Below are 230,686 nucleotides of genomic sequence, written 5' to 3'. Positions count from 1 at the left end.
GCGGCTGGTCGCCCTCACCCAGCCCGAGTTCCTCCGCGCCCCGGACGGCGGTCCCTCGCCCTGGCTCGGCGGCCTGGACATCGACGACTTCGACGGCAGCGTCGTCCGGGCGGCGGCGTCGCTCGGGGTCGACGCGATCTCACCGGTGCACGGCAACCCGCAGAACGGGGCGGTGGACGACCCCGACTACCAGCCCTTCACCACCCGGGAGCTGGTGGAGGAGGCGCACGCCGCCGGCCTGCGGGTCGTGCCGTGGACGGTCAACGACCAGGCGACCATGCGCAAACTGCTCGACGACGGGGTGGACGGCCTGATCACCGACTACCCGGACCGGTTGCGTTCGGTGCTGGCCGAACGGGGCCTTCCCCTGCCGGAGTCGTACACCCGGCGCTGGCCGGTGGCACCGACCGGCTGACCGCCACCGCTGCTCCCCGCCGACCCGGCCGCACGATCCGGACCACCGCGGCTCGCTGGTCACCCGCTCGTCCCCGACCCGCCGGGCGGCACGGGGACCGGGTTGGCACCGGACCGGCCGCGGAGGTTGTCGCACCCCGGTCAGCCGAGGGGAGGACAGGGCGGTTCGGACCCATCAACCCGGTGTCCCGCGCGGTCACCCCGCACTTCCCCTGCCGTGCCCGTCGGACGAGAGCGGCCAGGAGCGCGCGCCGGCCCACGCCCGTGGTGGTGGTTGGCCGGTGCCCTCGGGTGCCCCCGTCACCGGGGTCGGGCGGCGGTGAGGACACGGGGAACCGAGCGCGGAGCGGATGAGGGGGACGTGATCCCGCCCGACCAGCGGGGCCGAGCGGGGCCGACCAGGGGACAGCGGGTGGCGTCGGCACCGGACCGCGCGGAGGGACCCACTCTCCTCCGTGCTCGCGGCGGTGCCGAACGCCCCCACCTTCCACCGGTCCCCGCTCCCTGCTGCGGGGCCCGGCGAGATCGGTTCGCCCGGCGGAGTCGACGCGGTGTGGCGCGTCCTCACGCACCGCACCACGGAACAACCCCACCGGTAACGTCCGCGTAACACGCGGATGCGACCCTGCCGTCGAGGAGACGGACCTCCCGGTGCGCGGGGTTGCGCCGAACCTCTGGACCGTACTGGGTTTGTTGGAGGCCCTGCACCCCAGGAAGGATGAGGAGCATGGGTTCCGCGAAGAAATACCCCCAGGAGTTGCGGCGACGCGCGGTGGAGATGGTCCGTGAACTGGAGGGGCAGTGGGGACCCGGACGTGGAGCCATCGCCCGGGTAGCCGACCAACTCGGAGTGCACCCCGAGGCCTTGCGGTACTGGGTCCGCAGCGGTGAACCCAGCACCCACACCGGCTCGGCGGACTCCACGAATACCGGGGAGTCGGACCGGGACCGGATCGCACGGCTGGAACGGGAAAACGCCGAACTCCGCCGATCCAACGAAATCCTCAAGGCTGCCTCGGCTTTTTTCGCCCGGGAGATGGACCCCCGCCCACCGAGCTGACCGAGTTCGTCGACCACCACCGGGACCGGTTCCCCGTGGAAGTATCCTGCCGCACAGTAGGGCTGAGCGTGTCCACCTACTACGCGATTCGCAACCGACGGACGAACCCCTCCGCCCGGCACCGCCGCGACCGGGAACTCGTTGCGGTGATCCGCCGGATTTGGGAGGACTCGCACCGGCTCTACGGGGCACGCAAGGTCTGGGCGGCACTGCACCGCCAAGGCGTGACCGTGGGCCGCTGCACCGTGGAACGGCTGATGCGGTCCGAGGCCATGACCGGGCTGGTCACCCGGTCCCGCCGGCCGCGGTCGATGCTGCCCGGGCAGGTCGAGGGCCAGCCCGGTGACCTGGTCGAGCGGGTGTTCCGGGCACCGAGGCCGAACCGGTTGTGGGTCACGGATCTGACCTACGTTCGGCTCGGGGAGAGTCGGTTCGTGTATTCGGCGTTGGTCGTGGACGCGTTCTCGCGGGCGATTGTGGGGTGGCAGGTGTCGGATACCGCTGATACGTCGCTGGCGTTGGATGCGTTGGATATGGCGCTGTGGGCGCGGAGGAGTCGTCTGTCTCCTGGTTTGGTGGCTCATTCCGACCGGGGGGTGCAGTACACGGCGTTGCGTTACAGTCAGCGGTTGAGCCGGTCGGGGATCGCGCGGTCGGTTGGGCGTCGGGGTGATTCCTACGATAATGCGCTGGCGGAGTCGGTCAACGCGTTGTACAAGAAGGAGCTGATTTACCGGAAAGGCCCGTGGAAGGGGGTTGCGGACGTCCGCGCTGCTACTGCGGAGTGGATTCACTGGTACAATCACCACAGGCTGCATAGTTGGTGTGGGAATAGGCCACCGTTGGAGTACGAGGAACGACACTGGCGACAGGCCACAGCGGTCTGAACGCACACGAGCGTGGGAGGCACGGCCTCCAACACCACCGGGGCGGTCCACTCCGACTTCCGCGAAAGTCCCCCGGACGTCGTAGTCGCGGGGCCCGGAACCCGTCGGTCGGGTGGCACCCGGCCGGTGTCCCCTCCACCGGACGGCGGAGGCGGCGTACCGCCGTGGGAGCCGGGCGGGGAGCGGCGCGGTGGGAGCGGCGTGACCCGGGGTTCCCGAACGGGCACCGTCCGTCGGCCTGGATGCCTTCATTCGAGGGCCCGTTGCCGGCACAGTGGACCCCATGACTAGCGGACAGGGAACCGACTGCGCGTTCTGTGACATCGTCGCCGGTACCGCGGAGTCCAGTGTCGTGTACCAGGACGACCTCGTCCTCGCCTTCCTGGACATCCTCCCGTTCACGCCGGGGCACCTGTTGGTGGTCCCGAGGGAACACGCCCCAGGCCTCGCGGACCTGGACGAGGAACTGGGCGCGCACCTGTTCCGCACGGCGCACCGGATCGCGCGCGGGCTCCGTGCCGGACCGCTGCCCTGCGAGGGCGTGAACCTGCTGCTGGCGGACGGAGCCGTCGCGTTCCAGGAGGTGTTCCACGTGCACCTCCACGTCATCCCCCGCACCGTGCGCGACGGTGTCCGGCTGCACGCCAACCGCCGGCAGCCGCACCGCGCCACCCTCGACCTGATGGCGGGACGGATCCGGGACGCCCTCAACGCCGAGCACGGCGAGAGCCGGGCCTAGGCACCGCGATCCCGTCGGGCCCGGGGGCCAGCTCGGCCGGCGCGCCGGTGCCGAGGGGAACGCGCCGCCGGTCCCGCGCGGCCGCCGCGACGCCCCAGGAGCACGCGGTCAACGGTCGCGCCCGGCGAGGTCCGCGCCCCTCGCCGAGACCGGTTCCGGGCACGGGGGCCGCATCCCCCTGCCCGCATGGCCGGCGACGGTCCGGGCGGCCCTCGACGGGTCCGGTCGGCCACCGCCGACGCGCACCCACGTCGCCCGCCTGGTTGGTCCGCCGTCATTCCACCAGGCGATACGGTCTTGAGCGCCCCGAGGAGACGGGGCAGGCTTGTCCGCATGTCGCGGCCCGTTCCGCTGGTGGCCCGCCTCGCCGTCGATCTGATGCGCGTGGCCAGCGCGCTCTGTCATCACGAGCGCTGACACCTCTCCCCTCACCTCGACCGTCCCGGGTGGACGGACCACCACCGCCCGCCGCGTCGTCCTCCTCGCCGTGCCCCGGTCCCCCGCCGTGCGCCCTCGGGCCGGTCACCACGCGCGCCCCCACCGCCGCCCACGTCCGACCGGACGGGTCGGGCGCCGACCACCCGAGGTCCTGACATGAACCAGGAGAACCCCCCTCCGCCCGCACCGGTCGCCGGAGCCCGACGCCGCCGGTGGCGGGTGGACGAGGACTGGGCCGCGACCCTGCTCGGTCTCGTGTTGCTCGTCCTCGTGCTCACCGGCGTGATCCCCGAAGGACTGGTGCCCTGATGAGCGTCACCCGCGACACCGACGACCAATCACCAGAGCCGGCGAGCACGCCGATCGCGGGGGCTCCCGCCACCGCCCCGGACGACGGGACGTCCCGGCCGGACGGGCCAACACCCGGAGCCCCGGCCGCCGCGGGGGAGGGCGGGCAGGGCGACGACCCGGCCCCCGCCACCAGGCCCACCTCCGACACCGTCCTCTGGACCGCCCTGGGTCTGCTGGTGCTGCTGGCGCTCGCGGCCTCGGTGCGGCTGCTGGAGGACAACGTCCCCACCCTGCTCGCGGACACCGCCCTCGCCGACCTGGCCTCCTCGATCGAGTACCCGGTGTACGCGATCGCCCTCGGCCTGCTGGGCAACCTGGCGCTGGGCATCACGGGAGCGCGGAACCGGATGGCCCTCGCCTTCCGCACCGAGTTCCTCATCAAGACCGGACTCGTCCTGCTCGGCGCGTCGGTCAACCTCGGACTCATCGTCAGTGCTGCCGGCCCGGCGATCCTCCAGGCGCTGCTGCTGATCAGCGCGGTCTTCCTCTTCACCTGGTGGTTGGCTGGCCGTCTCGGCCTCGATGACCGGCTGCGGGCCCTGCTCGCGAGCGCGGTGTCGATCTGCGGGGTCAGCGCGGCCATCGCCGCCGCCGGCGCGGTCCAGGCCCGCAGGGAACAGCTGGCCTACGTCAGCGGTCTGGTGATCCTCTTCGCGCTGCCCTCCATCTTCCTGCTGCCGTGGGCCGCGGGGGCGCTCGGTCTCAGCGAGGCGGTGACCGGCGCCTGGATCGGCGGCAACATCGACACCACGGCCGCCGTCAGCGCGGCCGGTGCCATCGCCGGTGAGGGCCCACTCCAGATCGCCAGCATCGTCAAGGTCACGCAGAACGCCCTCATGGGGGTGGTGGCCGTCGCGTTGACCGTCTACTTCGCGGTCAGGGTGGAACGGCGGCCAGGGGCCGCCGCGCCCCGCGCGGGCGAGCTGTGGCGGCGGTTCCCCAAGTTCGTCCTCGGGTTCGTCGCCGCCTCGGTCCTGACCACCACCTACCTGACCTGGATCAACCCCACCACCGGTGGTGACGTGGTCGGGGTGGCCAACGACCTGCGCGACTGGTTCCTGATCCTGGCGTTCGTCAGCATCGGGCTGGAGTTCCGGCTCGACTCGCTGCGGAGCGCCGGGTGGCGTCCCGTCGGTGTCTTCGCGGGGGCCACGCTGGTCAACCTCGTGGTCGGTCTCGGGCTGGCGCTGCTGTTGTTCCGGGGCGTCGAGGTCGGCTGACACCGGAACGCCCGGCTGGGTCGCGACCGGAGCGCCCGAGCGCCGGGAGCACCCCTGGAGGGGGGTGTTCCCGGCGGGGAGTGAGCGGGAACGACCCGGGCGGGCGGCGCTCTCCCGTTCGAAGGGCGAGGACCGGTCTCCTCCTGACCCAGGGTGAGACGTCGTTCCACCCCAACTGGTCTGAGCGAGTGAGCATCCCCCTCCGTCCCGGTGTTTCCCCCGCTGAGCGTTCCTTTCGTTCCTTTCGTGCGTTAGGTTGCCGGTTGACTGCGGAGGGTGCAGGAGGCGGCATGTGGGTCGTCGGTACTCAGCGGGCGAAACCGCTGACCAGCACGTCCGGCTCGTGGTTCCGACAACGGTTGTTGGAGATCAGTCCTGACCTCGGCCCACCCGGCGTGGCGTACTTCGAGGTGCTCGTTCCCGCCGCCGGCGGCGAACCGGACCTCGTCGTGCCCGCGCTGCTGTTCACACCCGGTGCCCTGTTGGTGGTGGAGTTCCGATCACTGCCCTGGTACCGGCGGGGCGAACTGCGGGTGGAGCTGACCGGGCCCTGGACCGTGGACGGCATGGACTCCGGACTGGGCGACGAGGTCGACCGCAACCCGGGGGAACGCGTGACGAGGATGGTGTTCGCCCTCCGCGACCACCTCCGGCGGCACGGCCTCGCGGATCTGCCGGTCCGCGGGCTGGTCTGCGTGGCCGGCCCCGGTCTCCGCGTCCGCCAGCCGCGCTCGGTGCGCCGCCTCGGCCACTACGCGGTGTGCGTGGCCGACTCCGCCGCCATCGCCAAGGCGGTGGCCCGGCAGGCCGGCGGCCGCGGGGTGTGGGACGCCGAGGACGTCCGGGAGGTCCTGCGTTCGCTGCACCTGCACTTCGACATGCCCCAGGACCACCAGCTCGCCCCCGACGACTTCGACGGCCGAGGACGTGACGACGTCCGCGCGGTCACCGAGACCCGGTCGGAGCCGGCCGAGGGCGGGGGACCAGCGGAGAAACCCGATCGGGGGGAGCCGGACCCCGTCGAGGAGGCGGAGAAGGACCTGCCGCTGGCCGGCCTGCGCCGGTTCGTCCGGCCCGAGCTGCTGGTGGTCCCCGCCATCCTCATCCCGGCCATCGTGGCCATCGCCTTCATCGTCTGGCTGGTCAGCGGTGTCACCGGCGTCCTGTCCTGGTTCGGGTCATCCGACGAGGACGCCGCCGCACCGGTACGGATCGGCGAGACCGCCCAGGTCGACGGGCAGCAGTTCAACGTCATCGCCGTCGCCACCAACAACGACTGCGGCGAACACGCCACCGACGGGCTGCGGGAGTTCTTCACCAGGAACCCGTGCGAGCGCCTGGACCGGACGGTGTACCGCGGAGAGGTCGACGGAGCGCCGGTCGACGTGCTCCTCGCCGAGGTGGTGATGCCGGACGAGGAGACGGCGCGTGCCCTGGACGACGAACTCGGCCGCCCCGACCCGGGCCGCCTGGTCGGACCCCGGCTCACCGGCGAGCCGGTGGCCCTGGCCAACAGCGGAGCCGACACCGTCGAGTTCGTCACGACCGCCACCACGGTCCGTCACGACCTGGTGGTGCGCAGCGCCCATGCCAGTTCGGCGGACCCCGCCCGCCCGGCGCCCCCCGAGGCGCTGGCACGGCTGCGGGACGCGGTGCTGCGCTCGGAGACCTGACCGGGTGGAGCCCGCCCGGCACTCACCAGCCGGTTCGGAGTTGTCGGAGGGTGGCCGTAACCTTGGGTGAATGGCCGACCCGTCGACCTACCGTCCTCAGCCGGGTTCCATCCCGGACGCGCCTGGCGTCTACAAGTTCCGCGACGAGCACGGCCGGGTCATCTACGTGGGGAAGGCGAAGAGCCTGCGCTCCCGCCTGTCCTCCTACTTCGCCGACCTCACCGGCCTGCACCCCCGCACACGCCAGATGGTCACCTCGGCGGGTTCCGTCGAGTGGACCGTGGTCAGCACCGAGGTGGAGGCGCTCCAGCTCGAGTACTCCTGGATCAAGGAGTTCGACCCCCGGTTCAACGTCCGCTACCGGGACGACAAGTCATACCCGGTGCTCGCCGTCACCATGAACGAGGAGCTGCCCCGGCTCCTGGTCTACCGGGGGCCGCGTCGCAGGGGAGTCCGCTACTTCGGTCCGTACGCGCACGCCTGGGCGATCCGCGAGACCCTCGACATGCTGCTACGGGTCTTCCCCGCGCGGACCTGCTCGGCGGGGGTCCTGCGGCGCCACCAGCAGATCGGGCGCCCCTGCCTGCTCGGGTACATCGGCAAGTGCTCCGCTCCGTGCGTGGGACGGGTCACCCCCGAGGAGCACCGTGACATCGTCGACGACTTCTGCGACTTCCTCGGCGGCCGCACCGACACCATGATCCGCCGTCTGGAGCGGGAGATGGGCGAGGCGGCCGAGGGCCTGGAGTTCGAACGCGCGGCCCGACTGCGCGACGACCTGGGTGCGCTGCGGCGGGCGATGGAGAAGCAGGCCGTCGTCCTGGGTGACGGCACGGACGCCGACGTCATCGCCTTCGCCCAGGACGAGCTGGCGGCGGCGGTCCAGATCTTCCACGTCCGGGGCGGGCGGGTCCGGGGCCAGCGGGGTTGGGTGATCGACAAGGTCGAGGCCACCGACACCCCGGCCCTGGTCGAGCGGTTCCTCAGCCAGTTCTACGGCGAGCAGGCGACGCTCGTGGAGGTGACCGACACCGACTCGGACGCGGCGGCCGTCCCCCGCGAGGTGCTGGTTCCCGAGCTGCCCGCCGACGCCGAGGCCGTCACCGAGTGGTTGAGCGGGCTGCGCGGGGGGCGCGTGCGCCTCCGGGTCCCCCAACGCGGGGACAAACGGGCGTTGATGGAGACGGTCGCCCGCAACGCGGCGGAGGCGTTCGCGCAGCACAAGCTGCGGAGGGCCGGCGACCTGACCGCCCGGTCCGCCGCGCTCCAGGAACTCCAGGACGGCCTCGCGCTCGACAGCGCCCCGCTGCGCATCGAGTGCGTCGACGTCAGCCACGTCCAGGGCAGCGACGTCGTCGCCTCCCTCGTCGTCTTCGAGGACGGGGTGCCCCGCAAGTCGGACTACCGTCGGTTCGCCGTGCGGGAGGGCGCCGAGGGCGGGGACGTGGCCTCCATCGCGGAGGTCACCCGACGCAGGTTCGCCCGCTTCCGGAGCGACGGTGAGCGCCAGGACGCCGACGAACGCCGGGTCACCGAGGACGCGGTGGCCGAGACCCTGGGTGGGGCCTCGGCCACCGGGTCCGACACGGGCACCCCCGCCGGCGTCGACCCCGAGACGGGCCGGCCACGACGCTTCGCGTACCCGCCGAACCTGCTGGTGGTCGACGGTGCCGGGCCGCAGGCGAACGCCGCGGCCGACGTGCTCGCCGACCTCGGGATCACCGACGTCGCCGTCGTCGGGCTGGCCAAGCGCCTGGAGGAGGTCTGGGTGGCCGGCGAACCGGACCCGGTGATCCTGCCGAGGACCAGTGAGGCCCTGTACCTGTTGCAGCGGGTCCGCGACGAGGCGCACCGCTTCGCCATCGCCTACCACCGGCAGAAGCGGTCGTCCAGGATGACCAGGTCGGAGCTGGACGACATCCCGGGGTTGGGCCAGGCCAGACGGACCGCGCTGCTGAAGCACTTCGGTTCGCTGCGCCGGTTGCGGGCGGCGAGCGTCGAGGAGATCAGCGGGGTGCCGGGAGTGGGCCGGCACACCGCGGAGGCGGTGCGACGCGCGTTGTCGGGGGAACAGGAAGGGCGGACGGAGCGTCCCACCCAGGAGAGGAACGAAGGGGGAGCCAAGTGAGGGCAACACCCGTGGACGAGGGCGGCGCGGAGGGCACCGGCATCGAGGTGGCCGTGGTCACGGGGCTCTCCGGCGCGGGCCGGAGCACCGCGGCCAAGTGCCTGGAGGACCTCGGGTGGTTCGTGGTCGACAACCTGCCGCCCGAGCTGATCGTGACGATGGTGGAGCTGGGCGCCAGGTCCAACGCGGTGATCACCAGGGTCGCGGTGGTCATGGACGTCCGCAGCCGCGCGTTCACCGACGACCTGGCCTCCGTCATCAAGGACCTCGACGCCAGCGGTTACAAGCCGAGGGTGCTGTTCCTGGAGGCGACGGACGCGGTGCTGGTGCGCCGCTTCGAGCAGGTGCGGCGCGGCCACCCGATGCAGGGCGACGGGCGGCTGGTCGACGGCATCACCGCCGAGCGGGCGCTGCTCGCCCGGCTGCGGGCCGAGGCCGACCTGGTCCTGGACACCAGTGCGCTCTCGGTCCACCAGTTGCGGGCCAAGATCGAGGACACCTTCGGCACCGAGGCCAGCACGCACACCCGGGTCACCGTGCTGTCCTTCGGCTACAAGTACGGGCTGCCGATGGACGCCGACCTCGTGATGGACGTCCGCTTCCTGCCCAACCCGTTCTGGATCCCCGAGCTGCGCGAGTTCACCGGGCAGGACGCCGACGTGCGCAACTACGTGCTGGGCCAGGAGGGGGCTGAGGAGTTCCTGGAGCGATACCACGAACTGTTGCGGCTGGTCGGGGCCGGTTACCGGCGGGAGGGCAAGCGGTATCTCACACTGGCGGTCGGGTGCACGGGGGGGAAGCACCGCAGCGTGGCCCTGTCCGAGGAACTGGCCGGCCGGTTGGCCACCGAGGACGGGATGGCGGTGACCGTGGTACACCGGGACCTCGGCCGCGAGTAGGCCCCACGACGACGGGGGGTGCTCGCGGCATCGCCACCCGGTAGGGCCGGGCCCGGTCGCGGCCGGCTCGGCCCATGTCAGCGAGGACCTTCGAGAGTATGACGACAGTGCCCGAGGCACGGACGAACGACGCCGGAGCCGGTTGGTCCCGGCCACCGCGAGTGGTCGCGCTCGGCGGGGGCCACGGCCTCCAGGCCACGCTGGCCGCGCTGCGCGGGGTGACCCCGCGGGTGACGGCGGTGGTCACCGTCGCCGACGACGGTGGCTCGTCCGGTCGGCTCCGCAGGGAACTGGGCCTGCTGCCCCCGGGGGACCTGCGGAAGGCTCTGGAGGCGCTGGCACCCGACGGACCGGACGGGCAGCTGTGGTCCCGCGTCTTCGGCCACCGGTTCGGCGGGAGTGGCGCCCTGGCCGGGCATGCCGTGGGCAACCTGCTCATCGCCGGACTGCTGGAGGTCCTCGGCGACCCGGTGGCCGTGCTGGACCACGTTCGACGGCTGCTCGGCGTGCGGGCCCGGGTCCTGCCGATGTCCACCGAACCGCTCGACATCGAGGCCGAGGTGTCCGGACTGTCGGACAACCCGCACCGGCTCCGGCGGATCCGGGGTCAGGTCGCCGTGGCGACTACCCCCGGTCGGGTGAAAAGGGTGTGGTTGCGCAACGTGGCCGATCCTGACGGACGGCTCACGGCCTGCCCGGAAGCGGTACACGCGGTGCACTCCGCGGATGTCGTCATCCTCGGCCCGGGATCGTGGTTTACCAGCGTACTGCCGCATCTGCTGCTCCCCGAGCTGCACGACGCCCTGCTGACGACCACCGCCCGTAAGGTCCTCGTCCTGAACCTTGTCCCCCAACCGGGTGAGACGGCCGGTTTCTCGCCCGAGCAGCACCTGCACGTACTCTCCGAACATGCTCCGCGTCTGCGGGTGGACGACGTCATCGCCGACATCGACTCGGTGCCGACGCCCGACCGACTGCGTCGCGCCACCGGCGAACTGGGCGGCACCACGCACCTGAGACGGGTCGCCGACGACGACGCTCCGGACCGGCACGACCCGGCCGCGCTGGGTGCCGCGCTCGCCGCGGCGATCGGCGTGGCGGACCGGACCGTGGAGCACTCCGGTGGCGCCGAGGGCGTCGCCGACCTGGACCGGTTTGGGCTTGCCGGGCCGGCTGACCTGTGCGGTCAGCCCAGCGGACCGGCGGCGCGCGCAGACGAGGAGGACGAGCGGTGGCGATGACCGCGGCGGTCAAGGACGAACTCAGTCGCCTGGTGGTGACGAAGACCTGCTGTCGTCGTGCCGAGGTGTCCGCGCTGCTGAGATTCTCCGGCGGCCTGCACATCGTGGCCGGCCGGGTGGTCGTCGAGGCGGAGGTCGACACCGGCTCGGTGGCCCGCAGGCTCCGGAAGGAGATCCACGAGCTCTACGGCTACACGGCCGAACTCCAGGTGATGACGTCCGGAGGGCTGCGCAAGGGCACCCGGTACGTCGCGCGGGTGGTCAAGGACGGTGAGGGGCTGGCACGGCAGACCGGCCTGCTGGACTCCCGGGGCCGGCCGGTGCGGGGCCTCCCCGTGCACGTCGTCTCCGGCGGTGCCTGCGACGCCGAGGCCGCGTTGCGCGGGGCCTTCCTCGCCCACGGGTCCCTCACCGAGCCCGGTCGGTCCTCCGCGATGGAGGTCACCTGCCCGGGGCCGGAGGCGGCACTGGCCCTGGTGGGCGCCGCCCGGCGGCTGAACGTGCAGGCCCGCTCGCGCGAGGTCAGGGGGGCGGACCGGGTCGTGGTCCGGGACGGCGACGCGATCGGCGCCCTGCTCACCAGGCTGGGAGCCCACGCCAGCGTGCTCGCGTGGGAGGAACGGCGGATGCGCCGCGAGGTGCGGGCCACCGCCAACCGGCTGGCGAACTTCGACGACGCCAACCTCCGGCGGTCCGCCCGGGCCGCGGTGGCGGCGGCCGCCAAGGTGGAGCGGGCGATCGAGCTGCTGGGCGACGACGCCCCCGACCACCTGGTGGTGGCCGGGCAGCTCCGGCTGAGCCACCGGCAGGCCTCGCTGGAGGAGCTCGGCCAGCTGGCCGAACCCCCGATGACCAAGGACGCCGTCGCCGGCCGCATCCGCCGCCTGTTGGCGATGGCCGACAAGCGCGCCAGGGATCTGGGGGTGCCCGGAACGGACTCCGCCGTCACCCAGGAGATGTTGGAGGTCGACGCCTGAGGCGCCGGGGCCCCCTCGGCGCGGCCGCGAACCGCCGGCGGGACCGCCGGCGGGCGTAGCCTCGATGGCGGCGCCGGGGCGTCGAGTACGCGGTGCCCCTCGGGGGCGAGCCCACCGGGACCTCCCGCCCGACTCCGGCGGTCGACCCCGCCGACGAGCGGTCGCCTTCCCGGGACGCACCGGACGCCGCTGGGACCGGGTCGGCCGGCGGCGAACTCCGCCGGTTACGGTGGACTGGTTCGATCAAGTCGAACGCCGGTCCGTGTGACCTTGGTCGGCTGTTGGGCGCTAGGGTGGCGCTCGGCAACGTGGCCAACCTTCATCATGCCCACCGGCCAGTGCGGCGAAGGGCTGCGCCGGTCCGAGTAGCGAGGAGACGTACCGTGACGGTTCGCGTAGGTGTCAACGGTTTCGGGCGCATCGGGCGCAACTTCTGGCGCGCCGCCCAGGCCAGCGGCCAGGACATCGAGATCGTCGCCTTCAACGACCTCGGCGACGTGGCGACGATGGCCCACCTCCTCAAGTACGACAGCGTCCTCGGCAGGCTGAGCGAGGAGGTCAGCGTCACCGACGAGGGCATCAAGGTGGGTGACACCACCATCAAGGCGCTCGCCGAGCGCGACCCGGGCAAGCTGCCCTGGAAGGACCTGGGCGTCGACGTGGTCGTCGAGTCGACCGGCTTCTTCACCAAGGCCGACGACGCCAGGAAGCACATCGACGAGGGTGGCGCGAAGAAGGTCATCATCTCGGCCCCGGCCAAGGGCGAGGACCTGACCGTCGTCCTCGGCGCGAACGACGACAAGTACGACGGGTCGCAGAGCGTCATCTCCAACGCCTCCTGCACCACCAACTGCCTCGCGCCGCTGGCGAAGGTCCTGCACGACACCTTCACCGTGGAGCAGGGTCTGATGACCACCATCCACGCCTACACCCAGGACCAGAACCTCCAGGACGCGCCGCACAAGGACCTGCGTCGCGCCCGCGCGGCCGCCGTCAACCTGGTGCCGACCAGCACCGGCGCCGCCAAGGCCATCGGCCTGGTGCTGCCGGAGCTCAACGGCAAGCTCGACGGCTACGCCGTGCGCGTCCCGGTGCCGACCGGCTCCGCCACCGACCTGACGGTGACGGTGGGCCGGGAGACCTCGGTCGACGAGGTCAACGCCGCGTTCAAGGCCGCGGCCGACGGCCCGCTGGCCGGCATCCTCCGCTACAGCGAGGACCCGATCGTCTCCACCGACATCGTCACCGACCCGGCCTCCTGCATCTACGACGCGCCGCTGACCAAGGTCATCGGCAACCAGGTCAAGGTCGTCGGCTGGTACGACAACGAGTGGGGCTACTCCAACCGCCTGGTGGACCTGACCGCCCTGGTCGGCTCGAAGCTGGCCTGACCGGCGCGCGCGAGCGAGGGGTGGGAAGGACAACCTCATGGTGACGAACACTGGGTCGGCGACCGGTGAGGACGGCCGGCCGGCCGTCGCGACGCTGGACGACCTGCTCGCGACCGGGGTCGCCGGACGGCGGGTCCTGGTGCGGGCCGACCTCAACGTGCCGCTGGACGGAACTCCCACCCCGGACCTCCCGGGCGGGAGGATCACCGACGACGGTCGGGTGCGGGCCTCCCTGCCCACGATTCGGGCGCTGGCCGAGGCCGGCGCCCGGGTGGTGGTGGCCGCGCACCTCGGCCGGCCCAAGGGGGCGCCGGAGGACAGGTTCTCGCTGGCCCCGGTGGCCAGCCGCCTCGGTGAGCTGCTGGGCACGCCCGTCGCGCTCGCCGACGACGTCACCGGGCCCTCGGCCCGGGAGACGGTCGGGGGCCTGGCCGACGGCCAGGTCGCCCTGCTGCAGAACGTGCGGTTCGACAGCCGGGAGACCAGCAAGGACGAGTCGGAGCGCGGCGCGCTGGCCGAGGAACTCGCCGGGCTCGTCGGCGAGGACGGCGCCTTCGTCTCGGACGGCTTCGGGGTGGTGCACCGCAAGCAGGCCTCGGTCTACGACGTGGCCAGGCGGCTCCCGCACTACGCCGGCGGCCTGGTGCTCTCCGAGCTGTCGGTGCTCCGCCGCCTGACGACCGACACCGCCAGGCCCTACGTGGTGGTGCTCGGTGGCGCCAAGGTCTCCGACAAGCTCGGGGTCATCGCCAACCTGCTCACCAAGGTCGACCGGCTGCTCATCGGCGGCGGCATGGCCTACACCTTCCTCCGCGCCAAGGGCTACGAGGTCGGGCAGTCGCTGCTCCAGGAGGACCAGCTCGACCGCGTCCGCGGTTTCCTCGCCGAGGCGGAGGAGCGTGGCGTGGAGCTGGTGCTGCCGGTCGACGTGCTGGCGGCCAAGGAGTTCGGGGCGGACGCCGAGTACCAGGTGGTGGACGCGGACGCGATCCCCGCCGACCGGCAGGGACTGGACATCGGCCCGAGGACGCGGGAGCTGTTCGCCGGCAAGCTCGCCGACGCGGCGACGGTCTTCTGGAACGGTCCGACCGGTGTCTTCGAGTTCGAGGCGTTCTCGGGCGGCACCAGGGCGGTCGCGGAGGCGTTGGTCGGCAGCTCGGCCTTCACCGTGGTGGGCGGGGGCGACTCCGCCGCGGCGGTGCGCGCGCTCGGCCTGCCCGAGGACGGGTTCTCCCACATCTCCACGGGTGGCGGCGCCTCCCTGGAGTTCCTGGAGGGCAAGGCCCTTCCCGGCGTCGAGGTTCTGGAGGACTGACACCAGATGGCAGCCAGGCAACCGCTGATCGCGGGCAACTGGAAGATGAACCGCAACCACCTGGAGGCCATCGGTCTCACCCAGAAGGTGGCCTTCGCCCTGCCGGAGAAGTACTTCGAGAAGGTCGAGGTGGCGGTGCTGCCACCGTTCACCGACCTCCGCAGCGTGCAGACCCTGGTGGACGGGGACAAGCTGCGGCTGAAGTACGGCGCCCAGGACCTGTCGCCGCACGACTCGGGCGCCTACACCGGCGATGTCTCCGGGGCGATGCTGGCGAAGTTGGGTTGCACCTACGTCGTGGTCGGGCACTCCGAGCGCCGCGAGTACCACGCCGAGGACGACGACCTGGTCAACCGGAAGGTGCGGGCGGCGCTCAAGCACGGTCTGCGGCCGATCCTCTGCGTCGGGGAGCCGCTGGAGGTGCGGGAGGCCAGCGGTCACGTCGAGCACACCACCGCCCAACTGCTGGCGGGGCTCAAGGGGCTCCGCGCGGAGCAGGTCGCCGACGTCGTGGTGGCCTACGAGCCGGTGTGGGCGATCGGCACCGGCCGCGTCGCCACCCCGGCCGACGCGCAGGAGGTGTGTGCCGCCATCAGGTCCGCGCTGGCCACGAAGTACGGTGACGAGGTCGCCGGACAGGTGCGCGTGCTCTACGGCGGCTCGGTGAAGTCGGGCAACATCGGCGAACTGATCGAACAGCGGGACGTGGACGGCGCCCTCGTCGGCGGTGCCAGCCTCGACGGGGACGAGTTCGCCAAGCTGTCCGCCCTCGCCGCGGGGGGCCCGCTGCCCTGATCACGCCAACGGTGTGGCCTTCCGGTCGACTCCGTTGCGTGATTGACTGCCGGGTACCCTGTGATGCCTACCGCCGTACTGCGAGGATGAGATGAAGTTCTTCCTGCAAATCACACTGGTGATCTCCAGCCTGGCGCTGGTGATGTTGGTTCTGCTGCACAAGGGTCGCGGCGGAGGGCTGTCCTCGCTCTTCGGAGGCGGGATGCAGTCCAGCCTGTCCGGTTCGAGCGTCGCGGAGAAGAACCTGACCAGGATCACCCTGTTCGTTACGGCTATCTGGGTGATTTGCATCGTCGCGGTGGGATTGCTGCTCAAGGTGGAGTAATTGGTATGACGTGGCGTTCGCGCGCCACGTCGTGACGGCGGGACGTCGCGACCGGCGGGGCCAGCGGGTCCCGCCGGGGTCGTGAGTGGCGACGATCGAGGATCGCAGGGGTGTTGAGGGCCGATGGCAGGTGGTAACGCGATCCGCGGCACGCGGGTCGGTGCTGGGCCGATGGGGGAGTCCGAGCGTGGCGAGTCCGCCCCGCGACGGCGCATCTCCTACTGGTGCGCGAACGGGCACGAGTCGCGTCCCTCCTTCGCGGTGGAGGCGGAGATTCCGGAGATGTGGGACTGCCCACGCTGCGGTTTCCCGGCCGGCCGCAACGAGGAGAGGCCGCCGGACCCGCCGCGGACCGAGCCGTACAAGACCCACCTGGCCTACGTGAAGGAACGGCGTAGCGAGGCCGATGGCAGGGCCATTCTCGACGAGGCCCTGTCCCGGCTGCGGCAACAGCGGGGACGCTGATCACGTCCGCTGTCGCTGGCGGCGACCACGGGTGGCCGGGCCCGGCGTGAGCCGGGGAACGGGATTTCGGGACCAGTCGACGGCCCGGCACGTGACGACGTGCCGGGCCGTCGGTGCGCGTGGGGGTGGTCGGGCCTGCCGGGGGCGCGCGTCTCGACCGCCGACCGGCGTGCGGGGTAGTGAACCCCTCGTGCCGTCGAGACGCCGTCGAGACCCCTGTGGGAGCCGGTCGTCCGCGCCGGCGCGGACGTGCGGTGCGTGCCGCGACGTCACGGCGAGGCCGGCGGCGGTCGCCGTGGCCCGCCCGCGTTCCGGGCCCGGTGGGGTGGCGTGGTGGGCCGCCCGCCTGGGTTCCTGCCGGGCTCTCACGGCGGTGGTAACCCGGGGGAGTGGGTGACCACTGCGGAAGGAATCCGAAATTCCCGGCATATCACGCGTCCTGTTGATCTTTGCGCTCACACGTTCGGGTCAAACGCTCCAGCGTGGATTCGGCGTGGCGCCGCGACGTCCGATGACTACCCTGCCGGTTTGTTCCCGGCGCTGTCCGTGGTCCGCGACGACGCGTCCCCGTGTCCCGCCAACCCGTGTGCCGAGGTGACGTCCGCTGGGACGGGCAGGGAACGGCCGGCGATCCCGAATCCGTGCGAGCCAGAGGATCACCGTCGTGCCAGAGCACAGCCAAGCCTTCGACTTCCGGGGTTTCACCTGCGAGATCCGCATCGTCGACGCGGAGGACCCGACTCTCGCCCCCCTCGTGCTGCTCGGTGGGGCGTTCCAGGACAAGCACTCGTGGGCTCGGCACGAGCGGGAGTTCCTGCGTCGCACCTCGGTGGTCACCGTCGACCTGCCCGGCTGGGGGTCGGCGGACCCGCTGCCCCGGCAGTACGGGGTGGACTTCCTGTGCGAGGCGCTCCACCACCTGCTGGTGAGCTCGGGCCTGTCCCGGGTCAACGTCGGCGCGGGCTCCTACGGCAGTGGGATCGCCTATCGACTCGCCCAACGGTTCCCCGGCCTCGTGGACAGGTTGGTGCTGGTGGGCACGATGACCGAGCTGCCGGAGCTGGCGCGGGCGGACGTGGAGAACACCGTCCGGCTGCTCAAATCGGGCGACCGGGACACCTTCGCCGAGCGGGTGATCGAGCTCCTGCTGTGCCAGGACCCGGGAGTGGTGGTGCGCAAGCGCGACGTTCTGCGCCGCCTGCTCGGACGGCAGCTGCGCCAGCTCGGGGAGGACGCCGCCGAGAAGTACGTGCACAACACCGAGCGGTTGCTGGCCTACCGCTGGGACCGCTCCACCAGCCCGCCGACGCTGCCGATCCTGGTGATGACCGGGGAGCACGACCCCTTCACCACCCCCGAACTCTGCCGGGAGGTCGCCAAGGACTGCCCGGACGCCAGGTTCACCACCGTGCGGGACTCGGACCACCTCGTCTACCTCGAACGTCCCGCCGAGTTCGTCGAGGTGGTGCTGACCTTCCTGTCGGGGGAACCGGTGGACGTCCTGCCCTGCTGCACCCCCGTGGAGTACTTCGGCGCCGCCCGGCCCTGACCGGGGCCACGCCGCCGAGCAGGCGCTGACCCCGGGTGGCTCGGCGTGCGGCGCGGCCGTGTTCCCGGGGGCCGGGTGGACCGGTGCACCGTGGCGGCCGGTGCGGCGCGTTGGCCCCAGTGAGGTGGTGGAGCCGCCGAGCCCCGTCCTCCCGCCGGTCGGGAGGACCAGGGGCGGGACCACCCGTCCGACCGGCGGCTGAGGGCTCGCCCCGGTGGTCGTGGCGCGCCTCCCACCAACGCGGGTACCGGCGGGGTCGCGCGTCGCCTAGTCGAGCAGCAGGGTCTTCAGGTCCAACCGGCGCAGCACCCGGTCCGCCGCCGCCGGGTCGACTCCGGGTTCCTGCCGGGCAGCCAACACCTCCGCACGCGCCGCCGCCAGCACCGTCGACTCGATGTCGCGGAGCGCGTCCCGTTTCCGGCGCAACGCCTCCATGCGTTCCCGCTGCTCCTCGTCCTCCGGGTCACCGCACAGCTTCGCCTCCAGCCGGCTGGCCCGTTTCCGGAGCAACGCGCTGACCTGTTCGGACAGCTCGGCCCGCTCCTCCCACTCCGTGATCTGGCGCAACGCCGCCCGGTGCGCGCGGCGCGCCACCGCCCGCTCCTCGGCCTCCTCCACACCGGCGTCCGAGGACACCCCGAGCAGCCGCACCACCAACGGCAGCGTCAGACCCGCGAACAGCAGGGTGACCACCAGCACCGTGCAGGCGATCACCGTGAGCTCAGCGCCCGCGGGGAAGGGGGAACCGTCCTCGGTGGTGGAGGGCACGGACAGCGCCAACGCGAGCGTCGCCAACCCCCGCATACCGCACCAGGTCATCACCACCGCCTCCGCCCTCGTCCTCGGTGCGGACGAGGCGTCCCGCGACCGTCGTAGGGCCAGCCACGCGCCCAGGAACCACAGGAGGCGCACCGTGACGACCACCGCGCACACCACGGCCGCGTGCAGCAGCATCGTGCCCAGTTCGCTGCCGGCCTCGGTCACCACCTGGCGCATGTCCAGCCCGATCAGGCCGAAGGCCAGGCCGGTGACCAGCAGTTCCACCACGTTCCAGAACGAGCGCTGGGTGAGGCGCTCGTCCGCCTCGTCGACCTCGCTGTGACCGCGCAGCTGGAGGGCGAGGACGACCACCGCGATCACCCCGGAGGCTCCCAGCTCCTCCGCGCCGAGGTACACGGCGAAGGGCAGCACCAGGGTGAGCGCGGTACTGCCCGTGCTGTCGGTGATCCGGGTCAGGAAACTGCGGGCGACCCAGGCCACCCCGAGTCCGATCGCCACCGCGGCCACCGCGCCCAGGAGGAACCGCAGCGCCAGCTCACCCACGTTGACGTCCTGCTCCCGGACGGTCGCCGCGATCGCCGTCTGGAAGATCACCAGGGCTGCCGCGTCGTTGAACAAGCCTTCGCTCTGGAGCACCGCGAGCAACCTGCGGGGGATGCTCACCCGGCCGGCGACCGACTCCACCGCCACCGGGTCCGGGGGCGCGACCATCGCGCCGAGCGCGATCGCGCCCGCGATGGCGACCCCCGGCACCAACAGCGCCAGCGTGGTGGCGACGGCGACCGTCGTCGCGACCACGAGGCCGATGGCCAGCGTGACGATGCTGCGCCACCGGGTGCGGAACACCGCCCACGAGGTGCGCTGGGCGGCGGCGAACAGCAGCGGAGGCAGGAAGAGTGGCAGGATGAGGTCTGGATCGAGGTCGAACCGGTCCGGGAGGCCCGGGATCACCGCGACCGTGAGCCCGAGGAGCAGCATCAGCGCCGGCCAGGGCAGCCGGAGGCGGTCACCAACGCCGACGAGCAGCACCGCGCCGAGCATCAGGGCGATGACCAGCAGCAACACACCCATCGGCCCAGCATCGCAGCCTGGCGGCCCTCGCACCCGGCGAAGCGACCCAGCCTCGCCCGCCACCCGGCTCGCACCACGGTGGAGCCGGGCGGCGCGGGTGCCCCGAGGGCCGCGCTGGACCACCCCCGACGCGGGGGCGGCCAAGGCCCGCCCGGTGGGTTCGGTGACGCGGCGCGGCGCGCCGCCGGGCGGTGCCGGCGAGCGTGGCCCTGTTCGCCGGCGAGCTCGTGATCCCCTGCCGGGAGCCATCGCGAGCCGACGTCCGCCGGTGTGGCCACGGGCGGTGGTGAAGGGAACGCCGCCCCCGTGAACCGCGTCGGGCAGGACCAGACGCGGAGGAGTTGGGGGACGGCGCCGGCGCCGGAGTCATCCGACCGGGGCGCGGCGAGACCCTCCCCACGGCGGTCACGGTTCCGAGAACACCCTGTCGAGACGATCCCCGCCCGGGGGAGGGCGCCGAGCCGAGGTCCGTCCGAGCCGGTGCGAGTGTGGAGCCGGGCAACCCTCCACCGGACTGGCACGCCGAGGGCTCCTCGACCGGACTGGACGGCGTCCGGGGCCGGCCAGCCGCGCCGGTGCGCCCCGAACGGCTCCACCCCACCGGACTCCCACCAGTCCGCCGAAGGTACTCGGCGCGTCCCACCCACGAGATGGCCGCGACGGCCGGACCCGGGCGGTCAGCTCAGGGGGCCGACATGGTTCGGGGCCCGCCCCAGCCTGGGACGGGCCCCGAAGGGTGCGAACGGACCGCGCTCAGGGCGCGTCCGCCGGAACCCGGGCCGCCGCGCTCTCGTCCAGCAACCAGCGGGTGGCGACCCGGCCGGTCGCGCCCGCCGCCGGGACCAGCACCGGATCGACTCCACGCAGCGCGGCCCCGACCGGCTCCGCCTTCGCGGCCCCCGTCGTCAACAGCCACACCTCGGCCGACTCCCGGATGGCCGGCAGGGTCAGCGAGATCCTGGTCGGCGGCGGCTTCGGGCAGTCCCGGACCGCGACCACGGTCCGCTCCGGCTCCCGCACGGCGGGGGTCTCGGGGAACAGCGAGGCGGTGTGCCCCTCCTCCCCGACCCCCAACAGGCAGACGTCGAAGCGCGGCACCCCGGCCGTCCCGCCCTGCTCGACCGACCGTTCGGCGAGCAGCCGGGCGTACGCGGCGGCCGCCGCCTCCGGGTCGTCCCCGAACTCACCGTCGGAGGCAGCCATCACGTGCACCCGCGCGGGGTCCACCGGGACGTGGTCGAGGAACGCCGTCCTGGCCAGTGTCTCGTTCCGCTCCGGGTCACCCGAGAGCAGGAAGCGCTCGTCGCCCCAGTAGAAGTCGACGAGTGACCAGTCCACGGCGTCCCGGGCCGGGGCGTCGCGCAACCGTTCCAGGACGGCGCCCCCGGTGCGGCCCCCGGTGAGCACCACCGACGCCGAGCCCTTCGCGGCCTGGGCGTCCACCAACGCGGTGAGCAGCCGTGCCGCGACGGCGGGAGCGAGCAGGTCAGGAGTGCGGTGCACCACCACCCGGGGGGTGGTGTTCCCGTCGGTCGAACTCATCCGCTCTCCGTCCCTTCCGTGGTCGGCGGGGTGTCCTCACCTCGGGATAACGAGGACTCCCCCCGGGAGGACCTGCCCACGCTCCCCCGACGGGCGGGCTTGGGGGCAGCCGAACGCCGTGCCCCGGTCCGTTTCGCCGCGCCCGTGGCCGAACCGGTGGTCCTGCGGGTGCCGCGCTTGGCGGTGCCGCCGCGACCGCTCGTGCCCTCCGAGGCCGTCGGCTCCGACCCGGGGGACTTCGCCGCGCCACCCTTCCGGCCGCCGGCCCCGCCGGCCCCGTCGGAGTCGCCGGCCCGCGAGGTGGACCCCGCCGACGTGGCCGTCCGGCGCCCGGCCGACCGCGCCGCCGGGCTGGACTTCGCCGTGGTCACCGAGCCCCTGGCGGCCACGACCTTCGACAGGGCCTCCAGGGTGTCCTCGTACACCTCGTCGGGGTCCAGCCGGCGCAGCTCCTCGATGAGGCAGTCCCGCACCGACCTGCGCGGCAGCGCGATCGTCCGGTCGGGCTGCCCCGGCTGGGTCAAGGTCGCCAGCTGGCCATCCGGCCGGACGAGCTCGATCAGCCCTGACCGGCGCTCCAACACCACCGACACGATGCCCTGCCCGCTGGAGGTGCGGACCCGGCGCACCGGGATGTCCAGGCAGGACGCGAGCCAGCCGGCGAGCAGCTGGGTGGAGGGGGAGTCGGCGGTGCCCGTCACCGTCGCCCGGGTCACGGGCTCGTGCGGCGGCAGGTCGAGGGCGGCGGCCAGGTAGGCGCGCCAGGAGGTCAACCGGGTCCACGCCAGGTCGGTGTCCCCGCCCCGGTAGGAGGCCCGCCGCTGTTCCAGTGAGCGGACGGGGTTGCGCTCCGACTTGGCGTCGGTGATGCGCCGGTGGGCGAGCTTGCCGATCGGGTCCTCGGCCGGCACCTTCGGTGCCTCCAGGGGCCACCACGCCACCACGGGCGCGTCGGGCAGCAACAGGGGCACCAGGCAGCTGGCGCCCTCGTCGGCCAACGGCCCGTACATGCGGAGCACGACGACCTCACTGGCCCCGGCGTCGCCACCGACGCGGATCTGCGCGTCGAGGCGGGCGGCCGCCTTGCGGGCCCCCCTGGCGAGCACGATGACCCGGCAGGGGTGTTCCCGGCTGGCGTCGTTGGCGGCCTCGATGGCCTGTTCGGCCTGGCTGCCGTCGTCGGTGATGATCGCCAGCGTGAGGACCCGGCCGAGCGCGACCGCGCCACCGGTCTCCCGGATCTCCACCAGCTTCTTGTTGACCTGGGAGGTCGTGGTCGAGGGCAGGTCGATGATCACGGGCGCCTCCAGTGACGTCCGGTGCGGGCCATCATCCGGTCGGCCGACTCCGGTCCCCAGCTTCCGGCCCGGTAGGGCTCGGGACTGCCTTCCTTCTCCCAGTACCGCAGGACGGGGTCGAGGATCCGCCAGGACAGCTCGACCTCCTCGTTGACCGGGAACAGCGACGGTTCGCCGAGCAGCACGTCCAGCAGCAGCCGCTCGTAGGCCTCCGGCGAGTCCTCGGTGAAGGCGTGGCCGTAACCGAAGTCCATCGTGACGTCGCGGATTTGCATCGAGGTGCCCGGCACCTTCGACCCGAACCGCATCGTCACCCCCTCGTCCGGCTGCACCCGGATGACCAGCGCGTTCTCCCCGAGCTCGTCGGTGGACGTCGAGTCGAACGGCAGGTGCGGGGCGCGTTTGAACACGATCGCGATCTCGGTGACCCGCCGCCCCAGCCGCTTCCCGGTGCGCAGGTAGAACGGCACCCCGGCCCAGCGGCGGGTGTTGACCTGCATCGTCATCGCCGCGTAGGTCTCGGTGGTGGAGTCCTTGGCGAAACCGCCCTCCTCCAACAGCCCCGGAACGAGCTGGCCCCCCTGCCACCCGCCGGTGTACTGGCCGCGGGCGGTGGTCTCCGAGAACGGTTCCCACGGTTTGGTGGCGGCGAGCACCTTGATCTTCTCGGTGCGCAGCGCCCGGGGGTGGAAGGAGACCGGCTCCTCCATCGCGGTCAACGCGAGCAGCTGGAGCAGGTGGTTCTGGATGACGTCCCGCGCCGCGCCGATGCCGTCGTAGTAGCCGGCCCGACCGCCCAGGCCGATGTCCTCGGCCATGGTGATCTGCACGTGGTCCACGTAGTGCGCGTTCCACAGCGGTTCGAACAGCTGGTTGGCGAAGCGCAGCGCCAGGATGTTCTGCACCGTCTCCTTGCCGAGGTAGTGGTCGATGCGGAACACCGACTCCTCGGGGAAGACCTCGTTGACGATCTTGTTCAGTTCCTGGGCGCTCTCCAGGTCGTGCCCGAACGGCTTCTCGATCACGACCCGACGCCACTGCTCGGGGTTCTGCGCGGAGAGACCCGAGCGGGCCAGCTGCCGGCACACCGTCGGGAAGGCGCTGGGCGGCACCGACAGGTAGAAGGCGTGGTTGCCCCCGGTTCCCCGCACCCGGTCGAGGTCGGCGACCGTCGTGACGAGGTCGTCGAAGGCCTGGTCGTCGTCGAAGCTCCCCGAGACGAACCGCAGCCCCTCGGAGAGCTGCCGCCAGACGTCCTCCCGGAACGGGGTGCGGGAGTGCTCCCGCACCGCCTCGTACACCACCTTGCTGAAGTCCTGGTCCGCCCAGTCCCGTCGGGCGAACCCGGTGAGGGCGAAACCCGGGGGCAGCAGCTTGCGGTTGGCCAGGTCGTAGATGGCGGGCATCAGCTTCTTGCGGGAGAGGTCACCGGTGACCCCGAAGATGACCAGCCCGCTGGGGCCGGCGATCCTCGGCAGGCGCTTGTCCCGGTCGTCCCGCAGCGGATTGCGCCAGTGTCTGCTGGTCACGGGGTCGTCTCCTGGATCGCTGCGACGAGTTGGGCCAGGCCGGCCGCGCGGTCGGTCAGGTGCACCCGGAGCACGGGCCTGCCGTGGTCGGCCAGCACCTGGCCGTCCCCGAGCGCCTGCGCCAGCTGGAGGGTGCCGAGGGTGTACGGCCGGCCGGGAACGTCGAGGTCCTGCTCGTTGTCCCCGGTGAGCTGGAGGAACACCCCGTTCTGGTGGCCGCCCTTGTGGTACTGCCCGGTGGAGTGCAGGAACCGGGGTCCCCACCCGAACGTCGTCTGCGCGCCGGACCGGCGGGCCAGCTCCGGCCGCAGGACCGACGCCGAGGCGTCCTGCTCCCGGTCGAGGTAGGCCTGCACGGCCAGGTAACCCGACGGGGGCGTCTCGTCCAGCAGCGACCGCACCACCGCCGCCAGCGACCCCGTGTCGGTGGGCTGCCACCGCCCGGGGGCGTACACCTCGACCGCCCCGTCCCGGAGCAACGGCTCCGGGCCGGAGGCCGCCCGCTCCGGGGCGTCGAGCAGCGCCCGAGCCGCCTTCTTCGCCGCCTCCACGTCCGGCTGGTCGAAGGGGTTGATCCCCAGCAGCCGGCCGACGAAGGCGGTGGCGAACTCCCACAACAACAGGGAGCCGCCCAGCGTGCCGGACACCGTGAGCGCCGCGGTCTCCACCGGGTTACCCAGCACGACGGTGGTGGCGTCGTCACCGGCGTCGACGAAACCCGGCGCGGAGGTGTTCTCCACCGCCACCGGGAGCAGTCCCGTGCCCTCCTTGCCCGTCGACTCGGCGATGAGCTGCTCCGCCCAGTCGGCGAAGCCGGGGAACCCGGAGTCGTTGTCGGCGAAGACGACCTTCTCGGCGCCCTCCGAGTGCGCGACCCCCAACGCCGCGGCCAGCCGCAGCGCCGGGTTGTCGGGGGAGTCGGCTCCGAGCGCGGGCGCCGCCGCGGCGGCCTCGGCCAGCAGGGAGGCGATGTCCGCTCCGGCCAGGCCCGCCGGGACCAGCCCGAACGCGGTCAGCGCCGAGTAGCGTCCTCCCACGTTCGGGTCGGCGAGGAACACCCGCCGGTAGCCGTTCTCCCTGGCCGTCGACTCCAGCGGGGATCCGGGGTCGGTGACCACCACGATGCGGCTGGCCGGGTCGATGTCGTTCGCCCGGAACGCGGCCTCGAAGATCCGCCGGTGGCTGTCGGTCTCCACCGTCGACCCCGACTTGGAGGACACCACCAGGACCGTCCTGGACAGGTCACCGGACAGTGCCTCGGCGACCTGGGCCGGATCGGTGGTGTCCAACACCACCAGCGGCACCCCGGCGGCGGCGGTGATGACCTCGGGGGCGAGGGAGGAACCGCCCATCCCGGCCAGCACCACCCGGTCGACGCCCTCGGCGTGGAACTCGCCCCGGACCGCCTCGATCTCCCCGACCAGGGGACGGGAGCCGCGGTGCAGCCCCGTCCAGGCCAGCCTGATCGACGCCTCCGGTTCGGCCTCCGGACCCCACAGCGTCGCGTCCTGGTCGGCGAGACGGGACGCCACCCGCTCGCCGACCAGCCGTTCCGCGACCGCGGCGGCCTCGGCCGCCGCGGTCGCCTCGGTGAACTCGACCGTCACTCCCGGCCCGTCACCGGATGCCGTCGCTCCCGTCATGCGCTCCCCCCGGACTCGGTGGCTGCCCTCAGCTGTTCGGTGACACTGTCCAGCAGTTCGGTCCAGGATTTCTCGAACTTGTCGACACCCTCGGTCTCCAGCACGACGTAGACATCGTCCACGTCCACCCCGACCTCGGAGAGCCGCTCGAAGACGCGCTTGGCCTCCTCACCGGTGCCCCGGACCTTGTCGCCCTCCACCCTGCCGTGGTCGGCGACGGCCAGCAGGGTCTTCTCCGGCATCGTGTTGACCACGTTGGCGGTGACGAGCTCGTCGACGTACAGGGTGTCCGAGTAGTCGGGGTTCTTGACCCCGGTCGACGCCCAGAGCGGGCGCTGCGGCCGCGCGCCGGCCTCGGCGAGCGCCTTCCACCGTGGTGAGGAGAACACCTCCTCGAAGGCGGCGTAGGCGAGCCGGGCGTTGGCCACGGCGGCCTTGCCGCGCAGGGCGGAGGCCTCCCCGGTGCCCAGGGCCTCCAACCGCTTGTCCACCTCGCTGTCGACCCGGGACACGAAGAACGAGGCCACCGACTCGATGGTGGCCAGCTCGTGGCCGGCCCGCTTCGCCTGCTCAAGCCCGGTGAGGAAGGCCTCCATCACGTCCCGGTAGCGCTCCACGGAGAAGATCAGCGTCACGTTCACGCTGATCCCCTCGGACAGAGCCCTGGTGATGGCGGGCAGGCCCTCCAGGGTGGCCGGGATCTTGACGAACAGGTTCGGCCGGTCGACGGTCTTCCACAGCTCCCTGGCCTCCGCGGCGGTGGCCTCGGTGTCGTGGGCGAGTCGGGGGTCCACCTCGATCGAGACCCGACCGTCCACGGTCCCGGTGGCCTCGTAGGTCTCCCGGAACACGTCGCAGGCGTTGCGGACGTCGGTGGTGGTGATCTCCCTGACGGCCTGCTCCACACTGGCGCCCCGCGCCGCCAGCTCCCGGACCTGCGGGTCGTAGGAGCTGCTGTCGGCGAGGGCACCCGCGAAGATCGTCGGGTTCGTGGTGACGCCGACCAGGCTGTAGTCGCGGATGTAGTCGGCGAGCTGGCCGGAGCTGATGCGGTCCCTGGACAGGTCGTCCAACCACACCGACACGCCGGCCTCGGACAGTGCCGCGAGGCGCTCGTTGCTGCTCACTTGGTTCCCTCCACTCGCGCGATGCTGGTCCGGGCGGCGTCCACGACGGCCTCCGGGGTGAAACCGAACTCCCGGAAGAGGGTCTGGTAGTCGGCGGACGCGCCGAAGTGTTCGATGGAGACGATCTGGCCGGCGTCGCCGACGAAGCGGTGCCAGGGCTGCGCGATACCGGCCTCCACGGCGACCCGGGCCCGGACCGACGGCGGCAGGACCTGGTCGCGGTAGCTCTGGTCCTGGGCGTCGAACCACTCGACGCACGGCATGGACACCACCCGGGTTCCCACGCCCTCGGCTTCCAGGGCCTGCCGTGCCTCCAGGGCCAGGGTGACCTCGGAACCGGTCGCGATGAGGACGACCTCCGGGTTCCCGTCGCCGGCGTCGGCGAGCACGTAACCACCCCGGGCCACGCCCTCGGCGGAGGTGCCCTCGTGCACGGGCAGGTTCTGCCGGGTCAGCGCCAGCCCGACGGGGCCCTCGTCCCACTCCAGCGTGGCCCGCCACGCCGCGGCGGTCTCGTTGGCGTCGGCGGGGCGCACCACGGACAACCCGGGGATCGCCCGCAGCGAGGCGAGCTGCTCGATGGGCTGGTGGGTGGGGCCGTCCTCACCGAGCCCGATCGAGTCGTGGGTCCACACGAAGGTGGACCGGGCCCTCATCAGCGCGGCGAGCCGGACCGCCGGCCGCTGGTAGTCGCTGAAGATGAGGAACGTGCCGCCGTAGGGCCTGGTCGGCCCGTGCAGCGCGATGCCGTTGAGGATCGAGGCCATCGCGTGCTCGCGGACACCGAAGTGCAACGTGCGGCCGTAGGGCTGGGCGTTGAACTCGCGGGTGGAGATGCTGGTGGGACCGAAGGAGTCCACCCCGCTCATGGTGGTGTTGTTGCTCTCGGCGAGGTCGGCTGAGCCGCCCCACACCTCCGGGAGCACGTCGGCGAGGGCGTTGAGCACCTCACCCGAGGCCTTCCTGGTGGCCAGTCCCTTGGCGTCCGGCTCCCAGGTGGGGAGCTTGTCCGTCCAGCCGTCGGGGAGCCTGCCGGCGGTCAGCCGGTCGAACAGCTCCGCGCGGTCGGGGTTGGCCTTGGCCCAGGCGTCGAAGGACTTCCGCCACTCGGCGTGGGCGGCGGCACCCCGCTCCACCGCGAGTCGGCCGTGGGCGAGCACCTCGTCCTCGACCTGGAAGTTCTTCGCCGGGTCGAAGCCGAGGATCTCCTTGGTCCTGGCGACCTCCTCCTCGCCCAGCGCCGCGCCGTGGGCTTTCCCGGTGTTGCGCTTGGTCGGCGCGGGGTGACCGATGACGGTGCGCAGGACGATCAGCGTCGGCCGCTCCGTCTCCGCCTTCGCCTCGGCCAGCGCCGCCTCGATCGCCACCACGTCCTCACCGCCGTCGACCCGCAGGACGTGCCAGCCGTAGGCCTCGTAGCGCTTGGCCGTGTCCTCGGACAACGCGATGTTCGTGTCGTCCTCGATCGAGATCTCGTTGGCGTCGTAGATCACCGTCAGGTTGCCCAGCTGCTGGTGACCGGCCAGCGAGGAGGCCTCGGCGGTCACGCCCTCCTCGATGTCGCCGTCGGAGGCGATCACGTAGATGTGGTGGTCGAACGGGCTCTCACCGAGCGGGGTGTCCGGGTCGAACAGGCCGCGCTCCCGGCGGGCGGCCATCGCCATCCCGACCGCGGAGGCCAGCCCCTGCCCGAGCGGGCCCGTGGTGATCTCCACCCCGGGGGAGTGCTTGTACTCCGGGTGACCGGGGGTCCTGGAACCCCACTGGCGCAGCTGCCGGATGTCCTCCAGTTCCAGGCCGTACCCGGCCAGGAACAGCTGGAGGTAGAGGGTGAGGCTGCTGTGGCCGGCGGACAGGACGAAGCGGTCGCGTCCCGCCCAGTCCGCGTCACTCGGGTCGTGGCGCATGACGCGCTGGAACAGCGTGTAGGCGACGGGCGCGAGGCTCATCGCCGTGCCGGGGTGGCCGTTGCCCTTGTGCTGGACCGCGTCGGCGGCGAGCACCCGCAGGGTGTCCACGGCGCGGGTGTCCAGCGCCGTCCAGTCGGCGGGCAGGTTCGGTGTGATCAGCTGGTTGAGGTCCTCAGTGACGGACACGGACAGTGCTCCCCATTTCCTTCGGTGCGGCCTGCCGGACGGCGCTCCGTTGCACCCTCGGGCCGGACACGCTGTCGTCCCTGGTCCGGCCGCCAGCCTAATAGCGGCTTTTGATCTCGGTGATCTCGCAGCCCGTCGCGTCACGGGTGCCCGGCGGGCGCTCCACTCACACGTAGTGCGGCGGTCACCCTCGTCGCGGAATCCGCTACCGGCTGTCACCGGAACGCTCCAGTCTACGCCCCACCTGCTGGTCCGGTTCCGTAGCGCGGCTACCATTCCGGTGGCCCTGCTGTCCAGGGGTCTGACCCGAACTGACGAGGAGTCCCATGTCGCCGGGGAGCGCCGCACGGAGCGCGTCATGAGCACCGTTGCCACTCCTGTCGCACCCCGATCCCGATCGCTGCGTCAGGTCCTACGCGCCTATCTGTCCCTGATCAAGCCGCGGGTGGTCGAGCAGCTGCTCATCACCACGATCCCGGCGATGCTGCTCGCCCAACGGGGGGTGCCGTCGCTCTGGCTGGTCCTGTGCACCCTGGTGGGGGGCACGATGGCCGCCGGCAGCGCCAACGCGCTGAACTGCGTCATCGACGCCGACATCGACTCCGTGATGAAGCGGACCAGCAAACGTCCGCTCGTGCGGGACCAGATCTCCCGGACGCACGCGCTGGTGTTCGCCGTGTCCCTCGGCGTGGCCTCGTTCGTCGTGCTCTGGACGACCACCAACCTGCTCGCGGCGGTCTTCGCCGTGGCCACCATCCTGTTCTACGTCCTCGTCTACACGATGGTGCTGAAGCGTCGGACGGCCCAGAACATCATCTGGGGCGGGGCCGCCGGCTGCATGCCCGTGGTGATCGGCTGGTCGGCGGTGACGGGGACGATCCACTGGCCCGCCCTGGTGATGTTCGGCGTGATCTTCTTCTGGACCCCGCCGCACACGTGGGCGCTGGCGATGAAGTACCGCGAGGACTACGAGCGGGCTGGCGTCCCGATGCTGCCGGTGGTGGCGGAGGCCAGCCACGTCTCCCGGCAGATCGTCATCTTCAGCTGGGTGATGGTGCTCTGGTCGCTGCTGCTGGTGCCCGCCGCCAGCTGGATCTACCTGCTGCTCGCCGTCCTGGGCGGTGGCTGGTTCCTGGTCGGCGCCCACCGACTGCACTCCGGTGTGCTCCGGGGGGAGGAGGTGCGGCCGATGCGCCTGTTCCACCTGTCCAACAGCTACCTGATGGCGGTGTTCGTGGGCCTGGCCGTCGACTCCGTCATCGGCTGGCCGGTCTTCGGCTGGCCGTTCTGACCGAGGCTCGTCGACCTGACCGGTGGCCCGCCGGCGCCGCCTCCGCCCGGGCGGCGCCGGTCCGGGCGCGTCGCCAGTGCCGGTTCGGGACCCCGAGCACCTCACAGGCCTCCTGGCGGAGGCGCACCACCTCGGTGCGCACCTGGGCACGCGCCGGTGGTGACGTCCGAAGTCCAGCCCGGTGTCGTCGAGCGCCACCAGCACGGCCCGCGTGGCGTCCGGTGCGCCGCCCAGCGCCCGGCGGATCACCAACGAGTCCTCCGCGTGGTCCTCGTTCCTGTGCCGCACCACCGCCGCGACCACGGCGGCGGTGAAGGGGGTGTCCGCCGGTGTCGTCATCGTGTCCTCCGTGTCGTGCCTACCGGGGCGGGTCGGTGGTGGGCGGGTCGGCTGACCCGACCCGCCCGGCAGCCCAGCCCCGCCACGGCCCGGTGTGACGGGTTCACCGATCGACACCTACCGTGTTCGGCGGATGGCTCGTTGGGCAGAATGGTGCAACGCGACATCGGGCGAGCGGCGGCCCACACGGGCGACGCGGTGTCAGCGGCCCGGCGTTGACGCTCCCCGGTGGGACGACCCGGCCGCCCGGTGGGTGTGACACCGTCCGCGAGTCACCACGGCCACGTCTCCGCCACGCTCACAAGGAGAAGAGTTGCGCAACTCGTCACGGCACATCACCGGCGCGGTGCTCGGCGTCCTGCTGACACCGGCGATCGGCTGGGGGCTCGGGTGGGCCTCGGGCGAACTGGTGCGGGCGTTCCGGGTCTTCGACGTCGGCGTCGACCTGCTGCTGCCCAGCCTCGTCATCGTCGCGATCGGCCTCGCGATCGCGGTGCTCACGAGCGAGCGGGTCTCACCGGTCGCCGCTCTCGTCCCCGGCGTCGCGTTCCTCGCGGCCGGGCTCCTGTTCATGGTCAGCACCGGCACGGCGACCCGCGTCATGGGGTGGCTGGGTTCGGTGTCACCGGCGTTGATCTCGCTGGCGTCCTTCGGGTTGCTGTTGCTGTTGGGCACGGTCCTCGTCGCCTCGGCGCTCATGCCGGGGCGGTGGCGTGAGCCCGGCACGACCGGCCCCGCGGTGGGCGACGGCATCGGCAGCCACCCCGGGGCACCCTTCCCCCGCCCGGAGGACCGCTCGCCCTGGGGGACGACCTGAAGGCGGGCCGACGGCGGGCCGGCGGGCGCGGACGGACCGCTCCCCACCGGGGATGACGGCGCGGCGCGCGCGGTCCACAGCACCAGGACCGTCGAAACGGGTGGACGGGGGACGCCGAGCTGACGATGATCGGACGGGTCCCGGGCGGTGCCCGCCGTGGCACCGACATGCTTGCCGGAGCCGGCGTCGACCGCGACGCGGTGGCAGCCCGCCGACGAAGGAGAGCCCATGAGCGTCGAGGAGCCGCACTGGTTCCACCGCTGGGAGGGGGAACTGGCGCCGCTCGACCACCTGCGGATCGCGGAGCTGCTGTCAGCCGCCTTCGCCAGCACCTCCCACCACTTCCGCGACGCCCGGAGCTGGGCCGGTGCCCGGCCCGAGCTGCGCCTGGGCGCACGGGTGGGGGAGGCGGTGGTGGCGCACGCGGCCGTGCTGCGCCGGTTCGTGCGCGTGGGGGAGACCGACCAGCTCGTGGCTGAGGTCGGCCTGGTGGCCGTCCACCCCGACGCCCAGGGGAACGGTCTGGGCGCCCAGCTGTTGGCGAGGGTGGAGGACCGCCTGCGCCTCCTGGGGGTGCCCTTCGGCCTGCTCAACACCGACCGGACAACGGCCACCTTCTACGCCCGTTCCGGCTGGTCGGTGTTGACCGGGGTCGCGAGCAGGTGGGCCGACCCGGACTACCCGTGGCGGCACGCGGACCTCCGCGACCCGCTGCTGGTGCTGCCCGTCGCCGCCCCGCTGACCCGGTGGCCGGGTGGGGACGTCGTGGACCGCAACGGCGGCGTGCTCTGAGCGGACGACAGCACGACCCGAGTCCCGTGCCCGCGTGGCCGGGCCAACCGAACAGGAGGTGGGCGGGTGGGCGCACCCGAGATCGCACCGCTGGACAGCGGTGAGTGCCAGGTGTGGTGGGCGGCCAGGGACGCGGCGGACCCCGGGCTGATCTCCCTGCTCGACGACGCCGAACGCACCCGGCACGACCGCTTCCGCCGCGAGGAGGACCGGCAACGTCACCTCGTCGCCCGAGCGCTGTCCCGGATCGTGCTGGGAGCGCACCTCGGCCTGGACCCCCGCGATGTCCGGTTCCGCTACGAGTGCGCGCACTGCGGTGAGGAGGCGCACGGCAAGCCCGTGCTGACCCCGGACAGCGGGCTGCGGTTCTCGTTGTCCCACTCGGGCGAGTCCGTCGTGCTGGCGGTGTGCCGGGGCGGTGAGGTCGGCGTCGACGTGGAGGAGGTGCGGGAGAACCTCGACGTCGACCGGCTGGGCGACACCGTGCTGTGCGAGGAGGAGCAGCGCACGGTGGCCGCGCTTCCCGCCGAGCGGCGGCAGGACGCGTTCTTCACCTACTGGACCCGCAAGGAGGCGGTGCTCAAGGCGGTGGGCCTCGGGCTGGCGTTGCCGATGCGGTCCGTGCTGCTCTCCGGCCCCGACGAGGCGCCCGCGATGGTGGACTGGCGCTCGGAGCGGCCGCCTCCCGAGGCGCTGCGGCTCTACGAGCTCGCTGCCCCGGCCGGCCACCTGGCCAGCCTCGCCGTGCTGGACGCCCGCCCGCTGCGGATCCGGGAGCTGCCCGGCGACCCGCTGTTGGCGGGCGCGCCGGAACCACTGCGCTGACCCCACCCAGCGGCGCGACCGCCGGCCGCCACCTCAGGGCGGCCGGTGGCCGGGCGGGACACGGTGTGCCGAGCGCCACAACCGGAGGCCCCAATCCGGACGAGCTCCGCCGGGAGGCGCCCTGACCTGGCACAACGCCCCAGTCCACTCGGAGTGGACCCGCCGGTCCGGCACGCGCCTCCCCGATCACGGCGGCGCGCCCGACGTCACCGAGCGTGACTGATGGCGTCGAGTCGCCTACGTTCTCGCACGGAACGAGGACGAGGCGGATGAGTCATGGACGGGACCGGGCGGCGGTGGTCCCCAACCGTCGGGCTCGCGCCCGCTGCCCCGCCCGTCCACATCGTCCCTGGTCGGCGCGCTGCGCAGTGGGTGGTTCCTGGCGGCGCCGCCGGTCGGCGGCGGTGGTGGACGTCACCGGGTCGGTACGCCGCCAGAGCCGGCGGTGGCCGGCACGCGGTCACGATGATGGGGTGGCCGCGTCGGGCGGAGACCGCGTGCACGCTCGCGAAGTGGGAGCAATAACGTGACCAGTGGACACGACGCGTCCCCGGAATGGGGAAGCGCAGGGCACACGAGTGGGGCAAGGACCCGGCGGACTCGGGGGCGGCAATGGTGATGGCGGACCACGCGACAACCGATCAGGGCAGTGAACCTGACCTGCTCGGGGAGTACCGAGCGGGTTCCTCGTTCTTTCTCACCGCACCCAGGCACAGCATGCTCGCCAGTGGGGCGGGCGACGTCCTGCCGGTGGAGAGCACCGCGGCCACTCCGGCCGCGTTGGCCGGTGAGGTCGACGACGCGCTCGGTCGGTGGGGCGGTACCCAACGGGTCACCGCGGGCGGCCCGGCGGTCGTGGTCGGCGCCGTCCCGTTCTCCCCCACCAGCCCCCCGCACCTGGTGCTCCCCGCCCAGGTCCGGTGGAGCGGACCGGCGCGCTCGGGCTGGCGCTCGGTACCGCCGGTGTCCTCCCACGGCTGGAGCGTCCGGCCGGATCCTCCCGCCGACCGGTACCTGGCGGGCGTCAGCAAGGCCCTGGAGGCCTTCGACGCCGGTGAGTTGGAGAAGGTCGTCCTCGCGAGGACCTTGCGGTTGACAGCCGGGGAACCGGTCGCCGTCGCCCGGCTGCTCGCGCACCTGGCCCACCGTGACCCCACCGGGTACACCTTCGCCGTCGACCTCCCACCCGAGGGGAGCCGGACGCGCACCCTGCTCGGCACCAGCCCGGAGCTGCTGGTCCGGCGGTCCGGGACCCGGGTGCTGTCCAACCCGTTGGCCGGGTCAGCCGCCCGCAGCCCGGACCCGGTCGAGGACCGGCGCCGGGCCGCCGCCCTGTTGGCCTCGGAGAAGGACCGGCACGAGCACGCGCTCGTCGTGGACGCGGTGGCGGAGCGCCTCCGCCCCCACTGCCGCGAGCTGGAGGTGCCGTCCGAACCCTCGCTCGTGACCACGGCGACGATGTGGCACCTCTCCACCCGGGTGGCGGGTGTCCTGGACGATCCCGCTCCCTCCGCGCTGGAACTCGCCGCGGCCCTCCACCCCACGCCAGCCGTCTGCGGCACGCCGACGGAGACCGCCAGGAGGGCGATCGAGGACATCGAGCCGTTCGACCGGGGGTTCTACACCGGGACACTGGGGTGGTGCGACGCCAACGGCGACGGCGAGTGGGTGGTCGCGATCCGCTGCGCCGAGGTCGCGGGCGAGTCGATCCGGCTCTATGCCGGCGGCGGCATCGTCCCGGGATCCGACCCGCACGGCGAACTCGCGGAGAGCTCGGCGAAGTTCCGCACCCTGCTGCTGGCGATGGGGCTGGACCAGGAGCTCTGACGCGCCCCGCCGGGGGCGGCCGCACTCGAGGAGCTCACGCCCGGCCGGCCGCGACCTCCGCCAGGTAGCCACGGGCCAGGTCCTCGTGGAAGAGCCACTCGTCGAAGCTCGACGCGTCGTTGATGCCCAGCGCGAAGCGGTCCGCGATGCGCGGGTACGCCCCGATGGCGCCGAACACCTCCATCAGGTGCGCTGGCGGCGGTTGGCGGAGCATCATGTTCGTCAGCGTGGTCGCGTGGCGCGCGTAGTCCCAGTAGGCCTCGAACGTGTCGCGCATGAACTCGGCGTCGTAGGGCCGGTCGCCGTGGTCCAGGATCGCGCGCAGGTAGACCGCGGCGCACCGCGCGGCGTTGTTCGACCCCTGGCCGGAGATCGGGTCGTTGACCACCACCGCGTCGGCCATCCCCAGCACCAGGCCGCCGCCCGGCAGCCGGCCGACCGGGTGCCGGACCTCCGGGCTCACTGCGCCGGTCAGGACGCCCCTGTCGTCGGTGAGCTCGACGTCGCCGCAGCGTTCGTACTCCCACGGGAAGTGCTCCCGCATGAGCTCCAACGCCCTGTCCAGGTGCGCCTGGGGCCCCCGCACGTCGGAGAAGGCGTCGAGCGGCCCACCCGGCACCGCCTCGTACAGGATGATCTCGCAGGGCCCGCTCGTGGTCAGGGACGGCATGGTGAGCATCTCGCCGCCGCCCGGCGCGATGTTGAAGCGGAGCGCGTCGACGTCCGGGTGCTCGGGTCGCCGGGTCATGCCGTGGACGTAGGTGACCGACAGGGCCCGTTGCGGAGCCGAGTACACCGACCGGGTCGGGTCCCGGTCGAAGAGCCGCACCAGGTCACCCTTGCCGGCCGCCACGATCACCAGGTCGTAGAGCCGCGCGAAACCGTCGAGGTCGGAGAGGGTCACCGAGTGGATGACGACCCTGCCGCCGGCGTTCTCGAACTCCTCCAACCAGCGGGGCATCTTCAACCGCTGGTCCACCGAGTGGGCGTGCCCGGGCAGGGAGCCGAACCAGTTGACCGCGCGGGAGCCGTCGGGCCCGGCCACGGACATCCCGAAGCCGCCCGTGTCGGGAGTCTCCTCCTCCCACAGGTGCAGCCCGTAAGCACGTTCGTGCTCCAGGGACGGGTGGAACATGAGCTGCGTCGACATGACCCGCCCGCCCTGGATCTCCTCCGCCGTGCGGGCGGACATGATCGTGACCTCGTAGTCGTGGCGCAACAGGCTCAGGCCCAGCTGTAACCCGGACTGCCCGCTGCCCACGATCAGAATCCTGCGCATCCGTTCTCCTCCTCCTGCCCGACCGGGTTGGCGCGGCTACCCTCACCGGCACCGCGCGCGGAGCGGGGTCGCCGTCGGCGTTCCCGCATTCCTCGTCCCGATGGGCGGCCAGCTCGGTGGCGGGGCCACGGTCACCTCGCACTGGCTGTCACGTCCTGGGAACGCGGCCCCGGAGAATCAGGCGACCACGGCCTCGCGGAGTTCCTTCCGCAATTGGGGAGTCAGAACGTGTCCGGCGTTCTCGACGAGGAGGGTCATCTGGTAGGCGACGACCTTCATGTCGCAGTCGGCGGTCGTGAGAACGGTGAGGCAGGAATTCTCGGCGACCGTCATGATGAGCACGAACCCGTGTTCGTTCCGGATGACGGTCTGGTCGTAGGAACCGAGGTCGAACAGTCGGGAACTGCCGTGCGCCAGGCTCACCAGGCCACTGGAGAGCGCCGCGAGCTGTTCGGCGTGTTCGTTCGGGACCCCGTCCGAACAGGTCAGGGGTAGGCCGTCCACGGACACCACCGCCGCGTGCACGACGCTCGGTGTCAGGGAGACGAAGTTGTTCACCAACCAGGCCAGTTTCTGGGCCTCGGCGCTCCTGGGACGACTCATCTTGCTGGTGGCCTGCTTCCTCGCCGCACGCGGGCGGATGTCGTCGCCGCCCACGTGGGGGAGCCGGGACGACGGGCCGGCGGACGGCGTCGACGTGGACGGTGTGAGCCCGGGGGACGGCCGGCCGGGGAAAGGGAACGGCCAGCGAACTCGTCGGCGTGCGGATATCCCGGGAACGGTGTTCTTCCCCGCGACGGGGTTATCCGGGGTGTCGAGGTGGGGCCGGTCCGTCGGCCGGAATGGGATGCCCTCGGAAGGAGGGGGGTCGGCCGGGTTCGGTGGTCCGGGCGAGTGTGCGGGAACGACTCGACCATCTCCCCAAACGCGTGACGAGTACCCTGGGCCGGCGCAGCCTAACACGATCGAGTAGCTCGGGTAAGGGTGTCACGCTCTGAACAGGAATTTAGTGTGAACGGGGAGAACAATCCCGCATTCGAGTGGCAGTGCTCACCGTCGGTGATTGATGGGATCGGTATTCCCCGTCCACCGTCGGCCGTGCTCCACCGCCATTGGAGTGGAGCGAGACGAGGTCGGAGAGCCGCGCCGGTGGGCGACCGCGGCCCGGGTGGTCCGGAGGGCCGTGGCCCGGTGCCGGGCCGGTGCGGCACCGGCCCGGCGTCGGTGCTCAGCGGTGTGATGAGGGGTAGGGGAGCATCGCCATCTCCCTGGCGTTCTTGATCGCGGCGGCGACCTGGCGCTGTTGCGGTGCGGTCAGGCCGGTCACCCGGCGGGAGCGGATCTTGCCCCGATCCGACAGGAACCTGCGGAGCAGGGCGACGTCCTTCCAGTCCACCCGCGTGACCCCGGCGGCCATCAGCAGGTTGCTGCGTCGGCCCACCGGGCGGTGCCGTCCTTTGTTACCTCGGGTCGCCACGGCTCACCAGCTCGACTTGCGCACGCCGGGCAGTTCACCGCGGTGGGCCATCTCGCGCAGCCTCAGCCGGGACAGGCCGAAGGCCCGGTGGAAGCCGCGGGGCCGCCCGTCCACGCTGTCCCGGTTGCGCAGCCTGGTGGCGCTGGAGTCGCGAGGCAGCCGCTGGAGGGCGAGTTGGGCGGTCTCCCTCTCCTGGTCGGTGGAGTGGGGAGACCGGATGGTCTCCTTCAGCTCCGCCCGCCGCTCCCGGTGCCGGGCGACGAGTACCCGACGCCGCTCGTTGCGCGCGATCTTGGACTTCTTGGCCATCAGCGTTCCTCCCGGAACTCCACGTGGCGACGCGCCACCGGGTCGTACTTCCTGATGCGCATCCGGTCGGGATCGTTGCGCCGGCTCTTCCTGGTCACGTAGGTGTAGCCCGTGCCAGCGGTGGACCGGAGCTTGATGATCGGACGCAGTTCGGACCTGGCCATCAGATCTTCACCCCCTGTGCTCGCAGTTCGGCGACCACCGCCTCGATGCCTCGCCGGTCGATGGTCCGCAGACCCTTGGTGGATACCCGCAAACGGACCCACCGTCGCTCGCTCGGCAGCCAGAACCTCCTGTCCTGGAGATTCGGGTTCCATCGCCGGCTGGTGCGCCGGTGCGAGTGCGACACCTGCTTGCCGAAGCCCGGGCGACGCCCGGTCACCTGGCAGACGGCTGACATTCGACACCTCCCCACTAGTGAAAATGACAATCGTTTCTTATTCTAGGCGGCAGTCGGCGCCGTGGGTCGGGGTGGGGGCGCGGCCCGGGGTATGCGCAACCTCTTATTGGTGTTGAACACCATTTTCAACTAGCCTCGCGCCGAGGCCGGGAGGTACCCGGCCCGTGCTGTCGTGAGGAGGAGTTGACGTGCCCGGCGCCCCCCGTCCGACCCTGCTTGTCCTGGCTGGCTACGCCGCCGAGGAGGTGGAGCGGCAGGCCGCCGAACTCGTCGACGGGACCACCGCCGTGGTCCACCACGACCTCGCCCTCATCACGGAGGGAGTGGTGCGACGGCGCCTCCGGGTGGGAGCCGACGACGAGACCCGCGTGCTGGAGCTCGCCCACGGCTGTGTCTCCTGCACCCTGCGCGAGGACCTGCTCCCCCTCGTCCGGCGGCTCGCGCTCGACGACACCGTCACCCGGGTCGTGCTGCACCTCGACCCGACCCTGGAACCCGAGGCGGTGTGCTGGGCCCTGCGCCACGTCGTCGTCGAGGACGGCCCCGTCCTCGACCTCGTCGACCTGCTCGGGGTCGTCACCGTCGTCGACGAGGGCAGCTGGCTCTCCGACGCCACCGGCGACCGCGAGCTGGTCGAGGACGGCAGGGCCGGCAGCGCCGACGACGAACGCACCGTCGCCCAGGTCGTCACCGCGCAGGTCGAGTTCGCGGACCTCGTGCTGCTCACCGGGCAGGCCACCGATGCCTGGACCGCTTACCGGACCGGGGCCGTGCTCGACCGCCTGGCACCACGAGCCCGGCGGACCTCCCACCGGGCCGACCTCTGGGCCGAACTGGCCGAGCTGCCACCGACGGCCCGACGAGGTGAGGTGGACGACGCGCACGCCCCGCTGCTCCGGGGTGAACCCCCCGTGGAGCCCGACGCGGGCGTCGAACTGGTGCTCTTCTCCGCGCGGCGCCCCTTCCACCCCGAACGGCTGCACGACGCGTTGGACGTGCTGCTGGACGGGGTAGTCCGCTCACGTGGACGTGTCTGGGTCGCCACCCAACCCGACGTGGCCCTGTGGCTGGAGTCCGCCGGGGGCGGGCTCCGGGTGGGGCACGCCGGGCCCTGGCTGGCCTCGGCCGACGGGGAGGTCTGGGGGTCCGTGGACGCGGAACGAGCCGCCATCGCCGCGGCCCGGTGGCACCACCGCTACGGCGACCGCCACCAGGAACTGGTCGTGCTCACCCACCGCGCCTCCGCGGGCGAGATCACCACCGCGTTGCGGGAGGCGCTGCTCACCGAGGACGAACTCGCCCTGGGCCCGGCCGGCTGGCGGCGGTTCGACGACCCCTTCGGCAGCTGGCACACCGAGCCCTGCGAGGACGGCGCCCCGGAGCGGGACGCCGGCGTCGAGACGACGAAAGGACTGGACGAACAGTGAAGAAGGACATCCATCCCGACTACCACCCGGTCGTGTTCCAGGATTCCTCGACGGGGGAGTCGTTCCTGACCAGGTCCACCATCACCTCGGAACGACGCGTCGAGTGGAGTGACGGCAACACCTATCCGCTGGTGGTGGTGGACGTCAGCTCGTCCTCGCACCCGTTCTGGACCGGGACGCAGCGGTTGGTCGACACGGCGGGCCGGGTGGAGAAGTTCCGCCGCCGGTACGGAGAACGGGCGCCGGGAGGCCGGCGCGGGAACGAAGGAGGCCGTTGATGGCAGTACCCAAACGCAGGATGTCCCGCAGCAACACCCGCACCAGGCGTGCGCGGTGGAAGGCCACGGCGCCGGATCTGGTGCCGGTGGTGATCCGGGGCGAGCGCCGGCTCGTGCCCAGGAACCTCCTGCGCCACGTGCACCGCGAGGTCTGACGCTGGCCGTGGACCGGCCCGCCTGACCGGTCGGGGCGGACGGGCGACCAGACCCGGCGCACGCGCGGGTCTGGTCGTGGGCCGCGCGCCGTCAGTGGTCGTCGTAGTGGTCGCCGTGTTCGGCGTGCCGGTGGCCGTCGTGGACGTAGTCCACGTGGTCGCCGTGGGGCACGGCGACGTGGCCGCAGTCCACCCCGTGCCGGTGCGGGTGACCCTCGTGCGCTTGGTGGGACGTCGGCTCGCACTCGTCGTAGTGGTCCTCGTGGGGCCGGTGGAGGTGGCCGTCGTGGACGTAGTCGACGTGGTCCTGGTGTGGCAACGCCACGTGCCCGCAGCCCTCACCGTGCCGGTGCGGGTGTTGGGTGTGCTCGCTGTGCGCGGTGGTCATTCCGACTCCTCCTGACACCTTTCGCCGTCGTGACGAGGCTAGGCAGCCCAGGTCCCGCCCGCAGGGGGAGAAGGGCGCGCCGGGTGGGGAGCCGCCCCGTGGAGTGGACCTCCCGTGGAGCCCTCGGCGTCCTCGGGGTCGTGCTGGAGCCGGTGCGTGCCTGGACCGGGTGAACCCGCACCCGTCGTCGGGCGTTGTCCACCCCACCCCGCGTCGCCCGAGCGGGGCGCGGCGGTGCAGGATGGCGGTCCGGATCGGACACCCATCGCGACCGCCTCCTGGGGCCGGCCCGACCGGAGGACCCGAGGAGGACGACACATGCGGTACCCGCGGCGGTTCGTGGCCCGGTCCGCTCCCCGGCCGGGCGGGCGGTCGGGATGAATCCGGCCGACCTGCTGCTCGACCTGCGGGCCCCCTTCGTGCTGCTCCTCGCGGGTGCCGTGCTCGTGTTGGAGTCCGGCGTCCTGATCGGGCTGTTCCTGCCCGGCGCGTCCACGGTGCTGGTCCTCGGTCTTGTCGCCGACCTCGGGGTCATCCCCCTGCCCGCCGCCCTGGCGCTCGCGTTCGCCGCGACCGCGCTGGGCGCCCAGTTGGGGTACCAGCTGGGCCGCCGTCGAGGGCTCGGCGTCGCGGGTGGCGTGGCGCGTCGCGGGTTGGCCCGCGCGGGCGTGGGCGGGGCGCGGGAGCGCCTGACGCGGCTCCTCGACCGGGGCGGTGCCCCCACGATCATCGGCGCGCACTGCGTGGCGCTGGCGCGCACGCTCGCGCCGCGCCTGGCCGGGACCTCGGGAGTGGCGTGGCGGCGGTTCTCGGGTGCGAACCTCGTCGGCTGCGCGCTCTGGTCCTGGACTCTCGTGCTGGTCGGGCACTCCGCGGGTGCGGCGTTCGACCAGGTGCGCGCCGCCGTCGGTCTGCTGGGAGCCCCCCTGCTGGTGGTGGGCGCGCTGGTCGTCGCCGTGGTCCTCCTGCTGCGGCGGCGGGCGCGCCGGATGGGCGGAGCCGGAGGAGCGGGCGAGTGGGTGGAGCTCGTCGAGGGACCGGGCGCGCCGGCTCCTCGGAGCGGCGCCCCGGGCCCGTCGCCGTTGTCGGGGCCCGACTGACGGCGAGCGGAGGCGGAAGCGGTCCGCGTGGGCACGGGGCGTTCCGTCCGTCGTGGCGGCGGGCGCCGGTTCGCCGTCAGCCCGTCTCCGAGGCGGGCTCCCGAGCAGCGCGGGCGCTCTCGGCGCCGAAGCGTCCGACCGAGACGTGTTCCTGCGCCAGCCGGCGCAGGGTCGAGCTGATGACGTCCCCCAGCACCATGTTCAGCACCGCCTCCTCCAGGACGCTGCTGGCGTCGCTTTCGGCCGGCACCGTGCGCATCTCCGCCGCGGCGAGGTGCTCGGCGGCCGCCGCGTACTCGTCGAGCAGTCCCAGGAGGTTCGCCTGGCCCAGCTGCCGGAGCTGGACGACCAGTCCGACGAGTTGTTGCCGGGCCGGGTGGTTCTCCCTGATCCGCCACCCCCGGCGGTGGAACAGGGCGTCGGCCTCGGCGCTGGCCTCCCGCCACAGCCCGGTCTCCCGGTGGTCCCGGTGATCGCGAGCGGTGGCCCTCCCGGTCACGTCCCGGGGCGGGGTGGACCGCCTGGAGTCGAGGTCGGCGACCAGGTCGCGCACGGTGGCCATCGGGAGACCCCCGACGTCCACCAGTGCCCGGACCAGGTTGAGGCGCCGGACGTGCGCCGGGCCGTACCGGGGCGCGACCCCGGTGGCCTCCCTTCCCGGTGGGAGTATGCGTTCACGCAGGTAGTACTTGATCGTGGGCACCGGTACACCGGTGCGGCGGCTGAGTTCCGCGATCCGCACTGTTCCTCCTGAGGTCGACACGGCGAGTGCTGCCGCCGGATTAACCCGGAGTGACAGTTTAGGCGCAGAACGTGTCGGCTTACGCCATCCATCCGAAGTATGCTTCGTCCCGTTTCTGCCAAAACGTGGTGAGTGTCCGACTCATGCCGCCCGAACGGGTGCCGCCCGGTCGCGAGTAGTGCGAAGCGGACCAGCCGGGCTCGGGCGTCGAGTCATCCCGTCTCGACCTCCGCTTCGTCCATGACCACGGCGGGTGCGGCAGGCCCTCCCCTCGGCCGGGCCCCGGGATCCGGCGCCCCGGGGTGCTCGGGAGGCCCCCGGTCGGTCGAGCGGCGCGTCGTTGTCCGGAACCGGACGGGACACCCGGGGCTCACCTGTTCGTGGGGCATACCCGTGGGGGGTATCCTTGGTCGCGTTCCCCGGTCGCCGAGCGGGCGGTCGGGGGAGGGGACAACCGCGTGGGAGGGTGACGATGGCGAGTACGACCTACACCGTGGAAGGCATGACCTGCCAGCACTGCGTGCGGTCCGTCGAGGAGGAGGTGGGGGAGATCGAGGCGGTGACCGGGGTGACCGTCGACCTCGCCACCGGCCGGTTGGTGGTCGACAGCAGCGCGGAGATCGCGCCGGACCTCGTCCGAGCGGCGGTGGCCGAGGCCGGCTACACGCTCGCGAACTGACCCACGTCCCACGGGACGGCTTCGCGGGGACGCGCCGCCTCCGAGGTGCGGTTCCGCCGGCCCGGCAGGACCATCGACCGGTGCGCATCCTGGTCACCGGAGCAACCGGGTACATCGGAGGTCGGCTGGTCCCCTTGCTGCTCGAGCGGGGCCACCAGGTCCGCTGCCTGGCCCGGGACCCGAGGAAGTTGCGGGACGTCCCGTGGGCCCACCGGGTGGAGATCGCCAGGGGGGACGTGCTCGACCAGGAGAGCCTCCGGTCGGCGATGGACGGGCGCGACCTGCTCTACTACCTCGTCCACTCCCTGAGCGGCCCGGAGTTCGCCACCACGGACCGGCGGGCAGCGCTGCTCACCGCCGAGGCGGCCCGCGCGGCCGGGGTGCGGCGGGTCGTCTACCTGGGAGGGCTCCGCCCTCCCGACGCGCGCACCTCCGAGCACCTGGCGTCGCGGACCGAGGTCGGGGAGATCTTCCTGCACTCCGGGGTGCCCACGGCGGTGCTCCAGGCCGCCGTCATCCTCGGGTCCGGCTCGGTCAGCTTCGAGATGCTCCGCTACCTCACCGAACGCCTACCGGTGATGGTCGCCCCCAGGTGGGTCCGCAACCGCATCCAACCCATCGCCATCCGCGACGTCCTGCACTACCTGGTCGGCGCCGCCGACCTGCCAGCGGAGGTCAACCGCACCTTCGACCTCGGGGGACCGGACGTCCTGACCTACCAGCGGATGATGATCCGCTACGCGGAGGTCGCGGGACTCCCGGCCCGGCACGTCATCCCCGTTCCCGTCCTCACCCCCAGGTTGTCCTCCTACTGGATCAACCTCGTGACGCCGGTTCCCAGGCGCATCGCCGGGCCACTCATCGACTCCCTCGCCTACGAGGTCGTGCGCACCGAGGACGACATCAGCCAGTACGTCCCGGACCCGCCGGGCGGCCTCCAGGACTACGAACAGGCCATCCGGCTCGCGATGGCCAGGATCAGGGACGCCGAGGTGGAGACGCGGTGGGCGAACGCCTCGGTACCCGGTGCCCCGTCGGAGCCCTTGCCCACCGACCCCAGCTGGTCGGGCGGCTCGCGGTACCAGGACGTGCGGGAACGACGGGTGCCCGTACCCCCCGCCGAGGTCTGGCGGGTCGTCGAGAGCATCGGCGGCGAGAACGGCTGGTACTCGTTCCCCCTCGCCTGGTCGGTGCGCGGCTGGCTCGACCGCCTGCTGGGCGGCGTCGGACTGCGCCGTGGCCGCCGGGACCCGCGCCGCCTCCACGTCGGGGACGCCCTGGACTGGTGGCGGGTGGAGGAGGTCGAGCTGGGGGCGCTGCTGCGGTTGCGCGCCGAGATGAAGATGCCGGGGAGGGCCTGGCTGGAGATGGCGGTACGGCCGGAGGACGGGGGGAGCGTCTACCGGCAGCGCGCCGTGTTCCTCCCCCGGGGGCTCGCCGGCCAGCTCTACTGGTGGGCGGTCTGGCCCTTCCACGACCTCGTCTTCGGGGGCATGGCGCGCAACATCGCCCGCGCGGCCGAACGTGACGCCAGGGCGCGGGTGGGAGCCGGGCACGAGCCGCCGGCGTCGACCTCGTGGCCGGCCAGCTCGACGCACCCCACCGACTAGCCTGGACGGATGGCTCCCAAGATCGCGACCAACCAGACCGTCGACCGCGTCGGCCTGCTGGACTTCCTCCGCGACCGCCACCGCGCCGTGCTCATCACCCGGCGCTCCGACGGCGGTCCCCAGGCCTCGCCGGTCACCGCGGGTGTCGACCAGGAGGGCCGGATCGTGGTGTCCACCTACCCGGAGCGGGCCAAGGCGCGCAACGCACGCCGCGCGCCGGAGGTCAGCGTGCTGTTCCTCTCCGAGGACTTCGACGGGCCCTGGGTCCAGGTGGACGGCACCGCCGAGGTGGTGGACCTGCCAGACTCGGTCGAACCGCTCGTCGACTACTACCGCGCCATCGCCGGCGAACACCCCGACTGGGACGAGTACCGGGAGGCGATGCGCCGACAGGGCAAGTCGTTGGTCAGGATCACCCCGACCCGCTGGGGACCGGTGGCCACCGGTGGCTTCCCCGCCCGGCTGGCCGACTGACGGAGGTCGACCACGCCGGGGCGTGGACGTCGGGGCCCGGACGCGGTGGCCGGACCCCGACGGTCACGGGGGTCAGGGGTTGGACAGCGTCTGCTCCGCCTCGCGGAAGAAGCGCTCCACGCCCTCCTCGATGGAGATCCTTCCGTGGCTGATCTCCTCATCGATCCGCGACATCAGCCGTTCGACGCCCGCGCCACCCGGCGGGGGCGCGATTCCCGGCTCACCGAGCATGTCCTCCACGCTGGCCTCGTACTCGTCGATCACCACGTCGACGCCCTCCAGCTCGGCCTGCTCCCGCTGGGTGTTGGTCGCCGGCAGACCCCGGTTGGCGCCGAAGATCGAACCGACCTCCGGGTCGTTGATCATGAAGTCGATGAACTCGGCCGCCACCTCGGGGTGCTCCGACCGGGCCGAGACGCTCATCAGCATCGACGGCTTGAAGTACAGCCCGAGCTCGTCGGTGTCCGAGGGGTAGGGCGCCAACGAGAGCTCACTGCCGTAGGTGTTCTGGGCGCTCGCCATGAAGTTGTCCCAGCCGAACTCGGCGATGACCTGGCCCTTGCCCAGCGCGGTCGCGGTGTCGCCCTTCACGAGGACTTCCGGCGGGATCGTCGTCCCGTCCTCCCGCATGCGCTCGCTGATCTCCCAGAACTCGGTGAGGTCGGCCTCGTCGAAGCCCAGCTCGCCCTCGTCGGTGAAGATCGTCTTGCCCTCCTGGCGCAGCAGCACGTCGAGCATGTGCAGGTGCTCACCCAGCGCGCCCGTGGCCCACTGCCGCTCGGGCAGGTGATCCCGGACCACCGCGATCGCCTCGTGGAACTCCTCCCAGGTCCAGCCCGCCTCGGGCAGCTGGGCCCCGGACTCCTCCCACACCGCCGCGTCGTACTGGAAGGCCATCATGTTCCGGCCCACCGGCACCGCGAAGTACTCGTCGCCGATCATGCCGGCCTCGTCGAGGCCGGGCAGCAGGTCGTCGACGTTGAGCTCCTCGCCGATGTGCGGGGTCAGGTCCAGCAACTGGCCCCGCTCGCTGTACTCCCGCAGGTAGGTGTAGTCCATCTGGATGATGTCGGGAGCGTTGCCGCCCGCGGCCTCGGTGGCGAGCTTCTGCCAGTACCCGCCGAACTCGGAGTACGTCGTGGTGATCTTCACGCCGGGGTTGCGCTCCTCGAACAGCGCCACCGCCTCGTCGGTCCGTTCGCCGCGATCCGGGTTGCCCCAGAACGTGTAGCGCAGCTCGATGGTCCCGTCACCGCTGTCCGCTCCGCACCCAGCCACTAATGCTGTCACCGCGAACGCGGCCGACGTGGCCGCCACCCTGGTCCGCCAGGACCGCCTGGTTCTCAACGACACTGTTGTCTTCCTCTCCCGGATTGCCCCCCGCCCTGGAGGCGGGGTCAGCACGTTCCGACGGGCGCGGGGCGCGACGTCGGAACGGCAGTCTGCGGCGGAACGCGGTGAAGGGTCACCTCGCTCCGGCGATGTGCTGGTGGGCGTGGGCCCCACCCCGCCCGGAGGCGCCGGCGAGCCGGTGGCGGTGGGGCGGGTCGCCCGGTGTCCCGCCCCCGTCACCCGCTGGCCGGGATCGCTGGCGGTGGTACGACCACGACGGCGGTCCGGCCCAAACCGGCACCCGGAGGTCAGCGGTGGGCGTGCCTGGCGTCGCGTGGCGAGGCCGAGAGGATGCCCGCATCGGCGTCTCCTTCGACGTTGCGGTGCCGCGACACGTCGCGCGGCGGCCTGGACCTGACCCGCCCCGCGACTCCACTCGCGGTCGCGCTCACCGGTGGGGGCCGGACAGGCCCCGGGGGCGGTGGGTGGCGTCACCGTAGGCCGGGAACCGGACATTCTCAAAGTCGCTGGCCAATATCGGCCTGCCAGCCGCCCTCGGGGGCCGTCACCGGCCGCGACACGGCGATGACGCAGGTCAGCGGGCTGTCACCTCGGGTGAGGCCGGGACCACGCAACGATCACGGAATCGGATGAAACGGACGTGCGGCCGGGGTCCCGTCCCCTCGGCCCCGCCGGGCCGGGCGCGCACCGGGACGGCTGGGCCGGCGGGACGTCGGCCGCCGAACCCGGGAGGGATCCCGCGCCCGTGGCCCCTGGCTCGTCCGGTGGCGGCGCACGCCGGGTCGAGGGGAGCGACGTGCTCGCGGGCTGACGGCCCGGGAGGTCGCGGCCGGGGTGTCGCGGGCGCTGCCTGAGGCGGGGCGTGGTCGCCCGCGCGGGACATCGCGTTCCCGCGTTCGAGGCCCCGTCGTCGCCCGGCGGGGGAGCCCCGATGGCACTCCGCCCCGCCACCCGGTGGGCGGCGGGGCGGGCGGACCGGCATGTTCGGTCAGGCCGAGACGGCCCAGAACACCGCGTTGCCCACCTGGGCGTGGAGCCCCTTGGGATGCGCCCGGAACAGCGGCTCCGTGCCGAAGAGCACGGTCCGCGCGCCGCGCTCAGCGACACCGCTCACCACGGAGGCGGCGCCGGCGGCCGCTCCCGGGCCCCGGTCCCCCGCGCTCCAGTGGCCGGCGACGAGGGGGCCGTCCTCCTCGTAGCGCTGTTCGACCCGCACCTCCGGGCCCAGCTCCGTGAACCACAACGGCGAGTACACGAAGGAGTGGTCGGGGGCGTGGGTCCCGACGGGACCCGAACCGCCGGAGACGGCGACGACGCCGTTGGCGTTCGACGGCCCGGCGACGGCGGAGACCGTGAGCAGGTCCGCCTCGGCGTTGAACGTCGCACCGGTGCCGCCCCGGGTCACGACGCCGCCGACCTCGAGGAAGTCGTCCAGCGCCGAGCGCGCCGCCACGGACAGGGCGGAGTAGCGCAGTCCGGAGGAGACGTAGAGGACATCGACGTCCGACCAGTCGAACCCGTCGTCGAGCACGGCCGTCGACACGGACCGGACCTCGAAGCCCAGGTCCCGCAGCACCAACGACTCGTCGGCGGACGCCGCCGCCGCGACCACCGGCCGGTGCAGGGGGACGCCCCGCTCCCCGTGCGCCGAAGCGGTGAAACGGACCCCGTACCGGTCGGCCACGGTCCGCGCCTCCGACCTGGCCGACGCGGGCAGCACCACGGAACCGTCGTCCAGCCGGTGGACCGCCTGACCGCCGGCCAGCAGGGCGTTCACCGCCCGCACGTCCCCGCCGTCCACCACGTCGAGGGCCAGGTCGGATCCTGGCGGGGCGTCCACCGCACCCGTCGGCCCAGCGGCCGCCACCGGGCTGGTCGCCACGGCGGGTGCCTCGTCGGGCACCACGTCCACGGACGCGCCCCACAGCAGGCCGTGGCTCCACCCCGAGATGTCGTACATCGTGGGAACGTCGGTCGAGATGTCCCGCCCCGCCTCCAACATCACGTTCGCCAGTCCCCGTTTCGGCTGGTGCATGTCCACCAGGTACGAACCGGCGGGGTAGGACGCACCGCCGAGCCGGAAACCGGCCTCCGCGCGTTCCACCCGCACGTCGTGGGCCACCAGGTGGTCCACCAGGCGGGCCGCGGCGGCCTCGGAGCGTTGTCCCGGGCCGGCGGGGATCACGTAGGCGCGGGGGAAGGTGGTGTGGTAGCGGTCCTCGTCACCGAACCCCGGGACGTAGTCGTCCTCCACGTCCCGCTGAGCCTCACCGGCCCAGCCCCGCCGGAACAGTTCGATCTGGTCGGCCACCAGCGACTCGCGGTGCTCCACCACGTAGTCGAGCGCGGCGTCGATCGTGGCCTCGGCGACGTCGGTGTTGATCCCGGCCCGGCGCCGCAGTTCCTCCACCGGCAGCGTGTCGTACTGGGTGCGGTTGACGCGCATCGGCACCTCGACGGTGTGACCGACCGCTCCGTGGTAGATCGCGTACATCGGCGTGAAGATCGGTGGCCAGGCGTCCCACGCCCCCGGCTGGTAGTCGCGGAAGGGGATGTCCACCTGGCGGGTCTCCGGGTGCCCCAGGTCCTGGACCGCCCGCTCCATGCCGAGCGCGTTGGCGTAGGCGTGCCTGATGTACAGGTCGAACTCGTAGTTCTGCCCGTGCGGTGGCGTCCCGGGTTCGATCAGGGTGTCGCCGGTGTACCCGTGCTGGTCGAGCATCAGCACCGGTTGGGTCGCGATGAGCACGTCGCGGGCCGCTCGGGACTCCGGCTGCGACGAGGTGATGTGGTCCCGGTTGACGTCGAAGCCGGCCGCGTTGGACCGGGTGCCGGCCACCCGGCCGTCGGGGTTGTTGCTGATCGTGACGTGGACCCGCGTCTCCTCGAGCAGGGTGCGGACGTCCTCGTCGTTCGAGGTCGCGAGCCGCTCGATGACCCGCATGGCCCCGTCGGTGCCCTCCCACTCGTCACCGTGGATGTTGGCGTTGATCCACACCGGCGCCTTGTACTGGGCCCGCAGCGCGCCGCGCCGGGCGGCCAGGTCCGGGTTGTCCTGGATGAGGTCCCGCCAGGCGTCCTGCCGGCGGGTCTCGGCCGGGCGTTCGGGGGCGGTCACCGTGACGAGGTAGAGGTCGCGGCCCTGGGTGGACTCGCCGACGACCTCGACCGAGACCCGGTCGCTCTCCCGCTGGAGGTCGTTCAGGCGCGGGGCGATCTCGTGGTAGGGCAGCAGGCCCAGTTTGACGGCGCGGTCCCCGGGGTCCTCGGGGTACTCGCGAAGGCGTGTCTGGCGCGGGTACCCCTGCTGGACACCGGGGTCGCCCAGGGTGGGGGCGGGTCCCGACAACGATCGGCCGCCCGGTGTCCCGGGCTGGTTCTCCCCGGCGACCGGGACCGTGCGGCTGGTGGGCCCGGGCGCGGCGACCTCGTGCCGGTCGGGGCCGTTCCCGGGGTCGCGGTGGGTGGCGGGCGCGGCCTGCGCCGTGCCGGGCCCGAGCGCGGCGCCGACGGCGAGGGCCGCGCTGAGCAGGACAGAGGTGAGACGACGCGGCAACGACAAGCGACCTCCTCGGACGTGGTTCTCGTGATCCTTAGCCACGCTCACTACCGCGTCAAGTCGCGGTGAAGCGTGGTCATGCCACGGGGGTTGGTGTCGCGCCGGGGAGCGTCAGTCCAGTGTGGACCGTCGGTGCGTCGAGCGGACGAGGGGGCGGCGCGGTCCGCTCGTCCCCCGTCCGGTCGTGGGGTGCCCCGCCCGGGTGGCTCCCCGCTGGTCCGGTCGGCGGGGGCGTGGGTGGGGCGCTCGGGCGCCGTCGGAGGTCCAGGCGGCGAACACCTGATCCCACCACCGGCCCGCACTGGTGATGTGGATCACTACCGATTCGTGGGGCGTGAGCTCGTGACCATCCGACCCGACGGCTTTGGTTCGATATTTCGTACATTTCCTGGTCGTTGTGTGGGCACGAAATTGAGGGAACGTCCCGAGTCGGCCCCAGATTCACCAGAGGTTCTCGTCCGAAAGCGGTCACGTCTCGCTCTTGTTCCGTTGACTCCGCTGTAATCCGCGTCATAGCTTGCGTTCGAGGAACCGGATCAATGTCGATATACGGGACAGGGTGCTGCCGTGACACCACGCGATCGCTCCCGTCGCCTCAGCCGCCGCGCGGTGCTGGGGGGCGCACTCGGACTGGGTTCGCTCGGCGCGCTCGGAGCTCTGGGCGCCTGCGCGCCGCCGCGCTTCTCCGACGGGACACCACTCCGCTTCTGGCACCTCTTCGCCGGCGGCGACGGCATCAACATGAACCAGATGCTGGACGCCTACCGCGCCGCCCACCCCGAGGTGGACCTGGAGGCGGTGACGCTGGCCTGGGGCGAGCGGTACTACACCAAGCTCTCGATGTCCGGGGCCGGCGGGCGGGCCCCCGACGTCAGCGCGCTCCACCTGGCGCGGCTGCCCGGCTACGCGCCGAGCGGGCTCATCGACCCGTTGCGGCCGGACCTGCTCGCCGAGGCGGGGATCCGGGAGGAGGACTTCCCCCCGGAACTGTGGCGGCGCTCGCACCACGACGGACGGCTCTTCGCCGTGCCGTTGGACGTGCACCCCTACGTCCTGTACTACAACGTGGACGTCTGCGAGCGGGCCGGCCTCCTCGCTCCGGACGGCTCACTGGCCCCGATCACCGGGCAGGACGAGCTCCGGGCCGCCTTCGCCGCGGCCAAGGAGGTCACCGGGCACCACGGACTGGTCACCGAGACGGTCGGCAGCGACACCGTCGGTCCCTGGCGGGTCTTCTGGACCCTCTACCGCCAGCTGGACGGGCACCTCCTCACCCCGGAGGGCACCGGCCTCGCCGTCGACGACGACAAGGTGCTGCGGGTCCTCGAGTACATGCGAGGGCTGACCGACGACGGCCTCGCCCCGAGGGAGGTCGACGTCAACGGTGCGGTGTCGCTGTTCGCCAGCGGGCACGCCGGCTTCTTCATCTTCGGCGACTGGGAGGTCAGCACCTTCCTCGAGACCGGGACGCCGTTCTCCATGACCCGCATACCCCAGGTCTTCGACAACGCCAACGCCCAGGCCGACGCGCACGTCTTCGTGCTGCCCCACCGGTCCGACCGCACTGACGAGGACCACCGCCGGATCTACGAGTTCGTGGCCTTCCTCCTGCGCCAGAGCATCACCTGGGCGCGGGGCGGACACGTCCCCGTGTACCGACCGGTCCAGGAGGACCCGGAGTACCTCGACCTCCGGCCGCAGTCCAACTACCGGTCCGTCGCCGACGACGCCCAGCTGGACCCGGAGGTGTGGTTCGCGGGGTCCGCGTCGGTGATGTGGCTCGAACTGGGCGCGGTGATCTCGGCGGTCTTCTCCGGCCGCACCAGTCCGGAGCAGGGCGTCCTCGGCATCCGCCGGGTGATGGAGGACCTGCTCGACCGTCCGAATCCGATCGACTGAGGGGAGGGGCCGCCATGACCGTCGACACGGGACCCACCGGCACGACCCGGCGCGCGCCCGCCACCGCGAGTCCACCCCGACGACGGCGCCGCAACCTGACCGGGCTGCTGTTCGTGCTCCCCTTCCTGCTGGCCTACGCGCTGTTCCTCGGCTGGCCCCTGGTGGGCGGTCTGATCAGCAGTCTCACCGATGCCAGCCTCGCCAGCGACGAGGCCCGGTTCGTCGGCCTCGACAACTACGCGGAGGCGGTAGGCGACCCCGCCGTCTGGCAGGCACTGTGGGTCACCGTCAAGTTCACCCTGCTCAGCACCCCGCTGCTGGTGGCCGTCGGACTGGTGATGGCCCTGCTCACCAACCACCTCAGCCCCGGGCGCTGGCTGTGGCGCCTCGCCTTCTTCGCCCCGTACGTCCTGCCGTCCACCGTCGTCACGATGATTTTCGTCTGGATCTTCCAGCCGGACTTCGGACTGGCAGACGGCCTGCTGGCGAGCCTGGGGATCGACGCCGACATCGGGTGGCTGACCGAGCCGAACACCGCGATGATGTCGGTGGTCCTGACCACCGTGTGGTGGACGGTCGGGTTCAACTTCCTGTTGTACCTGGCCGGGCTCCAGGCGATCCCCCACCACCTGTACGAGGCGGCCGAGCTGGACGGGGCCACCTGGTGGGACAAGCTCTGGCGGATCACGCTGCCGATGCTGCGTCGCACGACCGGACTGGTCGTGGTGCTCCAGCTGCTGGCCTCGCTGAAGATCTTCGACCAGTTCTACCTGATGACTGGTGGCGGACCGGAGCACACCACCCGACCGGTGATCCAGTACATGTACCAGACCGGGTTCACCAACTTCCGCATCGGCTACGCCTCCGCCATCTCCTACATCCTGTTCGCCCTGATCCTGGTCGTCGCCGTCGCCCAGATCCGGCTCTTCCGACCGCGCGAGGAGGCATCGTGACCGTGCCCGAGACGGACCGGAGGGCCGACTCCCACTCCTCCGTCGGCCGGAGCGACGACGTCCCGCCCCCGGCGCCGCCCCGCCGCCGCCGACGGTTCCGCCCCGGCGCGCTGCTGCTGCTGGTGATCACCGCGTTGCTGGCGGCGCTCTGGCTGCTGCCGCTCGCCTGGGCGGTCCTGACCTCGGTGAAACCGGAGGCGGAGACGACCGGCATCCCGTTGCGCTGGTTCCCGACCGAGTTCACCCTGGACGCCTACCGCGCCGTCCTCGACGGCGGGCACTTCTGGCTGTGGCTGTTCAACAGCCTGTTCACCGCCACCGTCGTGACGGTCCTCGTGGTGATCCTCTGCACGATGGCCGCCTACGGGTTCTCCAGGACCGACTTCCCCGGGAAACGGGCGTTGTTCGCGATCACCCTGGTCGGCATCATGGTGCCCCCGCAGGTGCTGATCGTCCCGCTGTTCGACCAGATGGTGCTGCTCAACATGGTCGACACCTACTGGGGCATCATCCTCCCGCAGATCGTCACACCCGCGATGGTCTTCATCCTCAAGAAGTTCTTCGACGCCATCCCCCGGGAACTGGAGGAGGCCGCGTTGATGGACGGAGCCCGCCGCTGGCGGATCTACTGGCAGATCATCCTGCCCCTCTCCCGCCCGGTGATCGCGGCGGTCGCGATCTTCACGTTCATCACCACCTGGAACAACTTCCTCTGGCCCTTCATCGTCAGCACCGACCCCCAGTTCATGACCCTGCCCGTGGGACTCGCGGCCATCGAGAACGGCTACGGCCTGCGGTTCGCCAGGGTCATGGCCTCCGCCGTCCTCGCCGGACTGCCACTGCTGGTCCTCTTCGTCCTCTTCCAGCGCCAGGTGGTCCGGGGCGTCGCCCACACCGGGCTCTCCGGTCAGTGACCGAGCACCACCCGTGTCCCGACCCCCTCCAGTGACAAGGAGCACGAAGATGGTTGTCAGAGCCGCCGGCCGCCTCCGATCCACCGTCGCTCTCCTCGCGGTGACCGCGCTCGTCACGACGGGAGCGCCCGCCGCCGCGCACGCCGCCGAGGCTGGCGCCCCCGCGTCGTCCTCGGAGCAGGGCTACCCGCTGCCCGGCCTGGTGCGGGGCGACGTCCTGGTCCACGACCCGTCGATGGTCCGCACCCCCGAGGGATACCTGCTCTACTCCACCCACAACGGCATCGAGGTCCGGAGCTCGTCGAACCGGATCGATTTCGACCGGGTCGGTCCCGCCCTGGCCGAGGTACCAGCGTGGGTGGACGACTACAACGACGTCCAAGGTGTCTGGGCGCCGGACGTCTCCCACCACCGGGGGACCTACTGGATGTACTACACGGCCTCCAGCTTCGGTTCCAACCACTCCGCGATCGGTCTCGCCACCAGCCCCACCGGCCAGCCCGGCACGTTCACCGACCAGGGCATCGTCATCTCCAGCACCGACGGGGACGACTTCAACGCCATCGACCCCTCGTTGTTGGTGACCTCCGACGGGTCGTGGTGGCTCTCCCTCGGCTCCTTCTGGACCGGCATCCGGATGATCCGCCTCGACCCCGAGACCGGGCACCGGCACCCCACCGACCGCACCCTGCACCACCTGGCCACCCGCCCCGACGCGCCCCACGCCGTCGAGGCGCCCCACATCCTGGAGCGGAACGGCTACTACTACCTGTTCGTCTCCCACGACCACTGCTGCAGCGGGGTCGACAGCACCTACCGCGTCATGGTCGGCCGGTCCACCAGCCCCACCGGCCCCTACGTCGACCGCGACGGCGTTCGGATGCTCGACGGCGGCGGCACCGAGGTGCTCTCCACCCACGGCACCATCATCGGGCCGGGCGGGCAGAGCGTGCTCTCCGACGTCGACGGTGACCTGCTCGTGTACCACTACTACGACGGCGCCGACCACGGTCGGCACAAGCTCGGGGTCAACCTGCTCGACTGGAGCGGCGGGTGGCCCAGTGTCCACTGAGTCCATCCCGTTCCCGGGGCGCGGCCGGACGCGGAGCCCGGCCGCCGCCCCCTGCCCTCGGGGCAGGCCGGCGGCACGTCCCGTCACCCGGGCAGGATCGGCCGGCTCACGCCGTGCCCGCGTACTCCGCCGATCGAGCGACACCGCCACCCTGCCGGCTGACCGCGCCCTGCCTCTGCGGCAGGGCCCCCCGACGCTGGGGGGACGAGCCGCCGATCCCGGCGGCGGGCAGGGTGGAGGAACGAGTATGCGGTGGACGAAGGGACGCGGGCCCCTGCGGGCGGCGGTCGCGGCGGGCACGGTGCTGGTGTGGATGGCGGCGGCGCCCCCCGCGTTCGCCGCCTACCCCGGCCCCGACCCGGTCAGCGGGGACACCCGCATCCACGACCCCTCGATGGTCCGCACCGGTGACGGCTACCTCCTGCTGGAGAGCCACGGCAACCTGGGCGCGCGCACCTCCCCGGACCGGTCACGGTTCACCCGCACGGACCCGGTGTTCCCGACCGTGCCCGCCTGGGTCCACGAGTACAGCGACGGTGACGTGTGGGCGCCCGACATCTCCTACCAGCGCGGCAGGTACTGGTTGTACTACGCCGCCTCGACCTCCGGCTCCCGGAACTCGGCGATCGGACTGGCGACCAGCCCCACCGGGCGACCCGGCACGTTCAGAGACCACGGCATCGTCGTGTCCACCGACCTCGACGACGACCACAACGCCATCGACCCGGCGCTGCTGGTGGACCGGCAGGGCCGGTGGTGGCTCGTGTTCGGCTCCTTCTGGAGCGGTATCAGGATGATCCGCCTCGACCCCTTCACCGGGATGCCGCACCCCACCGACCGCACCCTCCACCACCTGGCCCGCCGACCCGTGGAACAGGCCGTCGAGGCGCCCTACGTCATCGAACGCGGCGGCCACTACTACCTGTTCGTCTCCTTCGACCACTGCTGCCGGGGAGTGGACAGCGACTACCGGATCATGGTGGGTCGCTCGACCAGCCCGACCGGACCGTACCTCGACCGCGACGGCGTGCCGATGCTCGACGGCGGCGGGACCCAGCTGCTCGCCAGCCACGGCGACGTGCGCGGACCCGGCGGGCAGAGCGTCCTGCGGGACGGCGATGTCGACCTGCTCGTCTACCACTACTACGACCGGGCCGACGGCGGCCTGTCCAAGGTCGGCCTGAACCGGCTCTCCTGGGATGACGAGGGCTGGCCCCTCGTGACCTGACCGAGGACGGCCGACCGGCCGTGACGTGTGGCGGCCCGGGCCGCCAGGGGGTGGCCGCCGCCTGGCGACCACCCCCGCAGTGAACCGATGGAAGGAAGCAATGCAGGACTCCGCCACCCCAGAACAGCCCACCGCCTCCCTCACCCTGGACCCGGCGTTCAGCGTCGGTGAGGTGAACCCCCGACTGTTCGGCTCCTTCGTCGAACACATGGGCCGGTGCGTCTACACCGGCATCTACGAGCCGGACCACCCCACCGCCGACGCGGACGGCCTGCGCACCGACGTGCTGGCCCTCATCCGGGAGCTGGGCGTGACGATGGTCCGGTACCCCGGCGGGAACTTCGTCTCCGGGTACAACTGGGAGGACGGGGTCGGGCCGGTCGAGGAACGCCCCCGCCGCCTGGAACTGGCCTGGAAGTCGACCGAGACCAACCAGTTCGGCCTCAGCGAGTTCATGAACTTCACCCGCAAGACGGGCATCGAGCCGATGATGGCCCTCAACCTGGGGACGAGGGGTGTGGACGACGCCCGTCGACTGCTGGAGTACACCAACCACCCCGGTGGCACGGAACTGTCCGACCTGCGGCGGCGGCACGGCGACGAGGAACCCTTCGACATCCGGCTGTGGTGCCTGGGCAACGAGCTCGACGGCCCGTGGCAGATGGGCCACAAGTCGGCCGAGGAGTACGGCCGGCTGGCGAACGAGACCGCCAACGTCATGCGCCTGATCGACCCGGACCTGCGCCTGGTCGCCTGCGGCAGCTCCTCGTCGGCGATGTCGACATTCGCCTCCTGGGAGGCGACGATGCTCGAACACTGCTACGACCGCGTCGACTACGTCTCCTGCCACGCCTACTACCACGAGCGTGACGGCGACGTCGGCAGCTTCCTGGCCTCCGCCGTCGACATGGAGCACTTCATCGAGAGCGTGGTGGCGACGGCCGACCACGTGCGGGCCAGGGTCCGCAGCTCCAAGCGGTTGGAGATCTCCTTCGACGAGTGGAACGTCTGGTACCAGTCCCGCGAGGGCGAGGACCCCGGCTGGCGGGTCGCGCCCCGGGTCATCGAGGACGTCTACTCGGTCACCGACGCCGTGGTGGTCGGCAGCCTCCTGATCACCCTGCTGAGGCACTGCGACCGGGTCACCGCCGCCTGCCTGGCCCAGCTCGTCAACGTCATCGCGCCGATCATGACCGAGCCGGGTGGCCCGGCGTGGCGCCAGGCGAGCTTCTTCCCCTTCGCGGACGCGGCGCGGCACGGTCGAGGTCGAGTCCTGCGACTGGCCGGCACGAGCACCACCTATGAGACGGCGAAGTTCGGCGAGGTCGACCACCTGCACGCGACCGCGGTGGAGGCGGAGGACGGCGGCCTCACCGTCTTCGCGGTGAACCGGGACACCGAGAAGCCCCTCCGGCTCACCGCGGACCTGCGCGGTCTCGGGAAGGCCAGGGTGCTGGAGCACCGGGTGCTCGCCGACGAGGACCGGCACGCCACCAACACCCTGGAGAACCAGGAGCGGGTCGCTCCTCGCCAGGTGTCCGGTACGAGCTGCCAGGACGGGACCCTCACCGCCGAGCTGCCGCCGTTGTCCTGGAACGTCATCCGCGTCGCCGCGAACTGATCCCGGTTGACATCCCTCACCGGGGACGGCTGACCCGTCCGGCCGGCCACCGCGCCGGCCGGACGAGGTCCCGGCCGGGCACCCACCCGGGTGGTGGCGCCCACAGTGAGGGCTGGTCCCGGGGAGCCCCCACCTCGGGACCACGACCAGTAGCGTGGCCCACTCACACGCGGGTCATCGGGTGGGGCCGGAGCGCCCCCGGCGTCGTCGGGTACGGCGGTCACACCCGCCAGACAGGGGAGGTCCGGGGTGGGAGCGGAGTGGACGGGGTTCCTCACCGCCGCGTTCCTGGTGTCGCTGGTACCGGGGGCGAACCAACTGCTCGGCATGCGCAACGCGATCCACCACGGCATCGCCCCCGCGGTCGTCGCCGCCACCGGACGCCTGGTCGCCTTCGTCCTCATGATCGTCGCGGTCGCGTTCGGCGCCGGCGCCCTGATCACGTCCTCCGACCTGGCCTACACCGTGCTGACCTGGTGCGGGGTGGCCTACCTCGGGTGGCTGGGGCTCTCCACGCTCTGGCGGGCCCGTCGGGAGGGGATGGGCGCGGCCCCGGCCCCGGACGCCGAAGCCCGCCCGTCCCGCTGGCGCCTCGCCCGCCGCGAGTTCCTGGTGGCCGCGACCAACCCCAAGGCACTGCTGCTGTTCACCGCCTTCCTGCCCCAGTTCGTCGACCAGAGCAGCGGGTCCGCGACCGCGCGGTTGCTGGCCCTCGGGGCCGGGTACCTGGTCGTCGAGTTCGTCGTCATGCTGCTCTACGCCACCGCCGGCGCCCGCATCGGCGCCATCGCCCGACCCGGTGCCATGCGGCGGGTGGACCAGGGGACCGGGGTCGTCTTCCTCGGCCTGGCGGGTTGGTTGGCCGCGAGCTCCCGCTGAGCGGGCACCCCGGGCTACCCCGGGACGCCGCCGGCCCAGGGCCGGGCAGGCCGGGTGGCCGCGCCGCCCGCCCTCGCTCCGCCGCCCGCCCTCGCCTCGCGGACCGGGACCGGGCACGTCTCACAGCGCGTGGCCGCCCGCGACCTGCACCACCTGCCCGGTGATCCACCGCGCCTGCCGGGAGGCGAGGAAGACGACGCAGTCCGCGATGTCGCTCGGGTCCCCCACCCTGCGCAACGGGATCGACGGGGTCACCCGCTCCACCAGATCGGCGGCGATCCAACCGGTTTGGACCGGCCCCGGGGCGACGGCGTTCACCCGCACCCCCAGCGGCCCGAGATCCAGGGCCGTCGCACGGGTGAGCGCCTCCAACGCCGCCTTGGACGTGCCGTAGGCGAGCTGGCCGGGGAACGCCCGGGCGGCGTCGGTGGAGATGTTGACCACCGCCGGAAGCCACTCCTGGGCCTCGGGCCCGGTCGGACTGCCGGCACCGCCGGTCCCGTGCCGCCGCGCCAACTCCGAGATGAGCAGCGCGGGCGCGTGCACGTTCACCCGGTAGGTCCGGTCCAGCACACCATCGGTGAGCTCGGTGACGAGGTCGGGACTTTCGCAGTGCGCGGCGTTGTTGACCAGGACCTCCACCGGCCCCAGCCTGTCCGCCACGGCGTCGAGGAGCGCTCGCGGGGCTCCGGGAGCTCCGAGGTCGGCCGGGAACGTCGCCGCCGCCCCCGCGCCGGCGTGGACCAACCGGTCGACCAGCTCCTCCGCCGCGTCCGCGCCTCCCGGCGTGTGCTCGAACCGCACACCCGGCGGCGGCGCGCTCGCGGTGCCAGGGTGGTGGTGCACGGCGATCCGAGCCCCCTGCGCCGCGAAGGCGAGCGCGGTCGCCGCGCCGATCCCCCGGTCAGCTCCCGTCACCAGGACGACGGTGTCCGTCAGGCCAGTATCGATCATGGGGTCATCCTCGGACGCCGCCTCCGTTCACGCCACCGCGTTTCCCGGTCGGCCCCGCCTCCGGTCCGACGCCCCGCGAACCCGGGGGCCGGTGCCCAGGACCCGCCAGCGGTCGCGCCGGACCCGTGACTGGCGGGCGGGCCGATCGGGCGGCCGACGTGCCCTCCACCGCCCCGCCGGAGGTCCGGCTTCGGGCACCATGATCGGATGTCCCATTCCCCACAGCCAGCGCACCCCGCCGACCCGGTCCGACCGGCCCCCGGCGACCAGCGCCTCACCCGGTTCCTCCCCGAGGACGAGGACCCGGCGTTACTCCCGCCCGAACTGGAACGGCTCGTCCACGGGCTCGCGGGCGCCGCGCCCGGGAGCGGAGCGGTCGGCGAGCTCCTCTCCGGGCGCGACGACACCGACAGCGCCAGCGTCCTGCGGTGGGCCACCAACCACACCCTGGCCAGTTCCACCCGGGTCCTACCGCCCGTCCTGGACGACCCCTACGACTGGGGCTGCGTCGCGGCCGCCCACGCGTTCTCCCCGGTGTACGCGACCGGCGGCCGCCCGGTGCTCGCCGTGAACCTGCTGGGCTGGCCGAAAGCCCTGCCCGCCGACCAGGCGGCGCAACTCCTCCAGGGGGGTCTGGACGTGGCACGCGACGCCGGCTGCCAGCTCGGTGGCACCCACCCCCTCGGCGACGACCGCCCCGCCTACGGCCTGTCCGTGACCGGCGCGGGGCGCCCCGACGCCGTCCTCGGCACCGACGCGGGCGTGGCAGGGATGCCGCTCACCCTGACCAAACCCCTGGGCAGCGGGGTGCTGACCCGACGGCACCGGGCGACCGGCGAGTACTTCCCGCAGGCCGTGGCGAGCATGACCGCCCTCAACCACCGGGCAGCTGAGGAAGCCCTCGCGAACGGCGCCAGGGGAGCCGTCGAGGTGGGTGACTACGGCCTGCTCGGCCATGCCTACCTGCTGGCGCGGGCGAGCGGCGTGACCGTGGTCCTCGACTCGGCTGCCCTCCCGTTCCTGGACGGCGCGCGGACCAGCCCGGCGCACGCGGACTGCCCCCGCGCGCGACGCGTCCTGGGGTGGCTGGGACAGCACCTGGTGGCCGACGGCCTGCCGGAGGAGGACGCCCTGCTCCTCGCCGACCCGCAGATCTCGGGTGGGCTGCTGGTGGCGGGGGAGGTCCCCGGCTTCCCGGTGGTGGGCGAACTCCTGCCGCGCGGGGAGGAGGCGGTGGCGATCCGCTGACGTCGACCGCCGCCACCCCGCCCACCAGGGACCGGCGAGCACCCGGGTGCGACGCCGCCCCCCACCGGGGCGGGACCGGCTCCCCCGGCGCGGGGTGGCGGCACCGCCCACCGCTCCGCCGTGTGCCCACCTCCCCCGGTGGGTACACCCCGAGCACGGGGCCGCCCACGACCGGGCCAGGCCCCGACCGGAAGGACGCGACGAGGCGGCCAGTGGAGGACGAGCATGACGATCAGCGAGCGCAGGTTCTCCCCGGAGAGCGGTCCGGGAGTGGTGACCGCCGGACCGCCGGAGTCGCCCACCGTGATGGTGCTGGACCCGGCGGGGGAGGCGGTCCACGGCGAGCTGCCCGCGACCTGGCGGTCGTTGTCCGCCCGCTACCGCGTCGAATGGGTCCGGTGGCCCGCCCTGCCGAACCCCGCGCACCTGGCCGCCAGCCTGCTCGGGGAGGCCCCCGTCGTCCTGCTGACCACGCGGGACCTGGTCGACACGGCGGAGTGGCTGGCCACCCGCCCACGGTCCGGGGTCGACGCCGTCTACCTGCTCGCCGGCCCCGCGCTGCCCGAACCCCCCGAGGTCCCCGACCACTTCGGCTCGGTGCCGGTCCGGGAACTCGACCCGGCGGGCACCCGCAACGAGCGCCGTCGGCCGCTGCCGCTCGGCCACCCGATCGTGGTGGCGGCGATGGGAGCGGTGCTGGACCACGAGTGACCCGAGGCGGGGACGCGCACCCGCGCCGGTCCGCGTCACGCGGAGCGGACCGGGGGGCGTCGAGCGGGGCGGACCAGCTCCCGGGCCAGGAGAGGACCACTCGGCACATCGTGACGAGGAGACGACCCGGCCACGCATCCGGCGGGTCCGGGCGCGTCCCGGCGTCCGGACACCCGACCCCCGGGCCGAGGTCCGGCCCAGGATCCCCACCAGTGGCCGGCCGCGGAGAACGCTCAGAGGAACAGGCCAGCGAGGTAGCCGGCGAAGAAGCCGGCCACCAGCGCGGCCAGCAGGACGATCGCCAGCACGGTCAACCGGACGCTCCACCGCGACGGGGGCTTCGGCTCCCGGTAGGCGAGCCCCTCGGTGGCGCTGCTCTCCGCCGGAGGGGTCTCGGTGGGAGGAACCCGCTCGGGATCGTGAGCAGGCGTGCCGTCCCCACCATGGCCGGATTCGAAGTGCCTCGTCATGCCCTCCGGGTACCCCGTCGTCCGGTGGCCCACTCCCGCCCGGTGCCGGCCCCGCGACGGGCTGGCGGGGTTTCGGCTGCCACCCGTCGGGTAGGAGCGGAGGAACCCCTACGGAGGGAAGCCAGACCACGACGGAGAGGTTTGTCATATGAGCGGTCCAGATCCTGTCTCGGGCAACCCGCCGCCCACCGGTCGCGGCGCTGACGACAAGCAACGGCAACTCGACGCCGAGCGCGTCAGCGCCGACGGCGCCTACCTCACGACGCAGCAGGGCGTGCGCGTCGACCACACCGACGACTCGCTGACCGTCGGGGAACGTGGCCCCACCCTGCTGGAGGACTTCCACGCACGGGAGAAGATCACCCACTTCGACCACGAACGCATCCCCGAACGGGTGGTCCACGCGCGGGGAGCGGGGGCCTACGGGTACTTCCAGCCCTACGACGGCTCCCTCGGGGAGTACACCGCCGCCGAGTTCCTCACCGATCCCAGCCTGCGCACCCCGGTGTTCGTGCGCTTCTCCACCGTGGCCGGCTCCCGGGGCTCCGCCGACACGGTTCGCGACGTGCGGGGCTTCGCGACGAAGTTCTACACCCGGCAGGGCAACTACGACCTCGTCGGGAACAACATGCCCGTCTTCTTCATCCACGACGGCATCAAGTTCCCCGACTTCGTGCACGCGGTGAAACCGGAGCCGCACAACGAGATCCCGCAGGCCCAGTCGGCCCACGACACGTTGTGGGACTTCGTCTCGCTCCAACCCGAGTCGATGCACATGATGATGTGGCTGATGTCCGACCGGGCGCTCCCTCGCAGCTACCGCATGATGCAGGGCTTCGGCGTGCACACCTTCCGCCTCGTCGACGGTGACGGCCGGGGCACCTTCGTGAAGTTCCACTGGAAGCCGGTGCTGGGCACGCACTCCCTGGTGTGGGACGAGTGCCAGAAGGTCGCGGGCAAGGACCCCGACTACAACCGCCGCGACCTCTGGGACGCCATCGAGGCCGGGCAGTTCCCCGAATGGGAGCTGGGCGTGCAGCTGGTCCCGGAGTCGGCCGAGTTCGACTTCGATTTCGACCTGCTGGACGCCACGAAGATCATCCCGGAGGAGGAGGTCCCCGTCCGCCCGGTGGGCAAACTCGTGCTCAACCAGAACCCGGACAACTTCTTCGCCGAGACCGAACAGGTCGCCTTCCACACCGCCAACGTCGTGCCCGGCATCGACTTCACCAACGATCCGCTGCTCCAGGCCCGCAACTTCTCCTACCTCGACACCCAGCTCATCCGGCTCGGCGGACCGAACTTCGCGCAGATCCCGGTCAACCGCCCGGTGGCACCCGTCACCAACGACCAGCGAGACGGCTACCACCAGTCCCGGATCCACCGGGGGCGGACCAGCTACACCAAGAACAGCCTCGGCGGTGGCTGCCCGATGACCGCGGGGGCCGACCAGGGTGCCTTCCGCCACTACCAGGAGAAGGTCGAGGGTCACAAGATCCGGGCCAGGAGCGAGAGCTTCAAGGACTACTACTCGCAGGCCACCCTGTTCTGGAACAGCATGTCGCCCTGGGAACGGCAGCACATCATCGCCGCGTTCCGCTTCGAGCTGGGCAAGGTCGAGACCGTCGAGGTCCGCGAACGTGCCGTCGCCCAGATCAACCACGTCGACCACGACCTCGCCGTGCAGGTGGCCGAGGGCATCGGAGTCCCGCCCCCGAGTTCGGAGGTCCGGCCCAACCACGGCCGCAGCTCGCCAGCGCTGAGCCAGGCCAACGCCGTCACCGGCCGCCTGGAGACCCGGCGGGTCGCGTTCCTCGTGTCCGACGGGGTCGACGAGAGCGCGGTCCGGCTGATCAGCGAGGAACTCCGTTCGCGCGGAGCCATCCCCGAGCTGCTGGCGCCCACCGACGGCTCGGTGCGCACCTCCGACGGGGGAAGCATCGCGGTCGACCGGGCGCTGTCCACGATGGCCTCCGTGCTCTACGACGCCGTCTACGTGCCCTCGGGGGAGGAGAACCTCCAGAACCTCTCCTCGGACGGTCTGGCCCTGCACTTCGTCGCCGAGTCCTTCAAACACGGCAAGCCGCTCGCGGCGACCGGGCACGGCGTCGCGCTGCTCGGCAGGGCCGGCCTGGTCAACGTGCGGTTGGCCAACGAGGGGGACGGCGCGGTGACCGACCAGGGAGTGGTGACCGACGTGGACAACCCGAGCAGTCCGGGGGTCAGCGGGCACTTCGTCCACGCACTGGGCGCGCACCGGCACTGGGAGCGGGACTCCGACCAGGTGCCCGCCTGAGGGGCGGTCCGGGACGCGGACGAGGCCGGGCCCGGGCCCGGCCTCGTCCGCTGTGATCGCTCAGCCGGCCAGCGCGTCGATCAGCGCCTGCCGCTGCCGGTCGCCGAGCCCGGCGGCGCGGCGGGACGTGTCGATGCCGGCCTGCTCCAGCACGGCCGCGGCCCGCTTGTCACCGATGCCGGGAAGCGCCTTGACCAGGGCCGTCACCTTCGTCTTGCCGACGATGGTGTCGGTCTTGGCCTTGTCGAGCACCGCGGGCAGCGTGTGCTGGCCCGACTTGAGACCCGCGAGCAGTTCGGAACGGGCCTTGCGAGCCTCGGCGGCCTTCGCCAGCGCGGCTTGCCGCTGTTCTGGCGTCAACTCGGGCAGAGCCATGTGTGGATCGTCCTTCCTGATGGTGCGTCGATGTTCCCGCTGGTCGCAGGGACGTCAGAAGGCATCCTGAAGGACGCCGCCGACAACCCGCTGCTTTGCGGCCCGGCGTGTCCCCGATCCCCGGTGACGTCGGTCGCGTGGGAGTCCGCGATGACTCCCCTCCGGCGGGCGACGAGCACTCTCCGTAGTCTCCCGTGGTGGTCCCGGTGGACGGCGGGCTGGTCGGAGCCAGGCACCGTGACGGACGGTGTGCTGTTCCGCCCGGCACGTGACCGAGCGGGCCGCACACCTCCTCCGGTGCGACCCCGCTCCCACCACCCCTCCCGGGATGCACCCCCGGCCACACCGTACGCCGGCCCCCGACCCGGCCGGCTCAGGCGGGTTGCGGCTGCTCCCGGACACCCCCCTCGCCGCCGTCCACGGCGAAGTACAGGTGATCGTCCCTGGCGTCCACGGTGACCTCGTGCCCCGGCGTCAGCTGGCCGTCGAGCAACATGGCGGACAGCTGGTTGTCGATCTCCCGCTGGATGGTGCGCCGCATCGGCCGCGCGCCGAACTCGGGCTGGTGGCCGTGCTCGGCGACCCACTGCACCGCCGCCGGCTCGAACCGGATGGAGACGTCCTGGGCCCGCAGTCGCCGGCGGGTGTCCTCCAACATCAGGTCCGTCACCTCCCGCAACTGCGCGAAGTCCAACTGTCGGAAGACGATGACCTCGTCGATGCGGTTCAGGAACTCCGGGCGGAAGGTCTCCCGCAGCCGGCTCATCAGCCGCGCCTCCACCCGTTCGCTCTCCCGGTCCGCCCCGGCTGCCGATCCTGGGTTGAAGCCCAGCCGCCCGGCGCCCCTGGTGACGAGGTCGGATCCGACGTTGCTGGTCATGATGACCACCGTGTTGCGGAAGTCCACGGTCCGACCCTGGCCGTCGGTCAGCCGCCCGTCGTCCAACACCTGAAGCAGCATGTTGAACACGTCGGAGTGCGCCTTCTCGATCTCGTCGAAGAGCAGCACGGAGTAGGGGTGCCGCCGCACGGTCTCGGTGAGCTGGCCGGCCTCCTCGTACCCCACGTAACCGGGGGGAGCGCCGGTGAGCCGGCTCACCGTGTGCCGTTCCTGGAACTCGCTCATGTCCATCCGCACCATCCGGTCCTCGTCGCCGAACAGCGCCTCCGCCAGCGCCTTCGCCAGTTCGGTCTTGCCGACCCCGGTGGGCCCCAGGAACAGGAAGCTGCCCATCGGGCGGTTCGGGTCACCCAGCCCAGCGCGGGACCGCCGGACGGCCTCGGCCACCGCCCGCACCGCCTCGTCCTGCCCGATCACCCGGTGGTGCAGGTGGTCCTCCAACCGGAGCAACCGGCTGCGCTCCTCCTCGGTGAGCTGGCTGACCGGGATGCCGGTGGAGCGGGAGACGACCTCCGCGATGTCGTTCGTCGTGACCTCCGGGGAACGCGGGGTGCCGTCCTCCCGCATCGACTCGATCCGGTCCCGCAGCTCCTCGGACCGGTCCCGCAGCCGGGAGGCGTGCTCGTACTGCTCGTCGGCCACCGCCTGCGCCTTGTCCCGCCGCACCTGTTCCAGCTGCTGCTCCAGCTCCCGCAACTGCGCGTTCGGGGTCCGCAACCGGAGCCGGACCCGGGCCCCCGCCTGGTCGACGAGGTCGATCGCCTTGTCCGGCAGGAAGCGGTCGGTGACGTAGCGGTCCGACAGCTCGGCGGCCGCCACCAGCGCCTCGTCGCGGAACCGCACCTGGTGGTGCGCCTCGTAGCGGTCCCGGAGACCACGCAGGATGGCGATGGTGTCCTCCAACGTCGGTTCGGGGACCAGGATGGGTTGGAACCGCCGTTCGAGCGCGGCGTCCTTCTCGATGTTCCGCCGGTACTCGTCGAGCGTCGTCGCGCCGACCACCCGCATCTCGCCCCTGGCCAGCGAGGGCTTGAGCATGTTGCCCGCGTCCATGGTGCCCTCGGCGCCGGCGCCAGCCCCCACGACCGTGTGCAGCTCGTCGATGAAGATGATCAGGTCGTCCCCGTGCTCCCTGATCTCGTCGATCAGCTTCTTCATCCGCTCCTCGAAGTCACCCCGGTAGCGGGTCCCCGCGACCACCCCGGTGATGTCGAGCTGGATGACCCGCTTGTCCAACAGCAGGTCGGGGACGTCGGCGTCGACGATGCGCTGCGCCAGCCCCTCGACGATCGCGGTCTTGCCCACACCGGCGTCCCCGATGAGGACCGGGTTGTTCTTGGTGCGCCGGGAGAGCACCTCGATGGTCTGCTCGATCTCCCCGTCGCGTCCGATCACCGGGTCCAGCTTGGCCTCCCGCGCCGCGGCGGTCAGGTCCCGGCCGTACTGGTCGACGGTGGGCGTGCTGGTCTGCTGCGCCCGCTCCGGCGGAGCGCCGCGCCCCGAGAACGCCGACCTCAACGCGTTGGGGGTCACGTGGGCGGCGGTCAACAGCCGCCCCGCGTTCGACTCCGGGTTCGCCGCCAGCGCCAGCAACAGGTGTTCGGGGCCGATGTAGCTGGCGCCCGTCGCCCGGGACAGCTGGTGGGCGTCCAGCAGGGCGCGTTTCGCCGCCGGCGCCAGCGTCGGGGGCGCCTCCCGGGGTTCGCCGGAGGCCGGCCCGTGTTCCTCCACGGCCGAGGCCAACGCCCCCGGATCGGCCCCCGCCTCCTCCAGCAGTTCCCGGGTCGGGGCCACCTGGGTGGCGGCCCAGAGGAGGTGCTCGGTGTCGACGTCCGCCCGACCCCAGTCGGCCGTCTTCCGGGCGGCCCTGGCCATCAGCTCCCGCGCCTGCTCGCTCATCAGCAAGGTGATGTCCACCCGTCGCGCGGGGTGGCGCTGCCCACCGCTGCCGAAGAACCGGGCGAGGAACTCGTCGAAGGAACCCCCGCCGAAGCCTTCCGGTCCCCCGCCGAGGCCACCCTCCGGGCCGAAGTAGCCGCTCATTGCCAACCTCCCAGTGCTGACGACCTGCCGTGGCCCCGCTGTCGGTGGCACGTGGCGCGGCCAGCCCGGCGTCGTCGGCCCGGCGAGGCGGCCCACACCGCTCTGCTCACACGAGGCGCGTCTCCCGGGGGTGCCCGAGTGGGGGAGGAACAAACGCCGCTGGCCGGTGGGACGCGCGGCGACCCGGCTGGTGGTGGGTCGGCTATCCTGCCGCGATGCGGGCTGGGGCGCGGGACGAGGACGAGTGGGCCGGCGGTCTCGGCCGTCGAGCGCGGGCCTGGGCGGACGAGGCGGTGCGGCGGGTGCAGGCGGACGCGAACCGTTCCGCCGACACGCACCTGCACCTCGTGCCGCTCCCCGCCGACTGGGGGATCGACCTCTACCTCAAGGACGAGTCGGTGCATCCGACGGGGAGCCTCAAACACCGGCTGGCCAGGTCGTTGTTCCTCTACGGCCTCGCGAACGGGTGGATCACCGAACACACCACGATCATCGAGGCCACCAGCGGGAGCACCGCCGTGTCCGAGGCCTACTTCGCCCGGCTCCTCGACCTGCCCTTCATCGCCGTGATGCCCCGCACGACGAGCCCCGAGAAGATCGCGCTCATCGAGCGCTACGGCGGGCGGTGCCACTTCACCGACCGGCCGATCGAGATCTACTCCGAGGCCCAGCGGCTCGCGGAGGAGACCGGCGGGCACTACATGGACCAGTTCACCTACGCGGAGCGGGCCACCGACTGGCGGGGGAACAACAACATCGCCGAGTCGATCTTCGAGCAGCTCGGCCAGGAACGGCACCCCGTCCCCCGGTGGATCGTGGTGGGCGCCGGTACCGGCGGAACCTCGGCGACGATCGGCCGCTACCTGCGGTACCGGCGCTACCCGACCCGGCTGGCGGTCGTCGACCCGGAGAACTCGGCGTACTTCCCCGGGTGGACCACGAACGCTCCCGACTACGCCACCGGGATGCCCTCCCGCATCGAGGGGATCGGCCGTCCCCGCATCGAGCCCAGCTTCGTGCCCAGCGTCATCGACCTGATGATCCCGGTGCCGGACGCCGCGAGCATCGCGGCCGTGCGCCACCTGCACGAGATGACGGGTCTGCGCGCCGGTGGTTCGACCGGCACCAACCTCTGGGGCAGTTGGCAGCTGATCAGCCGGATGCTGGACGCCGGGACGACCGGCAGCGTGGTCACCCTGCTCTGCGACGGCGGCGACCGCTACGACCACACCTACTACGACGACTCCTGGGTGGAGCGGCAGGACCTGGACCTGGCGCCGCACCGCCGGACCATCGACGAGTTCCTCGCCTCCGGCACCTGGAAGCAGGGCTGACCTCCCGGCACCGGACGACCGCCGACCAGGGTCACGCCGCCCGGAGGTGCAGGAGCAGCCCGTGCGCGGGGTGGAGGACGGGCAGTTGCAGCCCGACCGCGTCCAGGGCCCGTCCGGTGAACACCACCCCGCCTTCCTCGATCCACCGGGGCAGCGCGACGGCGGACCCCGAGGTGGGTTCGCCGACCTCGGTGCGCAACCGCACCAGGTACCGGTGGTCGGGGTCCAGGCCGGGTAGCCGGACCCGCCCGGGTACCGCCCCCGTGGAGGTCCCCAACCGGGCGTAGGAGAAGACGGCCTCCCGGCTGTCCGGCGCCACGACGCCCCGGACCAGGGCCTCCGGGTCGGGGTGGTCCACGTGGACGACGCGACCTCCGTGCAGCAGCCCCCGCAGTTCCCGGTACAGGGCGGCCCAGGCCCGGATCGCGTCCAGTTCGGCCTCGTCCCGCCCGACGAGGTTCCATTCGATGCCTGCGTGCGCGCCGAGGCTGGTGAGCAGGCGGAACCGCAGGTCCGTCACCCGTCCCGTGGTGTGCGAGGTGGGGCCGCCGACGTGGCTGCCCACGAGCTCGGGAGGGAGGAGGACCTCGGTCCAGCGCTGGATGACCTGACGCTCGACGGGGTCGTTGGTGTCCGAGGCCCACACGCGGTCGGTCCGCTCCAGCACTCCCAGGTCCACGCGGGCCCCGCCGGACGAGCAGGACTCGATCTCCAGCCGAGGATGCCGTTCCCGCAGCCTGTCCAGCAACCGGTAGACGCCCAGGGTCTGGCCGTGGACGCCCGCGCGCCCCGTCGGTCCGTGGACGGCTTCCAGCAGGTCGCGGTTGTGGTCCCACTTGAGGTAGTCGATCCGGTACTCGGTGACCAGCGCCGTCAGGCGTTCGAAGAGGTGGTCGGCGACCTCGGGTCGGGACAGGTCGAGGACGTGCTGGTGGCGCCAGGGGAGCGGTAACCGCCCTTCCGCCGCCAGCACCCAGTCCGGGTGGGCGCGGTAGAGGTCCGAGTCGGGGTTGACCATCTCGGGTTCGACCCACAGGCCCACCTCCATGCCCAGCTCGCGCACGTGGTCGAAGACGGGGTGCAGACCGTCCGGGTACTTCCCGGGGTCGACGTGCCAGTCGCCGAGGCCGGCGCGCTCGTGGCGGCGCCCGAGGAACCAGCCGTCGTCGAGGACGAAGCGTTCGACCCCGACCGAGGCCGCGACCGAGGCCAGTTCGCGCAACGTGTCGACGTCGTGGTCGAAGTAGACGGCCTCCCAGGTGTTCAGCACCAGGGGGCGGGGGGTGCGGGGGTGATGCCGGCGGGAGCGCAGCCAGCCGTGGAGCCGGGCCGACAGGCCGTCCAGGCCCCGGTCGGACCAGGAGAAGCACACCCACGGCGTGGTGTGGGTCTCCCCGGGTGCGAGGCGGACCTCCCCGGGGCGGAGCAGCTCACCGCCGCCCAGCGTGGCCGAGGCCTGCCCGGCCCGTTCCGGCAGTCGTTCGGCCAGGTGTGTCTGGTCGCCGCTCCAGGCGACGTGGACGCCCCACACCTCGCCGTGCCGGAACCCGAACCCGGTCTGGCCGGCGACGAGCAGCAGGGGAGCGTCGTGCCCGGTCCGCCCCCGTCGGCTCTCCCGCGCCCATGAACCCTCCACCAGGGGGCGCCGCTGGGGGCTGCGTTCCCGACACCACCGGCCGGTCAGGTCGAGGAGTTCCGTCGCCTCGTCCGGCAGTGGGAGAGCGCTGACCAGCCCTCCCACCGTCCACGCGCCGGTCCCGGTGTTGGTCACCCGGTGGCGGGTCCTGACCAGCCCACCCGCCTCCATCCGCAGCGTGACGGTGACGGCGAGCCCGGAACGCTCGTCGGAGGCCCTGACGGTGAGTTCCCCACCGGACCCGCTGGCGGGGTGGCCGTCCGAGGGGTGGTCGAGGTCGACCTCGTGGACCGTCCACCGGGGATGCGAGACGGCGCCCTCGCGGTGGCCGGCGAGCGCGGGCCGCCCGGACCAGCCGTCGGCCTCCCCGGCCAGCAGCGGGAACCAGCGGGGGAAATCCACCGAGCTGGGTGGCGCGGGTTGTTCGACGCCCGTGCGCAGGGCGGCGCCCAGTTCGGCGTCGACCTCGCCGAGGTCGGCTCCCCAGTGCAGCACCCGGGGCGTCCCGGACGCCGGCACGTCGAGCACGAGCGCGGTTCCCGCCGCGCGAAGCGCGATGATCCCGTCCGTCATGGTTGCGTTCGGCTCCCGGGTCGGTGGGCGGCCCCCGCGTGCGGTCGCGGGCGCACCGGTCGACGATCAAGGCAACCACCGGGGTGGAGCCAGGCACAAGGCGACGACCGGGTGTTGGTCACCGTTGTCCGATCGCTGTCCTCCGCCTGGCCCTCGGCCTCGGGGTCCGGCCAGCGGTGCGCGAGTGGGAGGCGGCGGGCCGCCGCGGTGGCGGAGGTGGAGCGGAAGCGCGTCCGAATCGCCGGCCGGCACGAGGTGGGTGGGGAGGCGACGCCGGGCGCTGCCGGGTCACGGGCCCGGCAGCCCCGCCCGGTCGGAACGGCACGGGGTTCGGGGCCAGCGGGAGGAGCGTGACCGCCGGCGCCGCGAACCGGGGCGGTGAGCGCCCGTCGCACCGGCGGGTCGCTCGACGCGGTGGGTTGGTCCACCCGGGCCGGGTGTCCTGCCCGCCGCGTCGTGGTCGGCCGGCGAAGGAGAGGGCGGCGCCACGCGCTCGCGCGGTCCCGCACCCGTCACGGGTGGCCGAGGGCTCCGCTCGGAGTACGGGTGCTCCGAGGAGGTGGCCGGTGCTCGTCGTCGTCCGGGATGGCCACGGGGGAGATCAGCCCTGGTCCCGCACGACGGGCCCGAGGAGCGGTCGAGTGCGCGGACACCTGCGGGCCGGAGGCGAGCTCAGCTCTGGGCGGAGGCCGTTCGCACCGGCATCACCATGCGGGGAGCGCTGGTCAGCGCCGGTCGGTACTGACGGGGGGGTCTGCTGCCGGGGCACCTGGGCGGTGCGCATCCAGGGTTCGTACCTGACCCACCGCCCGCGTAAGAGCTTCGCCTGGTACAGCGCGGCATCCGCCGCACCGACCCACTGGGGGAGGCTGGGCTGGGTCCGCGTCACCCGCCGGATCTGGGACACCTCGGCGACGCCGATCGAGGCACTGGGCGCCAACCAGCCGCCGTCGGCGAGCTGGATGGGCTCGGCGAGCGCCTCGACCAACCTGTCCAACACCGAGGGATCGGCCAACTCCGGGAGGGCCGCCACGAACTCGTCGCCGGCGAACCGGCCGACGACGGCGGCGGGCCCGAGCGTCGCGGTGATCCGTTCCGCCTGCACCGCCAGGACGGCATCTCCCGCCGAGTGGCCCCAGGTGTCGTTGACCTGCTTGAACTGGTCGAGGTCGACGAAGAGCACGGCCGGGTCAGGGCACTCCTCCAGGAGGGGCCTCGCCTCGTTGCCCCACGCGGCCCGGTTCCAGACCCTGGTCCGCTCGCAACGCCTACCCGCCTCGACGGCCTCCAACAGCGCGCGGTTGCGCCGTTCGAGCCCCCGGATCCGCTGTTGGAGCACGGCGGCGTGCAGTGCCCACATGATCCAACCCCCGGTGATCAGCGCCGCCATCACCCAGGTCACCGCGCACCGCCCGGGTGCGCCGTCAACTCGCCCCTGCACCTGATCATGCCTGCCCCTCCCGGCACCCTGCCCTGCGTTCCGGAGACCCCCTGCTGGGCGGCGTACGAGTTCCCCGCTCGCGTTCACGCGAATACCGGCCGCGTCGTCCATCTCAAGTTGTCGCCCGGACAGGCGTATCCATTCCCCGACACCGTTACCCCCGGTCGGGGGGAGTGGATGCGACTCACGGCCCTGCTGCTCTACTCTGCTCTCCGAATGCTGACTAGTATTCTTAACACTACCCCCGACGATAGGGAGCGCCAGTATGGGCTGTCAAGGATTTCAGTCACGGAGCGTATCGCCCGATCGGGGGATGCTTCGTGGGAGTCGCAATGACGGTCGGTGACAGCGGGTCCTGGTCCATCGCCGAAGCCCTGAACCGGCTCATCGACGACTACAAAGAGCGCACCGGACAGCCCAAGCTCAGCATCCGCGCCCTCACCCGCCAAATGCGTTCCGACGGCGTGACGATTTCCCACGGCACACTCCAGAACCTGGTCAACGGCACCCACGGGAATCCCGGCCGCGAATTGTAGAACAGCCTCGCGCGTTTCTTCGGCGTCAGCCCCGTCTACTTCGACGCGCCTCCCACGTCCCTCGAGGTCGAGGTGATGGGGAGGTTCGCCGACCTCAGCCCGGAACGCCAGGAGGCGGTGCTCCAGCTCATCAACGACCTCCACGCGGAGGAACACCCGCCCGGCGAGACCGGCGACCATCGGCCGCGATGAGGCGCCGTCCACCCCGGTTGAACCTGGCGCGAGCACTGCGGCTGGCCAACGAGGCGGTCGCCACGCTGACGATCCCCGACCCCTGGGACCTCCGGGAGTTCACCGAGCACGTCGCCGAACGCCGGGGGCGCCCCATCCGACTCGTGCCGCGCACGATGAGTTCCTACCGCTCCATCGCCTCCGGCCTGTGGGTACGTGAGCCCGACGCGGACATCGTCGTCTTCGACGCCACCTCCAGCCCGCTCCACCAGGAGAACACCGTCCTGCACGAGCTCGCCCACATGCTGCTCGACCACCGAGGCGTTCCCCTGCCCGGCCTGTCACCACCGGGAGGTCCCACCCGGCCGACGGCCGAGGCCGGCGGCGCCGCCACCACCAGACCACCGGATCGCCGCGAGGGGGACCCGCCGGAGGAGGTGCCGGCCCGGGTGCTGCACCGCGACCACTACCCGGACCAGGCCGAACTGGAGGCCGAGACCCTCGCCTACACCATCTGGGAGGCGGCGGGGGCACCGAGGGCCCTCGTCACGGATCCGCTGAGCAGGATGACCGCCGCGTTCGAGCACGGTCAGCGAAGGAGATGATCGACGATGCGGGATGTCGTCCAGTTGGCGGTGATCGGGCTCGCGGTGGCCGCCAGCGTGCTGAAACTGCTGCACTTACGCCGGCCCGGTACGAACCGGTCCGCGATCCGCGCGATGTGCGGTTTCCTCGTCGCGATGGGCGCCGCGCTCATCATGGAGTCCGCGGCGGTCTCGCCCTGGCTGGACGAGGTGCTGGGGCTGTCCGCCGCCTACGCGCTCAAGCACACCGCCGTGCTCACCTCGTTGTTCTGCCTCCGCGCCGCCTTCCTCTGCTGGGTGTGGGAACCGGGGCGCCCACGGGCCCGGCGGATCAGCGTGCACGCCGTGATCCTCGTCGGGGTGATCGCGACGCGCTGGGTCCTGGGACTGCTGGCGGGCGACGCGGACGTCGCGGCCGCCATGCGCTCGGAGTGGACCGAGGCGCCCTGGAGCGCCGCCGCCATGATCCTCTACGCCCTCTACGTCGGGCTCTCCGGCGCCTCGATCGCCGCGCTCGCCTGGATGTGGGCCCGGCACAGCGACCGGCCGTGGACCGCCAGGGGGCTCCGGCTGATCGCGCTCGGCTGCGTCGTCGGCATCAGCTACCTCGCGCACAAGGTCGTGTTCCTCGCCCTGGTCCTGGGCGGGTGGCAGCCCACCTACGACCAGTACCAGGTGGAGTGGGCGCTCATCGTCTGCTGCGCCGCCCTGCTGTTCGCCGGCCTGGCGATGCCGCTCATCGCCACCGGCCTGCCGGCGGCGGTCCGCCTCGGCCGGCACCGCGCCGCCTACGGACGGCTCGGCCCCCTGTGGATGGCCCTCACCCGGGTGCGACCGGAGGTCGTCCTGGCGATGCCCCAACCCTTCGTCCTCCGCTACCTGCCCGCCTCGGTGGGACGCCTCTGGGACCGCGTCTCGCTGGGGAACCTCTCCCTCCGCCTGTACCACCGGGTCATCGAGTGCTGGGACGTCCTGGTGTACCTGCACGGTCACCTCTCGGACCAGATCCGGTCCGACGCCTACGAGCGGGCGCACGCCGAGACGGGTGACCCCCACCAGGCGGCGGCCATCAGCGAGGCGGTGATGATCGCGGTCGCCCTGCGCCGCGCGGAGGGCGACCACCCCGTGCTCCCCGAGGGCGAACGGGCGAGACCGATGGACTCCCACCACACCCTGTCCGAGAACATCGCCTGGTGGCAGCGGGTGTCCCACGCCTTCCGCTCCCCGCTGACCGCCCACATCGCCGAGCGCTACCAGCGGACGGCCGCGCCCGTCTGAGGTACCCCGTCCGGATCAGCGGGGGCGCCGGGAGGTGGTTCGCGGCGGGACGTCGACCTCCTCGATCCGGAGGTCGTGGCGGGGGCCGGGGTCGCTGCCCCCGATCTCCTCGGTGAACACGCAGACGCCGGTGGCGACGTCGAGCCGGACCCGGTGGGCCTCCGCGTGGCGGAAACCGGGGCCCCGGTCGGGTGGCGGCGCCCCGGCTTCGGCCTCGATCCGTTCCGACTCCGGCGAGAACAGCAGTGGGCAGCACGAACAGCGGGGGTCGTAGTCCCCCGTCGGGGTGAGCACCGCCTCCCACGCGGTCCGGCCGTGGTGCTCGACGACGGCGAGACCGCGCACCGCGGTGGCCGGCGCCCAGCCACCGGTGTCCGGATCGGTGCCGTCCGCCAGTTCCACCGGATCGAGCATCGCCACCCAGCGGTAGTCCTGGTACATCGGTGCGTCGAGGTCACCACGGCCCAGCGGCGGTCGGCGGCGCACGAGCCCGTCCTCGTCCAGTTCCGGCGGGTGGTGGCTGACCGGGTCCCCCCGATCCGAGCCCCCTCCCCAGGTCGGCGACGTCCCTCCCCCGTCGCGGTAGCGGGCGGGCGGGCGGCGGGGGAACCGACCGGGGGCGGGCGCCATCCCGTCGCTTCGCGGTGGGCGTGGGCCGGGACTCACCAGCAGCGGTCGTCCGTCCGGTGTCTCCACCCGCAGCGCGCCCCGGCGGCTCGTCCAGGCCCGGACCGCCGGCGCCCGACCTGGCCACCACACCGTGAAGGTCAGGTGGTCCCAGCGCCACGGCGCGGAACGGGCCAGCGCGGCGAACCGTTCGGGAGTCAACTCGAGCACCGGGGGATCCTCGCCGACCCGCGTCCGGGGAGCAACGCGGTTTCCCGGTGCGACGCGGGAGGTGGCTCGCGCATTCGGCCGGCGGGGTCGGGCGGTCCGGCGGTCCGGCGAGTCGGCGGGGAAGAACGGGAAGGGCCGAGGGACGCGGATTCGTGCATTGTGAATTTGTTTCGCAATTGACCCCGGTGTGTTGGTCCGGTGTCGACTCCGCATGGTTCATCCGCCCACGACGCGACCGGCAGTTGGCGGTAATGCGGGCGTCCGTCTCGGTACTACGGTGAGTACCGGAGGACGGCGTCCATTTCTCCTCGGCACGATCAGCGCGTCCTCCGGTGCACCCGACGCGACGTTTCCCGGCAGGCGAGGGGTGGAGTCGGTGGTTGATCGGACACGTCCGCCGGAGGAGCCGGCGGAGCGAACGGGGGAGGACCGCGTCGGTCGTACGGGCGCGCGGTTCGGAGGTCCCCGGCGCCAGCGATCCCACGCCGATCGGACGACCCCCGACGTTCCTCATGGCACGGAGAGTGATCGGCGACGCGGTGTTCTCGGGCGAACCGGGGCGCGCTTCGGTGGAGCCCCACCGCCGGTGGAGGAGGAGCGGGATGACCCTCCGTTCCCTTCCGGCGACCCGGTCGGAACCACGGGCGCGAGGTTCGCGGCGACGGACCGCCGGCGGGAGCCAGGGGGACCGCGACGTGACGTCGTGGACACCGGGGACCTGGTCGTCTCCTTCGAGGCCCTGCACCATGGTCGGTCGGGCCCGACGGGGACCTCCGGCGAGGACGAGCCGGCCTGGCCCTCGACCGACTGGTCCGTGGATCCGGAGGCGACCGGGGGCGAGTCCTCATCCCTCGTCCGCCCCTACGCCTGGACGCGGGGACGGACGCGCGCGCGGGAGGACCTGCGGGTGGAGACGCTGGTGTCGGTGAGCGACCGGGATGAGTCGCTGCGCCGGCACGGCCTCACCCGGGAGTACCGCGGCATAATCCAGCTCTGCTCGGAGCCCCTCTCGGTGGCCGAGGTCGCCGCGCGGCTCGCCGTCCCCCTGGGGGTCGCGAAGGTCCTCCTCGGGGACATGGCGGAGACGGGCAGCATCGTCGTGCACCCGGCCGCCGCCCTGACCGGTCGCCCGGACACCCACCTGATGCTCCGGGTTCTCGACGGACTGCGCCGGCTGTGATCCCGGCCCCCCGCTCTGGGGAACGGCCACATCAGGCAACGGCCGGACCCGTCGTTCGTGGTCGGGGGCCGGTGGCGGGTGGCGGGACGCCGTCAGCGCCGACCAGGTGGGGGAAAGCGCTTGCCCATCTGGTGGTGGGTGGAGCAGGCTGAACGCCCATGACCTCGAACAGCGCGCTCGCCCCGCTGTCCTATCGCCCCTTCCGCAACTACTTCACCGGCCGGTCCGTCCTGCTGCTCGGTGAGGCCATCGCTCCCGTCGCCCTCACCTTCGCGGTACTCGACCTGACCGGGAGCACGGCGGATGTCGGGCTGGTCCTGGCCGGGCGCAGCATCCCCCTGTTGCTGTTCCTTCTCGTCGGTGGTGTGGTGGCCGACCGGCTGCCGCGCCACCTCGTGCTCCTCGTCGGTTGCCTCGTCTCCGCCCTGACCCAGGGCGCGGCGGCGGCCCTCGTGATCACGGGAACGGGCGAGGTCGGTCAGCTGGTGGCCATCGAGGCCGTCAACGGCATCGCGGCCGCGTTCGCGCTGCCCGCCACCAACGGGATGGTGCCCCAGCTCCTGCCCTCGACGCTCTGGCAACGCGCCAACGCGCTGGTCGGCTTCAGCAGGGGCGGGATCACCGTGATCGGGGCATCCGGAGGTGGGGCGCTGGTCGCCGTGCTCGGGCCGGGCTGGGTCCTCGCCTTCGACGCCGGGTGCATGCTCCTCGCGGCTCTCTTCTTCGCGCTCATGCGCCTCCCCAAGCGGGTGAGCGAGCGCGGTGGGCGCATCGTGGCCGACCTGCGGCACGGCTGGACCGAGTTCGCCTCCCGGCCGTGGCTGTGGCAGGTCGTCTCGGTGTTCTCCCTGGTCCACGCTGTCACGGCCGGAGCGTGGCTCACCCTGGGCGCGAGCATCGCGGACGACACGGTCGGACGCGCGTGGTGGGGGGCCACCCTCGGAGCCCAGGCCGCCGGCGTGGTCGTGGGCACCGTGGTGATGCTGTACTGGGGACCTCGGCGCCCGCTGGCCACCGGGCTGCTCCTGCACCTGACCTTCGTACCGATGTACCTGGCGGTCGTGGTCGCGCCGCACCCGGCCGTGCTCCTGCCCGCGGCGGTCCTGGCCGGCGTCGGTGGCGGGATCTTCATCGTCTGCTGGGAGACCTCCCTCCAGCGCAACGTGCCCTCGGGCGTGCTGTCCAGGGTCATCTCCTACGACATGCTGGTGTCCAGGGTGGCGGTCCCGTTCGGACAGCTCGCCGGCGGCTACCTCGCGCTCCGCTTCGGGGAGCCGCCGGTGCTGCTGGTCGGCACCGTGCTCGCGGGCGGGGCCGTGCTCTCGTTGCTGGCCTCCCGCTCGGTCCGGGGCCTCGGCACGGACCCGGCGGCCGGCGTCGCACTCGAACCGACGCTCTCGCCGGTCGGCGACGACCGGGCGGCCCCCACCCGGACCGGGAGCGGAACCTGACGCCTCGCGCGGAAGCCGAGTGGGCTGGGAACCGGGGAGCGGCTGGACGCTGGAGCGTCCTCCCCACCCGACTCGCGGCGGACGGGTGGCCCCCCGCCGACGGGGCAACCACCGGAGGGACCGCCCGATCGCCGGCCTCGGCCCGGGTTTCGGCCTGGAAAGGACCGCGCGCCGTTCGGGGGGTTCCGTCGACAATCGTGTCGATTCGACCGAAGGCTGGCACGAGAATCGAACGCACACCGGATTGTCGAGTTTCCCGGGGCACCAGGTCGGTGCGCTCGGGAACGGGGTGGTGCGGATTCGGGTGTCAGTTCCCCGGTGCGGAGGAGGCGGCTCGATCGGGTTCTCGCGGACCATCGCCGCCCTCGGCCCGAGGGGGTGCCCGCGAAGCGGGGACGCCGAATCTCCGGCCGGTACTGATCCCGTGACCAGGCATTATGTCCCTGGCTGCCCCGGGTGCCGAGCCAACCCCGACCCGCCGGACGGCGTATCGGGACACTCATCGGGAAAGCGGGATCTCCTCGGGGGATTCGTACGAGATTCCGCCGTGATGCGCCTCGAGTTTCGCGGCGGCGCGATCGGAGTTCGCCGAGGAGGACTCGAACGAGGGGTGTCGAAACGATTTCGACGACTCCGGTCGAACGCGTGCCGGTGGTCCGGAAAGGCCGGGAAAACCTTGACTTCCGCTTTCGTCCCGGGTGAGGCTGGCTGCTCGGGGGAATGGGCGCGCAGCGGAAACGACAGCCTCGACGTGAGGAGAACTGGGAATGCGACCACGCATCCTGCCTGCCTTCGCCGCCGTCCTCGCGGCGGCGACCGCGGGTGGAGCCGGCCCCGCCGTCGCCGGAGCGAGTCCCGACGTGCCGCGCGCCACCGCCGACCCGTCCCCGGCCGTCCTGGCCCACGAGCAGGCCCACGACTGGCGCAACGTGGAGATCGTGGGCGGGGGTTTCGTGACGGGCATCGAGTACCACCCGACGGAGCCCGGCCTGGCCTACGCGCGCACCGACATCGGCGGTGCCTACCGGTGGGACACCGGGACGGAGCGGTGGCTGCCGCTGACCGACTGGATCGGGTGGGACGACTACAACCTGCTCGGCATCGACAGCATCGCCCTCGACCCCTCCGACCCGGACCGGGTCTACCTCGCCGCCGGCGCCTACAGCCAGGAATGGGCCTCCACCGGCGCGATCCTCCGGTCCTCCGACCGAGGGGAGACCTGGGACCGGGTGGACCTGCCCTTCCGGCTGGGCGGCAACGAACCGGGACGCTCGATCGGTGAACGGCTGGTGGTGGACCCCAACGACGACGACGTCCTCCTGCTCGGGACGCGGGACGACGGGCTCTGGCGCAGCACCGACCAGGGAGCGACCTGGGCCGTGGTCGACGGCCTCCCCTCCACGGGCCAGGCCGGCATCGGGGTGGGGCCCGTCCTGTTCGATCCCGCCAGCGGAGAGACCGGCGACCCCACACCCGTGGTGTACGCCTCCGTCTCCGGGGAGGACGCCCCGCTCCACCGGAGCGACGACGCCGGCCGGACCTGGGAACCGGTCCCCGGGCAGCCCACCGGCCTGATCCCGCACCAGGCGGCGCTGTCCACCACCGGAGCGCTCCACGTCAGCTACGGCGACCTGCCCGGTCCCTACGAGATGTACGACGGTGCCGTGCACACCCACGACCCGGGGGCCGGGACGTGGACCGACATCACCCCGCTGCGGCCCAACGAGGGCGAGGAGGCCGGGTTCGGCTACGGCGGCCTGGCCGTCGACCCCACCGACCCCGGCACGCTGATGGTCGCGACGATGGGGCGTTGGGGACCGGTCGACGACATCTTCCGCACCACCGACGGCGGCCAGAACTGGGTGTCCATCCAGGAGGGGCAGAACCTCGACACCTCGGTGTCGCCGTTCCTCGACTGGGGAGACACCCCGAAGCTCGGCTGGATGATCGGGGACCTGGAGATCGATCCCTTCGACCCGGGCAGCGTCCGCTACGTCACCGGAGCCACCATCTTCGGCACCGACGACGTCACCCCCGCTGACACCGGAGCGGCGACGGACTGGTCGGTCCGGGCCGAGGGTCTGGAGGAGACGGCGGTGCTCGACCTGGTCAGCCTCCCCGACGGACCGCTGATCAGCGGCCTCGGTGACATCGGCGGTTTCACCCACCACGACCTCACCACCAGCCCGCCGGCCGGGATGCACCAGAACCCCATCCTGGGCAACACGACCAGCCTCGACCACGCCGAGCACGACCCGGCCACCGTCGTCCGGGCCGGGACCGGTGACGGCCCCTGGGCGGCCTACTCCACCGACGCGGGCGACAGCTGGCAGCCGTTCCCGACCCAGCCCCCCACCGTCTCGGGCGGCGGCACGATCGCGGTGTCGGCGAACGGCGACGCGGTGGTGTGGACCCCGGAGGACGGCGTCGCCCACCGCACCACCGACCTGGGCCGGAGCTGGACCCCGTCCTCGGGGCTGCCCGACGGTCTGGCGGTGCGCTCCGACCGGGTGGATGCCGCCGTGTTCCACGCCGTCGACCCGGAGGAGGGCGCCCACTACCGCAGCGACGACGGCGGGGCGAGTTTCGCCCTGGTCAACGACGACGTCCCCGCCACCGGACAGGCGCAGTGGAAGGCGGTGCCCGGCGTCGCCGGCGAGGTATGGCTCGCCGCCGGCTGGGGCGGGCTCCTCCGGTCCACGGACTCGGGGGAGAGCTACGTCCAGGTCCTCGACGAGGCGCACACCGTGGGGTTCGGGGCGCCCGCCCCCGGGGCGACGGCCCCGGCGGTGTTCGTGACCGGTGTCGTCGACGGCGTGCGCGGCGTCTTCCGGTCGGACGACGCCGGCGCGACCTGGGTCCGGGTCAACGACGACGACCACCAGTACGGTTGGATCGGCCAGACCATCACCGGGGACCCGGACCGGCACGGCCGCGTCTACCTCGGGACCAACGGCCGGGGCATCCTCTACGCCGATCCGATCGGCGGCTGAGCGCGCTCGGTGGGCGGACCACCCCGTCCGCCCACCGACCTCCCGGAACCCTCACCGGCTCGGGAGCGCCGTCCTCAGCTGGCGGTCACCGCACCGAGGCCGCGCAGCGCGCCGACGAGCGTGCGCATCACCGCCACGGACTCCTCGTGGCGCATCGACGGGCTCTCCACCTCCCCGGCGCGCACCGCCCGGTGGACCTCGCGGAGCTGGTGCCCGTAGCCCCGGCCCTCGATCGGGTGCTCGAACACCTCCGGGTCCCGGCCCGGGTTGACGAGGGTCAACGCGCTCGGGTTGAAGAAGGGGTCGGCGAGTTCGAGCCGGCCGGCCGTCCCGACCACCGACGCCCGCGCCGTCTGGTGCGCGAGCAGCGTGCAGCCCAGGGACGCGTACCTGCCGTCCGGGTAGCCCAGCAGCAGACCCGCCTCCGCGTCCACCCCGTTCGCGGCGAGGCTCCCCCGAACGGTGAGGTCGGTGGGTTCGCCCAGCACGAGGTGCGCGAACGACACGGGGTAGACCCCGAGGTCCAGCAGGGCACCGCCGCCCTGCGCCGGGTCCCACAGCCGGGCGGCCGGGTCGTAGGGCACGGCGAACCCGAAGTCCGCCCGCACCGAGCGGACGTCGCCGACCGCGCCGTCCGCGAGCAGCGCGCCGAGCCGGCGGATCAACGGGTTGAAGCGGGTCCACATCGCTTCCATGAGGAACAGCCCCCGGGCGCGGGCCAGCGAGGTCAGCTCCTCGGCCTCGGCCACCGTCACCGTGAAGGCCTTCTCGCACAGCACGTGCTTGCCAGCCAGCAGGGCGTCCCTGCTGATCTCGTGGTGTTGGCCGTGGGGCGTGGCGACGTAGACCACGTCCACGTCCGGGTCGTCGAGCAGCTCGCGGTAGTCGCCGTAGGCGCGTCGCACGCCGTGCCGGGCGGCGAACTCCTCCGCCCGCTCGAGGCGACGCGAGGAGACGGCGTGCGGGATCGCGTCCGGCAGCCGGGCCAGATCCTCCACGACGGTGCCGGCGATGCCACCCGTCGCGACGATCCCCCAGTTCAGCGGCCTGTCCGGTTCCACAGTCACGATCAGTGAGACTACGCGGGACTGTCACACGGGTGGGTGTGGACTGACCGGATTCCGCCGTCCTCTTCCGTCACTTCCGAGGTGGGGAGGGGCGGCCGGGTTCGGGTCGACGGCACCAGGGGACGGCCCGACACTGGGGGAACCCGGAGCGGGACACCCCGCCCGGAACGAGCCCGGAGTGAGAAGGACGGCGATCCGCATGCCGGACAGCACGCGGCCCCCGGTCCGCGCGGGACGGGAGTCGGGGTGACGCGCCGCGCGAGCGGCGACGAGGGCGCGCCCGGCGGCGGCCACGAGGACCACGCGGAACAGGCGGATCACGGCCACGCGGATCACGGCCACGCGGATCACGGCCACGCGGATCACGCCTCGGTCTTCCGCCGACGTTTCTGGGTCAGCCTCGTCCTCGCCGTCCCGGTGGTGCTGACCAGCCGGATGATCTCCGACTGGTTCGGCTACCCCGTCGCCGACCCGGTGGCGTGGGTGGCCCCCGTCCTGGGAACGGTGCTCTTCGGGTACGGCGGTTGGCCGTTCCTCGCCGGTGCCGCCACCGAGCTGCGGGCCCGGAGACCCGGGATGATGACGCTGGTCGCCCTGGCCATCTCCGTCGCGTTCGTCGCCAGCGCACTCACCACCCTCGGGTTCGGCGGGTGGGACCTGGACTTCTGGTGGGAGCTGGCGCTGCTGATCGTGATCATGCTCCTCGGGCACTGGCTGGAGATGCGGGCCCTGGGGCAGGCCAGTGGGGCGCTGGAGGCACTGGCCGAGCTGCTGCCCGACGAGGCGGAGTTGCTCGGCGACGACGGGGAGCCCCGCCCAGTCCCGCTCCCCGAGCTGCGGGTGGGGGACGTCGTCCTCGTCAGGTCCGGCGGGCGGGTCCCGGCCGACGGCACCGTCGTCGCGGGGAGCGCCGAGGTGGACGAGTCGATGGTGACCGGCGAGTCGCAGCCGGTCACCCGGGAGGAGGGAGACCCGGTCGTCGCGGGCACCGTCGCCACCGACTCCGCGTTGCGCGTCCACCTCACCGCCGTCGGCGACCAGACGACACTGGCCGGCATCCGCCGGCTCGTCGCCGAGGCGCAGAGCTCGAGTTCCCGGGCGCAGGCCCTGGCGGACCGCGCCGCGGCCGCCCTGTTCTACTTCGCGCTGGTGGTCGGCCTGCTGACCTTCGCCGTGTGGTCCCTCCTCGGCGAGACGACCTCGGGTGTGGAGCGCACCGTGACGGTGCTCGTCATCGCCTGCCCCCACGCGTTGGGGCTCGCGATCCCCCTCGTCGTCGCGATCTCCACCTCCCTGGCCGCCAGGGCCGGGATCCTGGTCACCAGTCGGCTCGCCCTCGAACGGATGCGGACCGTCGACACGGTCGTCCTCGACAAGACCGGGACCCTCACGACCGGACAGCCCTCCCTGGTGGGGGTGGAGGCCGTCGACGGTGACGCCGAACGCGTCCTGCTGCTCGCGGCGTCGGCCGAAGCCGAGTCGGAACACCCGCTGGCCCGCGCGCTGGTCGCCGCCGCGCGGGAGCGCGGCGAGCTCGAACCGGCCGCGGACTTCCGCTCCCTGACGGGTCGGGGCGTGACGGCACGCGTCGGAGGCGTCGACATCGCCGTCGGCGGCCCGGCCCTCCTCCGCCAGCTGGGACTCCGCGTGCCCGAGCGGCTCGAACCCGCCACCGGGAGGTGGGCCGAGCGGGGCGCGGCCGTGCTCCACGTCGTGCGGGACGGTGAGGTGGTCGGGGCGGTCGGGCTCGCCGACACCGTGCGCCCGGAGTCCACCGAGGCCGTGCGCGGGCTCCGCGCCGAAGGGCTCGCCGTGCTCATGATCACCGGGGACGCGCGGCACGTCGCGGAGGCCGTGGGGCGCGAGGTGGGTGTCGACGAGGTCATCGCGGAGGTGCTGCCCGAGGACAAGGACGCCGCCATCACCCGGCTCCGGGACGAAGGGCACCGGGTCGTGATGGTGGGCGACGGGGTGAACGACGCCCCCGCCCTGGCCAGGGCGGACGTCGGGATCGCGATCGGTGCCGGCACGGATGTGGCGATCGAGTCGGCCGGCGTGGTCCTGGCCTCCGACGACCCGCGCGGTGTGCTGGCCGTCCGGCGGCTCTCGGCCGCCACCTACCGCAAGATGTGGCAGAACCTCGCGTGGGCGACTGGTTACAACCTGGTCTCGGTTCCCCTCGCCGCCGGCGTGCTCGCCCCCGTCGGTTTCGTGCTGCCCCCGGCCGTCGGGGCGGTCGTGATGAGCCTGTCCACCATCGTCGTGGCCCTGAACGCACAGCTCCTGCGCCGCGTCCGACTACGCCCGTCCGGGTGAGCGGGTGGGGTTGGGAGCGTCGACGGCGTTGGCCCACGGCCAGCCGGGCGCGGTGGCCCCCTTCAGTAGGATCCCGGGCGGATGGAACCACCATCGTGCGCGTTCCCCACCGCCCGGCCGCCGACGGTCCTCCCCCTCCCACCGGTCGGGCACCGTCCTGCGGCGCAGGCCGGTCACCGCGCGCCCCGTCCCTGCTGACACGACGAGGAACCCTGACCATGACTGTGAGGCCGTGGACCAAGGCCGCGCTGCTCGCGGCGGTGACCGCCGCGGCGCTGGCCGGCTGCACCTCCCACGAGATCAACAGCGATCCCGAGCCAGCCGGCCCCCAGTTGGAGTTCACCTCCGAACCGTCCTACACGGAGGAGGACATCGCGCTCGCCCACGACATGGTCGCCCACTACGAGCGCACCGTCGCCCTGTTCGATGCCCGAGGCGAGGAGAACGCGCGCCTCACCTCGCCGGCGCTGCGGGAGTACGCGGACCGCACGGCCATCGAGCACACCCGGCTGAAGGACCGCTTCGTCGGCTTCTCCTACATGACGGGCCAGTGGCCACCCCTCGAACCGCTGGACGACCCGCCCGCGTTGCCCGGTGACGAGGAACTGTCCCCGGCGGAGCAGGTGGTGGAGACCGAGCCCGAGGCCGACCCGTCCGACGCCGAGGGGGAGGGTGAGGGGCCCGAGGAGAGCCCGTGGCCGAGGGTCCAGCGGCTGGAACAGCTCCAGGGCCCGGAGTTCGACCGGTTCTGGCGGGACTCGCTCGTGGCCAGCCACGAGATCGCGTTGGAGAAGGCCCGGATCATGCTCGACGAGGCTCCCGCCCGGGAGCTGCGGGAACTCGCGCAGCGGGTGCTCGACCGGAACCCGGGAGAGATCGAGGAGCTCCGCGCGCTCCCGCTGTGAGCCGCTCCCGAACACGCACACCGCCGGCCCGTCGTCCACTCTGGACGGCGGGCCTGCGGCGTTCCGGGGGTTCGCTCCTCGGGTTCGCCGCCGGCCACCGGCTGGCCGCGTGACCCGGGGGCGCTCGCCTTCGCGGGCACACCCGGGCGCGGGCACCACCCGGCGCGGCGACGGCGCGGGGCACCGGCTCCCACCACCCGGGCGAGCCCCGCCTTCCGCCGACTCCACGGCACTCCGCCCGCACTGCCTGTCCGGGTACTCCCCCGACGGACACGCCGCGGACCCCGGGTTTTCCCACGGTGAACCGATAGCCTGGGGCGGATGAACGGGTGGAGGAGCGCGCACGGCCGGTGGCTGGTCCTGCTCGTCCTGCTCGTCGGCCTCGTCGGCGCCCACCACGTGGTGGGCCGCGCAACACCGACCGCCCCGTCCCCGGTGGCCGTGTCCTCGTCCTCGCCGGCCCCGCCGCAGTGGGCGGTCGGGTCCGATGCCTGCTCGTCGTGCGCCGGGACACCCGTGGTGGCCGAGGACTCCCTGTTCCACGTCTGCGTCGCGGTGGTGCTGGCCCTCGCGCTGGCCGCCCTGGCCCGCCGCCCCCGCCCCCTCGTCGAACTCCGCCCCACCCGCCGGCACCGGGAACGTCGCCGGCGACTCCCCGAGGTCACCCGCGCCCCCCGCGTCGCGTTACGGCTCGCCGGGCTGGGGCTGCTGCGGCTGTGACGGTCGCGCCGTGGCCGCCAGCCGCGGCGTCGTCGCGTCCACCCGTCTCAGCCACTCCCGAGGAGAACGCCCGTGACCACCCGTTTCCCGCTCCGCCTCGTCCTCACCTCGGCCGCCGCCGCCGTCGGCCTCGCCCTCACCGGCTGTTCCGACGGCGGCCAGGACACCGGTTCCGGCACCACCGGTGGGGACACCGCCCCCAACGCCGCCGACATCGAGTTCGCGCGGGACATGGTCCCCCACCAACGGCAGGCACTGGAGATGGCGGAGCTGGCGCCTGAGCACACCGAGAACGCCGAGATCCAGGAACTCGCCGACCGGATCGAGGGCACCCAGCGGCCCGAGCTGGACCAGCTGACCTCCTGGCTGGAGGAATGGGACGAGGAGGTCCCCGAGGACGGTGCCGGCGGGGACGGGAGCACGTCACCGTCCGCGTCCGCCGTGCCGCCCCACGGACTGCTGTCCGAGGACGAACTCGGTCGACTCGCCGAGGCCGAGGGGGACGAGTTCGACCAGCTCTGGCTGTCGATGATGCTCATCAACCACCAGGGCGGGGTGGACCTCGCCCAGACCGTGCTCGACGAGGGGGAGTCCCCGGAGGTCGCCGAGCTGGCCGAGCGCGTCCTGAACACCCAACAGGCCGAGATCGACGAGATGCAGACCCTGCTGCCGCAGGGCTAGCCGCCGAGGTGACCGGCACGGGCGGACCCGGGCGGTGTCCTCCGGGCACCGCCGGTCCCCGGCCGCCCGGTCATCTCGGGGCGTTGGCCACCAGCAGGTCGGTGACGGACGCCTGGTTGAGGATGTGGGCGCACCAGGCGAAGTGGCCGTCCGCTCCGGACGACGAGTAGGCGGTGGCACCGGTGACCGCGTAGGCGGCCAGGTAGGTGAGGAGCAGCTCGACGGGGTAGCCCAGCTCCGCGTGGACCGCGTCGACGAGCCGCTCCCGCTTCACCCCGGCGTCCGGCCCGTACATGTCGTGGAACCCGGCGGCGGTGGCGGCGTCGAAGGCGTTGTCACCGGCGGTGGAGACGAAACCCCAGTCCAGCAGCGCGGTCACCGATCCTGCCTGGTCCACGAGGATGTTCTCCGGGCAGATGTCCCCGTGCACCACGGCGGGCCGCGCCACCCGGACCCTGTCCAGCAGGACGAGGAGCCCGTCGATCTTGCGGTCGAGCTCGTCGACCGCCGAACCCAGCGGCCCGCCAGCGGGACCCGCCGGGGCGCGACGACGCACCAGCGCCGCGAGCGCGCCTCCCCACGACCGGTGTCCCGCCCACAGGGGACGCGGTTCCCCGAACACCGGAAGCGCCCGGCTGGCCGGGCCGGCCACCGTCGACGCCAGTGCGGACACCACCTCGACGGTGATCTCCACCGCCCGCTCGCCGGTCACCTCGCCCCGGGTGACGATGTCGGCCAGGGACGTCCCGGGCAGGTGCCGTTCCAGGCTGAGCACGACACCGTCGACCTCCCGGACCTCCTCGACGTACGGGGTGGCGAAGGGAAGCCCCTGGTCGGCGAGTTCCCGGGAGAACGCCACGAGGGGGGAGAGCTGTTCCGGGGTCCTGGCTCGCCACACCTTCGCCACCAGGTCGCCGGTGAGGCGCCAGACCTCCCCCTCCATCCCCCCGGCGAGCCGCTCCGCGCCCGGGTGGCCGAGACGGGCCAACAGGTGGGGGACGTCGGTGGCAGGCGGAGTCATCCGTTCCTTGTACCAACGGCGTCACCCTCAACGCCACCGGTTTCCCCCGCCCGGTGGCCCGTCCGCGCACCCGAGGTGACCCGCGTCGGTGCGTGTCGTCGGCCCGGACCCGACCCGGCCCGGGGCTGTGGCCGCCGCCGATGTCCCGGCCCGGTCCGGCGCGCGGGACCGGGGCCGCCGGGCTACGTCCCGACGCCGCCCAGGACGGCGTCCTCTGCGGCGTAGTCGGCGAACCCGTCCCCGTACAACCGGACGATCTCGGGGAAGGCCTCCCGCCACCCCCTGCCCTCAAGCGCTTCGGTCAACCAGCGCACCGCCGGGCGCACCGTGTCCTCATAGGTGGTGACCGGCCGGTAGGACAGCTCGCGTTCGGCCGCGCCGAGGTCCAACACCACGTCGTGGGGGACCGACCACGGGGTGGCACCGACACCGCCGCCCAACGGCGGCCCGTCCAACAGGAGGAGTTCCGGTGCGTGGCCGGCCGCCTGGCACACCCACCGCACGATGTCGAGGACGGAGGGAGGATGCGGATCGCCGGCGTTGAGCACCCTGCTCCCGGGACGGGCGGCGGCGAGCCGGACGAGTTCGGCGAGGTTCCGGGCGCTGGCGGTGTGGAACACGCCTGCTCCCCGGTGGGCCAGCGCGACGACAGGACGACGGTCGACCGCGCGGAGCAGGGGCCACAGCTCGCGGGGAGCGGTCGAGCCGGGACCGTGCACGGCACCGGGCCGCAACACGGTGACCGGCAGCGCGTCGCAGCGCAGTACCACGCGTTCCAGCGCCGCCTTCCGCGCCGCGTAGCCGGAGTCGCCCGGTGCGACCGTCCGGTGGTCCTCCCGGAGGGGGACCGGGAAACGGGGGAAGTCGGTCAGCCCGCCGGACAGGCTCCGGCCGGCCTCGTCGACGTAGACGGCCGCGCTCGACACCACCACGGCCGAACCGACCAGGTCCGCCAGGGCGCACAGCTCCCGGCCGTGCGCCTCGTCGTAGGCGATGGTGTCCACCAGCACGTCGGCGCCGCCCTGAGCGGCGAGGGCGGCGCGGAGTGCGCCGGGCTCGTCCCGGTCCAGCAGGGTTCGGCGCACCCCCAGCTCGGCCCAGGTCGAGGGCACGGGACGGCGACCCCTGTCGACGGTCCGCACCTCCCACCCGGTGCGGACCAGACCGAGCACCACCGCTCGTCCGATCTGGCCGGAACTGCCGAGGACGACGGCTCGTTTCGCCATGCCGAGAAGCCTAGGGGCCGGTGCGGTTCCGTGTGCACGGCTGTTCACGGGGGGTGAACACCTGGGGGAGACCGGTGCCGGAACGGCTCCCCTCCCCGGGCTCTCCCGGCGTCGGTTCCCCCGCGTGCGGCCCGCCGCACCGGGCGACCTCCGGTCCCGTGCCGAGACCAGGCCCGTGGCCCCCGCTCCGAACCGACCGGGAGCCTCGGTCCGCTGACCTAGGCTGACCGCATGAACCCGACGCCCGCGTCCGCCAACCACAGCCAGCCAACCCCGGTCGACCTCGTCGTCTCCGGCGGTGTCGTGCTCACCCTGGACGCCGAGGACACGGTCCTGCCCGCCGGCGCCGTCGCCCTCGGCGAGGGCCGGGTGGTGGAGGTGGGGGAGGCCGCCGCCGTGCGGGCCAGGTACCCGGACGCGCCGGTGCTCGACGCGACGGGCTCGGTGGTCTTACCGGGTCTGGTGAACACCCACACCCACCTGGCGATGTCCCTGTTGCGGGGCACCGCCGACGACGTCGACCTCCAGGGCTTCCTCGCCAGGGTGATCCCGCTGGAGCAGCGCCTGCTCACGGCCGACAACGTCGCCGCCGGGGTGCTGCTCGCGCTCGCCGAGTCGCTGCGGGGCGGCACCACCACCGCCCTGGACATGTACTGGTTCCACCAGGCCGCCGCCGGTGTCGCCCGGCGCGCGGGTTTCCGCCTGCTCGCCGGTCCGACCTTCATGGACGTGCCGGACCTGCCCGACGGGATCAGTGACTTCGGTGAACGGCTCCGCCTCGCTGACGCCGAGCTCGCCGGCCGGGAACCGGACGCGCTCGGCCGGCCGAGCGTCTTCGCGCACAGCACCTACACCCTGGACGAGGCGCAGCTGCGGTCGGTCGGGGCGCTGGCGAGGGAACACGGGGCACTGCTCCACGTGCACGCGGCGGAGAACCAGACCGAGGTGGACACCGTCCTCGACCGGACGGGGAGGCGGCCCGTCGAGCTGTTGGCGGATCTGGGCCTGCTCGGTCCGGACACGGTGTTGGCCCACGCCGTCTGGCTGACGGACACCGAACTGGACCTGGTCGCCGACTCGGGGGCGTCGGTGGCGCACTGCCCGGTGTCCAACGCGAAGCTCGCCGCCGGGATCGCGAGGGTGCCCGACCTCGTCGCCCGAGGCGTGCCCGTGGGGCTGGGCACCGACGGTTCCGCCTGCGCGACGGGCCTGAACCTGTTCGACGTGATGCGGTACGGCGCGCTCCTGCACAGCGTCCACACCGGGGACCCGTCGGCGGTGGGGGCGCGGTCGGTACTGCGGATGGCCACGGCGGGCGGTGCCCGGGCCCTGGGGTTGCAGGACCGGTTGGGCTCGTTGGAGCCCGGGAAGTTGGCCGACCTGGTCGTCGTGCGCACCGACCGGCCGCACACCCGGCCAGAGCACGACCCGTACTCCACCGTCGTCTACGCGGCGACGGCCGCCGACGTGCGGCACACGGTGGTCGGCGGCGAGGTCCTGGTCCGGGATGGCCACCTCGTCGGGATCGGTGACGAGGAGGTCGACGAGGCGGTCGCCCGCTGGGGGCGCCACGCCTCCTCGGCGACGGGCTGAGCGCGCGACCCCCGGGACCGTCACCCACCCGCGGTGGGGTGGGGAGTGCCCCGGCGGGAGCACCCGAGGGAACGGCGTGCCCGGCGGGGCACGCCGGACCGGCCGGCATCGGCCCGGCGACGCTCCCCGCTCGCCGCGACCACGCGGTGATGGACGGTAGTCGTTCGGATACCTTGTGTGATCAATGACGGGCCGCTACCAGCATGGTGGTGGTCGTGGTCAGGTCCGAACGGAGGCCGCCCATGAGTGAGACAGCGCCCGGACGCATCACGGAACTGCCGCTGCACATCCGACGGCACGAGTTCGCCCCCGCTCTGGAGATGCGGGAGATCCGCGAGCGGGACGGGATCGAGCTCGTCCACACGCCTTTCGGGTTCGACGCCTGGATGGTCACCCGGCACCGGGACGTCCGGGAGGTCCTGTCGGACCCCACCCGGTTCAGCAACACCCAGCACGTCCTCAACAGCGCGGGCAGGTCGGGTATCTCCGACACGGCGACCCAACGGGTCCTGGAGGGCAACCTGCTGGCCGCGGACCCGCCCGACCACACGCGGTTGCGGCGGATGCTGACCGGGGCGTTCACCGCCCGCCGCATCCGGCTCCTGGAACCCCGGGTCCGGGACATCGTCGCCGATCACCTGGACGCGATGGAGCGTGGTGGTTCGCCGGCGGACCTGGTCAGCGACTTCGCGTTGCCGGTGCCCTCGTTGGTCATCTGCGAGTTGCTGGGTGTGCCCTATGCCGACCGGGACGCGTTCCAGGAGCGCAGCGGTCAGTTGCTGGACGTGTCGAGCACGCCGGAGGAGCGGGTGCGGGTCCAGTTGGAGTCGCGGGAGTACATGCGGGAGCTGGTGTTGCGGGCTCGGCGTGAGCCGGGTGAGGACCTGTTGGGCATGTTGGTGCGTGAGCACGGTGAGGACGTGGGTACCGGGGAGCTGGCCGGTATCGCTGATCTGTTGCTCATCGCCGGGCACGAGACGACGTCGAACATGCTGGGGTTGGGGACGTTGGCGTTGTTGCGGCATCCCGAGCAGTTGGCGATCATGCGGGACGATCCGGGGGCGGTGGACGCGGCGGTCGAGGAGCTGCTGCGGTGGTTGAGCATCGTCCACACCGGAACCCTCAAGGCGGTCATCGCCGACACCGAGCTGGGCGGGGCGCGCCTTCGCGCCGGTGACGTCCTCTTCTGCGGCCTGCCCATGGCCAACCGCGATCCCGAGGTGATCGACGACCCGGACCGTCTGGACGTCACCCGGGGTGGCCTGGGGCACCTGGCCTTCGGTCATGGTGTGCACCACTGCCTGGGGGCGCCGTTGGCCCGGATGGAGATGCGGGTCGCGTTCCCCGCGCTGCTGCGGCGGTTCCCCACCCTGCGGGAGGTCCCGGGCGGGGCGGAGTTCCGGTCGTTCAACGCCGTCTACGGGCTCGCCAGGTTCCCCGTCACCTGGTGAACCCGTGACCCCCCGGGGCGGGACGACCTCCAAGCCGACCGGGACCGCCGTCGGTCCGCCACGCCCCTGACGGGCGGAACCGGCGACCGGCCCGGGTGACCGTGCTCGCCGAGCGGCGCGCCCTGCGACATCCGTCCTGTTGAATGCGCTGATGCGCGAGACACCCCGACGCGCCGACGCTCGGCGCAACAGGGAGAGGATCTCCAGGGCCGCCCTCGCGGCCTTCTCCGAACTGCCGGCCGGCGGGCCCACCGACCTCCGACTGGAGGACGTGGCCGCCAGGGCCGGCGTCGGCGTCGCCACCGTGTACCGGCTCTTCGGCGGGCGCGGGGGACTGGTCCGCGCCGCGTTCCGGGTCCTCCTCGCCGACGAGGTCTGGCCGCTCGCGGCGGTCGCGGCGACCGCCTCCAACCCCGGCCCGGCCCTGAGGGCGGCGATCGTCGAGGCGGTCGAACGACTCGTCGCCCGCCCCGCGCTGGTCCACGCCGCCCGCGACCGAGGGGCCATCGACCTCGACCTGGTCGAGAACCACCTGGGTGACCTGCGCGCGGTGCTGGTGGCGGCGCAGCACGCCGGGGAGGTACGACCGGACGCGGTCCTCCGCGACCTCGCCGCGATCCTGGTGATGACGCTGGCGACCGCGCACGACCAGGACGGCGCCGGAGTGGACCGTGCCCGCTCCCTCGCCCTGCTCCTCGACGGACTCCGTCCCGGAGGCACCGCGCTACCCACCCCGGAGGGGACACCGCAGGGTGCCGCCGACCCGCCCGCCAGCGCACTCGGAACGGGCCGTCCCGGCCAGGCGGGGTGACCGTCACGGCCCCTGGGCCGCGCTTCCGCCCGCCGGGGTCACGGGCGGACGGGCCCGAGCGGCGGGAGCGGACGGCCGAAGCCGCCCGCCGGGTGCAGGAACACCGGCAACGCCGCGTGCCCGCTCACCAGGAACGTCCCGAGCGGCGGGAGCGCCGCCGCCGGCTGGGCCAGCGCGATGCCGGGAAACCTGTCGAACAACGCGGACACCGCGAGCTCCGCTTCCATCCTGGCCAGCGGAGCACCCACGCAGAAGTGGGCACCGTGCCCGAACGACAGGTGCCCGCGACGGCTGGGGCGGAGCACGTCGAACACCTCGGGACGATCCCCGTGCTGGTCGGGGTCACGGCCCGCTCCGCCGTAGGACACCATGATCGCGTCCCCCTCCGGGATGACGGTGCCCCCCACGTCCAGGTCGGTCACCGCGTACCGCAACAGCACGTGCGGCACCGGTGGTGCCCACCGCAACGCCTCCTCCACCGCATCCGACCACGACGCGACCCCCACCCGCACCAACTCCCGCTGCTCGGGGTGGGTCAACAGCGCCAGCACCAGGTTGTGCACCAGGTTGAGCGTCGTCTCGAACCCGGCGCCGAGCATCAACAACAGGGTGTCGTGCAGCTCCTCGTCACTGAGGGGCTGGTCGCCCTCGGCCGGCGCGCCGTGCAGCAGGGTGCTGGTGAGGTCGTCGGCGGGTTCGCGGCGCTTCTCCTCGACCATCTCCCGCAACAACGCGTCGAGCCGCGCGCGGTCCCGCGCGGCGTGCTCGGACGACACCGTCGTCTGGAAGAGGTTGTCCACGCACTCCCGCAACGTGGTCCAGCCCGCGCGGCGCAGGCCGAAGAGCTGGGCGATCACGGAGATCGGCAGCGGGCTGGCCAGTTCCGCGCGCAGGTCCACCACCTCGGAGGCGGGTTTGGCGGCCAGGCGCACGATCAGGTCCGCCGTGACCTGCTCCACCCGAGGGCGCAGCGCCTGGACCCGACGGGGCAGGAAGGCCGCGCTGACGATCCGCCGCAGCCGCCCGTGCTCGGGGCCGTAGGCGGTGAACATGTTCCGCAGCGACACGAAGTTGGCCAGCGGCCAGTCCCGGGGCACTCGACCTTCCCGCCAGTCCCGCCAGTGCTGGTGCGGGTCCTTGGAGACACGGGGGTCGGCCAACAGGGCACGCACGTGCTCGTGACCGGTCACGGACCAGGCCCGTACCGCACCGGGCAGGACGACCGGGACCGCCGGGCCCCGGCCCCGCAGCTTCTCGATCTCCGCGTACACGTCCCGCCCGGTCGGATCGAGCGTGACAGCGTCGAGGTGCTGACCCATGTGGTCTCCAGAGGACTCTCGGGGGATGACCTGCCCGGCCACACCAGCCGAACAGGTGACACCGAGTGTGATGCCCCGAGAACTCCTTGTGAAGGCTCTGTCAGGGTGTTGGCGGCCAGCGGCGGTCCGATGTGTCCTGCCACCTCCGCCGCGCTTCCGCTTGTCCCCGCACCGGAACCGCCGGCTCGCCGCCCCCGGCGGTTCGCCGCGCGGGTCCGAGACTGACCGTTGACGGACGACCGGGCCGGCCCTCCGCCCACCCGATCAAGGACGCCGGACGAGTGCACTACAGTCCATCAAGTGATTGATGGAAACAGTGGGCGGGCGGGTGAGGTCGTCCGGGCCGCGTTCCGCGTGGTCGCCGACGTCGGCTTCGAGGGACTCCGGCTGCGCCGCGTCGCCGCCGACGTCGGCCTCGACCAGTCGACCCTGCACCACTACTTCGCGACCAAGGACGCGCTCATCGGAGCCGTCGCCGAGTACACGACCAGCCGGCTGGCCACCACCGCGCCGCCGTGGGACCTCGAACCGCCCGCCGCGCTCATCGCACACCTCGACGCCCTGCGGGCGATGATGCGCACGGAACCGGAACTGCTCACGGTCAGCGCCGAACTCGACCTGCGAGGCCGCCGCGACCCGGAGGTGCGGCGCGAGGTGGAACGGCACGAGGCCGGGTGGCGGCAGGCCCTGTCCGCCCTCCTCACCGACCTGCCCCGCGCCGGTCTTCCCGTGGCGGAGGCCGTCGAACTGGTGATCGCCGCGGTCAAGGGCGTCCGGCTCACCCCCGAACTCGCCCCCGCCGTCCTCGACCCCCTGGCCACCCTGCTCACCGCGCCACCCGCTCCCGAAGGAGGGAACAGGTCATGAACGCACCCCACGTCCTGGTCATCGGCGGTGGCATCGGTGGCCTCTGCCTGGCGCAGGGGCTCCGCGCGGCCGGCGTCCCGGTCACCGTCCACGAACGCGACACCCACCCGGCCGGCCGGTGGGAGGGGTACCGCATCCACATCGACCCGGCGGGAGCGAGATCACTCCGCGCCTGCCTCCCGGACAGGCTGTGGCGGGCCTTCCTCGACCTGGCCGCACCGGGCGGGGACTTCGGTTTCCTCACCGAGCGGCTCACCGAACTCCTCGTCGTCGAGGAGGAGATCTCCCACCCCCGGGCCGACGACCCGGCCGAAGGGCACTACGCCGTCGACCGCCGCGCGCTGCGGCGACTCCTGCTCGCCGGCATCGAGGACGTCGTCCACTTCGGCGCCGAGTTCGAGCGGTACGAGGTCACCGACGACGGCCGCGTCGTCGCCCACTTCGCCGACGGCTCTTCGGCCACCGGAGACCTCCTCGTGGGCGCGGACGGCACCGGCTCCCGGGTGCGTCGGCAGTACCTGCCGCACGGGGAACCGGTGGCCGCCGGAGTCGTCGGGCTCGCCAACAAGCTGGTGCTCACCGACGGCCGGGGGTGGGTGCCCGGCCGGTTCCGGCAGGGGATGAACCTGGTGACCGGGGACGGCCCCTACTCGCTGTTCACCGCCGCCTACCAGCCGCCCCCCGGCGCGGAGCGGGTCCTCGCCGAGGTCACCGGGCGGACCCCGCCACCGATCGACCAGCCCTACCTGCTGACCGCGTTGGTGTCCGCCCCCGACCACCTGCCCCCCGACATCGGGGACTTCGGGCCGGACCGCCTGCGCGAGGTCGCGGCCGGACTCGTCGCCGACTGGCACCCGGTGGTCCGCCGCATGATCGACGAGTCCGAGGACGACAGCCGGGGCGTCAGCGTCTTCCGGGTGGCGCCGCAGCTACCGCCCTGGCCATCCAGCCGGGTGACCCTGCTCGGCGACGCCATCCACGCCGTCCCCGCCACCGGCGGCCTCGGCGGCAACGCCGCGCTGCGGGACGCCCGCCGCCTGACCCAGCTGCTGGCCACGACGAGCGGCGACGGGATCCTCGACTCCGTCCGCACCTACGAACGGGACCTCCGCGAACACGGCTACGCGGCCGTGCGGGACGCGCTCGCGGTGCGGGACCAGATGGTCGCGGGCGGAACCCTGGACACCATCGTCAGCCGCACCTGGATGCGGCTCTGCCGGTACGTCACCCCGCTGCGGCGGCACTCCTTCGGGTCCTCCGATGCCGACGTCAGCCACCCCCGGCCCTGGGAACTCGCCTCGCCGGCGTGAACCCGACGAGGAGGCAGTCGGAGGAGGGCCGTCCACGGTCGGTGGCGGTGATCCACCGCGGGACCCGCCACTGACCGGACCGCTGGTCCGCCCGCTGCCCTGTCCCGGGCGTGTACGCACCCGCCTCGGGATTCCCTGTGGAAGGTGGCCGATGGTTGGCGTACCTGGATGGGAGTGCGTCGTCGAACGCTCGTGGCGGGCACCCCGTCCGCTGAGGACGCTAGTCTCGTGGTCATGCGCGGTGCTGGTGACCCACTGAGCATCGGGGAACGAGTGGCCTTCTACCGGCGCCGGCGGGGCCTCGCCCAGGTGGCCCTGGCGGGCATGGTGGGCCGATCCGAGGACTGGTTGAGCAAGATCGAGCGTGGGGTCCGAGTGCATGGTCGATGCGCAGTCGGATCGCCGGGTGGATGTTGAGGGTCATGAGTTCCTCGGGGGAAGCCCAGAGTACCTCCTTGCTCTCACCGCTGGTCCGCAAGCTCCCAGACACCGGGTCGGCAAGGAAGCGGATGGAGAATTCCTGACGAACCTCGCCGTCGCTGCTGTAGGAGACTACGTGGTTGGGGTCCGTACAGATTCCGGTAACCGCCCTGGGGACTACGGTGATTCCGGTTTCCTCCTCGACTTCCCTGACGACGGTCTGGGAGATGGTTTCACCGATACCCTGTGTTTCGCCGGGGATGGCGTACAGGTCGTTGTCGGTCCGACGAATAATCAAAAAGTGCCCTGACCAGTTGCGAACTACTGCCGTCACGGCGGGTGCGATGCTGTTCGCCCCGGGGCCGGATTCGTCGTAGTAGTAGTCCCGTCCGGCCCCTTGCGTTCCCTTCGTCCGTGCTCGTTTCTCGTGGGCTGCGCCGACCATGATCTCGGGCGCGAACGTCGTCTCCGAATCCGGGCCAACGGCGGGCAACCTGGGCAGGCAGTGCCGCGCCGGGCAGGCGCCTCGACCGAAGCGGCCGTGCGGTCGAGTGGGGGATGGCGGTTCGAGATCGATCACTCAGTTGGGGCCGACAGCTGAAGTGCCTCGAATATGGGTTGTGCGGCTGGGTCTCCGGGGTAGAGTTCACGTGCCTGCCGCATGGCCTCCTGGGCGAGCATGGCGAACGGCAGTTGAGATCGACGAGTTTCCTGCTTCGCTTCCTCGATCCACGGTAGTGCTGATTCGATATCCCCGGTTCGCAGTGCGGAGATGCCGAGGGTGAATCTGGCTTCGGTCGCGCGCATGGGGCTTTTCTCGGTTCCGTCAGATGCTCGGGACAGGTGAATGACTTCGTGCGCGTGCTCCGTCGCCCTTCGATCATCGCCCACCAGGCGGTAGCAGTCCATCGCGTAGAAGTCCCACTTGGTCGGGTCGATGACGAAATGGTTCTCGGGTCGGCTTGGGTGATCGTGCCGGGTGAGAAGGCGGTACCCCCCGTCCAGGGTTCGATGTACGCGATCCCGCTGCCCCATCCGGGCATGGGCCTTCGCCGATTGCGCGGCAAGCTGCACGACGACCGAAGAATGGGGAGCTGCTGCGGTGCCGGCCTCCGCGTACTGGGCGACGGAGCGTAGGCGTCCCTGCGTGAGCGCGAACCATGCGCTCAACTCGAAGGTCCATCCCACGATCTCGGCGTGTCCGGATTCCTTGCCTATCTGTAGGGCGGCAAGGCGGCTGAGTTCGGCTTGTCTGATGTTGCCGAGATCGTATTCCAGGCAACCAAGGAGCAGGGTGAGCCACCCAGCGTTGACCAGGATGTCCCGATGTTCCCTGAGCGTCGTGGGGCGTTCGAGCAGTTGGGCGCTGTACTCCAACCACTGCATGGTCTCACGGTGCAGTTCACGGGCGCCCCGCCAGGCGTACTCGCAACAGAGCTGCTCGGTGACGAGTTGCATCTGCTCCAGCGTCTGACTACCGACATCGGTGTTGTGAAGGCGTCGCACGACGTCGCTCAGTCCCCAGGGGCGGCCCGGAGCCGACGGAGCCGTGGGAGGAAGGACCGCACGGCCCGTCGCGCGGGCAGCGGCGGCCAGGGAGCCGTCGGCGCCCAGGATCGTGTCCAGGCGATCGATCATGCCTTCGTCGGGAAGACTTTTGGAGTTCTCGCAACGGCTGACCTGGCTTTGGCTCCAGTGCGCGGCTTTCGCGAGCTCTCCCTGGCTGAGACCAGCACGCCGCCGAAGCCGCGCGAGTTCTCCTGCGAACCGTTCCATGCTGGCACCTCCCGTACCTGGCTATGCGCATCGCATGCGCCGGGTACGCATTCGGTCGACTGTGGTGCTGCTGAGGCCGATTCTAGCTCTTGGAATGGATGACAGGTGCGGGCAGAGGGCACAGCGCAACCACGACCGGATGGACGAAGCTGATGAGGTTATGAGTCCTGGTGCACGTTCGGTAGACGCCACCCGGATAGCTGGTATGGCGGCTGTTCACGACTCGCGCTCATATCGCGATGGGGTGTGGCGGCAGGAAACGCGAAGCACGCGGCGCGGATCAGTCCGCCGCTCGGCGTGACGAGTTGGACGGCAACTTCGAGGTCACAAATCCGATCCTCCCCGGGAACTGAGGACTTTGACGCAATGAGCATTTGCCGTGCAGAAGTGAAAGGTGTTCGCATGGCGAGCGGTGGTGGAGCCCGACTTCGGGCCGGGCATGACGAGGTGTTCCCACACGGTGCGCTGGTGATGCGGGTGGGGCGGGTGATGGAGCCCCGGAGCCGTGAGGAGCGGGCGCGGGGTGCGGCTCGGGTCCCCGAGTTGGACCCCGGCACCGGACACTGTCAGTGGTTGGTGACGGTGATCGACCAGGCGGCGGAGGCGCTGCCCGGCACCAACCTGCGACCAGTGGTCTTCGAGGGGCTGACCGCGGCTCCCCGGAACGACAGCGGGCAGTGCGGCCCGCCGGCGGCGGGACGAGGGCAGCGGTGTCGAGCGTGGCCACAGACCCGGGGTCTACCACGGCCGACCGGTGAGGGGGACACACCATGATGGTCCCCCAGGTGGTGGCGGCCCCAGCGCAGGGAGCGGGGGCGTTGTTCACGGTGGAGATGCCCGGCACCGGGCCGATGCTGATGGTGGACCTGGGAAGCCTGTGCGTCCAGGTCCGGTTCCACCAGGACGGCCAGGACCGGGAACACCTCGACCGGTTCCTGTCCGAACTCTCCGGGGAAGCGGCTCGGGCGCTGGCCTGGCTGCGTTCCCAGCCTCGGCACACCCACGGTCTGCTCGACGTGGACTCCGCCCGGACCGCGCTGGCCGGTTACCTGCCCGCCACCCCACCCGAGGACCCCCCAGGTGGGGCGCACCACTGGCGGGGCCCCGAGCCCACCGACGCGGGGGAGTGCCACCGGTGAGCGAGGACCAGCCGGAGGTGCCCGCCTGGGAACGGGAACTGCGCGCCCTGTTCCTCACCTTCGTGGAGCACCTGCCACCCAAGGACGCGCCTGCCGAGGAGCAGCTGGCCTACCGGGAGCGGTGGGCGGAGTGCTTCGACGAGCTCGCGGACACCCTCGACGAGATCCAACGCACGGCGGCGCTGCTGGCGCGCTCAGCGCGGGACAGCCTCGACATGCTGCGCAGGTTGGCGGGCCAGTATCCGCCCCCGGTGGCAGCCGAGGTCCCCGCCCCCCGGGTTGAGGGGCAGACCGGGACGGCCGGCCGGTTAGCAGCCTGGTGGTCCCGCGCCTGGCGGCGGTCCTCGCCCACGCCGGCCGCGCCCCGGCGGGTGCGGTTGGAGTTCCGGCGGTGCCGGACCTGCCGGAACGGCGGCTGGTGGCCCGACGGGCAGGAGTGGTGCTGGGACTGCACGGCGGCCGGCGAGTGGCGGCGGCTGCGCACCGCGGCCCGGCACGCCGCCGTCGGACGCTACCCGGGCTGAGCGGCGGCGGGACCACCACGTCCGTGCCGCCCCGTCCGCGCCCCCTGGGGAGGGAGCTCGTCCGGTGCGCCGTTCTCCGATTCCTCCCGGGCCGCCTGCGCACCCGCGTCACCCCGACGCGTTCCCGGGAACACGTCGGGGAGTCCACCCGGACTCCCCGACGCGCGATCACGGCTCAGCGGCTCGACGGGTCACGGGTAGTAGACGTTCGGCTGCGGAACCGCGCCCATGCCGTCCCCGATGAAGAAGCTGGGGTGCGGCGGCTGGTTGTAGGCGGTGTTCTGCCACGCGATCGCCACCCGGTACTGGGTGTCGTGCATCAGCGTCGGAATCCGCAGGTCGGTGAGGTCGGTCGTCGTGTAGATCCGCAGCGCGCGGCTGTCCGCCGTCCGCCACACCACCTCCTCCCGCCAGTCCCCGAACAGGTCGCCCGAGAGCGCGGGAGTGGCCTTCGTGCCGTTGTTCGAGGCCACACCGTTCGCCGTCAGCAGCCGGGTGTCCCCGTTCGGCCCGTACTTGTCGATCCTGGTCTGGTCGAGCAGTTCCCGCACCGGGTCGCCGTCCCACCAGATCAGGAAGTTCGTCGACGACGGCTTGCGCCCCACGTTCCGGCCCTGGGTGTCGCGCATGCCGTCCACCCGCGACGACCACATCTCGGCTCCGGGGCTGCCCGCCCAGATGTCACCGGCCACCCCGCGCCCGTTGTCGCCGTTGGCCGGCGTGGTGTAGATCGGCTGCCCGGTGCGGGCGTCCACCAGCCACGAACTGGGCTGGTTGCTGTTCTCGGCGACGCCGAAGACCTCCAGCCCCGGGCGGCTGGGCACGAAGTCGCCGACGTGCAGCGCGTCGCCGTGCCCGTAGCCGGTGTTCCACAACGGGGTGCCGTCGTCGTCGATGACCATCGCGCCGAAGACGATCTCGTCACGACCGTCACCGTCCACGTCGGCGATCGACAGGCTGTGGAAACCCTGCCCCCGGTACTGGCTGCCGGCCGAGTTGCTGTCGAAGGTCCAGCGCCTGGTCAGGCTGCCGTCGCGGAAGTCCCAGGCCACGATGACCGTGCGCGTGTAGTAGCCACGGGACATGATGAGGCTCGGCCGCTGGCCGTCCAGGTAGGCGGTGCCCGCCAGGAAGCGGTCCACCCGGTTGCCGTAGTTGTCGCCCCAGTCGCTGACGTTGCCCCGCGCCGGCAGGTAGTCCACCGTGGACAGCGCGGCTCCGGTCCGACCGTCGAAGACGGTCAGGAACTCCGGCCCGGCGAGGACGTAGCCGCTGGAGTTGCGGTGGTCGGCGTTGGCGTTGCCGATGACGCGTCCAGCACCGTCCACGGTGCCGTCCGCCGTCTTCATCGCGACCTCCGCCCGGCCGTCGCCGTCGAAGTCGTACACCTGGAACTGGGTGTAGTGCGCCCCCGCCCGGATGTTGCGGCCCAGGTCGATCCGCCACAGCCGGGTGCCGTCCAGCCGGTAGGCGTCGACGAACACGTTCCCGGTGTGCCCCGAGTGCGCGTTGTCCTTGGAGTTCGACGGATCCCACTTGACGACGAACTCGTACTGGCCGTCGCCGTCGAGGTCACCGACGCTGGCGTCGTTGGCCGAGTACGTGTAGTCCACGCCGTCCGGAGTCCGACCACCCGAGGGCACCTGGAGCGGGACGTCGAGGTAGTTGCCGCCGCCGAACCGCAGCGACGGTTCCGACGCGCCCTGCTCGGTGCCGTTCACCACGGCCCGGACGGTGTAGCTCGCCGTGGCCGAGGCCCCGCCGTCGAAGTAGTTCGTCGAGTCCGTGATCGGCGACGAGTTCACCCGGGTCGAACCCCGGTACAGGTTGAACGCCACTCCCGCCGGGTCGGTCCCCAGCAGCCGCCAGCTCACCAGGTTGCCGTTCCCCGACCTGGCGCTGATCAGACCCCGGTTCAGGTCCTCCACCTGCCTGGCCTGCCCGGGTGGCTGCGTGCCACCCCCGTCGACCGGGACCAGCTGCCACTGCTGGTTGTGGCCGTCGTGGTCGGAGTACTGGGAGACCCTGGCCCCGTCCTCGGTGGACCACTCCCACACCTCGAGCGCCTTGCCGCTGAGCCGGTTGAGCAACCGCACGTAGCCACCGGCCGAGTCGGCGAGGCGGAACTGCTGGTTGTGCCCGTTGAGGTCGGCCCACTGCACGACGCGGGCTCCATCGGCGACGTCGAACTCGTAGAGGTCGAGGACCTTGCCGCTGTGCCGGGCCTGGATCCGGTACCACCCGTCACCCGAGGGCAGGAACCGGAACTGCTGGTTCGTTCCCGAGTTCCGGGTCCACTGCACGGCGTTCACGCCGTCCCCGGTGCCCCGTGCCTCGATGTCCAGTGCCTTCCCGCTGTGCCGGTTCACCAGCTGGTAGTAGGCGTTGGGGTCGACGGTCGCGGCGTTGGCGGCCGCCGGAACCCCAAGAGTGGCGAACACGGTGGCGATGACCGCGGTGACCGCCGTTCTCCATCTTCGCGTTGGGCGCGCTCCCGATATTCTTCCGCTGTTCGACATCGTCATTCCCTTCAGGGCCTGACCACGGCCCGGTCGCACGTCGACGTGCCTGGTGTCCCGCCGGGAGGAAGAAGGAGAAGGCCACTCTTCCGTTCGGGGCCGGCGATGTCACGGCAGCCCGGGCGGTGAGCGTGTCGCCACGGCGGAAATTCCGCGGAATACCAGGCGGGGTGGCGCCCGCCGTCTCTCGTGTCGGCGCGGGATGGCTGGTCAGGACGCTTGTCGTCGAGCGGTGGCCTCACGGTGGCCACCGGTGCCGGCTGGCTGGGCGGGAATGTTACCCAGACTTCATCGGGGAGCCAAGAAAGCCGGAACAACGGTGTTCGTCGAGGAGGGCGGGGGCGAAGTGGCCCCGGGCGGTGCCTCCTCGTCGAGGAATTCGCCCCGAATGCTCCGGACGGAGTACCGGCGATCGTCGAAATCGGGATCCGGCGGTGGGGCGGCGGTGGTTTCTCGTGACTATCGGTCGGCTTTCGTCCGAGTTCTCGGGAATTGTCGCCGACTGCGGCCCGGAATCTGCCGCTGGGGCTGGCCCGATGCGGCCACCGTCGACGACCAGCCACCCACCCCGACGGGGGGAAGCCTTGCTGAGCTTCCCGTCGGTCCTCGGCGCGGCGGAGCGTTCCCCCGCGCCCCGCGAGGTCCGCTCCACTCCCGAACGGGTACCCGGCCCCCGCCGCGCCGGGCGGCGGGGCCGGGGTCGCGTCAGCCGTTCAGGGCGGCGCCCAGCGGCGGCTGCTCGGTCAGGACGGTCGGGACGTTCCCCACCGGAGCCCACTCCTCGCCGCAGAACTCGAGGTTGATCGCGTTGACCACCCCGAGGTGGAACAGCGCGACGCTCTCGTCCCCGGCCCAGGCGTTACCGGAGACGGTGACGTGCCGCTCGCCGTCCAGCGTCCCGAACGAGTAGGTCAGGAAACCGGGGATGCCGCCGGTGTGCCCGACGAGCGGGACCCCGCAGACCGTGTTCAACGTCTGGAGCCCGAGCCCGTACTGGGGGAACAGCGTCGGATCGGTGGTGGGGACGCCGTCCGTCATCAGCGCCAGCGACTCCGGCGACACCAGCTCCCCGCCGAACAGCGCCCGGTAGAAGCGGTTGACGTCGGCCGTGTCCGACACCAGGGCGTAGGCGGCCCAGGCGAAGGACGGGTTCAGCTCGGTGAACTCCCGCCACTCACCAGCCGGGTCCCCGGCCAGCCGGTAGTACCCGAGGGAGTGGGGGCCGGGGAGTTCCCGCTCGGTGAGCGGGAAGGAGCTGTTGGCCATCCCCGCCGGTTCGAACACCCGCTCCCGCAGCAGGACCTCCAGCGGCTCCCCGGTCACCGACTCCACGACGAGGCCGAGCAGCACGTAGTTGATGTTGGCGTAGGAGAACTCCCCTCCCGGTTCCCCGACCGGGTCCTGGGCGCCGGAGAACCGGACGAGGTCCCACGGCGTGTAGGTGCGCCGCGAGTACTCGGCGACGTCGTCGAACTCGGCGTCCTCCAGGTAGTCGGTGAGCCCGCTGGTGTGGTTCAACAACTGCTCGACGGTGACCCGGTCGGCGGTCGGCACGGAACCCGGCAGGTGCTCGGCGAGGGGGTCGGCCAGGGCGAGCCGGTCCTCCTCGACGAGCTGGAGGACCAGCGTCGCCACCAGGCTCTTCGTCACGCTCGCCGCCCGGAACACCCCGTCCGGCGGTGTCGGGACCCCGGTGCCGAGGTCGGCCACCCCCGTGGTGAGGACCTCCTCGTCCGCGCCGTCCCGGACGCGGAGCTGGATGCCCGGGTACCCGGCTGCCTCCACGGGTAAGCGGAGCGCGTCGAGCATCGCGCTCCGGTCGGAGTCCCCGTTCGTGTCCGGCGGCGCGGCGGAGCCGGCGCCGGGGTCGGCGAGCGCCGGGGGCGCCCCCAACGCGAGCAGCGCTGCCAGCGCGCCGCACACCAGCGCTCGCGGTGTTCTCTGGTGCTTCATCAGGATGTGGTCCTCCCTGGACTCGGGTTCGGCCGTGCCGAACCTCGGCGGGAAGCACGCTAGGTGCGCGACCAGGACCCCGGCATCGGTCGACCGGGCGGAGACGATCACCCGAAGGTTGGAGGCGCGGCCCTGCCCGGATCCTCCTTCCGGCCGCCCAGCCCCTGGGCGCCCCGGCACACCGCCGACCCGGTCGGACCCCTCGGCGGCTCCCACCGCGAGGTCCGACCCGCACGGGCCGGCGGCGCCCGAACCGGTTCAGTCCGCCACGACCACCGACAGCTCCGCCCCGGTCGCCGACAGCAGGACGCCCTGCTCGTGCGGCTCCCAGGTGCCTCCGCGCACCGCCGTCACCGCCGCGACACCCACCACCAGCACCCGCCAGCCCGCCGCGGCCCCGGCCACCACGCGAACGGTGAGCGTCGCCCCCGTGCGGGTGGTCTCGAACTCGACCCCGGTCTCCCCGGCCAGCGTCGGAACGGCAGTCCTCGTCCTGGTCAGTTCCGGTGACCAGCCCACCCGCAGCGTCAACCCCCGCGTGTAGTCGTAGTCGGGGCGGTCCGACCGCCCACCGAGCGGGACCACGGCACCCGGGCGGACCAGGACCGGCAGCCCCAGGAAACCGTGCCGCTCCCGGCGCCAACCGGGGCCCTCCACCGGCTCCCCGGTGACCAGGTGGGTCCACCGGCCCGAGGGCACGTAGTACTCCACCTCGCCGTCCGCGCTGAGCACGGGCGCGACCAGCAGGTCATCACCCAACAGGTACTGCCTGTCGAGGTAGTCGCAGGCGGGGTCGTCGGGGAAACCGAACCCCATCGACCGCATCACCGGCCACCCGTGGTCGGCGGCCTGCGCCGCCGCACCGTAGAGGTAGGGCATCAGCCGGCACTTCAACTCCGTGAAGAACCTCGCGACCTCGACGGACTCCTCGTCGAACTCCCACGGCACCCGGTAGGACCTGCTGCCGTGGAGCCGGCTGTGGGAGGACAACAACCCGAAGGCCAACCACCGTTTGAACACCCCCGGGTCGGGGGTGCCCTCGAACCCGCCGATGTCGTGGCTCCAGAACCCGAAACCCGACAGGCCCAACGACAACCCGCCCCGCAGGCTCTCCGCCATCGACTCGAACGTCGACTCCGAGTCACCGCCCCAGTGCACGGGGAACCGCTGGCCGCCCGCCGTCGCCGACCGGCCGAACACCACCGCCTCCCCGTCGCCCCGCTGCTCGCGCAACACCTCGAACACCGTCTGGTTGAACAGGTGGGTGTAGTAGTTGTGCATCCGCACCGGGTCCGAACCGTCGTGGAACACGACGTCAGTCGGGATGCGTTCCCCGAAGTCGGTCTTGAAGCAGTCCACGCCCATCGCGAGCAGGCCACGCAGCTTGTCCGAGTACCAGGCCCGCGCCGCCGGGTTGGTGAAGTCGACGATGGCCAGCCCGGGTTGCCACAGGTCCCACTGCCACACGTCGCCGTTCGGCCGCCGCAGCAGGTACCCCTCCCGCAGCCCCTCCTCGAACAGCGGGGACTTCTGCCCGATGTAGGGGTTGATCCAGACGCTGACCCGCAGGCCCCGGTCGTGCAGCCGCCGCAGCATCCCCGGCGGGTCGGGGAAGACCGCCGGGTCCCACTCGAAGTCACACCACTGGTACTCCCGCATCCAGAAGCAGTCGAAGTGGAACACGCTCAGGGGAATCGACCGGTCGCGCATCCCCTCGATGAACCCGGTCACCGTCTCCTCGTCGTAGGAGGTGGTGAACGAGGTGGACAACCAGAGCCCGAACGACCACGCCGGCGGCAGCGCCGGCCGCCCCAACAACGCCGTGTACCGGGACAGGATCTCCTTCGGCGTCGGCCCGTAGATGACCAGGTACTCCAGGGTCTGGCCCTCAGTGCTGAACTGGACGCGGCCCGTGTGCTCGGAGGCCACCTCGAACGAGGTCTGCCCCGGTTCGTTGACGAAGACGCCGTAGCCCCGGTTGGTGAGGTAGAAGGGCACGTTCTTGTAGGACTGCTCGCTGCCGGTCCCGGCGTCGGCCTGCCAGATGTCCACGACCTGGCCGTTGCGCACCAGCGGCGTGAAACGTTCCCCGAGGCCGTAGACGAGTTCGCCGACCCCGAGCGAGAGCTGGGCCACCGAGTAGTGCCGGTCCTCCTCGGTGACCGCGATCCCCGTGCCCTTCCGGCCCGTCCGCGTCAGCACCCGGCCCTCGGCGAGGAAGTCCAGACTCCACTCGGCCGAGGTGTCCAACCGCAGCGACAGCCGCCCACTGGTCAGCTCGACCACCGGCCCGACCCGCTCCACCTTCGCGGTGGTGTCCGGCTCCACCGCCAGGGAGAACTCCGGGGACCGCGGCCGCCCACCGGCGAAATGGGTGGTGCGGACCGCGATCACGTCCGGCGCCGGCGTCCACCAGTGCGTGGTCAACACCGGGCCGTACAACGTGTCCCCCCGATGTCTCACCGCCCGGGTGGCGGCGTGCACGGTCACCGTCTCCCCGGTGGTGACCACGTCCCGTGCCTCGGTGGCGTAGGACGCGCGCACACCGTCGCGCATCAGCCAGACACCGTTGGTGAACTTCATCCGCTTCCTCTTCCCACTGGAAGGTGCCCGGCCGGGAAGCCGAGCGTTCTGACGTCGACGAACGCGCTGGAACGGGCGGATCGGTGATGCTGGTCAGCCCCGGGCGGACCGCTCCCGGTGACCGGCGATGGCACGCCGGTACCAGTGGTAGCTGTCCTTGGGCGTGCGGGTCTGGGTGTCGTAGTCGACGTGGACCAGGCCGAACCGGCGGTCGTAGCCGTAGGCCCACTCGAAGTTGTCCAGCAGGGACCACGCGTAGTAGCCCCGGACGTCGACCCCGAGGTCCACCGCCCGCGCCACCGCCCCCAGGTGTTCCCGCAGGTAGTCCACCCGGCCCTCGTCGTGCACCACCCCGTCGGGACCGACCTGGTCGGCCTCGGCGCTCCCGTTCTCGGTGATGTACAGCGGCGGCAGCCCCGGATAGCGCTCCACCAGCCCGGTGAGCAGGTCGGTGAGGGTGGAGGGCACCACCGGCCACCCCATCTCGGTGGTCCGCGCACCCGGCCACCCGGCCGCGACCGCCCCCACGTCCCACGCCGTCCGCCGGGCCGGATCGGCCTCGACCCGAGGCGCGGGCGCCACCCGGCTGGGGGCGTAGTAGTTGACGCCGAGGAAGTCCAGCGGCGCGGCGATCACGGCGAGGTCCCCGTCCCGCCGGTAGGACCCGTCCGCCAGCGGCCCCCAGGTCTCCCGCTCCCACTCCGGGTACCGGGCACCGAGGATCGGATCGGTGAACGCGAGGTTCCGCAGCGTCTCCGCGCGCCGAGCCGCGGCGATCTCCTCCTCGCCGTCACCGACGGCGGTGATCCGCTCGGGGTTCAGCGTGATGCCGACCTCCCCGGCGCCGGCGTCCCGCAGGCACGACACGGCCAGCCCGTGGGCCAACAACAGGTGGTGGGCGGCGGCCAGCGCCGGCGTGCCCTCCCGCGCACCGGGCGCGTGCCGGCCCTCGGCGTGCCCGATGAAGGCGGAGCAGAACGGCTCGTTCAGGGTGATCCAGCGGGCCACCCGGTCACCGAGCCGGCCCACCACCAGGGACGCGTAGTCGGCGAAGCGGTGCGCCGTGTCCCGCGCACGCCACCCCCCGGCGTCCTCCAACGCCTGGGGCAGGTCCCAGTGGTACAGGGTGAGCGCCGGCGCCACCCCGGCCGCGAGCAGCTCGTCCACCAGGCGGTCGTAGAAGTCGAGGCCGGCCGCGTTCGCCGGCCCCCGGCCCTCCGGCTGCACGCGGGGCCACGCCGTGGAGAACCGGTAGGAGTCCACCCCGAGGTCCCGCAGCAGGGCCACGTCCTCCCGGTAGCGGTGGTAGTGGTCGCAGGCCACGTCCCCGGTCTCACCCCGGGCCACCCGACCCGGGGTGTGGGAGAAGGTGTCCCAGATGGAGGGTCCGCGACCTCCCTCCCGCACCGCCCCCTCGATCTGGTAGCTCGCGGTGGCCACACCGAAGACGAAATCCGGCGGCAGGACGGGCAGGTCGGACAAGGGTCGCTCCTCTTCTCGTGGATGTGAACGGTGCCTCGCCAGCCGCCCGTGGGGACGGCGCGGCCGACGAGGTCCGCCGCGCGCGCCGGGCCGGGGAGCCCGTCGACGGGACACCCGGCGGCCGCGCGGCTGCCCTCACCCCGCCTCGCGGGGCGGGGCGACACTCGGGCCTGGCAGCAGGTCCGGCGGGATGAGGACCCGCGTCCCGCTCGTCGGGTCATCGACGGCGGCGATCGCCAGGGCTGTGGCGTGCTCGGCCATCCGCTCGACGGGCAGCTCGACGCGGCGGAACGCGACGTGCTCCGGGTCGTCGGGCAACGTGCCGATCAACACCACGGACACGTCCGAGGGAACGCGCATCCCCTGTTCCGCCAACGCGTCGACCACCACCCGCGCCGCCGCCGCGTCCTGCACGGCCAACGCCGTCGGCGCGTCGGGCATCGCGAACAGCGCCGCCAACCGCCGCCGCAGCTCCAGCCGGTCCGAGGTCGAGTGCAGGATCTCCACGCTCCCCGCGAGCTGCCCGGCCGCGCGGCGCGCCCCGGCGAGCCCGTGCGCGGCGTAGCTGCGCCTGGCCTGGATCTCCTGTTCGGTGACGGCGAGGTAGGCGAGCCGGTGGTGTCCGGCCGAGGCGAGGTCCCCCAGGGCGAGGACGGCGGCCTGCTCGAAGTCCAGGTCGGTCCACGGGGTGCCGAGAGTGGTGGTGGGCCGCCCCACCACCGCGATCGGGAAGTTCGCCTCCCGCATCGCCTCGATCCGGGGGTCGTCGAGGTCGACCGCCATCAGGATCCCGGCGTCCGCCAACCGCCCCCTGGCGATCCGCCGCAGCCCGGGAACACCCTCCTGCGCGGTCATGAGCAGCAGGTCGTGGCCCTGGCGGACGGCGGCGACGCTCAGGTCGTGGATGAAGCGCCCGTCGACGGCCCGGTAGGACCGGGTGGTCTGGGGGAGGGCCAGGGCCAGGACCCTGGTCCGCGCCGCGCGGAGCGCCCTGGCACTGGCATGGGGGTGGTACCCGAGTTCGTCGATCGCCTGGCGCACGACCTCCCGAGTGCCGGCGGAGATCTTGCGGGCACCGCTGAGCACGTAGGACACGGTGCTCGTGGACACTCCGGCCCTCTCGGCGACGTCCTTGATCGTGACCATTCCGCTCCTTTGCGGTCCGGTTTGAGGCGACTGGGGTCGAAACGATTCACCTGGTGTCGTTGATCGGAAAGTAGAAGCTTCGACCAACCGGTGTCAATGCTCCGAACGGGCAGCCCCACCAGGAACGGGCCACCGGGGGAGGGCCGGCGCCCACGCGGGCGGGGCCGGACTTCGCCGCTCGGGGAACGGATCACCGGGACGTCCGGACCGCCTTCCGCGTCTCCCGGAACCCCGGGCGCCGGGTCCCGCCCCCTCCGCCCCGAAACTGAACACGGTGGCGCCCACTCCGGACGCTGAACCCACCGCGACACCACCACCGGAACCGCGTGCCGCCCCGCCTCCCCGACCAGTGGCGTCGAAGACCACCGCCCGGGCTCCGAGGGCGCTCGCGGCCTCGGTGAGCACGTCGGTACGGCGTCCGCTGCCCCGGGGCCCCGACTCCGTGCGGCACCTGGGAACACCCGACCACCGGTCGCCGGTAATCTCCTCCGCCGCCCCACCTCGTCACACCCGGAGCGGGAATGCGCCCGGGGCCGCACGGGTTGGGCAGCGGTAGTGCGGCGCGGTGACACGTCGTGCCGACGAACGAGAGAGAGGACCCGAACGTGACCGAGGCGGCTACCGAGATCCGCGACCTGGCGGCCGAGGACGAGGACGACTTCCTCGCCGGCGCCGTCGCCTGCTCCACCGAGCCGGGCGAGTGCGAGGCGTGCCAGTGAGGTCGCCCCGCTGACGCCGTCCTCCCGGGACGGCCCGGCCGCCGGTATCTCCGTGTCCCCTGGCACGTCAGCCGGCGGCCGGCGCGGCGGGCCCGAGCACCGGCACCCCGCCCCCCGAGGTGGCGCCGGTCCGCCGCCGGTCGTCGCGCCGGCCCACCGCACCGCCATCCCGGGAACGGGTGAACGGGAGTCCCAAGATCCACACCTCCGGCCCCGATCCCACATCGTGAGGAGGCGGGTACCCCACCCCGTTGCCCTCCCCACCGCCCGCTGCCTACCGTTGACGCGGACGCCCACCCGCCGACGAGCGCCGGCGGCGGCGCCACCCCCTCGCAGGCCAGGGGAGGACCGATGCCCCCGACGACCGAGCCTCCGCGCCCGCCGCCTCCCGGCCGGGCGCCGGAACCCCGTCGGGCGCCGGCACGGTCCACCACCGGGGCACCGCGTCGCCCCCGGGCGGGGAACCCGACGCCGTGCCGCATCCAACGCCCACGGCCGCCCCTCGGCCCCAGGACACGCGTCCCCCGCCCCGGTGGGGCACCTCCGCGTCGCCCCGCCCCGGCCGCACCACCACCCCACCCCCGCGAGCGGACCAGCCGGAGGTCACCGACATGGACATCCCGCGCAGGAAGGCGAGCGACGACGTCCCCCGGCCGGGCGCGGGCGACGAGCCGAGCACCCCGGCGGCCGAGGCGGACGACGCGCCCATCGGGGCGAACCCCCGCTGCCCCGGGCTCGACGGCACCGTCCTCCCCAGCCTCGGTGAGGACTGCGAGCGGAACCCACGCGGCTACGTCTGGGACTGAACCCGCCGCGCGGCGGTGAGAACGACGCCCCGGCGGACTCGACCGACCCGAGCGGGTCGGGAGCCCCGGCCCGGGGCACCCGGCACCACCGTCAGGACCGGGCGGACCCCGAGGCGACGGCGTGGTGGAGGACCACCAGCGTGGGATCGTCGACCCGGTACCCCACACCCCGCACCGTGGTGATCAACGGGCAGTCCACGCCCAGCTTGCTCCGGATCCGCCGCACGTAGACGTCGATGGTCCGTTCCGAACTCCGACCCGGCGCCCCCCACACCCGCGTCACCAGGTCAGAGCGCTGGTGCACCACCCCGGGGTTCTCGCACAGGAACACCAGCAGGTCGAACTCCATTCGCGTCAACGGCACGTCCACGCCAGCGCGGGTCACCCGGCGCGCCGGTAGGACGATGTGCAGCGGACCGGACGTCCGAGGCCCGACGTCACCCCGCCCCGCGTCCTCGCGCGACGCCGGGCACCGGCGGGAGACGGTCACCCCGTCGACCGTGAGCGAGGCCGCCGAGAGGTCGACGGCCCGGCGTACCGCCCGCACCAGGCGGCCCGTGACCGACGCCGCCTCCTCCACGTCCGTGCGGACGGTGATGGTCACCGTCATCTCGGCGTGAGCACTCGGCTGGCCCTGGTGGACCGGCGCCGAGGAGACCTGACAGGGCACCGCCCGCAACTCGGGGCTGGGGGAATCGGACGTGGACTGCCAACGCGACGACATGATGGTGGTTCCTCACGGGAGGCGGGTCAGAGCGACCCGGGATGGGCGGTCAGAGCTCGAGGAACAGGGAGCTACGACACGCCTGGGTGTTGACGCGGGCGAAGTCGATGTGCCGCCGTCGAGTCAGCACCGTGGGAACCACGGGTGAATTGCAGCAGGGCGGTCACAGGGTGTCAACGCTTCCCAGGTCCTGGACGACCTGGCGCCGGTTCGCGAGGCCCGCACCGGAACTCAGAGAACCACGGACCACACCCCGGAGCAGGCGGACAGGGTGGCGCAGGAACTCCTCCTAGGAGCGATGAGGACGCCGCGCCCAGCGGAGGGGATGGACCTACCGCCGGTTGGAATTCCTCGTAGGAGCGATGAGGACCCCCGGCGCGGTGGAGAGGATCAGCGGGTTCGCGTTGGAACTCCTCGTAGGAGCGATGAGGACGCGGCGCGGCGGGACGCCCGGGAGCGCGAGGACCGGTTGGAACTCCTCGTAGGAGCGATGAGGACGGGACGTCACCGCGTCCGTCCACTCGGACATCCAGAGTTGGAACTCCTCGTAGGAGCGATGAGGACCGGCGAAGGAGGCGAAGAGCTCCTGGAGTTGGCGCAGGGTTGGAACTCCTCGTAGGAGCGATGAGGACCGGATCGGCCATGACGTCCCGGTCCCCCCGGGACATGTTGGAACTCCTCGTAGGAGCGATGAGGACGACGACCTCCTGGCGGCGGCGCGCGGCGAGCGACTCGTTGGAACTCCTCGTAGGAGCGATGAGGACGCGGCATCCGCGGGCACGTCGGGCAGCGGAAGTCGCGGGTTGGAACTCCTCGTAGGAGCGATGAGGACGGTCGGCGTACTGCCGGGCCAGGCGCCGCACGGGTTGGAACTCCTCGTAGGAGCGATGAGGACCCGAGAGTAAAGTCGCAGGTCAGGATACATCTGAAGGGCGTCGCTCGCGTCCGTTCCGCAGCGAACCCGAGGTTTGGCGTCAGACCCGGGGGGTTCGCTGAAATCCGGCCGCACCCGTGGTGGCTCCTGTCTCCCACTTCCGTCGTTCCCGGGGGCGTCGTTCCGGTATACCGCACGCCGCCGGTGCGCTCCGTCGCGGGACCGCACGACGACCGGGTGGGGGGAGGACGACCAGCGCCGCCGCCCTCCCCTCCGCTCATCGTGGCTCACCGGTGACGCCGCCCACGGCCCTCGTACCGCGCCGCAACGGGTTCTCGTCCTGGCCGACACGGACGCGCCCTCCGGGCAGCCCGACCCCTCCCTGTGGCGACTCGAGGCCCGTCCTGCCGCACCGGCGACGCGCACCGCTCCGGACTCAGCAGGCGACGGACGGGCCGAGCCAGTAGTAGAAGGTGTTCACGTAGGCGAGTGACCTCCGCTCACCCGGGCCGATCTGCCGGCAGCTCGCCGGCGGGTAGCCGGTCGCCTTGCGCCACACCGTCGTGGTGCCGCAGTTGTAGTAGGTGAGGTCGCGCATGACGGTGGTCCCCAGCCGGGTGTCCGTGAAGTTGTCGCCACACCGCATCTGGGTCGGGGCGACGGCGGTGGCCGTGTTCTCGGCGGGACTGGCGGCGGCCGCCACCGTCGTACCGCCGAGCAGTGCGGCCACCACGGCGGCCGCCAGCGTGACACGAGTACGCATCTGTTCCTCCTCCTGACCTGACGAACGCGGCTCCCGGTACCGGGAGCGGTCCGACGCACGTCGGACAGGGACAGTGGAACGGCACCAGCACGCCCGGGTCCGGCGCCTGCTCGGACATCGCCGGAACGGAGCAGCGGTTCCCCGTCGCGGGTCTTTTTCCAGGTAGGAGCCCGCATCGTGAACGCCGGACGGGATGGGGTGGCGGCGGCACCCGAGCGGCGGCGCTCCACCGGAACGACAAGGGCGCGAGCAGGCACGACGGGGTAGCCGCCGAGGACGCCCCCGGACCGGGGACTCCTCGGCCCGCGTGCCTACCGGTCGTCGTCGGCGTCCGACGTGGGCGGCGGACCGACGTACACGCCGGCGGGCCGGAACCGGACCCCGGGTTCCCGGTACTCCTCCAACGCGTGCGCGACCCACCCCGCGATCCGCGCGACCGCGAACACCGCCTCGCCCGCGTCGGCCCGCATCCGGTACCCGTGCTGCATCGCCGCCAATGCCAGGTCGATGTTGGGGAACCCGCCGGGCCGGTCCCGCAGCCGGTCGGCGATGGTGTCCACCACGTCCACGGCCTGCGCGAGGCGGGGCGAGCCCTCCGCCGACTGCCGGAGCCGACCCAGCAGGGCCTCCGCGCGGGGATCCCGCGCGGTGTAGACGCGGTGCCCGAACCCGGGCAGGGCCGACTCCACCCGCAGCCGGTCGGCGAGCGCGCCGAGGGTGTCGTCGAGGGCCTCCCGGAGGAACCGGTACGCGACCCCGCTGGCCGCGCCGTGCGCGGTTCCCTCGACGGCACCCAGCCCGGCGGAGACGACCGAGTACAGGGGGCCCCGGGTGCTGGCGGCCAGGCGGGCGGCGAGCGTCGACGCGGCGAGGTCGTGGTCCGCCAGCAGGACGAGCGCGGCGCGCAGGTGGTCGACCGCCTCCTCGGTGGGTTCCTCGGCCGTGAGCCGAGGCCAGAGCTGGTCGGCCAGCGCGGCCGAGCTGGGCCCGCTCGCCCCGGGCACCAGGGGCAGGGCACGCACCAGCACGCCGACCAGGGTCTCGGTCCGGTTGGTCACCGAGCCCTCGTCGAGGTCGAAGCGGAGGGGGTCGGAGATGGCGACGGTCGTCAACAGCACCCGGATCCGGTCCGTCAGCCGCGCGGCGGGCGGGAGCGCGCGGTCGGCCCGTCTGGCGGCGCGCACCAGCTCGTCGGGGGCGGCGAAGGGGCGGTGGTCGGTCAGGTTCCCCGTCCACAACAGCCTGGCGGCCTGTTCGGCCGAACACGAGGACGCGAGGTCGACGGCGTCCCTGCCTCGGTAGCGCAGCCGGTCGTCGGCGAGCAGGGTGATCTCGGTGCGGATGCGTTCCAGGACGCCGGTGGACGTGCGCCGTTCGCGGCCCGCGCCGGCGAGGGCCTCCACCTCGGCGACGCTGAACCTGCTGCCCCGGCGTCCCGGCTCCCGGTGGCTCGTGAGCAGCCCCCGGCTCACGTAGGCGTACACGGTCTCCTGCCGGACGCCGAGCCGGTCCGCCACCTGCGCGGTGGTCAGGTGATGTCGCACACCCTCCTGACCTGCTTCGTTCGCGTCGTGCCCGGTCCGTCCGGTCATCCGGGAGCTCCTGTCGTCAACATTGACTGGATCAACGTTGACGGTATCGCGACGTCTGCTGACAGTGGCGGGCACACAAGGAGGTGCGCGATGTCCGGAACAACGACCAACTCGCCGCGGGACACCATCAGGGCCAGCGAGGTGCCGCCCGGCCTGCGCGGGGTCGTCGTCACGTCGACCACGCTCGGGGACGTCCGAGGAGAGGAGGGCTTCTACCACTACCGCGAGTACTCGGCCGTCGACCTGGCCGAGACCAGGAGCCTGGAGGACGTGTGGTTCCTGTTCGTGGAGGGGAGGTTGCCCGACGCCGAGGAGCGAGCGGCGTTCGTCGAGGAGGTGGCGCCGCTACGGCGTCTCCCGGCGGAACTGCTCGCCGTGCTGCCCGCGATCGCCGGGTCCAGCCGGGGTGATCTGCTCGCCGGGCTGCGGGCCGCCCTGTCCCTCGCGGGAGCGGTCCGGGGGGTGCGGCCGCTGTGGGATTCCAGCGGGGAGCAGCGGCGGGCTGACGCGCTCTGGGTGGCTGCCGTGACGCCGACCATCCTGGCCGCGCTGTACCGACTCGGGGTGGGGCTCGAACCGCTGGAGCCGCGCCAGGACCTCTCCGCCGCGGCGAACTGGCTGTACCAGGTGACAGGGGAGGAGCCGGCGGAGCACGAGGTCGCGGCGATCAACCGCTACATGGTGTCCACGGTGGACCACGGGTTCAACGCGTCGACCTTCACCGGCAGGGTGGTGGCCTCCACGGGCGCCGATCTGGTGGCTGCCGTGGTCGCGGCCGTCGGGGCCTTCTCCGGCCCGTTGCACGGTGGCGCGCCGGACCGCGCCCTGGACGCCCTCGACGAGATCGGCTCGCCGGACCGGATCGACGGCTGGGTTCGGGGCCGTGTCCAGGCCGGCGACCGAATCATGGGCTTCGGGCACCCCGTGTACCGGACGGCCGATCCCCGGGCGGTGATGCTGCGTCGGACCGCGCTGGAACTGGGCGGCGACCTCGCGGACTTCGCGGTGCGGGTGGAGACCCGGGTCGTGGAGCTCCTCGCGGAGCTGAAGCCGGAGCGCCGGCTCCACGCGAACGTCGAGTTCTACGCGGGCGTTGTCATGGAGCTGTGCGGCCTGCCCCGGGCGATGTTCACCCCGACGTTCGCGACGAGCCGGGTCATCGGCTGGTGCGCGAACCTGTTGGAGCAGGCCGGGGAGTCCAGCATCATCCGGCCGGCCGCGAGGTACGTCGGTCCGCCCGCGCCCGTGCCGGTTCCGGCCTGACGGGTGGGGGCCGGTGGGTGTCCGGCGCCTCGGGCACCCACCAGGCCGCCGCCGGCGACCCACGCGGCGCGCCGAGGGGAGGGGGTGATCAGCGGGACGGATGTGGGTGCTAGAGTTCATCCCCGGAACGGCGAGACGGGACGAGCGGACGTCAGGACTTGACACCGCGAATCCGGACCGGCTAGAGTCGTTGCTCCCTCCCAGTGAAGATCAGCGGCGAAAGCCGGGATCTCGCTTGTGCGTGTTGGCGAACCAGTCCCTTCGTGGCGGGTTCGACGTGCGCCCGGGGTGGGGTTGACACCTGAAGAACGGTCGGTGCGTCACGGCGCGCGGGCCGTGGGACGAGGTCGGTCGGAGAGTCGGACCCCCGACAGGGGTGAGGATCTCCGCCTGGTAGCGTTCCCGGGCGTTGAAAACAGCAACACCACTGAGCAGCTCGGACCTGACACGGATCTGGCGAGGCCAAGACGCGGCCCCCGAACGCGACAGGGAAAAGCAGCCCAGTACGCTCCACTAGGCTCCACATTGACAACAACAAAGCCAGGAGTTCACCGCCAACCGGTCGAAAGCGCCGAGTTGACGGAACGAACGAAGATCGGTTACGTTGACCCGGAACCGGAAAACACCGCACACACGGTGCTGCCCGGAACCACACATTGACAACACAGTTCCACGATATTCGGAAACGGTCGTGACCAGGCCAAACCCGGTGAACACCGGATTTGACACCAGGAAACACCGACCGATACGGTGGAACGGCCAGACCGGAAAGAAACACCGGTCCACCGGAAACGGTGCACGGTTCACCACGGTGACACCGACACCCCCCGGGAAACACCGGAAACACGGTCTGGTAGCGTTGACAACACAACACGACGGAAACAGCGACGGCCTTCCTGGAAGGGTGGTCAACGGTGATTCCGGTTCCGCTGAGAAAACGGCGGTTTCCACGGAAACCCCGGATTTGACCCGGTGGAAACGGAAATGCTAGGCTGGTTCCAGCGAAAAACGGAAACCCTCTGAAACACCGGATGGGACACCACGGGAACGTGGTGGTGGGGGTTGCCGGACACAAGCTTCAGATACGAGAAGAGTGCGTCCCAGGACGACGGGCCCACGATGTGGGTGTGGGGTTCTGGTGTGGCGTGTGTTCTTTGAGAACTCAACAGTGTACCGATATAATAGCCAGTAGAGCTAAATATGAACCCTCGTTAGAGGAGTTCCTTTGAGTGACGGTGGCATTCCCTGCCCTCCGGGGTGGGTGTGAGTGTCATGCGTCGAATGTAACAGAATCAAACCTTTATGGAGAGTTTGATCCTGGCTCAGGACGAACGCTGGCGGCGTGCTTAACACATGCAAGTCGAGCGGTAAGGCCCTTCGGGGTACACGAGCGGCGAACGGGTGAGTAACACGTGGGCAACCTGCCCTGCACTCTGGGATAACCTCGGGAAACCGGGGCTAATACCGGATACGACCTTCCCCCGCATGGGGGTGGGTGGAAAGTTCCGGCGGTGCAGGATGGGCCCGCGGCCTATCAGCTTGTTGGTGGGGTAATGGCCTACCAAGGCGACGACGGGTAGCCGGCCTGAGAGGGCGACCGGCCACACTGGGACTGAGATACGGCCCAGACTCCTACGGGAGGCAGCAGTGGGGAATATTGCGCAATGGGCGAAAGCCTGACGCAGCGACGCCGCGTGAGGGATGACGGCCTTCGGGTTGTAAACCTCTTTCAGCGCCGAAGAAGCGAAAGTGACGGTAGGCGCAGAAGAAGCACCGGCTAACTACGTGCCAGCAGCCGCGGTAATACGTAGGGTGCGAGCGTTGTCCGGAATTATTGGGCGTAAAGAGCTCGTAGGCGGTTTGTCGCGTCGACTGTGAAAACCTACAGCTTAACTGTGGGCGTGCAGTCGATACGGGCAGACTTGAGTTCGGTAGGGGAGACTGGAATTCCTGGTGTAGCGGTGGAATGCGCAGATATCAGGAGGAACACCGGTGGCGAAGGCGGGTCTCTGGGCCGATACTGACGCTGAGGAGCGAAAGCGTGGGGAGCGAACAGGATTAGATACCCTGGTAGTCCACGCCGTAAACGGTGGGCGCTAGGTGTGGGGGATTTCCACGTCCTCCGTGCCGTAGCTAACGCATTAAGCGCCCCGCCTGGGGAGTACGGCCGCAAGGCTAAAACTCAAAGGAATTGACGGGGGCCCGCACAAGCGGCGGAGCATGTGGATTAATTCGATGCAACGCGAAGAACCTTACCTGGGTTTGACATGCACTGGATCGCCTCAGAGATGGGGTTTCCGTAAGGTCAGTGTGCAGGTGGTGCATGGCTGTCGTCAGCTCGTGTCGTGAGATGTTGGGTTAAGTCCCGCAACGAGCGCAACCCTTGTTCCATGTTGCCAGCACGTAATGGTGGGGACTCATGGGAGACTGCCGGGGTCAACTCGGAGGAAGGTGGGGATGAGGTCAAGTCATCATGCCCCTTATGTCCAGGGCTTCACACATGCTACAATGGCCGGTACAGAGGGCTGCGAAATCGCAAGGTGGAGCGAATCTCTTAAAGCCGGTCTCAGTTCGGATCGGGGTCTGCAACTCGACCCCGTGAAGTCGGAGTCGCTAGTAATCGCAGATCAGCAACGCTGCGGTGAATACGTTCCCGGGCCTTGTACACACCGCCCGTCACGTCATGAAAGTCGGTAACACCCGAAGCCCGTGGCCCAACCCTTGTGGGGGGAGCGGTCGAAGGTGGGACTGGCGATTGGGACGAAGTCGTAACAAGGTAGCCGTACCGGAAGGTGCGGCTGGATCACCTCCTTTCTAAGGAGCATGTATCCCACTGCTTCGGTGGTGGGGTGGTCACTGTCTCAGGCGTGTGTTCTGGGGGTGACTGCTCAGTGGAATTGTGGACTGCTGGTTACCCGCATGGCTGTTCTGCTGTGTGGTGGTGAGTACGGCTCCTGCTTTCGGGTGGGGGTGGGGAAAGCTGCTGTGTGGTGGGGTGGTGGTGTGGTCGGTGCACTGTTGGGTCCTGAGGGAACACGCGTGGTGCGTGGGTCTTCTGGTGGTGCTGTCCCCGAGTGCCATACCGTCTGGCGTGCCCCTGGTGGGTGTGCGGGGTTGGTGGTACTCAGTGTGGGGGTGGTGGCCGGTTGTTCTTTGAGAATTACACAGTGGATGCGAGCATCTTTGTGGTCAAGTAAGTAAGGGCACATGGTGGATGCCTGGGCATCAGGAGCCGATGAAGGACGTGGGAGGCCGCGATAGGCCTCGGGGAGCTGTCAACCAAGCTGTGATCCGAGGATTTCCGAATGGGGAAACCCGGCCAGAGTCATGTCTGGTCACCCACACCTGAATATATAGGGTGTGTGGAGGGAACGCGGGGAAGTGAAACATCTCAGTACCCGTAGGAAGAGAAAACAACCGTGATTCCGTGAGTAGTGGCGAGCGAAAGCGGATGAGGCTAAACCGTGTACGTGTGATACCTGGCAGGGGTTGCGTATGCGGGGTTGTGGGACCCACCGGTCGAGGCTGCCATCTCGGCGAGGAGTCAGAAAACATGGTGTTAGCGGAAGACGTCTGGAAAGCGTCAGCGTAGAGGGTGATACTCCCGTACGTGAAAGCACTGTGTCTCCTGGAGGGGATCCCAAGTAGCAGCGAGCTCGTGGAATTTGCTGTGAATCTGGCGGGACCACCCGCTAAGCCTAAATACTCCCTGATGACCGATAGCGGACTAGTACCGTGAGGGAAAGGTGAAAAGTACCCCGGGAGGGGAGTGAAATAGTACCTGAAACCATGTGCCTACAATCCGTCAGAGCCTCCGTTGTGGGGTGATGGCGTGCCTTTTGAAGAATGAGCCTGCGAGTTAGTGATACGTGGCGAGGTTAACCCGGGTGGGGTAGCCGTAGCGAAAGCGAGTCTGAACAGGGCGTCAGAGTCGCGTGTCCTAGACCCGAAGCGGAGTGATCTACCCATGGCCAGGGTGAAGCGCGGGTAAGACCGCGTGGAGGCCCGAACCCACCAGGGTTGAAAACCTGGGGGATGAGCTGTGGGTAGGGGTGAAAGGCCAATCAAACTCCGTGATAGCTGGTTCTCCCCGAAATGCATTTAGGTGCAGCGTCGTGTGTTTCTCATCCGAGGTAGAGCACTGGATGGCCGATGGGCCCGACAAGGTTACTGACGTCAGCCAAACTCCGAATGCGGGTGTGTGAGAGCGCGGCAGTGAGACTGCGGGGGATAAGCTTCGTAGTCGAGAGGGAAACAGCCCAGAACGCCGGCTAAGGCCCCTAAGTGTGCGCTAAGTGGAAAAGGATGTGGGGTCGCCCAGACAACCAGGAGGTTGGCTTAGAAGCAGCCATCCTTGAAAGAGTGCGTAATAGCTCACTGGTCAAGTGGTCCTGCGCCGATAATGTAGCGGGGCTTAAGCGCACCGCCGAAGCCGTGTCATTCACATGTAGAGCTCCATCTGTCCCTTTTGGGGGGTGGGTGTAGGTGTGTGGATGGGTAGGGGAGCGTCCTGCACTGGGTGAAGCAGTCGCGTGAGCGGGTGTGGACGGTGTGGGAGTGAGAATGCAGGCATGAGTAGCGAAAGCAGAGTGAGAAACTCTGCCGCCGGATGACCAAGGGTTCCTGGGCCAGGTTATTCCGCCCAGGGTAAGTCGGGACCTAAGGCGAGGCCGACAGGCGTAGTCGATGGACAACGGGTTGATATTCCCGTACCCGTGTGGATGCGTCCCTGGCGAGGCTGGTGATACTAACCGCCCGTGGTGCTGTCCTGCTTTCGGGTGGGGTGGTGGCCATGCGCGGGATCTGAGCTGGTAGTAGCCAAGTGATGGGGTGACGCAGGAGGGTAGCCCCGCCAGTGAGTGGTAGTACTGGTGTAAGCGTGTAGCCAGGAGAGGTAGGCAAATCCGCTTCTCTGTTAATGGTGAGACGTGATGCATAGCCGAATGAGGCGAAGTAGGGTGATCCCATGCTGCCGAGAAAAGCCTCTAGCGAGTGTCTACGCGGCCCGTACCCCAAACCGACACAGGTGGTCAGGTAGAGAATACCAAGGCGATCGGGTGAACTGTGGTTAAGGAACTCGGCAAAATGCCCCCGTAACTTCGGGAGAAGGGGGGCCGTGTGGCGTGAAGCCCTTCGCGGGCTAGCGTTGTGTGGCCGCAGAGACCAGGGAGAAGCGACTGTTTATTAAAAACACAGGTCCGTGCGAAGTCGTAAGACGATGTATACGGACTGACGCCTGCCCGGTGCTGGAACGTTAAGGGGACCGGTTAGTCCTTCGGGGCGAAGCTGAGAACTTAAGCGCCAGTAAACGGCGGTGGTAACTATAACCATCCTAAGGTAGCGAAATTCCTTGTCGGGTAAGTTCCGACCTGCACGAATGGCGTAACGACTTCTCCGCTGTCTCAACCACAGGCCCGGCGAAATTGCACTACGAGTAAAGATGCTCGTTACGCGCGGCAGGACGGAAAGACCCCGGGACCTTTACTATAGCTTGGTATTGGTGCTCGGTTCGGCTTGTGTAGGATAGGTGGGAGACTGGGAAGCGGTCACGCTAGTGGTCGTGGAGTCAATCTTGAAATACCACTCTGGTCGTACTGGGTGTCTAACCTCGGACCATGATCTGGTTCAGGGACAGTGCCTGGTGGGTAGTTTAACTGGGGCGGTTGCCTCCCAAAGGGTAACGGAGGCGCCCAAAGGTTCCCTCAGCCTGGTTGGCAATCAGGTGTTGAGTGTAAGTGCACAAGGGAGCTTGACTGTGAGACTGACGGGTCGAGCAGGGACGAAAGTCGGGACTAGTGATCCGGCACTGGCTGGTGGAAGCGGTGTCGCTCAACGGATAAAAGGTACCCCGGGGATAACAGGCTGATCTTGCCCAAGAGTCCATATCGACGGCATGGTTTGGCACCTCGATGTCGGCTCGTCGCATCCTGGGGCTGGAGTAGGTCCCAAGGGTTGGGCTGTTCGCCCATTAAAGCGGCACGCGAGCTGGGTTTAGAACGTCGTGAGACAGTTCGGTCCCTATCCGCCGCGCGCGTTGGAGACTTGTGGAAGGCTGTCCCTAGTACGAGAGGACCGGGACGGACGAACCTCTGGTGTGCCAGTTGTACCGCCAGGTGCATGGCTGGTTGGCTACGTTCGGAAGGGATAACCGCTGAAAGCATCTAAGCGGGAAGCCTGTTCCAAGATGAGGTCTCCCACCCACTTTGTTGGGGTAAGGCCCCCAGTAGACGACTGGGTTGATAGGCTGGAGATGGAAGCACGGTAACGTGTGGAGTTGACCGGTACTAATAGGCCGAGGGCTTGTCTACGAAGGTGTTACGCATCCACTGTGTGATTCTGGGAGTGCAACTGGCTCCCTGCCCTGGGGTTGGTTGGGGTGGGGTGTTGGTTAGAGTGTTTCGGTGGTGATAGCGAGAGGGAAACGCCCGGTCCCATTCCGAACCCGGAAGCTAAGCCTTTCAGCGCCGATGGTACTGCACCTGTGGGGGTGTGGGAGAGTAGGACGCCGCCGAACTTTCTTTCACCGGTGGGTGGAGGGGAATGTGGTTGAGCACCTGGTGGGTGCTCCCGGTTCTCCTCCACCCACTTTTTTTGTGCGCCCAGGAACCGGAGCTCCGCGTTCGGGGGAGGGGCGGGTTGGTCGGCGTCCGAGCGGTGCCGAACCGTTCTACCGCCAGGGTTGGTCAGGCGTTCCCGGTGCTGTCCGTTCCCCTGTGCGGTCCCCACCCAGTGACGGCCACGGTCCCGTCTGCCCGGAACCCGTCCGGCGGCCCCCGCCTAGGGGGCGCAGATGGACGACCAGGAGGCAGGCAGCCGGCCTTCGCCGTGGGGTGGTCCCCGAGGCCGTGACCGCCCTCGGACGGCGGACCCCACGACTGGCGGCTCGGCTCGCCGGACGGGGTGGTGGCCCAGCGGCGCGCACCGCCCCGAGGGCGGCCTCGACGTCCCCTCCGGGGCCTTCCCGGTGACCCGGGACTGGGGCAGCGTCAGGGACGGCTGACTGGTCGTGGTCGGGGTCGACGAGACGAACCAGCGGTCGACTGGCGAACCCGCGGTCGGCTTCGGGCGTGACCGTCACCGCTGACGATCCGGTCCCCGGTCGTCGGTGGCGAGCGCACCTGCTCCACGGACGTGCGGGTTCCGAGGCCACGTCGAACGAGGGGAACGGCCAGTCCCTCGAACGGTCGAGGGCTCCGTCGAACGGAATCAGCGGGTGGGCCTGGCGGCGGAGGTCGGCCAGCCGGGAACGCCGGGTCGCCGAAGGTGTCACGCATCCACTGCCCGGCCGGCGCGCCAGGGCATCAGGCCGACGGAGGACCGGTCCCCGTCCCGTCCGTCGTCGGGCGGCCGCTCCTCCCCGGCACTCCGGCCGGGGAGAAGCCTCCCGCTCACCGGCGAGAGACCCGAGTGGCGGTTCCGCGGCGGTCTCCCGCCATCACCCTCCGGTCCGAACGGGGCCGGTGCCGGCGAAGACCTCGTGACGGACGGCGCGTGCTCACGGTGCCGGCCACCCCCAGGAGATGCCGACCGTCCCGGGAGGCACGTCCAGCTCGACCATGTGCGCGCACTGCTCCGGTCCCAAGGTCAGAGGCGACCGCGACGGGGCCTTGCGCCGATCGGCGGGGCGGACGAAACGGTGCGGGGCCACGGGAAGGGCCTCGGGGGAGAAGGACACCTCCAACAGGTACTCCCGCACCGGAGCGACGAACCTCCTGGAACACTCCGTCGTCCGCGTGGCGGCGGGCCTGCCCGGCTGGGCGCGCAGCTCGAACTCCAGGATGGTGGTCGCCCCTCTGGCCAACGGCCCCGGCAGCACGAGTTCGGCCACCACCAGCCCGGTGCCACCGGACCGGGCCACCCTGCCCACCCGGCAGTTGCGGATGGCGTGCGGGGTGAGGCTGGGCAGGCCGGGGCGTTCCGGGTCGAACACGACGAGGCAGCGGTCCGGCCCCTCCCCCCGGGCGCGGAGCACCTGCCGCGTCCGAATTCGGCGGACGTCGCCCGAGCCGCCGATCGAATAATGGTCGTGGTGACTGATTCGTTCCAGCATGGTGTCCGACCGGATGTCGAATGAGGACAGCAGCTCGGGCACCGCCGGCACCTCCGGCCACAGCGACGCGATGGACGGGATTGTTAATCGCCTGTTTCTTCCCCTGGGTCTGGGTGGGCCGAGCAGGGAACGGAGAGCGGTCGGCGGCAGAGTGAGCAGGCTTTCCAGCTGCCGCAACGCGTTCAGCGATTCCCGCCGTTCGGGCCGGCTGCGGCCGGACTGCCAGTAGCTGAGCGTGGCGACGCTGATGTGGTGACCGTGCTGCTCCAGCCGGTACCTGATGCGGTCGAGGCTGAGCCCGCTCGCCGCGATCGCCGCTCGCAGGGTGCTGGGGAATGGCTCGTCAGCCGGTGATGTGCGGTCGGTGGTCTGGCGGGTTCCGTCCCCGTCGACCTGGTCGCTCGTACTCCACGTGGCACCGATCATGCTCACTCCTCGCAGTCGGATCGCACTCCGGCTGACGTTAGTGCGGGGCGTTCTCCCGTGGCAGCCCCCGCGTGCCGTGAATTCCGGAGTCCGGGAACTGGGCGACGGCGCTCATCTGTTAAGTGTCAAAACCCGGTCCTTTCCACCGCCCTGTTTTCTTCCTAGCATCGGTGCAGCATCACGAATTACCGCCAACAGTGTTCCGTGTTTCGTTCTTGTGACGTAATTCGTGGTGATCGGGAGTAACGGTGATCGGTTTCGGTTTCGCATGCCCGGACGCGGCGGAACCGTACCCGGAAGGGATTCAGGGATGACGAACAACTGGCGGAACTACCTACGGACGTTCGGCGGTGTCGGAGCCGCCGTCGCGCTGTCACTGACCGCGCTGACCGGGGCGGCCGGTGCCAACCCGACGGCGGACCAGGTCGGGAAGGTGCTGCACGCGGACTCGGCACGGGCGATCAAGGGCAGCTACCTGGTCGTGCTCGACGAGACGAGCCCTCGGCTGGCCTCCGGCGTGACCGCCACCGCCGACGGGCTGGTCACCCAGTACGGCGGCAGCGTCGAGCGGACCTACTCCACGGCCATCCAGGGTTTCGAGGCCGCGCTCACCGAGGGGCAGGCCCGCCGGCTGGCCGCCGACCCGTCGGTGGCCTACGTCGAGCAGAACCAGCGGGTGAGCATCGACCTGACCGCCGCCCCGGCCACCACGCGTGACGTGGGCGTCCAGGCCGTGCAGACCAACCCGCCGTCCTGGGGCCTCGACCGCGTCGACCAGCGGAACCTGCCGTTGGACAACCGGTACGAGTACACCACCACCGGTAGCGGCGTCACCGTGTACGTGCTGGACACCGGCGTCAACATCAGCCACCCGACCTTCGGCGGTCGGGCGAGCTACGGCTACAACTTCGTCAACAACACGCCCAACGCCGAGGACGGCAACGGGCACGGGACGCACGTGGCGGGCACCGTCGCCGGGTCCCAGTTCGGTGTGGCCAAGAACGCGCGGATCGTGGCCGTGCAGGTCCTCGGTGCCACCGGTGGCGGCACCACCGCCGGGGTCGTCGCCGGCGTGAACTGGGTGGCCGCGAACGCCAGCGGTCCCTCGGTCGCGAACCTGAGCCTGGGTGGCGGCGTGTCCACCGCCCTTGACCAGGCCGTCGTCAACGCCATCAACAGCGGCGTCACCCACGTGGTGGCGGCCGGGAACAACAACGGCAACGCCAACAACTACTCGCCGGCCCGGGTTGGCCCGGCGATCACGGTCGGGGCGACCACCAGCACCGACGCCCGCGCCTCGTACTCCAACTACGGCAAGGTCGACATCTTCGCACCCGGTTCCAACATCACCTCCGCCTGGCGCGCGGGTGGCACCTACACCGGCAACGGCACCTCCTTCGCGTCCCCGCACGTGGCCGGTGCCGCCGCCCGTTACCTCCAGAGCAACCCCGGCGCCACTCCCGCCCAGGTGAAGAGCGCGCTCCAGTCGTGGGGCACCAGCGGCATCGTGACCAACCCGGGCACCGGTTCCACCAACCGCCTGCTGTACGTGCCGCCGGCGAGCTGACCGGGTCCTCCTCGCGAACCCACCTCGCGTCCACCGGTGGCCGGCTCCCTGACGGGAACCGGCCACCGGCCGTTGGACGCGGTTGTCCCGGGGGCGGGGGTGGCCGTGCTGGCCGGCCGAGGACCAGGGGAGACGTCGAGAGCGGGGAACGACGCGGTCGGCAAGTCCCTGACCACTGCCTGGGACGCCGTTGACCGGCGGTCCCACTCGGTCTTGGGTACCGGTGACCGGATCACCGCCACCACAGGAGTTCATGTGCGCATCTCCCGTCCCACCGCCGGGTTGCTCGTCGCGGCCCTGGTCGCGGCCACGGCCGCGGCGGCACCTCCCGCCACCGCGGCCGAGCCACCGCCTCCCGACGCCCCGCCAGGGGTGGACGTCTCGGACCGGGACGCGGTCCTCGCGGCGGACCTGGCCGACCCGGCCCGGGTGCGACCGCGTGGCGAGAACCGGCCGGGCACCCCGGGGGAGCGAGTGGAGGCCGGGACGCCCAGCTCCTTCTCCGAGTCGGACGAACGCGGGTACCCCCGGCGGACCCAGTTGCGGATCTACCCCGACGACCCGGCCGACAGGTCGGTCAAGTTGGGCCTCGTCCCGTACCACGAGCTGGCTCCCCGGCTCAACGACCTCCAGGCCGAGAGCGACCGGGTCTCCGTCGAGGTGCTCGGCGAGTCGGTGCTCGGGCGTGACATCTACCTCGTCACCCTCACCGCCCCCGAGACCCCGGAGGACAGCGCCCGGCAGCGGCGGTGGCGGGACGCGATCCGCACCGACCCCCGCGCCGCGGCGGCGGACGAGGAACTCCGCGCCGGGTACAAGGCCCCGATGTGGTTCAACGCCAACATCCACGGTGACGAGTGGGAGGGCACCGACGGGTCGCTCCGCGTCATCGAACAGCTGGCCACCAGCGAGGACCCCGAGGACCTCCGGCTGTTGGAGACGTCCAGGCTCTACTTCACGGTCTCGCACAACCCGGACGGCCGGGTGGCCGGCACCCGGCAGAACGCGGCCGGTTTCGACCTGAACCGCGACTTCGTGACGGTGGCCAACCCGGAGACGGAGGCCGTGCGGAAGGTGGCGATCAACGGCCAGTCGCTGGTGATGTTGGACCTGCACGGCTACGTGAACCCGACGCTGCTGAGCCCGAACACCGCCCCGCACGTGCAGAACGCCGAGTACGACCTGTACCTCAAGCACGCCTGGCCCAACGCGTTGGGCATGGAACGGGCCATCGCCGGGCTCGGCCACCCCGAGACCCAGCGGGCCGACATCCCGATCCGGGACCGCGCGCCGGGTGACTGGGACGACTGGCTGCCGATGTACACGCCGATGTACGCGATGTTGCAGGGCACCCACGGTCACACCGTCGAGGTCCCGTTGCGGGTGAACCGGCAGGACTACGAGAACCAGCCGGTGGCGGAGCTCCGCCGCAGGGCGGCGGTGAACACCGACGTCGCCGAGGCGACCATCCTGAGCACCATCGACTACGTGGACGCCAACCGGGACGAGTTGGTCGCCGACCAGATCGAGTTCTTCCGCCGGGCGGGGGCCGGGGAGCAGCAGCGGCGCATCCCCGACGACTACATCCCCGGCTTCGGGGAGGCGGACCGGTACACCACCGAGTTCCCCCGGGGCTACGTGATCCCGGCGGCCGGGGAGGGCACCTCGGAGCCGGCGGCGGCGCGCCTGGTGAACCTGTTGCTGGACAACGGTGTTGAGGTGCGGCGCACCGAAGCTGGCTTCCGCGTGGGGCGGGAGGAGTACCCACCCGGTTCGTACCTGGTGGACCTGCGGCAGCCTCGCCGCGCGATCGCGAACTCGCTGCTGGAGGACGGTGCCGATCTGACCGAGCGGGTGCCCAGGACCTACGCGAACTCGGCGCTGAGCCACGGGTTGTTGTGGGGGGCCGAGGTGGCGCCGGTGCGGGGTGGGCTGACGGTGCGTTCCCGTCCCGTGGAGGAGCCGGTGGCCTCGGGTGGCGTGGACGTCGCCCCGGGCCGGGACCTCGCCGTCGCCCTCACCGACGGCAGTGACGTCCGGGTCGTGAACGACCTGCTCGGCCGGGGTCACCAGGTGCACAGGTCGTCCGAGGGCGTCATCGTGGTGCCGGCGTCGGCGCGCGCCGACGCGTTGGCCGCGTCCCGTGAGCACGGTGTGCGCTTCACCGAGGCCCCGAGCGGTGACGAACGGACTCCCGTGGGACAGCGGCCGGTGGTGGCCGCGGCCGTGTCACCGGACGAGCTGGTCGCGTTGCGCGGTATGGGGTTCGAGGTGCGGCCGGTGTCGACCGCCGTCCTCAACGAGGGGTTCGACTGGCGCCGGGTGGACGTGCTCTACGTGTCGGCGGGTCTGGAGCTGTCCGGTCTCCGCGAGGAGGCACGCGCGGACCTCACGGAGTTCCTGGGCCGCGGTGGGGTGGTGACGCGCGGCGCGGTCGGGGCCCGGTTCAACACCGAGGCCGGCCTGCTGCCCGTCGACGTCGTCCGGGGCCGTTCCGACGCCAACGGCATCGTCGAGGTCGGCGCCGGTGACGGGTGGGTCGGCTCCGGTGCGGCCCCGCACTCCTTCGTCTACTCACCCCTGTGGTTCGAGGGCCTCGGCGACGGGGTGACCGTGGAGCAGCGGTACGGCCCGGACGCGCCGCTCGTGGCGGGCCACTGGCGACCCGAGCAGGACGGCACCGGCGGTCAGGTGGAGGCGGCCGGGCGGCCGGCCGTGGTGTCCGGCGTCGGTGGCGCGGGGACACCGACCGTGCTGTTCGGCACGGAACCCCTGTTCCGGGATCACCCGAAGGGTTTGTACTCGCAGGTGGCCAGGGCTCTCTACTGGACGGCGAGTTCCTGACCCGCTGACCGCTGGGGTGGGGTGGCCGCCGGAGCGGTGGTCGCCCTACCCGCCGCCCGTGGGAGCGGAGCGTGGTGAGGTTAGCCTTGGCTTGGTCGCGGTCGGGTGGCGGATCGCGTCCGCCGCCCGGGAGACCCCGGGGGGCAGCCGTTCCGCGCGAGGAGAGCACAGCAGCATGAACCGGTTCCCCAGCGTCCGTACCCGTGGCCTGACCAGGCGGCACTTCCTGATCGGGGGTGCCGGGGCGACGGTCGCGTTGCTCGCCGGCTGCGCCGACGGGTCGGGTGGTGACACCGGGGCCGGGGCCAGCGGGGCACCCGCCGCCGAGGGTTTCCCCACCTCGGTGGACCACCAGTTCGGGACGACCGAGCTGGACCGGGCCCCGGAACGGGTGGTGGCCCTCGGGTGGGGGGACGGCGACACCCTGCTGGCGCTGGGAGTGGTGCCGGTGGCTTCGGTCGACTGGTTCCGCGCCTACGACGACGGGTTCGGGCCGTGGGCCCGGGAGAGGCGGGGGGACGGCGAGGTCGAGGTGCTCACCGGCCCCGAGTTCTCCCCGGAGGGCATCCTCGCCCAGCGGCCGGACCTGGTCACCATGACCAAGTCGGACAACGACCGGTCGGTGTACGAGATGTTCGCCGAACTCGTGCCGACCCTGTCCGGGCCGGCCACCGACATCAGTTACGGCACCCACTGGCGCGACCAGACCCGGCTCATCGCCGAGGTGCTCGGGCGCCCGGAGGAGGGCCAGGCCCTCATCGGTGAGGTGGAGGACGCCTTCGCCGATGCCCGGGCGCGGTACCCCCAGTTCGAGGGGCGCACCTGTTCGGTGGTGTGGTGGGACGAGGCGTCGTACGCCGCCTACGTGGAGGGTGACACCCGGGTGGACACCCTGCGGGACCTCGGGTTCGTCAACTCGCCGGCGATCGAGGAGCTGCGCGGTGGTGACGGTTTCACCGTGGACGTCTCCCGGGAGGAGGCCGGGTTGCTGGAGGCGGACGTCTGCGTCGTCGTCAGCATGCAGCCGGCCGAGCGCATCGAGCAGGACACCCTGCTCCAGGGGACCGCGATGGCGCGGGAGGGGCGGATGATCGTGCTCAGCGACGCCGACGCGCAGAACGCGTTCTCGATGGGCACCGTCCTCAGCCTGCCCTACGCGCTCGACCTGCTGCTTCCCCAGCTCGCCGAGGCGTTGGCCGACTGACGGGGGGTGCCGGCGGTGGTGTGACGGGGCGGTGGCCGGACGAGGCCAACCGCGGCACACGGGGGAATGCGGGTGACCGCCGGGCGTGCTGGTGGCTAGTCTCGGCAGCGGGACCGCCGCCGGTCCCGCTCGTGGAGCGGGAAACGCCTTCCCGTCCCGGTTCCGCGTCCACATCGGTCGGCTCACAGCAGTCTGGAGATAGCGCGTGCAGCAGGTGAAGATCGGTGTCCAGCTCGAACCCCAGGCCACCACGACCGAGGCGCTGCGCCGCGCCTGGACGGGGGCCGACGAACTGGGGCTGGACACCGCCTACGTCTGGGACCACTTCTACCCACTCCACGGTGACCCGGACGCCGCCCACTTCGAGGCCTACGCGTTGCTGGCCGCGATGGCGGTCGAGACGTCCCGCATCCGGTTCGGTGCCCTGGTCACCTGCAACAGCTACCGCAACCCCAACCTGTTGGCCGACATGAGCCGGACCATCGACCAGCTCGGCGGGGGCCGGTTCATCCTCGGCATCGGTTCCGGGTGGTTCGAACGGGACTACACCGAGTACGGCTACACCTTCGGCACGGCGATCGGCCGCCTCCGGAAGCTGGAGACCGACCTGCCGGTGATCAAGCAGCGGCTCTCGGTGCTCAACCCCGGCCCGGCCGGCCCGATGCCGATCCTGATCGGCGGTTCCGGGGAGAAGGTGACGCTGCGGCTGGTGGCCGAGCACGCGGACGCCTGGAACGCCTTCGGCCCGCCGGACAACTTCGCGCACAAGAACCGGGTGCTGGACGAGTGGTGCGAACGGGTGGGCCGTGACCCCCGGGAGGTCCACCGCACGGTCCTCATCCGCCCGCACGAACTCGAGACGTGGCGGGACTACGTCGAGGCCGGTGCCCAGGAGCTGATCGTCTCCCTGGAGGACCCGTTCCCGCTGGACGGGGTCGCCGAGCTGCTGCGGGAGGTGCGGGCGGCGTGAGGTCGTCCCGCAGGCTGCCGGTGGGGGACGTGGAGCTGTGGACCGAGAGCATCGGTGACCCCGCGAACCCCCCGGTGCTGCTCGTGGCGGGCGCGAACTCCTCGGCGCTGGGCTGGCCGGACGAGTTCGTCGCCCGCCTCGTCGACGGCGGGCGACGGGTCCTGCGCTACGACCACCGTGACACCGGCAGGTCCACCACCCGGCCGTTCTCCGACGCGCCGTACCCGGTGGCCCGGCTGGCGGAGGACGCGCTGGGGGTGCTCGACGGCTGGGGGCTGCGGTCGGCGCACGTGGTGGGTCTCTCGCTCGGCAGCACCCTCGGCCAGCTGCTCGCGCTGGACCACCCGGAGCGGCTGCGCGGCCTCACCCTGATGCTGGGGGCGGCGCTCGACGTGGACTTCGTGGGCAACCTGCGGCGGGCCCACACCGGGGAACCCGACCCGGGCGGTCTGCCCCTGCCCCGCCGGGACGTGCTCGACGTGCTGGCCCGGCGGGCCGAGCCGCCCTCGGACCGGGCGGCCGCGCTGGACCGCCGCGTCGAGGAGTGGCGGGCCCTCGCCGGGCCCTCGGTGTTCGACGCGGCCGAGTTCCGCCGCTGGGAGGAGCGCGCCATCGAGCACGCCGGCACCCTCGAGCAGCCGAGCGCGCACGGCGCGGCGGAACCCGTGCCGACCGAGCGGGGCCGGGAACTGCGCGGCGTTCGGGTGCCGACCCTGGTGGTCCAGGGGGAGCTCGATCCGCTCAACCCGCCGCCGCACGGGCGGCACCTGGCCGATCTCATCCCCGGTGCCGTCCTGTGGGAGGTCGCGGGGCTGGGGCACGCGCTTCCCGGTGCCCTGCACGGGGTCCTGGCCGACCGCATCCTCGCGCACACCGCGGAGTGAGCCGCCCGGGAGCCCCGTACCGGGTGGTCCGGCCGGCGCGGCCCGGGCATCGGCCGTCCTGCCCGCCGCACCGACCGGGAGCGGCGGACCGGGTCGGTGTCAGGCGGAGCGCAGCCCCCAGCTCCCGTGGAACTCCGCTCCGGGGTCGAGCAGCACGAGCCCGTCACCGGAGTTGAACGCGTCCGGGGCGCAGGTCATCGGTTCGACGGTGATACCGGCCCGGCCCGCGCGGCCGGGCGGTGGGCCGTCGTCGGTGTAGACCTGGAGGTAGCGATAGTTCTCGTCCACCCAGAGCTCGATGGTCGGGCCGCCCCGGCGGCTCAGCCGGGTCACGGCGGTGCCGTCCGCCTCGCGGAGGAGCCGGGTGTAGGCGGTGTCCAACTCGGTCGTGCCGAGCTCGCGGGGGACGCGGAAGTCCATGCCGGTCCCGTCGACCTCGGCGATCCCGGTGGGCAGCAGTCGGTCGTCGACCGTGTAGTAGGCGTCGGCGGGCAGCCGGACCCGCATGTCGTCAATCGTCTCCGAGCCCAGCTGGAAGTACGGGTGGAACGCCGCGCCGAACGGCGCCCGCGCCCGCCCGAGGTTGGTCGCGGTGAGCCGGGCACGGATGCCCCGCGCGCTGACCGCGTACTCCATGCGCAGGCCGAGCCGGAAGGGGTACCCGTACTGGGGGTGGAGCTGGTAGTCGAGCACCACCCGGTCCCGGGAGTGCTCGACGGGTTCCCACTCCACCCAGTTCACCAGGCCGTGCAGGGCGGTGTTCCGCTCGGGTTCGTTGACGGGGACCTGGTACTCCGCGCCGTCGAGGGTGTAGTGGCCGCGGTCGATGCGGTTGGGCCAGGGCACGATGGTCTTGCCCTGGTAGCTGTCGCCCACCGAGTGGGGTTCGTGGGTGAGCAGCCGTTCCTCGCCGTCGACCTTCCAGGACAGCAGGGTCGCCGCGACGCCCGCGACGACGACGGCGTGCCGACCGGCGCGGATCTCGTACAGGCGGCCGGTGGCCTCCCCGACGGGTGGGCGCGGCCCGGTGGCGGGGTGCGTGCCGGGACCGTCGGCGGTCGAGGCCTGGCTCGTCCCGGCGATGCCCGTCACGCCCAGCAGTCCCAGTCCGCCGGCTGCCCCGAGCGCGGCGCGCCGGGACAGTGCGGATCCTGCGGATCGCTCGGTGCTCCTGCTCATCCTGGGCTCCTCCCGACCGGCGCTGTCGAGGCGTGGTCATCCCATCGTGGGGTACGGCAGGACGTCCGTCACGTCGACGCCGCCGGTCTGTCCGGTCTTCCGTCCGCCCGGCACCGCTGATCGGGGGTGCCGGGCGGACGGCCCCGCGTCGAGCGGGGTTACCGGACGCGCCGCCCGTCCGGTGGGGGAGGGGCGGCCCGGTCGGGTGGGCTCAGGGCAGCAGCAGACCGTTGCGCCCGGCGCGGGCGTCCTCGAAGCGGCGACCGACCTCGGCCCAGTCGACGACGTTCCACAGCGCGTTGACGTAGTCGGGCTTGACGTTGCGGTACTGGAGGTAGAAGGCGTGCTCCCACACGTCGAACAGCAGGATCGGCACCGACGGCAGCACCGAGTTCGCGTGGTGGTCCCTGATCTGCTGGGTGATCAGCCGCTGCCCGATCGGGTCCCAGGCGAGGACGGCCCAGCCGTTGCCCTGGATGGTGGTGGCGACGGCGTTGAACTGGGCGCGGAACCGGTCGAAGGAGCCGAACTCCTCGTCGATGGCGGCCGCGAGTTCCCCCACCGGCTTGTCGCCGCCGTTCGGCGACAGGACCTTCCACCAGATCACGTGGTGGGCGTGACCGGCGAGGTTGAACGCGAGCGTGGTCTGGAGGCCCACGATGGAGCCGAAGTCGTCGGCCTCCCGTGCCGCCGCGAGCTTCTCCAGCGTGTCGTTGGCGCCCTTGACGTAGGCGGCGTGGTGCTTGGAGTGGTGCAGCTCGTTGATCTCGCCGGTGATCGCCGGGGCCAACGCCGAGTAGTCGTAGTCCAGATCCGGCAGGGTGTAGGGGGCCATCGTCGGTCCTGTTCGTCGTTCCGTCGTGGGTACCAGCCCACCCTCCGACCTGAACCGCGCTTGAGGTCAAGGGGTTGTGATCGGAACGGCATCCGGTCGGCGGGGGTGGCGCTGGCGGGGAAAGCCGCGGTGTGCCGGCGCTGGCGGGGTGCCGGCCGGGGGGGGCGGGTGCGGTCCCGCGATCGTGTGCGGGCCGAGGACGGTTCGGGCGTTCCGGTCGTGGTGGGGGCCGAGGCGTCTCGGACGCCGGTTCGCCGGGCAGGAGCACCGGCGGGGAACTCCGGTGGTGGTGCACGACCCCCGACCTGTCCGGTTCGGGCGGAAGGGTCCGGTGTCCCACGCCCGGGCGCTCGGCCGCCGGTCGTGGTTCGGGATCGGTGCAGGTAGGACGGTGCTGATCACCCGCCCAGCGTCCGGTGGCCAGCGCTGGGGCACCGGGAGCCGGGACGCTGTCCGCTGTCCTGTTCCGCGTTGGCCCAGCTGCCCGGCCGCTACGCCGTCCGGCCGATTGAAGGGCGTCGACGGGCCAGCTCAGATGGTGCCCAGATCACCGTTACACCGGGCCGCGTCACGGGAAGCCGCCCCTGCCTTTCCCCACCGGACGAAGAGAACGGAGACCACCACCATGGTGACCAGGCGAATGTTCCTCGGCGGCCTCGCCGCCACCGCCACCAGCGGCGCGTTGATCGGGAGCGGAACCGTCTCCGCCACGTCCGAGCCGGTCGCCCCGGCCGCCGCGCGGGTGCCCAACTCGCTGCCGTTCACCGTGGTCAACGACAGCGGGCGGTACCCGAACAGCGCGCTGTGGATGCACCTCGTGGGACGCGAACTGCCCTCGGACCGCCCGGTGCGGATGACACCGGACGGGACGCTCGCCTACGTGTCCGCCTCCGACAACGACGCCGACGGTTTCGCCGACTACGCCATCCCGCTCAACGGTGCGGGGGACACCCGGTTCGACCTGCCGATCAACTTCTCCGGCCGGGCCTACTTCTCGGTGACGGAGAAGATCCGGTTCCGCGTCAACCCCGACGACACCCTGGCCTACCCGGCGGGGTGGGTCGAGAGCGACCCGAACTACCGGACCCTGCACGACTGCATGGAGTTCACCTACGACGCGACCGGCATGTACTGCAACACCACCAAGGTCGACATGTTCAGCATGCCGCTGGGCATCGAGCTGACGGGCAGCGAGACGCAGCGCACCGGCTTCCTCGTCGACGGGGGGCGCGAGGCCGTCTTCGCGGCGATGCGGGGCAACCCGGACTTCGCCAACCTCGTCGTCGACGACCTGCGCGTCATCGCGCCGAGCCACGGCATCGACTCCGGCCTGTTCTCCCCCACCTTCTACGACTCCTACGTGGACGCCGTCTGGAACAGGTACCAGAGCGACACGCTCACCGTCACCGCGAACCACGCCGACTTCACCGGGCAGGTCCAGGGCGGGCTGTTCACCTTCACCGGCGGCGTCAGCCCCTTCGAGAAGCCGACGACCCGCGACGTGCTGTTCTGCGACGGAGCCCTGCACGCGCCCAACGACGGGATCTCGGGGCCGGTGGCCGCCGTGCTCGGCGCGAGCCTGAACCGGTCGACGCTGCTGGACAGCGCGCGGGCGCCGATCCTGGACCCGGACGCCTTCTACCTCGACCAGACCAGCAACCACTACTCGCGGGTGCTGCACGAGAACATGGTCGACGGGAAGGTCTACGGGTTCGCCTTCGACGACGTCGGTGACTTCGCCTCCTACGTGCAGGACCACGCGCCGGCCGGGATCACCGTGTCCATCAACCCGTTCTGATCCGGCGGCGGGGCCAGCCAGGTCCCCGTCGTCGCGACGGCCCCGGTCGCCCGGGCCGGCCCTTCCTCGGGCAGGCTCGGGCGAGGTCGGCGTCACGGGACACCGACGACGAGCGGACAGGAGGTCCCCAAGTGGACACGGTGCGGCACGAGGTCGTCGACGGGGTCGGGCGGCTGGTCCTGGACCGGCCGGCGGCCCTGAACGCCCTGGACCTGGACATGATCCGGGAGATGACGAGGGTGCTGGACGGCTGGCGCGACGACCCGGAGGTCCGGACCGTCCTGGTGGCCGGCGGCTCACCCCGCGCCTTCTGCGCTGGCGGGGACATCCGGGCGGCCCGGGCGGCCAGCCTGGCCGGTGACGAGGAGAACGTGGCCGAGTTCTTCCGCGCCGAGTACGCCCTCAACGGGTTGATCGCCGAGTACCCCAAGCCCTACGTCGCCCTGCTCGACGGGATCGCGATGGGTGGTGGGCTCGGCATCTCCGCGCACGGGTCGATCCGGGTCGTCACCGAACGGTCCCGGTTGGCTATGCCGGAGACGGGCATCGGTTTCTTCCCCGACGTCGGGTCCACCTACTTCCTGCCCCGGCTGCGGGGGGCGTCCGGCCGCCACCTGGGACTCACCGGTGTCCACATCGGAGCAGGGGCTGCCGTGGACACCGGGCTGGCCACCCACCACGTTCCCGCCGAGCGCCTGCCCGACCTGGTCGCCGCGCTGGGAACCGGGACCGCGGCGGAGGTGGTCGCCGGGTTCGCCACGCCCCCGCCGGTGTCGGAGCTCGCGCCGGTGGCCGAGGCCGTCGACCGGTGCTTCGCCGCCGACTCGGTCGAGGAGGTCGTCGCGCGGCTGGAGGCGGAGGCCGGGCCGCACCAGGAGTGGGCGCGCGCCACCTTGGCGACCCTGGCGGCGATGTCACCGACCAGCCTGCACCTCGCTGCCGGCCTGTTCCGGCGCGGTGCCGCCTCCTCGCTGCGGGAGTGCCTGGCCCGGGAGCTGCGGGTGGCGGCGTGGGCCGCGCACAGCCACGACTTCCACGAGGGGGTGCGGGCGCAGCTGGTGGACAAGGACCGCCGGCCGCGCTGGTCGCCGGCCACGCTCGCGGAGGTCGACACGGCGTTGGTCACCCGGGTGCTCGACGGCTGAGGCGCGGACGCCCGTCCCGGAGGGTGGCGGTCGCTCGCTCGTCGACGTCTGGATCGTGTCTGGTTGTCCGGTCGCGGGTACGCGGATTGGTCCGAACGGACCTGTCCCGGCCGCCGGTCGGTCGGCTTGGATGTGAACGATCCACGCATTCGACGGTGTGGTCGGTTTTTTGCCGCCCACCACCCCTCGGGGAGGGAGAGTTCATGAGAGCAGGTCGGGCACGACGCTGGTCCACCCTGGTCGCGGCCACCGCCGCCGTGGCCGCCGCCGGAGCGGGAACGGCCATCGCGGACACCACGGGCGGCGACGGGGTGAGCACCCGCATCGTGGGCGGCGAGCGGGCCAGCATCGAGGACTACCCGTGGGCCGTCTACCTGACGACGCCGGCCGGCCAGCAGTTCTGCGGCGGCTCCCTCGTCGCCGCGGACAAGGTCGTCACGGCGGCCCACTGCACGGAGGACTCCGCTCCGTCCGACATCCGGGTCGTCGCCGGCCGGGAGGACAAGAACAGCACCGACGGCGACGAGGCCGAGGTCACCGACATCTGGATCAACCCCGACTACGACAGCACCTCGTTCAGCGGCGACGTCTCGGTCCTCACCCTCGACGTCGAGCTGGACCACCCGACGGTGCCGCTGGCCACCCCGGCCGACGAGGACCTGCACACCCCGGGGGAGGCGGCCACCGTCGTCGGCTGGGGCACCACGTCCTCCGGGGGCGCGGCCTCCCGCTACCTGCTGGAGACCACGGTGCCGCTCGTCAGCGCCGAGGACTGCGCCAGCGCCTACGGCGGCGAGTTCGACGAGGCCACCATGCTGTGCGCCGGGCTCGAGGAAGGCGGCAAGGACGCCTGCCAGGGCGACTCGGGCGGCCCGCTGGTGGTTGAGGGCACCCTGGTGGGCGTCGTCTCCTGGGGCTACGGCTGCGCGCAGGCCGGCTACCCGGGCGTCTACGCCGGCGTCGCCGCGCACAGCGACCAGCTCGCCGAACAGATCGCGTCCTGACCGGCGCGGGGCCCCGGCCCCGCACCCCCGATCCGGTGGCCCCGGGGTTCGCCGCCCCCCGGGGCCACCGCCATGTCCCGCCCCGGCGGGCCGATCCACCGTCCCGGCCCGTCCGTCCCGGGTGATCTTCGGGCACCACCCCGGCGGGGGATGCCACACCCCCCGGCCCGCACCGGCACAATGCAGGCCGGAGATCAGCGAGAGGGCGGATGCAGAACCGATGACGATGTCCATTCACCAGAGGATCGCCGAGGAACTCGGGGTGCGGCAGGGCCAGGTCCAGGCCGCCGTCGACCTGCTCGACGGAGGGGCGACCGTGCCCTTCATCGCGAGGTACCGCAAGGAGGCCACCGGCACACTCGACGACGCCCAGCTGCGGGACCTGGAGGAACGCCTCCGCTACCTGCGCGAACTGGAGGACCGGCGGGCGGCGATCCTGGAGTCGATCCGGTCGCAGGGCAAGCTCGACGACGAGCTCGCGGCGCGGATCAACGCCGCCGAGTCGAAGGCCAGGCTGGAGGACATCTACCTGCCCTACAAGCCGAAACGGCGCACCAAGGCGCAGATCGCCAGGGAGGCCGGGCTCGAACCGCTCGCCGACCTGCTCCTCGCCGACCCCACCCACGACCCGAAGGCCGTCGCGGCCGACTACGTCGACGCCGAGAAGGGCGTCGCCGACGGGACGGCCGCCCTGGAGGGCGCCCGGGCCATCCTGGTGGAACGCTTCGCCGAGGACGCCGACCTCATCGGCGAGCTCCGCGAGGAGATGTGGACCCGGGGCCGGGTGGCCGCCCGGGTGCGGGAGGGCCAGGAGAACGAGGGCGCGAAGTTCGCCGACTACTTCGACTTCTCCGAGCCCTTCACCAAACTCCCCTCCCACCGGATCCTCGCGCTGTTCCGGGGGGAGAAGGAAGGCGTGCTCGACCTCGTCCTCGAACCCGACGAGGACAGCAACCCGGGTGAGGCGCCGCAGGGCCCGAGCAGCTACGAACAGCGGATCGCGCACCGCTTCGACATCGGCGACCAGGGCCGCCCGGCCGACCACTGGCTGCTCGACTCGGTGCGCTGGGCCTGGCGCACCCGCGTCCTGGTGCACCTCGGCATCGACCTGCGCACCCGACTGCGGCAGGCCGCCGAGGAGGAGGCCGTCCGCGTCTTCGCCGCGAACCTACGAGACCTGCTGCTCGCCGCCCCGGCCGGCACCCGGCCCACCCTCGGCCTCGACCCGGGCTTCCGCACCGGGGTGAAGGTCGCCGTGGTCGACGGCACCGGAAAGGTCGTGGCCACCGACACCATCTACCCGCACAAGCCCCAGGACCGCTGGGACTCCTCGATCGCCACCCTCGCGCGCCTCGCCGAGCGCCACGGCGTCGAACTCGTCGCCATCGGCAACGGCACCGCGTCCCGCGAGACCGACCGGCTGGCCGCCGACCTCATCCGCCGGCACCCCGAGTTGAGGCTGACCAAGGTGATGGTCTCCGAGGCGGGCGCCTCGGTGTACTCGGCCTCCGCCTACGCCTCCCAGGAACTGCCCGAACTGGACGTGGCGCTGCGCGGCGCCGTCTCCATCGCCCGCCGGCTCCAGGACCCGCTCGCCGAGCTGGTCAAGATCGACCCGAAGTCCATCGGGGTGGGCCAGTACCAGCACGACCTCTCCGAGACGATGCTCTCGCGGTCGCTGGACGCGGTGGTCGAGGACTGCGTGAACGGCGTGGGGGTGGATGTCAACACCGCATCGGCCCCGCTGCTGACCCGGGTCTCCGGCATCGGTGAGGGACTGGCGGAGAACATCGTCCTCCACCGCGACACCCACGGTCCGTTCCGCTCCCGCAAGCAGCTCAAGGACGTCTCCCGGCTGGGGCCGAAGGCCTTCGAGCAGTGCGCCGGCTTCCTCCGGATCCCCGACGCCGAGGACCCGCTGGACAGCTCGGCGGTGCACCCGGAGTCCTACCCCGTCGTGCGCCGCATCCTGGACGCGGTGGGCAGCGACGTCGCCGGTCTGATCGGCAACACCCGACTGCTGAAGTCCGTGCGCCCCACCGACTTCGTCGACGACGCCGTCGGCCTGCCCACCGTGACCGACATCCTCGGTGAGCTGGAGAAGCCGGGCCGCGACCCGCGGCCGGCGTTCCAGACGGCCGCCTTCGCCGAGGGGGTCGAGACCCTGGCCGACCTGCGTCCCGGCATGACCCTGGAGGGCGTCGTCACCAACGTCGCCGCCTTCGGGGCCTTCGTCGACATCGGCGTGCACCAGGACGGCCTGGTCCACGTCTCGGCGATGTCGAGGAACTTCGTGCGCGATCCCCGCGAGGTGGCCAAGCCCGGCGACATCGTCAAGGTCAAGGTGCTGGAGGTCGACGCCACCCGCAAGCGCATCTCCCTGACCCTGCGCCTCGACGACGAGCTGCCCCAGGCCGGGGGCCAGCCCGGGGAGCGGCGCGGCGGCCAGGGCGGCCGAGGCGGTCAGGGCCAGGGCGGTCAACGTCAGGGCGGCGGCCGTCAGCAGGGCGGCCGGGGTGGACAGCGCCGGGAGCGCGCCGACAGTGGCGGCGGAGCGATGGCCGACGCGCTGCGCCGCGCCGGGTTCGGCGGCGGCTCCCGCTGAGCTGAGCCCGACCGGTCGGTGGGGGCGCGGCGCCTCGGCCGGCCGGTCCGGCCCTCGCGGTCCTTGACGGTGCTGGCGACGACCACGGCCGACCGGCCGCCGAACCTGGCGGGTGCGGCGCCGCGAACGACCAGGCGGTCGACTAGGGGGTCACCCCCGCCGGGCCAGGGCCGGAGGACGGGCGCTCCCCGACGAGTTCGGTGATGCGCTCGTCCAGGTCGAGCAGCGCCGGATGCCGACCCCGCCCCCGGGCCCGCTGGCGGAGCGCCACCACCCGGTCGACGGTGCGGGCCGAGGACAGCTCGCCCATGTCGGCGAAGGCCTGACCGGCCACGGACTCGGCCTGGTCGTAGTCGCCGAGTTCCAGGTGGGCGGCGGCGATGTGGATCCGGGTCTTCGCCCGCGCCGTCACCCTGTCCTCGGGCAGGGCGGCCGCCGCCTGTTCGAGCAGGGCGAGCCCCTGCTGGGGCCGGCCGGCGTCCCGCAGACACTGGCCGACATCGGAAATCAGGTCCGGCTCGCCGTAGAAGGCCAGCCACTCCGGTTCCGGCGGGCCGGGCCGGTCGAAGGCGCGTTGCGCCTCCTCGATCGCCTGCCGCGCCGAGCGGGCGTCGCCCACGAAGGCGAGCCCCCGGGCTTCGATGGCGTGCAGCCAGGCGGCGAACCTCGGGGTGGCCGCGCCCTCGGTCATCCGCAGCGCCGACCGCGCCAGCGCCGCCGCGTGCGGGCCGTGTTCCGCGCCGGTCGCCTGGCTGGTGGCGTTGCCGATGTCGATGGTCAGCCGGCTCATCTCGGCGAGCACGTTGGCGGCGAACAGCGTGTCGCCGGCCTGGGTGGCCAGGTGCAGGGCCTGTGCGTAGTACCGCTGGCCCAGTGCGTGCCGCCCGCTGTCGGCCGTGGTCAGCCCGGCCAACCAGGTGGCCTGTGCCAGGGTGGAGAAGAGCTCCCGACCGTGCTGTTCCGAGTAGGTGGCCTCCGCCGCCACCCTGGCCTCATCGTGCACGAAGCGCACGACACGATCTCGCACCTGACCGCCGCCGAACCTGCGTTGCAGACTCTCGTAGTGCCGCACCATCTCGCCGAGGACCTTGATCTCGGCGGTACCGATGCGCCGCCCACTCCCCACCGCCGCCGTCGCTTCCGGCGGCGGGGCGGTCAGTGCCAGCCAGGCCGGCTCCGCGAAGGCGCTCGCCGTGAACGCCGAGCCCAGCAGGAAATTGCGTCGGTTCAGGTCGCGTCCGGACAGCTCCACCACGGTGCCCATCGTCCCACCCGGAGTGGACGCGCGACGGAGCGCGTCAAAGGTGTCACCCGCCGTTCGGTGGTCGTCGAACCCGCAGGCGGTGACCGTCACCGGGTAGCCGAGTCGCCGCGACAACGCGGCGGCCACCAGCCGGGGCACCGGATCGCGGGGCTGGCAGCCCAGCAGCATCCGTTTCACGGAGGTGGGAGTGGTTCCGAGATGGATGCCCTCCCGCGCGGCGGTCCGCACCACCGCGTTCGCCAGCCCCGTGTTGCTCAGCTCCGCCTCCGCCATCAGTCGGCGCAGGTCCTGGTTCCCGTGCATCGCGACCCCGTGTCATCACCGTGGGTTTCCCTGTGCGTCCGGAGAGTAGTGGCCCGAGCGGACGAGTGGGAGGCGTTGGGGCTGGTCACGGCGAAGTGAGACCCCAGTAGGACCCCTGGGAGGGGACTGGGACTTCCGCCGGGCGGCGAGAGGTGGTGGGCGGGTCGTGGACGGAAGGCGTCCACTGTGGGACTGCCGTGGCGATCGATCCGGCGGTGAGGTGGGGGTGTGGCCGGGCGCACGGCCGCGAAACCGTCATCGAGATCGGGGAATGACCACATGGGACGACGGAAGGGCAGTCCAGCCGAGATCGCCTCGGCCATCACCAGGCGCTACATGGGCCGCTGGTCCTGGGTGTCGGACGAGCAGCGGCTGCGGTACTACCAGGACTGGCTGCGGGAGATGGAGCCCTGCGTCACCGAGGAGCCCGACCTCCACTCGGAGTGGGTGCGGACGATGGTGGGCCAGCTCCGGCGGGTGGTGCGTGAGCTGGAAGCCAAAGAGGCCGAGGCGGCGGCAGCGGAGGACACCGCCTCCGCTGCTCAGGCAGCGACGCCGTGACCACCCCGGCTCCCCGAGCGGGCGTGTCCAGCGCGGTGTGCGCCGGGTTCGCCCCCGCCGTAGCGGGTGATCCCGTGACCGCCCTCCCGCCCGATGTCGTGATGCCGGGTCGCGAGCTTGCCCGGCTGGTGGTGTGGTGGCGGAGCAGTACCGGCCGGTTCGCCTGGGTGTCGAGGCAGGCCGCCTTGGAGTCGTCCTCCGTCCGGAACACGCGCCCGCCGAACCGGTCGGGCTGCCCGGCGTGCAGGCCCGGCGGGTGGCCGGGGCGCTCCTCGTGCCCGACGCCGACGCGGTGGCGACCGTCATCACGGCCGGGCCGGGGGTGGTGGCCTCGCTGATGGTGACGACCCTGTCCCGGCTCGGCGGGAAGGTCCTCACCCTGACCTCTCCCGGTGCCCCGCCGCTGACGTGGGCGCTTCCCGTGCGGTGGCGCCCACCCCAGCCCCAGGGTCCCGCGCTCACCCACCCGCAGCGGGCCGGGGAGCTGATCGGCCGGGCCGCCTCGGCCGCCGAAAACCATACCTGAACAGGAGAACCGCCGTGGACATGCAGCAGATCATCGGAGGCTTACAGGCCGCCAGCACCCTCCTGGAGCCCTACGGTCTCAGTCAGGAACAGGGCCGGATGGACGAGGTCACCGGGCACCTGGCGGTGCTCAACGGCACCGCCCGGCACGGCGAGGTGCTGGCGCAGCTGGAGCAGATCCGCCAGTCGATCGCGATGGCCGCGAACCAGCAGCAGCAGTTGCGCGAGCAGTTGGTGCGGCTGATGGCCACGTTTCAGGGCGGCTTCGGGATCTGATCAGGCCCCTGGGCCGCCAGCCGGTGGGGTGGTGCACGGCACCCACGACCCCGCCCCGGCCGACGAACCGCCCCAGGGCCGTTCGCTGCCGCACCCGTCGAACACCCCGTGGGAAGCGGCCCTGGGGACAGGCGTCGCCTGGGTGGCCTGGGCCCGAGACCAGTTGCCGGAACGTCCCCGAGGCCGGGGCCAGACGACCGGGATCATCCTGGGAGGCTCTGACGGCAGCGGCGAGCGGATGGTGTCCGGCCACGAGCCGGAGTCGGACCTGGCGGGCCTCATCCTCGCCACCAGCGACGTGTTTCCGGAGCATCGGCTGCGGGACCTCGCCATTGCGGACGTGGCGCGCCACGTCGAGACGAAGCTAGCGGTACGCCAGGCAGAAGCCGGTGTCACCCACACGGTTGTCGTCCTCAATAACCGTATGTGCGACGGTCTTTACGGGTGTACGGAAGCAGTAGCCGCGATCCTGCCCCGGGGGTTCTCCATGACGGTATGGGAACCAGGGCGCAGCCGACCGACCATCATCGAAGGGAAAGCCACGTGACAGTCGTTGTGACCGCGATCATTGACAATGATCGCTACTACGCCCGGACGGAGGAGGAACGAGCGGTCCTGATTCGCCGAATGGTGGACGAGGAGCATCCGGGATGGGCGTCACTCGTCTACGTCTGGGATCGGCCAGCGGGAGAGGGAAGCGGACGGCTGGCGTGGCCGGCGTGGCAGCTTCGGGTGTCCACTGAGCCGGGCCTCGGGGTGGGCGCGCTCAACTGGGTGGGGCCGGTTCCGAGTGATGAGCTGGGCCCATGGGACACTCTGAATCCCACGCCGATCGTCGGTGTCGCGGTCGAGTTCGACGGTTCCGTTCCCTCCTACTTTCCGCCGTCGGCGGTGCTGCCAATCGACGACGTGCGCCGGGCCGTTGCGGAACACTTCAACACGGGCCGCCGGCCGGAGTGCGTGCAGTGGCAGCCGGGCTATCGGTTCTGAGCCCACGACCGGCATTAACCTGAAGGGCCCCGAGGGCAGTGGCGAACGGGTGGTGTCCGGGCGTGGGCCGGAGTCGGACGTGGTGGGCCTCATTCTCGCCACCAGCGACCTGTTCCCCGAACATCCGCTGCGCGACCGCGCAATCGCCGATGCCGCCCGTCACGTCGAGACGAAGCTGGCGCTGCGCCAGGCAGAGTCCGGTGTCACCCACGCGGTCGTCGTCGTCAACAACCTGATGTGCGAAGGCCCTTACGGGTGTACGGAAGCAGTAGCCGCGATCCTGCCCCGGGGATTCTCCATGACGGTATGGGAACCAGGGCGCAGCCGACCGACCACCGTCGAAGGGAAAGCCACGTGGCAGTCGTCGTGACCGCGATCATCGACAACGTTCGGCACTACGCCCGGACGGAGGGCGAACGGACGGCACTGGTCCGGGCGGTCGTGGACGAACCGCACCCGGCCGGCCCCAGTCTCCTCTACGTCTGGGACAGGCCCGCCGGGCAGGGAGCCGGGCACGAGGCGTGGCCGGAGTGGCAGCTGAGGGTGTCCACCGTGCCTGACCAGGGGGTGGGAGCGTTGAACTGGGCGGGTGACTCGCCGGACGGTGACCTCGGGCCCTGGGACACGTACAACCCGGGAGCCGATCTGGGCGGCTCCGCGCTCCTCTTCGACGAGTCCGCGCCGCTCTTCTTCCCCCTTTCCGCGACGCTCGCGCTCCAGGACGTGCGCCGAGCCGTCACCGAACATCTGCGGACCGGGCGTCGACCGGAGTGCGTCCAGTGGCAGCCGGGGGACTGGTACTGAATCGGCGGGTTCCTCGGCGTGCTGAGGACGTGGTGAGCCAGGCGGGGGCGGGGCCCGTGCCGTTTCGACGAGCGGCTTCCGGGACTTCCGTCAGGACTGACCTCGGTTCCTCACAGCCACGTCGCCGGCCGTGTGCTGCTGGCGGCGTCGTGGACAGGGGGCCTGAGGAGGTGGACGAGCGGGCGCGGCGCGGTCGGGCCCCTGCCGTCCGTTCTTCGGAGGCCCGGGTCGCCACCCTCCGTCTGGTGGTCGCCCTCCCTGTTGGGAGGACGACCACCGGCCGGGGAGCTCAGGCGGCCAGGCCGGCCTTGAGGGCCTGGGCGATCCGGACCACGCGGCGGGCCTGCACGCCGGCGGCGGTGCGGGTCACGTCGTTGACGGGGTTGCTCCCCTGGGCGTCCACGTGGCTGGTGCCGTAGGGGTTGCCGTCGACGAACTTCGAGCCGTCGGTGAAGCCGGGGCTGACGAGGATGCCGCCGAAGTGGTGGATGGTGTTGTACAGCGCGAGCAGCGTGGACTCCTGGCCGCCGTGCAGGGTGGCGGAGGAGGCGAAGCCGCTGTAGACCTTGTCGGCCAGCAGGCCCTGCTGCCACTCGCCGCCGAGGGTGTCGATGAACTGCTTGAGCTGGGCGGCGATGTTGCCGTAGCGGGTGGGGGAGCCGAAGATCACCGCGTCCGCCCACACCACGTCGTCGGCCGTGACCTCGGGGACGTCGGAGGTGGCGTCGACGTTCGCCCGCCAGGCCGGGTTGGAGTCGATGGCGGCGTCGGGGGCCAGCTCGGGCGCCTTGCGCAGGCGCACCTCGGCACCGGCCTGCTCGGCCTCGGCGACCAGGGTGCGGGCGATCTCCGCGATGGTGCCGGTGGACGAGTAGTAGATGACGCTCAGCTTGACCTTGCTCATGGGGGTGTTCGTTCCTCTCGGTCGGGGGTCTGCGGACGACCCGACGCGAGGTTAAACATTAAACATCTTCCGTGCAAGAAGTTCGCCGGGAAGATGTGTTCGGCTACACTCGCCCAGTCCGGAACGTGAGACGAGGGGGAGGAGGGGCGTGCGCATGACCGCCGCGCGTGACGCGGGCCTCGCGGCCGACGACGAGATCATCACCTGGTGGGGGCTGGTCATCGAGGGCTACCACGCGACGCAGGCCCGGATCCAGGCCGAGATCGGCGAGCGCTTCGACCTCGCCCCCGCCTCCTTCGACATCCTGATCCGCCTGGTCCGCAGCCCCGACCACCGGATGCCGATGACCCGGCTCGCCCACGAGGCCGCCCTCTCCAGCGGCGGTTTCACCAAGGTCGCCGACCGGCTCGTGGCGGCGGACCTGATCCGGCGGCACCGCTGCGACCGGGACCGCCGGGTGACCTACGCCGAACTCACCGACCACGGGCTGGACATCGCCAAGCAGGTGCGGGCCGCCGGCGCGGAGATCCTGCGCCGCCGCGTCCTCGCGCCCCTCGGGCCTGGGGACTCCCAGCGGCTCGCCGACGCCATGCGCGCGCTGCGCGAGGCCAACGGCGACCCCCAGGAGGAACGGGGCGTCGGACGACCCGGGGCCTGCTGACAGGCTCCCCTCGCCGCCCCGGGGGGCTTCCGGCGCCGGCGCGCCCACGGCCGAACACCTCGGGCTCCCGTCCTCCTCAGGACGTCGCCCGTCGAGGGACGGGCCGGGTGGCGGCCGGGCGGGGCCGCGACGATCAGGAGGTCGGCACCGGGTCGATCGCGGGGAGGCCGTCGATGCTGACCGCGTTGCGGGTCGCGAGGTAGGTCGCGGCGTTCTCGTCGCTGCGGCGCCCGTTGTGCCGGGTCAGCAGGTCCCGGTCACCCACGTAGTCCATGAGGGGGAGGGAGAACCCACAGGAGTCGCTGATCCGGGTCACCTCGACGTCGATCACGGCCCGCAACCTCGGCGCCGGCTCGACCTCGAACCGCGACACGAGCTCGGCGAAGTCCGGGTCCGACGGCACGACCGCACGGCCCCGACCGTGGAGCCGGACCACGTTGGGCGCGCCGGAGAAGGAGCAGAACATCAGCACGACCCGCCCGTTCTCCCGGAGGTGCGCGATCGTTTCCACTCCGCTGGCCATGTAGTCGAGGTAGGCGACGCGGTGTTCGCCCAGGACCGTGAACGTGCCCCGCATCCCCTTCGGCGACACGTTCACATGCCCCTCGGCGCCGGCGGGCGCGGTGCCCACGAAGAACACCGGCTGCGCGAGCACGAACTCCCGCAGCCGGCCGTCAATCCGCTCGTATAACTTCACGCCACCATCCTGACCGATCGGCCAGGCCCGTCGGCGGACCGATCAGCTCTCGATCCAGTTGTGCCCACGAGCGAGCTCCAGCAGGCGGGTGCGCACCTGCACGACCTGCGCGGCGGTCAGCGTCGGTGCCGCGTCGAGCAGCGCCTCGGTCAGCTCGACCCGGAACTCGGCGGCGGAGAGGACGTCGCACATGCCGTCCTCCTCGTCCTCCCGCCCGATCGGACGCGGCGCCGGAGCGGCCACCCTCGCCGGCGCGGGTGGCGAGGACACGGCCGGTGAGACGAGTCGGACCTCGGACGCCTTCAGCCCCCGGTCGCCGTCCTCCACCACGAAGGACACCTTGGCCCCCGGCTGGAACAGGTGCTTGGCATCACGCAGGTCGTTCGCGTGCATGAAGACGTCCTCGCTGCCCTCGTCGGGCGCGATGAAGCCGTATCCGCGTGTCTCGTCGAACCGAAGGATCTTGCCGGTTGTCACCACAGCTACCCCAAACCTCAACACAGTCCAGCGTCGTCCACGCTGGCGGTCCCGGCAGGCTACAACAGCGCCCGCTCAGGTGACAGACCCGAGAACGCGCCGATCTCCTCCAACCGGCGGTAGGCCGAACACCGGAAGCGGACACCGTCGGTGACCGAATCCGGATGTCCCGGCCCCGGCTCGGAACGGTCGTCCCGAGTGGATACCGTGGCGGCGGCACGGAGGGCGGCGTGGCCGCCGCCACCCCGAGGACGCGCGCTGGACGCGCGTGGCCCGGGGCGGCACCCCGCGCCCAACGGCGGGCCGGACGGAGGTGAGGAACTCGTGGACGGGTCCCCGCGCGGCGCCGTGCTGGACGCGACCCTGGAGCGGATCACCTTCGCCAACGAGGAGACCGGCTACACCGTGGCGAGGGTGGACACCGGCCGGGGCGGCGAGCTGGTCACCGTGGTGGGCGCGCTGCTCGGGGCGCAGCCGGGTGAGGCGCTGCGGATGCGGGGCCGGTGGGGCTCCCACCCGCAGTACGGTCGGCAGTTCCACGTCGAGGACTACTCCACCGTGCTCCCCGCCACGGTCCAGGGAATCCGCCGTTACCTCGGGTCAGGGTTGATCAAGGGCATCGGGCCGCGCCTGGCCGACCGCATCGTCGAACACTTCGGCACCGCCGCGCTCGACGTGATCGAGCAGACGCCCGACCGCCTCATCGAGGTCCCCAAACTCGGCCCGAAGCGCACCAAGCTGATCGCGGCCGCCTGGGAGGAGCAGAAGGCCATCAAGGAGGTGATGGTCTTCCTCCAGGGAGTCGGGGTGTCCACCTCGCTCGCGGTCAAGATCTACAAGCAGTACACCGACGACGCCATCCGCGTCGTGCGGGAGGAACCGTACCGGTTGGCCGGCGACGTCTGGGGAATCGGTTTCAAGACCGCGGACACCATCGCCAAGGCCGTCGGCATCCCCCACGACTCCCCGCAGCGGGTCAAGGCCGGTCTCCAGTTCACCCTCTCCGAGGCCACCGGCAACGGCAACTGCTACCTGCCCGAGCTGGAGCTGATCGCCGAGGCGATCAAGATCCTGGCCGTCGACGCGGGACTGGTCGCCGAATGCCTCGGGGAACTCGTCGAGGAGGAGGGCGTCGTCCGGGAGGAGGTCCCCGGGGACGACGCCGAGAACCCGACGGCCGCCGTCTACCTCGTGCCGTTCCACCGCGCCGAGATCTCGTTGGCCAGCCGGATGCGCCGCCTGCTGGCCACCAGCGCCGACCGCCTGCCCGCCTTCGCCGACGTCGACTGGTCCCGGGCCCTGGACTGGCTGCGCCGCTCCACCGGCGCCGAGCTCGCCGAGGCCCAGGAACGCGCCGTCCGGCTCGCCCTCACCGAACGGGTGGCCGTCCTGACCGGAGGACCCGGCTGCGGGAAGAGCTTCACCGTGCGGTCCATCGTCACCCTGGCCAGGGCGAAACGCGCCAAGGTGGTCCTGGCCGCGCCCACGGGGCGGGCGGCGAAACGGCTCACCGAACTGACCGGCCACGAGGCCGCCACCGTCCACCGGCTGCTGGAGCTCAAACCGGGAGGTGACGCCGCCTACGACGCCGACCGCCCCCTCGACGCGGACCTCGTGGTGGTCGACGAGGCCTCCATGCTGGACCTGCTGCTGGCCAACAAACTCGTCAAGGCGATCGCGCCCGGCGCGCACCTGCTGCTCGTCGGCGATGTCGACCAGCTGCCCTCGGTGGGGGCCGGCGAGGTCCTGCGGGACCTGCTCGCCCCGGACACCCCCATCCCGCACGTGCGGCTCGACCAGATCTTCCGGCAGGCCGCCGAGTCGGGCGTGGTCACCAACGCCCACCGCATCAACTCGGGCGACCACCCCCTGCTCAAGGGCATGGACGACTTCTTCCTCTTCCCCGTCGACGAGGCCGAGGCCGCCGCCGAACTGACGGTGGATGTCGTCGCCCGCCGCATCCCCCGCAGGTTCGGCCTGGACCCCCGCCGGGACATCCAGGTGCTCGCGCCCATGCACCGAGGGCCGGCCGGGGCCGGTGCGTTGAACCTCCTCCTCCAGGAGGCGCTGACACCACCCCGGGACGGCCTGCCCGAACGACGCTTCGGCGGGCGGATCTTCCGCCTGGGGGACAAGGTCACCCAGATCCGGAACAACTACGACAAGGGCGCCAACGGCGTGTTCAACGGGACCCAGGGCGTGGTGACCGCCCTCGACCAGGACGAGCAGACGCTGACCGTCCGCACCGACGAGGACGAGGACATCGAGTACGAGTTCTCCGAGCTGGACGAGCTGGTGCACGCCTACGCGGTCACCATCCACCGGTCCCAGGGCAGCGAGTACCCGTGCGTGGTCATCCCCGTCACCACCAGCGCCTGGATGATGTTGCAGCGCAACCTCCTCTACACGGCGGTGACCAGGGCCAAGAAGCTGGTGGTCCTCGTCGGGTCGAGGCGGGCGCTCGGCCAGGCGGTCCGCACCGTGGGGTCGGGCCGTCGGCACACGGCACTCGACTGGCGGCTGCGCCGTCCCGCGCCCCGCTCCTGAGCCGCCGACCGGCACCCGCGGTAGCGGTGGCCCGAGCACGAAGGACGCACAACGACCCGTTCAGTCCTGTCCCGGGTGGTGCCCCGATGGCTAGCATCGGGCGGAGGTGGACATCACACCTCTGATCGGGCCGTCGGCCCCACGTCGGCACCCCGACCGGGGGGACGGAAGGGGACCCCGCGTGCACAGCCAGGAACCGACGACCTCGCCCTCCGCGCTGGAGGCCTTGGCCCGGCTGCCCGACGACGAGGCCTACGGGGAGCTGACCGGCCTGGCCCGCGCCGCCCTCCAACGGGCCAGGGCGCTGGGGCTCACCGTCGTCGACGAACTGCCCGAGGGCGGCGGGTGGACCGTGCGCCTGCCCGACGAGAGCTACGACGCGACCCGGGTGGTGGAGTTGGCCGCCGGCCTGGACACCGGTCTGCTCTACGTCAGCATGTGGGCCTTCGACCCGGACGACGTCGAGGAGTTCGGGCCGGCCAGCCCACCGGCGGACGACGGGGTGGCCGCCGTGCAACGGGTGATGCGCCGGTTCGACGGCGTGCTCTACCAGTTCGACGTGGCCTTCGTCCACCGAGGTGTCCTGCACCGGTGGACCTACCAGGAACCCTTCTACGCGCTGTTCCGGCAGGCACTGGCGGCGGTGTCGCCCGCCGCGCCCACCGCCCGGCACGAGGGCACCGGAGACGTGGTGGACTCCGAGGAGGTTCGCCGGCTCGCCGCCGTGCTGCTGGCGTTGCCCGCCTTCCGGGCGGCGGGCACGGATGTGCGGCGGGCGAGGGTGGCCCGCCGCCAGCCCGAGCTGCGGGGGATGTTGAGCCAGTCGGGACTCCCCGGCCGCACCGCCCGGGAGGCCATCCAACAGGCCACCGACACGGCGCTCCAGGTGGCGGAGGACCACCACGAGCGGCTGGCCCGGTCGTTGCCCACCCTGGCGGAGGAACTCGCCGACGACCCCCGCTTCCAGGAGGCGGGTAACGCCACCCTGCGCCGCAAGGTCGCCGACGACTTCCTGGTCGAACGGGCGGACGGCTACCGCTGCCCGGTGTGGCTGCGGGAGAAACTGCTGACCACCGCACCTCTCAACGGCGGGGGTGCGCGTCGCCCCTCCTGACGCCTGTCCTCGCTCAGCGCTGGCTGTCCACCCACTCCCGCACCACCCGGTCCAGGACCTCCAGCGGCAGCGGACCGTCGGACAACACCGTGTCGTGGAAGGCGCGGATGTCGAACCGGTCGCCCAGCGCCTCCTCCGCCGCGGCGCGGATGCGCTGGATCTCCAGGCGCCCGACCATGTAGGACAGCGCCTGGCCCGGGGCGGTGATGTAGCGGTCCACCTCGGACTCGATCTCGGAGGCGGACATGGCGGTGTTGGTCCGCAGGTAGTCGATGGCCTGCTGACGGCTCCAGCCCTTGGCGTGCAGACCGGTGTCGACCACCAGGCGACCGGCCCGCATGGCGTCCTGGGTGAGCATGCCCAGCCGGTCCAGGTCGCCGGAGTACAGGCCCATCTCCTCCGCCAACCGTTCGGTGTAGAGCCCCCAGCCCTCCAGGTAGGCGTTGAACGGGGCGAGGCGGCGGAGCAACGGCAGGTCGGTCAGTTCGAGGGCGAGCGCGATCTGGAAGTGGTGCCCCGGCACCGCCTCGTGGAAGGCGACGGCCTCCGAGGTGGTCCTGGCCCGCTCCTCCGCCCGGTGGGTGTTGACGAAGTAGGTGCCCGGGCGGCTGCCGTCCAGCGCCGGGGACATGTAGTAGGCGATCGGGGCGCCGGGGGCCTCGGACTCCGGCACGGCCTCCACCGCGCAGCTCTCGGCCGGCATCCGGTTGAACCAGGCCGGCGCGACCTTCTCGGCCCGGGCGATCGCGGCACGGGCCTCGGTGACCATCTCCTCGCCGCTCGACCACAGCAGGGCCGGGTCCGTGCGCAGCCGCTCGAAGATCTCGGTCACGTCGTCGGTGCCGAACACGCGGCCACCGATCTCCGCGTACTCCCGTTTCAGGTCCTCGATGAGCCGGAGACCGGTTTCGTGCAGTTCCTCGGGGGTCCGGCTCGTCGTGGTGTGCGCCCGGGCGAGGCCGGCGTAGATGGCGTCACCACCCGGCAGCCAGCTGAGGCCCGGGTGGTCCATGTCCCGGCCGGAGGGGACGACCTCGGTGGCGAGCACGTCGCGGTAGCGGCGGAACGCCGGCCGCACCACCTCGGCCAGCAGCCGGTCCCGCTCGGCGCGGAACCCGGCGAGGTCCACGTCGGCCTCGGCCGGCGGTTCCGGCTGGCGCAGGGGGTCGTCATCCGGGGCGGCGAGGTACCGGTCCAGGAAGTCCACGGTGGCCTCGACGAGGTGGCGCACCGGCAGCAGGCCCGCGCCGATCCCGGACCGGTGACGCTCGGCGATCGCCTCGAGCACGGTGGGCAGCCCGGCGAGCCTGGCGAGGTACCCGTCGGCGTGCGCGCGGTCGGCGATCCCGACCCTCGGCAGCATGATGAGCAGCTCGGCGGTGGAGGAGAAGAAGGAGTCGGCGACCGTGTACTCCACCGCGCGGGCGTCGAGGTGTTCCAGCAGCCCGCTGGCCTGGTGGATCACCACGTCCCGGTTCAACCGGTCACCGTGGTCCAGGGACTCGGCGTCGAGCGCCCGCGCCCGGTCGAGGATGGCCTGGAGACGACCGCGCTGGTCCTCGTCACCGGCGACCCCGTAGTCGGGGAGCCGGTCGTCCCGGTCCCGTAACCCGACCAGGGTGGCATCGATGGGACGCGCGTCGAACATCGCGGCGATCAGGTCGTCCGCGAGCTGGGCTGGGGTGGTCATGTCTCTCCTCGTTCCCGGGAGCCGAAATGGGGAGACAGTATCCAAGCGGCGGCGGAACGGGCGGTTCGTGGACCGGGCGGCTCACATCGTTGTCGTGCTGTGGCCGGACCGCGTTCCCGCGCGACGGACGGGGGCGGCGGGCGTGGCGGGCGGCGCCGCGGGCCAGGACCCGCTCACCCGGTGCGGCCATTCGGCGGCCTGAGATGCGTTGATCGATCAAGTCCGTTCGTATGCTTGGTGGATGGACGGCGTGCGATGGCTCGACGACGACGAGCAGGAGACCTGGCGGGCTTATCTGTGGGCGAGCCAGCTGCTACGGGAGTCGCTGGACCGCCAGATGCACCGGGACTCGGGCCTGCCGCACACCTACTACCTGATCCTCGCGATGCTGTCGGAGGCGCCCGAGCGGTCCCTGACCATGTCCGAACTGGCCCAGGTGGTCCGGGCCTCGCCCAGCCGGCTGTCCCACGCGGTGACGAAGCTGGAGACGGAGGGCTGGGTTCGTCGCCAGAAGCACCCGCGAGACGCTCGCACGACCATCGCCACCCTCACGGCGGAGGGGTTCGACGTCCTCGTGGCCGCCGCTCCCGGCCACGTCGAGGCCGTGCGGCAGGGGCTGTTCGACCAGCTCAGCCAGGACCAGGTCCGCCAGTTGCGTGAGATCTCCCAGGCGATGCTCGCGCACCTGGACCCGCCGGCCCGCTACCACCGGCGACGCGAGCCCGGCGGGACCGAGACCCCGTCCCCGGACTCCGAGGTGCCGCCGCCCGGCGGCGTGGGCTGATCCGCGACGGCGCGGCGGCCCACTCCCGGGACGCGCCGACGTGACACCGCCGGCTCCACGGTCCGCTCTGCGAGGCTGGGGCGGTGCGAGTGCTGGTGACAGGGTCGAGCGGTTTCCTCGGGCACGCCGTGGTGGCCGAGTTGGCCGACCGGGGCCATGAGGTGGTGGCCCTGGTCCGACCGGGGCGGCCCGTTCCACCCGGTGTCGTGGACGCGGTCGTGGGTGACGTGCGGGACGTCGACTCGCTCCGGTCCCCCGTCTCGGCCGTGGAGGCCGTCTGCCACCTCGCCGCGCTGGTCCGGGTGCGCGAGTCGCTGACGGACCCGGTGCGGCACTGGCGGACGAACACCGGGGGGACGCTGGCGCTGCTCACCGCGCTCGCCGAGGCGGGCGCGGCCGGCGGTCCCCGCCGCCTGGTGCTGGCCTCCACCTGCGCCGTGTACGGCGTTCCGGGTGGCCAACCCATCGACGAGGACACCCCGGAGGTCCCGGTCAACGCCTACGGCGGGAGCAAACTCGCCGCCGACCGGGCCGCCGCCGACCTGGCCGCGACGGGGTCGGTCGGCGCGATCAGCCTGCGGTCCTTCAACCTCGCGGGCGCGGCGCGTGGCCGGCCCGACCCCGACCCGTCCCGACTCGTCCCCGCGGTGCTCGCGGCCAGGACGGGCCGGACGGCCGCCCTGACCATCAACGGCGACGGGTCGGCCGTGCGCGACTTCGTGCACGTGGAGGACATGGCCGACGCCTTCGCCCTGGCGGTGGCGGCCTGCGCGCCCGGCCGGTGGCGCGCCTACACCGTCGGCAGTGGCCGGCGCAGCAGCGTCCGCGACGTGGTGGACACGGCCGCCCGCGTGACGGGGGGAGCCGTGCCCCTCGCCTACCGGAGGGCCGCACCCGAACCTCCCGAACTGGTCGCCGACCACTCGCGGATCACCCGGGAGCTCGGCTGGGAACCGAGGCGGTCGGACCTCCCGCGCATCCTGCGGGACGGCTGGGAGGCACACCAGCGCTGGTATCCCGTCGAGAAGTGAGTCGGGAGCCCCGCGCCCCGCTCGCCCCGCCCAGCTCGCCCCGCGCGCGGCTCCCGGCGCTCACCTGACCCTCGGCTCCCGCCCGGGAGGGGCGGTGGTGCCTGGCAGCCGAACGGGGCGGTGCTCTCCCCTGGAGACCACCGCCCCGCTGCTCGGTGCGTCGTACCGCTCACCGTCAGAGGGAGACGTGCTCCTCGATCCACGGGGTCCAGTAGGCGACGTCCGTGCTGATGCCAGGGCCGATGGCGCAGAGGGGCTCGCTGGACTGGTAGCCCGTCCGCACGATGATGCCGGCCAGTTCCCAGCCGCCGTCGGTGGCCTTCAGGGTGCCGGTGCCGGAGTCGCCGTAGCAGAAGCCCGTGCCCTCGGCCGGCTGGTCGCAGATCTCGGTCTCCGGGTTGAATCCGTACTCGCAGCCCTCGGCGATCACGGTGGTGTCCAGCAGCTGGAGGATCTCGGCGGACCCGCACTCACCGCCGACCGGGCACTCCTGGCCCCACCCGGTGTGCCGGATGGTGTCTCCGGGCAGCGGCTTGCTGGTGGACAGCGTCGCCGGCGTCACCGAGACCGGCTCGGCGAGGCGGATCAGCGCGATGTCCGCGTCGACCCGGGTGACCTCCGAGTCGTCGTAGTCCGGGTGGATGATGATCTCGGCGGAGGGGACCACCTCGCCGCCCTGGGTGCGGTCGACGCTGCCGACGCGGACGTCGATGTCCGCCGGCTCGTAGCTCACCATGCAGTGGGCGGCCGTGAGCACCCACTCGGGGGCGATCACGGTGCCGCCGCAGGCGTGGCGACCGTCGTTGATCAGCGCCGCCGAGAACTCGTACCCCTCGGTGGCGTCCTCGCCGCCGACGATGAACGGCTGGACGACCCCGGCGTCAGGGGTGGTCGTGTCGGGTGACGCGACCGCGGTGGCCGACGCCAGCCCGAGCGTGGCGATGGCCGCGCTGGCGACCGCGGTGGCGGCAAGACGAAAGCGCATGACACTCCGGTTGTCTCGATGGTTCGGCTGAGCCGTGTTCGCCTGGTGGGCGAACGTCACGGGACAATGGTCTAGTCCGAGTTCGCGTGCGCCGTCAAGAAACTGTCACGGCGGTCATAGGAAAACCCTTGCTCGATGTCCGTTGGATTCGGGAGATACGTTTCCGTTCCCCCTCGGCGAAAACCCTCCAATTATCGGTGGCGGTGTTCTCCGTGATCCGCACAAGATCGGAAACCGTTCCTTCCCGTATCAGTAGGACGGTGTAGTTCGCCTGGTCCAGGGCCGGTTCCGGTCAGAGTTGCCCGGGAGCGGCGGTGTCGAGCCCGGGTGGCGAACGCACTGGCCGACCTGGTTCGGTGATTCCTCGGAAAAGGTCCCAGAACGTTTTGGCGCGGTCGCGGGTGCGGTGTTCGGAGTGCGTCGCTCGGAAGTGGGGCCCGGGGGGCGCGTCGAGTCGGAATTCCGGGATCGCGCTGCCCCGGTGAGGTGGAGAACGAGTGGTGGCGCGGTCCGCGAAATCCCCGTGGCCCCGTTCCCGCCGAGTCCTGCCGGTAACCGCACCTCGACCGATGACGACGGGACGGGGACGCGCGTGCCGCGCCCGCCACCGGCGGATCGGAGTGGACGGCACGTCCGGTCGCCCCGCCCACCCGGCCCCGCCGGCCCGCCCCTCGTCGAGTGGCGGTGGCGGAGTGGCGCGCCGACGATGGAGCCGCGTCGGACGTCACCCGACGACGAACCCCGGTCTGAGGAGAAGCACGGTCGTGAGCTGGACACCGCCTCCCACCGTCGCGGTGCTGGGCATCGGCACCATGGGCCTGCCCATGTCCCGGAACCTGCTGGCCCACGGGTTCGGTGTCCGGGCGTGGAACCGGACCAGCGCCCGGGCCGAACCGCTGCGCGCGGACGGCGCCGACATCCTCGACACCCCGGCCGAGGCCGCCGACGGCGCGGACGTCGTCCTCACCATGCTGGCCAACGGGGACGCTGTCGACGCCGTGGTCTCCGGCTCCGACGGGGTGCTCGCGGCGCGGCAGCGTCCCGGCCTGTGGATCCAGACCAGCACGGTCGGGGTCGCCGACGAACGGCGGTTGCGTTCCGCCGCCGCCACGGCGCACCTGCCCTACGTCGACGCGCCGGTCCTCGGCACCCGCGAACCCGCCGAACAGGGGCGGCTGGTCGTGCTGGCCTCCGGCCCCGACGAGACCAGGGGACCCGCGACGCGGGTTCTCGACGCGATCGGCTCCCGCACCCTCTGGGTGGGACCAGCCGGTGCCGGATCGCGGCTGAAGCTCGTCGCGAACGCCTGGGTCCTGACGCTGACCGCCGGCGTCGGCCAGTCGCTGGCGCTGGCCCGCCACCTCGGCCTGGACCCGGCGTTGTTCCTCGCCGCGATCTCCGGCGGCGCGATGGACGTCCCCTACGCCCACACCAAGGGCTACGCGATGCTGCGTTCCGACTACACCCCGTCCTTCCCCCTCCGGCTCGCCGCGAAGGACGCCCGCCTGGTGCTCGCCGCGTCGGCCGGCGACGACGCACCCGACCTCTCCCTGGTGCGGGTGGTGCTCGACCAGCTGACCCGGGCGGAGGACCACGGTTTCGGCCGGGACGACCTGGCCGCCGTGTACGAAGGGGTTCGGGACGGGCAGGACCACGAGCACTGACGGGCGGGCGGCGGGGAGGCCACCTCAGCCGCTCGTGGCGGCCGGTCCGCCGAGCGCCGCCAGCCGCTCGGCCACGCTCGCGGCCTCCGGGACCTCCAGCGGCTGGTAGCAGGCCAACGCCTGGCGCCACGACTCGGCCGCGGCCGCCGCGTCCCCCATCGCCCGGTGGGCGTCACCCACCCGTTCCAGGGCCTGGCCCCGCTGGTAGCCGTTGCCCACCGACTCCGCCACCTCGGCGGCCTTGCGGTACTCGGCCAGCGCGGCCCGGGGATCCGACCTGGCGAGGGTCTCGCCCAGTTCCAGCAACACCTCGTGGACCAGGCCGGGGTCACCCACCTTCTCGGCCAGCTCCAGCGCACGCCGCTGCTCCCGTTCGGCGGCGGCGAGATCCCCGTCCCGGCGCATCCCCGCGGCCAGGTGCGCGGTGGCCATCGCCTCACTGGACCGGTCACCCAGCTGCCGGAACAGGGTGAGCGCCCCGCGGTCGTGCTCCTCGGCCTCGCTCTCCCGACCCAGTTTCCGCAACAGGATCGCCAGGTTCCCCAGCGTCCTGGCCTCCCCGGGACGGTCGTCCAACTCGCGGAAGACGGCCAACGCGTGGCGGTGCCGGGCCAGCGCGCCGTCGAGGTCCCCGAGCAGTTCCTCGACGATGGACAGGTTCCCCAACGCCCTGGCCTCCCCCGGGCGGTCGTCGAGCCGGCGGAACAGGGCCAGCGCCGCCTCGTGCCGCTCCCTGGCCTCGGGGAGCCGACCCAGCCGGCGCAGGACGAGGCCGAGGTTGCCCAGCGACCGCGCGGTGCCCGTCCTGTCGCCGAGCTCCCGCCGCACGGCCAGCGCCCGCTGGTAGTGGTCCAGAGCGCAGGGCAGCTGACCGAGCCGCCAGTAGGCGGTGCCCAGGTTGTGCAGGACTGTCGCCTCCTCCCACCGGTCGCCGTGCCGGCGGGCCGCGTCCAACGCCTGTTCGTGGGTGGCGACCCAGTGGTCGAGGTAGCCGCGCAGGTGGAAGAAGCGCCAGAGCACGTCGGCGAGCCGCCAGGAGTGCTCCGCCAGCTCCGACCCGGCCGCCCGCTCCACCGCGGCGACCAGGTTCGCCAGCTCGGTCTCCAACCAGTCCCCGGCCTCACCGGGACCGGTGAGGGTGGGGACGTGTCGTGGAGGGTGGGCGACGGCCAGGGACTCGGTCGTCCGGTTGGAGTCCATCCGGTCGACGGCGGCCCGCGCGGTGACCAACCAGTAGTCCAACAGCCGGTGCAGCGCGGTCCGCCGCTCGGTCTGGTCGTCGACCGCCTCCGCCAGCGTGGCGGCGTGCGCCCGGATCAGGTCGTGGAAGCGGTAGCGGTCGGGCAGGTGCTGTTCGAGGAGGTGGCTGTCGACCAGGTCCTCCAACGAGCGTTCCACCGCCCACGGTTCCGACCCGGCGACCGCCGCCGCCGCGCCCACGTCGACATCCGGTCCCGGCAACAGGCCCAGCGACCGGAACACCTTCCGCTGCGCGGGCCTGAGCTGCCGGTAGGAGACCTGGAAGGCGGCGGCCACACTGCGACGTTCCTCCTCCAGCTCCCCGAGTCGGCGTCGTTCGTCGCGGAGCCTCCTGGCGAGGTGGCGGGGCGACCAGGTCGGACGCGCCCGCAGCCTGGCCGCGGCGATGCGCACGGCGAGCGGCAGTCGCCCACACAGGTCGACCAGCTCGTCGACCTCCTCGGGCGGGACGGTTCCGAGGCGTTCGGGACCCGCCACCCTGCGGAACAACATCGCGGCCTCGGTGCTGTCCAGGACACCGAGCGAGAAGGGACGCACGCCGGGGAGGGAGGGCAGCCGCCGGCGGCTGGTGACCAGCACCAGGCTCCCCGGGCCAGCGGGTAACAGCGGCGTCACCTGCTCCTCCGACCCCGCGTTGTCCAACAGGACGAGGAGCCGCCGCCGCGCGGCGATCGTCCGGAACAGCGTGGCCCGTTCCGCCGGAGTGGGTGGGACCTCCTCCCCCGGCACGCCCAGATCGCGCAGCACCCGGTCGAGGGCCCGCGCCGGGTCGAGGGGGAGCGTGCCCTCGGTGAAGCCGTGGAGGTCGAGGAACAGCTGGCCGTCGGGGTAGCCGAGGGACAACCGGTGTCCGAGCCGCACGGCCAGGGCGGTCTTGCCCACTCCCGCCATCCCGTCGAGGACGACCACCGTGACCTGCGACTCGGCCTCCCCGGACCGCGCCAGGTGGCAGATCCGGTCGATCAACTCGTCACGACCGGTGAAGTCCGCCGTGTCCACGGGGAGCTGCGCGGGCACGGGGTGGCCCGGCTGGGGACGGCCCTCCGCCACCACCTCCCGGCCGCCGGCGTTTCCGGTCGCCTTCCCGGGACGCCCGTTCCTGATCTCCTCGCGCAGGAGGCGCAGTGCCGGGAGCGGCTCGGTGCCCCCCTCGCGTCGGAGCACCCGTTCGGCGTCCTCGAAGACGGCGAGCGCCTCGTCCCGCCGCCCCGACAGGTGCAGGGCCCGCATCAGCAGCTCCCGCAGGTCCTGGCGCAGCGGGTGTTCGGTGACCAAGCGGGACAGCTCGGCCACCGCCTCGGAGTACCGGTGGAGGGCGACGCGCATCTCGTTGCGGTGACGCAACGCCGCCAGCCGCTCCTCCGCGAGCGCGCCCGCCGACCGGGCCACCAGGGGCGCGGCCCCGAGGCCTCCCAGCGGGTCGCCCTCCCACAGGGCGAGGGCCTCACCGAGCCGGGGCAGGGCGCTCTCGGGGTCCCCCTGGCCGGCGGCCACGACCAGTCGCCGGAAGCGGTGCAGGTCGACCGCCTCCGGCGTGGCCTCCAACTGGTATCCGTCCGCGTCCCCGGAGATGCGCACCTCGCGCAGCGTCCGCCGCAGCGTCGACACGTAGACGGTCACCGCCTGTGCGGCCGCTCCCGGCGGCGTCGAGGACCACACCGCCTCGACCAGGTGCCGCGCGGGAACGGGCTCGCCGAGCCGGAGCAACAACGCCGCGAGGACAGTGCGCTGACGAGGCGGACCAAGATCGACCGGAGTGCCGTCGCGAATGGCCGAGACGCGTCCCAACAGGCGGAACGACAGCTCTCCCACCTCCGAAGACACCCGCCCTTCCATTCTCGCCGCGGCGTCCGTCCCCCGGGTCGGCCCGTGGGGGAGCGGTCGGAATCGTCAGCTGTACGGTAGCCCTTCCCGCGCAGGGGACTCGCGGCGCGCGGACCGTCCGCCGGCGGGACCGGAGGGCCTGGGACGACGGGTCCAGCGGTCCACCACCCATTACCTACTGTGCCACCGGCAACACTTTAGGTAGCATCACGAGCGGTGGGTCCTCCGCCGCAGCGAGTAGCGATTGCCAGGGAGTTTCGCCGGACATCTCGCCAGGAGACGGGTGGGTCCCCGTCGGTCCGTTCCCGCCGTGCCAGCCAGCGCACCGAGGCCGGCGAACTCGGACCGAACCCGTCCCGCCCCGTGGCGAGCGGACGATGAAGAGACGGGCACGGTGGTTGCGATGAACGAACGCGCTTGTTTCGAGCGTTCCGTGGCTCGCGCGTTGGCCAGGTCGGAGCATCCCACCCGGTAGGCGTCCCACCGCCAGCCGGGACCAGCCCCCTGGCCACGCCCGCCGTTCACCAGCCCGCCGTCGCCCGGTGAGCCGTGGCGGCCGACGCGCGGCGGGCTCGGCCTTCCCGACGGCGTTCCCCGTTCCGGCGTTCCGATCGCGTTTTCCGCGGGCACGCGTCAACCCGCCCGGGCCGGCCGGCCCCGCGCGGGCCGAACCCGTCGCCGTTCGGCGACGACCTCTCCCCTCGGAGGTACAGATGGAGAAGACGGAGACCGACTTAGCCGGTGTCCCCCCGTCCTCCCGGCCGCAGGAGCACCCCGAGCCCAGCTCGATCCACACCCTCCCCTCGGGCAGGGCGAGTATGGGAGGTGTGTTGACGGTCGGGATCGAGGAGGAGTTCCTCCTGCTCGATGGCGAGTCGGGCCGGCCGGCGGCCTCGGCACCCTCCGTGCTGGCGGCGGCCGACCGGGCCGGGGTGGGCGCCTGCGCGGAGGCCACCCCGTACCAGGTCGAGACGGCGACGCCGGTCTGCGGGACCGCCGGCGAGCTGCTGGGTTCGTTGTCACGGTCCCGGGCCGTGCTGGCGGCGGCCGCGGCCGGGGAGGGCAGTCGGGTCGTGGCCAGCGGTTGCGCCCCGCTCGCCGCCGGTGTCCCCACCCCCCTCACCCCGGCCGACCGGTACCAGCGGATGGGGGAGCGGTACGGGATGCTCGTGGACGACCTGTCCGTGTGCGGCTGCCACGTCCACGTCGGGATGCCCGACCGGGAACGCGCGGTCCTGGTCGCGGACCACCTGCGTCCGTGGCTGCCGGCCCTGCTGGCGCTCTCCGCCAACTCGGCGTTCGCGGGTGGTCGGCCCACCGGGCACGCGAGCTGGCGGGCGGTCACCTGGACCCGGCTGCCCTCGGCCGTGCCACAGCCCTGGTTCGGGTCGCTCGCCGGGTACGAACGGGCGAGTGAGGAACTCCTGATCTCGGGCGCCGCTCTTGACAGCGGGATGTTGTACTTCTCCGTCCGCCCCTCGGAGCGGGTCCCCACCGTCGAGGTCCGGATCTTCGACGTGGCCGCCACGGCCGAGGAGGCGGTGCTGTACGCGCTGCTGGTCCGCGCGCTCGCCGTGGTCGCGCTCGCCGACATCGACGCCGGTCGCGCGGGCCCCCGGTTCCCCGACCACACCCTGCGGCTGGCGCTGTGGCGCGCGGCGCACGACGGACTGGAGGGCATGAGCCTCGACCCGGGGACCGGCACGCTGCTCACCGCCAGGGGACGGGTACGCCAACTCATGCGCCGGGCCGCCCCCGGACTGGAGGCCGGGGGTGACCGGGCCACCGCGCGGGACCTGCTGGGCAGGTTGTTCGCGGCCGGATCGGGCGCGCACCGCCAGCGCGCCGCCTACGGGCGGCGCCGGCGGTTCGACGACCTGCACGACCACCTGAGCAGGTCCTTCACCGGTCCGCTCCGCCCCACCTGAGCCCCGGCCCACGGCACCAGCCCGCCCCGCCGAGGACGGCCGTCGCCACCAGGGGACGGCGTCACGGCCCCACCGGCCGCCCCCTGCCCGGCCGGGGTTGTCCACCACGTCCTCACCGGTACCGCACGGTCCGCTCGCCCACAGGAACCGCCACGTCGAACTGGTGGTTCGCCGGGGGCAGCGGGCAGTTGAAGTGCGCCGAGAACGCGCACGGCGGGAGGTAGGCGCGGTTGAAGTCGAGGAGGACGCGAGCGGTGCCGCCGGCACTCACGTCGGGGCGTGTCACCCGGAGGAAACGGCCAGGTCGGTAGCTGCTGACCCCGGTGGTCGCGTCGGAGAAGACCAGGAGGAGCCGCCCCTCGGAGACCAGGGGAGTGGTGCGGTACTCGCGGCCACCCACGGTGAACCGCAGCTCCCCCGGGACCTCCAGCTCCGTCGGTCCCGACTCCAACATCTTCGCGTAGTTCACCACCTCCCGGCCGGGGAAGGGCGTGTACCGGGCCGGGACGATCCAGTCCGGGTCGAACGGGGAGGTGTCGATGTCCTCGAACCCCGACGCGGCCGGGGCGGCCGGGTCGAAGCGCCGAACCCCGAACTGCCCACCCCGCACCACCACGGTGGCGCTCCCGCCGGGGAACCGCACCATCGGCGCTGCCCCCGCTCCCGCCCCGCTGACCCGGCGTTCGCCCGACAGCGGATCGCCGTCGACGGTCACCTGGTCCGCCTCCTCGGCGGCGAGCCACACCTCGTCGCCGACGACGGTCCACCGCCCCGGCAGTCCGGGCAGCCGCTCCGACTCGTCGGGCCAGCAGGTGTCGACCAGCGCGAGGCTGCCCTCCGGGCCGGTCACCGCGTGCCGTCGCGCCTCCCGCCACCGGTTCCAGGCGTCCTCGCGCCCCGCGTCCGAGGACGTCACCGACGTGTCCGATCCCGTGCCGCCCATCTCGTCTTCCTCCCTGGTCGATGCCCGCGCACCACCTCACCACACCGCTCGACGCGTCCAGGTGCGAGGTGCGGGCTGGCGGAGCGAGGGGCGGGGAGGGGGCCACGACGAGGGCGGTTCCGCCCGGAGGAGCGGTCGTCCGGTGCGCTCGCGAGGCCCGCTCGGGACCCCATGACGTGGCGGCTGCCCTCGGCGGAGGTCGCCGGTCCGGTCCCCGCCGACCGCCGAGCCGTCGGTTCGCCACCCAACCTCGTCGAGCGTCGCCCGGAAGAGTGCGGGGACGACGTCGGACGGCAGGTGGGCGGCCCTCGCCGACGGCACCCGCCCGTCGTTCCGCCGATCGGGCGCTCCCGAGTGCGACGATGGGCCTCCGGCGGGCGGTGTGGTGCCTCCCGAGCTCTCCGGCACCGGTCAGCCACGCGGGCTGGCCGCCGGGGGGCGGGACGACACGCCGCCCTCCTTCGTGATCCGTGTTCACCGGAGGTGCGATGCCATGAGTGACCCCGCGTTCGTGCACGAGGACGTCCTGGACACCACGCCCAGCCGGCTGTGGGCCGCGTTGACCTCCGGGGAGATCACCCGGCGGTACTGGTTCGACCGTCGCGTCGAGTCAGACTGGACGGTGGGATCGGTGGTCCGGTTCTACGACGGCGACAGTGACCGGGTCACCGACAGCGGCGAGGTGCTGGAGGTCGACCCCACCCGCCGGCTCGTCTACAGCTTCCGGCAGGAGGCGTCGGACGGCGGCCCCGCGTCTCCCGCCACCCGGGTGTCCTTCGAACTCCGGCCGTTGCCCGGCGGCAAGGTCCGGTACCGCCTGGTGCACGACGGCCTGGCCGGGGCCGAGGACGTGGAGTCCTGGCGGGAGGGGTGGACCCCGATCCTCGCGAACCTCCGCGAGTACCTGGCCGGCCACGGCGCCACGGCCTAGGGGTGTGACCGCCGGGCCGGTCGCGACCGGCCCGGCTCCGCTCCCAGGTCACGGCCCGACCGGGGGCGCGCGCCCTCCGAGACGGGATGGGGAACACCGTGTCCGATCTGGTGGAACACCTCGCGGGCATCTCCGGGGCCGGCGTGCCCTTCGCGCTGGTCAGCCTCGTGGAGGCGACGGGCGGCAGCCCCCGCCGGCTCGGCCTCGCCCTCGTGGTCGAGTCGGACGGCCAGGTGACCGGGGGAGTGGCGGGTGGCTGCGTCGAGGCCGCCGTGTACGCGTGGGCCGAGCAGGCCCTGGCGACCGGGAGGTGCCTGCGGCGGCGGGTGGCGGCCTCCGGAGGGGACATCCTCGCGCCGACCGCGAGCTGCGGTGGCGAACTGGAGGTCTTCGTCCGCCGCTGCTCCGGGGAGGGACACCCCGAACTGCTCGCCCTGCGCGAGGCCAACCGCCGTGACCAGGAGGCGGTGCTCGTCACCGTCGTCGACGAGGACCACCCCCTCGCCGGCCAGGCGGTCACCGTTCTCGGAGCACCGGCCGGGGCAGCCGGCGGCGACCGCCAGCCGGGGCGGCCACACCCCCACGGGACGTTGGGGGACCGCGCGGCCGACCGGGCGGCGACCGGGCGGGTGCGGGAGTGGCTGACCGCCCGCCGGCCGGGCCGGCACCGGCTTCCCACCGTCGGCGGTGGGGAGGTGGAGGTCCTGGTGGAGACCCACGCGGCTCCGGACCGGTTGGTCCTCATCGGCTCGACGGTCCACGCGGACCCCCTCGCCCGGCTCGGGCGGCTCCTCGGCTACCACGTCACCGTGTGCGATCCCCGCCCGCTGTTCACCACCGCCCGCCGCTTCCCCGCCGCCCACGACGTGGTCGTCGACTGGCCGCACCGGTACCTGGCCGGGCAGCGGCTGACCGCGCGGGACGCCGTCTGCCTCCTCACCCACGACTCCAGGGTGGACGTGCCAGCCCTGGTGGTGGCCCTGCGCGGACCAGCCGGGTACGTGGGAGCGCTCGGGTCCCGCGCCACCCACCGCAGGAGGGTCGGCGAGCTGCGGGGCCGGGGGCTCGGCGACCGCGAGCTGGCCCGGCTGCGCGCTCCGGTCGGCCTGGACCTCGGGGGTGACCGGCCGGAGGAGACGGCCGTCTCGGTGGCCGCCGAGATCATCGCCTGCCGCGCGGGCGGCAGCGGGCGGCCGCTGACGTCCCTCGACGGCCCGGTCCACCCGGCTGCTCCCCGTACCGCGCGGACCAGGCAGGCGCCCCACCAGCCCCCCCGACGAACCGGACCGCAATGCGGCACTGGAGAGGGAACGCGATGACCTCCGACCCCCACGCGCGGCCCCCCGAAGGGTCGACGGGACGTCCGCCGGCCGGAGACCGCCCGAACTCCTCCCCACCGCTGCCCAGGGGACGGCCACCACGACCGGTGGGCGGCCGCCGGTCGGACCGCTCGTTCCTCCTCCACCACGCTGCCGCCGGCCGGCTCGCCCCGACCTCGGACCCGTCCCGGGACCGCGGGCGGGCGGAGCCGCACCCGTACCACCCCCAGCCGGCTCCGGGCCGAGTTCGCACGGCCGTCCCGGCACGCCCGGTGGCGGACGCGGTCCGACGGGATCGGGCCGCCGGGCCGGATCCGCGCCCGCGTCCGGGCCGTCCCACGCCGTCCTCCGGAGCGGACCGGTGACCGGGTGGGCCGAGCGGTCGACCCCGACCGTCGCCGGCCTCGTGCTCGCCGCCGGGGCCGGCCGGCGCTTCGGTCGGCCCAAGGCCCTCGCCGCCCTGGACGGCGAACTCCTGGTCGAGCGGGCCGTCGCCGCGCTGGCCGCCGGCGGGTGCTCGCCGATAGCGGTGGTGCTCGGCGCCGCGCGCGACGAGGTGCGCCGGCGGGCCCGCTTCCCCGTTCCCGTCCTGGCGGTCGACAACGAGGACTGGGCCACCGGGGTCGGGTCCAGCCTGCGAGCCGGACTGGACGCCCTGCTCCGGCGCGGCGCGCACGCCGCGCTGGTGGTACCCGTCGACCTCCCGGGGCTCACCCCGGCCGCCGTCGACCGGGTCCGCCGGACCGCGACAGCCGAACCAGGAACACCCGGGACGATCCGTCCCGGCGCGGCGCTCGCCGTGGCGACCTACCAGGGGCGGCGAGGACACCCCGTCCTGATCGGGCGTGCCCACTGGGCGGGTGTGGCGCGGTCGGCCGCCGGCGACACCGGTGCCCGCCCCTACCTCGCCCGGCGGAAGGTCACGCTCGTGGAGTGCGGCGACGTCGGCGACCCGGTGGACGTCGACCTGCCCGAGGACCTGGAGCCGTGGCGGAACGCCGCTGGCGGAGCACCCGGCACACGGTGACCAGCCACGGCGGCCCCACGACCACACCCCGCTCCGGGTTCCGAGCGGCGAGGTGCCCGCCCGGCGAGCACGCTGTACCCACGAGGTGACGAACGGCCGGGAGGACGCTCGGTGTGGTGAACTGGCGCTTCGCGTTCGCCTCCAGCGAGGCGGCACTGCTGGTGACGACCACGACGCTGCTCGCGGCGGGCGGGCTCGTCTGGATCGCGCACCCGGGTGCCGCGCGGGTGCTCTGGGCGGTCGCGACGGTGGTGGGCCTGGTCCCCGCCACCGTGTGGGTCATCGGGCAGTTCCGAGCCGGGCGGTGGGGCGCCGACCTCCTCGCGGTGCTCGCCCTCGCCAGCACCCTCGTCGTCGGGGAGTTCCTGGCCGGCGCCGTCGTGGCGGTGATGGTCGGCACCGGCCGGCTCCTGGAAACCCTCGCCCAACGCCGGGCCGGCCACGACCTCTCCGCGCTGCTCGACCGGATCCCGCGCACGGCCACACTGGTCACCGCCGACGGACCGCGCCCGGTCCCGGTGGCCGAGCTCGGTCCCGGCGACCGGATCGTCGTCGCCCCCGGCGAGGTGGTGCCCGTCGACTCGGGGGTCACCGCCGACGCCGCCTTCGACGAGTCGGCCCTCACCGGCGAACCCGACCCGGTGACCAGGAGGGCCGGGGACACCGTGCGCAGCGGCGTCGTCAGCGTGGGGGCTGCCGTGGAACTCGTCGCCACCGCCTCCGCCGAGGACAGCACCTACGCGGGAGTCGTCCGCCTCGCCGAACAGGCCGGGGCGGGCGCCGCACCCGTCGCCCGCCTGGCCGACCGGGTGGCGGCCTGGTTCCTGCCCACCGCCCTCGCCATCGCCGGCCTGTCCTGGCTCACCACGGGAGACGCGGTCCGCGCGGTCGCCGTACTGGTGGTGGCCACCCCGTGCCCGCTCCTGCTCGCCGTGCCGATCGCCGTCACCGGCGGGCTGTCCCTCGCAGCCCGGTCCGGTGTCGTGGTCAAGGGCGGCGCGACGCTCGAACTCCTCGGCCGGGCGGCCACCCTGGCCACGGACAAGACCGGGACCGTGACCGTGGGACGCCCCGAGGTGGTTGGCGTCGTCTGCGCCCCCGGGGAGGACGCCGCGAGGGTGCTGGCGTTGGCGGCGGCCGTCGAGAGCTACTCCACCCACGTGCTGGCCGGCGCTGTCGTCCGCGCCGCCGCCGGTGCCGGGCTCCGCCCGCCGAGCGCCACCGAGGTGCGCGAACGGCACGGGGTGGGGGTGGAGGGCCGGGTCGAGGGCAGCGCGGTCCGCGTCGGAAGGGCCGGCGACGAGGGCGCCCTGCCGGACTGGGCGAGGGGTGCCGCGAGCAGGGGCCGGTTGGACCTCGCGACCCCGGTCTGGGTCACTGTCGACGACCGGCTCCGGGGCGCCCTGCTGATGCGGGACCGCGTCAGGACCGACGCCGGACGCACCATCCGCCGCCTCCGTGCGGTCGGCCTGCGGGACATCGTGCTGGTGACGGGCGACCGGGTCGCCAACGCCGAGGAGGTCGCCGCCCTCCTCGGGCTCGACGCGGTGCGCGCCGAGGCGTCCCCGGCCGACAAGATCCGGTGCGTGCGCGACCAGCGGCGGCGGGGGATCACCGTCATGGTTGGTGACGGCGTCAACGACGCCCCGGCGCTGGCCGCGGCCGACGTCGGGGTGGCCCTGGGCTCCCGGGGGTCGACGGCGGCGGCCCAGGCGGCGGCCGCCGTCATCCTCGACGACCGGATCGACCGGCTGGCCGACGTGGTGGAGATCGCCAGGCGCACCCGGGGGATCGCCGTGCGGAGCGCCGTCGTGGGCACGTCGCTGTCAGTGGTGGCGATGATCGTGGCGGCGGTGGGCTGGCTGCCGCCGGTGGCGGGCGCGGTGGCCCAGGAGGGCATCGACGTGGTGGTCATCCTGTACGCCCTCCGCGCCTTGCGGCGCCCCCGCCGCACGAAGGTCGGGGACCCGACCGACCGGATGCTCCGCCGCTTCGCCGCCGAGCACGACGAGCTCCAGCCCACCAGGGTCGCGGTGCGGCAGGCGGCCGACGCACTCTCCGGTGGGCCCTCCCCGGTGGCCGACGCGGAACTCCACCGCGCCCACCGCCTGCTCGTCGACCACCTGCTGCCCCACGAACGGGCTGAGGAGAGGGACCTGTACCCGAGGGTCGGAGCGCTCTTCGGCGGGCAGGAGGCGATGAGCACCATGAGCAGGAGCCACGTGGAGATCGAACGTCTCATCCGCCGGTTGGGACGGCACCTGGCGGAGTCGGGGGGCCGGGTGCTCCCCGACCAGGTCGACGACCTGCGGGCCACCCTCTACGGTCTCGACGCCGTACTGACCCTGCACTTCGCGCAGGAGGAGGAGGCGTTCTTCACCCTCGCCGACCCGGACCCCGAGCCCCGGGACGTGGACCGTCGACGGGGGTTGGGCGGGGCCGAGGAGGCGTGACCGCCGGGGCGGTGTTCACGGATGAGGCGGAGCCGTGTCCCGGGCACCCGCCCTTCCCACCGTGCTCGCGGTGAGCCGCCCGGTGGCGGTCGAGCAGCCCGACCACCGCGGGCCCGACACCTTCTCCATGCCCAGCGCCAGGTCGAGGCCCCCACCGAGGGGATCGCGGTCGACCAGCAGCGGATGGCCGCCCCGCCTGGCCGAGGCCCAGGCCACCGAGGCGGCGAACGTGGATGCTCCCGCCCCGGCCCCGGCCACCGAGGACACCGACGACGGGGGCGGCGCGGGTGGCGGGGGGCTCGGTGGCGTCGGCCAGCGCGGTGACCAGGAGTTCGTCGTCTCCGGGGAGTGTGACGACCCGGTCCACGCCCAGCAGCACCGCCGCGCGCCAGTTCCCTTCGGGCAGCGGACTGGTCGAAACCGCGAGAACTCCCCGTCTCCGCCCGAGGCCTGCCTCGGGCACTCGGACGGTGGAGCGGACCAGGCCCCAGAACGACAGCGACCCCTGGAACGCTTCCCATGCGGTTCGCATGGGCCCGAGCAGGACGGGCTCGGGGTTCCAGGGGTCGGGTAGCTGTCTGGTATTCGCCGACCGCTCACCCGTCAGTGGACGCGCCACCGAGCGGGGCCGGCGTGGGTGTTGCCGAGGCGGTCCTAGCGGACAGCCACCTCACGAGTCCTAGAGCTCTTCACTGCTGGACCACCTCCTTTCTCGTGTACGGCGAGACTAGGTCGGGGACCGGCAAGGTCGCAACCAGTTTTCTCGTGACCCGGCTGACCCGACCCGGCGGAGGAGGTTCGGCGGGAGGTCCGCCGTGCCGTCCGCCGATGTCTGAGGCCGTGCCGTCGCCGGCCGCGGTGCCGGTCCCACCGTCGCGCGGTTCGAGGTGCTGGCCCGGGGCGGCGCTCGGGCCCGACCGGGCCGGTAGGCCGGTCTCATCCCTCGGTGTGATCGGGCGAGCCGGCCTCGACCCGCTGCGGTAGTCAGGAGCGGCGGGAGTCGGAGGGAGCGGCGGTGTCGGTGGGGGGTGGAGCCCGGTCCGGTCGGGGGCACGTCCCGCCCGGCCGGAACGGCACGGGGAGCGGGGCCGGGCGGGCGGCGGTGAGGCGGCCAGCAGCGTCCCGGGGCGGGTGGACCGAGGCGTTCGGGTTGCGTCAGCCGGGGCGCGGCGGTGCTCGGTCCCGTGCGGGGGGCCCGGCCGGCTCCTCGGGCTGGAGCGACGACCACCGGGACCGGTACGGACTGGTGTTCGGGTTGCTGGTGGGCGGCTACCTGCTCGGCGCGGTGACCGAGGGCGGTTGGGCGACCGCCTCGCGGGTGCCGCTCTTCCTCGTCACGGTGCTGGTCACGCTGCGGACCTCGTGGGCGCGCCGTCGGGTCGTGGCGACGATCGTGGCGTCGTCCTTCCTCGCCGGGGGCGTCGTCACCGTTCTGCTGCTCGCCGACCAGCGGCGGGCCGGGCTCGGCGTCCTCAACCTGTGGATCGCGGCCCTGCTCCTCGTGGTGGTGCTCGTCGTCGTCCGGCGCGTCCTCTCCCACCAGGTCGTCACGGTGACGACGATCTTCGGCGCGTTGAGCGCCTACCTGGTCATCGGCCTGTTCTTCGCCGCCTGCTACCAGGCCTTCGACCAGTTCGGGGACGGTCCGTTCCTCGTCGGGGCCGGATCCGGGGAACCGGGCGCCCTCCAGTACTTCAGCTTCACGACGCTGACGACCCTGGGCTACGGCGACCTCACCGCGGCCGAGCCCTTCGGTCGGGGGCTGGCGGTGATGGAGGCGTTCGCCGGGCAGGTCTTCCTCGCGACCCTGCTCGCCCGGCTGGTCGCCAGCTTCCGGGCAACCCGGCGCCAGGCGGGCCCCCCGGGACGGGGAACCACTGGGGTGGTTCGGGTGACCCGACGACGAGGACGAGGGTGACGGCGTCCTCGGAGGGCTCGTCAGGGAGCGGGTGGACCTGACCGGCCGGGCAACGGCGCCGTGCGGTCAGGACGCGGTGTTCGTGTGCCTGGGCCCGTCCACGGTCTCCTCGACGGCTCGTGGCGTCCCCTCGGGGGAACCGGGGTGGGAGGGCAGGGACGACCAGGAGCGAGCCGGGGCGGGCGAACAGGACCCGAGCACCGGTGGTGCGGACCGGCGGAGCGGCGGGGAGGGATCGGCGGGTCCCCCTCGCGGCGACGCGGGTTGGGCCCCCCGACGCCGTCCGTCGCGGTGCGCGTGGGCAGGCGGCCCGTCGCTCGAGGCCTCTCCACGGAATCCCGCCCCGGCCGCGCCGAGGCGAGTGGCACGTGGGCTTCACGCGGAGGCGGAATCCGAACCGCCGCCGGGCGGGCGCGCGAATACGGGCCGTGACAGGTGGCGCGGGTAGTCGTGGTCGGCAATCCCCGGCTGGCCGATGGTGGGGCCACGCCCGTGCCGCCGGTCTTCTTATCAGCCGCACTCACGGAGCGTGCGGCGAATTCCGGTGAGCATCCCGAGGTAATCCAGAATGAGCGCGCGTTACCTGAGTGTGATATAAACCTCCGTTTTCTTCTGAGCCGTTCGCGTGAGTGGGAGGTTGTCCACGGCCCGGTCGCCCACTCGTTCGCCCGGGTCGGAGCGGGGTTGTCGGGCGCGTGGGCGGCGGGGTGGGGGTGGCGTCGCGCCGGTGCGTCCACCCCGGATCGGGGGTGGGATGCGCAGGTGGCGGTGCTGACGGGGCCGGGGCGACCGAGGCGGGGGCGCCGGCTGTTCGGCCCGTCACTGTCACTGTCCGAAGCGGACCGGTCGGTGGGCTTGCGCCGTTCGGAGGTACGGAGAGCGAAGTTGAAGCTTCAAGTAACTCTGAGGTTAGCGGAATCCTCCTATCGGCTCACTCGCCCCGGCCTATTCATACTGGCATCTTGATCATGCTATGCTCGCCGCCGCAGTGGCACGAATAGCTGGAATATTGAAGACGGCGTTCCGGAATGACGACCGGTACGCGCGCCGGGTTCCGGTCGCGGAGCCTCGACCGCCGGCCCGTGACGACGTCTTCGCGGATCCGATTCTTCGTGATAAGGAGATTTCTCCCTTGGCACAGTCTCCTTCGCCCGCCTCGCGGCGTGATCCGCGGCGTGCTCGACCAGAGGCCGGCGGGCCACTGGCGCGTGCGGTTCCCGCGTGGCGGGAGGCAGCCGAACGCTTCCCGCACTGGCGCATGCGCGCCGTCGACGAGGCTCGACGGTTCTGGCGGCGGGTCGTGGACGGCCCGGCGCCCCAACAGCCGCAACCCCCGACCGAGTCCAGGGAGCTCCTTCCGAGCGTGCTGGCCAGCCTGGCGCTGCGTGATCTGACCCTGGTCGAGTTGCTTCTCCAGCGGGTGGAACAGGCGGAGGAACGGGAGGAGAACCCCGAACAGCTGGAGTTCCTCTACCAGATCGACCACCTCGCCACCCGCATGCGGCGCAACGGCGAGAACCTGCTCGTCCTGGCCGGCAAGGACAGCGACACCCCGCACTACGGTCCGGTCCCCCTCATCGACGTCGTTCGCGCCGCGACCTCGGAGATCGCCAGCTACCACCGGGTCAGGACCGAGACCATGCCGGACGTCCAACTCGTCGGCGCCGCCGCCAACGACGTCAGCCACCTGTTGGCCGAGTTGCTGGACAACGCGGCCGCGAACTCCCCGAGGGAGGCGGCCGTGGTCGTCTCGTCCCCGGCCGGCGCCAACGGCGAGTTGCGGCTCCAGGTGCAGGACCCGGGGATCGGAGTGCCCCCGGAGCGGCTGACCAGGCTCAACGCCCGCCTCGCCGGAACCCCGCTGCTCGACGCCAGCGTGGCGCGGCACATGGGCCTCTACGTGGTCAGCCGGCTGGCCCACCGGCACGGCATCCGGGTGAGCCTGCGGTCCCGCCCCGGCGAGGGCACGACCGCCAGCGTGGTGCTCCCGGACCGCCTCGTCAGGGCCCGGCCCGCGAGCAGCCCCACCAGCAGCCGGATCGTCGCGCCCGCGAGCAGGCGACCCGTCGCCGAGCCGCACCCCCAGCGGCCGCCGCTGCCCGGCCGGACCCCCACGGCCCCCGACCGGGGCTCGGTGCGCACCGCCGGGGCCAGCCCGCTCCCCACCAGGACACCCGCCTCCTCGACCCCTCCCCGGACCTCCGGCGCGAAGCCGACCGCCACCAGCGGAACCGAGGTGAGCGGCACCACCAGTGGTGGTCTGCCCAAGCGCGCCCCCCGCCGCGCGCCCACCACGGAGCAGAGCCCCCGGCCGGCGACCGAGCGGACCTCGTCGGCCCAGTCGGCCAAGGCCCTGCACGACGCCCTGGACGGGTTCGAACTCGGGCAGGACGCCGCCAGGAAGGAGACCGCGGCGGCGGAGCCCACCCCGCCGGCGACGGAGACCGGGGCCGGAGGGGAGAGCGTCACCGCGACGCCCGCCGATCCGGGCCCGGCCCCCACCACCACGCCGGAGCCGGAGCGGTCGGCCCCGGCGCGCCGCCAGTCACGCACCCCGCGCGCCGCACGCGCCACCCAGTCCGCCGCCCCGGCCGGGGACGTCGACCTCCGGACCTCGGACTCCCCGTCGGACCTCGCGCAGGACGACACCGCCCTCGCGGGCGAACCAGTGAACCCCACTACGAAGGAGCGGGACGGGCTGACATGAGTCGTCCATCGAGTAATGAGGCGCAGGACCTCGCCTGGCTGGTCAACGACTTCGTCGACCAGGTCCCCGGGGTCACCCACGCGGTGGTCGTCTCCGTCGACGGCCTGTTGCTCACCGCGTCGAAGGACCTGACGGTCGAGAACGCCGAACAGCTCGCGGCGATGTCGAGCGGCCTGCTCAGCCTCGCCCAGGGCAGTTCCCGACTCTTCCAACAGGGGGCCTGCGAGCAGACCATCATCAAGATGGAACGGGGCTACCTGTTCATCATGTCCGTCAGCGACGGGTCGTGCCTGACCGTGCTGGCGTCCGGCGAGTGCGACATGAAGGTGGTCGCCTACCAGATGACCCTGCTGGTGGAGAAGGCCGCGCACGTGCTCACCCCCGAACTGCGTACCGAGCTGAGCGAGGCGAAGACTTCGTGACCGTCACCCGCCGGCCCGGTGCCGGGGTGACGCGTGAGGAACGAGGAGCGTCGTGACCAACAATTCGCGTAAGAGCGCCCGGGTCCGGCCGTACCTGGTGACCGGCGGGCGCACCCGATCCCGTCGGCCGCTCCTGCTGGAGACTCTCATCTCGGTGGTGGAGTTCGACCCGGCGCTGGAGAAGACCCTGATCCCCGAGTCCTGGCGGATCTACGAGCTCTGCCGCAGCCGGCAGTCCGTCGCCGAGATCTCCACCAGGCTCAAGCTTCCGCTCGGCGTCGTCCGGGTGCTGGTCTGCGACCTCAGCGACCAGGGCCGGGTGCGGGTGCACGCGACCAGTATCGACAGCGAGCAAGACCAACGAGACCTGCTCGAAAGGGTGCTTCGTGGGCTACAGACCATCTCCTGAGGGCGACGGCGCCTCGGCGATCTCCGCGAAGATCGTCATCGCCGGGGGATTCGGGGTCGGCAAGACGACCTTCGTCGGATCGGTGTCGGAGGTGCCGACTCTCAGCACCGAAGCGCTGATGACGGAGGTCAGCGCCCCGGTCGACGACCTGGAGGAGACGCCGGACAAGACCACCACGACCGTCGCCATGGACTTCGGGCGGATCACCCTGGACTCGGAGCTGGTGCTGTACCTGTTCGGCACCCCGGGACAGCCCCGGTTCTGGTTCATGTGGGACGACCTCGTCCGGGGCGCGCTCGGCGCGGTGATCCTGGTGGACACCCGGCGGCTCTCCGACTGCTTCCCGGCCGTGAACTACTTCGAGAACGACTGCGACGTCCCCTTCATCATCGCGGTGAACCAGTTCGACGACGCACCGGTCTACCCGCTGGAGGAGGTTCGGGAGGCGCTCGCCGTCGGCCCGAACGTCCCGATCGTGAACTGCGACGCCCGGGAGGGCGTCGACGCGAGGGGTGTGCTGACCGAGGCGATCAAGCACGCGCTGGCAGTGACCGGGTGAAGGGGCTCGTCGTGGTCGGCACCGAGACGGTTCGGGGAAAGTGGAGTCGATGCGCAGAATTCTTATCGTGGGCAGTGGGCAGTCGGGCTTACAACTGGCACTGAGCCTCCAGGAGCAGGACTACGAGGTCACCGTGATCTCCGCCCGCACGCCGGAGGAGATACGGAACGCCAGGGTCACCTCCACCCAGGTCATGTTCGACACCGCCCTCCAACACGAGCGGGACCACGGGTTGAACCTCTGGGAGCCGGAGACGCCCCAGATCAAACGCAAACACCTCTCGGCCACCGCGCCGGACGGGACCCGGTTCGTGAACTGGCACGGCGACTTCAGCGCCTACGCCCAGTCGGTGGACCAGCGGGTGAAGATGGCGACCTGGCTGGAGATGTTCCAGGATCGCGGCGGCAACGTCATCATCCACCCCGCCTCCGTGTCCGACCTGGACGGGCTCGCCCGGCTCTACGACCTGACGATCGTGGCGGCCGGGCGGGGTGAGCTGGTCGACATGTTCGACCGCGACCCGACCCGGTCGCGGTTCACCGGCCCCCAGCGGTCCGTGGCCATCGTCTACACCCACGGGCTGGCGCCCGAGGACCCCGACATCACCATCATCGGGATCAACCTCATCGGTGGGCACGGCGAGCTGTACATCATGCCCGGCCTCACGCACACCGGTCCCTGCGACATCCTCTACGTGTCGGCGATCCCCGGGGGGCCGCTGGACCGCTTCGGGGACTCGCCGGGGCCCCGGGAACAGCTCGACCGCACCGTCGCGCTGTTCGAGGAGTACGCGCCGTGGGAGCGCGACAGGTTCGCGGGAGTGCGGATCACCGACGAGCGGTCGAACCTGACGGGTCGGGTCAACCCGATGGTCCGCAAGCCCGTCGGTCGGCTCCCCTCCGGCGGTGCGGTGCTGGGGATGGCGGACGTCGTCGTGGTCAACGACCCGATCGCCGGCCAGGGAGCGAACAACGCGAGCAAGTGCGCCGCGTCCTACCTGACCAGCATCGTCGAGCACGGCGACCGCCCGTTCGACGAGGAGTTCATGACCGCCACCTTCGAGCGGTACTGGGAGTACGCCCAGTTCTCCACGCGCTGGTCGAACACCCTGCTGGCCCCGCCGGAACCGCACGTGCTCGAGGTCCTCGCCGCCGGTAACACGAATCCCGCCGTCGGCGACCGGATCACGAACGGCTTCAACAACCCCGAGGACTACACGAACTTCCTGTTCGAGGAGGACAAGGCCAGGGCCTACCTGGCCTCGCTCGGGCAACCGGCGGCCTGAGACCGCCGCGACCACTCGTCCGGGCGCGGTCGGGGAGCCGTGCGGGCGTGTCGGGAGGATTTCCCGCCCCACCGGGGGCGGGTGTGCTGGTGTGGGTCCGGCCGGGTGGGCGGTCGGACCCCCGGGACGGAGATCTGGCGAAGGAGGACTCGACGGGCCGCCGCCCGAGCGCGCGGTGGCCCGGTTTCACCTCATCGGGGGGTGGCGGCTCGCGTCCACTCGGGGAGAGTGGTGCGAGGCGTCACGAACGTCGGCGAACAGGTGCCTGTCCGGTTGCAGGGGAGAGACCACCGGGCTTTCTCGGACAAGGAAGGAACCGCTGTGCGCAGGATACTCATCGTCGGAGCAGGGCAGTCCGGGCTGCAACTGGGGTTGGGGTTGGTGGGTCGTGGCTACGACGTCACCCTGATGTCAGCGAGAACGCCGGAGGAGATCCGGAACGGTCGGGTGATGTCCACCCAGATGATGTTCGCCAGCTCCCTGGCGAACGAGAGGGAACTGGGTATCGACTTCTGGGCCGACCAGGCGCCCACCGTGCACGGCCTCGGCGTCTCGGTCGCCGGACCCGACGGCGGACGGGCCATCGACTGGCTCGGCCGGCTGGACGAGCCGGCGCAGTCGGTGGACCAGCGGGTGAAGATGGCGGGCTGGCTGGAGGAGTTCGAGCGCGCGGGCGGCCACCTGGTCATCCACCCGGTGAGCCTGTCCGACCTGGACTCCCTCACCGTGATGTTCGACCTGACGGTCGTCGCGGCCGGCAAGGGCGAACTCGTCGACCTCTTCGACCGGGACGCCGCCCGGTCCTGCCACACCTCCACCCAGCGCGCGCTCTCGGTCGTCTACGTCCACGGACTGGGCCCCCGACCCGAGCACCCGGACATCGACGCGGTGCGCTGCAACCTCATCCCCGGGATCGGGGAGTTGTTCGTCATGCCCTCCCTGACCCTCAGCGGCCGCTGCGACATCCTGTTCTTCGAGGGGATCCCCGGCGGGCCCCTCGACTGCTTCACCGAGGTGCGCAACGACCCGGGCGCCCACCTCGCCAGGACGCTCGAGCTCATGCGGCGGTACGTCCCCTGGGAGTACGAGCGGGCCCGCGGGGTGGAGCTGACCGATCACAAGGGGACCCTGGTCGGCGGTTACCCGCCGGTCGTCCGCCAGCCCGTCGGGCGACTGCCCTCCGGTCGGTTCGCGCTCGGCATGGCCGACGTCGTCGTCGCCAACGATCCCATCACCGGGCAGGGGTCGAACAACGCCAGCAAGTGCGCGGCCGTGTACCTGGATGCCATCACCGCCGCCGGCGACGGGCCGCTGGACGAGGCGTTCATGCGGAACGCCTTCGAGTCCTACTGGGCCGAGGCGGAGACCGTCACCGCCTGGACCAACGCGATGCTCGCGCCCCCGCCGCCCCACGTGCTGGAGGTGCTCGGCGCCGCCGGTGAGCACCCGGAGGTGGCCGATCGCTTCGCCAACGGGTTCGACCGGACCGCCGACTTCCGGAACTGGTTGCTCGATCCCGACAGGACGCGTTCCTACCTCGCCGAGGTGACCACCTCCCACGCGGCGTAGCCGGCCGAGCGGGACGGCACGGTCGTCCTGCTCCGAACGGTGTAGTGGGCGGTCGGCCGTCTGGACCGTTCCCCCGGACGGCCGACCGCTTGGTCGTCGCGTGGGTGCGAAACACCTGTTCAGTTCCCGGATCAAGGTCCACACGGTGTCGGCGCGTGTTCCCGCGTCGGCTACCGTATGGGGTGTTGGTGCAGATCAACCCCACTCCAGGGTTGGGGTGTGTACGAGGGGTAACCGGTCATCGAAAAGGGGCAAGTGATCGCGGGCCACTACCGTCTGCTGGAGCGGGTGGGCAGTGGCGCCATGGGCGTGGTCTGGCAGGCGCATGACGAGCGCCTGGACAGGATGGTCGCGATCAAGCAGCTGTTGCTCCGGCCGGAGCTGACCGCGCAGGAAACCGAGATGGCGCGGCGCCGCGCCATGCGCGAGGCGCGGATCGCCGCCAGACTGCAACATCCCAACGCCATCGCCATCTTCGACGTCGCCGAGCACAACGGCGACCCGTGCCTGGTGATCGAGTTCCTGGAGTCCAGGAGCCTGGCGGCGGTCCTCGACGACCGAGGGTCGCTGCCGCCGGAGGAGGTGGCCCTCATCGGCAGCCAGGTCGCGGCGGCCCTCGCCGCGGCCCACGCCGCGGGCATCGTCCACCGGGACATCAAGCCTGGCAACATCCTGATCGACTACGGCGGCGTCGCCAAGATCACCGACTTCGGGATCTCCCGGGTCGTCGGCGACGTCACCGTCACCCAGACCGGCATGGTGGCGGGAACGCCCGCCTACCTGGCTCCGGAGGTGGCCAGGGGGCAGGACCCGGCGCCCGCCTCCGACGTGTTCGCGCTCGGCATCACCCTCTACCAGGCAGTGGAGGGACGCAGCCCGTACCCGGAGGCGCAGAACCAGAACCCGCTCGCGTTGCTGCACGCCGTCGCCGCCGGCCGGCTCGACCCGCCCAGCGAGGCGGCCGGGCCGCTGACCTCGGTGCTGACCAGCCTCCTGCAGTCCGAGGCGATCGACCGGCCGACGATGCGCAAGGCGAGTGAGGCGCTCGCCGCGGTCGCCAAGGGCGGTGCCGCTCCCTGGATGCCGCAGTCGGTCGCGCCGGCGAAGGCGGCCGCCGCCCCGATCCCGCCCGAGACGAAGGCGGAGAAGACCAGGGAGGCCCCCACCCCGATCCCCGCCGAGACCAGGGCGACGACCCGTCCCGGCGCGGCGGGTGGCTCCGCCGGTGGGGACGGCGGTGGTGTCAACGCGAAGGTGATGGTCATCGCGGCCGTGGTCGTGCTGGTCCTCGGCGGTGGTATCGCCGGGATCATCATGGTGAACAACGCCACGGGCGACTCCGGGGAGAACGCGGCACCCTCCTCCAGCCAGAGCGCGGACGAGCCGGCGCCCGGTGAGGACGAGGAGGACGACGAGGGAGTCGTCCCCGACGCCGAGGAGCTGGAGGAGGACTTTGGCGACCCCATCGAGGAGGGCACCGAGACCTCCGCCACCGTCAACCAGTGGGGCAGCGTCGGCCCCTGGCTCCAGCCCTTCTTCGCCAGCCCGGGCAGCGACACGGCGTGGAACATGCTGACGCCGAGGGCGCAGGAGATGTACGGGGGCCGGGAGGGCTTCGCCCAGTACTGGTCCGAGAACGCCACCGGGGGTTCCTACCAGGGAATCCACGGCGAGGGCGTGACGGGGGACAACGCCGGCCGGTTGTCGGTGACCCTCAACTACGTCGGGGGCGGCTCCGAGCGGGTGGTCGTCCGGGTCGTGCAGGTCGGCGGCCAGTACCGGATCGACTCCATCCCCGTCCCCCTCTGAGGTCTCCGCGCCCGGCGCCCCCGCCGGAGCGCCCTCCGAACCAGACCGGGTGCGCTGACCGCCGCCGCCCACGGGGTGAACGACGGCGGCCACCCGCTCTCAGCGCCGGCGGAAGCCCTCCGCGACCTCGACCAGGCGCGCGTGGTACGCCGACCACCACTCCGGAGAGCCGGCGGCGACGTCCTCCTTCCCCGGCAGCCGGCCCACGTCACCGTCGAGCAGCTCACGCACGACGTCCGCGTGACCCGCGTGCCGGTGGACCTCCGCCACCACGTGCGCCAGCACCTGGTGCAGGGTGACCGTCGCCTGGTCCGCCGGCCACCACGGCACGTGGCCCGGGGTGTCCAGGTCGCACTCGTGGATGGTGACGTCCGAGTGGGCCCGCACCCGGCCGTACCGGGAGACGACCTCCTCGCGGGACTCCGCCTCGGTCGCCCACATGTCGGCGTTCGGTTCCGCCTCGGGTCCGATCCAGTCCAGCTGTTCGGGGTAGGGGCGGCCGAAGGCGTACCCGAGGTAACCGATCTCCACGGACGTGACGTGTTTGACCAACCCGAGCAGGTTGGTCCCGGTCGGCGTCACCGGCCGGCGGGCGTCGTACTCGGACAGCCCCTCCAACTTCCAGAGCATCGTCTCCCGTGCCTCGTCGAGCAGACGGAGCAGATCGTGCTTCGCGTGGTCCGAGTTCATGTGGTCACCTTCCGGTTCCATTCGTGGTGCTCGGGGAGCGGGCGGGAGACGGGCCGCCTCCCGCCCGGTAGGGGAGGAGGGCCGGGCTCAGCCGCTCGACAGCCCGACGACGTGGCCATCCGGGTCGGAGAACGCGGCGATGCGGCCCTGCCCCGGTACGTCGACCGGTTCCAGGACCGGGGTCCCGCCCAGCCGCTCCGCCCTGGCCAGGGCCGAGTCGACGTCCGCCACCCGGAAGTAGACCGTGATCCCGGTGTACGGGCTGCCAGGGCCGGCCTGACCGATGCCTCCGACAGGGCCGTCGTCCTCACCGACGAGCGCGTAGCCGCCGTCGATCTCCCGGATCGGCCAGTCGAACATCTCCCGGTAGAAGCGCCGTGCGCGAGGAGCGTCGTGACTGGAGATGTCGAACCAGACCGGTGGTTCCGCGTGCTGCCCAGCTGTCATGTCGCTGCCCTCCGATGGCTTGGTGTGGTGGTTCCGGAAGGGAGACCGACGGCGTGCGGCAGAATCATCGGTCGTGACGCGCCCTCCCGGTCCCGGTTCGGTGACAAGCGCGCGGGAACCGGACCTGGTCCTCGCCCGGAACGGCGACCAGGACGCCTTCACCCGCCTCGTGCGGCCCCTGCGGCCCGAGCTCCACGCGCACTGCTACCGCCTGCTCGGCTCCACGCACGACGCCGACGACGCGATCCAGGAGGCCATGCTGCGGGCCTGGCGGGGGCTGTCGCGTTTCGAGGAACGGGCGTCGCTGCGCTCCTGGCTCTACACGGTCACCACCCGCGCCTGCCTGGACCAGCTCGCCGGACGCCGACGCAGGGCGCTGCCGGTGGACCTCGGCCCGGCGAACACGAACGCGACACCGGGGTCGTCCGGTGCCGAGGTGGCCTGGCTGGAGCCCTACCCGCACGGCGTGCCGGAGGGTGTGGCCTCCGGACCCGAAGCCCGGTACGACCAGCGCGAGGCCGTGGAACTCGCCTTCGTCGCCGCGCTGCAGCACCTGCCGGGGAACCAACGGGCCGCGTTGCTGCTCGTGGAGGTGCTCGGCTACTCCGCCGCCGAGGTCGCGTCCATGATGGGCACCTCGACGGCTTCGGTGAACAGCGCCCTCCAGCGAGCGCGTCTCGCGGTGTCGACGAGGGTTCCCCCCGTCTCACAGTCGCGCACCCTGCGCGCCCTGGGTGACGGCGAGGTCCGGGAGATCGTCACCTCCTACGCCGAGGCGCTGGAACGGGGGGACGCTCGGGCGTTGGTGGCGCTGCTCACCGAGGACGTCACCTGGTCGATGCCCCCGCTGGAGGACTGGTACGCGGGCAGGGACGCGGTGATGGGTTTCGCCGTCCGGGTGCCGCTGTCGTCCTGCGGCTCGTGGCGCTACCGGAGGACGACGGCGAACGGGCAGCCGGCGGTGGCGTTCTACCTGCGGGAGGAGGAGGCGGTGGTCCACCGCGCCTGGTCCGTCACCGTGCTGTCCCTGCGTGGCGACCGCATCGCCGGTCTCACCTCGTTCCTGGGTGCCGAGCACTTCCCGCCGTTCGGGCTGCCACCCGTGTGGGAACCGCAAACGGAGGAGGCGACGACGTGACCCCGAGCCCGCTGGCCCTTCCCGCGCCGTCGGCCGCCACCGGGCCGGGCGGCCCGGGTGTCACGGCAACGGCGTGTCCGCGTCGCGGATGACGTAGGCGATGCCCCCGGGCCCGCTGCCGCCCTCGCGTTGGGTGCGCAGCCAGACGGTGTTGAACTGGTCGCGGTCGTATACGCGGCGCACCGCCTCGTTGTCGGTGGAGGCCGGGTCGTTGACGATCACGTTCCCCTCGTCGTCGAAACCGACGACGACGAACAGGTGGCCGTTCGTGCCGTACCCGGCGCCGTCCAACTCGTCCGCCCGGAACGACACGGAGGTGATGACGGGGATACCCGCCATGATGTGCTCCTCCAACTCCGTGATGGATTCCAGCCGCGTGACGTGGGCGCGCAGGCCGAAGTGGGCCGCGTAGGCGGTGTTGAACGGCCAGTTCCCGGCGCCCGCGTAGTCGTGGTCGTAGGTGTGGCGGGCCGCGTGGGCCACCTGCGGGTCGACGTAGCCGTCCTCGATCCAGGACAGGTCCTCCTCGGAGGGCCCGACTCCCCAGTACTCGAGCAGCATCGTCGTGGAGGTCGGGCTGCACCAGACCTCGCCCCCGCCCCCGTACTCGGGGTACTTCCCCCGGTGCACGTTCTGCGAGTACCGGGGCACCGCGAGTTCCGTCCCCCACGCGCCGGCGCCGGGGCCGGTGGGGACCTCCGACCGCGTGGGGACGTCGGACACCATCGCCCCCGCCATCACCAGCTCGGGGGTGAGGTCGCTCCCCGCCTCCCGGTACAGCGTGACCCTCAGCTGGTAGCCGTCGAAGCGGGTCGCTCCGGCCGCGACGAGGGTGTCCACGTTGACGCGGGCGTGCGAGTCGGACTGCCCGGGCACCGTGGTGCGCAGGATGTGGCTGTCACCGGACGCCCAGTCGCCGAGGGAGTACCAGCCGGTGCGCCCGCCCTGTGCGGTGACGGCCCGCACCTCGACGCGCAGCCAGGTCCCGGCCGGCGTGACCGCGTTCCACGACGGGACCAGCTCGGTCGCCGCCAGGTCGTCCCGCCGTTCGGGGGATGTCCAGGTCGCGTACTCGTAGGTACGGGTGCCGCCGGGGCCGTCCCGGTCGACGGTTCCGACCGGTGTGCCCACGACGAGGGCGCCGCCGTCGGGAGCGGCCGTGGTCCCGTCCAGTTCGCCGCGCGTCAGGTCGGCCGCCGACCTCCACTCGTGGTAGGCGATGACCGGCTCCTGCCGGTTCCGGGACGCCTCCCCGGCCTGGGCCGGTGTGGCGGTGGGGGTGAGCAGGGTGAGTCCCACCAGGGCGGCGAGCCCCCGACGGCTCCGGCGTGAGAACGACGTTCCGGTCACGGGCACTCCTCGGGCGCGGGACGGGCAGGGACTGATGTGACCAGCTTTCAAGTTGTCCCGCTTCCCTGTAAATCCCGCAACCGGTGGGTCCCTGGACGAACGGTCCGCCGTCAGCGGGACGAGCGATCGGCGGACGGCGGTGACCACTACGGATCTCTCCGCCGCTCTTCGTCCTGGTTTCACCCGATAGTTTGTGTCCGATCGGATGAAGGACCACGCTGGAGGGCCAACCCGACGGCGTATTGAAGCGGCTTCGGGCAGCCGGCACCCTGGATGCGGGGACCACCGGCCCGCGACGAGGGGAACGTCGGGGCCACGCGGGAACGTGGTGGCGCGCACGCCGCGCGGGGGCGAACCGTGGCGTGCCTCCGCCCGGCGTTCGGAGAACGGGAAGAGACGGAGAGCTTCGAGTGACGAGCACTGAAGAGATGTTGCTGCACGCGGCAAATGTGGAGCGCCTGGTCGCGGCCGATCCCGACGTGCGGTTGGTCGACGTCCGGACCGCGTCGGAGTTCGAGACGGTGCGGGTTCCCGGAAGCCACAACCTTCCGCTCGACCTGCTCCGGCGGCACCGGGCCCAACTGCGGGACGTCCACGACGACCCCGTGGTGCTGATCTGCGCGACCGGCACCCGCGCGCGGCAGGCGCGCGGGCTGCTGGCGGAGGCGGGCCTGGGCAACGTCACGGTGCTCGACGGGGGGATCGGCGAGTGGACGGCCAACGGTCACGCCGTGACGCGTGGCCGGGCCCGGTGGGACCTGGAACGCCAGGTCCGGCTGACGGCGGGCAGCGTCGTGCTGGCGTCGGTGCTCGCGAGCCTGCGGTGGCCCCGCTGGCGCTGGCTGGCCGTCTTCGTCGGAGGCGGACTGGCCTTCGCCGGTCTCACGAACACCTGCGGTCTCGCCCGGGTGTTGCGGCTCCTGCCCTACAACCGGGCGGGGGAGCCGGCACCGAGCCGGATCGGGGAGGTGCTGGGCGCGGGCCGTTCCGCACGGAGCTGATCCGCGAGCGGTGACCCGGGCGGGCCCGGCTCGCCCGGTGTGGTGCGCGCGGCGGTGGGTGGTCGGGCGGCCCCGGATCGGGTGGTGGGTGGGTTTCCGGGAGGCGGCCCGCTCGACGTGGCGGTGCCCGACCGCCCCTACGAGCCCGGCGCGGGGGGAGGTCCCTCGGGCGGTCCGGAGCCCTCCGGCGGGCCCGCACGACCCCCGCCCCACGTCCGGCCTCTCGGCGCGGTCCAACCCCGCCACTGGGACACCAGGCACAGCCCGGTGCCGAGCAGGAGCGCCGCCAGGACCCCGATCTCCCGGAGGCCCAGGCCGGCGAGGACGACCAACGCCCCGCTCGCGATCGCGGCGCACGTCGCGTACAGCGGACCGCCGCCGAAGATCCTGGGGATCTGACCGAGCATGATGTCCCGTGTCATCCCGCCGCCGACGGCGGTGATCGTGCCGAGCAGCACCGCCGGCAGCCAGCCCAGCCCCGCGTCGAGCGTCTTCCCGGCGCCGGCCGCCGCCCAACAGCCCACGGCGGCCGCGTCCACGACCGGGAACCCCCTCCGCCACAACACCCGGTGCTCGAACTGGAGGAGGAACGCCACCAGCGCCCCGCCCAGCGCGGTCAGCAGGTAGGCGTAGTCGGTCAGGGCCACCGGGGTGCCCTGCTGGAGCAGGGTGTCCCTGATCAGACCACCACCGAGACCGGACACGATCGCGAGGACCAGGAACCCGACCGCGTCGAAGTTCCGCGAGCGGGCCAACATCCCGCCGAGCACCGCGTTCGCGCCCACACCGATCAGGTCGACCGTCCGGGTGAGCCCTTCGAGGGCGACGATCGAGGTGGTTCCGCTCACGTCTCGTCCGTTCTCTCCGCACCGTCACGATCGCCCCCACGACCTGGACGACGCGGTGCGGTGGCAGGAGGGCTGTTGGCGCCCGCGAGTGTCCCACGGAGCGACCAGCCGGGAGGCGAGCGGTCGACTCGCCCGCGAGGCCGGGGAGGCACCCGCCCGGTCGGCGCGGCGCGCCCCGGGGCAGGAGCGTCCCAGGAGGACGCCGTTCCCCGTTACCTTTTCATTGCTCCTGGCCAGGAGCCGTGGTCCCCAGGTCCGGCATGACTCACGCCCCAGGCGAACCCATGATCCCATGGGCGGTGTCACCAGACCTGGTGGCATCGAGGGACCGCTGACAGGGGACACGGCCACCACCACGGTCGGTCTCGTCGTCACGGGGGTGTCGGCGCTCGATGCCCGACCGGTGACCACCCACAACGAACGACAGAACCCGCATGACCAGCAACGTCGGCGTGTTCCTCGGTCTCGACGTCGGGAAGGACTCCCGCCACGCCGTGGGCCTGGACTCGGCTGCACGACCGGCCACTACCCAACAACCCCAACTCCGGGCCCTGTTCGACACACTTGCCGCCCACGGGCCGCTGCTGGTCGTGGGCGACCAGCCCGCAACAGACACCGCCCCTCCCGAAGGCTCGAATCCGCGGGCGTCACACATCCTGTGGAGGCTCCGCCCGGGTCCTCCCACAGGGCTGCGGCAGCTTGGTCGGTTTCCCCCTGTCGGGACCGACGACGCTGCTACCGTTCTGTTTGACTCGGCGGTGTCGCCGAGGGTCTGACGCGAGGGGGCGTGCGGGCCAGCGAGGCCCGAGCAGCCTCGGGCGCCCGCACAGTGTGCTGTTGGTTGAGGATCTCCTGGGGAGGAACCGCCGTGAGCGGCAGTTACGAAGTGGACCCCGAGGCCCTGCCTCGGGCCATCGCGGAACTCAAGGAAGCACGGGAGGTTGTCGCGGAGTTGGAAGACCGGGGAATTGCCATCTCCGCGAAGCGCTCCACGCGGGGTGACGACGGCGTGAGCATGAACGCGGGAGATCAGCTCGCTCGGCTGGGGGGCGACCCAGGCGAAGGATCACTCGCCGCGACCGCAGCCAAGCTCCGTGCTGAGCTCGACAACACCATCTTTGCTTTCGAGGAAATGCTTCGGGAGTACCTGGAGCTCGAGCAGTCCGCCACGCTACCTGAGTACGACGGCGAGGTCAGCCAGGTCAGTCTGCCTCCGGACTACTGGGAACGACAGGCCCTGAACAACGGTCGTCGATCCGGCGGCGACTACGTCGCCATCTGAGGTAAGGAGAACTTTCGTGCAGAAACACAGCAGTAGTGTCATGGGCGCACTGCTCCTGGCGACCGCCTTGGTTCTCGCCTCCTGCTCGACCGAGGATGCCTCGGAGCCAGACACCACTGACGCTACCACCGAGAGCACTGCGGCCCCGAGTCTGACCGAGGAGTTTCCACGTGAGACGGAGCTACTCGCGCCACCCGTCTCGACCCCACTCGACGCGACCGATATCGAGCCGTGCGCCCTGATCTCCGACCAGGAAGTCAGCGCTATGGGGTACGACGCAGGTTCAGCCCGGACCGGCTTTGAGAACAGCTGCACCTGGGACTCCACTGAACACGAGGGCAGCAGAGCCACCCTACGCGCGAACACCGAAGACGGCGGGCTGTCATGGATCTACCAGATCCGCGACAGGTACGGCGTCTTCGACGAGATGATGGTCGGAGAATACCCGGCGGTACACGCCCACACCATCGAGGATGAATCGCGATGCGTGCTGTACACCGGAATCGCTGACGACCAGTACTTGAACACAAACTTCGTTCGGAACACGCTTGACGATTTCGACGCGTGCCAGGCCGCGATCGAATTCACCGAGGCAGTGATCGCCGAGCTGCCAGCGGCTTCCTAAGGGGACATCATGCACCTCGAGACGACGTGTGAGACCTTCGCTGGCAAGAACGCGAAACAACTCCGGCAGGACATCACCGGGGAAGGCCACGGCGGAAACTCCAGCGACGTCTACGGCGAGTGGAGCGACGTCTCCATCCGCTTCGCAGAACTCGCCGACCACATCAAAACCTCCCTCGCCCGAGCAGCCGACGCCCACCAGGGAGAAGCGGCCGACACCTCACGAGCCGCCACCCTCCCCCTGGTCACCTACGCGGAACAGGCCAAGGACCAAGCACAGGCGATCGGCTCCGGCGTCTCCTCCCAAAGCACCAGCCGCAATGTCGCCGTCCTGAACATCCCCGAGGGACAGGACGAGCCCAAGAAGGAGGGGTTCGAGGTCATCCTCCCCTCCAGCTGGACCGGGCACGGTGACCGCATGGAGGCCTACGAAGCGGAGAACGAGGCCGCCCGCGAGGTCATGCAGACCTACCAGAACGAGACCAACAACGTTCTGATGTCCGTCCCCTCCTTCGAGGAGGTCCCCAGCACCACCTACTCCGCCAAGGGCACCACCAACCCCGAGTCCATCGGGAACGGGATCCCCGGTGGCGCGCCGTCGGTGCCCAGTGTCGGCGGTAGCGGCGGCGGAGGGGGCGGCGGCTACGGTGGCGGCACTCCCGGTGGCGGGATGAACTGGAACGGCACCGGCGGAGGGGGCGGTGGCGGCGGTGGCGGCGGTTACACGCCCCCCAGCCCGTCCGCGCCCAACCCCGGAGCACCCGTCACCCCCATCGGAGACGGACCCGGCGCGGTCCGCCCCGACCTCGTCGCCCCCAGCCCCGGCGGGCAGTTCCCCGGCGGCAACCTGCCCCCCGGCGCCGGCCCCCTCCCCGGTGGCGGCCCCGGCGGCGGGTGGGGCGGTATGCCCCCCGGCGGGATGCCCCCCGGAGGCATGCCGCCCGGCGGGATGCCGCCAGGGGGCGGCGGCCCCGGCGGGCCCGGCAGCGGGCGCCTCCCGGGCGGGCCCGGCGGCGGGTTCGGCGGCCGGCTCCCCGGCGGCGGCTTCGGCCCCGGCGGCGGGTTCGGCGGCCGGCTCCCCGGCGGCGGCTTCGGCCCCGGCGGTGGGTTCGGCCCCGGTGCCGGTGGCTTCGGCCCCGGCGGTGGCGGCTTCGGCCCCGGCTCCACACCCGGTGGCCCCGGCGGTATGGCCGGTGGCGGTATGGGCGGCGCCGGCGGCGGCATGGGCGGTGGCGCTGGCATGGGCGGTGGCGCGGCCGGCGGCGGAGGCGGCATGGCCGGCGGCGGTGCCCGAGGCCGCGGCGGACAGGGCGAGGACGACGGCGAGCACAAGCGCGCCGACTACCTGCTCGAGACCGACGACGTCTTCGGTGACGGCCGCCTGGTCGCGCCCTCCGTGCTCGGCGACCAACCTCCGACCGGACGGTGACCGTGTCACCACGAGGGCGCATCACGCTACCGGCGATCGCCGTCGACGTGATCCAGACCAGGCTCCGGGCCACGCTCCCCGCGGCATTGAAAACGGTCGGCTTCGGGTCCACCGAGGACGAACGCAGGATGCTGCACCACCGAGCGTGGCAGGAGTTGGAGGCCCGGGGCCTGGTCCGGCACGGTGACCTCGACCCGTTCCTGGAGGACGCGTTCCAGATCCTCGCCCGGCCACCACTCGCGGTCTGGGCACTGCTCCAAACCGATCGGGAGAACGGCATCGACGAACAGTTCCACCCGGTGCCCAACGGAAGCTGGCCGCGATGCTGGAGCGCTACCCGAACACCGACATCGCTGGGGCCAGGAGGAGTTGGCCAACCAGGGCGAAGCGCCGTTCCTGTGACGTGCTGACAGCATGGCTGCCTCACTGGGCGGTCGGATCACACCATCCGTCCGCCCGTTCCCTGTTGCGGGCCACCCCGGTCAGATTCAGGACAGGCGTTCGCCCCTGACACCGGTGGCGGGGGCTGGCGCCCGTCACCCGTGGTGCGGCCACCGACCGGTGCCCGCCCACCGCGCTCAGCCCCGGCCCGGGCACACGACGGCCCGCAACCCCCACCGAGGGCGCATGGCCGCGAAACTCGTGGGTTGGATCCACTGCGGCACCAGGCGCAGTGAGGTCCGGGTGAGCAACCGCGCCAGCATCACGGTCAGCTCGGTCGTGGCGAACACGGAGCCCACGCAGCGGTGCGGTCCGGCGGCGAAGGGCAGGTAGGTGGCGGTCGTCGGTCTCTCGTGGACGGGTGAGGCCGGGTCCCACCGTTCGGAGCGGAACCGCAGCGGCTCCGCCCACACCCCCGGCATCCGGTGGGTGACGTAGGGGCTGAACAGGATCGTCGTCCCGGCCCGCACCGGCTGGCCAGCCACGGTGAGGTCCACCGCCGCCGTCCTGGCCGACAGCACCGCCGGCGGGTAGAGCCGCAGCGTCTCGTGGACGACCCCGCCGAGGAACGTCAACCGCTTCAACGCGGCCGCCGTCGGGGGTTCCTCGCCGCATTCGGCCAGCACCTCGGCTCGCGCCCGGTCCCACACCCCCGACGTCGAGAGCATCGCGTAGACGGCCCACGCCATCGCGGCGCTCGTCGTCTCGTAGCCGGCGGCGATCAGACTCACGGCCTGGTCCCTGATCTCCGCGTCCGACAGGGCGGTGCCCTCCTCGTCGACCCCGTTCACCAACGCCGCGAGCACGTGGTCGTCGGAGTCGACGATGCCGCCCCGCACCCGCGCGATCTCGTTCCGGATCCGCTCGTCCACCACCTCGCGGGCGGCGGTCGCACGACGCCACAGCGGCGTTGCCAGGCGTTCCCTCGGGCCGTTGAGCTGGGGGAGCGGGTCGAGGAGTCGGAGCAGTACCTCCAGGTGGTCACCGAAGAACGCGGTGTCGGCCGCGAGCCGTCGTCCGAACAGAGATTCCAGGGTGCTCCGGAGGACCGCCCGCCGGAACGTGGCGTACACGTCGACGACCTGCCCGGGCCGCCAGTCCGCCACCGCCTCGTCCGCGCTGGCGGCCATGGTGGTGACGTATCGCGCGACCTGGCGGTGGTGCACCGCCGGCGCGACGAGGCGTCGCCGGCGGCGGTGCTCGGCGCCGTCGCTGACGATCAGCGCGGTGGGGCCGTCCACCGGCACGAGGCTCTGGAAGGCCTCCCGCCACCGGAACAGGTGTGAGTTCGCGAAGACGAACCGGTTGGCCTCGGGGCCGAGGAGGAAGGCGACGTCGCGCGACCCCACCCGCAGGCGGGTGACGGGACCGCGCCTGGCGCGCAGCGCCAACAACGCGTCGCCGGGGCGGTAGCGCACCGTGCGGTTCCGGAACCGCCACACCGTGTGCCGCGTCCCGGACCTCTGGAGGACTCCCCCCGACATCCGCGCCTCCCTGCCGCCGCCACCAGGACGCCGAGGTTAGCGATCAAGGCGGCCAGCGGGAAGGGAACGACCCGCGCACCCTGGTCGGCGGGCCGGGACCGGGTCCAGCCGTGGTCGACCTGTCACGGGACCGCCCGATCCGCCGTTCCCCGGCCGACCGGGGCCGTGACGGCTGGCTCGTCGGAGACCCGGCGGGTCAGGACCTGGCCGGGCCAGCCGTTCCGTTCGAAGCGGTGGGACGGGGTGAACCCGGTGCTCCGGTAGTAGTCCACGAGCGCGCCCCCGCCACCGGCCCAGCAGTCCACCCGGACCAGGTCGATCCCCCGGTCGCGGGCCTGCCCGACGGCGTGGTCGAGCAGGGCCCGCCCCAACCCCCGAGGAGCCGACTCGCGGTCGGTGATCAGCAGGTGCACGTACAGCTCGCGTTCCTCCACCGGCTCCACGTACTCCGGCGGCACCTCCCTGGTCGACAGCGCCCCGGTCGGTGTTCCGCCGGTCTCCGCGATGAGCAACCCACCCGCCGTGGCGATGCCCCGGAGCCGGTCCACCGCCTCCGGCCGCTCGGACCAGGGCACGCTGCCCCACTGGGCCTCCCGCCCTCGGGCGGTCAACCAGCGGACGGCCCCGTCGAACAGGGTGAGCAGCACGGGCAGGTCCCGTTCGGTGCCCTCCCGAACCAGCATGGCGTCTCCTCCTCGCGGGCGTGCTTCGAGGTCACCCGAGTCCGACCAGGACGCGGGGCATCAAAGCGGCGGTCAGTCCTCGTCGTCCGCGCGTCCGCGCCGGCCGTCCAACATGCGCCTGATCCCCCGGAACGCCCGGTCGAGCTCGGAACCGAACGGGTTGTCCTGGACCAGGTACGTCCAGGTCGCGGTGGGCCGCACCAGGCCGGCGTCGTCGAGGTCGATGCCCTCGGCGGTGATCGTCGCCTCCTCGAAGGTCCTGGCGGCCCGCTCGTCGACCTCGCCGAGCAGGTCCCTGAACGCGGGGATCGCCGCCCGGTGGTACTCGTCCAGCGGGTTCTGCTTGCCCAGGGCGTGCAGGTGGATGCTCTCCCGGAGGTCGCTGAGGAACGCCAGGTGCTCGACCCAGCAGCGGTCCAGGTGGAAGAGGGTGATGCGGCGGGCCACGGAGACGAGGACCTCCTCGTCGATCTCGGCGCTCAGCTCCCGGTAGCGGTCGGGGCAGCGCCGTTCCAGCTCCCGCAGCGCGGTGTCGGTGCCGAGCAGCAGTTCGCGCCGTTCGTCGAGGATCGCCCGGTGGCGCTCCGACAGCCGGCTGTAGCGGAACGTGTTGCTGTGGATCTCCAGCAGCGCGGCGTCGGCGACCCGCTGGGCGTGGTCCAGCAGCCGTTCCGCCGCCAGCCCCGTGACCTGACCGTCCTCCTCGGTGGTGGTGGGCAGCCGGGCGTCCGGGGCGTGTCGGACGACGAGGTCGTCCTCCAGGCTGCTGAAGAAGATGGACCGGCCGGGGTCGCCCTGCCGGCCGGCGCGGCCCCGCAGCTGCTCGTCCAACCGGCGGGAGACGTGCCGGTTGGTGCCGACGACGCAGAGGCCGCCGAGGTCCTTGACCTTCTCGTGGTCGGCCTGGTCGGACCCGCCGAGCCGGATGTCGGTGCCCCGCCCGGCCATCTGGGTGGACACCGTCACCGCGCCCAACGCGCCGGCCTCCGCGATGATCGCGGCCTCGGCCGCGTCGTTCTTGGCGTTGAGGACCACGCAGTCCACGCCGGCGCGTTCGAGCAGTTTCGCCAGGTGCTCGGACTCGGCCACGTCCATCGTCCCGATCAGGACGGGTTGGCCCGTCTCGTGGGTCCGCGCGATGTAGTCGACGATCGCGGCCTCCTTGTCGGCGATCGTGGCGTAGACGCGACTCGGTTCGTCCACCCGGACGCAGGGCCGGTTGGGCGGGATGATCGACACCCCGAGGTCGTAGAAGGTCCTGAGCTGCTCGTCCGCGGCCCGCGCGGTCCCCGTCATCCCGCAGACGGTGGGGTAGCGGCTGATCAGCGCCTGCACGGTCATGGTGTCCAGCACCTCACCGGTGTCGCTGACCGCGAGCCCCTCCTTGGCCTCCACGGCGGCCTGGAGGCCGTCCGGCCAGCGCTGGAGCTCGGCGACCCTGCCCCGCGACTCGTTGATCAGCTGGACCCGGCCGTCCCGCACCAGGTAGTGCACGTCCCTGCGCAACAGCACCCTGGCGTGCAGGGCCACGTTCACCTGGGACAACGTGGTGCCCACGTGTTCCTCCGAGTACAGGTCGACCCCGCCGAGGGCGTCCTCGACGGCCGCGGCCCCCTTCTCGGTGAGGAACACGTTCCGGTCATCCTCGTCGGTGCGGTAGTGCAGGTCCGGCTTCAACGCCCGCACGAGGTCGGTGATGATGCTGTCCGGGGCGGCTCCGGCGGTCGACCCGGCCAGCACCAGGGGGACCCTGGCCTCGTCGACGAGCACGGAGTCCGCCTCGTCGACCAGCGCCACCTGCGGCGCGGGCACGATCGGGTCGGTCCCCAACCGGTCCCGCAGCACGTCGAACCCGAACTCGCTGACGGCGGCGTAGGTGACGTCGGCCGCGTAGGCGGCCTCCCGTTCCTCGGGGGTCGAGGTGGAGGAGATCCACGCCACGCTCAACCCGAAGGCCTCGTACAGCGGCGCCATCCACTCCGCGTCCCGGCGGGCCAGGTAGTCGTTGACGGAGATCACGTGCACCTGCCGTCCCCGCAGCGCGAACGCCGTCGCGCCGATGGCGCCGGCCAGCGTCTTGCCCTCGCCGGTGAGCATCTCCACGACGTCCCCCGCGAACATTCGCGCGGCCGCCAGCAGCTGGACGTCGAAGGCGGGCATGTCCAACCGGCGCCTGCTCACCTCCCTGGCCAGGGCGAGGAAGCGCACCAGCTCGTCGCGGTCGAAGGTCGCCGTGCTCCCGGCCCCGTCGTCCCCGTCGACCGGTCGGTGCCGACGCGACAGTGCCGCGAGCCGTTCGGCGAGGTCCGACTCGGTGAGCTCCCGGTACTCACCCTCCAGCTTCGCGGCCGTGGCGACCACCGCCCGGGAACGCGAGAAGGCCCGCCGCCGCGAACCACCAAGCACCTTCCAGAACGCACTGCTCAGTCGGCCCATGCCGCCTTCCTCGGAGCACACCCGTGGGAATTCCTGTTGAATGCCCGTTTCACTCAGATCCCACCATGCCTGACCGGATGAGTCGATGGGGCCAGGGGCATCCCGGCCGCCTTCCGCCGCGCAGCGCTCCGGGGGACCGGGAGCTGGTGGTGCGCGGCCGTTCCGGGAGGGTGGTGGCACCGGGGAAGCGGGCGTTCCCGGGACGGGAGCGCCCGCCTGGGGCCCCGGCCAGGGCCGGGGGTGTGGGCTGGGACGCGGCGGCCATGCCCGCGTTCGCGTCCCCTTCCGGGCAGGCCCGCACGGCCTCGACGCTTCGCCGGCACCGCTACCCGGGTGGCGGTGCCGGCAGCCGGCCCCTCCCCGAACGTGAAAGGAAATCGTCTTTCTCCTCGGCGCGACGTCTGGTTCGCTGGAGGAGTGGGTGACGTGATCAGCTCGGAACGACTTGACCTGGTTCCACTCGACGCGGAGGCGCTGTCGCTGGTGGTGGTCGGCGACGTCCCCGGGCTGGAGCGGGCCCTGGGCGTGGTGGTGCCGCCGGAGTGGCCCGCCACCGTGCCCGCCCGCCTCCGGTTGGACCAGCTCGCCGAGGACCCCGCCGAACTGCCCTGGCTGGTGCGGGCGATGGTCGACCGGGACGAGCGGCGGATCGTCGGGGTGACCGGTTTCCACGGGCGGCCGGACGACCGGGGGCGGGCGGAGGTGGGCTACGAGGTGCTGCCCGGGGACCGCCGTCGCGGCTACGCGCGGGAGGCGGTCCTCGCCCTCGCGGACTGGGCCAACGCCAGCGGCGCCGCGTTGACCTGCGTGGCCAGTGTCGCGCCCACGAACGAGGCGTCCCTGTCGCTGGTCCGTTCGCTGGGCTTCCGCCAGGTCGGTGAACGCCTCGACCCGGTCGACGGAGTCGAACTCGTGTTCGAGCGCGGCCTGCCGTTCTCCCTCGACCCCTGACGAGACGCAGCCGCTCCAGCAGCCCCGCCGCTCCGCCTCCGGGTGGGCGGGAGGCCGTCACCCCCGGCCGCAACCGGGCCACGGGCTCATCGGACCAGTCGCACCCCGGTGCCGCGCCCGGGCGCCTCCCTCGGATCTTGACCTCGACCGCGGTCGAGGTGTCAGGCTCGTCCCTCCCCGACCACCCGACGAAGGGCGAGCCGTGACGACCCCGTTCCCCCCGACCAGCGCATGGGCCGGTGATCCGCCGTTCCGCGTGTTGTCGGATCCCGCCGACCTGCCCGCCGTCCCCGAGGAGGTCCCGCCGACCGACGCCCAGGCCTGGTGCTCCTTCGTGGTGTGGGTCCCCGACCGCCTCCCCACCGGGTGCGTGGCCCGGGCGGGCACGCTGCGCCGGGAGGCGCCCCCGGGCCGCCCCGACGGCAGCGACGTCGGCAGGTCCCCCTGGTCGCGCGCCAACCCCTGCGCCTACCGGTTCGAGGTGGTCGGCGAGGGCCGGCGCCTGCGCGTGAAGCAGTTCCTCTACGACTGGGCCGTGCCCGCCCTCGACCACCCGAGCCTCTGGCGCAGCCGAACCTCCGCGCGACCGTTGGACGGGCGGCACGTGCTGTGGTTCGGGGTCGACTACCTCGGCAACAGGGGGACCTCGGCGCGGTTGGGGCGGACCATGGTCGAGCTGTCCGTCCTGGACGGCGAGTTCACCGAGGAGGAGCTCCTCGACCTGCACCGCTCGCTGCGACCAGCGGACGCCGACGCCCCGTCCCGGCTCGCCGCCGTTCCCTTCGCGGAACTGAGCTACTGGGCCCGGCACCACGACGTCGAGATGGTCGTCGTCCCGACCGGGATCTGGCGGTTCGACCGGGACGGGGACACCGCGCACGAAGGGGACTGGGTGACGCCGCCCCACCACGCGGCGCTGCTGGGCACCCTCGGTCTCCCGGAGCGCCTTGGTGGCCTGGCGGTGGACAGCGCCGCCCGCTTCACCAACGCCGAGGGCCGCACCGAGGTCGAGGTCCTCTACAGCGGCGGCCCCGACCGTGGACGGGAGCTGCGCCTGGTCGCGCAGCGCACCGGGCGGGGGCGGCTGGTCGTACCACCCCGGCCCTCCGCGCACGAGTGGGCCACGAGGACGACCACGACCCTGCGGGGGACCACGGTATGGCTCGGCTGGATCGACGAGGACCACGGCCCCTTCGACTGCGTGGGGCGCGCGGCCAACGGTGTCGAGTTCCGGCTGGTCAGCGGCAGTGGGGTGGGCCTGGACCGCCGCTGGTTCGAGTCGGCGTCGACCGAGCTGCTCGCCGGGTGGGATCCACCAGCGCGCTGAGACGCCGGTGCCACCGGCCACGCGGTGCCAGCCCGGCCAGCGCCCCTCCGTCCCGTCCCGCGTCCCGGGCCTCGCCGGGCGGGAGTCCCGAGGTGGTCCCGGGGGAGGGGGCGGTCGGGCCGTACCGACCCGCCGGCCACGGGGCGGTTACCGGATCACCGGGAGAGGGGCCCCACCCGTCACCGGTGCCTCATCCCCGCCGGGGAGAAGGCCCCTCGTCGTCCAGCCTGGTCCGCCACGGGTGGTCGGCACCGAGGTGGTTCCGGAGCCAGGTCCGTCGCCCCTCGTCCAGTCGGGGCAGCACCGCGGCGAAGTCGATCTCGTCGCGGTGCCGGGGAGCCGCCGCCTTGTAGTAGAGCTGCACCTCCGGCGCCAGCACCGGCACCCCCGTCGCGGTCCGCCAGCCGAGCCCGGCCACCGGGCGGCGCACCCGGGGATCCCGGCGGGAGACCCACTCCCCGCCGACGCGTTCGTCGACCATCAGCTGGAGGCGCCAGGGAGCCGAAGCCGTCGGGCGGCACCAGATGTCGTGCACCCGTGTCGGGAGGGGCTCGCCAGGGTCCCAGCGCCGCAGGGTGCCTGGCGGGTCGGCGGCCCACAGCTCCCAGTCGGCGAGGGCGAGCCGGAAGGTCGCGACGTCCGGCCGCAACACGACGACGTCGACGTCGGAGTGCGCGCGGACCGGCCGGCCCACCGCGAGTTCGACGGCGTGCCCGCCGGCGACCCACCACGGGGCGGCGACCTCGGCCAGCAGGGCGGCCACCTCCGGAACACCGAGCGGGTCCCACCGTCCCAGGTCATCCTCCGCGATCACCTCCCCAGCCTGCCACCTCCCGTGAACCCCCGAGGTCCACCAGAGGGCTCAGGCCGGCTGGTCGGAGTCCTAGTTGGTCCGCTTGCTGGGCAGGTGGCGTCCGATGTACCCGACGTAGACCCGGCCGGAGTGCGCCGTGTCGTCGAGGTAGTGCAGGCGTGGGCTGGTCATCCCCTGCTTGGTGATCTTGAAATGGGCGCCCATGAAGGCCCTGCCCTCCGGGCGGACCTCGACGGGTACCGGGAAGGTGCGGGCCGAGCTGAAGTACTGGTTGTTCTGCACGTCGTTCGTCTCGTTGTGCGCGTGGCGGTTCGCGGAGACGCCCCGACAGCCCCGGGGCAGGTCGCGCAGGTAGCCGGCGACGTCCCGCTCGCACCGGCCCTCGGCGCTGGCCGCGGCGTAGTCCTCCAGCGCGACCAGGGCGGCCCAGATCTTGCCCACCCACACGCACAGGGTGTCCTTGTCCGCGAGGGCCCGGGTGATCTGCTGGTCCCCGGTGAAGGCGACGTGCGCCAGCTTGTCGAGGTGTTCGAAGAGCTCCTCGTAGGTGTGCGGTCGGGCGTCGTCGTCGCCGGACGGGGGCTCCAGGTGGGACACCCGGGCGTCCCGCGCCCACAGGGCGAGGGTCCGGCGCAGCCGGGTCTCGACCGTCAGCAGTTCCTCGGCGGTCTCCGCGTGCTCCAGCTGCTCGTCCTCCCAGCCCCGTCGGAGCAGGTCGCGCTCCTCACGCAGCCGGTCGATCTCGGAGGTCCGCTCCCGCAGGCGTTCCGCGATCAACTCGCGCGTCGACCGGGCGTGCCGGGCGGCGGAACCGAGCGACCCGAGCGCGGTCAGGGACTCCACCGTCACCTCCGCGCTGCCCGTGGCGGCGAGCAGGGCCTCGGTCAGGGCGGTCCACCGTGCCCGGTCGACGAGCACCCCCTCCGGTGCCGGCTCGTCCCGGGGGGTGCCGGTGGGCTCGCCGGCCTCCTCCGGGACCGGCTCGCTCCCGTGGTCGTCGGGGGCGGTTCGGGCCGGTGGCGGCACCGCCGGGCGGGCGGGGGCTGCCGGTGATCCGTCGCCGGACAGGCCCGCGACGACCAGGCTGTCCATCTCCTCCTCGAGCGCGCGGTGCGCCCGGAGCACCGCGCCCGGGAGCGGGGAGTTCTCCGCGACCTCCCGCGCCTTCCACCCCAGGATCCTGGCGTTCTCGCGATCGTCGGACTCCACGATCCGCGACAGCCCCAGCAACCGGTGCTGCCGGGCGCCGACGCGGTCGGTCAGGTCAAGACCTGGGCGGTAGCTGCGCAGGCTCCAGGGCGGGACGGCGTAGGCGGGGCCGGCGTCCCGGTTGAACGCCTCGGTCGCCGCCGGATCGAGCACGTAGGTGGTCGCGAGCCCCGTGGTCTGGTTGAGGAGCCGACCGGCCAGGCCCTCCCACCGGGCGAACTCCACGTCGTCACCCCCGGACGATCCGGCGAGGATCGCCAGTCCCCGTCGCCCCGGGTCAGCCAGGACGGTGAGCAGCCAGTCGGTGTCGTCGACACCGACGCGGGCGGGCGCGGGGCGCAGGGTGTGCGCGCCGTCGCGGACGTCCAGCACCTCGGTGAGGGCGGTGGCCAACCGGGGTGTTCCGGTCCACACGCGGCGGTCGCTGGTTCCTCGCGGTCCGGGGGACTCGACGTCGAGCCACAGCCACGGTCGGTCCCGCTCCCGCCTGGGCACCGCGACGGTCAGCTGCGTGACCCAGCCGCGTGGCTCCCGGATCCGAGCCCGCACCTGGTGGGAGCCGTCCCGTAACCGCCGTTCGAGCAGAGCTCCCTCCACGTCCCGTTCCAGGCGCACCGACCGCCCGGGGGTCAGCGCGTCGGCCTCGTAGCCCTTGCCGCGCAACCAGGAACGCAACTGGCCGAGCACGATTCTGACGAGGTGGTCTCGGTCGCCGTGGACTTCGCCGAACATGCGGTACCCGAGCATGGCTCCTCCGGACGGGATCGCGGCTGGACCGGTCGGACGCCGTGAAGTGCCCGGGCGCGCTGCTCTCGCCGCACCCCTCGTCGGCGGCGGGGACACCGGACCGAGGGGTGGCTGAGCTGTCGGACGGAGGGTGCGGAGTTGGACGGGCGGGGCCTGGAGCACGGGAACAGCGGAACGGGGAGTGCGCGGCGTTCGGCCGGGTGGTCCAGCCTAGCGCGCCCACCACCGGGGCCGCGGCGGTTCCTGGCCGAGGATTCCTTGGTTGACCAGCCAGTTCGTCGAGCGGACGTCCTTCGAGGATCGGGGCGAGCGGCGGAGGGACCCCGGGAGAGCCCTCGCCCCCGTCAGGTGAACGGCGGCCGACCACCCCGCCCCCGGAAGTCGCCCTGCCGATCCGCTGGTGCCCGGCCCCGCCCCGGACGCGTCCGGAGCTGCTCCGCTCGCGGGCGTGGCCACCGGAGCGGGAGGTCGGCGCCAGCCGCCGACCTCCCGGCCAGGGTGGACGGTCGGTGCCGCCACCCGAGGAGGAACTCAGGCGGCGTCCAAGGCGGCTCGGACCTCCTCGGGCAGCACCAGCTGGGCGCCGTCCAGCGCCTCGTCGAGCTGGGCGACCGCGCTCACCCCCACGATGGGCGTGACCACCGGATCACCGGACGACATCCAGGCAAGGACGACCTGGTTGACGGTGGCCCCGACGGCGTCCGCCGCGTCGCGGAGCGCCCTGAGACGCCGTGCGGAGGCCGCGCCCCGGTACTCCGGCGCCAGCGGGGTGTCCGGCCGGGTGTAGGCACCCGAGAGCAGGGGGGAGTAGCCGACCAGGTTGAGGCCTTCCGCGCTGGCGTGCGCCAGGTCCTCGTCGTCGAACGCCCGCTGCGGACCGAAGGGGACCGAACGGTCCGGGACGAGGTAGGTGTACCGCTGCTGGAGGTGGGAGCACCGGGGCCAGCCGTGCCGGGCGGCCAGCTCCAGCGCGGCCACCGTCCGCTCGCGGCGGTGGTTGCTCAACCCGATGTGGGACACCTGACCGGCGGCGACCAGTTCCGCGAACGCGCCCAGCGTTTCCTCCAGGTCGGTCGACTCGTCCTCCACGTGCGCGTAGAGGAGATCCACGGAGTCGGTGCGCAGCCGCTCGGCGCTGCGCTCGAACTGCTCGCGGATGACGGCAGCCGACAGGCCCTCCGCCTGCTCCGGCCACGGCGCCCCGAGGGTGGCCGGCCGCGAGCCGACCTTGGTCGCCACCACCATCTCCTGGTGCGCTCCTCGGTCGGACAGCCACCGGCCCAGCACGGCCTCCGACTCGTCGCCGGTACCGCCGTCCGCCCAGAAGCAGTAGCAGTTCGCGGTGTCGAGGTGGCGGCCTCCCCGTTCGGCGAACCGATCGAGGATCTCCCGCGAGCGGTTCTCGTCGACCCGGGTGCCGAAGTACATGGTCCCCAACCACGGTCCGGGAGCCTCGGGGCCACGGGTGGGGTTGTCGCCGATGGGGTTCGTCACGGTGTTCTCACGACCTCGTCTCGTGTCGGTCAGCTTGGTGGGCGGGAGGTTCCCGCCGGCCCTCGACGGCGGGGGGTAGCAGGGAACGGAACAGGTTCTCGTAGCGGTCGAGGCAGCTCTCGACCCCGAACTCCTGGCGCGCCCGGTCGCGGCCCGCCTCCCGGGTCGCCGTGTCCCAGGTGAGGGTCGATCGGAGGGCGTCCCGCAACGCCGGGACGTCGCGGGGCGGCACGATCTCGCCCATCCCGGTCGCCAACACCGGGAAGCGGCCGCCGGGGAGGTCGGTGGTCACCGAGGGCACCCCGCACATCATCGCCTCCGCCTGCGCGATGCCGAAGGACTCGGCGACCGAGGGCAGGGCGAACACGTCCACGGAGGAGTAGAAGTCGTTGATCTCCCGCCCGCGCAGCAGGCCCAGCACGCGGATGCGGTCGTCCCTCGCCGCCGCCGCCCGGACCATGTCGATCACGCTGCCACCGGCGACGGTCTCGTAGTCCCCGCCCAACAGCAGGCGCGCGTCGGGGTCCTCGATCTCACCGAAGGCCCGCACCAGGTACTCCAGGCCCTTGTCGGGAACCATCCTGCCGAGGAACCCGATGTGCGGGCCGGTGGTCTCCCGGTACCCGGGCTCACCGCCGGACCTGTCCAGGCACGGAGCGGGGATCGCGGTGAGTCGGGCGTCGGTCAGCGTCGGCCACTGCTCCGAGTGCCTCGCCTGGTCCTCGCTGTTCACCACGACCGCCGTCGAGCGGCGCAGCGCGGTGCGCACCGACCGGCGCACCACCCCCGTCGCGATCCTGTTGACCAGGCCGGGTGGCAACCACAGGTCGATGTGGTAGGTGCTGACCACCGGGACCCGGAGCCGGGGGACCAGGACCGCCGCCGACTCCAACATGGGCAGGTGCAGGTGCAGGACGCGCGAGCGACGCGCCACCCGCCGCACGGTGGAGGCGAAGGACGGGCTGACCGTGCCCCGGCCCACCGTGGCCACCACCGGTGTCCGGTGGACGTCCACACCCCCCAACCGCTCCCGCGTCGGCAGCGCCGGGTCGTGGCGGGCGGCGACGACGGCGACCCGCCACCCCCGCTCGGCGAGCCCCTCGGCGACCACTCTGGCCACCTCGGTCAACCCGCTGACGTAGGGCGCGTAGTAGTTGACCGCCACGCACAGGTCGTAGTCGACGGCCGGCGACGGAGCTGAGGTCACGAGGCATCACTTCCCGAGGAGGAGATCGAGGGGGGAACGCGGCCGGCGGAGGGGACCGCGACCACGGGGGACGGCGTCCGCCTCGCCCGCCGGCGCCCCGACCAGGAGCTGTGGGCGAAGAGCGTGACATCCGCCAGAGCGAGGAGCAGCCGGCTGATGGTCGCCACCACCACCGCCGCCGGCACCGGGAGGCACGTGCTCAACATGAGGACCAGCACGCCCTCCCGGACCCCGAGGCCGTCGGGCACGAGGAAGGCCAGGCTGCCCGCCACCATCGCCAGGGCGAACCCGCCGACCGAGGGCAGCACGGCGGCCGCCGGGTCCGCTCCGAGCCCGACCGCGAGCACCCACACGTGCGCGCCGGTCACCAACCAGGACAACACGCACAACCACACCGAACGGCGGAGCGGGGCCAGTGGTACCGGCGCGAGCCGGGCGCGCACCGCCGGAACGCTGGTGGCCAGGCGCGTCGCCAGCCGGAGCAGCCACGGGGTCAGCAGCAGCACCAGGACCGCGCAGGCGACGGCGCCGAACACCAGCCACTCGTCCTCCCACCGGGCCGCCGCCACCGGCAGGGCGACCCCGGCCCCGGTCGCCACCGACACGGCCAGGTACACGCCGAAGGCCGCCGTGATCTGCGCCGCCCTGATCCCGAGCCCGGCCGCGAGCTGGGCCTGGAGCACCACCGACCACATCACCCCCGGTACGTACTTCCCAATCGCGCCGGCCGCGAACAGCCGAACCGCGTCACGCGCGGACACGGGACCAGCCAGCGCCACCAGCGGTGCCCGCCACGACAGGGCGGTCACCACGACCCCGAGCACCACGGGCACGAACGCGGCGGCCAACAACCCGGGGTGGAGCGCGCCGAGCGCGGCCCCCAGCTCGTCGCGTTGCTCCACGATGCCGTGCCCGACGAACACGGCGGCGGCCAGCAGGATCCCCACCGTCACCGTGGTCCGCAGCCAGCGCAGGCCCGCCAGTCTGGTGACGGTGGCGAGCAGCGACGCCACCAGCGTCCTCGGCCCCTCGTCGTGCCGGGCGGGCGCACTGGCGCCGACGGCGGGACCTCCGGGCCCCGCCCCGTCCGTCTCCCGCTGGGGGTGTGGTGCCGACGCGACGGCGGCGCCGTCAGCCTCGAACCCGGCGACGTCCCGGGCGTCGCGGTACCCGCTCACCGGTCCCCTCCTACCGAGATGCGCGCGATCTGCACGGAGTGGTCGGACAGGCCCGCCGGGTCCTCCAGCCGGTAGTCGTGGGCCACGACGCCGTTGCGGACGAACATCCAGTCCAACCGCCACAGCCGGAGCGCGGAGCTCAGGTCCCAGGACACCGGGTGCACCGAGGACCCCGCGTCCGCGGCGTCCTGGCCGAGGTCGCGGATCCGGCGCAGGTCGCCCATGGCCGGGGTGGTGTTGAGGTCACCCCCGATCACCCCCGGGCGTTCGTCCCGGGTCGCACTCGCCCGCAGCGCGTCGTAGGCGGCGACCCGCCGCTCGTCGCGGGCACGCAGCGTCCGGTAGAACTCGCCGGACAACGGGCTCAACGTCGGGTCCATCTGGGCCCGCACGTGCACGTTGTAGGTGGACAACGCGGCACCTCCCGGAGCGGCCACGTCCACCCGGAGGACGTCGCGGTGACCGACGGCGGGCACGTCGAGGACGGGGAGCCGGGACAGCGTGACCAGGTGGCCCCTGATCACGATGTCGTAGTCGGGGAAGCGTGCCTCCAACGCCGCCTCCTCGTCGATCGACACGATGCGGCCGTCCACGAAGTCCAGGTACTCCTGGAGGAGGTAGACGTCGGCGTCGAGATCACGCAGGTGCTGGTAGAAGTCATCGGAGTCGTCGGTGCGATCCCAGTACTCGGTGTTCCAGGACACCACCGTCACGGTCGGGCCGGCCGGGTCCCCGGGGCCGGGCGTCAGCACCCCCAGGGTCAGACCGCTCTGCGGCACCGCCGCGACCAGGCCGACGAGGGCCACCGCGAGCAGCCGCCAGCCGCCCCGTACCAGGGGCACCGCGAGCGCGAGCGACGCCGAACCGACCAGGTAGGCGATCGGCGGCACCACCGAGAAGGCCAGCCAGAGGTGCCACCGGCCGGACACCACGAGGTTGAGCAGCACGAAGGCCGTCCAACCGCAGGCCGAGACGCCAACCAGCGTTCGGAGGACGTGCCGCGCCCGCCCACCCCCGCCCGCGTCCGGCCCGCCGCCGCCCGGTGGCGGGCCCGGGTTCCGCGTCAGCACCGCGTCAGCCACCAGCCACCCCCTCACGCAGCGCATGGCTCACCGGCCGCTCGCCCGCCGGCCGGTAGCGCCGGCGGAAACCACGGGAGGTCACCCAGCGCAGGACCCCGCACCCGGCGGCGGCCGCGGTGGTCACGTTCATCAGCCAGTGCAGCGGTACCACCGCCGCCAGGAACCGGGCACCACCGTGGCCGAGGGCGGCGCGGAACAGCGCGCGATCGCAGAACGCGAACGCGGTGAACAGGGCCAGTGGAACCGCGGCGCCCGGCCACCCCAGGAACAGCGGGAGCGGGGCGGAGGCCAGGGACAGCGCGGCCGATCCGACCGCCACCGGCCGGTAGGCCGTGTCCCGGGTCGACGGCCGCGCCCCACCCGGCCGGGCGAAGAGGGCCACCAGCGGCACCGACCGCGTGAACTGCTTGCGCAGCAGGACACCGAGCCGGTCGTCGTCATCGTGCCGGCCCAGGACCTCGGGGCTCAGCACGATCCGGGACACCTCGGCCATCCGCGCCCCGTACTCGACGTCCTCGGTGGAGCGGAGGTTCTCGTCCAGCGGTCCGACCTGGTCGAACACCGACCGGCGGATGGCCCCGAGCGAGAAGAACGCAGCCCGCACGTCCCCAGCGCACCGACGACGCCACAAGTGCCCGTGGAACACCTTGTACCGCTCGACGGCACCGTCGTCGACCAGCGGCACCGAGTCGTAGATGCCGCACACCGACCCGACGTCGGGTTCCCGGCGCAGCAGCTCCACCGCCGTGGCCAGCGCGTCCGACGCCAGTTCGACGTCCGAGTCGAGGAAGAAGAGCACCTCCCCCCGGCTGGCCGCCACACCGGTGTTCCGCGCCGCCGACACCCCCTGGTTCGGGGTGCGGATGACCCGGCAGTCGAACCGGCTCGCCACCGCCACCGAGTCGTCGGTGCTGCCGTCGTCGACGACCAGCACCTCCACCCGGGGGTAGGTCTGCCCGAGGACCGCCTGGAGGCAGCGGCCGAGGGTGCGCGCGTAGTTGAAGTTGGGGATGATGACCGACACCAACGGCGTCCAGTCCGGTGCGCCCCGCCCTGGATCGGGGGCGGCTCCTCCCGGCGGCGCGACCCGCCCGGCGCTCACAGGGCACCCGCCACGACGAGCACCGCCAGCCACAGGCCGGCGTTGACGACGGTCGGCACGTCCCGGAACAGGTCGGATCCCGGGTCGCCGCCGGTCCGCCGCACCGTGACGAGCTGGAGGTACCGGAAGACCGCGAAGGCCGCCAGCGGGAAGGTGAGGACCACCAGCGCCGAGGCCGCGGCGGTCGGACCGAACCCGACGAAGTTCGCGTAGCTGAGCAGCGCCGCGGCGAGCGTGACGACGATGACGTGGTCGAGGAACGTCACCGAGTAGCTGGCCAGGGTGGGGCGGTGCGCCAGCGCGGCCGGGTCACGTTCGACCAGGGTCAGCTCGTGGCGGCGTTTCCCCACCGCCAACAGCAGGCACGCGCAGTACACGCAGATCATCAGCCAGGGGTCGATGGCGGCGCCGACCGCCAGCGAACCGGCCACCGCCCGCAGGACGAACCCGGTGGCCACCACGGAGACGTCGACGAGCGGGCGGTTCTTGAGCACCAGGCAGTAGGCGAGGTTCAGGGCCAGGTAGCCGCCGATCACCAGGGACACCGCCCACGGGAGCAGCAGCGACCAGAGGACCATCGCGGCGCACCCCGCCGCGATGAGGAACCACGCGGTCGCGGTGCTGACCCGGCCGCTGGCGAGCGGGCGGTTCCTCTTCACCGGGTGCAGCCGGTCGGCCTCCCTGTCCCGCAGGTCGTTGAGCACGTAGACGGTGGAGGACGCCGCGACGAAGGCCAGCACCGTCGCGAGGAGCGGCCAGAGTCCGGGCAGGACGGCGGCGGGTGCGGTCAGCAGTGGGGGGAGCACCACCACGACGTTCTTCACCCACTGCTTGGGCCGGACCAGGCGGAACAGGTCCCGGGGCCCGGCGCGCCCCGATCTCGCCGGGGCCAGCGGTGCGCTCCCCCTGGCGGAGGCGTCGCCGGTCGGGGGCGGGGTGGAGGGCGGATCGACGTCCCCGGGTCGGGGAGCGGGCAGCGTCGGGGTCTGGTTGGTCTCCAGTGCGTGGTCCACGCGGTTCCTCTCGTCCGGTTGTCCAGTCCCCCACCGGAGGTGGGCGGTCCGGGGCTGGCCTCGGTCGCGCGGCATCGTCGCCGGGCGAGGGAGCGGTGTTCGGGAGCCGATCAGGGGTTGGCGGAGCAGCACGCGGCGCACCGGTCCGGGGAGTCCGGCCGGCGTGCCGGTGAGGCCCCCGTTCGGGGGGTGAGATCAGAAGAAGGCCTTGGCCAGGCGCAGCGCGCCCTGCTTCCACGGGTCCCGGTGGGTCCGCCCGGTGCGTGTGACGGCGTGGTCGGTGGCCCGTCCGCGCCACCACTCGTAGGTGCGCAGCAGGGTCTCCCCGTTGCTGTACCGGGGTTCGAACCCGAGCACCCGGCTCGCCCGGCTGGTGTCCACGTAGGAGTCCCGGACGAGTTTGTGCACCAACCGCTTGTAGACGGGGGAGAGGCGGAGCGCCGCCAGCCCTCGGAGCACGGCGACCGCCGGCAGCACCGGCACACCGACGACCCGCCCGCCGTGCCCGGCCGCGTCCAGCACGCCCTGGAAATCCTCCCGCAACGTGCCGAACCTCGTGGCACCAACATTGAACGTGTCGTTCACCGTGGCGTCCGGCATTCGTAACGTCGCGCGCACCACCGCGCAGAGATCGTCGACATCCAGCATTTGGGCCCGTTTTCGCCCTCCTGCTGGGAGCGGAAATGACCGGCCCTCGTCCGCCCATTCGAAGAGCATGGAAAACAGGCCGAGACGTTCCTCCCCGAGAAAGGTTTTCGGGCGCAGGACCGGTGCGCACAACCCGGAATCCCGTTCTCGCTCGACCAGGATCTCCGCCGCCCTTTTCGCCTCGCTGTAGGGGTCGACGGGGCGGCACGGGTAGTCCTCGGGAGTGGGGCAGTCCTTCGGTAGCCCATACACCGCGGTCGACGACACGTGCACCAGTCGGGGGACACCGGCGGCCCGGACGGCGCGGAGCACCGAGTCCGTGCCGTCGACGTCGACGGACCTGATCTCGGACGCGCGGTGGCTCGGGAGCGCCGCCGCCGCGTGCACCACCGCATCAGCTCCGCTGAAAATCCTGGTCAGCGTGGTGGTGTCCCGAATGTCCGCCGTGTGGAATGTCGCGCGGTCCCGGGTCCGGGCCGGTGCTGGGCGCAGGTCGACCCCCACCCACCGCACCTCGGGCCAGTCCTGCGCGACCAACGCCGTCCCGAGCATCCCCGCCGCCCCGGTGACGACGACGCGCCGGGGTTCCGCGGCGGCCCCCGGTTCCCGGGCCCCCCGCGTCCCCACCTCGGCGGCGGAGTTCTTCTCCGTGTGTCCCGACATCATGTGCCCTCCAGCTTTCCGGACGTGCTCCCGCCACGTCGGACAGCCCGAAGGGGTTGGCAGCGCCGCCAACTCGCCGAATCCGGGGTGTCCGAAAAAGGGAGACGGTGATCGGCGGCGGTGCCGTCTGGAATGTTCCGGACGGACACTAACCAGTGCTGAATGCGGGTGCAAGGAGTTTCCGTCGGCGGTCCGGAATTGCGCGGTTGGGATGAGTTGGGTGGCCTCCGGAACGCCTACCCGAGGGGGCCGAAGGGTCGATCGATCCTCAAGTGCCGCTGACGCCATCCGGCGGACACCCGCGGCGGCCGGACCCGTCGATCGAGGGGAAGCGCGCCGGAGCGGCCCCCTGGCGCGGTGCCTGGCGCCGGCAGGGCGGCGGTCCTCCCCGGCGGCTCGCGCCGGGGGCGCCACATCCCCGGTCGGGTGTGGCCGGCTGGTCATGTCCCGCCCGCACCACCGGGCAGCTGTGATCTGCTGGGCTCCGTCGCCCGTCGCCCGTCGCCCGTCGCCCGTGCAGCATCAGGACCGTCACACCGGTAGCGGGTCCTCCGACGCGGGAGCGCGGACGGCGGGCCCCGCCCTTCCCGAGCCGGTGCCGTGGAGCCGGCGGGCGCGGCGCGACCCCGAACGTGCCGCCGGACGATCAGGGCTGGGCGGGACGGGTTGGTGACCGGGGCCGGGCGCCGGGGGCCCGCTCCGGCGGCGGGTGACGCGACGGCGCGGGCGACCAGGCCCACCGAACCGCCCCGCCGAACCCGGCGGAACACCGGTCCCGGCCGCGTGGTGCGGGCCCACCCGGTCGAGGGCCGGTCGCCGCCGACCCGCTCCGACTCGCCGCGCGGGACAGGGACTGAGCGACGCGGTTCCGGTCGCGTCGCCGGAGGACCCGCCAGGCTCAGGGCGAGGTCCCCACCGTCGCCGGCCGGCTGGGCAGGGCACCCCGCCGGGCATCCCGCCGGACGGACCAGCTGCCCCACAGGAAGAACACCACGTCCGCGAGGACCAACAACACCCGGCTGGCGGTGGCCACCACGACCGCCGCACCGAGCGGCAGACAGGTGGTGAGGAGCGCGACCAGCACCCCTTCGCGGATGCCGAGGCCGTCGGGAACGACGAAGGCGATGTTGCCGGCCACCGTCGCCAGCGCGAAACCACCCACGGCTGGCAGCACCGCCTCGACGGGATCGGCTCCCAACCCGACGGTCAACACCCAGAGGTGCGCGCCCGTGACCAACCAGAACAGCGCGCAGATCCACACGCCTCGGCGGAGCGGGGCCACCGCCACCGGCACCAGCCTGGACCGCAGTGGGCGGAGCCGGGCGGCCCACCGCAGGCAGAGGGCCAGCGACCACGGGATGAGCACGAGGGCCGCCGCCGCACCCGCCAGCCCCCCGAGCAAGACCAGCACCCCGCCGTCGAACATCAGCGCGGACACGGGGAGCGCCACCAGGATCCCGGCGGTCAGCGAGACCATGAGGAACGCGCCGAAGGCGGCGGTGAGGTGCGTGGCGGTGACGCGGTGGCGTGCGGCCAGCGAGGCCTGGAGCACCACCGACCACACCAGGCCGGGCACGTACTTGCCCAACACCCCCACCGAGTACAACCGAACGGTGTCCCGCGCTCCGAGCGGGGTGGACAGCGCCTGGAGGGGTTCACGCCACGCCAACGCCATCAGGGCCACGCCGAGCAGGGCCGGGAGGAAGGAGAGCAGCAGGACCAGGGGGCTGAGGTCGCGCGCCGCGTCCCCGATCTCACCACGCTGGTCCCACAGCCCCCGCGTCACGATCACGGCGGCGGTGACGAGGATCGCGAGGGTGATCGTCGCGCGGACCCAGGGGAGCGCGACGAGCCGCCGCAGGGTGTGGGCCGCGTGACGCGCCCTCCCGGCTGGCGCGCGCGCCTCCTCCTGGCCGGGGGCAGCCGTGTCCGGCCCGGCCCCGTCGTTCGACGGCGTCGCCGGTGCCCCGCCTCGCTGGTCCTGAGCTGGTTCGCCCTCCGGAGCCACGCGAACGGCGGTGCCGGCGGCCGGTTCGCGGTCCGGCGAGACCGGTTCCTTGGTCTTCTCGGTCATCGGTGCTCCTCCAACGCCACGGTGGCCGACCGCCCACCGTGGTCCGACGGTCCTGCGGTGCGGATCGGGTTGAACGCACGGAACTCACCTGGGATGCGCCGCCCCGGTCGCGGCCGCCGACCCGGGGGCACGGGCGAGCCGGGGACGGGAGGCGGGCCTGCTCGCCAGCGGCCTGGCCGTCGAACTCGGGGGCGGAACCGTCTCCTCGCGGAGGAACCGGGCCGGGCCGGCCGTTGGAGGAGGGCCACGAACCGGGACGAGGTCGCCTAGCGGACGTCTCGGCAGTGCTCGGCCCGTGCCCGGTGCCGGTGGCGGCACCTCTCACCGGCGGAGTGGGACCGGCCGCGCGGTGTGCCGCGCCACGGCGAGGAGGTGGACTCGTCCGGCGGCCCACCAGCAGAGAGAACACAACCGGTCGCTCCTCGCCGAGAAACGTCCCCGCACCCGGACCGATGCGTGAGAACAGCATTGTTTCGCTTCCCACCAGTTTTCTCGGCGGTCGCCTCTTCGGAACTCTACGACTTCCGCGCGGGAAGGAGGTAGTCCTCGTCCTGGTGGTGGGAGTGTCACGGTCGGTGGACGCGGGGGGAGGCCGGACCGCTGGCCGGGGATGGGGTGATCGGGGAAGGCCCATGCCCCCTGTCGCGTGGATGTTCGCCCAGGTGAGAGTCTTGCCGTGTCCGTCGAGGCCTTCGCGACCCGCCACCGGGAGCGCCTCCCGCCGCCGGCGGGAGGCGCGACACGAGCCGCCAGGTGGTGACCCGGAGTGACGGAGTGGGCGTCGTCGTGCCCGGCGAAATGAGACGGGAAATGTGTCGTCCGGACGGGTGAAATAGTAGAACGGGGGCTGGCGGGAACGCCGCCGTTGTTCCTTCTTTCGGAGGAGAGAACTGGCGGCCGGGTGCATATCGTGTTCGTTTTCCCCGCGCTCCGGGGTCGGATCGGGACGTGGCCGGTGAATCACGTGGTCGCACCTGGTCGGCGTGCCGGGACCGGGGGCGGACCACGCGTCCTCGTGCCGCCAGGGGTCGAGGTCGTCCGCGCGGTCCCCGGGGATCGTCCCGGCGCGGTGGAGGTGGTGCCAGCACCACGTCCGGTCGCCCCCTCCGCGACGCGGACGCCGGGGAGCGGCGTCGTCGGACCGGATCCGGTGTCGGCACGAGCCGTCTCACCCGAGGCCGACCGCCCCGCCCCCGGGGCCGGGACTGGCGGTCCACGGGTCGGGCTGGGCGCTCGCGATCACCACGCGCGAAGGCCACCGGCCGTGGGGACCCGTTCCGGGACGGGCCCGGCACCCCCCCCGGCCGCGTCTCGTCCCCGGGCCTGGCGCGGGGCACGGACGCCCCGAGGCCGGACGACGGCAGGTGGCCCGAGCTCAGGCGGGCTCGGGGCGAACGAGGAGCCGTCGCGGGGCGGGGATGCGGCTACGAGGTCCCCGGACACGGCGAGGGCGCGCTCCCCCGGGGGGAAACGCGCCCTCGCCGTCGTTGACGAAGCCTCAGATGACGCTCACGCCGGTGGCCTGCGGGCCGCGCGTGCCCTGGCCGACCTCGAAGCTGACCCGCTGGTTCTCCTCCAGGGTGCGGAAGCCGTTGCCCTGGATCTCCGAGTAGTGCACGAAGACGTCGGGACCGCCGTCCTCGGGGGCGATGAAGCCGAAGCCCTTCTCGGAGTTGAACCACTTCACGGTGCCCTGAGCCATGCCTGTCTCCTCTGTGGATGGCGTGTACGTGTCGCCGCCGGTGCCGCGACCCGGGTCGTCTCAGACGGGAGCGTTCCCCGACTCTGCCTTGAGGAAAACCACATGCCCACCACGACGTTTCGCGAGCGCGTCACACGAACACAAAACGACGACCGACGACAGTGAATCACATCCATCTCCCGACCGCCCGTCGATCACCTCGCGTGTCGGCCTCCCGGCGGTCCGGGAACCCCGCCGCCGGGAGGCGCGGACGGGGGCTCCCCGGTGGCCGGGGAGCCCCCACTCGCCTCTCCGGGTCAGCGCCCGCCGCTGGTGGTGAACCCGCGGACCGCGGAGCGGGCCGTCACGCCCTCGGCGTCGCTCACCTCGGCGAACCAGGCGTAGCGGGTGCCCTCTCGCAGCCCGCTCCACTCCAGGGCCGCCTCCCGCCCCGACTCGGTGGGGACGGTGCCGATCTCCGCCATGGGCCTGAGCAGCCCGAGACCGGTGGTCTCCACCTTCCTGGGGGTCAGGAGGTCGACGTCCAGCACGAACTCGTCGTCGGCGTCGCCGTAGCGGCCCTCGCCGTCGTACTCCCACGAGTTGTGCTCGCCCAGCGACGGGGAGTAGGTGTTCACCGCCATCCGCCCGGCGTCGGCGTCGAACTGGAGCAGGCGCAGGAACCCGGTCCTGCGCTGCCCGTCCACCTCGAACGCCTGGTAGTCGGCGAGCATCTCGACCACGGTCCGGTCACCATCGCCGACCTCGTGCTGGACGACGGTGGACACGCCGTGGAAGTGGCCGGACAGCACCAGGAACACGTTGTCGTGCGGTTCGACGAGCTCGTCCCAGAAGACGTCGCCCTGGGCGGTCCACCGCCCGTTCTCCCGGGTGGCGCGCTCGCCCTCCGGCCGCAGGTACTCGTGGGTGCCGAGGATGACGTTGTGGTCCGGGTGCGCCTCGATGACCCGACGGGCCCAGGCGATCTCCTCGGGGTCGGCGAAGTAGCCGACGCTGAGCATCAGGAAGTCCAGCCCGCCGGCCTCGACGAGGTCGTAGTGGCTGCTGTTGTCGCCCTCGCGCCACGACCCACCCCACCACGGCTTGTCCTCGTAGCGGTCCGGCCCGAAGTACTCGTTGTACAGGTCGTTGGTCAGGCCCCACTTGTTGTCGTGGTTGCCGGGCAGGATGCCGTTGGGCAGGTCCGCGTCGTCGAGCAGCCGCTGAGCGTCGGAGGCGAACTCGAACTCGTGGCGGGCCCGTTCCTCGCGGTCGACGCCGCGGATCCAGGTCTCGATGATGTCGCCGGTGTGGAACGAGTAGTCGATCTTCCTGGCCTCCTGGTTGGCCACCAGCCAGGAGTTGATCGCCGTGTAGGCCTCGCGGAAGTCCTCGGCGAGGAACTGGGTGTCCGTGACGTGCGCGACGGAGAAGTCGTACTCGTGGGGGTTGGCGAACTCCTGGTTCGGCTCCTCCGAGCCACCGAAGGACTCACCGGTCCGGGGGCCGTCCTGCACCAGCAGGTTCACCGTCCGGCCCCGGACCATGCTCGACACGTCAACCCGGCCCAGCAGGCCGATCTCCTCCCCGTCGACGCCAGCCCCCGCGTCCAACAGCGTCCACTGCCCGGCGCGGTGGTCCCACGCCCTCAGCTGGAGCTCGTTGCGGCCGCTGGAACGCCCCGACCAGCTCACGTGGAACTCCGGGACGTCCCGGAGGTGTTCGCCGACGACCAGTTCGAAGCGCTGGAAGGGGAAGTCACCGGAGCGGTCCTCGCTCACCACCGGTTCGGCACCGGGAGCCCCGGGGACGTGCGGACGTCCCACCCGCTCCTCCCCAGGAACCCGGAGGACGCTCGGGGGAGCCTCGGACGTGGCGCCGGTGAAGGACTTGGTGGCCGAGTCCACCACCGGGATCACCGGGGCGCCCCGGAAGGAGACCCGCATCGTGTCGCCGTTGGGGTGGTGCACCCGGCTCGTCAGCTCCGCGTCCCGGTCCACGACCGCGCCATCCGCCGGTCCGCCCAGCTCGGGCGTCCAGGGCCGGGCCCGGGTGTCCAGCTCCACCGGCTCCAGATCGGCCGGGTCGGGCACCGCCGGGTCCCGGGGCTCCGGGGTCACCAACTCGCCCGGAGTGCGGGGCGCCTTGGCGAAGTCGGCGACGTTGTCCCCGGTCGAGCGCGCCCGCTGGTAGCTCTCCCCCTCGGAGGTCAGCAGCGAGTTGTGCAGGGCCAACCCGAGCACGCAGGGGCTGGTGACGTCCTGGTACCCGAAGTCGGCGGTGCGGACGTAGGCACCGGCGGCGTCGACCAGCCGCTCGTCCGCGTCCTGGAGCCACACGCCGTAACCGTCGTCGTTCAGGCTCGTCGGGTAGGTGGTGTCGGCGACGTCGGCGAGCTCCGAGCCGGCGCGGGCGGCCAGGAAGGTCTCACCGGGGGCGAGGGTCGTGCCCGCCGGGGCGGTGAACTGCGGCGTGGTGACCCGACGCCCGGTGCCGGCGCAGCGGTGCAGCGACCACCCGTCGATGCTCACCGGCTCGTCACCGTAGTTCGCGATCTCGACGAAGTCGTCGTTCGTGCCACCCGGACCGGCGTTGGCGAACTCGCTGATGCGCACCGGTCCGAACTCGAAGGGCTCCTCGACCAGGTCCTCCGGGTCGTGGATGACCAGCTCGCCGGGTGTGCGGGGTGCCTTGACGAAGTCCGCCCGGTTGTCCCCGGTGGAGCGGTGGCGCTGGTAGCTCTCGCCGTACCCGTAGTCGAGGGTGTTCGGCAGGCGTTCGCCCTGGGCGCAGGCGCTGTCCAGGTGGTCGTAGACCGACACCGCGTCGACGATGGCACCGTCGGCGTCCTCCAGCAGCGCGCCGAAGCCGGCGTCGTTGAAGCTGACGCCGTAGCGCGCGTCCGGGTCCTCCACCGTCGACGCCGAGCCGGCCCGGCTGATCACGTAGGTCTCGCCCGGTTGGAGGACCTTCTCGGGCAGCGGGTCCAGCTGGCGGGTGCCGGCGTCCCGGCGGCCCGTGGCGGTGCACCGGTAGAAGCTCCAGCCGGTGATGTCCACGGGCTCGTCCCCGAAGTTGGCGAGCTCGACGAAGTCGTCGTTGGTGCCGCCGGGCCCTCCGTTGGCGACCTCGCTGAACAGGACGTCACCCGGGCGCGCCCCCTCGTCGGGAGTGGTCGCGTTCGGCGCTCCGGGTGTGCGGCGGGCGGCGATGAAGTCGGCGGCGTTGTTCCCGGTGGAGGACACCCGCTGCCAGCTCTGCGCCCGCTTGTAGTCGAGCGTGTTCGGGATGTTGGCGCCCTGGGCGCAGTCGCTGTGCACGTGCGCGGGGTAGACGCCGACCGAGTCCACCATGCGGTGCTCGGCGTCCTCCAGGTACACGCCGAACCCGTTGTTGTTGAAGCTGACGTCGTACCGGGCGTCCGGGTCCTCGATGGTGCTGGCGTTGCCCGACCGGGTGATGAGGTAGCTCTCGCCGGGGGCCAGTCGGACGCCGTCGAGCGGCGGCACCTGCGGGCTGCTCACGTGCGCGCCCTCCCCGGAGCAGCGGAACACCCACCACCCGGTGAGATCGGCCTCGGCGTCGCCGTAGTTCGTCAGTTCGAGGAAGTCGTCGTTCGTCCCTCCGGGGCCCCCGTTGGCGAGTTCGCTGATCCGGACGTCCGGCGTGCCGCCGGCGCTGGCCTGCTCACCAGGGGCGATGACGACCAGGGGGATCGCCAGCGCGGCGGCCAGTGCCGCCGGTAGTGGTCGTGGAACTCCGAGCCGGCGGCTCATGTGTGCTCCCTTGGCTGCGGAAGTGCGCCGGCCCGTGTCGGCGGCGCGCTGACAGCTGCCAACCCTCGACAGCCCGGGTGAACCGTGGCGCGGTGGTCGTTGATCAGGTGGTGAACGGCCGGCTAACACTCACGCGGTTCACACATCGGATCGGCGGTGGCACCGGTCGGGTGAGCGGTGGCCCCCGCCGTTCGGGGCGGTGGGGGAGGGGCCATCCTGGGGAGGTGACGGGATGGACGCCGGAGACCGACCAGTTGGGTGCGTTGCTCGCGGGGACCGCCGAGCGGGCACGCGCGGGGTTCCACCGCCGGAACGGGCGGCTCGGAGCGTCCTCGACGGTGCACGCGGTGCGGCTCCAGCGGTGGGTCGGTGGTGTCGAGGTCCCCGCTCCCGCCTGCCACGTGGGGAGCGGGACCTGGGACTTCACCACCTTCCACCCGACGGGGGACGGGGTGACGTGTCGGCGCTGCCGGCGGTCCGGCGCGGTCGGGGTCACCGATCTCGTGTCCCGTTCGGCCCGGCAGCTGAGCTTCGACGACGCCCAGGACTCCCTCTTCTGAGACGCCCCGCCCCCGGCCCTCCGGAGGGGGCGCGGACGGGGTGCCGCGCCGGACGAGCCCCGGCGGCGCTCGCCGTCGACTCCTGGCGCTCCCGCCGTGCGCCCGCCGCGGCGGACCAGCTGAGCGCGCGCTCCCCGTCGTGGCGGAGACCTCGGACCGTGGGGACGCCCCGCCCTCGGGGGCGCCGGGACGCGTTCCAGGGCTGCGGTGCCCCCGGTGTCCCGACCTGGCGGTCGAGGGCGAGCCGGCCCGCCGATCGGGTGTCCACCGCGCGCCGCGGCGCCCCATCGTCCGCGCGCGGTCGGCGGACGCGGGTTCCACGACGCCGGATGACGTCGGGCCCAGCCGGCGGACCTCGGACCCGGCCGCCGCTCGCCGCTGTCGGTGACTGATCCACGACCTGCGGTGACAGTATTAATTAATTAGTATTTTTTCTTGACCTGGTGTCCGTTGGCGGCCAATACTTCCCCGCAACCGTGGCACCGGGGCCGCGGACGCGAGGTTCGAAGGAGAGCCGATGACGACGATCGCGAGGGGCCGCCGACGGACGGTGTCCGCACTGGTCGCCCTGCTCGCCGCGACGCTGGCCCTGGCGGGCTGCGGCACCAGGATCGGGGAGGGCGGCCGCTTCGGTGTCGTCTACATGGACGCCCAGGGCTACTACGCCGGGGTCCGCAAGGGCATGCAGGACGAGGCCGCCGAGGCGGGTCGCAGCATCCAGCTCCTGGAGCTCAACGCGCAGGGTGACGCCTCCCGCGAGAGCACCTTCGTCGACACCGTGAGCTCCGCCAAGGTCGACGCGCTGGTCCTCTCGCCGGTGTCCGAGACGGCCTCCATCCCCGCCATCCGGCTCGCGCACCGCAGCGGCGTGCCGGTCATCTGCTACAACACCTGCATCGCCGAGGAAGCGGCCCAGGAGTACGTCACCGCCTTCATCCTCGGTGACCCCGTCGAGTTCGGCCGGCTCCTCGGTGACGCCGCCGCCGACCACTTCCTCGCCGAGGGCATCACCGCCCCCAAGATCGGCGTCGTCAACTGCGAACAGGTCGAGGTCTGCGTCCAACGCCGCCTCGGCTTCGAGGAAGCCCTCTTCGCGAAGGTCCCCGACGCCGAGATCGTGGCCAACCAGCAGGGCTCCACCATCGACGAGGCCGTCAACGTCGCCGAGCGGATCCTCACCGCGCACCCGGACCTCGACGCGTTCTTCGGCCAGGCCGGCGGCGCGACGCTCGGCGCGATCCGCGCCGTGCAGGCCAGGAACAAGGTCGGCCAGACCGTCGTCTTCGGCGGCGACATGTCCACCGAGGCCGCCAACGCCCTGGTGGACCACAGCATCCTCAAGGGCAACGTCGACATCTCCGGCATCGCCGTCGGCCGGATGGCCGCCGAGACCGCGCAGCGCGTCCTCGCCGGCGACGAACCGGAGGAGTTCGTCCTCCCCGCGCCGATCGAGCTGTACACCACCCCGGAGGACGGCCAGGAGTGGCTGGAGAACCACCCGGACGGGCTGCCCTGACCCGGACCCCCAGTCCTTCCCCGCCTCTCGCCAGAGATCGGAGCACGTGGTGACCGACAACGACGTCCTCGCCGCCCAGGCGAGCAACGTGACCAAGGAGTACCCGGGAGTGCGCGCCCTCGCCGGCGCGGACTTCGAGATCCGGGCCGGCGAGGTCCGAGCGCTGCTCGGCCGGAACGGCGCCGGCAAGTCCACCCTGATCCGCATGCTGTCCGGTGTGGACGTCCCCGACTCCGGGGACGTGCGCATCGGCGGCACCCCGCTGGGCGACGGCGGCGTCCGCCGCGCCGCCGAACTCGGGGTGTCCACCGTCTACCAGGAACTCAGTCTCGTCCCCTGGATGACCGTCGCCGAGAACCTGTTCCTCGGCGCCTGGCCACGCCGGGGCGGTCGCGTCGACTACGAGGGGATGCGCCGCGAGGCCTCGGCGGTCTTCGCCGAACTCGACCTGCGGATCGACCCCGACCGGATGGTCGCGACCCTCTCCCTCGCCGAACAGCAGCTCGTGGAGATCGCACGCGGGGTGCGCGGCCAACCCGGGGTGCTCATCCTCGACGAACCCACCTCCGCGCTGGCGGTCAACGAGGTCGAGATGGTCCTCGACGTCGTCCGCCGCATCGCCGGCCGGGGCGTCGCCGTCGTGTACGTGAGCCACCGGCTGGACGAGATCCGCCAGGTCGCGCACAGCATCACCGTGATGCGCGACGGCCGCACCGTCGAAACCGTCCCCGCGCGCGACGCCACCACCGAACAGATCGTCGGCCTGATGCTCGGAGGCGAGACCAGCGCGGCGGAACGGCCCGCGACCAGGACCATCGACCGCACCCGCACCCCGCTGCTCAGCATCCGGGACCTCGTCGTACCACCCAAGATCGAGTTGGTGTCCCTCGACCTGCACGCGGGGGAGGTCCTCGGGATCGGCGGCCTGCTCGGCGCCGGCCGCAGCGAGCTGCTCCGGGCGATCGCCGGGTTCGACCCGCCCCACTCGGGTGCGGTCGAGGTCGAGGGCCGCCGTGTCGACCGCCCCTCCGCCCGGCGCATGAAGGAACTGGGAGTCGGGCTCACCCCGGAGAACCGGAAGGCGGAGGGCATCGTCCCCCTGCTCGGAGTCGACGAGAACATGGTGATGTCCGACTTCCGGGCGGTCTCCCGGGGACCGGCCGTCTCACCGTCCCGGGTCCGCGCCGCCGCCACCGCGCTCGTGGAACGGCTCTCGGTGAAGACCGCGCGCCCCGAGACGCCGATCACCAACCTCAGCGGGGGCAACCAGCAGAAGGCCGTCATCGGCCGGTGGCTGCACGCCGGGAGCCGCATCCTGCTGCTCGACGAACCCACCCGAGGCGTCGACGTCGAGGCCAAGGCCCAGATCTACCGGCTGGTACGCGAACTGGCCGCCGCCGGAGCCGGAGTGCTCTTCGTCTCCGGAGAACTCGAGGAACTTCCCCTGGTGTGCGACCGGGTCGTCGCCCTGCACGGCGGCCGCATCCGCGCGGAGTTCAGCGGACCCGACATCACCCTGGACAACATCCTGGCCGCCACGATGGCCGTGGAAAGTGTGGAGCACTGATGACCACGTCTTCGCAACAGACCCAGCCCGGCACCGCCGCGTCCCCCTCGGCCTCCCCCTCAGCCGGCACCGCGCGGCGCCGACGGCTGAACGAGATCGGCCTGCTCGCCGCGATCGTCCTGCTCTACGTCGTCCTCGGCAGCACCGCCTCCGGCTTCCTGTCGCTGGACAACCAGCTCGGCATGCTCCGCGACGCCGCCACCATCGGCATCGCCGCCTGGGGTGTCACCCTCGTCATCATCGCCGGCGAGATCGACATCAGCATCGGACCGGCGGTGGCGTTCTCCTCCGTGCTCGTCGCCAAGGGCGCCACGGCGTGGGGACTGGGCAGCTGGGGCGGCATCGCCCTCACCCTCGCGCTCGGCCTCGCCTGGGGTGCGCTCGCCGGGTGGCTCGTCGCCAGGTTCACCGTGCCCTCCTTCATCGCCACCCTCGGCCTGTGGAGCGTGCTCGGCGGGCTCGGGCTCTACCTCACCGACGCCCTGCCCGTCGCCCTGCCCGACAACGGGCTGTTCCGCACGCTCGGCGGGACGGTGCTGGGACTGCCCACCTCCGCGCTGGTGATGCTCGTCCTCTTCGCGGTCTTCGCCTACGTCGCCCGCTACACCGCCTACGGCCGCTCGATCTACGCCACCGGCGGCAACGCCGCCGCCGCCCGGCTGGCCGGCATCAACACCGGCCGCGTCAAGATCGCGCTGTTCGCCACCACCGGCCTGCTCTCGGCCATCACCGGCATCCTGCTGGCGGCCCGGCTCGGTTCCGGGAACGGCGGCGCGGCCGCCGGCCTGGAGTTCGACGTGATCGCCGCCGTCGTCATCGGCGGCACCCTGTTGGCCGGCGGCCGGGGAAGCCTGCTGGGCACCCTGCTCGGCGTCGCCTTCATCACCGTCATCGCCAACGGCCTGGTGCTGCTGGGCGTCGACTCCTTCTTCCAGAACGTCGTCCGAGGCGTGATCATCGTCGGCGCGGTCCTGGTCAACGTCGCCATCAGCAACCGGGACCGGGCGGTCCGCACCGTATGACCCCGACGACCACCAGAACCCGGTCACGAGCCGAACGGAGACCGACATGACCGCGCCAGCCACCACCCCCGCCACCATGCGCGGTGTCTACCTGCCAGGCGACTCCACCGCCGTGGTCCGGGAACTGCCGGTACCCAGTCCCGGCCCCGGGCAGCTGCTGCTGCGCGTGGGAGCCTCCGGGATCTGCGGCAGCGACATCGGCTACATCTACCGGGAGCACAAGACCCACCGGGGCCAGGACGGACCCGCCTACCGGGGAGTCGTCACCGGGCACGAACCCAGCGGCACGGTCGTGGCCGCCGGACCCGGCTGCCGCGACTTCGGCGTCGGCGACCGGGTGATCGTCTACCACATCGCCGGCTGCGGGCTGTGCGACAACTGCCGGCTCGGCTACCAGATCAGCTGCACCGCGGACTCCCGCGCCGCCTACGGGTGGCAACGCGACGGCGGTAACGCCGACTACCTGCTGGTCGAGGAATCCACCTGCGTCCACCTGCCCGACGAGCTCTCCCACGTCGACGGCGCCCTGATCGCCTGCGGTTTCGGCACCGCCTACGAGGGCCTGCGCCGGGTGGCCGTCAGCGGGGAGGACGACCTCCTCGTCGTCGGCCTGGGACCGGTCGGCCTCGCGGCCGGGATGATCGCCAGGGGCATGGGCGCTCGCCGGGTGATCGGCGTCGAACCGTCGCCGGCGCGACGGGCCTGGGCCAACACCCTCGGCGTCTTCGACGCCACCGCCGAACCGGAGCAGGCGGCCACCGTCGTCGCCGGGCTCACCGGCGGCAGGGGGGCGAGCACCGGGATCGACTGCTCCGGCAGCCGCCCCGGCAGGTCCACCGTCATCGACAACGCGGCCGAGTGGGGACGCGTGTCGTTGGTCGGGGAGGGCGGCACCCTGGAGACGGAGGTGTCCGACGCGCTGCTCCACAAGCAGTTGACCCTCTACGCGTCCTGGGTGACCTCCGTGCCGGTCATGGCCCAGCTCGCCAGGAACCTCGTGCGTTGGGGGCTCCGCCCCGAGGCCGTGGTCTCGGACCGGTTCCCCCTCGCCGACGCCGACGCCGCGTACCGGCTCGCCGCCGGCAACAGCAGGGGCAAGGTGGTCCTGGTGGCGGACGGGGACGACCGGTGACGGCCGGGCGGGGCGACACCACGCCACCACCCCCGGACACCGCGCGCGTCGAACACGACGCCTCGGGGCCGGTTCCGCTGTGCCACCTGGACAACGGACTGGTCAGGGTGACCCTGGCCCCCACCCTCGGCGGCCGGGTGCTCTCGGTCCACGTCGACGGCCGCGAGCACCTGTACCACAACCCCCGGCTGCTCGACGAGGACCTGCGGCCCAGGGACGGCGTCCGCCTCACCCCCACCGCCGGGCCCATGTCGGCCTGGAACAACGTCGGAGGCGACAAGACGTGGCCGGCCCCGCAGGGGTGGGACGGCCCCGACCAGTGGGCCGGACCGCCGGACCCGGTCCTCGACTCCGGCGCCTACCGGCTGACCACCCGGGTCGAGGACGGCGAGGCCATCGCCACCATGACCAGCGACCCGGACCCCCGAACCGGGCTCCGCTCGACCCGCACCGTGCGGCTGCCGGCCGGCACCACCGGCTACCGGCTCGACCTGGAGTTCCACAACGTGTCCGACCGGCGGGTGCGGTGGGGGCTGTGGAACGTCACCCAACTCGTCGGGCACCCGCCGGCCGAGGCCGGGCCGGAGGCCGGCGTGTACGTGGGCCTCGCCGGGTCGGGGCGGCCCACCACGGTGGACCTCGTCGCCGGTACCGCCAACCCCGAGGTCCGCCACGACGGCCGGACCGCACTCGTCCCCGCGCAGGACGTGGTGGGCAAGGTCGGCTTCCCCGACGCCGCCGGATGGCTGGCGCACGTCGCCGCCCACGGCACCCTCACCCAGCGGTTCCCCGTCTGGGAGGAGGCCGAGTACCCGGACGGCGGCTCCCGGGTCGAGGTCTGGCTGGAACACCCCCTGGACCGGCCCCTCGACCACCTGGGCGGCCTCCAACCCCGGGACCGGGTCGTCGAGTGCGAGGCACTGGGCCCCTTCACCTGGCTGGACCCCGGCGACCGCGCCAGCCTGCCCGTCGACGTGCGCTTCGGTGCCACCCGGGACGCCGTCACCTCGGTGACCGACGCCGGGTACTGGACGCGCCCGCTCGGGCTCGTCGCCGACCCCGGCACGGGACGGTGGCGGCTCACCGGGGTGTTCGTCCCCGACAGCGTCGGCGCCCTCCGGGCCACCTGCCACGACGGCGGCGGCACCGAGATCGCGGTGGTGGACCACGACGGGCAGCGGCCCGGCCGGCCCGCGACGCTCCCCGAACTCCCCGAGCTGCCCCCGGCGGCCACCGAGATCCGGCTCTCGGTGCTGCGGCGGGCGGACGCGACGCCGGTCGACGTCGGAGTGGTCCGCCGTGGGTGAGAGGGTCGATCGACAACCAACACCGGCCCGGCGAGGACGGGCGGGTTTCCGAAGGACGAGGTGGGACAGGTGAACAGCACACCCCAGGAGGGCACCCCCCGTGCCGGGGAGTCCCGGTTCGCCGGCCGCACGGCGGTCGTCACCGGCGCGGCCTCGGGGATCGGGGCCGCCACCGCGCGCCGCCTCGCCCAGGAGGGCGCCGCCGTCGCCCTGCTGGACGTCGACGACCGGGTGCACGACGTCGCGACCGCCATCCGCGACGACGGTGGGCGGGCGCTGGGCCTGCGCAGCGACGTCGCGGACGAGGACGCCTGGGACCACGCCGTGACCACAACCCGCCAGTCGTTCGGCCCGATCGGCGTCCTGGTCAGCAACGCCTATACCGTCGACGTCCGGGCCGCCCACGAGATGAGCCGCCAGTCCTGGGACCAGCAGCTCGCCGTCAACCTCACGGGTACCTTCCTCGGATTCCGGGCCTGCCTGGGAGACCTGCGCGCCCAGCGGGGCGCGGTGGTCCTCACCTCCTCGGTGCACGCCGTCGTCGGACTGCCGGGGAGGCCGGCCTACGCCGCCACCAAGGGCGGGTTGACCTCGCTCGGGCGGCAGCTCGCCGTCGAGTACGGACCCGAGGTGCGCGTGACCTGGGTCCTGCCCGGACCCATCCTGACGGCGGCGTGGGACGAGGTGTCCGAGGAGGACAGGGTTCGCAGCGTCGAGCAGACCGTCACCCGCCGCTTCGGGACCCCGGAGGAGGTGGCCGCCGGTATCGCGTTCCTCGCGTCACCGGACGCCTCCTACGTCACCGGGACGGGACTGGTGGTCGACGGCGGGTGGACGGCCTTCAAGGCCTCCGCCTGACGGCGGCGGCCCGAACACGCGCCGGGACGACTGGAGGACGAGAAGGATGGCCGCCTACATCGGGCGCGGAGTGCACGGGAACACCGTCGAGCTGCTCGGCGTGCGGATCGTCTCCGGCGAACTCGCCGAAGGCGAGACGATCGACCTCGCCGGCCTCAGCGGCGAGCTGGACCTGAGCCTGACCGCGCTGCGGGAGGCGCTGAAGGTCCTGGCGGCCAAGGGCCTGGTGGACGCCAGGCAGCGCCGGGGAACCTTCGTGCGTCCCCGGGCCACCTGGAACCTCCTCGACGTCGACGTCATCCGCTGGCAGTTCGCCGCGGGAGCCGCCACCGCCTTCCTCCAGGACCTCGCCGAGGTGCGGACGGTCGTCGAACCCGCCGCCGCCCGGTTCGCGGCGCTGCGGAGACAGGAGGCGGACCTCGCCGCGCTCGACGAGGCCCTGCTCGCGATGGCCCGCGCCGTCGGCGGGGACCCCTCGGCCGCGGCCGCCGCCGACCTCGCCTGGCACCGGGCCCTCCTGGTCGCCACCCACAACGAGATGCTCATCCGGATGGAGATCTTCATCGAACCGGGGCTGTCCGAACGCGACCGGCTGGTGCACGGCGCCGCCGAGGACGACCCGGTGCCCAGCCACCAGGCCGTCGTCGACGCGATCCGGCTCGGCGACGCGGACGCGGCGGAACGGGCCATGCGGGACCTCCTGGAGAAGTCCGCGTCGGACCTGCGCCGGGTCACCGACGGCCGGTTCGCCGGCGCCGAGCACGACGGGCACCCCCCGGAGGAGCCCTCGACCCCCGAGCCCCGGGACGCGGGGACCCCGTCCTCCCGGCACGCCGACGACCACATGAAGGAGCTGTCGTGAAGATCACCCGGGTGGAGACCTTCCTCGTCGCCCCCCGCTGGCTGTTCTGCCGCGTGGAGACGGACGAGGGCATCGTCGGCTGGGGCGAACCCGTGGTGGAGGGACGAGCCCACACCGTGCGCACCGCCGTCCACGAACTGGCCGAACTGCTCGTGGGCGAGGACCCCCTGCGGATCGAGGACCACTGGCAGCGCATGACCAAGGGAGCCTTCTACCGGGGTGGCCCCGTGCTCTCCAGCGCCGTGGCCGGCCTCGACCAGGCACTGTGGGACATCGCGGGCAAGGCCTTCGACGCCCCGGTCCACCAGCTGCTCGGCGGCCCGGTCCGGGACCGCGTCCGTGTCTACGGCTGGGTGGGCGGAGACGAACCGACGGAGATCGCCGAGGCCATCGCCGCCCAGGTGGAGGCCGGTCTGACCGCCGTCAAGATGAACGGCAGCGGCCGGATGAGCCGGGCCGGCACCGTCGCCGAGATCGACGGCGTACTCGCCCGGTTGGCGGCCGCCCGGGAGGTCCTCGGCCCCCACCGCGACGTCGCGGTCGACTTCCACGGCCGGTTCACCGCCGCCACCGCCCGCCGGGTGATCCCACTCCTCGCCGACGCCCACCCCATGTTCGTCGAGGAACCGGTCCTGCCGGAGCACACCCACCTCCTCGGTGACCTCGTCCGGTCGAGCCCTGTCCCGATCGCCTGCGGCGAACGGCTGTACTCGCGGCACGAGTTCCTGCCAGCCCTCCAGGCGGGCATCGCCGTGGCCCAACCGGACCTCTCCCACGCCGGCGGCATCTCCGAGGTCCGGCGCATCGGCTCGCTCGCCGAGGTCTACGACGCGCAACTGGCCCCGCACTGCCCCCTCGGTCCGATCGCCCTCGCCGCCAGCCTCCAGATCGCCTTCGCCACCCCGAACTTCCTCATCCAGGAGCAGAGCCTGGGCATCCACTACAACGTCGGCGCGGAACTCCTCGACTACGTGGTGGACCGGGAGATGTTCCGCTTCGTCGACGGCCACCTCCCCCGCCCCACCCGGCCCGGGCTGGGGGTGCTGGTGGACGAGGACGCGGTACGGCGGGCCGACGAACTGGGCCACGAGTGGCGGTCGCCGACCTGGCGGCACGACGACGGCTCCTTCGCCGAATGGTGATCCCCCCGCCCGGCCGGGAAGCTCCGGACGGGCACGCACCACCCACAGACACCAGGAGACGCAGCATGAACCTTCTCGACCGCCTCGCCGAGGAGCGAGTGGTGGCGATCGTGCGCGGTCGCGACCCCGAGGCCGCCTACCGCGCCGTCCGAATCCTGTGGGAGGAGGGAATCGACCTGGTCGAGGTGTCCCTCACCGGCGCCGACGCGCTCGCGGTGATCGAACGCCTCGCCCAGGCGCGTGCCGGCCAGGCCGCGCTCGGAGCCGGCACCATCCTCTCCGAGCAGGACGCGCGGCGGGCCCGGGACGCGGGAGCCACCTTCGCCGTCACCCCGGCCATCGGGCCGGGCACGGCCACCGCCATCGAACTCGGCCTGCCCACCCTGGTCGGCGCGCTCACGCCCACCGAGGTGTACACCGCCGTCCAGGCCGGAGCCAGCGCGGTGAAGCTGTTCCCCGCCAGCCACGGCGGCGGACCCGACTACCTGAAGGCGTTGCGGGACCCCTTCCCCTCGGTGCCGTTCGTCCCGGTCGGTGGCGTCGACGTCGACGCCGCGCGCCGCTATCTGCGACTCGGGGCCCTCGCCGTGGGCGTGGGTTCCCCCCTCCTCGCCGGCGCCGCCGACGGGGCCGACCCGGCCGAGATGCGGGTACGCGCCCAGGCCTTCCGGGCGCTGGCCCGCGAGCACGACCAGGGCGGTGGACCCGCATGACCGAGGTCATCACCCTCGGCGAGACCATGGCGGCGCTCCGGGGCACCGGGCCGATGCGCCTCGGCGGAGACATGCGGCTCTCCGTCGCGGGAGCCGAGTCCAACGTCGCCATCGGGCTGTCCCGCCTCGGGCACGCCACCCGTTGGGTGGGCCGGGTGGGCGCCGACCAGCCCGGCGAGCTCGTCACCCGAACGCTGCGGGCGGAGGGCGTCGACGTCACCTCGGTCGTGGTCGACCCGGACGCCCCCACCGGGCTCATCCTGTTCGAACCGCGCGTCGCCGACGTCGTTCGGGTGAACTACTACCGCAGCGGCTCGGCCGGGTCCCGCCTGAACCCGGGGGACCTCGTGCCCGCGCTCACCTCGGGGGCCCGGCTGCTGCACGTCACCGGCATCACCTGCGCCCTGGGACCGGAGCCGCTGGCGGCGGTCCGTCGCGCCGTCGACCACGCCAGGGCCTCCGGGTGGACCGTCTCCCTCGACGTGAACTTCCGCTCCCGCCTCTGGACCGCCGACGAGGCCACCGAGGTCCTGGCCCCGCTGGCCGAACGGGCGGACGTGGTGATCGCCTCCGACGACGAGCTCCCCCTCGTCGCCGCCGGGGCGGGCGACACGGTCGATGCCGCCCAGCGGCTGCTCGGCGCCGGGGTGTCCGAGGTCGTCGTCAAACTCGGAGCCGACGGCGCCCACCTGCACCACCGGGGAGGGACCGAGCGGGTCGCGGCGGTCCGGGTGCCCGTCGTCGACACCGTGGGAGCCGGCGACGCCTTCAGCGCCGGGTACCTCTCGGCCCGCCTCGACGGGCTCGACGCCCCCGAGCGACTCCACCGGGCGGTGCTGCTGGGCGCGTTCGCCGTGGCCAGCCCCGGGGACTGGGAGGGACTGCCCACCAGGTCCGAGCTGCCCCTGCTCGACCTCGCACCCGGCAGCACCGTGCGCTGAGCTGGGCCTCGCCCGACACCTCGCCCGTGCCAGCCGGCCAGTCGGAGCACGGCACCCGCCAGCATCGTCCCGCCGGTGGCAGTGGCACCCGGGGCACCACCGGTGAACCGGAGCCACCCCGACCGTCGACGCGGTCCGCCCCGCCCGGTGGGTGGCCCGAGTCCCCCGGACCCCGGTCACGCCCGGCCCGCTGGTGCCGACGGGGACCCACCCCGAGCAGGGGACCTGCTCCGGTCGGGCACCCGGCCCGTTCGGACTACCCGCCACCACCTTGGCGGGCGCCGTCCGGCCCACTGTGGTTTCTTCTGACCGTGGGAGGCTCCTGGTCCGGTCGGCCGGCGGCTCCTCCCGAGGGCCGGGACCGACGAGGACGGACGCTGTCGTCGAGGGCGACACGACCCCACCGTTTCCGCACCGTCGGGTCACCCCGCCCACCGGGTTCCCGGCCCCACCGGCGGTCACGGTCAGCGAGAATCGACCCGGGCGGGCGCCGGGTGCCGGCGGCACCGACGGGGCGAAGCAGACGGCAGCGAGGCTGAAGGCAGGTGTCGGAGGATGGCCGTGCGGGACGTGGTGGCCGGAGAACGTTCGCGTCGTGACGTGATGGCCTGGGGCAGGGAGGCCGTCGAACCCGAACTGAGAGCAGCGGTCGACACCCTCCCCGAGACCCTCAGACGGGTGGCGGGATTCCACTTCGGCTGGTCCGACGCGCAGGGCCGCCCCACCCGGGCCGGCGCGGGCAAGTCGGTGCGCTCCGCGCTCACCCTGCTGTGCTCGGAGGCGGTCGGTGGCACGGCTGCCCACGCGACCACGGCGGCCACCTCGGTGGAACTCGTCCACAACTTCTCGCTGCTGCACGACGACGTCATGGATGGCGACACGGTGCGGCGACACCGCCCGGCCGCCTGGCGACTGTTCGGCGTCAACCTCGCGATCCTCACCGGCGACGCGCTCCTCACCCTGGCACTGGACCTCCTCACCGTCAGCGACCGACCCGAGGCGCGTCAGGGCGGTCGCCTGCTCGGCGCCGCCGTCCGCGAACTCGTGCACGGGCAGAGCCTGGACCTCGACTTCGAACACCGCCGGACCGTCGAGCTCGACCAGTGCGTGCGCATGTCCGAGGGCAAGACCGCCGCGCTCCTCGGTGCCGCCAGCGGACTCGGAGCGCTCTTCGGCGGTGGTGACCACGACCAGGTGGACCGGCTGCGCCTGTTCGGGGAACGGGTCGGCCTCGCGTTCCAGTTCGCCGACGACCTGCTCGGCATCTGGGGAGATCCGGAGGTCACCGGCAAGCCCGTGCACTCCGACCTGCGGAGCCGGAAGAAGTCGTTGCCGGTCGCCGCGGCACTCACCTCCGCCACCCCGCCCGGCGACGAACTGGCCGCGCTGTACGAGCGGCAGGGGGAACTCGCCGACGCCGAGGTGACCAGGGCCGCCGAGCTGGTCGAACTCGCCGGAGGGCGCGAGCACTGCCGGGAACGGATCGACGCCCTCCTCGCGGAAGGGCTGGGCCACCTCGACGACGCCGCCGTCGACGCCTCGGCAGCGCGGGACCTGGCCGGACTCGCCCAGCTGCTCGCCCGTCGCGACCACTGATCCGCCCCCGGCCGCCGGCGGGGACGGAGGTCCCCGGCCCGCCGTCGCGGGCCGAGTGACGGGAAGGCGGCCGCGACGAGGTCGTCACCCCGTTCCCGAACACGGGACGCCGGCACGTGCCCGCCAGCGAGCGGACGCTGGGGCCGGCGTCTCAGAACCAGGAACTCCGTCTCCGCAACCCCTCCGCCACGCGGCCCACAGCTGCCGGTAGACCGGGTCACCGAGCCTGCCAGCACCCGGTTTCTCAGGCATCGGGGGCAGGCTTGGCCCTGCCGGCCCGTCCTTCGTTGGAGCAGCGCCGGGCAGCCCGGGAACGCCAGGCTTGCGCCCGGCGATGGGTGCCCTAAGCACCCACGAGTCCTGTGCGGCGCCGGCATCGGTCCGGGACCTCCTCCTTCAAACCCGGGAGTTCTTGTTTCGCGCCCGGGGTGTGGCCAGCGGAACCCGTCCTGTCCCGCTAGACCCAGGAAGCCCTCGGTGTCAGGTCGATGCCTCGGACTGGTCACACGTACGGGTGGAACCCGCTGCTCCGAACGGGGTTCATCGCGGCCCAATCCCGCAAATCCGGGGATTTCCGTCGGAGCCGCCTCCCAAGATCAGCCGTGTCCATCCGAGAACCGGAGGAGAACGGTGACTTCGCACGACGACGGTGTTCCCGACAGCACTGTCCCCTGGGGGAAGGCGGGGAAGGGGGACAAACTGGATCCCTACCCGCTGCTGTTCCACCTCATCGACACGGCCGCCGTCGCACGACGGCTCCTTCCCGTCCTGCTGGGGCCGCAGGCGAGAGCGGAACTGGTCCGTGGGTTAGCGCCCTTGGGCGACCCGGAGACCTGGGTGGCCGTGCTGTGCGGCCTGCACGACCTCGGGAAGTACTCGCCGGCGTTCCAGGCCCTGCAGCGCGAACTCGCCATCGCCCGGTTCGCCGGGTTCCCGGTGGAACGCTACTTCTCGTCGATCAACCGCCATCGCCGGCAGCTGGGCAGGACGGATCTCCCGCACGGTCAGATCACCGCGCTGCACCTCCGGCGCCTGCTCACGGAGTGGGGTGCCCACGCGGAGACCGCGAGCGTGCTCGCCGCCGTGCTCGGTGGTCACCACGGTGTCCAGCCCGACTCGGCGAGCATGGGGCAGAGCGCCGTCACGCTCCGGCAGCACGGCGGGGAAACCTGGCGTCGCTGGCGGGACGCCTTCGTCGTCGACTTCCTCGGCCTGCACGGCCTGGCCATCCCAGCCCCCGACCAGTGGGGCCAGGTCCGGCTGTCCTGGACGGCGGCC

At 72.3% G+C, this 230,686-nt stretch carries 185 protein-coding genes, 3 rRNA genes, 3 pseudogenes and 1 CRISPR repeat array (2 of these 192 cut by a window edge); of the genes and pseudogenes, 122 read left to right on the top strand and 69 right to left on the bottom strand.

Features of this window, described 5'->3' with window-relative positions; genetic code table 11:
- From ACOJVX_RS17335 to ACOJVX_RS17250, 18 genes are all read left to right on the top strand, one after another.
- On the top strand, positions 1-415 hold the 3' end of the coding sequence (locus ACOJVX_RS17335; RefSeq protein WP_422646928.1) for a glycerophosphodiester phosphodiesterase. It extends 698 nt beyond the left edge of the window; only the last 415 of its 1,113 coding nucleotides appear in the window; its start codon lies beyond the left edge, outside the window; the stop codon is at positions 413-415.
- A gap of 726 nt (positions 416-1,141) precedes the next feature.
- Positions 1,142-1,474 carry a transposase gene (locus ACOJVX_RS17330; RefSeq protein WP_030106222.1) on the top strand — a complete coding sequence of 111 codons (333 nt, stop codon included), beginning with the start codon at positions 1,142-1,144 and terminating at the stop codon, positions 1,472-1,474.
- Between the two features lie 35 nt (positions 1,475-1,509).
- Complete coding sequence (locus ACOJVX_RS17325; RefSeq protein ID WP_081715524.1) at positions 1,510-2,361, top strand: IS3 family transposase; 852 nt, start codon at positions 1,510-1,512, stop codon at positions 2,359-2,361.
- A gap of 283 nt (positions 2,362-2,644) precedes the next feature.
- Positions 2,645-3,100: an HIT family protein gene (locus tag ACOJVX_RS17320; RefSeq protein ID WP_030105931.1), complete on the top strand. Its 456-nt coding sequence runs from the start codon at positions 2,645-2,647 to the stop codon at positions 3,098-3,100.
- 186 nt (positions 3,101-3,286) lie between these two features.
- Positions 3,287-3,517: a putative leader peptide gene (locus tag ACOJVX_RS17315; protein ID WP_422646927.1), complete on the top strand. Its 231-nt coding sequence runs from the start codon at positions 3,287-3,289 to the stop codon at positions 3,515-3,517.
- A 177-nt stretch (positions 3,518-3,694) separates the two neighbouring features.
- On the top strand, positions 3,695-3,847 hold the full coding sequence (locus ACOJVX_RS17310; protein WP_418154948.1) for a hypothetical protein: 153 nt from the start codon (positions 3,695-3,697) through the stop codon (positions 3,845-3,847).
- The gene (locus tag ACOJVX_RS17305; protein WP_422646926.1) at positions 3,847-5,109 is read left to right on the top strand and encodes a YeiH family protein; all 1,263 of its coding nucleotides are present in this window, start codon (positions 3,847-3,849) and stop codon (positions 5,107-5,109) included. The genes ACOJVX_RS17310 and ACOJVX_RS17305 overlap by 1 nt, the downstream gene beginning before the upstream one ends.
- A gap of 290 nt (positions 5,110-5,399) precedes the next feature.
- Positions 5,400-6,782 (top strand): hypothetical protein, encoded by a 1,383-nt coding sequence (locus ACOJVX_RS17300; protein ID WP_026420090.1) that lies wholly within the window; start codon positions 5,400-5,402, stop codon positions 6,780-6,782.
- Positions 6,783-6,852: 70 nt separating this feature from the next.
- Positions 6,853-8,910, top strand: a complete 2,058-nt coding sequence (gene uvrC / locus ACOJVX_RS17295) for an excinuclease ABC subunit UvrC (RefSeq protein WP_030105935.1) — start codon at positions 6,853-6,855, stop codon at positions 8,908-8,910.
- The gene (rapZ, locus tag ACOJVX_RS17290; RefSeq protein ID WP_245588914.1) at positions 8,907-9,809 is read left to right on the top strand and encodes an RNase adapter RapZ; all 903 of its coding nucleotides are present in this window, start codon (positions 8,907-8,909) and stop codon (positions 9,807-9,809) included. Before uvrC ends, rapZ begins: the two co-directional genes overlap by 4 nt.
- Before the next feature lie 98 nt (positions 9,810-9,907).
- Complete coding sequence (locus ACOJVX_RS17285) at positions 9,908-11,050, top strand: gluconeogenesis factor YvcK family protein (protein ID WP_081715632.1); 1,143 nt, start codon at positions 9,908-9,910, stop codon at positions 11,048-11,050.
- Entirely contained in the window at positions 11,041-12,027 is a 987-nt protein-coding gene (gene whiA / locus ACOJVX_RS17280; RefSeq protein ID WP_026420093.1) for a DNA-binding protein WhiA, read from the top strand. The genes ACOJVX_RS17285 and whiA overlap by 10 nt, the downstream gene beginning before the upstream one ends.
- A 383-nt stretch (positions 12,028-12,410) precedes the next feature.
- Complete coding sequence (gene gap, locus ACOJVX_RS17275) at positions 12,411-13,418, top strand: type I glyceraldehyde-3-phosphate dehydrogenase (protein ID WP_026420094.1); 1,008 nt, start codon at positions 12,411-12,413, stop codon at positions 13,416-13,418.
- A 37-nt stretch (positions 13,419-13,455) separates the two neighbouring features.
- On the top strand, positions 13,456-14,733 hold the full coding sequence (locus ACOJVX_RS17270; RefSeq protein WP_103056457.1) for a phosphoglycerate kinase: 1,278 nt from the start codon (positions 13,456-13,458) through the stop codon (positions 14,731-14,733).
- Between the two features lie 6 nt (positions 14,734-14,739).
- Positions 14,740-15,528, top strand: a complete 789-nt coding sequence (gene tpiA / locus ACOJVX_RS17265; RefSeq protein ID WP_026420096.1) for a triose-phosphate isomerase — start codon at positions 14,740-14,742, stop codon at positions 15,526-15,528.
- A 91-nt stretch (positions 15,529-15,619) separates the two neighbouring features.
- On the top strand, positions 15,620-15,853 hold the full coding sequence (secG, locus tag ACOJVX_RS17260; protein WP_016701243.1) for a preprotein translocase subunit SecG: 234 nt from the start codon (positions 15,620-15,622) through the stop codon (positions 15,851-15,853).
- A gap of 123 nt (positions 15,854-15,976) precedes the next feature.
- Positions 15,977-16,318, top strand: coding sequence for an RNA polymerase-binding protein RbpA (locus tag ACOJVX_RS17255; RefSeq protein WP_026420097.1), 342 nt, complete (start codon positions 15,977-15,979; stop codon positions 16,316-16,318).
- A 664-nt stretch (positions 16,319-16,982) separates the two neighbouring features.
- The gene (locus ACOJVX_RS17250) at positions 16,983-17,867 is read left to right on the top strand and encodes an alpha/beta fold hydrolase (protein ID WP_422646925.1); all 885 of its coding nucleotides are present in this window, start codon (positions 16,983-16,985) and stop codon (positions 17,865-17,867) included.
- A gap of 267 nt (positions 17,868-18,134) precedes the next feature.
- Here the strand turns inward: ACOJVX_RS17250 and ACOJVX_RS17245 are convergent, their stop codons facing one another.
- From ACOJVX_RS17245 to tkt, 7 genes are all read right to left on the bottom strand, one after another.
- The gene (locus ACOJVX_RS17245) at positions 18,135-19,718 is read right to left on the bottom strand and encodes a Na+/H+ antiporter (RefSeq protein ID WP_030105942.1); all 1,584 of its coding nucleotides are present in this window, start codon (positions 19,716-19,718) and stop codon (positions 18,135-18,137) included.
- 753 nt (positions 19,719-20,471) lie between these two features.
- Positions 20,472-21,260 carry a 6-phosphogluconolactonase gene (gene pgl / locus ACOJVX_RS17240; protein ID WP_418154956.1) on the bottom strand — a complete coding sequence of 263 codons (789 nt, stop codon included), beginning with the start codon at positions 21,258-21,260 and terminating at the stop codon, positions 20,472-20,474.
- A complete protein-coding gene (opcA, locus tag ACOJVX_RS17235; RefSeq protein WP_026420100.1) occupies positions 21,257-22,558 on the bottom strand; it encodes a glucose-6-phosphate dehydrogenase assembly protein OpcA in 1,302 nt (433 codons plus the stop codon). Before opcA ends, pgl begins: the two co-directional genes overlap by 4 nt.
- A complete protein-coding gene (zwf, locus tag ACOJVX_RS17230; RefSeq protein WP_026420101.1) occupies positions 22,555-24,087 on the bottom strand; it encodes a glucose-6-phosphate dehydrogenase in 1,533 nt (510 codons plus the stop codon). The genes opcA and zwf overlap by 4 nt, the downstream gene beginning before the upstream one ends.
- A complete protein-coding gene (locus tag ACOJVX_RS17225) occupies positions 24,084-25,730 on the bottom strand; it encodes a glucose-6-phosphate isomerase (protein ID WP_035292758.1) in 1,647 nt (548 codons plus the stop codon). The genes zwf and ACOJVX_RS17225 overlap by 4 nt, the downstream gene beginning before the upstream one ends.
- Positions 25,727-26,857 carry a transaldolase gene (tal, locus tag ACOJVX_RS17220; protein WP_026420103.1) on the bottom strand — a complete coding sequence of 377 codons (1,131 nt, stop codon included), beginning with the start codon at positions 26,855-26,857 and terminating at the stop codon, positions 25,727-25,729. The genes ACOJVX_RS17225 and tal overlap by 4 nt, the downstream gene beginning before the upstream one ends.
- The gene (gene tkt, locus ACOJVX_RS17215) at positions 26,854-28,953 is read right to left on the bottom strand and encodes a transketolase (RefSeq protein WP_081715634.1); all 2,100 of its coding nucleotides are present in this window, start codon (positions 28,951-28,953) and stop codon (positions 26,854-26,856) included. Before tkt ends, tal begins: the two co-directional genes overlap by 4 nt.
- Before the next feature lie 358 nt (positions 28,954-29,311).
- On the opposite strand from tkt, the gene ACOJVX_RS17210 reads away from it, so the two are divergent.
- Positions 29,312-30,244, top strand: a complete 933-nt coding sequence (locus tag ACOJVX_RS17210; protein WP_051314236.1) for a heme o synthase — start codon at positions 29,312-29,314, stop codon at positions 30,242-30,244.
- Between the two features lie 225 nt (positions 30,245-30,469).
- Here the strand turns inward: ACOJVX_RS17210 and ACOJVX_RS17205 are convergent.
- Positions 30,470-30,583, bottom strand: a pseudogene (locus tag ACOJVX_RS17205) (hypothetical protein); the annotation flags it as partial.
- Between the two features lie 313 nt (positions 30,584-30,896).
- On the opposite strand from ACOJVX_RS17205, the gene ACOJVX_RS17200 reads away from it, so the two are divergent.
- The 4 genes from ACOJVX_RS17200 to dhbC all read left to right on the top strand — a co-directional run bounded on the left by ACOJVX_RS17200 (position 30,897) and on the right by dhbC (position 34,844).
- Positions 30,897-31,400 (top strand): hypothetical protein, encoded by a 504-nt coding sequence (locus ACOJVX_RS17200; protein ID WP_418154959.1) that lies wholly within the window; start codon positions 30,897-30,899, stop codon positions 31,398-31,400.
- A 228-nt stretch (positions 31,401-31,628) separates the two neighbouring features.
- Positions 31,629-32,192: a GNAT family N-acetyltransferase gene (locus ACOJVX_RS17195; RefSeq protein ID WP_051314237.1), complete on the top strand. Its 564-nt coding sequence runs from the start codon at positions 31,629-31,631 to the stop codon at positions 32,190-32,192.
- A 66-nt stretch (positions 32,193-32,258) separates the two neighbouring features.
- Positions 32,259-33,017: a 4'-phosphopantetheinyl transferase family protein gene (locus ACOJVX_RS17190; protein ID WP_051314238.1), complete on the top strand. Its 759-nt coding sequence runs from the start codon at positions 32,259-32,261 to the stop codon at positions 33,015-33,017.
- 612 nt (positions 33,018-33,629) lie between these two features.
- Positions 33,630-34,844 (top strand): isochorismate synthase DhbC, encoded by a 1,215-nt coding sequence (gene dhbC / locus ACOJVX_RS17185; protein WP_035274829.1) that lies wholly within the window; start codon positions 33,630-33,632, stop codon positions 34,842-34,844.
- Positions 34,845-34,878: 34 nt separating this feature from the next.
- Here the strand turns inward: dhbC and ACOJVX_RS17180 are convergent, their stop codons facing one another.
- The 6 genes from ACOJVX_RS17180 to rpmB all read right to left on the bottom strand — a co-directional run bounded on the left by ACOJVX_RS17180 (position 34,879) and on the right by rpmB (position 38,309).
- Positions 34,879-36,123: a styrene monooxygenase/indole monooxygenase family protein gene (locus ACOJVX_RS17180; RefSeq protein WP_026420108.1), complete on the bottom strand. Its 1,245-nt coding sequence runs from the start codon at positions 36,121-36,123 to the stop codon at positions 34,879-34,881.
- 177 nt (positions 36,124-36,300) lie between these two features.
- Positions 36,301-36,780 carry a roadblock/LC7 domain-containing protein gene (locus ACOJVX_RS17175; protein WP_372493002.1) on the bottom strand — a complete coding sequence of 160 codons (480 nt, stop codon included), beginning with the start codon at positions 36,778-36,780 and terminating at the stop codon, positions 36,301-36,303.
- Between the two features lie 571 nt (positions 36,781-37,351).
- Positions 37,352-37,564 carry a 30S ribosomal protein S18 gene (gene rpsR / locus ACOJVX_RS17170; protein ID WP_026420110.1) on the bottom strand — a complete coding sequence of 71 codons (213 nt, stop codon included), beginning with the start codon at positions 37,562-37,564 and terminating at the stop codon, positions 37,352-37,354.
- Between the two features lie 39 nt (positions 37,565-37,603).
- On the bottom strand, positions 37,604-37,909 hold the full coding sequence (gene rpsN, locus ACOJVX_RS17165) for a 30S ribosomal protein S14 (RefSeq protein ID WP_026420111.1): 306 nt from the start codon (positions 37,907-37,909) through the stop codon (positions 37,604-37,606).
- A complete protein-coding gene (gene rpmG / locus ACOJVX_RS17160) occupies positions 37,909-38,073 on the bottom strand; it encodes a 50S ribosomal protein L33 (protein ID WP_026420112.1) in 165 nt (54 codons plus the stop codon). The genes rpsN and rpmG overlap by 1 nt, the downstream gene beginning before the upstream one ends.
- Positions 38,073-38,309 (bottom strand): 50S ribosomal protein L28, encoded by a 237-nt coding sequence (gene rpmB, locus ACOJVX_RS17155; RefSeq protein ID WP_026420113.1) that lies wholly within the window; start codon positions 38,307-38,309, stop codon positions 38,073-38,075. Before rpmB ends, rpmG begins: the two co-directional genes overlap by 1 nt.
- Positions 38,310-38,497: 188 nt before the next feature.
- Here rpmB and mrf point away from each other — a divergent pair, with 188 nt between their 5' ends.
- From mrf to rpmF, 3 genes are read left to right on the top strand one after another with little or no spacing between them, the layout of a single operon-like run.
- On the top strand, positions 38,498-39,736 hold the full coding sequence (mrf, locus tag ACOJVX_RS17150) for a ribosome hibernation factor-recruiting GTPase MRF (RefSeq protein WP_030225543.1): 1,239 nt from the start codon (positions 38,498-38,500) through the stop codon (positions 39,734-39,736).
- Positions 39,733-40,014 (top strand): type B 50S ribosomal protein L31, encoded by a 282-nt coding sequence (locus ACOJVX_RS17145; RefSeq protein WP_026420115.1) that lies wholly within the window; start codon positions 39,733-39,735, stop codon positions 40,012-40,014. The genes mrf and ACOJVX_RS17145 overlap by 4 nt, the downstream gene beginning before the upstream one ends.
- Entirely contained in the window at positions 40,014-40,169 is a 156-nt protein-coding gene (gene rpmF / locus ACOJVX_RS17140; protein WP_026420116.1) for a 50S ribosomal protein L32, read from the top strand. The genes ACOJVX_RS17145 and rpmF overlap by 1 nt, the downstream gene beginning before the upstream one ends.
- Positions 40,170-40,260: 91 nt before the next feature.
- On the opposite strand, the gene ACOJVX_RS17135 is transcribed toward rpmF, so the two are convergent.
- A complete protein-coding gene (locus ACOJVX_RS17135) occupies positions 40,261-40,557 on the bottom strand; it encodes a hypothetical protein (RefSeq protein ID WP_026420117.1) in 297 nt (98 codons plus the stop codon).
- A 377-nt stretch (positions 40,558-40,934) separates the two neighbouring features.
- On the opposite strand from ACOJVX_RS17135, the gene ACOJVX_RS17130 reads away from it, so the two are divergent.
- The gene (locus ACOJVX_RS17130; RefSeq protein ID WP_051314239.1) at positions 40,935-41,657 is read left to right on the top strand and encodes a DedA family protein; all 723 of its coding nucleotides are present in this window, start codon (positions 40,935-40,937) and stop codon (positions 41,655-41,657) included.
- A 76-nt stretch (positions 41,658-41,733) separates the two neighbouring features.
- Here ACOJVX_RS17130 and ACOJVX_RS17125 read toward each other — a convergent pair whose 3' ends face one another.
- Positions 41,734-42,399: a MerR family transcriptional regulator gene (locus ACOJVX_RS17125; RefSeq protein WP_051314240.1), complete on the bottom strand. Its 666-nt coding sequence runs from the start codon at positions 42,397-42,399 to the stop codon at positions 41,734-41,736.
- 472 nt (positions 42,400-42,871) lie between these two features.
- On the opposite strand from ACOJVX_RS17125, the gene ACOJVX_RS17120 reads away from it, so the two are divergent.
- From ACOJVX_RS17120 to ACOJVX_RS17110, 3 genes are all read left to right on the top strand, one after another.
- The gene (locus ACOJVX_RS17120; RefSeq protein ID WP_026420118.1) at positions 42,872-43,078 is read left to right on the top strand and encodes a heavy-metal-associated domain-containing protein; all 207 of its coding nucleotides are present in this window, start codon (positions 42,872-42,874) and stop codon (positions 43,076-43,078) included.
- A gap of 80 nt (positions 43,079-43,158) precedes the next feature.
- Positions 43,159-44,688: an SDR family oxidoreductase gene (locus ACOJVX_RS17115; protein WP_422646924.1), complete on the top strand. Its 1,530-nt coding sequence runs from the start codon at positions 43,159-43,161 to the stop codon at positions 44,686-44,688.
- Positions 44,689-44,697: 9 nt separating this feature from the next.
- Positions 44,698-45,162: a PPOX class F420-dependent oxidoreductase gene (locus tag ACOJVX_RS17110; protein WP_026420119.1), complete on the top strand. Its 465-nt coding sequence runs from the start codon at positions 44,698-44,700 to the stop codon at positions 45,160-45,162.
- A 72-nt stretch (positions 45,163-45,234) separates the two neighbouring features.
- Here the strand turns inward: ACOJVX_RS17110 and ACOJVX_RS17105 are convergent, their stop codons facing one another.
- Positions 45,235-46,515: an ABC transporter substrate-binding protein gene (locus tag ACOJVX_RS17105; protein WP_162147329.1), complete on the bottom strand. Its 1,281-nt coding sequence runs from the start codon at positions 46,513-46,515 to the stop codon at positions 45,235-45,237.
- 988 nt (positions 46,516-47,503) lie between these two features.
- Positions 47,504-50,077, bottom strand: coding sequence for a M14 family zinc carboxypeptidase (locus ACOJVX_RS17100; protein WP_030105961.1), 2,574 nt, complete (start codon positions 50,075-50,077; stop codon positions 47,504-47,506).
- Between the two features lie 564 nt (positions 50,078-50,641).
- Between ACOJVX_RS17100 and ACOJVX_RS17095 the strand changes: the two genes are divergently transcribed.
- From ACOJVX_RS17095 to ACOJVX_RS17065, 7 genes are all read left to right on the top strand, one after another.
- On the top strand, positions 50,642-51,973 hold the full coding sequence (locus ACOJVX_RS17095; protein WP_030105963.1) for an extracellular solute-binding protein: 1,332 nt from the start codon (positions 50,642-50,644) through the stop codon (positions 51,971-51,973).
- 14 nt (positions 51,974-51,987) lie between these two features.
- The gene (locus tag ACOJVX_RS17090) at positions 51,988-52,926 is read left to right on the top strand and encodes a carbohydrate ABC transporter permease (RefSeq protein ID WP_026420122.1); all 939 of its coding nucleotides are present in this window, start codon (positions 51,988-51,990) and stop codon (positions 52,924-52,926) included.
- Positions 52,923-53,840 carry a carbohydrate ABC transporter permease gene (locus ACOJVX_RS17085; protein WP_418155074.1) on the top strand — a complete coding sequence of 306 codons (918 nt, stop codon included), beginning with the start codon at positions 52,923-52,925 and terminating at the stop codon, positions 53,838-53,840. Before ACOJVX_RS17090 ends, ACOJVX_RS17085 begins: the two co-directional genes overlap by 4 nt.
- A 49-nt stretch (positions 53,841-53,889) precedes the next feature.
- Entirely contained in the window at positions 53,890-54,912 is a 1,023-nt protein-coding gene (locus ACOJVX_RS17080) for an arabinan endo-1,5-alpha-L-arabinosidase (protein WP_418155075.1), read from the top strand.
- A 247-nt stretch (positions 54,913-55,159) separates the two neighbouring features.
- Entirely contained in the window at positions 55,160-56,140 is a 981-nt protein-coding gene (locus ACOJVX_RS17075) for an arabinan endo-1,5-alpha-L-arabinosidase (RefSeq protein WP_026420125.1), read from the top strand.
- 100 nt (positions 56,141-56,240) lie between these two features.
- Positions 56,241-57,761: an alpha-N-arabinofuranosidase gene (locus ACOJVX_RS17070; protein ID WP_418155076.1), complete on the top strand. Its 1,521-nt coding sequence runs from the start codon at positions 56,241-56,243 to the stop codon at positions 57,759-57,761.
- A gap of 249 nt (positions 57,762-58,010) precedes the next feature.
- On the top strand, positions 58,011-58,640 hold the full coding sequence (locus ACOJVX_RS17065) for a LysE family translocator (protein WP_422646923.1): 630 nt from the start codon (positions 58,011-58,013) through the stop codon (positions 58,638-58,640).
- A gap of 120 nt (positions 58,641-58,760) precedes the next feature.
- Here ACOJVX_RS17065 and ACOJVX_RS17060 read toward each other — a convergent pair whose 3' ends face one another.
- Positions 58,761-59,594 (bottom strand): SDR family NAD(P)-dependent oxidoreductase, encoded by an 834-nt coding sequence (locus tag ACOJVX_RS17060; protein ID WP_026420128.1) that lies wholly within the window; start codon positions 59,592-59,594, stop codon positions 58,761-58,763.
- A 207-nt stretch (positions 59,595-59,801) separates the two neighbouring features.
- Between ACOJVX_RS17060 and selD the strand changes: the two genes are divergently transcribed.
- Both selD and ACOJVX_RS17050 read left to right on the top strand, forming a co-directional pair.
- Entirely contained in the window at positions 59,802-60,842 is a 1,041-nt protein-coding gene (gene selD, locus ACOJVX_RS17055) for a selenide, water dikinase SelD (protein WP_081895296.1), read from the top strand.
- Positions 60,843-61,067: 225 nt separating this feature from the next.
- Complete coding sequence (locus tag ACOJVX_RS17050) at positions 61,068-61,553, top strand: hypothetical protein (protein ID WP_051314241.1); 486 nt, start codon at positions 61,068-61,070, stop codon at positions 61,551-61,553.
- A gap of 233 nt (positions 61,554-61,786) precedes the next feature.
- Here the strand turns inward: ACOJVX_RS17050 and ACOJVX_RS17045 are convergent, their stop codons facing one another.
- Positions 61,787-62,023 (bottom strand): DUF6480 family protein, encoded by a 237-nt coding sequence (locus ACOJVX_RS17045; protein ID WP_026420130.1) that lies wholly within the window; start codon positions 62,021-62,023, stop codon positions 61,787-61,789.
- A 148-nt stretch (positions 62,024-62,171) separates the two neighbouring features.
- Here ACOJVX_RS17045 and ACOJVX_RS17040 point away from each other — a divergent pair, with 148 nt between their 5' ends.
- On the top strand, positions 62,172-64,319 hold the full coding sequence (locus ACOJVX_RS17040) for a catalase (protein WP_051712757.1): 2,148 nt from the start codon (positions 62,172-62,174) through the stop codon (positions 64,317-64,319).
- Between the two features lie 60 nt (positions 64,320-64,379).
- Here the strand turns inward: ACOJVX_RS17040 and mihF are convergent, their stop codons facing one another.
- Together mihF and ACOJVX_RS17030 are read right to left on the bottom strand one after the other, a co-directional pair.
- Positions 64,380-64,694, bottom strand: coding sequence for an integration host factor, actinobacterial type (mihF, locus tag ACOJVX_RS17035; protein ID WP_016698609.1), 315 nt, complete (start codon positions 64,692-64,694; stop codon positions 64,380-64,382).
- A 373-nt stretch (positions 64,695-65,067) separates the two neighbouring features.
- Positions 65,068-67,638, bottom strand: coding sequence for an ATP-dependent Clp protease ATP-binding subunit (locus ACOJVX_RS17030; protein WP_026420132.1), 2,571 nt, complete (start codon positions 67,636-67,638; stop codon positions 65,068-65,070).
- Positions 67,639-67,853: 215 nt separating this feature from the next.
- Here ACOJVX_RS17030 and ACOJVX_RS17025 point away from each other — a divergent pair, with 215 nt between their 5' ends.
- Positions 67,854-68,972 carry a PLP-dependent cysteine synthase family protein gene (locus ACOJVX_RS17025; RefSeq protein ID WP_026420133.1) on the top strand — a complete coding sequence of 373 codons (1,119 nt, stop codon included), beginning with the start codon at positions 67,854-67,856 and terminating at the stop codon, positions 68,970-68,972.
- A 31-nt stretch (positions 68,973-69,003) separates the two neighbouring features.
- On the opposite strand, the gene ACOJVX_RS17020 is transcribed toward ACOJVX_RS17025, so the two are convergent.
- A complete protein-coding gene (locus ACOJVX_RS17020) occupies positions 69,004-71,181 on the bottom strand; it encodes an alpha-galactosidase (RefSeq protein ID WP_422646922.1) in 2,178 nt (725 codons plus the stop codon).
- 601 nt (positions 71,182-71,782) lie between these two features.
- Positions 71,783-72,583 (bottom strand): GGDEF domain-containing protein, encoded by an 801-nt coding sequence (locus ACOJVX_RS17015; protein WP_422646921.1) that lies wholly within the window; start codon positions 72,581-72,583, stop codon positions 71,783-71,785.
- Positions 72,584-72,954: 371 nt separating this feature from the next.
- Between ACOJVX_RS17015 and ACOJVX_RS17010 the strand changes: the two genes are divergently transcribed.
- From ACOJVX_RS17010 to ACOJVX_RS17000, 3 genes are all read left to right on the top strand, one after another.
- A complete protein-coding gene (locus tag ACOJVX_RS17010; protein WP_422646920.1) occupies positions 72,955-73,158 on the top strand; it encodes a hypothetical protein in 204 nt (67 codons plus the stop codon).
- 188 nt (positions 73,159-73,346) lie between these two features.
- Positions 73,347-73,934 (top strand): hypothetical protein, encoded by a 588-nt coding sequence (locus ACOJVX_RS17005; RefSeq protein ID WP_155886233.1) that lies wholly within the window; start codon positions 73,347-73,349, stop codon positions 73,932-73,934.
- 6 nt (positions 73,935-73,940) lie between these two features.
- Positions 73,941-75,191 carry an MAB_1171c family putative transporter gene (locus ACOJVX_RS17000; protein ID WP_026420136.1) on the top strand — a complete coding sequence of 417 codons (1,251 nt, stop codon included), beginning with the start codon at positions 73,941-73,943 and terminating at the stop codon, positions 75,189-75,191.
- A 15-nt stretch (positions 75,192-75,206) separates the two neighbouring features.
- On the opposite strand, the gene ACOJVX_RS16995 is transcribed toward ACOJVX_RS17000, so the two are convergent.
- Positions 75,207-76,028 (bottom strand): hypothetical protein, encoded by an 822-nt coding sequence (locus tag ACOJVX_RS16995; RefSeq protein ID WP_422646919.1) that lies wholly within the window; start codon positions 76,026-76,028, stop codon positions 75,207-75,209.
- A 703-nt stretch (positions 76,029-76,731) separates the two neighbouring features.
- Here ACOJVX_RS16995 and ACOJVX_RS16990 point away from each other — a divergent pair.
- From ACOJVX_RS16990 to ACOJVX_RS16980, 3 genes are all read left to right on the top strand, one after another.
- The gene (locus tag ACOJVX_RS16990) at positions 76,732-77,208 is read left to right on the top strand and encodes a DUF742 domain-containing protein (RefSeq protein WP_162147330.1); all 477 of its coding nucleotides are present in this window, start codon (positions 76,732-76,734) and stop codon (positions 77,206-77,208) included.
- A 158-nt stretch (positions 77,209-77,366) separates the two neighbouring features.
- Complete coding sequence (locus ACOJVX_RS16985; protein WP_051712762.1) at positions 77,367-78,659, top strand: MFS transporter; 1,293 nt, start codon at positions 77,367-77,369, stop codon at positions 78,657-78,659.
- 767 nt (positions 78,660-79,426) lie between these two features.
- A complete protein-coding gene (locus ACOJVX_RS16980; RefSeq protein WP_026420138.1) occupies positions 79,427-81,652 on the top strand; it encodes a WD40/YVTN/BNR-like repeat-containing protein in 2,226 nt (741 codons plus the stop codon).
- 74 nt (positions 81,653-81,726) lie between these two features.
- Here ACOJVX_RS16980 and ACOJVX_RS16975 read toward each other — a convergent pair whose 3' ends face one another.
- Positions 81,727-82,719 carry a Gfo/Idh/MocA family protein gene (locus ACOJVX_RS16975; RefSeq protein WP_245588915.1) on the bottom strand — a complete coding sequence of 331 codons (993 nt, stop codon included), beginning with the start codon at positions 82,717-82,719 and terminating at the stop codon, positions 81,727-81,729.
- Between the two features lie 246 nt (positions 82,720-82,965).
- Here ACOJVX_RS16975 and ACOJVX_RS16970 point away from each other — a divergent pair, with 246 nt between their 5' ends.
- From ACOJVX_RS16970 to ACOJVX_RS16955, 4 genes are all read left to right on the top strand, one after another.
- The gene (locus ACOJVX_RS16970) at positions 82,966-85,035 is read left to right on the top strand and encodes a heavy metal translocating P-type ATPase (RefSeq protein ID WP_418155088.1); all 2,070 of its coding nucleotides are present in this window, start codon (positions 82,966-82,968) and stop codon (positions 85,033-85,035) included.
- A gap of 218 nt (positions 85,036-85,253) precedes the next feature.
- The gene (locus ACOJVX_RS16965) at positions 85,254-85,940 is read left to right on the top strand and encodes a DUF305 domain-containing protein (protein ID WP_081715640.1); all 687 of its coding nucleotides are present in this window, start codon (positions 85,254-85,256) and stop codon (positions 85,938-85,940) included.
- A gap of 321 nt (positions 85,941-86,261) precedes the next feature.
- Positions 86,262-86,660, top strand: a complete 399-nt coding sequence (locus tag ACOJVX_RS16960) for a DUF6153 family protein (RefSeq protein ID WP_026420141.1) — start codon at positions 86,262-86,264, stop codon at positions 86,658-86,660.
- Between the two features lie 72 nt (positions 86,661-86,732).
- Complete coding sequence (locus ACOJVX_RS16955) at positions 86,733-87,341, top strand: DUF305 domain-containing protein (protein ID WP_030106974.1); 609 nt, start codon at positions 86,733-86,735, stop codon at positions 87,339-87,341.
- Between the two features lie 70 nt (positions 87,342-87,411).
- On the opposite strand, the gene ACOJVX_RS16950 is transcribed toward ACOJVX_RS16955, so the two are convergent.
- Together ACOJVX_RS16950 and ACOJVX_RS16945 are read right to left on the bottom strand one after the other, a co-directional pair.
- Entirely contained in the window at positions 87,412-88,362 is a 951-nt protein-coding gene (locus ACOJVX_RS16950) for a phosphotransferase family protein (RefSeq protein WP_016696947.1), read from the bottom strand.
- 182 nt (positions 88,363-88,544) lie between these two features.
- On the bottom strand, positions 88,545-89,588 hold the full coding sequence (locus ACOJVX_RS16945; RefSeq protein ID WP_016696948.1) for an NAD-dependent epimerase/dehydratase family protein: 1,044 nt from the start codon (positions 89,586-89,588) through the stop codon (positions 88,545-88,547).
- A 231-nt stretch (positions 89,589-89,819) separates the two neighbouring features.
- Here ACOJVX_RS16945 and ACOJVX_RS16940 point away from each other — a divergent pair, with 231 nt between their 5' ends.
- The 3 genes from ACOJVX_RS16940 (at position 89,820) to ACOJVX_RS16930 (ending at position 93,443) form a co-directional block, all read left to right on the top strand.
- On the top strand, positions 89,820-91,181 hold the full coding sequence (locus ACOJVX_RS16940) for an amidohydrolase family protein (RefSeq protein ID WP_030106976.1): 1,362 nt from the start codon (positions 89,820-89,822) through the stop codon (positions 91,179-91,181).
- 242 nt (positions 91,182-91,423) lie between these two features.
- Entirely contained in the window at positions 91,424-92,632 is a 1,209-nt protein-coding gene (locus ACOJVX_RS16935; protein ID WP_422646918.1) for a cytochrome P450, read from the top strand.
- A 151-nt stretch (positions 92,633-92,783) separates the two neighbouring features.
- Positions 92,784-93,443, top strand: a complete 660-nt coding sequence (locus ACOJVX_RS16930; RefSeq protein ID WP_051314071.1) for a TetR/AcrR family transcriptional regulator — start codon at positions 92,784-92,786, stop codon at positions 93,441-93,443.
- A 38-nt stretch (positions 93,444-93,481) separates the two neighbouring features.
- Here the strand turns inward: ACOJVX_RS16930 and ACOJVX_RS16925 are convergent, their stop codons facing one another.
- Positions 93,482-94,762 (bottom strand): cytochrome P450 family protein, encoded by a 1,281-nt coding sequence (locus ACOJVX_RS16925; RefSeq protein ID WP_422646917.1) that lies wholly within the window; start codon positions 94,760-94,762, stop codon positions 93,482-93,484.
- A 300-nt stretch (positions 94,763-95,062) separates the two neighbouring features.
- Between ACOJVX_RS16925 and ACOJVX_RS16920 the strand changes: the two genes are divergently transcribed.
- From ACOJVX_RS16920 to ACOJVX_RS16910, 3 genes and pseudogenes are all read left to right on the top strand, one after another.
- Complete coding sequence (locus tag ACOJVX_RS16920) at positions 95,063-95,629, top strand: TetR/AcrR family transcriptional regulator (RefSeq protein WP_418155489.1); 567 nt, start codon at positions 95,063-95,065, stop codon at positions 95,627-95,629.
- The gene (locus tag ACOJVX_RS16915) at positions 95,626-96,939 is read left to right on the top strand and encodes an FAD-dependent oxidoreductase (protein ID WP_051314069.1); all 1,314 of its coding nucleotides are present in this window, start codon (positions 95,626-95,628) and stop codon (positions 96,937-96,939) included. The genes ACOJVX_RS16920 and ACOJVX_RS16915 overlap by 4 nt, the downstream gene beginning before the upstream one ends.
- 234 nt (positions 96,940-97,173) lie before the next feature.
- Positions 97,174-97,314 (top strand): annotated as a pseudogene (locus tag ACOJVX_RS16910) (helix-turn-helix domain-containing protein); the annotation flags it as partial.
- A 91-nt stretch (positions 97,315-97,405) separates the two neighbouring features.
- On the opposite strand, the pseudogene ACOJVX_RS16905 reads toward ACOJVX_RS16910, so the two are convergent.
- Both ACOJVX_RS16905 and ACOJVX_RS16900 read right to left on the bottom strand, forming a co-directional pair.
- A pseudogene (locus ACOJVX_RS16905) lies at positions 97,406-97,804 on the bottom strand (NUDIX hydrolase); the annotation flags it as partial.
- A gap of 131 nt (positions 97,805-97,935) precedes the next feature.
- Positions 97,936-99,135: a helix-turn-helix domain-containing protein gene (locus ACOJVX_RS16900; RefSeq protein ID WP_030107406.1), complete on the bottom strand. Its 1,200-nt coding sequence runs from the start codon at positions 99,133-99,135 to the stop codon at positions 97,936-97,938.
- Between the two features lie 402 nt (positions 99,136-99,537).
- On the opposite strand from ACOJVX_RS16900, the gene ACOJVX_RS16895 reads away from it, so the two are divergent.
- The 3 genes from ACOJVX_RS16895 to ACOJVX_RS16885 are packed head-to-tail and all read left to right on the top strand — an operon-like array spanning position 99,538 to position 100,798.
- Positions 99,538-99,909 carry a hypothetical protein gene (locus tag ACOJVX_RS16895; RefSeq protein ID WP_030107407.1) on the top strand — a complete coding sequence of 124 codons (372 nt, stop codon included), beginning with the start codon at positions 99,538-99,540 and terminating at the stop codon, positions 99,907-99,909.
- Positions 99,906-100,274: a hypothetical protein gene (locus ACOJVX_RS16890; protein WP_030107408.1), complete on the top strand. Its 369-nt coding sequence runs from the start codon at positions 99,906-99,908 to the stop codon at positions 100,272-100,274. Before ACOJVX_RS16895 ends, ACOJVX_RS16890 begins: the two co-directional genes overlap by 4 nt.
- Positions 100,271-100,798, top strand: a complete 528-nt coding sequence (locus tag ACOJVX_RS16885; protein WP_422646916.1) for a hypothetical protein — start codon at positions 100,271-100,273, stop codon at positions 100,796-100,798. The genes ACOJVX_RS16890 and ACOJVX_RS16885 overlap by 4 nt, the downstream gene beginning before the upstream one ends.
- Before the next feature lie 191 nt (positions 100,799-100,989).
- Here ACOJVX_RS16885 and ACOJVX_RS16880 read toward each other — a convergent pair whose 3' ends face one another.
- The 5 genes from ACOJVX_RS16880 to ACOJVX_RS16860 all read right to left on the bottom strand — a co-directional run bounded on the left by ACOJVX_RS16880 (position 100,990) and on the right by ACOJVX_RS16860 (position 110,481).
- A complete protein-coding gene (locus ACOJVX_RS16880; protein WP_422646915.1) occupies positions 100,990-103,239 on the bottom strand; it encodes an RICIN domain-containing protein in 2,250 nt (749 codons plus the stop codon).
- A 783-nt stretch (positions 103,240-104,022) separates the two neighbouring features.
- On the bottom strand, positions 104,023-105,270 hold the full coding sequence (locus ACOJVX_RS16875) for a serine hydrolase domain-containing protein (protein ID WP_422646914.1): 1,248 nt from the start codon (positions 105,268-105,270) through the stop codon (positions 104,023-104,025).
- A gap of 258 nt (positions 105,271-105,528) precedes the next feature.
- Positions 105,529-107,853, bottom strand: a complete 2,325-nt coding sequence (yicI, locus tag ACOJVX_RS16870; RefSeq protein ID WP_418155483.1) for an alpha-xylosidase — start codon at positions 107,851-107,853, stop codon at positions 105,529-105,531.
- A gap of 93 nt (positions 107,854-107,946) precedes the next feature.
- Positions 107,947-109,335, bottom strand: a complete 1,389-nt coding sequence (locus ACOJVX_RS16865) for a GH1 family beta-glucosidase (protein ID WP_026419207.1) — start codon at positions 109,333-109,335, stop codon at positions 107,947-107,949.
- Between the two features lie 135 nt (positions 109,336-109,470).
- The gene (locus ACOJVX_RS16860; RefSeq protein WP_026419206.1) at positions 109,471-110,481 is read right to left on the bottom strand and encodes a LacI family DNA-binding transcriptional regulator; all 1,011 of its coding nucleotides are present in this window, start codon (positions 110,479-110,481) and stop codon (positions 109,471-109,473) included.
- Positions 110,482-111,811: 1,330 nt separating this feature from the next.
- Between ACOJVX_RS16860 and ACOJVX_RS16855 the strand changes: the two genes are divergently transcribed.
- Positions 111,812-112,006, top strand: coding sequence for a hypothetical protein (locus ACOJVX_RS16855; protein WP_155886167.1), 195 nt, complete (start codon positions 111,812-111,814; stop codon positions 112,004-112,006).
- A gap of 91 nt (positions 112,007-112,097) precedes the next feature.
- Here ACOJVX_RS16855 and ACOJVX_RS16850 read toward each other — a convergent pair whose 3' ends face one another.
- The 3 genes from ACOJVX_RS16850 to ACOJVX_RS16840 all read right to left on the bottom strand — a co-directional run bounded on the left by ACOJVX_RS16850 (position 112,098) and on the right by ACOJVX_RS16840 (position 115,959).
- Positions 112,098-112,730 carry a winged helix-turn-helix domain-containing protein gene (locus tag ACOJVX_RS16850; protein ID WP_081715504.1) on the bottom strand — a complete coding sequence of 211 codons (633 nt, stop codon included), beginning with the start codon at positions 112,728-112,730 and terminating at the stop codon, positions 112,098-112,100.
- 276 nt (positions 112,731-113,006) lie between these two features.
- Positions 113,007-113,625: direct repeats of the CRISPR family, unit length 30 nt; unit sequence GTTGGAACTCCTCGTAGGAGCGATGAGGAC.
- A gap of 415 nt (positions 113,626-114,040) precedes the next feature.
- Positions 114,041-114,367 (bottom strand): hypothetical protein, encoded by a 327-nt coding sequence (locus ACOJVX_RS16845; RefSeq protein WP_026419204.1) that lies wholly within the window; start codon positions 114,365-114,367, stop codon positions 114,041-114,043.
- A 311-nt stretch (positions 114,368-114,678) separates the two neighbouring features.
- Positions 114,679-115,959: a citrate synthase gene (locus tag ACOJVX_RS16840; protein WP_418155477.1), complete on the bottom strand. Its 1,281-nt coding sequence runs from the start codon at positions 115,957-115,959 to the stop codon at positions 114,679-114,681.
- Positions 115,960-116,049: 90 nt separating this feature from the next.
- Between ACOJVX_RS16840 and ACOJVX_RS16835 the strand changes: the two genes are divergently transcribed.
- The 4 genes from ACOJVX_RS16835 to rrf all read left to right on the top strand — a co-directional run bounded on the left by ACOJVX_RS16835 (position 116,050) and on the right by rrf (position 123,736).
- Positions 116,050-117,222 carry a citrate/2-methylcitrate synthase gene (locus tag ACOJVX_RS16835; RefSeq protein ID WP_422646913.1) on the top strand — a complete coding sequence of 391 codons (1,173 nt, stop codon included), beginning with the start codon at positions 116,050-116,052 and terminating at the stop codon, positions 117,220-117,222.
- A gap of 1,299 nt (positions 117,223-118,521) precedes the next feature.
- Positions 118,522-120,036: ribosomal RNA gene (locus ACOJVX_RS16830) — 16S ribosomal RNA — on the top strand.
- Between the two features lie 373 nt (positions 120,037-120,409).
- Positions 120,410-123,530: ribosomal RNA gene (locus ACOJVX_RS16825) — 23S ribosomal RNA — on the top strand.
- Between the two features lie 89 nt (positions 123,531-123,619).
- Positions 123,620-123,736: ribosomal RNA gene (rrf, locus tag ACOJVX_RS16820) — 5S ribosomal RNA — on the top strand.
- Together the 16S, 23S and 5S rRNA genes form the textbook arrangement of a ribosomal RNA operon.
- Before the next feature lie 981 nt (positions 123,737-124,717).
- Here the strand turns inward: rrf and ACOJVX_RS16815 are convergent.
- The gene (locus ACOJVX_RS16815) at positions 124,718-125,698 is read right to left on the bottom strand and encodes a hypothetical protein (RefSeq protein ID WP_422646912.1); all 981 of its coding nucleotides are present in this window, start codon (positions 125,696-125,698) and stop codon (positions 124,718-124,720) included.
- A gap of 310 nt (positions 125,699-126,008) precedes the next feature.
- Between ACOJVX_RS16815 and ACOJVX_RS16810 the strand changes: the two genes are divergently transcribed.
- From ACOJVX_RS16810 to ACOJVX_RS16790, 5 genes are all read left to right on the top strand, one after another.
- On the top strand, positions 126,009-127,265 hold the full coding sequence (locus ACOJVX_RS16810) for a S8 family peptidase (protein ID WP_418156000.1): 1,257 nt from the start codon (positions 126,009-126,011) through the stop codon (positions 127,263-127,265).
- A 36-nt stretch (positions 127,266-127,301) separates the two neighbouring features.
- The gene (locus ACOJVX_RS16805) at positions 127,302-130,109 is read left to right on the top strand and encodes a M14 family zinc carboxypeptidase (protein ID WP_248784511.1); all 2,808 of its coding nucleotides are present in this window, start codon (positions 127,302-127,304) and stop codon (positions 130,107-130,109) included.
- A gap of 175 nt (positions 130,110-130,284) precedes the next feature.
- Positions 130,285-131,313 carry an iron-siderophore ABC transporter substrate-binding protein gene (locus tag ACOJVX_RS16800; protein ID WP_030107508.1) on the top strand — a complete coding sequence of 343 codons (1,029 nt, stop codon included), beginning with the start codon at positions 130,285-130,287 and terminating at the stop codon, positions 131,311-131,313.
- Between the two features lie 205 nt (positions 131,314-131,518).
- Complete coding sequence (locus ACOJVX_RS16795; RefSeq protein WP_026419158.1) at positions 131,519-132,283, top strand: LLM class F420-dependent oxidoreductase; 765 nt, start codon at positions 131,519-131,521, stop codon at positions 132,281-132,283.
- Complete coding sequence (locus tag ACOJVX_RS16790; RefSeq protein ID WP_051314041.1) at positions 132,280-133,167, top strand: alpha/beta fold hydrolase; 888 nt, start codon at positions 132,280-132,282, stop codon at positions 133,165-133,167. The genes ACOJVX_RS16795 and ACOJVX_RS16790 overlap by 4 nt, the downstream gene beginning before the upstream one ends.
- A 99-nt stretch (positions 133,168-133,266) precedes the next feature.
- Here the strand turns inward: ACOJVX_RS16790 and ACOJVX_RS16785 are convergent, their stop codons facing one another.
- The gene (locus ACOJVX_RS16785; RefSeq protein ID WP_422646911.1) at positions 133,267-134,346 is read right to left on the bottom strand and encodes an aldose 1-epimerase family protein; all 1,080 of its coding nucleotides are present in this window, start codon (positions 134,344-134,346) and stop codon (positions 133,267-133,269) included.
- Between the two features lie 211 nt (positions 134,347-134,557).
- A complete protein-coding gene (locus tag ACOJVX_RS16780) occupies positions 134,558-135,181 on the bottom strand; it encodes a superoxide dismutase (protein WP_026419161.1) in 624 nt (207 codons plus the stop codon).
- Between the two features lie 625 nt (positions 135,182-135,806).
- Here ACOJVX_RS16780 and ACOJVX_RS16775 point away from each other — a divergent pair.
- From ACOJVX_RS16775 to ACOJVX_RS16760, 4 genes are all read left to right on the top strand, one after another.
- Entirely contained in the window at positions 135,807-136,979 is a 1,173-nt protein-coding gene (locus ACOJVX_RS16775) for a beta-1,3-glucanase family protein (protein ID WP_418155258.1), read from the top strand.
- A gap of 131 nt (positions 136,980-137,110) precedes the next feature.
- A complete protein-coding gene (locus tag ACOJVX_RS16770; RefSeq protein ID WP_026419163.1) occupies positions 137,111-138,124 on the top strand; it encodes an enoyl-CoA hydratase/isomerase family protein in 1,014 nt (337 codons plus the stop codon).
- 203 nt (positions 138,125-138,327) lie between these two features.
- Positions 138,328-139,128, top strand: a complete 801-nt coding sequence (locus ACOJVX_RS16765; RefSeq protein ID WP_026419164.1) for a S1 family peptidase — start codon at positions 138,328-138,330, stop codon at positions 139,126-139,128.
- Between the two features lie 220 nt (positions 139,129-139,348).
- Positions 139,349-141,733 (top strand): Tex family protein, encoded by a 2,385-nt coding sequence (locus ACOJVX_RS16760; protein ID WP_035292278.1) that lies wholly within the window; start codon positions 139,349-139,351, stop codon positions 141,731-141,733.
- Positions 141,734-141,875: 142 nt separating this feature from the next.
- On the opposite strand, the gene ACOJVX_RS16755 is transcribed toward ACOJVX_RS16760, so the two are convergent.
- Entirely contained in the window at positions 141,876-143,300 is a 1,425-nt protein-coding gene (locus tag ACOJVX_RS16755; protein WP_026419166.1) for a hypothetical protein, read from the bottom strand.
- A 279-nt stretch (positions 143,301-143,579) separates the two neighbouring features.
- On the opposite strand from ACOJVX_RS16755, the gene ACOJVX_RS16750 reads away from it, so the two are divergent.
- From ACOJVX_RS16750 to ACOJVX_RS16720, 7 genes are all read left to right on the top strand, one after another.
- Positions 143,580-143,861 (top strand): hypothetical protein, encoded by a 282-nt coding sequence (locus tag ACOJVX_RS16750; protein ID WP_026419167.1) that lies wholly within the window; start codon positions 143,580-143,582, stop codon positions 143,859-143,861.
- A gap of 136 nt (positions 143,862-143,997) precedes the next feature.
- Positions 143,998-144,387, top strand: a complete 390-nt coding sequence (locus ACOJVX_RS16745) for a hypothetical protein (RefSeq protein WP_026419168.1) — start codon at positions 143,998-144,000, stop codon at positions 144,385-144,387.
- Positions 144,388-144,401: 14 nt separating this feature from the next.
- A complete protein-coding gene (locus tag ACOJVX_RS16740) occupies positions 144,402-144,662 on the top strand; it encodes a hypothetical protein (RefSeq protein WP_418155253.1) in 261 nt (86 codons plus the stop codon).
- Positions 144,663-144,693: 31 nt separating this feature from the next.
- A complete protein-coding gene (locus ACOJVX_RS16735) occupies positions 144,694-145,209 on the top strand; it encodes a DddA-like double-stranded DNA deaminase toxin (protein ID WP_051314043.1) in 516 nt (171 codons plus the stop codon).
- A complete protein-coding gene (locus ACOJVX_RS16730) occupies positions 145,206-145,652 on the top strand; it encodes an Imm1 family immunity protein (protein ID WP_418155252.1) in 447 nt (148 codons plus the stop codon). Before ACOJVX_RS16735 ends, ACOJVX_RS16730 begins: the two co-directional genes overlap by 4 nt.
- Before the next feature lie 49 nt (positions 145,653-145,701).
- Complete coding sequence (locus tag ACOJVX_RS16725) at positions 145,702-146,022, top strand: DddA-like double-stranded DNA deaminase toxin (RefSeq protein ID WP_418155251.1); 321 nt, start codon at positions 145,702-145,704, stop codon at positions 146,020-146,022.
- Positions 146,007-146,456 carry an Imm1 family immunity protein gene (locus ACOJVX_RS16720; protein ID WP_051314046.1) on the top strand — a complete coding sequence of 150 codons (450 nt, stop codon included), beginning with the start codon at positions 146,007-146,009 and terminating at the stop codon, positions 146,454-146,456. Before ACOJVX_RS16725 ends, ACOJVX_RS16720 begins: the two co-directional genes overlap by 16 nt.
- A 289-nt stretch (positions 146,457-146,745) precedes the next feature.
- Here the strand turns inward: ACOJVX_RS16720 and wrbA are convergent, their stop codons facing one another.
- Positions 146,746-147,360 carry an NAD(P)H:quinone oxidoreductase gene (gene wrbA / locus ACOJVX_RS16715; protein WP_026419172.1) on the bottom strand — a complete coding sequence of 205 codons (615 nt, stop codon included), beginning with the start codon at positions 147,358-147,360 and terminating at the stop codon, positions 146,746-146,748.
- Positions 147,361-147,514: 154 nt separating this feature from the next.
- Between wrbA and ACOJVX_RS16710 the strand changes: the two genes are divergently transcribed.
- On the top strand, positions 147,515-148,021 hold the full coding sequence (locus tag ACOJVX_RS16710; protein ID WP_035292280.1) for a MarR family winged helix-turn-helix transcriptional regulator: 507 nt from the start codon (positions 147,515-147,517) through the stop codon (positions 148,019-148,021).
- Between the two features lie 133 nt (positions 148,022-148,154).
- Here ACOJVX_RS16710 and ACOJVX_RS16705 read toward each other — a convergent pair whose 3' ends face one another.
- Together ACOJVX_RS16705 and ACOJVX_RS16700 are read right to left on the bottom strand one after the other, a co-directional pair.
- Positions 148,155-148,718: a pyridoxamine 5'-phosphate oxidase family protein gene (locus ACOJVX_RS16705; protein WP_418155250.1), complete on the bottom strand. Its 564-nt coding sequence runs from the start codon at positions 148,716-148,718 to the stop codon at positions 148,155-148,157.
- Between the two features lie 42 nt (positions 148,719-148,760).
- On the bottom strand, positions 148,761-149,195 hold the full coding sequence (locus ACOJVX_RS16700) for a cold-shock protein (protein ID WP_035292289.1): 435 nt from the start codon (positions 149,193-149,195) through the stop codon (positions 148,761-148,763).
- A 324-nt stretch (positions 149,196-149,519) separates the two neighbouring features.
- On the opposite strand from ACOJVX_RS16700, the gene recD2 reads away from it, so the two are divergent.
- Positions 149,520-151,742: an SF1B family DNA helicase RecD2 gene (recD2, locus tag ACOJVX_RS16695; protein WP_026419175.1), complete on the top strand. Its 2,223-nt coding sequence runs from the start codon at positions 149,520-149,522 to the stop codon at positions 151,740-151,742.
- A gap of 181 nt (positions 151,743-151,923) precedes the next feature.
- Positions 151,924-152,856, top strand: a complete 933-nt coding sequence (locus tag ACOJVX_RS16690) for a hypothetical protein (RefSeq protein ID WP_026419176.1) — start codon at positions 151,924-151,926, stop codon at positions 152,854-152,856.
- Positions 152,857-152,869: 13 nt separating this feature from the next.
- Here ACOJVX_RS16690 and ACOJVX_RS16685 read toward each other — a convergent pair whose 3' ends face one another.
- On the bottom strand, positions 152,870-154,546 hold the full coding sequence (locus ACOJVX_RS16685) for a DUF885 domain-containing protein (protein WP_103056069.1): 1,677 nt from the start codon (positions 154,544-154,546) through the stop codon (positions 152,870-152,872).
- A 241-nt stretch (positions 154,547-154,787) separates the two neighbouring features.
- Between ACOJVX_RS16685 and ACOJVX_RS16680 the strand changes: the two genes are divergently transcribed.
- Positions 154,788-155,330 carry a MarR family winged helix-turn-helix transcriptional regulator gene (locus ACOJVX_RS16680; protein ID WP_051314047.1) on the top strand — a complete coding sequence of 181 codons (543 nt, stop codon included), beginning with the start codon at positions 154,788-154,790 and terminating at the stop codon, positions 155,328-155,330.
- Positions 155,331-155,413: 83 nt separating this feature from the next.
- On the top strand, positions 155,414-156,361 hold the full coding sequence (locus tag ACOJVX_RS16675) for an NAD-dependent epimerase/dehydratase family protein (RefSeq protein WP_026419178.1): 948 nt from the start codon (positions 155,414-155,416) through the stop codon (positions 156,359-156,361).
- Between the two features lie 175 nt (positions 156,362-156,536).
- Here the strand turns inward: ACOJVX_RS16675 and ACOJVX_RS16670 are convergent, their stop codons facing one another.
- Complete coding sequence (locus ACOJVX_RS16670; protein ID WP_026419179.1) at positions 156,537-157,346, bottom strand: S1 family peptidase; 810 nt, start codon at positions 157,344-157,346, stop codon at positions 156,537-156,539.
- A gap of 764 nt (positions 157,347-158,110) precedes the next feature.
- Here ACOJVX_RS16670 and ACOJVX_RS16665 point away from each other — a divergent pair.
- Positions 158,111-159,010, top strand: a complete 900-nt coding sequence (locus ACOJVX_RS16665) for an NAD(P)-dependent oxidoreductase (RefSeq protein ID WP_030107527.1) — start codon at positions 158,111-158,113, stop codon at positions 159,008-159,010.
- A gap of 24 nt (positions 159,011-159,034) precedes the next feature.
- Here ACOJVX_RS16665 and ACOJVX_RS16660 read toward each other — a convergent pair whose 3' ends face one another.
- Positions 159,035-162,094, bottom strand: a complete 3,060-nt coding sequence (locus ACOJVX_RS16660) for a tetratricopeptide repeat protein (protein ID WP_422646910.1) — start codon at positions 162,092-162,094, stop codon at positions 159,035-159,037.
- A 713-nt stretch (positions 162,095-162,807) separates the two neighbouring features.
- Between ACOJVX_RS16660 and ACOJVX_RS16655 the strand changes: the two genes are divergently transcribed.
- Positions 162,808-164,022: a carboxylate-amine ligase gene (locus tag ACOJVX_RS16655; protein WP_051713519.1), complete on the top strand. Its 1,215-nt coding sequence runs from the start codon at positions 162,808-162,810 to the stop codon at positions 164,020-164,022.
- A gap of 112 nt (positions 164,023-164,134) precedes the next feature.
- On the opposite strand, the gene ACOJVX_RS16650 is transcribed toward ACOJVX_RS16655, so the two are convergent.
- Positions 164,135-164,965 carry a DUF1684 domain-containing protein gene (locus tag ACOJVX_RS16650; RefSeq protein WP_035276188.1) on the bottom strand — a complete coding sequence of 277 codons (831 nt, stop codon included), beginning with the start codon at positions 164,963-164,965 and terminating at the stop codon, positions 164,135-164,137.
- A gap of 493 nt (positions 164,966-165,458) precedes the next feature.
- Here ACOJVX_RS16650 and ACOJVX_RS16645 point away from each other — a divergent pair, with 493 nt between their 5' ends.
- The 13 genes from ACOJVX_RS16645 to ACOJVX_RS16585 all read left to right on the top strand — a co-directional run bounded on the left by ACOJVX_RS16645 (position 165,459) and on the right by ACOJVX_RS16585 (position 181,373).
- A complete protein-coding gene (locus ACOJVX_RS16645; protein ID WP_051314050.1) occupies positions 165,459-165,896 on the top strand; it encodes an SRPBCC domain-containing protein in 438 nt (145 codons plus the stop codon).
- A gap of 98 nt (positions 165,897-165,994) precedes the next feature.
- Positions 165,995-167,215, top strand: a complete 1,221-nt coding sequence (locus ACOJVX_RS16640) for an XdhC family protein (RefSeq protein WP_337661699.1) — start codon at positions 165,995-165,997, stop codon at positions 167,213-167,215.
- Positions 167,216-167,576: 361 nt separating this feature from the next.
- A complete protein-coding gene (locus tag ACOJVX_RS16635; protein WP_418155242.1) occupies positions 167,577-168,242 on the top strand; it encodes a nucleotidyltransferase family protein in 666 nt (221 codons plus the stop codon).
- A 116-nt stretch (positions 168,243-168,358) separates the two neighbouring features.
- Positions 168,359-170,695, top strand: a complete 2,337-nt coding sequence (locus tag ACOJVX_RS16630) for a heavy metal translocating P-type ATPase (protein WP_422646909.1) — start codon at positions 168,359-168,361, stop codon at positions 170,693-170,695.
- Between the two features lie 34 nt (positions 170,696-170,729).
- Positions 170,730-171,269 (top strand): hypothetical protein, encoded by a 540-nt coding sequence (locus ACOJVX_RS16625; protein WP_026419183.1) that lies wholly within the window; start codon positions 170,730-170,732, stop codon positions 171,267-171,269.
- A gap of 528 nt (positions 171,270-171,797) precedes the next feature.
- Positions 171,798-172,613: a potassium channel family protein gene (locus ACOJVX_RS16620; RefSeq protein WP_337661696.1), complete on the top strand. Its 816-nt coding sequence runs from the start codon at positions 171,798-171,800 to the stop codon at positions 172,611-172,613.
- A gap of 1,258 nt (positions 172,614-173,871) precedes the next feature.
- Entirely contained in the window at positions 173,872-175,320 is a 1,449-nt protein-coding gene (locus ACOJVX_RS16615) for an ATP-binding protein (protein WP_418155771.1), read from the top strand.
- Positions 175,317-175,742, top strand: coding sequence for a roadblock/LC7 domain-containing protein (locus tag ACOJVX_RS16610; RefSeq protein WP_026419184.1), 426 nt, complete (start codon positions 175,317-175,319; stop codon positions 175,740-175,742). The genes ACOJVX_RS16615 and ACOJVX_RS16610 overlap by 4 nt, the downstream gene beginning before the upstream one ends.
- Positions 175,743-175,794: 52 nt before the next feature.
- A complete protein-coding gene (locus ACOJVX_RS16605; protein ID WP_026419185.1) occupies positions 175,795-176,151 on the top strand; it encodes a DUF742 domain-containing protein in 357 nt (118 codons plus the stop codon).
- Positions 176,129-176,710 carry a GTP-binding protein gene (locus ACOJVX_RS16600; RefSeq protein WP_026419186.1) on the top strand — a complete coding sequence of 194 codons (582 nt, stop codon included), beginning with the start codon at positions 176,129-176,131 and terminating at the stop codon, positions 176,708-176,710. The genes ACOJVX_RS16605 and ACOJVX_RS16600 overlap by 23 nt, the downstream gene beginning before the upstream one ends.
- A gap of 49 nt (positions 176,711-176,759) precedes the next feature.
- Positions 176,760-177,995 carry a styrene monooxygenase/indole monooxygenase family protein gene (locus tag ACOJVX_RS16595; protein ID WP_026419187.1) on the top strand — a complete coding sequence of 412 codons (1,236 nt, stop codon included), beginning with the start codon at positions 176,760-176,762 and terminating at the stop codon, positions 177,993-177,995.
- Positions 177,996-178,316: 321 nt separating this feature from the next.
- Positions 178,317-179,564 (top strand): styrene monooxygenase/indole monooxygenase family protein, encoded by a 1,248-nt coding sequence (locus ACOJVX_RS16590; RefSeq protein ID WP_103056062.1) that lies wholly within the window; start codon positions 178,317-178,319, stop codon positions 179,562-179,564.
- Between the two features lie 255 nt (positions 179,565-179,819).
- Positions 179,820-181,373, top strand: a complete 1,554-nt coding sequence (locus ACOJVX_RS16585; protein ID WP_026419189.1) for a serine/threonine-protein kinase — start codon at positions 179,820-179,822, stop codon at positions 181,371-181,373.
- 99 nt (positions 181,374-181,472) lie between these two features.
- On the opposite strand, the gene ACOJVX_RS16580 is transcribed toward ACOJVX_RS16585, so the two are convergent.
- On the bottom strand, positions 181,473-182,063 hold the full coding sequence (locus tag ACOJVX_RS16580; RefSeq protein WP_030107385.1) for a DinB family protein: 591 nt from the start codon (positions 182,061-182,063) through the stop codon (positions 181,473-181,475).
- 87 nt (positions 182,064-182,150) lie between these two features.
- Positions 182,151-182,510: a VOC family protein gene (locus ACOJVX_RS16575; RefSeq protein ID WP_026419191.1), complete on the bottom strand. Its 360-nt coding sequence runs from the start codon at positions 182,508-182,510 to the stop codon at positions 182,151-182,153.
- 73 nt (positions 182,511-182,583) lie between these two features.
- Here ACOJVX_RS16575 and ACOJVX_RS16570 point away from each other — a divergent pair, with 73 nt between their 5' ends.
- A complete protein-coding gene (locus ACOJVX_RS16570) occupies positions 182,584-183,648 on the top strand; it encodes a sigma-70 family RNA polymerase sigma factor (RefSeq protein WP_418155776.1) in 1,065 nt (354 codons plus the stop codon).
- A gap of 60 nt (positions 183,649-183,708) precedes the next feature.
- Here the strand turns inward: ACOJVX_RS16570 and ACOJVX_RS16565 are convergent, their stop codons facing one another.
- Complete coding sequence (locus ACOJVX_RS16565) at positions 183,709-184,998, bottom strand: C39 family peptidase (protein ID WP_418155777.1); 1,290 nt, start codon at positions 184,996-184,998, stop codon at positions 183,709-183,711.
- 410 nt (positions 184,999-185,408) lie between these two features.
- Between ACOJVX_RS16565 and ACOJVX_RS16560 the strand changes: the two genes are divergently transcribed.
- Positions 185,409-185,999: a rhodanese-like domain-containing protein gene (locus ACOJVX_RS16560; RefSeq protein ID WP_418155778.1), complete on the top strand. Its 591-nt coding sequence runs from the start codon at positions 185,409-185,411 to the stop codon at positions 185,997-185,999.
- Positions 186,000-186,136: 137 nt separating this feature from the next.
- Here ACOJVX_RS16560 and ACOJVX_RS16555 read toward each other — a convergent pair whose 3' ends face one another.
- Positions 186,137-186,847: a trimeric intracellular cation channel family protein gene (locus ACOJVX_RS16555; RefSeq protein WP_081893708.1), complete on the bottom strand. Its 711-nt coding sequence runs from the start codon at positions 186,845-186,847 to the stop codon at positions 186,137-186,139.
- An 868-nt stretch (positions 186,848-187,715) separates the two neighbouring features.
- On the opposite strand from ACOJVX_RS16555, the gene ACOJVX_RS16550 reads away from it, so the two are divergent.
- From ACOJVX_RS16550 to ACOJVX_RS16535, 4 genes are read left to right on the top strand one after another with little or no spacing between them, the layout of a single operon-like run.
- Positions 187,716-188,129 carry a hypothetical protein gene (locus ACOJVX_RS16550; protein WP_026419194.1) on the top strand — a complete coding sequence of 138 codons (414 nt, stop codon included), beginning with the start codon at positions 187,716-187,718 and terminating at the stop codon, positions 188,127-188,129.
- Between the two features lie 16 nt (positions 188,130-188,145).
- Positions 188,146-188,754: a DUF3558 domain-containing protein gene (locus ACOJVX_RS16545; RefSeq protein WP_418155781.1), complete on the top strand. Its 609-nt coding sequence runs from the start codon at positions 188,146-188,148 to the stop codon at positions 188,752-188,754.
- A gap of 9 nt (positions 188,755-188,763) precedes the next feature.
- Entirely contained in the window at positions 188,764-190,182 is a 1,419-nt protein-coding gene (locus ACOJVX_RS16540; RefSeq protein ID WP_422646908.1) for a hypothetical protein, read from the top strand.
- Positions 190,179-190,592 (top strand): ESX secretion-associated protein EspG, encoded by a 414-nt coding sequence (locus ACOJVX_RS16535; RefSeq protein WP_422646907.1) that lies wholly within the window; start codon positions 190,179-190,181, stop codon positions 190,590-190,592. Before ACOJVX_RS16540 ends, ACOJVX_RS16535 begins: the two co-directional genes overlap by 4 nt.
- Before the next feature lie 168 nt (positions 190,593-190,760).
- Here ACOJVX_RS16535 and ACOJVX_RS16530 read toward each other — a convergent pair whose 3' ends face one another.
- From ACOJVX_RS16530 to secA2, 3 genes are all read right to left on the bottom strand, one after another.
- Positions 190,761-192,107 (bottom strand): cytochrome P450, encoded by a 1,347-nt coding sequence (locus ACOJVX_RS16530; protein ID WP_418155996.1) that lies wholly within the window; start codon positions 192,105-192,107, stop codon positions 190,761-190,763.
- 122 nt (positions 192,108-192,229) lie between these two features.
- Positions 192,230-192,790 carry a GNAT family N-acetyltransferase gene (locus ACOJVX_RS16525; protein WP_081715400.1) on the bottom strand — a complete coding sequence of 187 codons (561 nt, stop codon included), beginning with the start codon at positions 192,788-192,790 and terminating at the stop codon, positions 192,230-192,232.
- 72 nt (positions 192,791-192,862) lie between these two features.
- Positions 192,863-195,226, bottom strand: coding sequence for an accessory Sec system translocase SecA2 (gene secA2, locus ACOJVX_RS16520; RefSeq protein ID WP_026418662.1), 2,364 nt, complete (start codon positions 195,224-195,226; stop codon positions 192,863-192,865).
- A gap of 426 nt (positions 195,227-195,652) precedes the next feature.
- Here secA2 and ACOJVX_RS16515 point away from each other — a divergent pair, with 426 nt between their 5' ends.
- Both ACOJVX_RS16515 and ACOJVX_RS16510 read left to right on the top strand, forming a co-directional pair.
- Positions 195,653-196,177 carry a GNAT family N-acetyltransferase gene (locus ACOJVX_RS16515; RefSeq protein ID WP_248784478.1) on the top strand — a complete coding sequence of 175 codons (525 nt, stop codon included), beginning with the start codon at positions 195,653-195,655 and terminating at the stop codon, positions 196,175-196,177.
- Between the two features lie 202 nt (positions 196,178-196,379).
- On the top strand, positions 196,380-197,504 hold the full coding sequence (locus ACOJVX_RS16510; RefSeq protein ID WP_418155993.1) for a hypothetical protein: 1,125 nt from the start codon (positions 196,380-196,382) through the stop codon (positions 197,502-197,504).
- A gap of 190 nt (positions 197,505-197,694) precedes the next feature.
- Here ACOJVX_RS16510 and ACOJVX_RS16505 read toward each other — a convergent pair whose 3' ends face one another.
- The 12 genes from ACOJVX_RS16505 to ACOJVX_RS16450 form a co-directional block, all read right to left on the bottom strand.
- The gene (locus ACOJVX_RS16505; protein ID WP_418155992.1) at positions 197,695-198,318 is read right to left on the bottom strand and encodes a nucleotidyltransferase domain-containing protein; all 624 of its coding nucleotides are present in this window, start codon (positions 198,316-198,318) and stop codon (positions 197,695-197,697) included.
- Positions 198,319-198,387: 69 nt separating this feature from the next.
- Entirely contained in the window at positions 198,388-200,274 is a 1,887-nt protein-coding gene (locus ACOJVX_RS16500) for a hypothetical protein (RefSeq protein ID WP_026418666.1), read from the bottom strand.
- A gap of 531 nt (positions 200,275-200,805) precedes the next feature.
- Entirely contained in the window at positions 200,806-201,768 is a 963-nt protein-coding gene (locus ACOJVX_RS16495; protein WP_422646906.1) for an aldo/keto reductase, read from the bottom strand.
- A gap of 7 nt (positions 201,769-201,775) precedes the next feature.
- On the bottom strand, positions 201,776-202,975 hold the full coding sequence (locus ACOJVX_RS16490) for a glycosyltransferase family 4 protein (RefSeq protein ID WP_043509757.1): 1,200 nt from the start codon (positions 202,973-202,975) through the stop codon (positions 201,776-201,778).
- Positions 202,972-204,153 carry a lysylphosphatidylglycerol synthase domain-containing protein gene (locus tag ACOJVX_RS16485; RefSeq protein WP_051313906.1) on the bottom strand — a complete coding sequence of 394 codons (1,182 nt, stop codon included), beginning with the start codon at positions 204,151-204,153 and terminating at the stop codon, positions 202,972-202,974. Before ACOJVX_RS16485 ends, ACOJVX_RS16490 begins: the two co-directional genes overlap by 4 nt.
- Complete coding sequence (locus ACOJVX_RS16480) at positions 204,150-205,235, bottom strand: endonuclease/exonuclease/phosphatase family protein (RefSeq protein WP_155886108.1); 1,086 nt, start codon at positions 205,233-205,235, stop codon at positions 204,150-204,152. Before ACOJVX_RS16480 ends, ACOJVX_RS16485 begins: the two co-directional genes overlap by 4 nt.
- Positions 205,228-206,259 (bottom strand): glycosyltransferase, encoded by a 1,032-nt coding sequence (locus ACOJVX_RS16475; RefSeq protein WP_103056501.1) that lies wholly within the window; start codon positions 206,257-206,259, stop codon positions 205,228-205,230. The genes ACOJVX_RS16480 and ACOJVX_RS16475 overlap by 8 nt, the downstream gene beginning before the upstream one ends.
- 74 nt (positions 206,260-206,333) lie before the next feature.
- Positions 206,334-207,350 (bottom strand): UbiA prenyltransferase family protein, encoded by a 1,017-nt coding sequence (locus ACOJVX_RS16470; RefSeq protein ID WP_051313909.1) that lies wholly within the window; start codon positions 207,348-207,350, stop codon positions 206,334-206,336.
- A 195-nt stretch (positions 207,351-207,545) separates the two neighbouring features.
- The gene (locus ACOJVX_RS16465; RefSeq protein WP_245588776.1) at positions 207,546-208,661 is read right to left on the bottom strand and encodes an NAD-dependent epimerase/dehydratase family protein; all 1,116 of its coding nucleotides are present in this window, start codon (positions 208,659-208,661) and stop codon (positions 207,546-207,548) included.
- An 898-nt stretch (positions 208,662-209,559) separates the two neighbouring features.
- On the bottom strand, positions 209,560-210,735 hold the full coding sequence (locus ACOJVX_RS16460; RefSeq protein WP_103056503.1) for a lysylphosphatidylglycerol synthase domain-containing protein: 1,176 nt from the start codon (positions 210,733-210,735) through the stop codon (positions 209,560-209,562).
- Between the two features lie 1,498 nt (positions 210,736-212,233).
- A complete protein-coding gene (locus ACOJVX_RS16455) occupies positions 212,234-212,437 on the bottom strand; it encodes a cold-shock protein (RefSeq protein ID WP_016698275.1) in 204 nt (67 codons plus the stop codon).
- 296 nt (positions 212,438-212,733) lie between these two features.
- Positions 212,734-216,192: a lamin tail domain-containing protein gene (locus ACOJVX_RS16450; protein ID WP_422646905.1), complete on the bottom strand. Its 3,459-nt coding sequence runs from the start codon at positions 216,190-216,192 to the stop codon at positions 212,734-212,736.
- Positions 216,193-216,416: 224 nt separating this feature from the next.
- On the opposite strand from ACOJVX_RS16450, the gene ACOJVX_RS16445 reads away from it, so the two are divergent.
- From ACOJVX_RS16445 to cas3, 13 genes are all read left to right on the top strand, one after another.
- The gene (locus ACOJVX_RS16445) at positions 216,417-216,752 is read left to right on the top strand and encodes a hypothetical protein (protein ID WP_051313911.1); all 336 of its coding nucleotides are present in this window, start codon (positions 216,417-216,419) and stop codon (positions 216,750-216,752) included.
- Positions 216,753-217,269: 517 nt separating this feature from the next.
- Complete coding sequence (locus ACOJVX_RS16440) at positions 217,270-218,268, top strand: substrate-binding domain-containing protein (RefSeq protein WP_030106098.1); 999 nt, start codon at positions 217,270-217,272, stop codon at positions 218,266-218,268.
- Between the two features lie 49 nt (positions 218,269-218,317).
- Positions 218,318-219,835, top strand: coding sequence for a sugar ABC transporter ATP-binding protein (locus ACOJVX_RS16435; RefSeq protein WP_418154148.1), 1,518 nt, complete (start codon positions 218,318-218,320; stop codon positions 219,833-219,835).
- On the top strand, positions 219,835-220,857 hold the full coding sequence (locus ACOJVX_RS16430; RefSeq protein WP_026418675.1) for an ABC transporter permease: 1,023 nt from the start codon (positions 219,835-219,837) through the stop codon (positions 220,855-220,857). The genes ACOJVX_RS16435 and ACOJVX_RS16430 overlap by 1 nt, the downstream gene beginning before the upstream one ends.
- Before the next feature lie 46 nt (positions 220,858-220,903).
- Positions 220,904-221,989 (top strand): zinc-dependent alcohol dehydrogenase family protein, encoded by a 1,086-nt coding sequence (locus ACOJVX_RS16425; RefSeq protein WP_026418676.1) that lies wholly within the window; start codon positions 220,904-220,906, stop codon positions 221,987-221,989.
- Positions 221,986-223,296, top strand: a complete 1,311-nt coding sequence (locus ACOJVX_RS16420; protein WP_418154146.1) for a DUF4380 domain-containing protein — start codon at positions 221,986-221,988, stop codon at positions 223,294-223,296. The genes ACOJVX_RS16425 and ACOJVX_RS16420 overlap by 4 nt, the downstream gene beginning before the upstream one ends.
- 69 nt (positions 223,297-223,365) lie before the next feature.
- Positions 223,366-224,154, top strand: coding sequence for an SDR family NAD(P)-dependent oxidoreductase (locus ACOJVX_RS16415; protein WP_418154145.1), 789 nt, complete (start codon positions 223,366-223,368; stop codon positions 224,152-224,154).
- A gap of 46 nt (positions 224,155-224,200) precedes the next feature.
- Complete coding sequence (locus ACOJVX_RS16410; RefSeq protein WP_026418678.1) at positions 224,201-225,016, top strand: FadR/GntR family transcriptional regulator; 816 nt, start codon at positions 224,201-224,203, stop codon at positions 225,014-225,016.
- Positions 225,013-226,158 carry a galactonate dehydratase gene (dgoD, locus tag ACOJVX_RS16405; RefSeq protein ID WP_030106092.1) on the top strand — a complete coding sequence of 382 codons (1,146 nt, stop codon included), beginning with the start codon at positions 225,013-225,015 and terminating at the stop codon, positions 226,156-226,158. The genes ACOJVX_RS16410 and dgoD overlap by 4 nt, the downstream gene beginning before the upstream one ends.
- 65 nt (positions 226,159-226,223) lie before the next feature.
- Complete coding sequence (locus ACOJVX_RS16400) at positions 226,224-226,871, top strand: bifunctional 4-hydroxy-2-oxoglutarate aldolase/2-dehydro-3-deoxy-phosphogluconate aldolase (RefSeq protein ID WP_026418680.1); 648 nt, start codon at positions 226,224-226,226, stop codon at positions 226,869-226,871.
- Positions 226,868-227,812 carry a sugar kinase gene (locus tag ACOJVX_RS16395; RefSeq protein WP_422646904.1) on the top strand — a complete coding sequence of 315 codons (945 nt, stop codon included), beginning with the start codon at positions 226,868-226,870 and terminating at the stop codon, positions 227,810-227,812. Before ACOJVX_RS16400 ends, ACOJVX_RS16395 begins: the two co-directional genes overlap by 4 nt.
- 555 nt (positions 227,813-228,367) lie before the next feature.
- Positions 228,368-229,408, top strand: a complete 1,041-nt coding sequence (locus tag ACOJVX_RS16390) for a polyprenyl synthetase family protein (protein ID WP_026418682.1) — start codon at positions 228,368-228,370, stop codon at positions 229,406-229,408.
- 630 nt (positions 229,409-230,038) lie between these two features.
- A protein-coding gene (gene cas3, locus ACOJVX_RS16385; RefSeq protein ID WP_422646903.1) for a CRISPR-associated helicase Cas3' crosses the window boundary here: on the top strand, positions 230,039-230,686 show its beginning. It continues 1,893 nt past the right edge of the window; the window shows 648 of its 2,541 coding nt (coding positions 1-648); it begins with the start codon at positions 230,039-230,041; its stop codon lies beyond the right edge, outside the window.

Origin of the sequence: Actinoalloteichus caeruleus (assembly GCF_049311605.1) — a bacterium.
Classification (GTDB): domain Bacteria; phylum Actinomycetota; class Actinomycetes; order Mycobacteriales; family Pseudonocardiaceae; genus Actinoalloteichus_B; species Actinoalloteichus_B caeruleus.
The sequence above is the reverse complement of the archived record's forward strand: the minus strand, read 5'-3'. Positions and strand labels throughout refer to the sequence as shown.

Bases quoted from the DNA above. Each gene is read 5' to 3' on its own strand.
- ACOJVX_RS16895 (WP_030107407.1), top strand. From the start codon at position 99,538: ATGGCGAGCGGTGGTGGAGCCCGACTTCGGGCCGGGCATGACGAGGTG.
- ACOJVX_RS16450 (WP_422646905.1), bottom strand. From the start codon at position 216,192: ATGAGCCGCCGGCTCGGAGTTCCACGACCACTACCGGCGGCACTGGCC.
- ACOJVX_RS16935 (WP_422646918.1), top strand. From the start codon at position 91,424: ATGAGTGAGACAGCGCCCGGACGCATCACGGAACTGCCGCTGCACATC.
- ACOJVX_RS17040 (WP_051712757.1), top strand. From the start codon at position 62,172: ATGAGCGGTCCAGATCCTGTCTCGGGCAACCCGCCGCCCACCGGTCGC.
- ACOJVX_RS16615 (WP_418155771.1), top strand. From the start codon at position 173,872: ATGCGCGCCGTCGACGAGGCTCGACGGTTCTGGCGGCGGGTCGTGGAC.
- ACOJVX_RS17320 (WP_030105931.1), top strand. From the start codon at position 2,645: ATGACTAGCGGACAGGGAACCGACTGCGCGTTCTGTGACATCGTCGCC.
- ACOJVX_RS16645 (WP_051314050.1), top strand. From the start codon at position 165,459: ATGAGTGACCCCGCGTTCGTGCACGAGGACGTCCTGGACACCACGCCC.
- pgl (WP_418154956.1), bottom strand. From the start codon at position 21,260: ATGAGTTCGACCGACGGGAACACCACCCCCCGGGTGGTGGTGCACCGC.
- ACOJVX_RS17060 (WP_026420128.1), bottom strand. From the start codon at position 59,594: ATGATCGATACTGGCCTGACGGACACCGTCGTCCTGGTGACGGGAGCT.
- ACOJVX_RS16580 (WP_030107385.1), bottom strand. From the start codon at position 182,063: ATGAACTCGGACCACGCGAAGCACGATCTGCTCCGTCTGCTCGACGAG.
- ACOJVX_RS17050 (WP_051314241.1), top strand. From the start codon at position 61,068: ATGACGATCAGCGAGCGCAGGTTCTCCCCGGAGAGCGGTCCGGGAGTG.
- ACOJVX_RS16425 (WP_026418676.1), top strand. From the start codon at position 220,904: ATGACCGCGCCAGCCACCACCCCCGCCACCATGCGCGGTGTCTACCTG.
- ACOJVX_RS16670 (WP_026419179.1), bottom strand. From the start codon at position 157,346: ATGCGCTTTCGTCTTGCCGCCACCGCGGTCGCCAGCGCGGCCATCGCC.
- ACOJVX_RS16530 (WP_418155996.1), bottom strand. From the start codon at position 192,107: ATGTCGGGGGGAGTCCTCCAGAGGTCCGGGACGCGGCACACGGTGTGG.
- ACOJVX_RS16815 (WP_422646912.1), bottom strand. From the start codon at position 125,698: ATGATCGGTGCCACGTGGAGTACGAGCGACCAGGTCGACGGGGACGGA.
- ACOJVX_RS16785 (WP_422646911.1), bottom strand. From the start codon at position 134,346: ATGAGCAGGAGCACCGAGCGATCCGCAGGATCCGCACTGTCCCGGCGC.
- ACOJVX_RS16945 (WP_016696948.1), bottom strand. From the start codon at position 89,588: ATGGCGAAACGAGCCGTCGTCCTCGGCAGTTCCGGCCAGATCGGACGA.
- ACOJVX_RS16775 (WP_418155258.1), top strand. From the start codon at position 135,807: ATGGTGACCAGGCGAATGTTCCTCGGCGGCCTCGCCGCCACCGCCACC.
- ACOJVX_RS16760 (WP_035292278.1), top strand. From the start codon at position 139,349: ATGACGATGTCCATTCACCAGAGGATCGCCGAGGAACTCGGGGTGCGG.
- ACOJVX_RS17070 (WP_418155076.1), top strand. From the start codon at position 56,241: ATGCAGGACTCCGCCACCCCAGAACAGCCCACCGCCTCCCTCACCCTG.
- ACOJVX_RS16925 (WP_422646917.1), bottom strand. From the start codon at position 94,762: ATGGGTCAGCACCTCGACGCTGTCACGCTCGATCCGACCGGGCGGGAC.
- ACOJVX_RS16710 (WP_035292280.1), top strand. From the start codon at position 147,515: ATGACCGCCGCGCGTGACGCGGGCCTCGCGGCCGACGACGAGATCATC.
- ACOJVX_RS16755 (WP_026419166.1), bottom strand. From the start codon at position 143,300: ATGCACGGGAACCAGGACCTGCGCCGACTGATGGCGGAGGCGGAGCTG.
- ACOJVX_RS17255 (WP_026420097.1), top strand. From the start codon at position 15,977: ATGGCAGGTGGTAACGCGATCCGCGGCACGCGGGTCGGTGCTGGGCCG.
- ACOJVX_RS17005 (WP_155886233.1), top strand. From the start codon at position 73,347: ATGAGGCGCCGTCCACCCCGGTTGAACCTGGCGCGAGCACTGCGGCTG.
- wrbA (WP_026419172.1), bottom strand. From the start codon at position 147,360: ATGAGCAAGGTCAAGCTGAGCGTCATCTACTACTCGTCCACCGGCACC.
- rpsN (WP_026420111.1), bottom strand. From the start codon at position 37,909: ATGGCCAAGAAGTCCAAGATCGCGCGCAACGAGCGGCGTCGGGTACTC.
- ACOJVX_RS17030 (WP_026420132.1), bottom strand. From the start codon at position 67,638: ATGAGCGGCTACTTCGGCCCGGAGGGTGGCCTCGGCGGGGGACCGGAA.
- ACOJVX_RS16455 (WP_016698275.1), bottom strand. From the start codon at position 212,437: ATGGCTCAGGGCACCGTGAAGTGGTTCAACTCCGAGAAGGGCTTCGGC.
- ACOJVX_RS17090 (WP_026420122.1), top strand. From the start codon at position 51,988: ATGACCGTCGACACGGGACCCACCGGCACGACCCGGCGCGCGCCCGCC.
- ACOJVX_RS16685 (WP_103056069.1), bottom strand. From the start codon at position 154,546: ATGACCACCCCAGCCCAGCTCGCGGACGACCTGATCGCCGCGATGTTC.
- ACOJVX_RS16930 (WP_051314071.1), top strand. From the start codon at position 92,784: ATGCGCGAGACACCCCGACGCGCCGACGCTCGGCGCAACAGGGAGAGG.
- ACOJVX_RS16780 (WP_026419161.1), bottom strand. From the start codon at position 135,181: ATGGCCCCCTACACCCTGCCGGATCTGGACTACGACTACTCGGCGTTG.
- tpiA (WP_026420096.1), top strand. From the start codon at position 14,740: ATGGCAGCCAGGCAACCGCTGATCGCGGGCAACTGGAAGATGAACCGC.
- ACOJVX_RS17025 (WP_026420133.1), top strand. From the start codon at position 67,854: ATGCGGGCTGGGGCGCGGGACGAGGACGAGTGGGCCGGCGGTCTCGGC.
- ACOJVX_RS17120 (WP_026420118.1), top strand. From the start codon at position 42,872: ATGGCGAGTACGACCTACACCGTGGAAGGCATGACCTGCCAGCACTGC.
- ACOJVX_RS16395 (WP_422646904.1), top strand. From the start codon at position 226,868: ATGACCGAGGTCATCACCCTCGGCGAGACCATGGCGGCGCTCCGGGGC.
- ACOJVX_RS17270 (WP_103056457.1), top strand. From the start codon at position 13,456: ATGGTGACGAACACTGGGTCGGCGACCGGTGAGGACGGCCGGCCGGCC.
- ACOJVX_RS17000 (WP_026420136.1), top strand. From the start codon at position 73,941: ATGCGGGATGTCGTCCAGTTGGCGGTGATCGGGCTCGCGGTGGCCGCC.
- ACOJVX_RS16430 (WP_026418675.1), top strand. From the start codon at position 219,835: ATGACCACGTCTTCGCAACAGACCCAGCCCGGCACCGCCGCGTCCCCC.
- ACOJVX_RS16850 (WP_081715504.1), bottom strand. From the start codon at position 112,730: ATGTCGTCGCGTTGGCAGTCCACGTCCGATTCCCCCAGCCCCGAGTTG.
- ACOJVX_RS16950 (WP_016696947.1), bottom strand. From the start codon at position 88,362: ATGACTCCGCCTGCCACCGACGTCCCCCACCTGTTGGCCCGTCTCGGC.
- ACOJVX_RS17330 (WP_030106222.1), top strand. From the start codon at position 1,142: ATGGGTTCCGCGAAGAAATACCCCCAGGAGTTGCGGCGACGCGCGGTG.
- rpmF (WP_026420116.1), top strand. From the start codon at position 40,014: ATGGCAGTACCCAAACGCAGGATGTCCCGCAGCAACACCCGCACCAGG.
- selD (WP_081895296.1), top strand. From the start codon at position 59,802: ATGTCCCATTCCCCACAGCCAGCGCACCCCGCCGACCCGGTCCGACCG.
- ACOJVX_RS16410 (WP_026418678.1), top strand. From the start codon at position 224,201: ATGGCCGCCTACATCGGGCGCGGAGTGCACGGGAACACCGTCGAGCTG.
- ACOJVX_RS16750 (WP_026419167.1), top strand. From the start codon at position 143,580: ATGGGACGACGGAAGGGCAGTCCAGCCGAGATCGCCTCGGCCATCACC.
- ACOJVX_RS16400 (WP_026418680.1), top strand. From the start codon at position 226,224: ATGAACCTTCTCGACCGCCTCGCCGAGGAGCGAGTGGTGGCGATCGTG.
- ACOJVX_RS16840 (WP_418155477.1), bottom strand. From the start codon at position 115,959: ATGACCGGACGGACCGGGCACGACGCGAACGAAGCAGGTCAGGAGGGT.
- ACOJVX_RS17045 (WP_026420130.1), bottom strand. From the start codon at position 62,023: ATGACGAGGCACTTCGAATCCGGCCATGGTGGGGACGGCACGCCTGCT.
- ACOJVX_RS17285 (WP_081715632.1), top strand. From the start codon at position 9,908: ATGACGACAGTGCCCGAGGCACGGACGAACGACGCCGGAGCCGGTTGG.
- ACOJVX_RS17245 (WP_030105942.1), bottom strand. From the start codon at position 19,718: ATGGGTGTGTTGCTGCTGGTCATCGCCCTGATGCTCGGCGCGGTGCTG.
- ACOJVX_RS17080 (WP_418155075.1), top strand. From the start codon at position 53,890: ATGGTTGTCAGAGCCGCCGGCCGCCTCCGATCCACCGTCGCTCTCCTC.
- ACOJVX_RS17180 (WP_026420108.1), bottom strand. From the start codon at position 36,123: ATGCGCAGGATTCTGATCGTGGGCAGCGGGCAGTCCGGGTTACAGCTG.
- ACOJVX_RS17210 (WP_051314236.1), top strand. From the start codon at position 29,312: ATGAGCACCGTTGCCACTCCTGTCGCACCCCGATCCCGATCGCTGCGT.
- ACOJVX_RS16610 (WP_026419184.1), top strand. From the start codon at position 175,317: ATGAGTCGTCCATCGAGTAATGAGGCGCAGGACCTCGCCTGGCTGGTC.
- ACOJVX_RS16460 (WP_103056503.1), bottom strand. From the start codon at position 210,735: ATGACCGAGAAGACCAAGGAACCGGTCTCGCCGGACCGCGAACCGGCC.
- yicI (WP_418155483.1), bottom strand. From the start codon at position 107,853: ATGAAGTTCACCAACGGTGTCTGGCTGATGCGCGACGGTGTGCGCGCG.
- secA2 (WP_026418662.1), bottom strand. From the start codon at position 195,226: ATGGGCCGACTGAGCAGTGCGTTCTGGAAGGTGCTTGGTGGTTCGCGG.
- ACOJVX_RS16575 (WP_026419191.1), bottom strand. From the start codon at position 182,510: ATGACAGCTGGGCAGCACGCGGAACCACCGGTCTGGTTCGACATCTCC.
- mihF (WP_016698609.1), bottom strand. From the start codon at position 64,694: ATGGCTCTGCCCGAGTTGACGCCAGAACAGCGGCAAGCCGCGCTGGCG.
- ACOJVX_RS17135 (WP_026420117.1), bottom strand. From the start codon at position 40,557: ATGACCACCGCGCACAGCGAGCACACCCAACACCCGCACCGGCACGGT.
- ACOJVX_RS16525 (WP_081715400.1), bottom strand. From the start codon at position 192,790: ATGCTGGTTCGGGAGGGCACCGAACGGGACCTGCCCGTGCTGCTCACC.
- ACOJVX_RS17130 (WP_051314239.1), top strand. From the start codon at position 40,935: ATGAATCCGGCCGACCTGCTGCTCGACCTGCGGGCCCCCTTCGTGCTG.
- ACOJVX_RS16900 (WP_030107406.1), bottom strand. From the start codon at position 99,135: ATGGAACGGTTCGCAGGAGAACTCGCGCGGCTTCGGCGGCGTGCTGGT.
- ACOJVX_RS16915 (WP_051314069.1), top strand. From the start codon at position 95,626: ATGAACGCACCCCACGTCCTGGTCATCGGCGGTGGCATCGGTGGCCTC.
- ACOJVX_RS16940 (WP_030106976.1), top strand. From the start codon at position 89,820: ATGAACCCGACGCCCGCGTCCGCCAACCACAGCCAGCCAACCCCGGTC.
- ACOJVX_RS16965 (WP_081715640.1), top strand. From the start codon at position 85,254: ATGACTGTGAGGCCGTGGACCAAGGCCGCGCTGCTCGCGGCGGTGACC.
- ACOJVX_RS16810 (WP_418156000.1), top strand. From the start codon at position 126,009: ATGACGAACAACTGGCGGAACTACCTACGGACGTTCGGCGGTGTCGGA.
- dhbC (WP_035274829.1), top strand. From the start codon at position 33,630: ATGGTGATGGCGGACCACGCGACAACCGATCAGGGCAGTGAACCTGAC.
- ACOJVX_RS17010 (WP_422646920.1), top strand. From the start codon at position 72,955: ATGACGGTCGGTGACAGCGGGTCCTGGTCCATCGCCGAAGCCCTGAAC.
- ACOJVX_RS16540 (WP_422646908.1), top strand. From the start codon at position 188,764: ATGCACCTCGAGACGACGTGTGAGACCTTCGCTGGCAAGAACGCGAAA.
- ACOJVX_RS17020 (WP_422646922.1), bottom strand. From the start codon at position 71,181: ATGACGGACGGGATCATCGCGCTTCGCGCGGCGGGAACCGCGCTCGTG.
- rpmG (WP_026420112.1), bottom strand. From the start codon at position 38,073: ATGGCCAGGTCCGAACTGCGTCCGATCATCAAGCTCCGGTCCACCGCT.
- ACOJVX_RS16440 (WP_030106098.1), top strand. From the start codon at position 217,270: ATGACGACGATCGCGAGGGGCCGCCGACGGACGGTGTCCGCACTGGTC.
- ACOJVX_RS16765 (WP_026419164.1), top strand. From the start codon at position 138,328: ATGAGAGCAGGTCGGGCACGACGCTGGTCCACCCTGGTCGCGGCCACC.
- secG (WP_016701243.1), top strand. From the start codon at position 15,620: ATGAAGTTCTTCCTGCAAATCACACTGGTGATCTCCAGCCTGGCGCTG.
- ACOJVX_RS16855 (WP_155886167.1), top strand. From the start codon at position 111,812: ATGGACATCCCGCGCAGGAAGGCGAGCGACGACGTCCCCCGGCCGGGC.
- ACOJVX_RS17075 (WP_026420125.1), top strand. From the start codon at position 55,160: ATGCGGTGGACGAAGGGACGCGGGCCCCTGCGGGCGGCGGTCGCGGCG.
- ACOJVX_RS16655 (WP_051713519.1), top strand. From the start codon at position 162,808: ATGGAGAAGACGGAGACCGACTTAGCCGGTGTCCCCCCGTCCTCCCGG.
- ACOJVX_RS16860 (WP_026419206.1), bottom strand. From the start codon at position 110,481: ATGGTCACGATCAAGGACGTCGCCGAGAGGGCCGGAGTGTCCACGAGC.
- ACOJVX_RS16500 (WP_026418666.1), bottom strand. From the start codon at position 200,274: ATGCTCGGGTACCGCATGTTCGGCGAAGTCCACGGCGACCGAGACCAC.
- ACOJVX_RS16890 (WP_030107408.1), top strand. From the start codon at position 99,906: ATGATGGTCCCCCAGGTGGTGGCGGCCCCAGCGCAGGGAGCGGGGGCG.
- ACOJVX_RS16845 (WP_026419204.1), bottom strand. From the start codon at position 114,367: ATGCGTACTCGTGTCACGCTGGCGGCCGCCGTGGTGGCCGCACTGCTC.
- ACOJVX_RS17300 (WP_026420090.1), top strand. From the start codon at position 5,400: ATGTGGGTCGTCGGTACTCAGCGGGCGAAACCGCTGACCAGCACGTCC.
- ACOJVX_RS16960 (WP_026420141.1), top strand. From the start codon at position 86,262: ATGAACGGGTGGAGGAGCGCGCACGGCCGGTGGCTGGTCCTGCTCGTC.
- ACOJVX_RS17310 (WP_418154948.1), top strand. From the start codon at position 3,695: ATGAACCAGGAGAACCCCCCTCCGCCCGCACCGGTCGCCGGAGCCCGA.
- ACOJVX_RS16650 (WP_035276188.1), bottom strand. From the start codon at position 164,965: ATGGGCGGCACGGGATCGGACACGTCGGTGACGTCCTCGGACGCGGGG.
- ACOJVX_RS16875 (WP_422646914.1), bottom strand. From the start codon at position 105,270: ATGAAGCACCAGAGAACACCGCGAGCGCTGGTGTGCGGCGCGCTGGCA.
- uvrC (WP_030105935.1), top strand. From the start codon at position 6,853: ATGGCCGACCCGTCGACCTACCGTCCTCAGCCGGGTTCCATCCCGGAC.
- ACOJVX_RS17315 (WP_422646927.1), top strand. From the start codon at position 3,287: ATGGCCGGCGACGGTCCGGGCGGCCCTCGACGGGTCCGGTCGGCCACC.
- ACOJVX_RS16835 (WP_422646913.1), top strand. From the start codon at position 116,050: ATGTCCGGAACAACGACCAACTCGCCGCGGGACACCATCAGGGCCAGC.
- ACOJVX_RS16680 (WP_051314047.1), top strand. From the start codon at position 154,788: ATGGACGGCGTGCGATGGCTCGACGACGACGAGCAGGAGACCTGGCGG.
- rpmB (WP_026420113.1), bottom strand. From the start codon at position 38,309: ATGTCAGCCGTCTGCCAGGTGACCGGGCGTCGCCCGGGCTTCGGCAAG.
- ACOJVX_RS16800 (WP_030107508.1), top strand. From the start codon at position 130,285: ATGAACCGGTTCCCCAGCGTCCGTACCCGTGGCCTGACCAGGCGGCAC.
- ACOJVX_RS16465 (WP_245588776.1), bottom strand. From the start codon at position 208,661: ATGTCGGGACACACGGAGAAGAACTCCGCCGCCGAGGTGGGGACGCGG.
- ACOJVX_RS16985 (WP_051712762.1), top strand. From the start codon at position 77,367: ATGACCTCGAACAGCGCGCTCGCCCCGCTGTCCTATCGCCCCTTCCGC.
- ACOJVX_RS17195 (WP_051314237.1), top strand. From the start codon at position 31,629: ATGAGCGTCGAGGAGCCGCACTGGTTCCACCGCTGGGAGGGGGAACTG.
- ACOJVX_RS16980 (WP_026420138.1), top strand. From the start codon at position 79,427: ATGCGACCACGCATCCTGCCTGCCTTCGCCGCCGTCCTCGCGGCGGCG.
- ACOJVX_RS17110 (WP_026420119.1), top strand. From the start codon at position 44,698: ATGGCTCCCAAGATCGCGACCAACCAGACCGTCGACCGCGTCGGCCTG.
- ACOJVX_RS16390 (WP_026418682.1), top strand. From the start codon at position 228,368: ATGGCCGTGCGGGACGTGGTGGCCGGAGAACGTTCGCGTCGTGACGTG.
- ACOJVX_RS16595 (WP_026419187.1), top strand. From the start codon at position 176,760: ATGCGCAGAATTCTTATCGTGGGCAGTGGGCAGTCGGGCTTACAACTG.
- ACOJVX_RS17225 (WP_035292758.1), bottom strand. From the start codon at position 25,730: ATGACGGGAGCGACGGCATCCGGTGACGGGCCGGGAGTGACGGTCGAG.
- ACOJVX_RS17305 (WP_422646926.1), top strand. From the start codon at position 3,847: ATGAGCGTCACCCGCGACACCGACGACCAATCACCAGAGCCGGCGAGC.